We start from the raw sequence: 230,686 nt of genomic DNA on the forward strand, positions 1-230,686 counted from the left end.
CGAGCACAGGCCCCGGACCGACCGCGTCGTCTTCGGCGTCACGGCCGTCCTGACCCTGGCGTTCGTCGTCTGGGGCGCCGCCGCCACCGACTCGCTGGAGGACGTCTCCAGCAGCATGCTCGGCGGCCTGCTGCACAACGGCGGCTGGGCGTTCACGCTGGCCGCCTCCGGCTTCGTGGTCTTCGCGCTCTGGCTGGCGGCCAGCCGCTACGGCCGCATCCACCTGGGGGCCGAGGGCGAGGAACCCGAGTTCAAGACCGTGTCATGGGTCGCCATGATGTTCAGCGCGGGCATGGGCATCGGCCTGATGTTCTACGGCGTGAGCGAGCCGCTCGCGCACTACACCACGCCCCCGCCCGGTACCAGCCCGGCCGACTCCGGCGACCGCATGGCCACGGCCATGGCCACCACCCTGTTCCACTGGACCCTCCACCCGTGGGCGATCTACGCGGTGGTCGGCCTCGGCATCGCCTACAGCACCTTCCGCAGGCGCCGCAGGCAGACCATAAGCGCGGTGTTCACCCCGCTCATCGGCGAGAAGCACGCCAACGGCAACGGCGGCCGGGTCATCGACATCCTGGCCATCATCGCGACGATCTTCGGCTCCGCGGCCTCCCTCGGCCTCGGCGCCCTCCAGATCGGCTCCGGCATGGAGAAGCTCGACTGGATGGACAAGGTCAGCACCGGACTGCTCGTCGGCATCATCGCGGTGCTGACGGTGGCGTTCGTGGCCTCCGCGATCTCCGGCGTCGAGAAGGGCATCCAGTGGCTGTCCAACACCAACATGGTGCTGGCGCTGCTGCTCGCCCTCTTCGTGTTCATCGCGGGCCCGACCATCCTCATCCTCGACCTGCTGCCCACCTCGGTCTTCGCCTACCTCGGCGACCTGCCCCAGATGGCCGGCCGCACCGAGATCAGCGGCGGCAAGGGGGTCGCGGACTGGCTGGGCAGCTGGACCGTCTTCTACTGGGCCTGGTGGATCTCCTGGACGCCCTTCGTCGGTATGTTCATCGCCCGCATCAGCCGGGGCCGGACGATCCGTCAGTTCATCGGCGGCGTCATCCTGGTGCCCAGCACGGTCAGCCTGATCTGGTTCGCCATCTTCGGCGGCTCGGCGATGCGGCTGCAGGAGCAGAACCGGCTGGGCGACGACTCGACCCCCGAGGGTCAGCTCTTCGGCGTGCTCCAGGAGTACCCGATCGCCACCGCCAGCAGCCTGCTGGTGATGATCCTCGTCGGCATCTTCTTCGTCTCGGGCGCCGACGCGGCCTCCATCGTGATGGGCACGCTCTCGCAGAAGGGCGCGCTCGAACCCAGCCGCTGGGTGGTCGTCGTCTGGGGCGTGGTGACCGGCGCCGTCGCGGCCATCATGCTGCTGATCGGCAGCGGCGAGGCGGACGCGCTCACCGGCCTGCAGAACCTCACGATCCTCGCGGCGGCGCCGTTCGTCATCGTGATGATCTTCATGTGCGTCGCGCTCATGCGCGACCTGCGGCGTGACCCGCTCATGGTGCGCGGCGAGATGGCCAACGAAGCCGTCGAACTGGCCGTCATCGAGGGCCACAAGCAGTACGAGGGCGAGTTCGAGATCCGGATCGGTCCCGGCCCCGGTACGGAAGTGGAGGGCGACCCGATCGGCAAGCACCACGAGGACTGACCCCTCGCGGGCCCGCCGACCGGAACACGGGCGTCAGGAGGCGAGCCGGGCCGCCTCCTGCGCGCAGCCCCAGGCCACGGTGACGCCCGCGCCGCCGTGGCCGTAGTTGTGCACCAGCCGCCGCCCGTCCGGCAGCGTGGCGCGCTCCAGCCGGACCGCGTCCCGGGCGGGCCGCAGCCCCACCAGGTGCGCGAGCACCCGCGCCCCGGCGATCTCGGGACGCAGGGCCGCGCACCGCCGCACGATGGCCTCCGCGACCGCCGGGTCCGGCTCGGTCGACCAGGCGTCGTCCTCGGCCGTCCCGCCCAGCAGGAGCCGCCCCGGCTGCGGAAGGAAGTACGTCGTCTCCCCGGAGTCCGCGTCGGCCGAGACCAGCCAGGTGTGGATGCCGGGGTTCTCCACGACGACCAGCTGCCCGCGCACCGGCCGCACCGCCGGGTCCGGCACCAGCTCGCGGGCGCCGAGGCCGGTGCAGTTGACCACCACCGGCGCGTCCGCCTCGGCCAGGTCGGTCACCGCGCGGTCCTCCACCGTGCCGCCCGCCGCCACCAGCCGCTCCCGCAGCCACGGCAGATGAGTCGACATGTCGATGAGCGGCAGCCGTGCCCACAACCCCGTCCCGGCGTACTCGGCGGCGCTCGCCGCACGCAGCCCCGGCAGCCGGGCCGCGGCCCACCCGTCCACCTCGTCCAGGCCGGTCTCGCCGAGCACCCCTTCGAGCATGCGTACGCCGGTCTGCTCGGGCCGGGCCGCCAGTTCCTCGTAGACGTCCAGGGAACGCAGCGCCCAGGCCTGTGCCAGCGCGACCGGCTCGATCCGGTACGGCCACCACAGCCCGCCCGCGACCACCGAGGTGGTCCGCTCCGCGGGCTCCCGGGTCCACAGCCGCACCCGTCTGCCCCGCTCGGCGAGGACGACGGCCGTCGTCAGCCCGATCACCCCGCCGCCGACCACGACGACTTCGCCATCCCGCTCGTCATCCAGTTCGGTTTCCACACCAGGACGTTAACCGAACACCCGACGGCGTGCTCCAAGAGGCCCGGCCGAGGGAATACTCACCGCATGGCTGCCGAGTACGCGACCTTCGGTCTGGCCCCGGCGACGCGCGCCGGCCAAGTCCACGCCGACGGCGACGTCCAGGTCCACCGCGACTTCATGGACTTCGTCGTCGACGGACGCCCCCTGCTGTTCCGGCTCTCCGACCTGGACGCCGTCTCCCCGCTCGCCTCCGACGTACCGCCCGCCATCTTCACCGCGCAGGTCCGCGGCCTGCTCCTGGAGGCCGACGCGCCGCTGCCCGGCGGCCGGTACGTCATCTACGGCTGCCCCGAGTGCGCCGACCTGGCCTGCGGCGCGGTGACCGCCGTGATCCTGCGGGACGGCGACGACTTCGTCTGGCGGGACTTCGCCTGGCAGACCGCTGAACACGCCGACCTGGAGCTGAACGCCTACCACGGCATCGGCCCCTACCGCTTCGCCGGCGCCGAGTACCGCGCGGCCCTCGCCACCCTGCTCGACGGCTCCGCGCACCCCGGGCGCCGGGTCCTGCTCATCGGCGCCCGCGTCGCCCTGCTCGCGCGGCTCGCCGCGGCGCTGCGCACCATCGGCATCGGCGCCGACATCACCCAGGACGCCCGCGACGTGCCGGCCGACGAACTGCGGACCTACGACGCCGTCGCCTTCGGCCGCGCGGTCACCGGGGAACAGCGCGCGTCCGTAGGCCGCGCCTTCGCGGACGCCGGGGTGGACGTGGCCCACGTCGACGGCCTCGCCCCGATCGTCCCGGTGCTGGTCGCCCAGATCGAGCACGCTCTGGCCCCGGGCCCGGCCGAAGGCCGCCGCCTGACCCGACTCACGGCGAGCACCGCGGGGGCGGACGTCGAGGTCACCTCGCCCTGCCGGGTGCGCCTCACCGCGTACCGCCTCGACCGCCTCCACCGCACGCACGTCCACGAGGTCTTCGACGGCGTACTCGAACCGGGCGCCCACCGCGTCGCCCTGGACGCGGGCGCGCTGAAGGGGGAGTCCTTCGTGGTGGCGCGGACGCCGGGAAGCGTACTGGTGACCGCGGTGACCGGGGGCGCGCCGGGCCGCGGCTAAAATCTACGGTCTGATGACTGCCACCCTCGTCGCCAAGAACCTCGCCGCCGGCCACGGCGACCGCTCCCTGTTCACCGGGCTCGACCTCGTCGTCGCACCCGGCGACGTCATCGGTCTCGTCGGGGCCAACGGCGCGGGGAAGTCCACCCTCCTGCGGATGCTCGCCGGGCTGACCAACCCGGAGGACGGCGAGCTGCGCCTGTCCCCGCCCACCGCCACCGTCGGCCACCTCCCGCAGGAGCCGGAGCGCCGCCCCGGCGAGAGCGTGCGGGAGTTCCTGGCCCGCCGCACCGGCGTCACCGATGCCCAGCGTGCCATGGACGAGGCCACCCAGGCCCTGGTCGACGGCGCCCCGGGAGCCGACGACGCCTACGCCACCGCCCTGGAACGCTGGCTGGGCCTCGGCGGCGCCGACCTCGACGACCGGGCGGAGGAGACCGCCGACGCGCTGGGCCTGACCGTCGGCCTGGACCAGCCCATGACGTCCCTGTCCGGCGGACAGGCGGCCCGCGCCGGTCTCGCCTCCCTCCTCCTCTCCCGCTACGACGTCTTCCTGCTCGACGAGCCGACCAACGACCTCGACCTGGACGGCCTGGAGCGCCTCGAACGCTTCGTGACCGGCCTGCGCGCCGGCACGGTCGTCGTCAGCCACGACCGCGAGTTCCTCACCCGCACCGTCACCAAGGTCCTCGAACTCGACCTCGCCCAGCGGCAGATCAACCTCTACGGCGGCGGCTACGAGGCGTACCTGGAGGAACGCGAGGTGGCCCGCAGACACGCCCGCGACGAGTACGAGGAGTACGCCGACAAGCGGGCCTCCCTCCAGGACCGGGCCCAGACGCAGCGCGCCTGGATGGACAAGGGCGTCAAGAACGCCCGGCGCAAGGCGGGCAACGACAACGACAAGATCGGCCGCAAGTTCCGCAGCGAGGCCAGCGAGAAGCAGGCCGCCAAGGCCCGCCAGACCCAGCGCATGATCGAACGCCTGGATGTCGTCGAGGAACCGCGCAAGGAATGGGACCTGCGCATGGAGATCGCCTCGGCGCCCCGCTCCGGCGCGGTCGTCGCCACCCTGCGCGACGCCGAGGTGCGGCGCGGCGACTTCGTGCTCGGTCCGGTCACCCTCCAGATCGACTGGGCGGACCGGGTGGCGGTGACGGGAGCCAACGGCGCGGGCAAGTCCACGCTCCTCGGCGCCCTCCTGGGCCGCGTCCCCCTCGACGCGGGACACGCGGCGCTCGGCTCCGGCGTCCTGCTCGGCGAGGTCGACCAGGCCCGCAAGCTGTTCCACGGCCCCGAGAGCCTGCTGGACGCCTTCCGTCCCGCCGTCCCCGACACGGAGCCGGCGGAGATCCGCACCCTGCTGGCCAAGTTCGGCCTCAAGGCGGATCACGTCACCCGCCCGGCGTCGAGCCTCTCACCCGGCGAGCGCACCCGGGCCGCCCTCGCCCTCCTCCAGGGGCGGGGCGTCAACCTGCTGGTCCTGGACGAGCCGACCAACCACCTCGACCTGCCGGCCATCGAGCAACTCGAATCGGCCCTGGACGCCTACGAGGGCACGCTCCTCCTCGTCACCCACGACCGCCGCATGCTGAACGCGGTACACGTGACCCGCCGCCTGGAGGTAACGAACGGCAAGGTCACAGAACGCTAGCTGCGGGCAGTCGTGCCGCTGGGGCGGCACGGGTGGGCGGTGGGGGTACCTCCCAGGCCGTTCAGGCACTGGGGGAGGCACCCCGCGACGCCGGGCTGCGCACCCACCCCCGCCCGCCACAGCTGCCGGAGCCCTACGCCAACCCGGCCCGCCGCAACGCGTCCGCCATCGCCCCGTTGGACGCGGCAGGCGCCGACGAGGACCTCCCCTTACCGCCACCGCCGGAGGCACCCCGCTGCTGCCGCTGCCGAGGAGGCTTCCCCCCACGCTCCTTCTTCGGCTCCCCCTGCGCAGCAGCCTCGTCGTCCAGCCGCAACGTCAACGAGATCCGCTTCCGCGGAATGTCGACGTCCATCACCTTCACCTTCACGATGTCCCCGGGCTTCACCACGTCCCGCGGATCCTTCACGAACGTCCTCGACATCGCGGACACGTGCACGAGCCCGTCCTGATGCACACCGACGTCCACGAACGCCCCGAACGCGGCGACGTTCGTGACGACACCCTCCAGCACCATCCCGGACGCCAGGTCGGAGATCTTCTCCACGCCCTCCTTGAAGGTGGCCGTCTTGAAGGCGGGCCGAGGGTCGCGCCCCGGCTTCTCCAGCTCCCGCAGAATGTCCGTGACCGTCGGCAGACCGAACGTCTCGTCCACGAACCGGTCCGGCTTCAGCGACCGCAGCACCGACGTGTTGCCGATCAGGCCGGTCACCTCCTGCCCGGCGGTCCGCACCATCCGACGCACCACGGGGTACGCCTCCGGGTGCACGCTGGACGAGTCCAGCGGGTCGTCGCCGCCCCGGATCCGCAGGAAGCCCGCGCACTGCTCGTACGCCTTGGGGCCGAGCCGGGACACCTTCTTCAGCGCGGTCCGCGACGCGAACGGCCCGTTCGCGTCGCGGTGCGCCACGATGTTCTCCGCGAGCCCGGAGGTGATGCCGGAGACCCGGGCGAGCAGCGGCGCGGAGGCCGTGTTGACGTCCACCCCCACGCCGTTCACACAGTCCTCGACCACCGCGTCCAGCGAGCGGGACAGCTTCACCTCGGAGAGGTCGTGCTGGTACTGGCCGACGCCGATCGACTTCGGGTCGATCTTCACCAGCTCGGCCAGCGGGTCCTGGAGCCGCCGGGCGATCGACACCGCGCCGCGCAGCGAGACGTCCATGTCCGGCAGTTCCTGGGAGGCGAAGGCGGAGGCCGAGTACACGGAGGCGCCCGCCTCGGACACCATCACCTTGGTGAGCTTCAACTCGGGGTGCTTGGTGATGAGTTCACCGGCGAGCTTGTCGGTCTCACGGGAGGCCGTGCCGTTGCCGATGGCGATCAGGTCGACCGTGTGCTCCTTCGCCAGCCGCGCCAGCCTGGCGATCGCCTCGTCCCACCGGTTGGCCGGGACGTGCGGGTGGATCACGTCCGTGGCCACGACCTTGCCGGTCGCGTCGACCACGGCGACCTTCACACCGGTACGGAAACCGGGGTCGAGGCCGAGCGTCGCCCGGGTGCCCGCCGGGGCGGCCAGCAGCAGGTCGCGCAGATTGACGGCGAACACGTCGACCGCCTCGTCCTCAGCGGCGGTGCGCAGGCGCAGCCTGAGGTCGATGCCGAGGTGGACCAGGACGCGGGTGCGCCAGGCCCAGCGGACGGTGTCGACCAGCCACTTGTCGGCCGGCCGGCCGCGGTCGGCGATCCCGAACCGGCTCGCGACGATCGCCTCGTACGAGGACGGGCCCTCGGTGGGCTCCTCGGGCTCCAGGACGAGGTCGAGCACGTCCTCCTTCTCGCCGCGCAGCATCGCGAGGACGCGGTGCGAGGGCAGGTCGGTGAACGGCTCGGCGAAGTCGAAGTAGTCGGCGAACTTGGCGCCGGCCTCCTCCTTGCCGTCCTTGACCTTGGCGGCGAGCCGCCCGCGCGTCCACATCCGCTCGCGCAGCTCGCCGATCAGGTCGGCGTCCTCCGAGAACTTCTCCGTGAGGATCGAGCGCGCCCCGTCCAGGGCGGCCTGCGGATCGGCCACGCCCTTGTCGGCGTCGACGAACGCGGCCGCCGTGGCCTGCGGGTCCACCGACGCGTCGGCGAGCAGTCCCTCGGCCAGCGGCTCAAGACCCGCTTCGCGCGCGATCTGCGCCTTCGTCCGCCGCTTCGGCTTGAACGGCAGGTAGATGTCCTCCAGCCGCGCCTTGGTCTCGGCCGCGCGGATGCGCGCCTGAAGCTCCTCGGTGAGCTTGCCCTGCTCGCGGACCGAGTCGAGGATCGCCGCGCGCCGCTCCTCCAGCTCCCGCAGATAGCGCAGCCGCTCCTCGAGCGTGCGCAACTGCGCGTCGTCGAGCATCTCGGTCGCTTCCTTGCGGTAGCGGGCGATGAAGGGCACCGTCGAGCCGCCGTCGAGCAGCTCGACCGCGGCCTTCACCTGCCGCTCCCGTACGCCGAGCTCGTCGGCGATCCTGCTTTCGATGGACCCTACGTCGGGTGTCGTCACGATCCCGTACCGCCTTCTCACTGAGGTTGCGCGGCAATTGTGGCAGGTGGCACCGACAATCGGGGATCAGGGCACTGTCCCGGCCGGTCGGGAACCGGCGGGGGAGGGGCCGGGATCAGACCCGGCGGCCCCGGGTGGCGGACGAGGCCCCGCCGAAGAGCCGGGCCAGGGCCCGGAAGGGAAGCGTCACCACGGTGGCGACTGCGCCACCGATCTGGCGCAGTACGTCTGCGATGGCACGGAACACGAGTTGCCCCTTTCGTCTCCCGGCCGCCCCGGCCGGGAGACGTACGGGTACCTCCGTACCGGCTCCGCATGCCCGTTCGTGCGCCTCCGGGCGCGCCCGGGCGTGTCGGCGGCGCCTCAGCGCTTGGCGAGCAGGTCCGCGGGGAAGGCACCCGCCCCGAGCGCCGCACGCGCGAAAACCGACCCGAGTTCCGTCAGGCGCGCCACGCCCTCCGCGCCCAGGTGCGCGTAGGGGGCCGTGTCCAGCCGGTCGGTCTCCCGCTCGATCCCCTCGCGCAGGGCCGTGCCCGCCTCGGTCAGCTCGCCCGCCGCGTCGACCACCCCCCGCTCGCGCAGCCGGCCGGTGGCCGCGTCCCACTCCTCCTGGGTCCAGCCCCGCGTGGTGAAGATCCACTTCGGTGCCATGCCCTTGCCGGTGGCGGTGTGCGTCACCAGCGCCTCCAGGCCGTCCAGCCCCGCCGTCATCAGCGCGGCGAGATGGCCGTCGCCGCGGTGCTCGCGCAGCAGGGTCGCCGCGTGCCAGAACGCCAGGTGGGGCGCGTCGGGCACGGGCAGGTCCGCGTGGGCCGAGTAGAGCGGGCGGGCGCTGCGCGTGCAGCCCTCGGTGGCGCGCAGCGCCAGCTCGGCCGCCTCCGCCATCCCGGCCGACGCCACGGCCTCCTCGCCCAGCAGGCGGCGCAGCGTCGCGTCGACGGCGCGCAGCCGTGCCGCCAGGGCCTGCTCGGGGGTGACCTTCTCCCACACGGCGGGCACGTGCCGGGCGACGAGGTCGTGCTTGTAGTTGTAGAACGCCGCCGTCACGGCACCGGCGCCGACCGGACCCAGCGCGGCGGCGCGCGCCGCGAAGTTGACGGCCGGGGCGTCGGTGACTCCGAGGGCGCCCAGTTCCCGGCCCAGGTCGGGGGAGAAGTAGTGCGTCGAGTGCAGTGAGTTGAGCGCGTTGTGGCAGCGGCGGCCCGCGCGTGCGTCGATGGCGGCAGTTGTCATGCCACGCACGTTACCAACCGCTCAGTACGGTGCTTCGGGCCCGCGGGACCCATGGCAGGAAAGGAGGGGTTCTCGTCATTGCGGCCGTACGACGGCCGGGCGAACAATCGACGGCATGGCGCAACGAACCGGCCGAACCGGCCGAACCGTTCTGGTCCTCCTCTTCGACGGCGTCCAGAGCCTCGACGTCACCGGTCCCGTGGAGGTCTTCGCGGGTGCCGAGCAGCACACGCCGGGCACGTACCGCATCCGCACGGCGTCGCTGGACGGTGCTCCCGTGCGCACCTCCAGCGGTCTGACCGTCGTACCGGACCAGGTACTCGGCGACGGGCCGCGGCCGGACACCCTGGTGGTCCCCGGCGGTCAGGGCACCCGGAACCCCGACCCGCGCCTGACCGACTGGCTGCGCGAGCACGGAACGGGCGCCCGGCGCCTGGTCTCCGTCTGCACCGGGGCGATCCTGCTGGCCCGGGCGGGACTGCTGGACGGCCGCCGCGTCACCACCCACTGGGCCTACAGCGACCGCCTCGCCCGCGACCACCCGGCCGTGGAGGTGGACCCCGACCCGATCTACATCCGGGACGGGAACGTGGCCACGTCGGCCGGCGTCACCTCCGGCATCGACCTCGCCCTCGCGCTGGTGGAGGAGGACCTGGGCCGGGACGTCGCGCTGACCGTCGCCCGGCACCTGGTGGTGTTCCTGCGCCGGCCCGGGAACCAGGCCCAGTTCAGCGCCCAGCTCGCCGCCCAGACCGCCCGTCGTGAGCCGCTGCGGGAGCTCCAGCACTGGATCACCGAGCACCCCGGAGACGACCTGAGCGTCGAGTCCCTCGCCGCCCGCGCCAGTCTCTCGCCGCGCCACTTCGCCCGCGCCTTCCAGGCGGAGACCGGCACGACGCCGGGCCGCTACGTCGACCGGATCCGTCTGGAGCACGCCCGCCGGCTCCTGGAGGACACCGGCGACGGAGTCGAGGAGGTCTCCCGCGCCAGCGGCTACGGCACGCCGGAGGCCATGCGCCGTGCCTTCGTCAAGGCTCTCGGCACCTCACCGGCGGAGTACCGCCGCCGGTTCCGGCCCGCGCCGGTCTCCTGACGCACCGGGACACCCACACGCCGCACCACCGAACCGAAAGAGGCAGCACGTGCGCATAGCCATCGTTCTCTTCGACCGCTTCACCGCCCTCGACGCCGTGGGCCCGTACGAGACCATGAGCCGCATTCCGGGCGCCGAGACCGTGTTCGTCGCCGAGCGGACCGGGCCGCTCCGCAACGACACGGGGAGCCTGGCGCTCACCGCCGACCGGACCCTGGCGGACGTGCCGAACCCGGACGTGGTCGTCGTGCCGGGCGGCCCCGGGCAGGACGCGCAGATGGGCAACGCGACCCTGCTGGACTGGCTCCGCGCCGCCGACGCCGCCAGTACCTGGACCACCTCGGTCTGCTCCGGCTCGCTGCTGCTCGCCGCCGCGGGACTGCTCGGCGGCCGCCGCGCCACCTCGCACTGGCTGGCCCTGGACCTCCTGAAGCAGTACGGCGCCGAGCCGACCGGGGAGCGGGTGGTCACCGACGGCAAGTACGTCACCGCGGCCGGCGTCTCCTCCGGCATCGACATGGGCCTGACCCTGGTCGGCCGGCTTGCCGGCGACGAGCACGCCCAGGCGGTCCAGCTGCTCACCGAGTACGACCCGCAGCCGCCCTACGACGCCGGATCCCCGGACAAGGCGCCCGCGTACCTCGTCGAGGAGTTCCGCACGAGGAACCGGTTCATCCTGAAGTAGGTCCGTTCCAGCCGAAACGCGGCTGCCTGCGCTCCAGGAAGGCGGCGACCCCCTCCGCGGTGTCGCCGCTGCCCCGCGCCTGCGCGGCCCAGTGGGCGTCCTGGTCCGTGCGTCCGGCGGCGAACTCCTTCGCCGCGGCCTGCGTCAGCAGGGAACGGGACACCAGTACCCGGGTGAACTCCGCCACCCGCTTGCCGAGCTCGCCCGCCGGCAGCACCTCGTCCACCAGGCCGGTGCGCAGCGCCCGCGCGGCGTCGATCAACTCGCCGCCGAACAGCAGGTACTTCGCCGTGGCGGGCCCCGTCAGCGCCACCAGGCGCCGGGTCGCGGACGCCGGATACACGACCCCCAGCTTGGCCGGGGTCACGCCGAACAGCGCCGTCTCCTCGGCGAACCGCAGGTCGCACGCCGCCGCCAACTGCGCCCCGCCGCCCACGCAGTGTCCCCGGACCGCCGCGAGCGTCGGCTTGGGAAACGCGGCGAGGGCCTCCTCGGCCCGTACCGCCAACGCCTGCGCCTCCTCGGCCGACTCGCGCAGGGTCGAGATGTCGGCCCCGGCGCAGAAGGTCGCGCCCTCGCCGGTGAGCACCAGCGCCCGCACCCCGGGATCGGCGGCCAGGCCGTCGAGGACGCGGGGCAGCGCCCGCCACATCGCGGTCGTCATGGCGTTGCGCTTGGCCGGGTGGTGGACGACGACGGTGGCGACCGAGTCGGCGACCCGGTGCAGCAGCTGCGGCTCCATGGACCGGATGCTATCCACCGGCCTCTCCGCTTCGAGCAGCCGGGCGGGCGGGACAGGAACGGTCGCGTCTCATGCGCCAACGGTCAGAAACCGCTCGATACATGCTGACTTGTGTTCAGTCCGTGGGGGCGGCGCGACGCGTTACCAACACTCAGGGGTGTGGTGACAATCGAGCCCAGGGGTGGCGACCGGACGATGGACGAGACCGGGCCCGCCGGGCCGCTGCCGTACGAAGGTGTCTGGCGGTTCACCGCCCCCGCCGTGGACGCCTCGGTCCCGCAGGCCCGGCACGCCGTGCGCGACCTGCTGGTGCGCCAGGGCGTGCCGGTCTCCGACGACGTGACGCAGACCCTGCTGCTGATCGTCTCGGAACTGGTCACGAACGCGGTCCGGCACGCGGCGGTGCTCTCGCCGGTGCTCGCCGTGGAGGTCGCCGTCGGGCCCGAGTGGGTGCGGGTGGCCGTGGAGGACGACCACCCCTATCGCCCGACCGCCCTGGAGACCGACCACGGCCGCACCGGCGGACGCGGCCTGCTCCTGGTCCGAGAGATGACCCGCGAGGCGGGCGGGGCCTGCGACGTGGCCCACACCGCGAGCGGCGGCAAGGTGATCTGGGCGGCCCTGCCGCTCAAGCACACCCCGCGCTAGCAGGCGGAGGGCCCGGCAGTACGCGGCGGGCCCGGCGGCGGGACGCCCCTCACCAGCCCGCGGACGTGCCCGTCAGCTCGCGCACGGCCGGCCGGGCCGCGTCCAGCACCGTCATGAACCACGCCGAGAAGGTGTCCTTCGCGTGCCGCTCGGTCAGCTCCGCCGGGGAGACGAGGGCCGTCCCCGCCACCTCCTCCGGGTCAGGGCGCAGCTCGGCCTGCACCAGGCCGACGAAGAGGTGGTTGTACTCCTGCTCGACCAGCCCGGAGGCCGGGTCGGGATGGTTGTAGCGGACCGTGCCCGCCTCGGCGAGCAGGGAGGGCGACACCCCCAGCTCCTCGAACGTCCGCCGGGCCGCCGCGGCGAACGGCGCCTCACCGGGGTAGGGGTGACCGCAGCAGGTGTTGGACCACACGCCGGGGGAGTGGTACTTGCCCAGCGCCCGCTGCTGGATCAGCAGCCGCCCCCGCTCGTCGAAGAGGAACACGGAGAAGGCGCGGTGCAGCCGCCCCGGCGGCTGGTGCGCGGAGAGCTTCTCCGCGGTGCCGATCGTGACGCCGTTCTCGTCGACCAGTTCCAGCAAAATGGCTTCTGCGGTGCCGTTCGACGAGCTGGGCGTCGCGGTGGCAGGAGTGATCGGCATACCCATCCTTCACATCGGTCCTCGCGCCCCAAGTGTGCCGTACGAATCCGGCACTCACGGCACTTCCCGGCACACCCGCATGTCCCGCGTGCCCGTGCGGGCACGCGGGAGACGGCCGGTCGGACACCGAGCAGGGGTCCGATGGACGATCGTTCCCGAGGGCGTGCCCAGGGAACCTTGCGGTCCGCGCTCCCTTCAGGAGTGCCGCGGCGGACCGGAGGCGGACGGGGCGTTCACCGGCGCGTTCCGGAGCGTGCGCGCCCCCGGTCGTCGGCCTCGTCACCACGGCTCAGCGGCACAGCCGCGCCTCGTGCTCCGCGTGACCGCTGGGCTCCAGCTGGAACGTGCAGTGCTCCACGTCGAAGTGGTCGCCCAGGCAGCCCTGCAGCTCGTGGAGCATCTTCTCGTGGCCGATCGCGCTCAGCGCCGCGCCGTCCACCACCACGTGCGCGGACAGCACGGGCATGCCGGAGGTGATGGTCCAGGCGTGCAGGTCGTGCACGTCCTCGACCCCGTCGAGGGCCAGTATGTGGGCGCGCACCGCGGCGATGTCCACGCCCTTGGGAGCCGCCTCGAGCAGCACGTCCAGGGTCTCGCGCAGCAGCCGCCAGGTCCGCGGCACGATCATCAGACCGATGAGCAGCGACGCGATCGGGTCGGCCGGCTGCCAGCCGGTGGCCAGGATCACCAGCGCCGAGACGATCACCGCCAGGGAGCCCAGCGCGTCGGCCGCCACCTCGAGGAAGGCGCCCCGCACGTTCAGGCTCTCCTTCTGGCCGCGCATCAGCAGCGACAGCGACACCATGTTCGCCACCAGGCCGATCGCGCCGAAGACGACGGTAGGGCCGCCCGCGGTGTCGGCCGGTGTGACGAACCGGTCGATCGCCTCGTACAGGACGTAACCGCCGACCCCGAGCAGCAGCAGACAGTTGGCCAGGGCGGCAAGGATCTCGGCGCGGGCGTAGCCGAAGGTGCGGCGGTCGCTCGGCGGGCGGCTCGCGAAGTGGACGGCCAGCAGGGCCATGCCGAGACCCAGGGCGTCGGTCGCCATGTGCGCGGCATCGGCGATCAGCGCGAGGGAGTCGGCGACCAGACCGCCGACGATCTCGACGACCATGACGGTGAGGGTGATCGCCAGCGCCACCCGCAGCCTGCCCCGGTACGCGGCGGTCGCCGTCCCGCCGGCGTGCCCCCCGTGCGCGTGCCCGTGATCGTGCCCAGCCCCCATGAGAAAGCCGCCTCCCTGTGTGTACCGGCGTCCGGCGATCCGGCGCCCGGATGCCAGTCAACTACGGGTAGGGGGTATCGGGCAACGCGGCACTGAACACCGTTGTCATGTGCCTTGACCTGCGGAAACGTTCCGCAGGTCAAGACGCGTCCTGACCCTGTGCGAACAAGCGCGGACACTGTGCGATGTCCGCGATGCCCGGTCTGGGGGTGCGGTTTGTCGGGCGGGCCCCGAATCCACGATGATGATCGCGGCAAAGGCGGGAGCAAGTGGCGTCGACCGACCGTCAAACGGGCGGTGAACACGGCGTTCCCGGCATCCGATAACCTCTGCCGACATGCCGCCCGGGTGCCCCAGGCACGGGCGCTCCACCATGCACAGGCCCGGCGTCCAGGCGCCGGCACCAGGGAGTGAGTTCGGTTGCCGACCGCCATCCTCACCGGTCAGCCGGTCCCGGGTTCGTCGATCGAGAGCGAGCTGCGGTCCCTGGGCTTCGACGTGCGCCTCGCCTCCGGCGCCGCCGACACCGAGACCCTGCTCGCCCGGGTCCCCGGCGAGGAGCGGGTCGCCGTCGTCGACGCCCGCTTCGTGGGCCACCCGCACGCGCTGCGCCTCGGCCTCACCGACCCTCGCTTCCCGCTCGCCGCGATCCCGGGCGCCGTGACCGCCCAGCCGGCCGCCCGCCAGACGCTGACCCGCGCGATGGCCCGCGAGAACTCCGCGGGCGGCGGCACCGCCGTGGACGTCGACAGCCTCGCCGACCGGATCACCGCCGCCCTCGACGCCGACGGCGCCGACGTGTACCGACCCGAACTCGGCAGCCTGGTCGCCGCCGCCCCCGCGGATCCGCAGTCCCGCAACGAGGCACGGCAGGCCGTCGCCGACGTGGACGACGAGGCCGTACGCCTGAAGTCGGCGGTCAAGGCCCGCGACGGCTTCGTCACCACCCACTTCATCAGCCCTTACTCCCGCTACATCGCCCGCTGGTGCGCGCGCCGCGGCCTGACCCCCAACCAGGTCACCACCGCCTCGCTGATCACCGCCCTCATAGCGGCCGGCTGCGCGGCCACCGGCACCCGCGGCGGCTTCGTCGCCGCCGGCGTCCTGCTCATCGCCTCCTTCGTCCTCGACTGCACCGACGGACAGCTCGCCCGGTACTCCCTCCAGTACTCCACGCTCGGTGCCTGGCTCGACGCCACCTTCGACCGGGCTAAGGAGTACGCCTACTACGCGGGCCTCGCCCTCGGCGCCGCCCGCGGCGGCGGCAGTGACGATGTATGGGCCCTGGCCCTCGGCGCGATGGTGCTCCAGACCTGCCGGCACGTCGTCGACTTCTCCTTCAACGAGGCCAATCACGACGCCTCCGCCAACACGAGCCCCACCGCCGCCCTCTCCGACAAGCTCGACAGCGTCGGCTGGACGGTGTGGCTGCGCCGCATGATCGTGCTGCCCATCGGCGAACGCTGGGCCATGATCGCCGTGCTGACCGCGCTCACCACGCCCCGGATCACCTTCTACGCGCTGCTGATCGGCTGCGCGTTCGCCGCGACGTACACCACCGCGGGCCGCGTCCTGCGCTCGCTGACCCGCAGGGCCACCCGCACCGACCGGGCGGCGAAGGCGCTGGCCGACCTCGCCGACTCCGGTCCGCTCGCCGAGGCCGGCGCCAGGGGCCTCGGCGCCGCCGCCCGCCGGCTGCCCGGCTTCACCGCCCCCGCCGTCGCCCTCCTCGGCGGCGCCGCCGTCGTCGCCACCGCCGCGCTCACCGACTTCGGCGGCCCCTGGCCGCTCGTCGCCGCGATCGTCTACGTGCTGACCTCCGCGCTCGCCGTCGCCCGCCCCCTCAAGGGCGCCCTCGACTGGCTGGTCCCCCCGTTCTTCCGGGCCGCCGAGTACCTCACCGTCCTGTTCCTGGCCGCGAAAGCCGATGTGAACGGGGCCCTTCCGGCGGCTTTCGGGCTGGTGTCCGCGGTCGCCTACCATCACTACGACACGGTCTACCGCATCCGTGGCGACGCGGGCGCGCCGCCGCAGTGGCTGGTGCGGACGATCGGGGGGCACGAGGGCCGCACGCTGGTGATCTGCGCGCTGGCCGTGCTGCTCACCGCCACACAGTTCAAGCTCGCGCTCACGGTCCTGGCCGTGGCCGTGGCACTCGTGGTGCTCGTCGAGAGCATCCGCTTCTGGGTCGCCGCCCACAAGGTCGGCGCACCCGCCGTACACGACGAAGGAGAAACCGCATGATCGGCCTCGTGCTGGCGGCCGGCGCCGGACGCCGTCTGCGCCCCTACACCGACACCCTGCCCAAGGCACTGGTCCCGGTCGGCCCCGAGGGCGCGGAGGACAGCATCACGGTCCTCGACCTGACGCTGGCGAACTTCGCCGAGGTCGGCCTGACCGAGGTCGGGATCATCGTCGGCTACCGCAAGGAGGCCGTGTACGACCGCCAGGCGGAGCTGGAGCAGAAGTACGGCGTCAAGCTCACCCTCATCGACAACGACAAGGCCGAGGAGTGGAACAACGCCTACTCCCTGTGGTGCGGCCGTGACGCCCTCAAGGACGGTGTGATCCTCGCCAACGGCGACACCGTGCACCCGGTCTCCGTCGAGAAGACGCTGCTCGCCGCCCGCGGCGACGGCAAGAAGATCATCCTCGCCCTCGACACGGTGAAGAACCTCGCCGACGAGGAGATGAAGGTCGTCGTCGACCCCGACAAGGGCGTCCGGCGCATCACCAAGCTGATGGAGCCGGCCGAGGCGACCGGCGAGTACATCGGTGTCACCCTCATCGAGGGCGAGGCCGCCGCGGAGCTGGCCGACGCGCTGAAGACCACCTTCGAGCGCGACCCGCAGCTCTACTACGAGGACGGCTACCAGGAGCTGGTCAACCGCGGCTTCAAGGTCGACGTGGCGCCCATCGGCGACGTCAAGTGGGTCGAGATCGACAACCACGACGACCTCGCCAAGGGCAGGGAGATCGCGTGCCAGTACTGACGAGGCTCATCCCGTCGCCGGTGGTCGTCGACATCCGCGCGGGTGCCCTCGACGACCTGGGGGGTGTGCTCGCCGACGAGCGCATCTCCCACTCGGGCAAGCTCGCCGTCGCCGTCAGCGGCGGCTCCGGCGCCCGGCTGCGCGACCGCGTCGCACCGTCCCTGCCCGGCGCCGACTGGTACGAGGTCGGCGGCGGCACCCTGGACGACGCGATCAAGCTGGCCGGCGCCATGAAGGGCGGCCACTACGACGCGGTCGTCGGCCTCGGCGGCGGCAAGATCATCGACTGTGCCAAGTTCGCGGCGGCACGCATCGGCCTCCCGCTGGTCGCCGTGCCGACCAACCTCGCGCACGACGGTCTGTGCTCCCCGGTCGCCACCCTCGACAACGACGCGGGCCGCGGCTCCTACGGTGTGCCGAACCCGATCGCCGTCGTCATCGACCTGGACGTCATCCGCGCGGCTCCGGCCCGCTTCGTACGCGCCGGCATCGGCGACGCCGTCTCCAACGTCTCCGCGATCGCGGACTGGGAGCTGGCCAACCGGATCAAGGGCGAGCGGATCGACGGCCTGGCCGCCGCGATGGCCCGCCAGGCCGGCGAGGCCGTGCTCCGGCACCCCGGCGGCATCGGCGACAACGACTTCCTCCAGGTGCTCGCCGAGGCGCTGGTCCTCAGCGGCATCGCCATGTCGGTCTCCGGCGACTCGCGGCCCTCCTCGGGCGCCTGCCACGAGATCAACCACGCCTTCGACCTGCTCTTCCCCGAGCGCGCGGCCGCCCACGGCGAGCAGTGCGGCCTGGGCGCGGCCTTCGCGATGTACCTGCGCGGGGCCCACGAGGAGTCCGCCCACATGGCCGAGGTCCTGCGACGGCACGGGCTGCCGGTGCTGCCCGAGGAGATCGGGTTCACGCCCGAGGAGTTCTTCCGGGCCGTGGAGTTCGCCCCCCAGACGCGGCCCGGCCGCTACACGATCCTCGAGCACCTCGACCTCACCACCGACCAGATCAAGGACCTGTACGCCGACTATGTCAAGGCCATCGGTAGCTGAACTACGCCCGGTCGTCCATCCCGCGGGGGTCAAGGACCGGCGCAGCGGTGAGCACTGGGCGGGACGCCTCTACATGCGCGAGGTCTCGCTGCGGATCGACCGCTATCTGGTGAACACCAGGATCACGCCCAACCAGCTCACGTACCTGATGACCGTCTGCGGCGTGCTGGCGGCACCGGCGCTGCTCGTGCCGGGCATCTGGGGCGCCGTGCTCGGCGTGGTCGCGGTCCAGCTGTACCTGCTGCTCGACTGCGTCGACGGCGAGATCGCGCGCTGGCGCAAGCAGTACTCGCTGGGCGGCGTCTACCTGGACCGGGTCGGCGCCTACCTGACCGACGCCGCGGTCCTGGTCGGCCTCGGCCTGCGCGCCGCCGACCTCTGGGGCACCGGACGCATCGACTGGCTGTGGGCCTTCCTCGGCACCCTGGCCGCGCTCGGCGCCATCCTGATCAAGGCCGAGACCGACCTGGTGGGCGTCGCCCGGCACCAGAACGGGATGCCCCCGGTCAAGGAGGCCGCCTCCGAGATCCGCTCCTCCGGCATGGCGCTGGCCCGCCGGGCCGCCGGCGCGCTCAAGTTCCACCGGCTGATCCTCGGCATCGAGGCGTCGCTGCTGATCCTGGTCCTCGCGATCGTCGACCAGGCGCGCGGCGACCTGTTCTTCACCCGCCTCGGCACCGCCGTGCTCGCCGGCATCGCGCTGCTGCAGACCCTGCTGCACCTGGTGTCCATCCTCGCCTCCAGCAGGCTGAAGTGAACGCGCCCGTGAAGGTCGGCGCCGTCGTCATCACGATGGGCAACCGCCCCGAGGAGCTGCGCGCCCTGCTCGACTCGGTGGCCAAGCAGGACGGCGACCCGGTCGAGGTCGTCGTGGTCGGCAACGGCTCGCCCGTCCCGGAGGTGCCCGAAGGCGTGCGCACCGTCGAGCTGCCCGAGAACCTGGGCATCCCCGGCGGCCGCAACGTCGGCATCGAGGCCTTCGGTCCGGGCGGCAGCGACGTCGACATCCTGCTCTTCCTCGACGACGACGGCCTGCTCGCCCGCACCGACACCGCCGAGCTGTGCCGCGAGGCGTTCGCGGCCGACGACGAGCTGGGCATCATCAGCTTCCGCATCGCCGACCCGGACACCGGCGAGACCCAGCGCCGGCACGTCCCGCGGCTGCGCGCCTCCGACCCGATGCGCTCCTCCCGGGTCACCACCTTCCTCGGCGGCGCCAACGCGGTGCGCACCCGCGTCCTCACCCAGGTCGGCGGGCTGCCGGACGCCTTCTTCTACGCCCACGAGGAGACCGACCTGGCCTGGCGCGCCCTCGACGCGGGCTGGATGATCGACTACCGGTCCGACATGGTGCTGAACCACCCCACGACCGCGCCGTCCCGGCACGCGGTCTACCACCGCATGGTCGCCCGCAACCGCGTCTGGCTCGCCCGCCGCAACCTCCCCGCGCTGCTGGTCCCGGTCTACCTCGGCGTCTGGATGGCCCTCACGCTGCTGCGCCGGCCGTCGCGGCCCGCCCTGAAGGCCTGGTTCGGCGGCTTCCGCGAGGGCTGGGCCACCCCGTGCGGTCCCCGTCGGCCCATGCGGTGGCGTACGGTGTGGCGCCTGACCCGGCTGGGCCGCCCCCCGGTGATCTGACAAGCTCGTACCCGAGAGTGTTCCGGCCCCGACCGGGGCCACCAGGTCCATGCCAGGCCCGCGCGGCCGAGCATTTTCGAAGACGAAAGTTTCCACCAGTGAGTGAGACAACGCACGACGGCACGGTCGCCATGACCAAGCCCGTGTCGCCCGACGAGGGCCTCACACCGGCCCGGCTCGCCGCCAAGTACGGGCTGTCCGTGAGCGGCGCCCGACCGAGCCTCAAGGAGTACGTCCGTCAGCTCTGGGGGCGGCGGCACTTCATCCTCGCCTTCTCCCAGGCGAAGCTGACCGCCCAGTACAGCCAGGCCAAGCTCGGTCAGCTGTGGCAGGTGGTCACGCCGCTGCTGAACGCGCTCGTCTACTTCCTGATCTTCGGCCTGATCCTCGACGCGGGCCGGGGCATGGAGAAGGACGTCTACATCCCGTTCCTGGTGACCGGTGTGTTCGTCTTCACCTTCACCCAGTCCTCGGCGATGGCGGGCGTGCGCGCCATCTCCGGCAACCTCGGGCTGGTGCGGGCCCTGCACTTCCCGCGGGCCTCGCTGCCCGTCTCCTTCGCGCTCCAGCAGCTCCAGCAGCTGCTGGCCTCGATGATCGTGCTGTTGCTGGTGGTCGTCGGCTTCGGCAGCTACCCCTCGTTGTCCTGGCTGCTGGTCCTCCCGGTGCTGGTCCTGCAGTTCCTCTTCAACGTGGGCCTCGCGCTGGTCGTGGCCCGGATGGGAGCCAAGACGCCGGACCTGGCCCAGCTGATGCCGTTCATCATGCGCACCTGGATGTACGCGTCGGGCGTGATGTTCTCCATCCCGATCATGCTGAAGGACAAGCCGGGCTGGATCGCCGACGTGCTCCAGTGGAACCCGAGCGCCGTCTACATGGACCTGATGCGCTTCGCGCTGATCGACGGGTACGGCTCCGAGAACCTGCCGCCGCACGTGTGGGCGGTCGCGCTCGGCTGGGCCGTGGTCCTCGCCGTGGGTGGCTTCGTGTACTTCTGGAAGGCGGAGGAGAGGTACGGCCGTGGCTGAACAGCAGCAGGACCAGCGGGTGCCGACGGTCATCGCGGACGAGGTGCACATCGTCTACCGCGTCAACGGCGCCAAGACCGGCAAGGGCAGCGCGACGGCCGCCCTGAGCCGCATGCTCAAGAAGGGCTCCGACGACGCGAAGCGTGGTGTGCGCAAGGTGCACGCCGTGCGCGGCGTCTCCTTCACCGCCTACCGGGGCGAGGCCATCGGCCTGATCGGCTCCAACGGCTCCGGCAAGTCGACCCTGCTGCGGGCCATCGCCGGCCTGCTGCCCGCCGAGCGCGGCAAGGTCTACACCGACGGGCAGCCCTCCCTGCTCGGTGTGAACGCGGCCCTGATGAACGACCTGACCGGCGAGCGGAACGTCATCCTCGGCGGACTGGCCATGGGCATGACCCGCGAGCAGATCAAGGAGCGCTACCAGGACATCGTCGACTTCTCCGGCATCAACGAGAAGGGCGACTTCATCACCCTGCCGATGCGCACGTACTCCTCCGGTATGGCCGCCCGGCTGCGCTTCTCCATCGCCGCCGCCAAGGACCACGACGTCCTGATGATCGACGAGGCGCTGGCCACCGGCGACCGCAAGTTCCAGACCCGCTCCGAGGAACGTATCCGGGAACTGAAGAAGGAGGCCGGCACCGTCTTCCTGGTCAGCCACAACAACAAGTCCATCCGTGACACCTGCAACCGGGTCCTGTGGCTGGAGCGCGGCGAGCTGCGCATGGACGGTCCGACCGACGAGGTGCTCAAGGAGTACGAGAAGTTCACGGGCAAGTAGCCCGACACGCCGAGGCCCCGCCGGAACTGTTCCGGCGGGGCCCCGCGTCTGCAAAGGAAGCGTCAACTCCTGGCTTTCTCAGGAATCTTGAAGTCAATCGGTGTGTTGTTGTGATGCGCTGTGCACCCCGACGAACGCCCGTGAGTTGTACAACGTAAGCTGTACCGGTCCTGAAACGCGGCACATGGGGCGATAATGCCCGACACCCTGGAGCGGGCCTGCCGCGCGGGTGGCAGGGCGGCGTGTCCGAAATAGTGTGTATTGGGTCGGCAGTGTAGAACGGGAGATGTGACGGCAATGGCTACGGAAACTCCCCAGCTCCGCGAAGCGTGCGCCGTCCCCGCGCAGGGCAGCCCGCGATGACGGTCACCGACACGGCGCACGCCGTCGACCCGGAGCGCGGCACCCTCGCCAAGGCCGCGGACGAGAACTTCCCCGTCGCCCCCTTCTTCCTGCCCCGCGCCTGGCGCACCGACCTCATGGCCGTCTACGGCTTCGCCCGCCTCGTCGACGACATCGGCGACGGCGACCTCGCCCCGGGCGGAGCGGACGCCCGCCTGCTGGGCGTCCCCGACGACCGCGCCGACGACCGACTGCTGATGCTGGACGCCTTCGAGGCGGACCTGCGTCGCGTCTTCGGCGGCTCCGACGGCCCGCCCCGCCACCCGCTGCTGCGCCGACTGGCGCCCACCGTGCGGCGCCGCGCGCTGACCCCCGAGCCCTTCCTCGGCCTGATCGCCGCCAACCGCCAGGACCAGCTGGTCGCACGGTACGAGACCTACGACGACCTCCTCGCCTACTGCGAGCTGTCCGCCAACCCGGTCGGCCGTCTCGTCCTCGCCGTCACCGGCACCTCGACCCCCGAACGGATCCGCCGCTCCGACGAGATCTGCACCGCCCTGCAGATCGTCGAACACCTCCAGGACGTCGCCGAGGACCTGGGCCGGGACCGCGTCTACCTGCCCGCCGAGGACATGAAACGTTTCCACGTCGAGGAGACGGACCTCGCCGCGCCCACCGCCAACGCGTCCGTACGCGCCCTGATCGCCTACGAGGCCGCCCGCGCCCGCGACCTGCTGAATGAAGGTGCCCCCCTGGTGGGTAGCGTCCACGGCAGGCTGCGACTGCTCCTCGCGGGCTTCGTGGCGGGGGGCAGGGCGGCGCTGAACGCGATCGCCGCGGCGGATCACGACGTACTTCCCGGCCCGCCCAAGTCAGGCAAGGTCCACTTGCTGCGCGAGGCGGGCGTGGTCCTGCGAGGAGAGGGGTGATCGGGTCCGTGGAGTCGTCAGCGAACATGCCGGCACCGGTGCTCGCCGCCTACAGCTACTGCGAGGCCGTCACCGGTCAGCAGGCACGCAACTTCGCCTACGGCATCCGGCTGCTGCCCACGCCCAAGCGGCGGGCGATGTCCGCGCTGTACGCGTTCTCGCGCCGGGTCGACGACATCGGCGACGGAGTGCTGGCGGACGACGTCAAGGTCGCCCGGCTGGACGAGACCCGGGCCGTGCTCGCCCGGATCCAGGACGGCGCGGTCGACGAGGACGACACCGACCCGGTCGCCGTCGCGCTGGCCGACGCGGCCCGGCGGTTCCCGATCCCGCTCGGTGGCCTCGACGAGCTGATCGACGGCGTCCAGATGGACCTGCGCGGCGAGACCTACGAGACCTGGGACGACCTGAAGGTCTACTGCCGCTGTGTGGCGGGTGCCATCGGACGCCTCTCGCTCGGCGTCTTCGGCACCGAACCGGGGGCGCGCGGCGCCGAGCGTGCGCCCGAGTACGCCGACACGCTCGGTCTCGCGCTGCAGCTCACCAACATCCTGCGCGACGTCCGGGAGGACGCCGAGGGCGGGCGCACCTACCTGCCCGCCGACGACCTGGCCAAGTTCGGCTGCTCGGCCGGGTTCAACGGGCCGACGCCACCCGAGGGCTCCGACTTCGCGGGCCTCGTGCACTTCGAAGTGCGTCGGGCCCGCGCCCTTTTCGCCGAGGGCTACCGGCTGCTGCCCATGCTCGACCGGCGCAGCGGCGCCTGCGTGGCCGCCATGGCCGGCATCTACCGCCGTCTCCTGGACCGCATCGAGCGCGACCCCGAGGCCGTACTGCGCGGCCGGGTCTCCCTGCCGGGACGCGAGAAGGCGTACGTCGCCGTGCGCGGCCTGTCCGGCCTCGACGCCCGGCACGTCACCCGGCGGACCGTCAGGAGGCGCGCCTGATGGACACACCGGGCACACTCGACACCCGGGACCCGCACAAAACCGGCGGCGGGCAGCGCCGGGCAACCCTGCGGTGGCGGTCGGCGTCCCTGACTGAGACGGTCAGCCGTACGCCGTTCAAACACCGCGGCGGCCGGACAGGGAAGGGCGCACCATGACGCAGGGCAAGGGCACGCGCGAGAGCGGAGTGCTCGCGGACGTCTCGGCCCTCGGCCCCGGCGGGCATGCCGTCGTGGTCGGCGGCGGACTCGCGGGGGTCACCACCGCGCTGGCACTCGCGGACGCGGGTGTGCGCGTCACCCTGCTCGAAGGACGCCCCCGGCTCGGCGGGCTCGCCTTCTCCTTCCAGCGCGGCGACCTCACCGTCGACAACGGCCAGCACGTGTACCTGCGCTGCTGCACCGCCTACCGGTGGTTCCTCGACCGGATCGGCGGAGCCGCGCTCGCACCGGTGCAGGAACGTCTCGACGTGCCCGTGATCGACCTGGCCAGGACCGAGGGCAACCGGCTCGGCAGACTGCGGCGCGACGCGCTGCCCGTCCCCCTGCATCTGGGGCGCAGCCTGGCGACCTACCCGCACCTCTCCCTCGCCGAACGCGCCTCGGTGGGGCGCGCCGCGCTCGCGCTGAAGGGGCTCGACCTCGCCGATCCGAGCCTGGACACCCAGGACTTCGGCAGCTGGCTGACCGCGCACGGTCAGTCGGCGCGTGCCGTCGAGGCCCTGTGGGACCTGGTCGGGGTCGCCACCCTCAACGCGGTCGCGGGCGACGCCTCCCTGGGGCTCGCCGCGATGGTGTTCAAGACCGGTCTGCTGTCCGACCCGGGAGCGGCCGACATCGGGTGGTCCCGTGTCCCGCTGGGCGAACTGCACGACCGGCTGGCCCGCAAGGCGCTCGACTCCGCGGGCGTCCGTACCGAGGTCCGTACACGCGTCACCTCCGTCTCTGTAAACGAGAACGGAGGCTGGAGCGTTCAGGTTCCCGGCGAGACGCTCGAAGCGGACGCCGTCGTCCTCGCCGTACCCCAGCGCGAGGCCCACGACCTGCTGCCCGACGGTGCGCTGGACGCCCCGGAAAATCTTCTGCGGATCGGCACCGCGCCGATCCTCAACATCCACGTGATCTACGACCGCAAGGTGCTCGCCGCGCCGTTCCTCACGGCCCTCGGCACCCCGGTCCAGTGGGTGTTCGACCGCACCGAGGCCTCCGGGCTGAAGGAGGGTCAGTACCTGGCGCTGTCCCAGTCGACCGCGCAGAACGACATCGACGAGCCCGTGGCCGTGCTGCGCGAGCGGTACCTGCCCGAACTGGAGCGGCTGCTGCCGCGCACCCGGGGTGCCGAGGTGAAGGACTTCTTCGTGACCAGGGAGCGCACGGCGACGTTCGCCCCCGCCCCCGGCGTCGGCCGTCTGAGGCCCGGCGCCCGCACCAAGGCACCCGGCCTCTACCTGGCCGGAGCGTGGACCGCCACCGGGTGGCCCGCGACCATGGAGAGTGCGGTTCGCAGCGGTGTCGGGGCGGCGGCCGCCGCGCTCGGCGCCCTGGGCCGGTCCCGCGGCCTCCTCCCCGATTTCTTCGAGGAGGCGGCGTGAAAGCCGATCCGCGCGGGCCCGACTCCCGCACTCCCGGCACCGCAACTGGAGGAAAGACTGTGCCCACTGTGCCCCCGGCCCCTAAGGCCGATCGACGGACCACGGTGGACGTGACCGCGCTTCTGGAGCGCGGCCGGACCCTGGCCACGCCGGTCCTGCGGGCGGCGGTCGACCGCCTGGCCCCGCCCATGGACACCGTCGCCGCCTACCACTTCGGCTGGATCGACGCCCAGGGCAACCCCGCGGACGGCGACGGCGGCAAGGCCGTCCGCCCCGCGCTCGCCGTGCTCTCCGCCGAGGTCACCGGCGCCGCGCCCGAGGTCGGCGTGCCCGGCGCGGTGGCCGTGGAACTGGTGCACAACTTCTCCCTCCTGCACGACGACCTGATGGACGGCGACGAGCAGCGCCGCCACCGCGACACCGTCTGGAAGGTGCACGGCCCCGCCCAGGCCATCCTGGTCGGCGACGCCCTGTTCGCCCTGGCCAACGAGGTGCTGCTCGAACTGGGCACCGTCGAGGCCGGGCGGGCCACCCGCCGCCTGACCAAGGCCAGCCGCTCCCTGATCGACGGCCAGGCCCAGGACATCTCCTACGAGCACCGCGACCGCGTCAGCGTCGAGGAGTGCCTGGAGATGGAGGGCAACAAGACCGGCGCCCTGCTCGCCTGCGCCAGCTCCGTCGGCGCGGTGCTCGGCGGCGCCGACGAGCACACCGCCGACACCCTCGAGAAGTACGGCTACCACCTCGGTCTCGCCTTCCAGGCCGTCGACGACCTGCTCGGCATCTGGGGCGACCCGGACGCCACCGGCAAGCAGACCTGGAGCGACCTGCGCCAGCGCAAGAAGTCGCTGCCGGTCGTCGCCGCCCTCGCGGCCGGCGGGCCCGCCTCCGAGCGGCTCGGCGAGATCCTCACGGCCGATGCCAAGGCCAGCGACTTCGCGAACTTCTCCGAGGAGGAGTTCGCGGCCCGCGCCGCCCTCATCGAGGAAGCGGGCGGGCGGGAGTGGACCGCCGACGAGGCGCGTCGCCAGCACACCATCGCCATCGAAGCCCTCGACGCCGTCGACATGCCCGACCGGGTGCGGGACCGGTTCACGGCACTCGCGGACTTCGTCGTCGTACGAAAGAGATGATCATTATCGGTCGAATAGCCCTCGCGTAGTCGCCGGCCGGTGTCGTGGAGACACGAGCACCGGCCGACGGCGGACCCAGCAGACGCACCACATGCACACTGCACGAAGGGGAAGCCATGACAGCGACGACCGACGGAAGCACCGGAGCCTCCCTGCGGCCCCTGGCAGCCTCGGCCAGCGACACCGACATCACGATCCCCGCCGCGGCGGCCGGGGTACCCGAAGCCGCCGCCCGCGCCACCCGGCGTGCCACCGACTTCCTGCTCGCCAAGCAGGACGACGAGGGCTGGTGGAAGGGCGACCTCGAGACGAACGTCACGATGGACGCCGAGGACCTGCTCCTGCGTCAGTTCCTGGGCATCCAGGACGAGGAGACCACGCGCGCCGCCGCGCTGTTCATCCGCGGCGAGCAGCGTGAGGACGGCACCTGGGCCACCTTCTACGGCGGCCCCGGCGAACTGTCCACGACCATCGAGGCCTACGTCGCCCTCCGCCTGGCCGGCGACTCGCCCGACGCGCCCCACATGGCGCGGGCCGCCGAATGGATCAGGTCCCGCGGGGGCATCGCCTCCGCCCGCGTCTTCACCCGGATCTGGCTGGCCCTGTTCGGCTGGTGGAAGTGGGACGACCTGCCCGAACTCCCGCCGGAGCTCATCTACTTCCCCACCTGGGTCCCGCTCAACATCTACGACTTCGGCTGCTGGGCCCGGCAGACCATCGTGCCGCTCACCGTCGTCTCCGCGAAGCGGCCGGTACGTCCCGCGCCCTTCCCGCTGGACGAACTGCACACCGACCCGGCCCGCCCCAACCCGCTGCGCCCCCTGGCCCCGGCGGCCAGTTGGGACGGCGCCTTCCAGCGCATCGACAAGGCCCTGCACGCCTACCGCAAGGTCGCCCCGCGCCGGCTGCGCCGGGCCGCGATGAACAGCGCAGCCCGCTGGATCATCGAGCGGCAGGAGAACGACGGCTGCTGGGGCGGCATCCAGCCGCCGGCCGTCTACTCGGTCATCGCCCTCTACCTGCTCGGCTACGACCTGGAACACCCCGTGATGCGCGCGGGCCTGGAGTCGCTGGACCGTTTCGCCGTGTGGCGCGAGGACGGCGCCCGGATGATCGAGGCCTGCCAGTCCCCGGTGTGGGACACCTGCCTGGCCACCATCGCGCTGGCCGACGCGGGCGTCCCCGAGGACCACCCGCAGCTGGTGAAGGCCTCGGACTGGATGCTCGGCGAACAGATCGTGCGCCCCGGCGACTGGTCGGTGAAGCGCCCCGGACTCCCGCCCGGCGGCTGGGCGTTCGAGTTCCACAACGACAACTACCCCGACATCGACGACACCGCCGAGGTCGTCCTCGCCCTGCGCCGGGTCAGGCACCACGACCCGGAGCGGGTGGAGAAGGCGATCGGGCGCGGGGTGCGCTGGAACCTCGGCATGCAGTCGAAGAACGGCGCCTGGGGCGCCTTCGACGTCGACAACACCAGCGCCTTCCCCAACCGGCTGCCGTTCTGCGACTTCGGCGAGGTCATCGACCCGCCGTCCGCGGACGTCACCGCGCACGTCGTGGAGATGCTCGCCGTCGAGGGCCTCGCCCACGACCCGCGCACCCGCCGCGGCATCCAGTGGCTGCTCGACGCCCAGGAGGCGGACGGCTCGTGGTTCGGCCGCTGGGGCGTCAACTACGTCTACGGCACCGGTTCCGTGATCCCCGCGCTGACCGCGGCCGGACTGCCCACCTCGCACCGGGCCATCCGCCGGGCGGTGCGCTGGCTGGAGTCCGTCCAGAACGAGGACGGCGGCTGGGGCGAGGACCTGCGCTCCTACCGCTACGTCCGGGAGTGGAGCGGCCGGGGCGCCTCGACCGCCTCGCAGACCGGCTGGGCGCTGATGGCCCTGCTGGCGGCGGGGGAACGGGACTCCAAGGCCGTGGAGCGCGGCGTCGAATGGCTCGCGGCCACCCAACGGGAGGACGGCTCCTGGGACGAGCCCTACTTCACGGGTACCGGATTCCCGTGGGACTTCTCCATCAACTACAACCTCTATCGCCAGGTCTTCCCGCTCACCGCGCTCGGCCGGTACGTCCACGGGGAGCCCTTCGCCAAGAAGCCCCGTGCGGCCGAGGCCCCCGCCGAGCCCGCCCCGGCCGAGGTGAAGGGCAGCTGATGACCCCGCAGACCGGTCCGTCCCCGCTGCTGATCGCCTGCGCGCTCGGCATCGAGCACCTCGCCCTGCGCACCGGCGACCGCGCCGGCGCCGGCGGGCCGGTCACCGTGGTGCGCACCGGCATGGGCCCCAAGGCGGCCGAACGCTCGGTCACCCGGGTTCTCGCCGACCCGGCGCTCGAGGGCGCCGCCGTGCTCGCCACGGGCTTCTGCGCGGGACTCTCGCCCGGCATGCACCCCGGTGACCTGGTCGTCGCCGAGGAGACCCGGGACCCCCGCTCCACCGTCCCCTGCGTCGCGACCGACCGGCTCGTCAAGGAACTCGCGCGAGCCGTCCCCGGGCGCACCGTCCACACCGGGCCGCTGACCGGCTCGGACCACGTCGTCCGCGGCCCCGAACGCGCCGACCTGCTCGCGACCGGCGCGATCGCCGTGGACATGGAGTCCGCCGCCACGCTCCTGAGCGCCGTCCGCACGGGCCCGCGCCCGGTTGCGGCCGTCCGAGTGGTCGTGGACGCTCCAGAACACGAACTCGTCCGGATCGGCACCGTACGCGGTGGAATATCGGCTTTCCGTGTTCTTCGATCCGTTCTTCCCGCATTTTTCGAATGGCACCGTTCTTTGTTGCTCCCCCGGAGGTGAGCCCAGATGGCCATGCCGCTGCGCCAGTCCATCAAGGTCGCTACATACCTGGCCGAACAGAAGATTCGCCGACGGGACAAGTTCCCGCTCATCGTGGAGCTGGAACCGCTCTTCGCCTGCAACCTGGCGTGCGAGGGATGCGGCAAGATCCAGCACCCCGCCGGTGTGCTCAAGCAGCGCATGCCGGTCGCGCAGGCCGTGGGGGCGGTGCTCGAATCGGGCGCGCCGATGGTCTCCATCGCCGGTGGCGAGCCCCTGATGCACCCGCAGATCGACGAGATCGTCCGACAGTTGGTGGCCAAGCGGAAGTACGTGTTCCTCTGCACCAACGCCATGCTCATGCGCAAGAAGATGGACAAGTTCAAGCCCTCGCCGTACTTCGCCTTCGCGGTGCACATCGACGGGCTGCGCGAGCGGCACGACGAGTCCGTGGCGAAGGAGGGTGTCTTCGACGAGGCCGTGGAGGCCATCAAGGAGGCCAAGCGGCGCGGCTTCCGGGTGACCACCAACTCGACCTTCTTCAACACCGACACCCCGCAGACCATCGTCGAGGTGCTCAACTTCCTCAACGACGACCTCAAGGTCGACGAGATGATGATCTCGCCCGCCTACGCCTACGAGAAGGCGCCCGACCAGGAGCACTTCCTGGGCGTGGAGCAGACCCGCGAGCTGTTCAAGAAGGCCTTCTCGGGTGGCAACCGGGCCCGCTGGCGGCTCAACCACTCCCCGCTCTTCCTCGACTTCCTCGAGGGCAAGGTCGACTTCCCCTGCACCGCCTGGGCGATCCCGAACTACTCCCTCTTCGGCTGGCAGCGCCCCTGCTACCTGATGAGCGACGGGTACGTCCCGACGTACCGGGAGCTGATCGAGAAGACCGACTGGGACAAGTACGGCCGCGGCAAGGACCCGCGCTGCGACAACTGCATGGCGCACTGCGGCTACGAGCCCACCGCCGTCCTGGCCACCATGGGCTCGCTCAAGGAGTCCCTGCGCGCCATGCGGGAGACGGTCTCCGGAAACCGGGAGTGACGTCATGACCGCCATCCCCTTGGGGCTCCCCGAGGTACCGGTCCGGCCGATCGCCGAGCGGCGCGTGTCGCGGCGGATCCAGGTCGGGCCGGTGGCGGTCGGGGGCGGGGCCCCGGTGTCGGTGCAGTCGATGACCACGACCCGCACCTCCGACATCGGGGCGACGCTCCAGCAGATCGCCGAGCTGACGGCGTCGGGCTGTCAGATCGTCCGGGTGGCCTGTCCCACCCAGGACGACGCGGACGCGCTGTCCGTCATCGCGAAGAAGTCGCAGATCCCGGTGATCGCGGACATCCACTTCCAGCCCAAGTACGTCTTCGCCGCGATCGAGGCGGGCTGCGCCGCGGTCCGCGTGAACCCGGGCAACATCAAGCAGTTCGACGACAAGGTCAAGGAGATCGCGAAGGCGGCCCGCGACCACGGCACCCCGATCCGTATCGGGGTCAACGCCGGTTCCCTGGACCGGCGTCTGCTCCAGAAGTACGGCAGGGCGACCCCGGAGGCACTCGCCGAGTCCGCCCTCTGGGAAGCCTCGCTGTTCGAGGAGCACGACTTCCGCGACATCAAGATCTCGGTCAAGCACAACGACCCGGTCGTGATGGTCGAGGCCTACCGCCGGCTTGCGGCCCAGTGCGACTACCCGCTGCACCTGGGAGTGACGGAGGCGGGCCCGGCGTTCCAGGGCACCATCAAGTCGGCGGTCGCCTTCGGCGCACTGCTCTCCCAGGGCATCGGCGACACCATCCGGGTGTCGCTGAGCGCGCCGCCGGTCGAGGAGATCAAGGTCGGCATCCAGATCCTCCAGTCGCTCGGACTCAGGGAACGCCGACTGGAGATCGTCTCCTGCCCGTCCTGCGGCCGCGCCCAGGTCGACGTGTACAAGCTGGCCGAGGAGGTCACCGCCGGTCTGGAGGGCATGGAGGTGCCGCTGCGCGTGGCCGTCATGGGCTGCGTCGTCAACGGCCCCGGCGAGGCCCGGGAGGCCGACCTCGGCGTCGCCTCCGGCAACGGCAAGGGGCAGATCTTCGTCAAGGGCGAGGTCGTCAAGACCGTCCCCGAGTCGAAGATCGTGGAGACCCTCATCGAGGAGGCGATGAGGATCGCCGAGCAGATGGAGAAGGACGGCGCGTCGGGGGAGCCGGCCGTCACCGTGAGCTGACACACCACGGACCGAAGGGGGCCCGAGCGTGACGATTCTGGAGAGCATCCGGGGACCACGCGACCTGAAGGCGCTGTCCGAGGCGGAACTCGGTGAACTGTCCGACGAGATACGTGACTTCCTGGTGCACGCGGTCGCCCGCACCGGCGGTCACCTCGGACCCAATCTCGGCGTGGTGGAACTCACCGTCGCCCTGCACCGGGTCTTCGAGTCGCCGGACGACCGCATCCTGTGGGACACCGGCCACCAGAGCTACGTACACAAACTCCTGACCGGACGTCAGGACTTCTCCAAGCTGCGGAGCAAGGGCGGCCTGTCCGGCTACCCCTCGCGCGAGGAGTCCGAGCACGACGTCATCGAGAACAGCCACGCCTCCACCGTCCTCGGCTGGGCCGACGGCCTCGCCAAGGCCCGCCAGGTGCAGGGGGAGCGCAGCCACGTCGTCGCCGTCATCGGTGACGGCGCGCTCACCGGCGGCATGGCCTGGGAGGCGCTGAACAACATCGCGGCGGCCAGGGACCGGCCGCTGATCATCGTCGTCAACGACAACGAACGCTCGTACGCCCCGACCATCGGCGGCCTCGCCAACCACCTCGCGACCCTGCGCACCACCGACAGCTACGAGCGCGCCCTGGCCTGGGGCAAGGACGTGCTCCAGCGCACGCCCGTGGTCGGCAACACCGTCTACGAGGCCCTGCACGGCGCCAAGAAGGGCTTCAAGGACGCCTTCGCCCCGCAGGGGCTCTTCGAGGACCTGGGACTGAAGTACCTCGGCCCGATCGACGGCCACGACATCGGCGCCGTCGAGTCCGCGCTCCGCCGCGCGAAACGCTTCCACGGCCCGGTGCTCGTGCACTGCCTCACCGAGAAGGGCCGCGGCTACGAACCCGCCCTGCGCGACGAGGAGGACCACTTCCACACGGTCGGCGTGATGGACCCGCTCACCTGCGAGCCGCTGAGCCCCGCGGGCGGCCCGTCCTGGACGTCGGTGTTCGGTGAGGAGATCGTCCGGATCGGCGAGGAACGCGAGGACGTGGTGGCGATCACCGCGGCCATGCTGCACCCGGTCGGCCTCGCCCCCTTCGCCGAACGGTTCCCCGACCGGGTCTGGGACGTCGGCATCGCCGAGCAGCACGCCGCCGTGTCCGCCGCCGGGCTGGCCACCGGGGGACTGCACCCCGTCGTCGCCGTCTACGCCACCTTCCTCAACCGCGCCTTCGACCAGCTCCTCATGGACGTGGCCCTGCACCGCTGCGGCGTCACCTTCGTCCTGGACCGGGCCGGCGTCACCGGTGTCGACGGGGCCTCGCACAACGGCATGTGGGACATGTCCGTTCTCCAGGTCGTCCCCGGGCTGCGGATCGCCGCCCCGCGCGACGCCGACCAGCTGCGCGCCCAGCTGCGCGAGGCGGTCGCCGTGGACGACGCGCCGACGCTGCTGCGCTTCCCGAAGGAGTCCGTCGGTCCCGCCGTACCCGCCGTCGACCGGATCGGCGGCCTGGACGTGCTGCACGCCGCGGACCGGCCCGAGGTGCTGCTCGTGGCGGTGGGCGTGATGGCGCCCGTCTGCCTCGGGGCCGCCGAACTCCTCGAGGCCCGCGGCATCGGCTGCACGGTCGTCGACCCGCGCTGGGTCAAGCCGGTCGACCCGGCGCTCGCACCGCTCGCGGCCCGGCACCGGCTGGTGGCCGTGGTCGAGGACAACAGCCGTGCCGCCGGGGTCGGTTCCGCGGTGGCGCTGGCGCTCGGCGACGCCGAGGTCGACGTCCCCGTGCGCCGCTTCGGCATTCCCGAGCAGTTCCTCGCGCACGCCAAGCGCGCCGAGGTGCTCGCGGACCTCGGCCTCACCCCGGTCGACGTCGCCGGCCGGATCGCCGCGAGCCTGGCCCTCGCCGAACCGGCCGGGGACGGGGCGGCGGACCGGGCGGGGGAACCGGCAGTGGAACAGTCCGGCGACGGACGGATCGTCATGCCAGCGCAAGGAGAGAACTGAATGACCAAGGAGTTCGACCTCGCCGCGCTCTTGGCCGAGCGCGGGGCCGAGCGGTACGAGCTGCACGCCAAGCACCTCAACCACCAGCTGCCGCGCATGCTGCACACCATCGGCTTCGACAAGGTCTACGAGCGTGCCGAGGGCGCGCACTTCTGGGACGCGGACGGCAACGACTACCTGGACATGCTCGCCGGGTTCGCGGTGATGGGCCTGGGCCGCCACCACCCGGTCGTCCGCAAGGCGCTGCACGACGTGCTCGATGCCTCGCTCGCCGACCTGACCCGCTTCGACTGCCCGCCGCTGCCGGGCCTGCTGGCCGAGAAGCTGCTCTCCTACAGTCCGCACCTGGACCGCGTCTTCTTCGGCAACAGCGGCACCGAGGCCGTCGAGACCGCGCTGAAGTTCGCCCGCTACGCGACCGGCAGACAGCGGATCCTGTACTGCTCGCACGCCTTCCACGGACTGACCACCGGCTCCCTCTCCGTCAACGGCGAGGACGGCTTCCGCAAGGGCTTCGCGCCGCTGCTGCCCGACACCGCCGTCCCGCTCGGCGACCTGGACGCCCTGGCACGGGAGCTGAAGAAGGGCGACGTGGCGGCCCTGATCGTGGAGCCGGTCCAGGGCAAGGGTGTGCACGAGGCACCGCCCGGCTACCTGCTCGCCGCGCAGGAGCTGCTGCACCGGCACAAGGCGCTGCTGATCGCCGACGAGGTGCAGACGGGCCTCGGCCGGACCGGCAAGTTCTACGCCTACCAGCACTCGGACGGCGTCGAACCCGACCTGGTCTGCGTCGCCAAGGCGCTGTCCGGGGGATACGTGCCGGTGGGAGCCACCCTCGGCAAGGACTGGATCTTCCAGAAGGTGTACTCCTCGATGGACCGCGTGCAGGTCCACTCGGCGAGCTTCGGGTCCAACGCACAGGCCATGGCCGCCGGGCTCGCGGTGCTGTCGGTGATGGAGAACGAGGAGATCGTCGCGAACGCCGCCGCGGTGGGGGAGCGGCTGAAGTCCCGGCTGGCGGAACTGGTCGACCGCTACGAGCTGCTCGCCGACGTCCGGGGCCGCGGACTGATGATCGGCATCGAGTTCGGCCGGCCCAGGTCCCTGAAGCTGCGCAGCCGCTGGACGATGCTGCAGGCGGCGCGGAAGGGACTGTTCGCGCAGATGGTGGTCGTGCCGCTGCTGCAACGGCACCGGATCCTGACCCAGGTGTCCGGCGACCACCTGGAGGTGATCAAGCTGATCCCGCCGCTGATCGTCGACACCGACGACGCCGACCGGTTCGTCGACGCCTTCACGGAGGTGATGGAGGACGCGCACCATGGCGGTGGCCTGATGTGGGACTTCGGGAAGACACTGGTCAAGCAGGCGGTGGCCAACCGCTGAGCGCAGCCTGTGAGCTTTTTGCCTCTGAGGCAAGGAATTTGCCTGTCGGGCAAGAGTCGGGCTCAATGGAGGCATGAGCTCCTCCGAGAACGGCCCCGCCGAGGGGGCGGTCGCCGTCGTCGCGCCCCAGCTGCGTGAGCTGCGGCGGCGGGCCGCCCTCACCCTGGAGGCCGCGGCCCGCGCCGCAGGGCTCTCGCCCGCCCACCTTTCCCGCCTGGAGACCGGGCAGCGCCAGCCCTCGCTGCCGATGCTGCTCTCCCTCGCCCGGGTCTACGGTACGACCGTCGCCGAGCTGCTGGGTGAGACGGCCGCCGACCGGGACGCCGTCGTGCGCGCCGCCGACATGGAACCCACCGCCGCGGGCGGCTGGACGTACTGGCGGGCCGGAGGGCCGGGCCGCGGCATGCAGGCCCTGCGTGTCCAGGTTCCGTACGGCTCCCAGGGCGACGTCGTGCGGGTGCACCCCGGTGAGGAGTGGCTCCACGTCCTCCGCGGCCGGTTGCGGCTGCGCCTCGGGGACACCGAGCACCGGCTCACCGCGGGGGACAGTGCCCACTTCGACTCGATGACCCCGCACCGGATCGCCGCGCAGGACCCCGACGGGGTCGAGCTACTGTTCGTCCACACCCTGCTGCAGAGCCCGACGGCCGCCCTGTGCCTCGGCCCGACCCCCGGAGAGACGCCATGAGTGCCACGGAGGAGAAGCTCCCGCGCGCCCTGTGGGTGCGACTGATCATCTACATCGCCCTGGGGCACGTCTTCGGCGGCTTCCTCTACCTGCTGTTCGAGGTGGGCGCCAAGTAGCGCCGTCCGCGGGCGGGTGACTCAGTCCAGCATCCGCTCGCGCAGCCGCTCCCGGGTCCCGGGAGTGAGCCGCAGGCCCTGCTCCAGGTAGGCGTCCACGCCGCCCCAGGTCTCCTCGACGGTCTCGAAGGCCGCCGCCAGGTACTCGGCGCGCGCGTCGAACAGGGGACTGAGCAGCTCCATGACCTCGGGGGAGTAGGCCGAGGCCGCGGAACCGCTGCGGCGCACCTTGTAGCGGCGGTGTGCGGCGTTCGACTTCAGGTAGTCCTCGACGACGGCATCCCGCTCGACACCCAGGGCGAGCAGGGTGACGGCGATCGACAGGCCCGCGCGGTCCTTTCCGGCGGCGCAGTGCATCAGGGCCGGGACGCTGTCCTCGGCGAGCGCGTGCAGGATGCGGGAGTGCTCCGCGGTGCGCTCCGTGACGATCGAGCGGTACGAGCCGATCATCCGGCCCGCGGCCTTGCCGTCGGCCAGAATCTCGCGCAGCTGGTCGAGGTCGCCGTCACGGACCATCTTCCAGAACTCGGCGCCGTCGGCCGGGTCGCTCAGCGGCAGGTTCACATTGCGCACGCCCGGCAGCTCGACGTCCGGGCCCTCGAGCTTCTGGTCGGCCGCGTTGCGGAAGTCGAAGATCGTGTGCAGGCCCAGCGAGGCCAGGAACGCGGCGTCCTCCCCGGTGGCGTGCGCCAGGTGACCGCTGCGGAACAGCACCCCCTGCCGCACCCGCCGCCCGTCCACGGTCGGCAGTCCGCCCACGTCCCGGAAGTTGCGCACGCCGGTCAGCTCGGGTTCGGTCGACGGGACCTGCTGCGTCACGGGGGCTCCTCCCACTCCGCCCCGCCGCCGCTGCTCGCCGACGGGCTCCACCCGACGATACGGCATCACCTGTGCGCGAAACCTGTGCGCGAAATGGCGTTCCGAGGGATATTCCGGACCGATAAGAGCCTTCTGTCCGAATTGGCACCTTAATAACAACTGGCCCTGAAATGGCGGAGGGTGAAGGAGGGGTGCGTGAGCAGCGTCATATCCGTGACCGTGCGTTGCCCGTCATGTTCACGTAATTCAACTGTTTCTCAAGGGGCTTCAGGTAAAAGCGCGCGGCGGAAATCGACGCAGGGTTACCGGATATTCCCGTAAAGGATCAATCGGAACACCTGTCGAGGGAACCCCTCGCTTGTCCCTGTGCGTCTTGGTCCCTTACGTTCACCACCGATCCGGACGGACGCCTAATCCTGCCGCCGACCGGAGCCCGCACTCATCGACCACCCGTACACGGCAGGAGCGGGGGACCCACAGGTAGAACTGCCTGTTCCGGTTCCCGGAACGGCTTGGGGTAAAGCCGCGTTTCGGCGCGGCCGGGCATCTCCAGCCCGCACCCGACAGCTCACCTCGCAGGCGCCGGAGAGGAATTCGCCATGCCCGCGAAGGGTAAGCACCGCCGTACCAGGGCCATGCGCCTGACCCGCACCATCGCCGTCGCCGGTACCGGTGGCGCCGCGCTCGCGCTCCCGCTGATGGGTGCCGCCGCCGCCAACGCCGCTCCCGCGCACTCCGTCTCCGAGCAGGCCGTGCAGTCCGTTCCGACGTCGGCCAAGAAGGCCGCCGCCGAGAAGAACTCCGACTCGCGCACGTACACCGTGAAGAGCGGTGACTACCTCTCGAAGATCGCCGACGAGCAGGACGTCGACGGCGGCTGGAAGAAGCTCTACGCGGACAACCGCGAGGCCGTCGGTTCCGACCCGTCGCTGATCCACCCCGGGCTCAAGCTCTCGGTCGGCGGCCAGGCCGCCAAGTCGTCGGCGCCGTCCTCCGCGCAGTCGCAGAAGCCCGCGCAGAAGTCCGCCGAGAAGTCTGCCGAGAAGCCCGCCGCCGCGAAGCCGGCTCAGAAGTCGACGGACGCCGAGAAGGCTTCCTCCTCGGACACCGGCAGCCAGTCCACGGGCACCACCAGCGGCTACACCTCCCCCGTCGCGGGCGGCACCGTCGGTACCCCGTACCACCAGTCCGGCAGCATGTGGTCCAGCGGCTACCACACCGGCACCGACTTCGTCGTCCCGACCGGCACCTCCCTCAAGGCCGTCGGCGCGGGCACCGTCGTCTCCGCCGGCTGGGGCGGCGCGTACGGCAACCAGGTCGTCATCCAGCTCGCCGACGGCCACTACGCCCAGTACGCCCACCTCTCCTCGCTCTCCGTCTCCGCCGGTCAGTCGGTGACGGCGGGTCAGCAGGTCGGCCTCTCGGGTGCCACCGGCAACGTGACCGGCCCGCACCTGCACTTCGAGATCCGCACCACGCCGGACTACGGCTCGGACATCGACCCGCTGGCGTTCCTGCGCTCGCACGGCGTCTCCGTCTGACGACCGGTTCCGCGCGGCCTCCGCGCCCCGAAGGCCGGACCCCAGATCCCCGGGTCCGGCCTTCGGTGTGTCCGGACCCCGGTGTACTCGCCGTACGGGCCCTCGCCGTATTCCGGAATTGACGAATACTTTAGGCGTGGCCTTTCTCACCGCCCGTCAATCCCTTCCTACGGTCGCGTAGGTCACATTCCAAGGTGAATCATGGGCCGATGTGGCAGACGATTCGAAGAGTGACAGCAGAGCAGTGATCGGGTCGTACGTGGCAGTGGGGGACAGCTTCACCGAGGGCGTCGGCGACCCCGGCCCCGACGGGGCGTTCGTCGGCTGGGCCGACCGGCTCGCCGTACTGCTCGCGGACCGGCGCCCCGAGGGCGACTTCACGTACACGAACCTCGCCGTGCGCGGCAGGCTCCTCGACCAGATCGTGGCGGAACAGGTCCCGAGGGTCGTCGGACTCGCGCCGGACCTGGTCTCGTTCGCGGCGGGCGGCAACGACATCATCCGGCCCGGCACCGATCCCGACGAGGTCGCGGAGCGTTTCGAGCTGGCGGTGGCCGCGCTGACCGCCGCGGCCGGAACCGTCCTGGTGACCACCGGGTTCGACACCCGCGGGGTGCCCGTCCTCAAACACCTGCGCGGCAAGATCGCCACGTACAACGGGCACGTCCGTGCCATCGCCGACCGCTACGGCTGCCCGGTGCTCGACCTGTGGTCGCTCAGGAGCGTCCAGGACCGCAGGGCGTGGGACGCCGACCGGCTGCACCTGTCGCCGGAGGGCCACACCCGTGTGGCGCTGCGCGCGGGGCAGGCCATGGGCCTGCGCGTCCCGGCCGACCCGGACCAGCCCTGGCCGCCCCTGCCGCCGCGCGGCACGCTCGACGTCCGGCGCGACGACGTGCACTGGGCGCGCGAGTACCTGGTGCCGTGGATCGGACGCCGCCTGCGGGGCGAGTCGTCGGGCGACCACGTGACGGCCAAGGGGACGCTGTCGCCGGACGACATCAAGACGCGGATCGCCTCGGTGGCCTGACGCGAAGGTCGGTGGTGTCGCGACGGAGGTCGGTGGTGTTCCCGGCGGGCCGGTGTCCCGGCGGTGCTAGCGCCGGGTCGGTGTCAACGCCGCCCGCTCCAGGCCCAGTTCGCGGGCCAGGGCCTCGTCCACCCACTCCTGCGCCCGGGCCCGCGACACCGTGCCCGTGTACGACGTGAGCTGCACCGCCAGCCCGTCCAGCAACGCCGTCAGCCGCAGGGCCGCGGCGTCCGGCTCGGGGCAGGAGAACTCGCCGGCGGCCACGCCCTCGGCGATGACCTCGGCGATCGCCGCCTTCCACTGGCGGTCCAGCTCGCGCGTGACCTCCCGCAGTGCGGGCTCGCGCGGCGCCGCCGCCCAGCCCTCGATCCACAGCCGCCAGCCCTTGGCCGGACCGGTCGGCGCATACCACCGCACGGCCGCCCGCAGCCGGCGCAGCGCCGACGTACGACGGGCGAGCAGCCCCCGCAAGTGGGCGAGGTCGTCCTCGGCGGCATGGGTGAACGCGGCGGCGACCAGGCGCTCCTTGGTGGAGAAGTGGTAGAGCACCAGGGCGTTGCTGACGCCGAGCGCCGCGGCCACGTCGGCGATCCGCAACGCCGCCACGCCCCGCGCCGATATCTGCTCGATGGCGGCGCCCAGCAACTCCTCGCGCCGCTCCGCCACGCTCAACCGCACTCTCCCCACGCACGTCACCCTATACAGGCGCCCGGACGGGCGCCGACGCCCTTCCCGGTCGCGGCGGACCGGGGGAACACGGATGTGACATCCGTCGTTCGAGGTGACGTAGGACGAGAAGACCATACTGAGAGCCTGAACCACTCCACCTGGAGGTACCGTGGCCGCTTTCCGTTCCCCGAGTCCCGGGCTCAGCGTGCCCCGGCCCGCGGCCTTCGGCGTGGACCCGAGCGGTGAGCGCATGGCGCGCATCCGCAGATCGCCGCACTTCCGCGACGGCGTCTTCCAGAATCCCGGGGGGACCGCCCGGACCCGGCCCTCCGGCTCGGCCGCCGAATTCGCCAAGATCTACTTCAACAAGGAGGCGCGGCAGCGCCGGTCTCCGCAGGGACCGATCCCGGTGCACGCCACCACCCTGGCCGACCTCGCCCGGCCCCCCGCCACCGGGCTCCGGCTGACCTGGATGGGCCACTCCAGCGTGCTCGCCGAGATCGACGGGCAGCGCGTGCTCTTCGACCCGGTCTGGGGTGAGCGCTGCTCCCCGTTCCCCTTCGCCGGCCCCAAGCGCCTGCACCCGGTGCCGTTGCCGCTCGCCGCCCTGGGCCCGGTCGACGTCGTCGTCATCTCCCACGACCACTACGACCACCTGGACATGCCCACCATCAAGGCACTGGCCGGCACGGACACCCTGTTCGCCGTGCCGCTCGGCGTCGGTGGCCACCTCGAACACTGGGGTGTCTCCCCCGACCGGCTGCGCGAGCTGGACTGGCACGAGTCGACGCGCGTCGGCGGCCTCACCCTCACCGCCACCCCGGCCCGGCACTTCTGCGGGCGCGGGCTGCGCAACACCCAGCACACCCTCTGGGCGTCCTGGGTCGTCGCCGGTGCCGAGCACCGCGTGTACCACAGCGGGGACACCGGTTACTTCGACGGTTTCCGCGACATCGGCGCCGCGCACGGCCCGTTCGACGCCACGATGATCCAACTCGGGGCGTACGCCGAGTTCTGGCCGGACATCCACATGACCCCCGAGGAGGGCGTCCGTGCCCACCTCGACCTCCAGGGCGGCCGTCCGCACGGCGCCCTGCTGCCGATCCACTGGGGCACCTTCAACCTGGCGCCGCACGCGTGGGCGGAGCCGGGGGAGTGGACGAAGGACGCGGCCGAGGATGTCGGTCAGGCGGTGGCGTTCCCGCGTCCGGGCGAGCCGTTCCAGCCCGCGGGGACGCTGCCGGTCGAACCGTGGTGGCGGGCGGTGTCGGCCCCGATGGCGCACCCGTGGCGGGGGCAGAGGGGTGCTGAACGTCTGGCTGGGACGGGCAGGGGTGATCTCGACCTCGCAGGGGAGCGGTGAGGTCGGTCGGGGACGGGATCTGGGAGATGGTGCGGACGCTGGAGTGTCTCCCCGCCGACGAGCAGGATCGTTTGCCGCGAGCCTCGGGCGGGACGCCCCACCTTCCGCCTTCAACTGTCCAACCCCGCGTCCTGCGTGGCGGTGTTGGTCTCGCCCCGCGTGTTCCCCTCAGCGCGAACGCCCTGCTCGCTCCGATCCGGCCGAGGGTCGTACGGCGCCTCGGGCGCCTGCTCGCCGCGGATCTCCTCCAAGTGGCGGGTGATGGCAGCCATGATGACCGCAGTCGCCTCCCGTAGCAGTTCAGGGGTCATCTCTCTGTTGTAGAAGCGCGAGAGGTCCACCGGCGGACCCGCGTACACGTGGTGGGTCTTGCGCGGAAGGAGGCTGAGCTTCCTGGCGTGTGGTGGCAGCAGTTCGTTGCAGCCCCACTGAGCGACCGGGACGACCGGGCACTTGGTCGCCAGAGCGACACGTGCGACACCGGTCCTGCCGGTCATGGGCCAGCCGTTCGGGTCGCGGGTGACGGTGCCTTCAGGGTAGAAGGTGACGCACTCGCCGCGCTCCACGGCGTCGATCGCGGCCCGGAAGGCGTCGAGTGAGACCGAGGTCTCGCGGTAGACGGGGATCTGCCCGGTTCCGCGCATCACCGCACCGACGAACCCCTTCCGGAAAAGCGCGCTCTTCGCCATGAATCGCGGAACCCGGCCGGTGTTGTACTGAAAGTGCGCGTATGCGAAGGGATCGACGTGCGAGTTGTGATTCACTGCGGTGATAAATCCACCCTCGTCCGGAATGTTCTCCATTCCGCGCCAGTCCCGCTTGATCAGAAGTGTGAGCGGCGGCTTGCAGATCATCGCTGCGAAGCGGTACCAGAAGCCGATTCTGCGGCGTTTTCTTCCCTGCGCCTGAACGTCGTCCTCGACGATCTGGGCGTCGGACGCGGCCTCGGAAGCACGCTGTTGAGACGTGTCGGTGCCGGGATCTCGCAACTGGGAGGCTCGGGCCTTCAGGTCCTCCAGACGGGTTTCCAGTTCGGCAGGCGAATGGGAAATGTCGTGCACGGCCTCCTGGAGGGCACGGGCGACCTTGTCACTTTCGCTCTCGTTCACTCGTGCCTCCTCCCCGGCTGTCCTCCGTCTGGGCCTTGCCGGCCAGGGCGTGCCTGGCGTCGTACAACTGCGACTTGACCGTTCCCTCCGCTACCTCCAGCGTACGGGCGATATCGCGTACCGACTGGTCGAGGATGTAGTGCAGGACCATCACCTCGCGTTGCCGTTCCGGGAGCTGCTGCAGGAGGCGTTGCGTGTCGAGGCGCTTGTCCACCTCGCCCAGATCGTTGCTTTCCTTGGTGAGGCGTAACAGGCCGGCGCGCTCCAGCAGGCCATGGCGGCGGTCATCTGTGCGGCAATCCTGAATCCACTTGTTGATCGCGGTTCTCGCCACCCACGTGATGGGGCTGCCCTTGGAACGGACTTCGTCCCACCGTGTGTAGGCGATGAAGAACGCCTCTTGGGCATGCTCTTCCGCAACAGACCGACGAGCCCCCATCAGTACCAGTGTTCGCACCACACGGGTGAATCCGGTCTTGAAGAGGTCGTCGAAGGCCGCCGTTGCCGTCGGCTGCGTGGGACGTTCGGATGCTGGTTCGATCATGATCCCGTCACGTGATCGGGAAGAGTGCCGGAAGCACGGCTGTAGGCGACTCGGATATCGCAGTTCGCCACGTCATGGTGCACCTCCAGCTGAGCCGCCTCCTCACGTGCAAGACCAAGCACGGCTACCAGCGTGGCACGGCGCGATCGTTCATAGAGCACCTTCGTCGTGATCCACACGACGGCGTGGCACAGATTCAACGCGGCCAGTGTGCCCATCAGGGCGATGGAACTCCCCATGTGTCGTTCGTCCTTCCGGGGTGAGGCGAGAGCATGTCCACGACGTCGTCACCCAGTAACTGCCACCACCGGCGATTCGGGTTGGGTCAGGCCCGCCTCGACCTCTCGGGTGAGCGCCGACGCCGACGGGGGCGTCGGGTACTTCCGAGGCCGAGCGGTTCGGGGCGTCGCTGATCTCGGCGGGGTACCGGCTCGCGCCGGAGCATCGCATCCGGCACCGCTCGACGACGTCTACGCCGGGCTGCTGTGGACCGCTGAGCACGCGGCCGAACTCGGCTTGGACGCGGACCGGATCGTCGTCGCGGGGACGAGCGCCGGCGGTGGCCTGGCCGCCGCGCCGAGCTTGTCGGTGCTTCGGCCCATCGGATGGACGGTGTCGATGTCTGGGACCGTGGCTGGAACGGCTTCGGGTGGAAGGCCCTGCTCGGTCCCGAGTGCGGGGGTCCGGACGTGTCGCCCGGTGCCGCGCCCGCCCGCGCCACGGATCTGTCCGGACTGCCGCCCGCCTTCATCGACGTCGGCTCCGCGGAGACGCTGCGCGACGAGGCTGTCGCCTACGCCGACCGGATCCGGCGGGCCGGCGGCTCTGCCGAGCTGCATGTGTGGTCCGGCGGCTACCACACGTTCGACCTGGTGGTCCCGGACGCGGTGATCAGCCGGGCCGCGTGGCAGGCCCGCCGTTCCTGGCTGGAGCGGGTGCTGGCGGCCGACTGACGTCCCGCTCTCGCGCACCTGCTATGAGGCGGGGCGGTCGGGTGGGTCGGCGGAGAGTCTCGCGAGCATGGTCCTGGCGTCGGCCGCCGACTGTTCCCAGACCCCGTTGGCGGCCCACGTGAACGCCTCGACGGCGCCGTCGACGTCACCGGCCCCGCCCAGGCTCATGCCGAGGGTGAAAGCTGCCATGCCGCCCTGGACCGGGTGGCCGCTGATCATGATGTGCCGGTAGGTGGCGCGGGCCTCGTCCCCGCGGCCTGCCTCGTCGAGCATGACCGCCATCCAGTAGGCGGCGGTCGGGGAGAGTTCGGGGTGGCCCGAGCGGATGGCCCGTTGGTAGGCGTCATGGGCGGCGTCGACGTTCTCGACGTGCTGGTGGTGTGTGGCCTGCACCAGGGCGGCTACGGCGGCGAGTTCGGCGTCGCCCCGGGCGATGGCGGCGCCGTAGGCGTCGTCGAGGATGCGCACGGAGCCTTCCTCGTCTCCGCGGAGCTGGCGCAGGCGCGCCCTGGTGATGAGAGCCAAGGGCGAACCGGGATCGGGGGACCGGGCGAGCACACGGTGGAGGCGTTCCCTCATCCACTGTGTCGAGGGTTCGTTGCGGAGCCTGACGACCTCGAAGACGTAGTAGTGGGCGCGGGGGTCGGCGCACCCTGCGGCGAGGGCCTGCTCGAGGACGGCGAGGGCTTCCTCCGCGGGGCGGCGGTGGGCCAGCCAGTGTCCGTAGTCGAACGTGAGGCGGGGAGCCCGGGCGACGGAGGTCTCCTCCGGGGGAGGGGCCGAGAGAGCCGCGAGGTGGGCATGGGCTTCGTCGGCCGTGCCAGGGAAGTCCTGGGCACGGGCGTAGGCGGAGCGGGCTTCGTCGAGTGTGTACTCACCGGCCAGGAGATCGCCGAGACTCAGGGCGGCGTTTGCGGCCGTCTCGGGGTCGTCGCTGCTGAGGGCGTGTTCCCAGGCGCTGCGGGCTCCGGGGACGTCACCTGTCCGCCCGCGGACAAGCGCCAGGAACGGGGCCGTCGACGGCTGGTCCTCGGACGGGATGTGCGGGAAAGCACGCTCCACGAAGAGGCGGCAGTCGGCGAACCGTCTCTGCTGCAACAGGCCAACCGCGACCCCGATGAGCTGCGGGACGTCACCGAGCACGAGGGCACGGGCCAGACCGTGGTCGAGCCGGTTCTCCGCGGCTTCGATCTCGTCCAGACGGCGCAGGCCCGCGGCCGCCGCCCCGGATTGCTCCTGGTCGGCCGAGTCGCGGGCCCGTTCGTAGGCAGCGCGTGCGGCCCCGTAGTCGTCGGCCGCCACCAGCAGGTCCCCCAGCGTGTTGGCAGCGGCGGAGGCGAAGGGGCCGTCGTGTGCGGCGGCGCGGGCGAGTGCCTCGCGGGCGGCCTCCGGTTCCCCGCGGTCGATGAGAGCGAGCCCCCGGCCGAATTCCGCGTAGCCGGCGACACGGGGATCGTCGGCGGTGGTCAGCGGACCGAGGTGGTCGTAGAGGTCGCCCCGGGCACCGCTCGCAGACATCTCTTCCACCCGTAGGATGACCGCCTCCCAGTCGGGGTCGACGGGGTCCGGGGGAGCCGGTACGGAAGACTCGGCGACGACGGGGAGGTCCGCCGCCCCGGAATCCGTCGTGGAGCTCTCCAGTGCCTCGCGGACCGCGGCGAGCCGGGCGCCGAGTTCCGGATCCGCCTCCTCGATCTCGGTGAGGTCGGTGCGCAGGTCGAGGCTCTGGGACCACAGGACACCGCGTCCCAGCTCCAGGAACTCCACCGCGTCGCCGGGCCGACCCGCCTCCAGAGCGGCCAGGGCCGCCATGCGGGCCAGGGCCGACTCGTCATCGAGGACCGTCTCCCGGACGGTGCGAGGAGCTCCCACCCAGGCCACCAGTGGCATGAGTTCCATCAACTGCCGACAGGCCGCCAACGTCTCCTCGTCCGGGTGGCCGGTGACCGTGGCCCAGTCGCGGGCGGCCTGAAAGCGGGCACTGGTGGGGGCGGTGGCGGAGGTGGCCACGCTGCGGAAGGCGGCTGCGGCTCCCCGGCGCGCCTCCGCCGCGGACAGCGGCGAACCTGGTGAGCACGCCGTGGCCTCCGTCCGTGAGTGATCGAGCAGCGTCCAGCCCAGCGCCAGAGCCGACAGCGGGGAGCCTTCGAGGCCGACCTGCTGGAGCACCTGCCGGAGGAGGGAGATGGAGCGGTCCAGATCGCTGTGGTCCCGGGAGGCACGCCACCGCCGGTGCAGCGTCATGGCGGTGTTGTGCGTCAGCAGGATCCCCCTCCGGAGGGTTGCGACGTTTGCCGACTCGGCCAGCCGGACACCGAGCTCGATGGCCCGGTCGCGCGACTCGGCGTGGCCGCCGTCGTCCTCAAGGCCCCCGCCACCGTGGCCGTCCCGGTTGCCGGTGTGGATGGCGAGCAGGGCGGTGACCGCGTTGAGGTGGGTGTGTGACCCCGGACGCGCGGTGGCGACGGCCTCTTCCGCGTACGACAGGGCCCGGCTGAGGTCGTCGGGCGCGGCGTCGCGCGACCAGCGGCTGCGGAACATGTTCGCCGCGGAGGTCAACCGGTCCGGCCGGGCGGGCCGGTTCGCGGAGGTGTGGCGGAGCACGATCGCCATCGCGTCCAGCGCCTCGTCGAGGTCCGAGGGGATCTGGTGGAGTTGGTAGCGCTGGGCGAGGGTGGTCGACAGGTTGTGGATGACGGAGAGATCGGAGCCCGTGTAGGACACGGTCGGCGGGTCGTCGTCCTCACCGAGTCTCGAGCGGATGGCCGACCGGGCGGCGCGCCAGATCTCCACCGCCCGGTCCAGGTGCTCGACCAGGCCGCTCTGCTGGTACTTCTGGCTGAGGCAGGCGGCCAGCTGATGACGAGTACCTGACTTCGGCCCCGTGGGTACGGGAACGGCGACCGCCTGCTGGGCGAAGGCCAGCGCCGCGTCGAGATCGGACGGCCGGCCGAAGACGTTGAAGCGGTCGTTGAGGGTGGCGGATCGGGCGGTGAGGAAGTCCTGTCGCATGTCCTGGGGGAGGTCCGGCCACTCCAGTACCTCGGCCGCCGACGCGATGGCGTGCTCGAAGTCGGCGGGGTCGTGGGTGACCAGTGCGCGCAGTCGGTAGGCCTCGCCGACCGCGTAGACGGTGAGTAACAGCAGTTCGGCTCCGAGATCCTGCCGTGGGTCGCGCAGCACGTGTGCACCGTGGTCGACGGCTCGTCCGAGATCTCCCACATCCGCTGTGCCGTCGTAGCGACGCCAGTAGTGGACGGCCAAGAGCTTCCGGCACAGATGGGCCGGTTCGGCGAGGGAGCACGCCGTGGCCCGGGCGAGGACGCGTTCCCACGCGTCGATGGCCCTGTCGAGGGTCGTCGCCGTATCGTCGTGCACCGTCAGCGTGAGTGCGTTGACCGCGTAGGAGTGCAGGAACTCCGCCAGTTGTGGTTCGTCGTCCGGCAGCAGGACGAGAGCTTCGGCCATGGCCTGGTCGGCCTCGTGGAGCTTGCCGGCCGGCCGGTCGTCGTGCTCGGCGAGCTGGGCCAGCGCGGAGCCGTAATTGGCAAGCAGCCGGGCGCGGGTGCCGGGCGGCCGGTGCAGCTTCAGTGCTTCACGGTATGCGTCGAGGGCATCGGCCTTCAGGCCCCGGTCGTCGGTCACCATCCCCAGCCGCAGTCGCACCAGCGCGAGGTTCGGGAGGAAGGTCCGCACGAGCCCGGAGTTCCCCGTGCGCCTGCCGTGTTCGACGACCTCTGTGGTCTCGTGCAGAGCGGCGCGCAGATTCTCGTCCTGGTCCCGGTATTCGCTCAGGAGGACGCGGATGCCGGCCAGATCGCCCCGCATCGACGGATGATCGGCGGACTCCGCGGGGGTGAGCTCCAGGGCTCTGAGGAAGAAGCGGACGGCCTCCGCGAGGAGTTCCGGATCTCCGTCGAGTGCGCCGGCCTCCCTGAGGGCGAGTGCCAGGTTGGCCATCATCTTGCCCTCGGTGGGGCACAGCGCCACGGCCTGTCGGCCGGCCTCGACCGCCCGTCTCAGGAATCGGCGTTCCCCGGTCCGTTCCCAGCACGCTTTCAGCAGTCTCTCCAGCCGGTGGAACCGCAGCCCGCGGACGTCGTCGGACGCGGGTTGCCGGACGAGTGACTCCGCCTTGGCGATCAGGCGGAGGTGCAGATCCGTCGGAACCGGCTCCGTATCGAGGCATCTGATCGCCGCGTTCCAGACGCCGGTCTCCGAGACGGGATGCGTGGCGGCCTCGTCCAGGAACCGGAGGGCGAGGTCCCGGGCCTCCTCGCGCGGCTCGGGACGACCCGAGCGGTCGGCAACGGCCAGCAGTTCCGGCAGCATGTTGGAGACACAGGCGAGGCGCTCCGCGCCGGTCAGTAGTTCGAGTGCCTGCCGGTAGGCGTCGACGCCCTCGCTCAAGGTGGTGAACGATGCGGCGAGTTCCTCCTTGGTGAGCAGGTTGCCGAGATTGAAGAGGACCCTCCCGCGTTGGCCGGGCGGGATCGAGGGCGACGGGTCCGCTGCCGCCGCTCTCAGCAGTTCGGCGGCCCGGATCAGATCCTCCCGGTTGTCCGTCCGTGCGCCCCGTGCGGCACGGAGGTCGCCTGTGTGCGCCTGGTAGAGCCAGCGAAGGGGAGAGCCGGGGCGAGCGGCGAGCAGGGCCTCGTTTGCCTCGACGGCGGTGTTCAGGTCGGACAGCCGGGCCGTCTCCGGGTGCTCCACGAGGTAGAACCGTTCCTCGTGCGTGTCCTGCTCACCGGATCGTTCCGTCATGGACACTTCTCCACCGTCTCCATGACGAGGACGTCCGACAGCGCCACGCCGACGCGCCCGGACTTCGTCTGCACGGTGAGCCGGCGTCCGTCGCCGGTCGCCGCGTCGCCGCACAGAACGGCACCTGTCGCCGTGCGCACCAGCAGTTTTGGCTTCTGCTTCTCCGGCCCGTACCAGGTGGTGCCCACGGCGGCCACCAGGAACACCGTGCAGAGCAACGTCGCGGTGATCCCGTGACGCAGGTCCCGCAAGGCCGTCAGGGCCAGCAGGTGGTTCTGCGTGGACGGGGAGGAACCGAGGTCGACCGGACGTGTCCGGGGTCTGCCGTTGTGTGCGCTGAGCAGGCGGTAGGCGCCGTACCCGCCGGTGGCGAGGGACACGAGCAGCAAGCAGCCGATGACCGCGTGCCAGGGTGGCGCCACCTTGTCGACTTCGCTGGGGCCCCGGATCAGGCTGAAGCCGATCAGTGCGAGGAGCAGGCCTCCCAGACCGATCCGCCACGAGTGGGCGGACTCGCGCACCAGCGCGAGTTCGGCCCGCAGGGTTCGATGGTGCTCCTGTGCGTGGGCGGCGTCGGACGGGTCCGCGGGGCGGCCCGGACGCAGGGACGCGCTCACGACGTGGTGATCTCGAGGCACCAGTAGGCACCGCAGCCGATCTTGCCCTCCGGCCGGCCGGGGTGGTCCTCCTCGCAGGTGCAGATGACTGTCTCCTCGTGGACCTGTCCGGGCGGCGGAGTCGGGCGGACGCTGGTGCGGCGCCACAGCCGGAAGCTCTTGTAGGTGCCGTTGACGAGGGGAATCTGGATGGCCGTGCCGCAGCGCGGGCACGGGCCGCGGAGTTCTGCGGTGCCCTTCGCGATCTGGACGAGAGTGAACCGCTTGGCGGATTCCTCCTCGAACGAGCGCTGGTTGACCTCTTCGTACGGGACGAGTGCCATGGGGAGCCCCCTCTTGTGGTGTGCAGCGGGCGGGTCAGGGGCCGATGTGGGTGAACGCCGCCCACCTGCTGGGGTGTTCGGGGGTGTCGTTCCTCAGCCTGATCACGGCCTCCGTGACGGCGGCCGCGGAGGACTGCGGGCGGAACCGTCCGCCGCGCGTCAGTGAACCGAAGACGTCACCGGTGAGTGCGGTCGCCGTGTCGGCGTCGATCGACCACAGGGCCGCCACCACGTGCCGGAAGCCCGAGTAGTGCAGCGCGGCCCCGACGGTGATGGCCTCGTCGCTCAGCGAGAGGCCGCCGGCAGCCGTCATACAGGCTGAGAGGAAGGCGAAGTCGCCATTGTAGGAGCGGGCACCGAGTTCCTTGATGCTCAGGACTCCGTCGGTGAGGAGGAGTCCGCCCGTGGACGGGGCGAGCGGATCCTGTCGGCCGTGGCAACTGAAGTGAGCCCAGCGGTGCTTGGGCAGTTGGCCGAGGACGGCCTCCCGAGTGGCGTCCGGGCCCTCCAGCACGGTCAGCCGGTCGGGCCCGAACATGCCCTCGAGCAGCCGGAGTTCCTCGCCGACCTGAGGGAGGGGAGACATTCCGTCCGCCTCCTGGACGGCGACCACCAGCAGCTTGTCGGTCTCCGCCGGCTCCGGTTCTGGCGAATGGGCCGCCCTCGCCAGCGCCCGGAGGGTCGGGACGCAGGAGGAGACGGCGCGGTCGAGGACCGTGTGTCCGCTTCTGTCGTGGTACCCGGCAGCGTGGAGCGGGAGGAAGGACAGCAACCCGGTCGGACACCACCAGATTCTGTGTCGGGCCTCGGCGCCCGCCGTTGCGGGAGAGCCGATCGCGCGAAGGACCGGCTCGGCGACGGTGTCCCAGAGCCAGGCGAGCTGGGGCAGAAGGGTCCGGTCCAACTCGGCCTGGGACTCGGCCATCTCGAGCTTCGCCGCATGGTGGGCCTGGTAGGTGGCGGGAACCTTGCGCAGCCGGGCCCGCTCCTGGGTGTGGTGCACCTGCTGAGCGGCCAGGTCCGTTCGGCGGAGTGCCGTCAGGTGCTGTTCGGCGCGCTCGGCGATCTCCGTGGCGGACAGACCGGGCAGCGGCACGGCCGTCACCCCGGAGGCCGTCACCAGGAGTGCGTGGCACTCCCTTGCCACGTTGATCAGCACGGCGGTGCCGTCGCCGACCGCCGAGGCGAGATCCTGTGCGCGCGGTGGTGCCAGGAAGGAGGCGAACCGCGGTCCCAACCGTCGCACCCGGGCTACCAGTTCGTCCCACTCATGGGCCAGAGCGACCCGGCGGTCTGTTGCGCCCGCCACGTACGGATCCGTCCCCCGTGACATGCTCAGAATTTAGCAGGGAGACGCTGCGCGCGGGCCCCTGCTGCCGATCGGGCCGCGCCCGTCGAACCGCCCCCATGCGTGTGACGCGGTCCCGACGAACCCTCCGTCACGCCCATTGCTCCCGCCCTCCCGCCTCGCTATGTTAATGAGAAATCACATCACTCGGCAGGACTTGAAGTGTGGTGGTCACTCAACTGACGTGCAGAAACGACTCAGTTAGCCGTCTGACCCTCAGGGAAGCGGGTTAAGTCAATGGAGAATCTCAGTAGGCGAGGAGTCCTGTCGCTCGGTGTCGCACTCGGGCTCGTGGGCGTGGCGGACGGCGCGAAGGCGTGGGCGTGGCCGTCGGCGGACTCGGTGGCCGGCGCCGGCGCGGGCGCCGATCCGGAGTATGTGTGGGACAGCGCGACGGATCCCCTGATGGCCGCGCTGCTCGAGAACGGCAGCGTTCCGTCGGTCAACACCGCGATGGCCGGGTGGGTGAACAACGCCGACCCGCTGCCCGGCGGTTTCCCGGCCGAGCTCACGGCGCATCTGCGGCAGGTCAACCGGCTGCCGTCCTGGGCCGACCGGACCAAGCTGGCCCGCGCGGCCGACTTCAACCGGCGCCGGGACACGTACCTGTTCATGCTGTACGGCCTCGGCAGCGGCATCATGAGCACCGTCATCCCGCGCGAGGCCAGGAGCGTCTACTGGTCGGCCGGCGGCGCCGACATGCAGGACCGGGCCGCGAAGACGTTCACGTTCGGCTACGACCTGTCCCAGCTGAAGGCGTTCGAGCCGACGGGGCAGTTCGTCGTCACCGCCAACAAGACCCGGCTGGTGCACGCCGCGGTCCGGCACCTGCTGCCGCGGTCGCCGCACTGGACGTCCGGCGCGGACCAGGACATTCCGATCAGCGCCGCCGACATCCTGGTCACCTTCCACAGCCTGGGCACCTACGTACGCAGCAAGCTGATCGAGTGGAAGGTCCCGTTCCCGGCCGAGGACCAGGAGGCGTTCCTGCACTCCTGGCAGGTCGCCCTCCACCTGCTGGGGGTGCCGGACGAGTACATCCCCAAGACCTGGGCGGCCGCGGAGGCGCAGTCCGCGCAGGTGCTGACCCCGATCCTCGCCCCGACCACCGAGGGCATCAAGCTCGCCGAGGAACTGCTCGGGCTGACCGCGCAGATCGACCTCGGCGTCACCCGCGGATTCCTGAACGAGTTCGTGCGCTACGTCCTCAGCGACGAGGTCGGCGACTGGCTGGGGCTGCGGCGCGACCCCGTGGCGGCGGCCCTGGTCCGCACCGCGTGGCCGGCGTACATCAAGTTCCGGGAGGGACTGTCGCCGATCATGCCCGGCACCTTCTACCTGGTCGACCAGTTCGTGCGCGCCCTGGCCATGCTGTTCCTCAACAAGGGTTCCTCCGGGAACACCACCCCGATCACCATCCCCACCGGGAACAGGCCGGGCTGACTCCTCGGTCCGCCCGGCGCGCGCTCACAGGCCCAGGGCCGCCACGACCAGCGCGGTCACGGCGTCACGGTGGCCGGGGCCGTCCCGCCAGCGCAGCCTGCGGCCGGCCTCGACCACCACCCCGAACCCCGCGTGCACCAGCACCCGGGCCTGACGCGGGTCGAGTTCCGGGCGGGCCAGCCGCAGCTGCTGCTCCCAGACGGCGATGTGCTCCCGCTGCGCGTGGACCAGGGGCCGCCGCAGTTCCGCGGGCAACCCGGCCAACTCGGCCTCCGCGACGCTGTTGAGCGCGGTGTACTCGAAGCTGTAGGCGACATAGGTGGCCGCCAGCGCGACCACGGCCTCGTGCGGGCCGGTCACCTCGCGCAGGTTCCGCTCCACTCCCTGGGCCAGCAGACCCGCCGCCTGGAGGCACGCCGCCGCCAGGATGTCGACCTTGCCGGGGTAGTGGCGGTACAGCGCCGACGGGGCCAGCCCCACCTCCCGTGCGATCTGGCCGTTGGTGACGTTGGCGAACCCGTCCCGCGCGAACAGCGGGACGGCGGCGGCGAGGATCTCCGCGCGCCGGGTCCGCGGCACCGGCTGGGCGGGCAGCTCGACCGGGCGGACGCCGTCGCCCACCGCGGCCGGGCCGGCGGCGGCCACGCGCAGCGCCGACGCCGACAGCAGGCTCTCCGCCCGGCGCGCGGCGATCGAGGTGCGGTGCATCGTGACGGAACCGATCGCACCCAGGGCGGCCACGGCCCGCAGCCGCTCGTCGGCCGGCGGGTACTCCCGCCGCACCGCCTCGTCGACCCGCCCGACGACTTGCCCGAACGTCGCCCGCAGGCGCCTGCGGTCCTCACGGTTGAGGTAGCGGGCCTCCCACCGGTAGACGCCCCCCGACGCCCGGTACGCGACCGTGACCCCGGCGACGGCGTCGAGCACGTCCGTCAGGGGCGCCCCGGGCGGCACCTCGTCGAGCGCGGCGACCAGGCCCTGGGCCATGACGTCGGCGCACTCGGCGAAGAGCGCGTACTTGTTCGGGAAGTGGCGGTACAGGGCCGCCGCGGTGATGCCGACGCCCGCGGCGATCTCCTCCATGGACGCCCGGTGGTAGCCGCGTTCGCTGAAGGCCCGGCCCGCCGCCTCGACGATGAGCTGCCTGCGGTTGCGGGGCCGGGCGGCCGTGGTCGGATCGACGGTCACGGCCGGAGGGGCGGAGACGGGGGCGGGACCATGCGGTTCAGTCAACCACACCTCTCCCGGGGCGCCCCGCCCCCTTCAGGCGAAGGTGAGGACCGGCTTCACCGCGCTTCCGTCGCGCATGGCGGCCACGGCGGCGCCGATCTCCTCGAAGGCGAACGTGGTGACCAACCGGTCCACCGGGAAGAGCCCGCGCCGGTGCAGGGCGATCAGCTCCGGGACGAAGCGGGCGGGGTCGGAGTCGCCCTCCATCACCCCGTGGAGGCGGACCCCCTTGGTCATCAGGCGCATCAGGTCGAACGTCACCTCGCCGCCGAGGCCGAGGAGGGCGAGCGCACCGCGCGGACGCAGTGCCGCGACGGCCCGGTCGAGCATCTCGGGCCGGCCCGTGGTGTCCACGACGTGGTGCGCCCCGCCGTCGGTGAGCTCCCGCACCGCCGCGACGAGAGCGTCGTCCGGCGGCAGGGCGGCCCGGGCGCCGAGTGCGAGGGCCAGGTCCCGCCGGGAGGCGACCGGGTCGACGGCCACCACCGGATCGCAGCCCACGGCCACCGCGGCCATCAGCGCGCTCAGCCCCACCCCGCCGGCCCCGAGCACCACGAGCGAGCTGCCCGGCTCGGGGCACAGCCGGTTGAGCACCGTCCCCGCCCCGGTCTGGCCTCCGCAGCCCAGGGGTGCGGCGAGCGCGGGCGGCAGATCGGCGGGCACCTTGACCACTCCGCGCTCGTGCACCACGGCGTACGTGGCGAAGCTGGACTGTCCGAAGAACCCGCCGTGCAGCGGGGCGCCGTCCAGGCGGAGCGGGGTGCTGCCGTCCCCGCGCCCGCCGGAGAGGTTGAGGTCCCGCGCCGTGTCGCAGTACGCCGGATGCCCCGCGCCGCACTGCCCGCACACGCCGCAGCTGGCGAAGGTGAGGCAGACGGTGTCCCCCGGCACGACACCGGTCACCTCCGCGCCCACCGCCTCGACCCGGCCGGCGCCCTCGTGGCCGAAGACCATGGGGGTCAGCCGCCGGGGCCAGCCGGCCTGGATTCCCAGGTCCGTGTGGCACACCCCGGCCGCGGTCATCCTGACCAGCATCTCGCGCGGACGCGGGTCCTCCAGCTCCACCTCCCGGACGGTGAACGGGGCGCCCGGCTCCCGGACGACCGCGGCACGGGCACGCCTCACGCGCGCTCCAGGAAGAAGTAGTAGTAAGGGCCCTCGGCGGGCACGCCCTTGGCGTTCATGATGCCCATGAGGGTGGTGTCGTCCACCCGCTTGAAGTGGTCGAGGACCGGGCGGCCGTCATAGACCATCGTGGCCGTGGACTCGCCGCGGAACTCCACCGTCCACAGGCTGGCCTCGCCCTTGCCCAGCTCCAGGTTGGAGTACAGCTCGCCCGCCGTGTCCCGGCACATCAGCGGCTTGGCGTCGTGCACCGAGGTGAAGGTCTTGCCGTACCAGCCCGCCTTCGCCAGCTCGCCGTTGAGCGGGTGGCCGGTGTCGAACTCGCCGCCCTTCCACTCGCCGAGGATCTCCTCGGGCCGGACGGTCTCCAGTACGGCCCACACCTCGTCCAGCGCGGCCGCCTCCACCCGGCCCTTCGTGTCGCGGAGCGCCTGGAAGCGGGAACGGGCCTGAAGCTGGTCCATGAGGGGCGTCCTCTCGTCGATGTCATCGGGAGCTGTACGGTGCCGGGTCCTGGAGGGCGTGGGAGGGCGCCGGGTGCCCCACGGTGCCGAGGCTCAGCAGGACGTGGCGTTCGGCGACCTGTTCCGCGGTGAGGGGCCCGTCGGGGCGGAACCAGTTGGCGACGCCCTGGCACATGATCAGGACCGCGCGGACGGCGTCGGCGGGGATCGGAGTGGTGAACACGCCCTCGGCGCGGCCGGCTTCGACCGTGTCGAGCAGCATGTGCTGGAGGTAGTCGCGCAGGGCCACGTAACGCGCCCGGTTGGTCGGCTCCAGGCTGCGTATCTCGGTGTCCAGGAACGCCAGCGACCTCCGGTGGGCCATGTAGAGCACGATCGACTCGACCATGCCGCAGAACCGCGCCAGGGGAGCGGGTCCCGCCTCCGCGGCCGCCGCCCGGCAACGGTCCAGGACGTCCTTGATGGACGTCTCCAGCAGGGTGGCCAGCAGCGCCTGCTTGTTCTCGTAGTGGTAGTACAGCGCGGGCACGGTGACGCCGACCCGGCCGGCGATGTTGCGGACCGAAGTGCCGTGGTAGCCGTGTTCGTTGAAGGCCTCCATGGCGTGCACCAGGATCGGGTGCAGGTCCGGCGGTCCGTAGGAACGCCAGTGCCGCGCCGTGGCCTTGCTGTCCTGGCTCTGCTCGGTGCTCACCAACGTCTCCTCGGAATCGGTGCCTTCCTCGGGAGCTTAGCGATCGATAAGCGATCGCGGGAGAGGAGTGGCGGATCCACGGGGGCAAGTGTGCGACTTCGCCCCCTCCGACCGTCAAGTACCGCGGAAACTCTTGCCGTTCAGGGCGTTGACCGATCGACAGGACGCTTCTACGTTCTTAGCGAACGCTCAGTACGGTCCCGGTCGCGCGGCGGCGAGTCCCCCCGCGCCCCGAGAGAGGAACCCATGAGCCACCACCCCCCTGATCCCCCCACCCGGGCCTGCGCCGGTCCGCTGGACGGCGTGCGCGTTCTCGAGCTGGCCGGTATCGGTCCCGGCCCGTTCGCCGCCATGCTGCTCGGCGACCTGGGCGCCGACGTGGTGCGCGTCGACCGCCCCACCCCCGGCCCGCTCGCCGGTGACCCCGCCCACGACGTGACCAACCGCAACAAGCGCTCGGTCCTGGTCGACCTCAAGGCCCCCGGCGGACCGGAGACCGTACGGGCCCTGGCCGCACGCGCGGACATCCTGGTGGAGGGATACCGCCCGGGGGTCGCGGAGCGGCTCGGGGTCGGCCCCGAGGAGTGCATGGCCGCCAACCCCGCCCTGGTGTACGGCCGGATGACGGGCTGGGGCCAGCGGGGCCCGCTCGCGCCCCGGGCCGGACACGACATCGGCTACATCGCCACGGCAGGCGCCCTCTCCATGATCGGGACACCGGACGGACCGCCCGCCGTCCCCGCCAACCTGCTCGGCGACTACGCGGGCGGCTCGCTCTACCTGACCACCGGCGTCCTGGCCGCGCTGCTCACCGCCCGTGCCACCGGCCGCGGCCAGGTCGTGGACGCCGCGATCGTCGACGGCACGGCCCACCTCACCGCGCTCTTCTGGGGCATGCTCGCCGCGGGGACCTGGCGCGAGGCCCGCGGGAGCAACCTCCTCGACGGAGGCTGCCCGTACTACCGCGCGTACGAGACCGGCGACGGCGGCTGGATGGCGGTCGGCGCCCTGGAACCGCGCTTCTACACCACCTTCGTCACCCTGCTGGGCCTGACCGGGGACGACCTGCCGGACCGCTCGGACCCGCGCAACTGGCCCGAGCTCCAAGCCCTGTTCACCGCCCGCTTCAAGACCGCCTCCCGCGAGGAGTGGACGACCGTCTTCGAGGGCACCGACGCCTGCGTCGCCCCCGTCCTCTCCCTGCGCGAGGCGGCGGACCACCCGCACCTGACCGGCCGCGGCACCTACACCGAGGCACACGGCGTCACCCAGCCCGCACCCGCGCCCCGCTTCTCCGCCACCCCCGGCACCCTGCGCCTGCCGCCCGCCGTCCCCGGCGCGCACACCGCCGACGTGGCCCGTGACTGGGACCTGCCCCACCTGGCCCACCTGCCCGAGCCGCCTAAGGACCGCCGCTGATGGAACTGTCCTCACCCCTGACGTACACGGGCGACCCGCGGACGGCCGTGGACCGGGCCGCCGCTCTGGAGTCCGCCGGACTCGACGCCGTCTGGGTGGCCGAGGCCTACGGCTTAGACTCCCCGACGATCATGGGATACCTGGCCGCCAGGACCGAGCGCATGCGCATCGGTTCGGCCATCCTGAACGTCTACTCGCGCAGCCCCGCCCTGATCGCCCAGACCGCCGCCGGACTCGACGCCCTCACCGGCGGCCGGGCCCTCCTCGGCATCGGCGCCTCCGGGCCCCAGGTCGTCGAGGGCTGGCACGGCCGCCGCTACGACCGCCCGCTGGGCCGCACCCGCGAGGTCATCGAGCTGTCGCGGCGGATCTGGCGGCGCGAGGTGATCGAGCACCACGGCATCACCGACCTGCCCCTGCCGCCCGAGAAGGGCGGCACCCTCGGCAAACCCCTCAAGCTGCTCACCCACCCGGTGCGCGACACCATCCCCGTCCACGTCGCCGCGCTCGGCCCGGCCAACGTCCGGATGACCGCCGAACTGGCCGACGGCTGGCTGCCGTTCCTCTACGCCCCCGAGCACGCCGCCAAGGTGTGGGGCCCGGCCCTGGCAGAGGGCGCCGCGAAGCGCGACCCCGCGCTGGGACCGCTGGCGGTCGTCGCGGGCGGACTGCTCGCCATCGACGACGACGCCGACGCGGTCCGCGACCTGATGCGCCCCACCGTCGCCCTGTACGTCGGCGGCATGGGCGCCCCGGGCCGCAACTTCTACCACGACCTGATCTGCTCCTACGGCTACGAGGCCGCCGCGGCCGCGGTCCAGGAGCACTACCTCGCGGGCCGCAAGAAGGAGGCGGAGGCCGCCGTCCCCGCCGAACTGCTGGAGCAGATCTGCCTGGCCGGTCCCGAGGGCCACGTCCGCGAACGTGTCGAGGCGTTCCGCGAGTCGGGCGTGACGATGCTCAACGTCACGCCCGTCGGAGCGGAGCCCGCCCGGCTGATCGAGCGAGTGAGGGGTTGGCTGTGACCTTCCGACGAGACCTGTACGGCCCCGATCACGAGGCCTTCCGCGACACCGTGCGCGCCTTCCTCGCCAAGGAGGTGGCCCCGCACCACGAACGCTGGGAACGCAACGGCGTCGTCGACCGCGAGGTCTGGTACTCGGCGGGCCGCCAGGGCCTGCTGGGACCGGCCGTCGACGAGGAGTACGGCGGTGGTGGCAGCGACGACTTCCGCTACAGCGCCGTCCTCATCGAGGAGTTCGCCCGCGCCGGAGCCTCCGGACTGGCCCTGAGCCTGCACAACGACATCGTCGGCCCGTACCTCACCCGGCTCGCCACCGAGGAACAGAAGCGGCGCTGGCTGCCCGGCTTCGTCTCCGGCGACATCGTCACCGCCATCGCCATGACCGAACCCGGCGCCGGTTCCGACCTCCAGGGCATCCGCACCACGGCCACCGACCGCGGCGACCACTACCTGCTCAACGGCTCGAAGACCTTCATCTCCAACGGCATCCTCGCCGACCTCGTCGTCGTGGTCGCCCGGACCACGCCCGAGGGCGGCAGCGCCGGGCAGAGCCTGCTCGTCGTCGAACGCGGCGCGGCCGGCTTCGAACGCGGCCGCAACCTCGCGAAGATCGGCCAGAAGGCCCAGGACACCGCCGAGTTGTTCTTCAACGACGTACGCGTTCCCAAGGAGAACCTGCTCGGCGAGGAGAACCGCGCCTTCACCTATCTGATGGGCAACCTCGCCCAGGAGCGGCTCGCCATCGCGGTCGGCGCCGCCGCGGCGGCCGAGGAGATCCTCGACATCACCACGCGCTACGTGAAGGAGCGCGAGGCCTTCGGCCGGCCGCTGGCCAGGCTCCAGCACGTCCGCTTCGAGATCGCCGAGATGGCCACCGAGGCGGCGGTCACCCGCACCTTCGTGGACCGCTGCGTCACCGAGCACGTCGCGGGCCGGCTCGACCCGGTACACGCCTCGATGGCGAAGTGGTGGGCCACCGAACTCCAGAAGCGGGTCGTCGACCGCTGCCTGCAACTGCACGGCGGCTACGGCTACATGAGCGAGTACCGGGTGGCGCGGGCGTTCCTCGACGGGCGCATCCAGACCATCTACGGCGGCACCACCGAGATCATGAAGGAGATCATCGGCCGCTCCCTCCTTGGTTGAGCCGCCGTCCGTCCCCACCGTTGCCCGTCCCGCGGCCGCGGGCTGTCACACACCCACTGGGAGGACCCCCGAGGTGAGCACCGAAGCGTACGTGTACGACGCGATCCGCACTCCGCGTGGACGCGGCAAGGCGAACGGCGCCCTGCACGGCACGAAGCCGATCGACCTGGTCGTCGGCCTCATCCATGAGATCCGTGCCCGTTTCCCCGGCCTGGACCCGGCTGCCGTGGACGACATCGTGCTGGGTGTCGTCGGTCCGGTCGGTGACCAGGGCTCGGACATCGCCCGTGTCGCGGCGATCGCGGCCGGGTTGCCGGACACGGTGGCGGGGGTGCAGGAGAACCGCTTCTGCGCGTCGGGTCTTGAGGCGGTCAACATGGCCGCGATGAAGGTGCGCTCCGGTTGGGAGGACCTGGTCCTCGCGGGCGGCGTCGAGTCCATGTCCCGCGTTCCGATGGGCAGCGACGGCAGCGCCTGGGCGCTGGACCCGCGCACCAACCACGACACCGGCTTCGTCCCGCAGGGCATCGGCGCCGACCTGATCGCGACCATCGAGGGCTTCTCGCGCCGCGACGTGGACGAGTACGCGGCCCGGTCCCAGGAGCGGGCCGCCGTCGCCTGGAAGGACGGGCGCTTCGACCGTTCGGTCGTCCCCGTCGTGGACCGGCGGAGCGGGCTGACGGTCCTGGACCGGGACGAGCACATGCGGCCCGGCACCACCGCCGAGAGCCTGGCCGGGCTCAAGCCGTCGTTCGCGCTCCCCGGCGAGCTGGGCGGGTTCGACGCGGTGGCGCTGCAGAAGTACCACTGGGTGGAGAAGATCGACCACGTCCACCACGCGGGCAACTCCTCCGGCATCGTCGACGGCGCCTCCCTGGTCGCCATCGGTTCCAAGGAGGTCGGTGACCGTTACGGCCTCGTCCCGCGGGCCCGGATCGTCTCCGCCGCCGTCTCGGGCGCCGACCCGACCATCATGCTGACCGGCCCCGCTCCCGCCTCCCGCAAGGCCCTCGCCAAGGCCGGTCTGACGATCGAGGACATCGACCTGGTCGAGATCAACGAGGCGTTCGCGGCGGTGGTCCTGCGCTTCGTGAAGGACATGGGCCTGTCGTTGGACAGGGTCAACGTCAACGGCGGCGCGATCGCGCTCGGCCATCCGCTCGGCGCGACCGGCGCGATGATCCTCGGCACCCTCGTCGACGAACTCGAGCGCCAGGACAAGCGCTACGGCCTCGCCACCCTGTGCGTGGGCGGCGGCATGGGCATCGCCACGATCGTCGAGCGCATCTGAACCCCGTGCGGCCGCCGCCGCCCGAGACCTCACTGGAGACCTCAGCCATGGACACCACCGCACGGCCCTCGACCATCCGCTGGGAGGAGTCCGAGGACCGCGTCGTCACCCTCGTCCTGGACGATCCGGGCCAGTCCGCCAACACCATGAACGCCGCATTCATCGACTCGCTCGACGCCGTCGCGCAGCGGCTCGTGGACCGCCGTGACGACATCCGCGGCGTCGTCGTCACCTCGGCCAAGAAGAGCTTCTTCGCGGGCGGCGACCTGCGCGACCTCATCTCCGTCACCCCGGCGACCGCACCGCAGTCCTTCGAGGCGGGCATGCGCGTCAAGCGCTCGCTGCGCGCCCTGGAGACCCTGGGCAGGCCCGTCGTCGCGGCGATCAACGGTGCGGCGCTCGGCGGCGGTTACGAGATCGCGCTGGCCTGCCACCACCGCGTGGTCCTCGACGCCCCGGCCGCCCGGGTGGGGCTCCCCGAAGTCACCCTGGGCCTGTTGCCGGGCGGTGGGGGAGTGACCCGCACCGTCCGGATGTTCGGCGTCGTGGACGCCCTGCGGACCGTACTCCTGGAAGGCACCCAGTACGGGCCCGCCGACGCCCTGGAAGCCGGACTGGTCGACGAAATCGCCGCTGACCGGGACGAACTCATAGCGAAGGCACGGGCGTTCGTGTACGCCCACCCGAAGTCCGCGCAACCTTGGGACGCCCCGGGCCACCGCATTCCCGGCGGCACGCCCTCGCACCCGAAGCTCGCGGCCCAGCTCTCCGCCCTTCCCGCGCTGCTCAGGAAGCGGACCGGCGGCGCCCCGAGCCCGGCCCCGCGCAACATCCTCGCCGCGGCCGTGGAGACGGCCCAGGTCGACCTGGACACGGCCTTCGTCGTGGAGGCCCGGTACCTGACGGAACTCGTCACCGGTCAGATCACCAAGAACATGATCCAGGCGTTCTTCTTCGATCTCCAGGCGGTCAACTCGGGCGCGAACCGTCCGCACGGCGTCGAGTCCCGGAAGGTCGGCAAGGTGGCGGTGCTGGGCGCGGGGATGATGGGCGCGGGCATCGCCTACTCGTGTGCGCGTGCGGGGATCGAGGTGGTTTTGAAGGACGTCTCCCTGGAGTCGGCGGTCAAGGGGAAGGCGTATGCGGAGAAGCTGTGTGCGAGGGCCGTGGCGAAGGGCCGTACGAGCCGGGAGAAGGCGGACGCGCTGCTCGCGCGGATCACGCCGACCGCCGAGGCGGCGGATCTGGCGGGGTGTGACGCGGTGATCGAGGCGGTGTTCGAGGACACGTCGCTCAAGCACAAGGTGTTCCAGGAGATCGAGCACGTCGTCGCCCCGGACGCGCTGCTGTGCTCGAACACCTCCACACTGCCCATCACCGCGCTGGCCGAGGGCGTCGAGCGGCAGGCCGACTTCATCGGGCTGCACTTCTTCTCGCCCGTGGACAGGATGCCGCTGGTGGAGATCATCAAGGGGGAGCGGACGGGGGAGGAGACGCTGGCGCGGGCCTTCGACCTGGTCCGGCAGATCAAGAAGACGCCGATCGTCGTCAACGACTCGCGGGGCTTCTTCACCTCCCGGGTCATCGGCCACTTCATCAACGAGGGCGTCGCCATGGTGGGGGAGGGCATCGAGCCCGCGTCCGTGGAGCAGGCGGCGGCCCAGGCTGGCTACCCGGCCAAGGTGCTGTCCCTGATGGACGAGCTGACCCTCACCCTGCCCCGCAAGATCCGCGAAGAGACGAAGCGGGCGGTGGAGGAAGCGGGCGGCACCTGGGCAGCGCATCCCGCCGAGGCGCTCATCGACCGCATGGTCGACGAGTTCGGCCGCCCGGGACGCTCCGGCGGCGCCGGGTTCTACGAGTACGGCGAGGACGGCAGGCGGGCCGGGCTGTGGCCGGGCCTGCGCGAGCATTTCACGAAGCCCGGGTACGAAATCCCGTTCGCCGACATGCAGGAGCGGATGCTCTTCGCGGAGGCGCTGGACACCGTCAAGCTCCTGGAGGAGGGCGTGCTGACCTCGGTGGCCGATGCCAACATCGGTTCGATCTTCGGCATCGGCTTCCCCGGCTGGACCGGCGGCGTCCTCCAGTACATCAACGGCTACGAGGGCGGCCTGCCGGGCTTCGTCGCCCGTGCCCGCGAGCTGACCGACCGCTACGGCGAGCGCTTCACCCCACCCGCCCTGCTGCTGCGCAAGGCGGAACACGGCGAGACCTTCACGGACTTCTGACTCCGGCGTTTCCAACCCACCCGCAAGGAGGCCCCGATGACTCCAGAGCCCCGCCCCGCCGGCGAACCACCCGGCGCCCCGGCCCGGCGCACCCTGCCCCGGCTGCTGGCCCGCAACGCCCGTGACTACCCGCGGCTCCCCGGTCTGTCCTGGCTGGCGCCGGAGGGAGACGGGAACGGCGACTGGACGACGCTCACCTGGGCGGAGATCCACGAGCACACCGAGCGCCTGGCCGCCGGTTACGCGGGACTCGGCGTCGGCCGCGGCGACCACGTGCTGCTGATGATGGCCAACCGGCCCGAGCACTGGCTGTCCGACCTGGCGCTGGTCCGCCTCGGCGCGATCCCGGTCAGCGTCTACGGCACCGCGGCCCCCGAGCAGGTCACCCACATCGCCCGCAACTGCCGGGCCCGCCTCGCCGTGGTGGAGGGTGCGGCACACGTGGAGGCGTGGGAGCCGTTGCTGACCGACGCCGATACGCCGCTGGAGCGGCTCGTGGTGGCCGAGCCCGGCGCCGAGGGCGGCAGCAGCCACGTCTCGTACGCCGCCCTCCTGCGGGAGCCGGCACCGGAGCGGTTCGCCAAGGAGTTGGACGCCGCTAGCCCCGACGACCCGCTGACCGTCGTCTACACCTCCGGCACCACGGGCGAGCCCAAGGGCGTCGTCCTGACCCACCGCCAGGTGCTGGCCAACGCCCTCGCGCTGGACGCGGTGGTGGAGCTGCCGCCGCACGTGGAGCACATCTGCTATCTGCCGTTCGCCCACATCGCGGAGCGGATGCTCGGCATCTACCTGCCCTGTCACCGGGCTTCGCACGTCTATCTCTGCGCCGATCCGGCCGCCGTGGGCACGGTCGTGCGCAAGGTGCGTCCCGCGCAGTTCTTCGGCGTGCCGCGGATCTGGGAGAAGCTGTGCGCCGGCGTGCGGGCCGTCCTCTCCCTGATGCCGGCCGAGCAGCGGGAGGTCATCGACGCCGCGTCCGGGGTGGCCCGCGAGCACGTCGGGTACCGCGAGCGGGGCGAGTCGCCGCCCGCCGAGCTGGAGGAACGCTACGCCCGCGCCCGCGAGGAGGTCCTGCTGCCGCTGCTCGCGGCGGGCGGCCTCGACCGGGTGACCTGGGCGGCGAGCGCGTCGGCGCCGATGCCGGTCGACGTGGTCGACTTCTGGGCCGGGTTCGGTGTCGTGATCATGGATGCCTGGGGGCTGACCGAGACCACCGGCGTGGCCACCACCAACAGCCCGCGGACCGGGTTCCGGATCGGCTCGGTGGGACGCCCCGTGGAGTCGGTGGAGGTCCGGCTCGCCGCGGACGGCGAGATCGAGGTGCGGGGCGAGTCCGTCTTCTCCGGCTACCTCCGGCCGGACGGATCGGTGCGCTCCGCCCTGGACGCCGAGGGCTGGCTGGCCACCGGCGACATCGGGCGGACGGACGACGACGGCTACCTCTGGCTCACCGACCGGAAGAAGGAGATGATCGTCACCTCGACCGGCAAGAACGTCTCTCCGGCCCTGGTGGAGAACGCGCTCAAGGAGCACCCGCTGATCGGTCAGGCCCTGGTCCACGGCGATCGGCGCTCCTACCTCGTCGCCCTGCTGGTGCTGGACGCGGAGGCCGCCCCGGCCTGGGCCGCGGCCCACGGCGTCGAGGCGGACGGCACGGTCGTCGGGCTGGTGGCGCATCCGGCCGTGCGGGCCGAGGTGGACCGGGCGGTGGCCGCCGCCAACTCCCGGCTCAGCCGTACCGAGCAGGTGAAGCGGTACGAGCTGCTGGCCGGGGAATGGGGTCCGGCGACCGGCGAGCTGACGCCCTCGCTGAAGATGCGGCGCCGGGTCATCCGGGACAAGTACGCCGAGGCGCTGGCCGGGCTGTACGGGGACTGAGCACGGACTCGGCAGCCGAACCGACGGCGCCGCCCGCCCCCTCCGGCCGGGGGGAGCGGGCGGCGCCGTCGGTTCGGCAACCGGCTCAGAGGCCGTACGTCTTGCCGATCACGTCCCGCTGGATCTCGCTGGTCCCGCCGTAGACCGTGGAGACGACCGCGGCCCGCAGGTGGCGCTCCATGTCGAACTCGGTCGTGTAGCCGTAGCCGCCCATCATCTGCATGCCCTCAAGGGCCGCCCGCTTGGCGACCTCCGTGGCCTTCAGCTTGGCCATCGACGCCTCCCGCGGGAACAGGCGGTCGGGCTCGGCGTCGCAGTCCAGGGCCACCTCGCGCACCAGCAGCCGGGTGCACTCGATCTCGGTGGCGAGGTCGGCCACCCGGTGCCGCAGCGCCTGGAAGGACCCGACGGGACGGCCGAACTGCTCGCGCTCGCGGACGTAGCCGAGCGCGTCGTCGAAGGCGCGGCGGGCCAGGCCCAGCATGGTCGAGGCCAGGAAGAGCCGCTCGTAGTTGAGTCCGGCCATCAACTGCCGCCAGCCGCCGTCGACCTGTCCCACCACGGCGTCGGCGGGCAGCCGGACGCCGGTGAGGAAGACGTCGTTGACCTCCCGGCCACCCATGGTCTCGATGCCCCGCACCTCCACGCCCGGGGTGTCGGCCGGCAGGTGGAACATGGTCAGTCCGCCGTGCTTGTCCTCGCCGGTGCGGGCCACCAGCAGGATGCTCCGTGCGCAGTGGGCGTTGGATATCCAGGTCTTCTGCCCGTCGATCAGCCACGTCCCGTCGGGCGTCCGCCGGGCCCGGCACCGCAGCGCGCCGACGTCCGAACCGGCCTCCGGTTCGGACATGGCGATGGACAGGACGTCGCCGCGCACGGCACCGGACAGCACCTCGTGCCGCTGCTTCTCGGTGCCGAACCGCTCGTAGGCCTTGGCGGCGATGACGGTGGTGATGAATCCGCCGGCCGGGACCATCCCGTAGGAGGTCTCCTCCAGGAAGAGGCAGGCGTCGGCGAGCCCGCCGCCGGCGCCTCCGTACTCCTCGGGCAGGCACACCCCGAGCCAGCCCAGTCCGGCGAGCCTGCCGTACAGCCCGGGGTGGTGCGCCCCGCGGCCTTCGCCCGTCAGCGCGTCGCGCTGCTGCCGGGTGCCGCACTCGCGCTTGGCGAAGTCTCTGACGGCCGCGACGAACGCGGACTGCTCTTCGGTGAGACGACTTCCCATCAGGTCCTCCAGAACTCGTGTGTCAAAGTGGTGGTGGTTGTTTCTCAATCGCCCGGGACGGAGGTGCCGCTTCGTGACCACGGCCGCGAAGACCGAGACGGAGGACCCGACGGCGCGACGCATCCTGGACGCGGCGCTGGAGCAGTTCACCGTCTTCGGCCTGCGCCGTTCCTCCATGGACGACGTCGCCAAACGGGCCGGCGTCTCCCGCGTCACCGTCTACCGGCGCTTCGGGACCAAGGACACGCTGGTCGAGCAGACCCTGCTGCGCGAGAACAGCCGGTTCTTCCAGCGACTGGACCAGGCGGTGGCCGCACTGCCGACCATGGAGGAACGGGTCGTCGAGGGGTTCGTGGTCGCCCTGCGCCACACCCGCGCCCACCCCCTCTTCGGAGGCCTGCTGCGGCTGGAGCCCGAGGTGGTGCTGCCGTACCTGACCGTGCACGGCGGGTCCTCGCTCGCCGCCACCGTCGACTACCTGACGGGCCACCTGCGCCGGGCGCAGCAGGCCGAGGGCCGGCCCGGCGACGATCCGCGGCCCGTCGCCGAACTGATGGTGCGGGTGGCCGTCTCCTTCCTGCTCAACCCCGCCAGCTGCATCGAGATGGACGACGAGGACCAGGCCCGCGCCTTCGCCCGTCGCTACCTGGCCCCCCTCCTCAACGCCTGAACGGCCGTGCACCGAACGGCGGTTCAGTGCCGCAGGTGCAGCGCCCGGGCCAGCCGCACCGCCCGCTCCCGGGCGGCGGGCGGCACCTCGAAGGAGGTCAGCCCGATCGGCGGGGCGAACCGCTGCACGGTCGTCGACTGCACCGCCGTGAACGCCCGCAGCCCCTCCGCGCCGTGGATCCGCCCGAACCCGGAGTCCCGCGAACCGCCGAACGGCAGCGCCGGCACGGCCGCGAAGCCCAGCACCGAGTTCACCGACACCGCCCCCGCACGCAGCCGCGCCGCGATCGCGGCCCCGGTGCGCCGGCTGCCGCAGAACACCGCGGCCCCCAGGGCGTACCGGGAGTCGTTGGCGCGGGCCACCGCCTCGTCCACGTCGGCCACCGAGTCGACAGTGACGACCGGGCCGAAGGTCTCCTCCGTCATCGCCGCCGAGTCGGTCGGCGCACCGGTCAGGACGACGGGCGCGACGTAGGGCGCCCGGACCGACTCGGGGCCGCCCAGCAGGGCCCGCGCGCCCGACGACACCGCCTCGGTCACCTGCCGCCGCACGGTCTCGAGCTGGCCCGGCAGGGTCATCGGACCGTAGTGCGCGTCCCCGTCGGAGCCCGGCCGCAGCTCAGCGGCGCGCCGCACCACCCGTTCACACAGCGCCTCGTGGATCTCGTGCACGGCGTAGACGCGCTCCACTCCCGCGCAGGTCTGCCCGGCGTTGCCGAACGCGCCCCACACGATCGCCTCGGCGGCGGCGTCCAGGTCCGCGTCCGCGGTGACGATCACGGCGTCCTTGCCGCCGCACTCGGCGAGGAACGGGGTCAGCGTCTCGGCGCAGACCGCCATCACCTCGCGCGCGGTCCCGGGCGACCCGGTGAACGCGAGCTTGTCGACCCCGGAGCGGGCCAGCGCCGCCCCGGTGGCCGCGGCGCCGGTGACGGTGGTGAGCAGCCCGGCGTGCGCGGGCACGGCCTCGTCGAAGAGTGCGGCGAGCAGGAGACCGGTGCCCGGGGTCAGTTCGGACGGTTTGAGGACCACCGCGTTCCCGGCTGCCAGGGCGTACCCGACGGAGCCCATCGGGGTGTAGCAGGGGTAGTTCCACGGGCCGATCACGCCGACCACCCCCAGCGGCCGGTGCACCAGCGAGGCCCGTTGGTGGACCGTGAACAGCCCGGTGCGCACCCGCCGCCGGCGCAGCACGCGGTCGGCGTTGCGCGCGGCCCACCCCAGGTGCTCCAGGGTGAGGACGACCTCCAGCTCGGCGTCACCGGCCGGTTTGCCGGTCTCCTCGGCGACGGTCCGGGCGACGGTGCCCAGCTCGCGGGCGAGCACCCGCTTCCAGCGCAGCAGTTGCTCCCGGCGCCGGGCCGCGGGCAGCGCGGCCCACCCCGCCTGCACCCGCCGGGCCCGCGCCACCGCCCGGGCGACCTCCTCGGGGCCGTCGACCGGATGCTCGGCGAGAGGTTCGCCGGTCGCCGGGGAGCGGGTCGTGAACGTCGTGGCACGGGGTGCGGCGTCCGGGGCGGTGTCGGTCATCGGTCCCCCAGCGAGTCGAAGATACAAAATCCATATACTTGTTTCACGGGGGCGTGAGGGCGTCAATGGGTTCGTCGATACTCGCCGGGGCCGCATCGCGGCCGACGAGAATCTGGACATCGTGCACGTATGTGCGCCCCGCAGGTACAACTCCGTCTCCCGGGACGAAGTCGCCGTGACGGCCACCGTCTGGCTCGCCCTGCGCAGGAACTGGCGGCACGTCGAGGGGGCGTTCGGGCTCTGGCTGTGGACCACGCCCGGCCTGCTGCGGCCCCGCTCGGGCTCCGTGCCCCCCGTCGCCCGTCACCGACAGTGACCGTTTCTGATCGAGTCCGACCGGTTCTCCGTCGTGCCGGAACGGTTGCGTATCCGGCTTATCGGTCTGTCGTACGAGGCCTCATACCAGAGCGGGACGTTGTCCGAGGGACTTTGGCAACTGCCCACCGCACATGAGGGGTGGCCGACTACTGTCAGTGTCCGTCGGGCGACGTAGGGCCGACGGACCAGTACACGGACCAGTACGAGGACACCGATGTCTAACCTCCGCGCCCCGGCCGCGCGAGCAGACCGCCGCGAGGGCGGACGGCACGGCCGGCCGGCCCCACGTACCACCACCGCGCTGCCCGAGACCCACATACGGCCCCAACTCCTGAGGCTCGCCGTCCTGCCACCGGTCGCGGTCGCCCTCAGCGGCTGCGCGGTCGTCCTGTTCACCGTCCGGTCCACCGGCACCCGGCCCGGCCCCGTCCTGTGGGCCGTACTCGCCGGGGCGGTCTCGGTGACCGTCGCCGCCGTCGTCATCGCCGCAGTCGCCGCCGACCGCGCCGCGCGGTCCGTGCACGACCGCGTCGGCGCACTGCGCCGCGGCACCGCGCGCCAGGAGGGCGACCTGCGCGCCGTCGTGGAGGCGTTGCGCCGGGGCGAGTCCCCGACCCCGCGCACACCGCGCGGCGGACCGCCGGACGACGCCGACGACTTCGAACTGCTCGCCGCCGACCTCTCCCGCGCCCACGACGGCGCCGTCACCGCCGTCGTCCGGGCCGCCCAGCTCTCCAGCCAGGCGGGCAGCGAACAGAAGCTGGAGGTCTTCGTCAACCTCGCGCGGCGCCTGCAGTCCCTGGTGCACCGGGAGATCTCCATCCTGGACGAGCTGGAGAACGAGATCGAGGACCCCGACCTCCTCAAGGGCCTCTTCCACGTCGACCACCTCGCCACCCGCATCCGGCGCCACGCCGAGAACCTCGCCGTGCTCGGCGGTGCCGTCTCCCGCCGCCAGTGGAGCAACCCGGTCGACATGACCGAGGTGCTGCGCTCGGCCATCGCCGAGGTCGAGCAGTACTCCCGGGTCCGGCTGGTCCCACCGATCGACGGCACCCTGCGCGGCCACGCGGTCGCCGACGTCATCCACCTGCTGGCCGAACTCGTCGAGAACGCCACCCTGTTCTCCGCCCCGCAGACCCAGGTGCTGATGCGCGCCAACCTCGTCACCTCGGGCCTCGCCGTCGAGGTCGAGGACCGCGGACTGGGCATGCCCGTCGGCGAGCAGGACCGGATGAACGCCCTGCTCGCCGACCCCGACCAGGTCAACGTCGCCCGCCTGCTCGCGGACGGGCGCATCGGACTGTTCGTCGTCTCCCAGCTCGCCAAGCGGCACGGGATCACCGTGCGGTTGCAGACCAACATCTACGGCGGGGTCCAGGCCGTCCTGGTCGTGCCGCAGGCGCTGTTGGGCACGGAGCCGGGCACGCTCCCCGGGGGTGGCGCCCACCCGGCCCAGGTCACCGGTGCCCGACCGGTGACCGTGGCGTCGCCCCGGCAGCAGCTGCGGGCCGTGTCGCCCGCGGCGCCGCAGGGCCCGGACGTGTCCGCCACGGTGCACGTACCGTCCCCGGACGCACGGGACTTCGGCGCACCGGCCTTCGACGCACCGGCCTTCGACGCACCGGCCTTCGACACACCCGCTCCGGCCGCACCGGCGCCGGTGATCCCGGCTCCCGCCCCACCCCCGCCCGCCTCCGCTCCCGCTTCCGAGGCGCCCGGTCCGGTCGCGGCCCGCGGGACCGCCGGCGAACCCGTGCCGCTGCCCGTGCGCGGCACGCACCGGAACCGTGCCACCCCGGCCGCCGCCGTGCCCGGGGTACGGCCCGAGGACCGGGGCGTCCTCGCCGAACACGCGAACACCCCGCCCGTGCCGCGGCACAGCGCGGTGCGCGGCACCATGGGGAAGCCCCAACTGCCGCGCCGCCGTGCCCAGGAGCACATCGTGCCCCAGTTGCGCGGCGGCCCCGCGCCCCGCCAGGAACCCGAGCAGTACACCGGGCACGACCCGGGCCTGATGGCGGCCTTCCAGCGCGGCGTCGGCCTCGCGGAGGCCCAGCAGCACACCGAACCCGCGCCCCTGGCACCGACCCACGGCGATCCGGGTGCGGCACCCGAATGACCCTCGGCACGACCACCTCCACCTCCACCCGGACGACCACCCCCCCATGACCACACCCACACCCACCCCCACCCCCACGACCCGCGCTCCCGCAGACCTTCGTACCCCAAGGAGTCGATCCACCATGGCGAGCGATGCGCCGACCGGCCAAGTGTCCGACCTCGACTGGCTGATGAGCGGTCTCGTCCAGCGCGTGCCGCACACCAGCAGCGCGGTGCTCCTGTCCGCCGACGGGCTCGTGAAGTCCGTGCACGGACTCGACGCCGACAGCGCCGACCACATGGCGGCCCTGGCCTCCGGCCTGTACTCCCTCGGCCGCAGCGCCGGCGTCCGCTTCGGCGACGGCGGGGACGTGCGGCAGGTCGTCGTCGAACTCGACTCGACCCTGCTCTTCGTCACCACCGCCGGCTCCGGCACCTGCCTCGCGGTGCTGGCCGGCCGCGAGGCCGACGCGGCCGTCCTCGGATACGAGATGGCGATGCTGGTCAAGAGCGTCCGCCCCTACCTGATCACCGCGCCCCGGCAGCACGCCGTCGAACCCCCGGCGATGAGGCCTTGACGGTGGCCGCGGCCGGCGACGGGCCCTGGCTCGACGACGCCGCCGGACGGCTGGTGCGCCCTTTCACCGTCAGCAACGGCCGTACCCGGCCCACCGTCGCGCTCGACCTGATGTCCCAGGTCATGGCCACCGGGGCGACCCCCCTCGGCTACCTCGGACCCGAGCACACGCAGGCACTCGACCTGTGCCGCGCGCCCCTCCCGGTCGCCGAACTCGCCGCCCATCTGCGGCTTCCGGTGGCGGTCACCAAGGTGCTGCTCTCGGACCTCGTCGACTGCGGGGCGCTGACCACCAAACCCCCCGCCGCGTTCCACCACCACCCCACGGACCGGGCCCTTCTGGAGGCAGTGCTCGATGGACTACGACGACAGCTCTGACCACACACACGGCGAAGGCGCCGACCCGTTCCCCACCGCCCTGAAGATCCTCGTGGCGGGCGGATTCGGCGTCGGCAAGACGACCTTCGTCGGCGCGGTCAGCGAGATCGCGCCGCTGAGCACGGAGGAACTGCTCACCACGGTCAGCGCCGCGACCGACAACCTCGACGGAATCGAGAACAAGCTCGAAACGACCGTGGCCATGGACTTCGGCCGCCTCACCCTCGACCCCGAACACGTCCTGTACCTGTTCGGGACACCCGGCCAGGAACGCTTCTGGTTCATGTGGGACGAGCTGTGCGAGGGGGCGCTCGGGGCGGTGATCATCGCCGACACCCGCCGCCTGGAGGAGTCCTTCGCCGCCGTCGACTTCTTCGAGGAACGCGGACTCGGCTTCGTCGTCGCGATCAACGAGTTCGACGGTTCCTACCGCTACGACCCCGAGGAGGTGCGCGCGGCCATGGACCTGCACCCGGAGATCCCGATCGTGCGCTGCGACGCCCGGATCTCCAGCTCCGGCGTACAGACGCTGCTCACCCTCGTACGCCACCTCATCGCCCACACCCCGGCCCCGACGTCGGGGTCCGGCGCCGGAGTCCGCCCATGAGCTACGACCCGCCGCGCCCGGCCGGACGTCTGCTGCTCACCCCCGAGGACCGGGAGGCACCCAGCCGGGTACGGCGGCTGCGCCTGCTCGGCCTGGCGGAACGCGCCGACCCGGCCCTCGACGCCTTCGCCGCCCACCTCGCCGGCCTCGCAGAGGCGCCGTACGCGATGGTCAACTTCCTGGTGGAGGGCGGGCAGTTCTTCGCCGGCCTGCGGGTGCCGGAGGTCCCGCCGGTGACGCGGGGCGACGGGACCAGCCCCGAGTTCGGGCGGGTCCAGCCCCGGGACCACGGCTTCTGCCCCCACGTGGTGGTCCGGCGCAAGGCGCTGGTCCTGGAGGACGTGCGCGACTACCCGCGCTTCGCGGGCAACCCCGTCGTCGACGCGTTCGGCATCCGCTCCTACCTGGGCGCCCCGCTCATCGACAGCACCGGGACGGTGCTGGGCACCGTGTCCGCCGCGGACGTACAGCCCCGGACCTGGGGGACCGCGGGCCTGGCCACGATCAAGACGACGGCGGCCGACCTCGTACGGCGCATCGAACGCAGCGCGGAGGACGGGCTCCCGCTGTGAGCGGCGGCAGGCCCTCGCCGGGCGTACGCGGATCCTCGCCGGGCGCGTGAAGCAAAGCTGCGGCCGGGCTTAAGAAAGGCTCGATGGACCGGGGACGGTGTCGTACGGCAGATTGCTGTGCGATTCCCCTCCCCTCCCCGGACGCGGGCCGCTTCGGCATGCCCACCGCCGGGACCTCACCCCCGTCAGGAGCCGTAGCGTTGAAGGCGCTGGTCAAGGAGAAGGCGGAGCCCGGGCTGTGGCTCGCGGACGTCCCGGAGCCCACCATCGGGCCCGGTGACGTCCTCATCAAGGTGCTGCGCACCGGCATCTGCGGCACCGACCTGCACATCCGGGCCTGGGACGGCTGGGCGCAGCAGGCCATCCGCACCCCGCTCGTCGTCGGCCACGAGTTCGTCGGCGAGGTCGTCGAGACCGGCCGCGACGTCACCGACATCAAGCCCGGCGACCGCGTCAGCGGCGAGGGCCACCTGGTCTGCGGGAAGTGCCGCAACTGCCTGGCCGGCCGGCGCCACCTGTGCCGCGCCACCGTCGGCCTCGGCGTCGGCCGGGACGGGGCGTTCGCCGAGTACGTGGCCCTGCCCGCCACCAACGTCTGGGTGCACCGCGTCCCCGTCGACCTCGACGTCGCCGCGATCTTCGACCCGTTCGGCAACGCCGTGCACACCGCCCTGTCCTTCCCGCTGGTCGGCGAGGACGTCCTCATCACCGGCGCCGGACCGATCGGCCTGATGGCCGCCGCCGTGGCCCGGCACGCCGGTGCCCGCAACGTCGTCATCACCGACGTGAGCGAGGAGCGGCTGGACCTCGCCCGCAAGGTCGGCGTCAGCCTCGCCCTGAACGTCTCGGACGCCACCATCGCCGACGGACAGCGCGCGCTGGGCCTGCGCGAGGGCTTCGACATCGGCCTGGAGATGTCCGGCCGCCCCGAGGCCATGCGCGACATGATCGCCAACATGACGCACGGCGGCCGGATCGCCATGCTCGGCCTGCCCGCCGAGGAGTTCCCGGTCGACTGGGCCCGCGTCGTCACCTCCATGATCACCGTCAAGGGCATCTACGGCCGCGAGATGTTCGAGACCTGGTACGCCATGTCCGTGCTGCTCGAAGGCGGCCTCGACCTCGCCCCGGTGATCACCGGCCGGTACTCCCACCGCGACTTCGAGGCCGCGTTCGCCGACGCCGCGAGCGGCCGCGGCGGCAAGGTCATCCTCGACTGGACCGCGTAAGCCACCCCCGCAACTCCCGTATCTCCAGGAGCTTCTGAGATGTTCGACTCCGTGCGCGACGACCTGCGCGCCACCCTCGACGAGATCCGCGCCGCCGGGCTGCACAAGCCCGAGCGCGTCATCGGCACCCCGCAGTCCGCGACCGTCAACGTCACCGCGGGCGGCCGCCCCGGCGAGGTCCTCAACTTCTGCGCCAACAACTACCTCGGCCTCGCCGACCACCCCGAGGTCGTCGCCGCCGCCCACGAGGCGCTGGACCGCTGGGGCTACGGCATGGCGTCCGTGCGCTTCATCTGCGGCACCCAGGAGGTGCACAAGGAACTGGAGGCCCGGCTCTCCGCGTTCCTCGGCCAGGAGGACACGATCCTCTACTCCTCCTGCTTCGACGCCAACGGCGGCGTCTTCGAGACCCTCCTCGGCCCCGAGGACGCGGTGATCTCCGACGCCCTCAACCACGCCTCGATCATCGACGGCATCCGGCTGTCCAAGGCCAGGCGGTTCCGCTACGCCAACCGCGACATGGCCGACCTGGAGGCGCAGCTCAAGGCCGCGGGCGAGGCCCGCCGCAAGCTGATCGTCACCGACGGCGTCTTCTCCATGGACGGCTACGTCGCCCCGCTCGACGAGATCTGCGACCTCGCCGACCGCTACGACGCCATGGTCATGGTCGACGACTCGCACGCCGTCGGCTTCGTCGGTCCCGGCGGTCGCGGCACCCCCGAGCTGCACGGCGTCATGGACCGCGTCGACATCATCACCGGCACCCTGGGCAAGGCGCTGGGCGGCGCCTCCGGCGGCTACGTCGCCGCCCGCGCCGAGATCGTCGCCCTGCTGCGCCAGCGCTCCAGGCCGTACCTCTTCTCCAACACCCTCGCCCCGGTGATCGCCGCCGCCTCCCTCAAGGTGCTCGACCTGCTGGAGTCGGCCGACGACCTGCGCGTGCGGCTCGCCGAGAACACCGCCCTGTTCCGCCGCCGGATGACGGAGGAGGGCTTCGACATCCTCCCCGGCAACCACGCCATCGCGCCCGTCATGATCGGCGACGCGACGAAGGCGGGCCGCATGGCGGAGCTGCTCCTGGAGCGCGGCGTGTACGTGATCGGCTTCTCCTACCCGGTCGTCCCGCAGGACAAGGCCCGCATCCGCGTCCAGCTGTCCGCCGCCCACTCCACGGACGACGTGCACCGCGCGGTGGACGCCTTCGTGGCGGCCCGGGAGCAGCTCGACGCCTGAACCCCCGGTGACCTGAGAGAATCGATCCCATGATCGAGGCGCGGCGGCTGCACATCCTGCGAGCGGTGGCGGACCACCGCACCGTGACGGCGGCTGCCGCCGCGCTGTACCTCACCCCCTCGGCGGTCTCCCAGCAGCTCGCCGCGCTGGAGCAGGAGACCGGGCACCGCCTGGTGGAGCGCGGCGCCAAGGGCGTACGGCTCACCCCGGCCGGGGAGATCCTGCTCAGCCACACCAACGCCGTCCTCGCCCAGCTGGAGCGGGCCGAGGCCGAGCTGGCCGCGTACGACTCGGGCGAGGCGGGCACGGTCACGGTCGCCTCCTTCGCGACCGGCATCGCCCTCGTCGTCGCGCCCGCCCTGGCCCGCCTCGCCGGCTCGGCTCCCGGCATCCGGGTCCGCGTCCAGGACGCCGAGGGCGACGCCAGCCTGCCGATGGTCCTCGACCGGCAGGTCGACGTGGCCGTCGCCGTCGAGTACCGCGGGGCGCCGCCCGCCGACGACCCGCGCCTGACCCACGTCTCGCTGTACGCCGAGCCCTTCGACGCGGTCGTCCCGGTCGCCCACCGTCTCGCCGGCGCCGACGAGGTGCCGCTCGCCGAGCTGGCCAAGGACACCTGGATCGGCCCCTACCCGGGCAACCCCTGCCACGACGTGGTCGTGCTGGCCTGCGAGAGCGCCGGGTTCCAGCCCCGCCTCGAGCACTCCTCGGACGACTTCCGCGCCGTGGTGTCCCTCGCCGCGGCCGACGCCGGGGTGGCGCTCGTCCCGCGCTCGGCCCTGCTCGGCACCGACCTGACCGGGGTGGTCGTCCGCCCGGTCGACGGAGTGGCGCCCACCCGCCGGGTCTTCGCGGCCGTACGGCGGGGAGCGGAGGAACACCCGCTGATCCGCCCGGTCCTCGACGCACTGGGCGAGGCGGCCCGGGCGTGAGCCTCCCGTAACACGGACGTCTCATCAGCGGGATAACGTCCCGGATATGAGAGAAGACGACGTCGTCGCGGATCCGGTGGATGCCCGGCTCGCCGCCCGCCTGGCCGAACTGCGGGCCGAACGCGGCTGGTCGCTGGGGGAGCTGGCGGAGCGCAGCGGGGTGAGCCGGTCCTCGCTGTCCCGGGCCGAGCGGGCCGAGACCAGCCCCACCGCCGCCGTACTGAACCGCCTGTGCGCGGTCTACGGAAGGACCATGTCCCGGCTGCTCAGCGAGGTGGAGGCGGAACCCGCGCTGCTGGTGCGGGCCGCCGAGCAACCCGTGTGGGAGGACCGCCCGGCCGGCTTCGTACGCCGCTCGGTGTCCCCGCCGCACGCGGGACTGCGCGGCGAACTCGTCGAGGGACGGCTCGCGGCGGGCGCCGACATCGCCTACGACCGGCCGCCGGTGCCCGGCCTGGAGCAGCACGTCTGGCTCCTGGAAGGGGCCTTGGAGATCACGGCGCAGGACGTGCAACACCAGCTCGCCGCCGGTGACTGCCTGCGGATGCGGGTGTGGGGGCCGACGCGGTTCCGGTGCCCCGGACCCGAGGGTGCCCGTTACGCGCTGGCGGTGGTGCTGCCGTGAACGTGGACCGGGTCGACGAGCACGGGGTGACGGCGCTGCTGGACGGCTTGGCCGCGCTGCTCACCGACACCGTCGCGGGCGGCGCCTCCGTCGGCTTCCTCGCCCCGCTCACTCACGCGCGGGCCGAGCGCTGGTGGCAGGGGCGGGCCGCCGCGGTCGCCGCCGGTCAACTCGCCGTCTGGGTGGCACGGGACGGGCACCGGGTGACCGGGACCGTGAGCCTCGCCCTGCCGGACCAGCCCAACAGCCGCCACCGCGCGGAGCTGGTCAAGCTCATGGTGTCCCGCGGCGCCCGCGGCCGGGGCCTGGGCCGCCGGCTGCTGGCCACCGCCGAGGACGCGGCCGCGGCGGCCGGAATCACCCTCCTCCACCTGGACACCGAGACCGGCAGCCCCGCCGAGCACTTGTACCGGTCCGCCGGGTGGACCCCGGCGGGCACCATCCCCGACTACGCGGCGGACCCGCGCGGGGAACTGCGGCCGACGACGCTCTACTTCAAGCAGGTCGGCGTGCGGCTGGGCGCACCCGCCGTCACGGGGTGATTGTCGGTGGCGGCGGATACCGTGCCTGTCATGCCGGACGCAGAAGACGTACGCCGTATCGCCCTGTCCCTGCCGGACACGACGGAGAAGACCGCCTGGAACATGCCCACCTTCCGGGTCGCGGGCAAGATGTTCGCGACGCTGCCCGAGGACGAGACCTCCCTCGCGGTGCGCTGCCCGAAGGAGGAGCGCGACGAACTGGTGCTGGCCGAGCCGGAGAAGTTCTGGATCGCCGGACACGAGGCCCAGTTCGCCTGGGTGCGGGCCCGGCTCGCCGCCCTGGAGGGCGAGGACGAGCTGCGCGACATCCTCGCCGACTCCTGGCGCCAGGCGGCCCCGACACGGCTGCTGGAGGCCCACCCCCGGCTGGGGCTGCCCGGGAGCTGAAAACCCGTCGGGCGTTGTCAGTGCCCCGTGGCATGATCCGAAGACGTGCGTGACAGCCGGGACCGGAGGGGGGTCCCGGCTGTCGGACGTACGGTGCCGCGGGAGGGCAAGGGGAGCACAGGGGAAGCGCAAGGGGAGGGGAGAGCACGGGATGGCCGGTACGTCATTGCGGCCGACGGCGGTTCGAGCCGTCTGGTCGCGGGACTTCGCGCTGTTCTTCGCCGCCCGGGCCGTGGCCCGCCTCGGCGACACCATGCTGCCCGTCGCTCTCGCCGCCGGCCTGCTCCAGCACGGGTACGGGGCGGGTGCGGTCGGCCTCGCCATGGCCGCGACGGCCGCCGCCTTCGCCGGTCTCGTCGTCTTCGGCGGAGTCCTCGCCGACCGCTTCAGCACCCGCAAGCTGATGATCGGCGCCGACCTGGTACGGCTCGGCACCCAGGCCCTGGCCGCCGCGCTCTTCTTCTCCGGGCACGTCGTGCTCTGGCAGATCTGCGCCATCGGCTTCGCCAACGGCGTCGCGGGCGCCGTCTTCCAGCCCGGCGTGGCCAGCACGGTGCCCCGGCTCGCCTCCGACGTCCAGGGAGCCAACGGCGCGATACGCGTCGCCGAGTCCGCCGCCCAGCTCGCCGGCCCCGCCGTGGCCGGCCTCCTGGTCGGCTTCGCCTCGCCGGGCGGGGTCTTCGCCGCCCACGCCACCACCTACGCGATCAGCGCCCTGTGCCTCCTGCTGCTCCGCCTGCCCCCGCCCGCACCGGGGAGCCGTGCGGTGTCCGGCCGCGGGAGCAAGGCCTTCCGCGCCGACCTCGTCCAGGGGTGGCGGGAGTTCCGTTCGCGCCGGTGGCTGTGGAGCGTCATAGCCGTCTGGTGCGTCTACATGATCGCCGTCTGGGGCCCGACCGTGCCGCTGGTCGCCACCGAGGTGGTGCAGGAGCACGGCCCGCGCGCCTACGGGCTGGTCAACTCCGCCCTGGGCGCGGGGACCGTCGTGGGCGGCCTCCTCGCCCTGCGGCTGCGGCCGGTGCGCATGCTCCGGGCCGGCGCGATCGCCCTCGTCGGCTTCGCCGCCTTCCCCGCGAGCGTCGGCGCCGGGCTCGGCGTCCCCGCCATGGCGGCCGGAGCCGCCGTCGCCGGGGCCGGCATGTCCTTCTGGGGCGTGATGTGGGCGACCAGCGTGCAGACCCAGGTCCCGCCGGACGTCCTCAACCGCATCCACGCCTACGACGTGGCGGGCTCGCTGGCGATGATGCCGGTCGGCCAGGCACTCGCGGGTCCGGCCGCCGCCGCCCTCGGTGCCGACCACGTACTGCTCGTCGCGGGTGCGACCAGCTTCGCCGTGTGCGCTGCCCTGCTCCTCATACCGGCGGTGCGCGGACTGGTGCGGGTGGACGCGGCCGCGGCGGGCTCGAGTGGGACCGCGGCCGCCTCGGCCGAGCCGTCCCGCACCCAGAAGTGCTGACGCCGCCGGAGCGGGCCCCGGCGGAGCGGGCCCCGGAAAAGCGGTGCGCGACCACCGGCCCGAGTGCGGTATGGTTTTCCTGCGCGTTCGGCCGGGGGAAACCCCAGGTCAGGCGGGCAACGGGACGTGGCGCAGCTTGGTAGCGCACTTGACTGGGGGTCAAGGGGTCGCAGGTTCAAATCCTGTCGTCCCGACTGGAGACAGTCGTTGATCGAGGGGCGGTTTCGGAGAGATCCGAAACCTCCCCTCGATTGTTCTCCCTGCGGCGTGCCTGGGCGCTCGGGCGAGATGCCCGATATATCACTGTCGGGTGTCCGCGCTCATCCTCTGCCACTTCGCGCTCGCGCTGTTCGCCGCGCCGCTGGTCAGACGGTGCGGAACCGGTGCCTTCCTCGTGCTGGCCCTGCCGCCCGCCGCGGCGACCGCCTGGGCCGCCACCCGATGGAGCGCGACGGCCGCGGGCGGCGCCGACACCGCCGTGTGGCGCTGGCTGCCCACCTACCACGTCGACTGGGCGCTGAGGCTGGACGCCCTCGCCGAACTCATGGTGCTGCTCGCCGCGGGCGTGGGCACCCTCGTCCTGGTCTACTGCGCCTCCTACTTCGACGACCGCTCCCGACAGCTCGGCAGGTTCGCCGGAAACCTCCTCGCCTTCACCGGGGCCATGCTGGGGCTCGTCCTCGCCGACGACCTCGTCCTGCTCTACATCTTCTGGGAACTGACGACCGTCTTCTCCTACCTGCTGATCGGCCAGACCAGCGACCACAAGCGGAACCGGCGCAGCGCCCTGCAGGCCCTCACCGTCACCGCGCTCGGCGGACTGACCATGCTCGTCGGCTTCCTGCTCCTGGGGCACGAGGCGGGCACCTACCGCATCTCGGCGATCCTGGCCGACCCGCCGTCCCCGTCGGCCGCGCTGTCCACGGCGATCGTGCTGATCCTCGTCGGCGCCCTGTCCAAGTCCGCGATCTGGCCCTTCAGCCTCTGGCTGCCCAACGCCATGGCAGCCCCCACCCCCGTCAGCGCCTACCTGCACGCCGCCGCCATGGTCAAGGCCGGTGTCTACCTCGTCGCCCGGCTCGCCCCCGCCTTCGCCGAGGTCACGCCCTGGCGCCCGCTCCTGCTCGTCCTCGGCTCGGTGACGATGCTGCTGGGCGGCTGGCGGGCGCTGCGGCTGCACGATCTGAAACTCGTCCTCGCCTACGGCACCGTCAGCCAGCTCGGCTTCCTCACCGTCCTCACCGGCGCGGGCCGCCACGACACCGGCCTCGCCGCCACCGCCATGATCCTCGGACACGCCCTGTTCAAGGCGCCGCTCTTCCTGGTCACCGGCATCGTCGACCACGCCACCGGCACCCGCGACCTGCGCAAGCTCTCCGGACTCGGCCGCCGGCTGCCCGCCGTGTGCGCCGTCGCCGTGCTCGCCGGAGCGTCCATGGCCGCCGTGCCGCCCCTGCTCGGCTTCACTGCCAAGGAGGCCGCCTTCCAGGCACTCCTGGACGGGAGCACCGGCGACCGCTGGGCGCTCGCCGCGGCCGTCGTCGGCTCCGCCCTGACCACCGCGTACACCCTGCGCTACCTGTGGGGCGCCTTCGCCCGCAAGCCCGGCCTCCCCGACACCGCCGCGCACCCCGTCCCGGCCGCCTTCCTCGCACCGCCCGCCGTGCTCGCCCTCGCCTGCCTCGTCCTCGGCCCCGGAGTGTCCTGGCTCCAGGGCCTGCTGGGCACCTACGCCGGGCAGTTCCCCGCGCCCGCCCACCCGTACCACCTGGCGCTGTGGCACGGGGCGGGCCTCGCCCTCGGCCTGTCCGGCGCGGCCTGGGCGGGCGGCGTCCTGCTCTTCCTCGCCGCGAGCCCCGTCGCGCGGGCCGGTCAGCGGCTCGCCTGGCGCTCCGCGGACCTCGTCTTCGGACGGATGCTGCTGGCCCTGGAGCGCACCGCCCTGCAGTGCACCGGGTTCGTGCAGCGCGGCTCGCTGTCGGTGTACCTCGTCACGACCATGAGTGTCGTCCTCGCCGGACAGATCGCCGTGCTCGTCGCGGACGAACCCTGGACCGACGTGCCCGCCCCGCGCCTGTGGGACCACCCCGCCCAGGCCGCCGTCGCGCTGCTGACCTGTGCCGCGGCCCTGCTGTGCCTGGGCGTGCGGCGCCGGATGAAGGCCGTCGTCTTCGCCGGCCTCACCGGATACGGCACCGCGCTGCTCTTCGTCGCCCAGGGCGCGCCCGACCTCGCGCTCACCCAGTTCTGCGTGGAGACCGTTTCGATGATCGACTTCGTGCTGGTGCTGCGCCGGATGCCGGTGCGCTTCGAGGAGAACTTCAGCCGGTGGCGGCGCCTGCTGCGGATGCCGGTGGCCCTCGCGGGCGGCGCCGCCGTCGCCGTCGTCGTCTGGATCATGGCGGGGCACCGCCGGGCCGACAGCGCGGGAGCGGCGATGGTCGAGGAGACCGCGCACCACGGGCTGAAGGACGTCGTCGCGACGATCCTCGTCGACCTGCGGGCCTGGGACACCATGGGGGAGTCCGCGGTGCTCGCCGCCGCCGCGATCGGTGTCACCAGCCTCATCTACCTGCACCGCCGCGCCGACGGCGCCGAACAGCCCGTACTGCCGCTGCCCGGGGACCACCCGCACGCCGGACTGCGCACCGCCTGGCGGGCGAGTCGCTACGAGTCGGCGGGCCTGCCCAGCGGCGACGAGGGCGCACCCGAGCGGACCTGGCTCGCCGCCAGCGCCACCCTCGCCCCCGAGCGCCGCTCCCTCGTCCTGGAAGTGGTCGCCCGCCTCATCTTCCACCCCGTCCTCGTCCTCTCCGTCTACCTGCTGCTGTGCGCGGAGAACCTGCCGGGCGGCGGCTTCGTCGCGGGCCTGACCGCGGGTGTCGCCTTCATCGCCCGCTACCTCGCCGGCGGCCGGCACGAACTCGCCGACGCCGTGCCCTTCAAACCGGGCGTCTTCACCGGCCTCGGCCTGTTCCTGTCCACCGGGGTCGCGCTCGGCGGCCTCGGCGAGGGCACCGTGCTGCACGGCTGGACCTGGCACGGCCACCTGCCCGTATGGGGCGACGCCCACCTGTCCACCGCCGTCCTCTTCGACTGCGGGGTCTACCTGCTCGTGCTCGGTGTGGTCCTGGACATCGTGCGGGCCCTCGGCGCCCGGATCGACCGCCAGATCGAGCGGGCCGCCCCGCGCCCGGAGGCGGGCCGCGCATGACCGTGAGCCTGTCCCTGCTGGTGGCCGCCGCCGTCCTCAACGCCGTCGGCGCCACCCTGCTGCTGACCCGCTCCCTGACCCGGATCCTGCTCGGCGCCGTCGTCCTCGGCAACGGCGTCAACCTGCTGGTCCTGGCCGCCACCGGCAGCGCGGGCGAGGCGCCCCTGCTCTACCCGCACATCATCCGCAACCGCGTCACCGACCCGCTGCCCCAGGCCATCGCCCTGACCGCGATCGTCATCACCCTCGCCACCACCGCCTTCCTGCTCGCCATGGCCTACCGCAGCCACCAGGTCACCGGCTCCGACGAGATCAGCGACGACACCGAGGACCGGCTGGTCGCCCTGCGCGCCGAGTTCCTCGACCGGCGCGGCGAACTCCGCGACCGCTACCGCGAGGCCCGCGCCGGGGACGGCGGCGCCGACGCCGAGCAGCGCGCCCGCTACCGCGCCGCCCGCCGACGGCTGCGCCGGCGGGTCCGCGAGGAACGCGCCTACCAGGCCCGCGCCAACGACGTCTCCGGGAACCTCTGGAACGACATCCTCGGCGCCGACCCCGAGGACTACCGGGAAGGCCGCGAGCTGGGCTCCACCGACGCGGCCGGCCGCCCAGGACCGGCCCCGGCCCGGGTCGCCGGACCCTCCAACGACCCGGAGGAGACCGGCCGCGAACCCGACTCGCTCCCCGGCGAGGACTCCTGCCACCCGCCGCCCGACCAGCCCGACGACCCCGAGGGCGCCGGCACGGAAGGAACCAGGTGAACGCGCTCGTCCCGCTCCCCGTCCTGCTGCCCCTGTGCGTCACCGGCCTGAAGCTGGCCATCGGGCCCCGGCTGCACCGGTTCCAGCGCTTCATCAGCATCGCCGTACTCGGCGCGGTCCTGGTGCTCTCCGTGGTGCTCATGGTGGCCGCCGACCGCCACGGCCCGCTCAGCGTGCACCTCGGCGACTTCGCACCACCGGTCGGCATCACCCTCGTCGCCGACCGCCTCGCGGGCCTGATGCTCACCGTCTCCAGCGCCGTCACCCTGCTCGTCCTCGTGTACTCGCTGGGCCAGGGCATGGCCGACCGCGACGACCAGGCGCCGGTCGGCGTCTTCCACCCCGCCTACCTCATCCTCGTGGCGGGCGTCTCCTGCACCTTCCTCGCCGGAGACCTCGTCAACCTCTACGTCGGCTTCGAGATCATGCTCGTCGCCAGCTTCGTCCTGCTCACCATCGGCGGCACCGCGACCCGCATCCGGGCCGGATCGACGTACGTGATCATCTCGCTGTTCTCCTCCGTGCTCTTCCTGGTCGCCATCGCCATGACCTACGCGGTCGCGGGCACCGTGAACCTCGCCCAGCTCGCCGAGCGTCTCCAGGAGGTGCCGCTCGGGGTGCGCACGCTGCTGGAGGCGATGCTGCTGACGGTCTTCGCGATCAAGGCGGCGGTGTTCCCGCTCGCGGCCTGGCTGCCCGACTCCTATCCCACCGCCCCCGCGCCCGTCACCGCGGTCTTCGCCGGTCTGCTGACCAAGGTCGGCGTGTACTCCATGCTGCGCACCCAGACCCTGCTCTTCCCCGGCCACCGCCTGGGCGACCTGCTGATGCTCGCGGCACTCGCCTCCATGGTCGTCGGCATCCTCGGCGCCGTCGCCCAGACCGACCTGAAGCGGGTGCTGTCCTTCACGCTCATCAGCCACATCGGCTACATGGTCTTCGGCATCGCCCTCGCGGGCGGCGGCGGGATCAGCGGCGCGATCGTGTACGTGGCCCACCACATCACCGTGCAGACCACCCTGTTCCTCGTCGCCGGACTCATCGAGCGGCGCGACGGCACCACGGAACTCACCCGCCTCGGCGGCCTGGCGAAGACGACGCCGCTGCTCGCCGTGCTGTTCTTCGTGCCCGCCATGAACCTCGCGGGCATCCCGCCGCTGTCCGGTTTCATCGGCAAGCTCGGTCTGATGCGCGCGGGCGTCGCCGACGGCGGCGGCTGGGCCTGGGCACTCGTCGCCGGGTCCGCCGCGACCAGCCTGCTCACCCTCTACGTCATGGCGAAGGTCTGGAACCTCGCGTTCTGGCGCGACGCGCCACCCGGGGCCGAGGAGGAGGGCGTCGTGCTGGAGTCGGCCGAGGACGACGACACGGGCGACGACACCGGCGACGACGAGGAGGAGCGGCCGACCGGGTCCGGGAGCGGGCTGCCGGTGCCCGCGGGCGCCGTCGTCTCCGCGGGCTTCCTGGGGCAGTCCATCACCACCACCAAGCGCCTGCCCTGGCCCATGCTGGTGGCCACCGGCGCCGCCGTCGCCCTGGGCCTGTCCTACACCGTCCTCGGTGGCCCCCTCACCACCTTCACCCAGGCCGCCGCCACCGAACTCCTCGCCCGTACCCCCTACATCGAGGCGGTGCTCGGCCGGTGAGCAACCTCTTCCGCGACCGTTCCCCCTACAGTTGGTCCTTCCGGGTCGGCCGCGGCCGGCGCGTGCTCGACCTGCCGCTCGTGGGCTGGCTCACCGTCATCTGGATCCTGCTGTGGGGCACCCCGTCCTGGGCGAACCTCGTCAACGGCGTCCTCGTCGCGGTCTGCCTGTGCCTGGCCTTCCCGCTGCCCGCCGTGGACATCGGCCTCCGGCTGCGCCCCCTGGGCGTGCTGCGCCTCGCGGCCTACCTGCTGTTCGACATGTTCTCCTCCAGCGTCGAGGTCACCCGGCAGATCTTCGCCAAGGGCCCCTACCACGCCGCGGTCGTCGCCGTCCCGCTGCGGGTGCGCAGCGACCTCATGCTCACGGCCACCGCCGTCGCCGTCTCCAACGTCCCCGGCGGCTCCGTCATCGAGGTGCGCCGGTCGACGGCCACCCTGTTCCTGCACGTCCTCGACGCGGGCAACCCCGGCGAGATCGAGGGCGCCCAGCGGCAGGTGTGGCGCATGGAGGAACTCGTCGCCCGCGCCTTCGGCACCGCCGCAGACATCGCCGACGCCGCCCGTCCCGTACCGGAAGGTGACCCCCCGACGTGACCACCCTGCACGACGTCGAAAACGCCATGCTCGTCGCCTCGCTCGCGATGATCCTCGTCGCCGGCGCACTGCTGCTGTACCGGATCTGGTACGGCCCCTCGATGCTGGACCGAGCCGTCGCCCTGGACGTGGCCGCGGCGCTCATCATCGCCGGCATCGGCGTCAAGGCCGCCCACGACCGCGACTCCTTCTACTTCCCGGTGATGCTGGTGCTCGCCTTCCTCGGCTTCACCGGCTCGGTGGGCATCGCCCGCTTCATCGCCGTGCGCGACCGGCCCACCGTGCGCCCGGACGGCAGGCAGGACCACCGGTGAACGCCTGGACCGAGGCCGCCGACCTGGCCGGGACCGTCCTGCTGCTCCTCGGCTGCCTGCAGTGCCTGCTGGGTGTGATCGGGATGGTCCGCTTCCCCGACGTGCTCTCCCGCAGCCACGCCGCCACCAAACCGCAGACCCTCGGGATGCTCCTCGTCCTCACCGGGGTGGCGCTGAGGCTGCGCCACGGCACCGACGTGGGCACCCTCGCGCTCATCGCCTTCTTCCAGTTCCTCACCAGCCCGGTCGCCTCCCACCTGGTGGCCCGCTCCGCCTACCGCACCGGGCAGACCGGGTCCCGGGGCCTGCTCAGGGACGACCTGGACCCGCAGCTGAGCGACGGGGACCCGCGCGAGGAGTAGCCCCGGGAAGCGCTCAGCCCACGCAGCCCACGTGCGCCAGCGCCTGCTTCAGCAGCACCCCGTGCCCGCCCGGCATCTCGCTGCGCACCGCCTCGGACAGGGCCTCGCGCGGATCGAACCAGACCAGGTCCAGCGCGTCCTGGCGCGGCCGGCAGTCACCCGTCACCGGCACGACGTAGGCGAGCGAGACCGCGTGCTGCCGGGGGTCGTGGTACGGCGTGACACCGTGCGTCGGGAAGTACTCGGCCACCGTGAACGGCTGGAGCGAGGGCGGCACCCGGGGCAGCGCCACCGGGCCGAGGTCCTTCTCCAGATGGCGCAGCAGGGCGTCCCGGACCCGCTCGTGGTGCAGCACGCGCCCGGAGACCAGTGTCCGGCTGACCGTCCCGTCGGGCCCGATGCGCAGGAGCAGGCCGACGCTGGTGACTTCGCCGCTGTCGTCCACCCGCACGGGCACGGCCTCGACGTAGAGGATCGGCATGCGGGCGCGCGCCATTTCGAGTTCGTCGCTCGTGAGCCAGCCCGGCGTGGTTTCGGTCATGTCAGACATCGCTTGATCATACTTTCAGCCGTTCGTGCTTCCCGGGCGGCGCTCCGGGACTGTGACCCGTCCCACGCCGCTCAGCCGTCGTCCGCCGGACCGCCGGGCAGCCGGTAGACCCGCCGGGCATTGTCCCGTCCGACCCAGCGGGCCAGGCGCAACGCGTCCGCGAGGGACAGCTCGTCGGCGTCCAGCCGCTCCTGCAGCAGACCGGCCAGTCCCTGCCGGAAGGCCAGCGCCCCCAGGTGGTGGAACTCGGCCGGCCCGTAGGCGTCGGAGCTGTGCAGCAGCTTGCGGAACGGGGTGATCTCCAGCGCCTCCGCGAGGACCGCGCCCGCCCGCGCGGGGCCGACGTGGTGCAGGGTGAGCCCCACGTCGAGGTACACCCGCTCGAAGACCGCGCAGAGATAGGCGGCCTGGCGCTGGTACGGCCAGCAGTGCAGCAGCAGGACCGGGATGGTGCCGGCGGTCAGGTGCAGCCAGTCGGTCAGCAGGGCGGGGTCCACCCGGTGCAGGCGGATGTCGCTGTCGCCGAACCCGGTGTGGAGTTGCAGCGGCCGGCCGAGGTCCACGGCGGTCCACAGCAGGTGCCGCACGAGCACCGGGTCGTCGAGCCGGCCGCCGCCGCGCGCGAGCCAGCGCCGGGCAGCCCCGGTGACCTCGGCGGGCGAGGGGCGGGCCGGGTCCAGGTCGAACCCGGTGCGGTAGGCCGCTACTGACTTGACGGCCACCACCCCCGGCCGCCGTACCGCCTCCCACGCGGCCGTGCGGAACGCCCGCGCGTACGCGTCCGGTTCGACCCCGGCGGCCGCCACCGCCTCCGCGACGCCCTCCAGCCGGACCACTTCGTACGCCCTCGCGTCCGCGGCCTCGGCCAGCTCGGCCGGACTCGTCACACGGTGCGGGGCGTACCCCGTGTCCACACAGAACACGCCGGTGTGCGCGGCCCGCAGGAACCGCCGGTTGACCTCGGCGGCGCCCAGCTCGGACCGCCGGGCCAGGTACACGTCGGCGGGGGAGTGGCGCGGCAGACCCAGCAGGGGCGCACAGTGGCGGCGCACGGCGAGACCGACGGGGCTGTCGAAGGGGGAGACGCCGGGCCACGCCTCGCCCTCGGTGAGCAGGGACTCGAAACCCGCGCGGTCCAGGTCGTCCGTGACGGCGCCGTGGCAGTGGTGGTCCACCAGCTCCAGGGCGGCCAGCCGCTCGTCCACGGGTCCGGCGGCCATCTCAGTACTTCCAGCGGTACGCCGCCGCCACACCGTCGTCGTCCAGCCCCTCCACCGACCCGGCCTCGCCCAGCCGCACGGCGATCACCGCGTCGGCCAGCACCGGACCCAGCGCCTCGCGCAGTACGCCGTCGGCACGGAAGGCGGCCACCGACTCCGTGAGCGTGACCGGCAGCCGCCGCACGCCCCGGGCAGCGGCCGCGGCGGGACCGAGCCGGGCCGGGTCGCCGGTGATCTCCTCGGGCAGCGGGGCGGACGAGGCGAGCCCGTCCAGTCCGGCGGCGAGCACCGAGGCGAGGGCGAGGTACGGGTTGGCGGCGAGGTCGACCGGCTTCACCTCCAGGTTCGCCGCGCGGTCGCGGATCCCGGCGGTGCCGGTGACGATCCGCAGCGCGGCCTCACGGGTCTCCCGGCCCCAGGCGGTGAACACCCCGGCCCACTGCGAGGGCCGCAGCCGCAGTCGGCTGGCCGGGCTCGGCGCGGTCAGCGCCGTGAGCGCCGGGAGGTGGCCGAGCACCCCGGCCACGAAGGACTCCGCCTCGGCGCTCATCCCGTACCGGGCGGTTCCGCCCGCGTGCAGGTTCCTCCCGTCGCGCCAGGCGGAGAGGTGGAGATGCCCGCCGCTGCCGACGCCCTGTCCGAGGACGGCCGGGGCGAAGGAGACGCGCAGCCCGTGCCGCCGCGAGACCGCCCGGATCGTCTGCCGCACCAGCACGCTGTGGTCGGCCGCCGCCACCGGATCGAGCGCCCCCACCGAGACCTCGAACTGCCCCGCCGCGTACTCGGGATGGAACTGCTCCACGTCCACACCCTGCGCCGCCAGCGCCGCCAGCAGGTCGGCGGCGCAGTCGCTCAACTCGACCTGCCGGATCGCGCCGTACGCCGGTCCCGACACCGCCGGGACGAAGGCGTCGCCAACCGCGTCGCCCCGGCCCACGACCCACTCGACCTCGACGGCGGCCTTGAAGGAGAGGCCGTGCCGCTCGGCCGCCCCGGCCACGATCCGGCGGAGCACGGTGCGCCCGCACGCCGGATGCGGGGCGCCCTCCTGCGTGATCCGGTCCACCGGCGCCCAGGCCCAGCCGGGCTGCGCCGCGAGCACCGTCAGCCGGTCGAGGTCGGGGTAGAGGCGCAGGTCGCCGTCGGGGGAGCCCAGGACGTCGGTGCCGACGATCGAGTCGTCGGCCAGGAAGGTGTCGAACACCGGCGACATGCCGACGCCCCAGGCCGCGGTCGCGGCGAGCTTCGCCGTGGGCACGGTCTTCACCCGGGCGATCCCGGCGGTGTCGACGTACGCAAGGACCACGCCGTGCACGCCCTGCCCGGTCAGCTCGCCGCTCAGCGCCGTCGCCCGCTCGACCTCACCGGGGCGCCCGCCGGGCACGGGGTCGCTCTCGCTCACGTCTCGGCTCCTTCGCGCGTGCGCCGTCCGTCGCGGACCATTGTGCCGCCCGGTGATCACCCTGTCCGGGTTTCGCCGGATGTGCGCACGACGCGGTGAAGGCGGGCCGGGGTCAGTCCATGGTGGTCGGCTGCGGGGACGGAGTCCCGCCGTCCAGGACGGTCTGCAGACGCTCGGTGCCCTGCCGCACCGCCTGTTCGACCGAGTCGGTCTGCCCGCCCTCGAGGCCGCCGCCCATGACGGTGACCGCGGAGGTGTCGACGCGCACCGTGGCGACGTCCACGGTGAGCGTGACGGGGCCGCCGTCGGCGTCCCCCTGGACACTCACCCGCAGCCCCGTGCGGGCGTCACCCACGTCCGGCACCGACGCCTCGGTCACCTGGACCGTGCGCTTGGCGCCCCCGGAGCCGGTGGCGGTGAACTCGTCACAGGTGTCCGGCAGGGTCCGCAGCCACTTCATCCGGGCGTCCAGACCCGCCCGGTCGTACCCGGCGACCTGCTCCAGCAGACGGGAGTCGCCCTGCTCGAAGCCGGTGAGGGCCGACGGTCCCGACGGGTCGCCCAGCAGGCCGTCGTCGTAGAGGGCGTCCAGCAGTGCCTGGCAGTCCGTCGCGTTGGACTTCGCGGTGAGGAAGCCCGCCACGTCGACCTCGCCGACGAGCAGCCGGTCGCGCCACTTGTCCGCGTCCTGGACCTGGTTCCAGTTGCCCTCCAGGTCGGCCTCGGTGAGCAGGGCGGCCTTGGCGCCGGTCTCGGTGAGGGCGGCGGGGGAGGCGCTGGGGGAGCCGGTGGGGGTCTGCTTCGCGGCGTCGGGCCGGGCGACCCCGGCCTGTTCGGCGGCGGTGTCCGAGGCGCTCTGCGACCCGTCGCCGTCCGAGCAGGCCGCGGTGGTCAGCAGCGCGCCCGCCGCCAGGGCGGAGGCCAGGAGACGGACGGGTTGGGACGGACGACGGCTCATCGCGGGATGCCTCCTGGGACGGGAAACGGTGTCCTCAGCGCATCACCGGGGCCGGGGGCGCACCAGCGCACGGGCCTGTTCGGGTGACCGGCGCGGCTGTGGGCGGAGGGGGGAGGAGGACCGGGCGGGGGCCGCCGGGTCCGGCGCACTCAGCCCACGCGGTCGAGGGTGTCCTCGGCCACCTCCTTGTCCACCGCCGCCCGCACCAGGGCGGCCGCGAGCACGGCGGGTTCCGTCTTCCCGGCCAGGGCGAGGAGCCGGTCCTGGTCCCCGGGCAGACCGAGTCGCTCCGCGCCCCGGAGGGCCTTGCGGTCCAGCAGGGGGCCCGCCTCCGGCCAGACGAGCTGGACCTCCCGCAGGAAGATCTCCGCGCCGGTCGGCCCCATTCCGGGAAACTCCTGGAGCAGCCGCCGCACCTCGGAGACGTCGCCGTCCGCCTCGTCGCGGAGCCGGCGCAGGTCGCCGCCCCACCGCTCGGTCAGCAGTTCGGCGGCCTCGCCGAGCTGGGTGGCGGTGCGCTCGTCGTAGCGCCGGTAGCCGCCCCGCCCGAGCGCGTCCACCCGCTGCTGCCAGGTGGCCCCTGCCATGCGGCGCGGGTCGCGCAGTCCCGCCTCGCTCAGGGCGCGGGCGGCGGCGACCGCGATGGAGGCGCTGATCCGGGCGCTGAGCAGGTGCGCGAGGACCAGCAGCCGGTACAGCGGCTGCGGGGTGTCCTTGAGCCGGATGCCCGCCTCTTCGGCGTACGTCTGCCCGTGCGCGTCGACGAGTTCGCGCACGGTCCGCCGTTGGTCGCGGCCCACGGCTACGGCTTCAGCGGGTCGTGACCGACCGTCATGAGCCGGTGCCGCAGGCGGGTGTCGTCGGACGCGGGCTCGTTCTCCAGGTCGGTCTGCGAGGTCACGGTGTCCAAGACCTTGCGCATGGCACGCAGGTCGTCCTCCGTCAGGTCGGTGCGCCGCTTCTGCAGGATCGCGAGGACGTGCTGTCCCAGCGGCGGCCCGGCGTCGTCCGGCAGCGGCTCGGTCAGCTCGCCGGAGTCGCGCACCCGGAGCCAGTCCGCGAGTTCCGCGGAGGTCATGTTCACCACGCGGTGGAAGTCCTCCCACAGCGCGTCGAGTTCGAGGGCGTCGGCCATGAGGTGTCCCTCATTTCGTCGTGCGTACGTGCGTGCGGCGTGGTCAGCCGGAGCAGCGCGACGCGCTCCGCCTCGTCGGTGCCGCCCCAGACGCCCGACGTCTGCCCCGATTCCAGGGCGAAGGCCAGGCACTCGGGGGTCACCGGGCATCTGGCGCAGACGCGCTTGGCGGCCGCCGTGTCCCGCAGGGCGGGTCCGGCGGTGCCCACCGGGAAGAACAGATCGGGGTCCTCATCCACGCAGGCGGCGCGGCGCAACCACTCCATGGGGGCGCGGGTGCCCAAGGGGAGCGGGGGACAAACGCCCGCTGGACGGCGGCCCCGACACCGCCCGAGGGCCCGCCGCCTCAGCGGGCGAGCACGCCGTCCAGGAAGCGCGTGACGTCCGCGAAGACCTCCGCCCGGTTCGTCTCGTTGAAGACCTCGTGCCGGGCGCCCGGGTAGATCCGCACGGTCAGGTCGCCGCCGCTCAGCGGCTCCACGCCGACGCGGCTGCCGGGCAGCGGCACCAGCCGGTCGTCGTCCCCGTGCACCCACAGCAGCGGCAGCCGGCCGACGTCGCCGCCCTTGGCCACGGTCTCCAGCGTCCGCACGAACGCCCGGAGCGTCGGCCGCTTCATCGGCCCGTGCCAGACCAGCGGGTCGGCCGCGTACGCCGCTCCCACCGCCGGGTCGCGGGAGAGCGAGGCCGGGCTGATCGGGGTGTCGGGGATCTCCTCCAGGGCGAGCAGCCGGCGCGGCAGCTCCCAGTCGCCGATGACGGGCCCCGACAGCACCAGGGCCGTCAGCTGCCCCGGGTGGCGCTGGGCGTAGCGGGAGGCGATCAGGCCGCCCATGGAGTGGCCGAGCATGACGAGGGGCAGGCCGGGGTGGGCGGCTCGCGCCAGCTCGGCGACGGCGTGCACGTCGGTGACCACGTCCTCGAAGTCCTCGACGACCACCCGCTCGCCGTCCGAGCGCCCGTGCCCGGTGTGGTCCGGCGCGTAGACGGCCGCGCCGTGGCCGGTCAGGACGCCGGCCACCTCCTCGTAGCGCCCGGTGTGCTCGCCGTAACCGTGGACCAGCAGCGCCACGTAGCGGGTACGTGCGGCGGGCCACTCGCGGACGGCGATCCGCCCCCGCGTTCCGGTCAGCGTGTGCTCGCGGGCCTCCGCCATGGCTCCTCCGGCTGCGTCGGTGACGGTCGTCCGGAGGATCTTCCCAGGACACCGTCCGGCGGTCTATAGTCCAAAACTAGCAGTGCTAATTAAGGGTAGTGCTCATCAAGGTTCGTGGTGGTCGACGCGGCGGCGGTGCGCCGTCCGGTGACCCCGCGACGACGGTCAGGAGTCCCTCGTGCGTCCCGTCCACTTCGCGGCCGCCCGCCGCACCCCGATCGGCAAGCTGCGCGGCGCGCTGTCCACCGTCCGGCCGGACGACCTCGCCGCCGCCGTGATCCGCGGCCTGGTCGCCGACGTGCCCGCGCTCGACCCGGCCCGGATCGACGACGTGTACTGGGGCGCCGCCAACCAGGCGGGCGAGGACAACCGCAACGTCGCCCGCATGGCCGCCCTGCTCGCCGGCCTGCCCGAGACCGTGCCCGGCGCCACCGTCAACCGGCTGTGCGCCTCCGGCCTCGAAGCCGTCACCACCGCCGCGCGCACCATCGCCGCGGGCGAGGCCGACATCGTCCTCGCGGGCGGCTCCGAGTCCATGAGCCGGGCCCCCTTCGTGCTGCCCCGCCCCGACGAGGCGCTGCCGCACCGCATCGAGACCGCCGACACCCGGCTCGGCTGGCGCCTGGTCAATCCGGCGATGAAGGACCTGCACGGCCTGCTCGCCATGGGGGAGACGGCCGAGGAGGTCGCCGAGCGGTACGGCGTCCCGCGCGAGCGTCAGGACGCGTTCGCCCTGCGCAGCCACCGCCTGGCCGCCGAGGCCCGGAAGAACGGCCGCTTCGACGACGAGATCCTCCCCGTCGAGCGCCCCGACGGCGTGGTCGTCGACACCGACGAGTGCGTCCGCGAGGACACCTCCCTGGAGAAGCTGGGCCGCCTCAAGCCCGTCTTCCGCCCCGGCGGCACGGTCACCGCGGGCAACGCCTCCCCGATGAACGACGGCGCCGCGGGCCTCCTCCTGGTCAGCGAGGAGGCGCTGAACGACCTCGGCCTGGAGTCGCTGGGCCGGTACGTCGCGGGCGGCTCGGCCGGCGTCCACCCCGACGTCATGGGCATCGGCCCGGTCCCCGCCACCCGCAAGGTGCTGGCCCGGGCCGGCTGGAGCGTCGGCGACCTCGCGGAGGCCGAGTTCAACGAGGCGTTCGCCGCCCAGGCCCTCGCCTGCGTCGACCAACTCGGCATCGACCCCGACCTGGTCAACCCCACCGGCGGGGCCATCGCGCTCGGCCACCCGCTCGGCTGCTCCGGCGCCCGCATCCTCACCACGCTGCTCCACCGCATGCGCCGCACGGGCGCCGGCCGCGGGCTGGCCACGATGTGCGTGGGTGTGGGGCAGGGCAGCGCGGTCCTCGTCGAACGTCACTAGGTCCCATTGGGCGTAGAACCCCCAGCCGCACAGCCACCCCTCTGCGGAGCCGCAGCAAGGAAACGGAGCAACACCCCATGGCAACCCTCTCCGTCGCCGCCATCCTCGCCGAGAACGCCCGGCGCCGTCCCGACAAGGAGGCGCTGGTCGAGGGCGACCTGCGGCTGACCTTCGCCGAGGTGTGGCGGCGGGCCCGCGCCCAGGCCGGTGCCCTCGTCGGCCTGGACGTCCGGCCCGGGGACCGGGTGGCGCTGATGGCACCGAACACCGCCGACTTCCCCGTCGCGTACTTCGCCGTCGCCGCGGCCGGAGCCGTCGTGGTGCCGGTGCACCTGCTGCTGTCCCCGGCCGAGGTCGAGCACGTCCTGCGCGACAGCGGCGCCACCCTGCTGCTGTGCCATCCGGCGCAGGCGGAGACCGGAGCGGCCGCCGCGCGGGAGGCGGGCGTACGGATGATCACGCTCGGCGCGGAGGCCGAGTTCGGCAGGCTGGCCGCCGACGCCGAGCCGCTGCCCTCGTACGTCACCCGGGACGCCGACGACCCGGCCGTCGTCTTCTACACCAGCGGCACGACCGGAGTGCCCAAGGGCGCCGTCCTCAGCCACTTCAACCTGGTGATGAACGCGACGGTCAACGCCTTCGACGCGAACGACATCCGGCCCGACGACGTGGCGCTCGGCGCGCTGCCCCTCTTCCACGCCTTCGGCCAGACCGTCTCCCTCAACTCCACCTGGCGGGCGGGCGCGACCCTCGTCCTGCTGCCGCGCTTCGACGCGGCGCGCGCGATCGACCTGATGGTGAAGGAGGGCGTCAACACCTTCCACGGGGTGCCGACCATGTTCGTCGCCCTCGCCGCCGCGGCGGCCGGGGCCGCGGCCCTGCCGGAGCTTCGGGTGTGCATCTCCGGCGGCGCCTCGCTCCCGGTGGCCGTCCTCGAACGGTTCGAGAAGGCGTTCGGGGCGAAGATCTACGAGGGGTACGGGCTGTCGGAGACCTCTCCGGCGGCCGCCGTGAACCAGCCGGTGTTCGGCGCCAGGCCCGGCACCATCGGCCACCCGCTGTGGGGCGTCGACGTGGAGATCGCCCGCGCGGAGGTCGAGGACGCCGTGGAACTGCTGCCGCCCGGTGAACTGGGCGAGGTCGTCGTCCGCGGCCACAACGTCTTCTCCGGCTACCTCGGCCGCCCCGAGGCCACCGCTCAGGCGCTCGTCGACGGCTGGTTCCGCACCGGCGACCTGGGCACCAAGGACGAGGACGGGTTCCTGAGGATCGTCGACCGGAAGAAGGACGTCATCATCCGGGGCGGCTACAACGTCTATCCCCGGGAGGTCGAGGAGGTGCTGATGCGCCACCCCGGCATCGCCCAGGTCGCCGTCATCGGGCTCCCGGACGAACTGCACGGCGAGGAGGTCTGCGCCGTGGTCGTGCGCGCCCCCGGCACGACGCCCGACGCGGTGCCGGACGCCGCCGAGGTCACCGAGTGGTCCAAGCAGCACCTCGGGCGGCACAAGTACCCGCGCCGGGTGGAGTTCACGGACGAGTTGCCGCTCGGGCCGAGCATGAAGGTGCTGAAGCGCGAGCTGAGGGTGACGTACACCGACCGCCAGGGATCACGCTAAGGATCAATGGGCGAGACGGTGCTTACGGCGCCGGTGGGGTGCGCATAGCATCGGTCCCCGCAATGGACACCATGACGCTCTGGCACCTCACCGGCTGGGAATTCGCCGCCCTCGCCTTCGCGGCCCTGCTCGTCGGCTTCTCCAAGACCGCGGTGAGCGGGGCCAACACGGTCAGCCTCGCGATCTTCGCGGCCGTCCTGCCCGCCCGCGCCTCCACCGGCATCCTGCTGCCGGTGCTGATCGCCGGGGACATCCTGGCCGTCCTCACCTACCGGCGCCACGCGCACTGGCCCACCCTGTGGCGGCTGTTCCCGGCGGTCGGCGTGGGCGTGGTCGTCGGCACCCTGTTCCTGGTGTGGGCCGACGACGCGGTCGTGCGCACGTCGATCGGCGTGATCCTGCTGTTCATGGCCGGAGTGACGGTGTGGCGCCGGCGCCGGGCCGACGCCGCCGAGCAGCCGGACGAGGTCACCTCGCGCACCGGCCGCGTGAAAGCCCGTTCGTACGGCGTCCTGGGCGGGTTCACCACGATGGTCGCCAACGCGGGCGGCCCGGTCATGTCGATGTACCTGCTCTCCGCGGGCTTCCGCAAACTCGGCTTCCTGGGCACGTCGGCGTTCTTCTTCCTGATCGTCAACGTCTCCAAGCTGCCCTTCAGCGCGGGGCTCGGCCTGATCGACGGCCACTCGCTGCTGCTCGACGCCGCGCTGGTCGTGTTCGTCGTGCCCGGCGCGTTCCTCGGGAAGTGGGCCGTGAACCGGATCAACCAACGCCTGTTCGAGCGTCTGGTGATCGCGGCGACGATCGTGGGCGGTCTTCAGCTGCTGCTCGCCTGACGCGCTGCGGGAGACCGCTGCTGAGGTCCTCCACCAGCAGGCGCTTGGCGATGGCGTCGACGGCGGCGCGCAGCTCCGTGTCCGTGGGGCGCCCGATGTCCCGCTCCACCCGGTCCTCCAGCCAGGTCGCCCACGCCCGGCCGATCACCAGCGCCTCGCGGGCACCCGCGTCGGTGTGGGAGAGCAGGGAGCCGTGGCGGGTCAGGAACCCCTCCTCGACCATCCGGTCGAAGACCGGCAGCAGCACCTCCGGCGGCAGCCGTCGGCGGGCGGCGATCAGGCCGAGGCTGGCGTGCCCGACCAGCCGCGTGAACAGGTCCACCTGCATCACCGCCCAGGCACCGGCGACATCCAGCCGGGTGTCGCTGTCGGCGACGATCCGGCGCGCGGTGTCCAGCTCCGTACCGCCGATGATCTTTCCGACGGAGGCCTCCAGCGTCCGCCTGCTGCTGGCGTCGTGCGGCGAGGCGAAGCCCTCGCCCATGTCCGTGGAACCCGCGCGGGCGCTGTCGCGCAGCTGGACCTGCTTGAGGAAGAGCGCGACCAGGAAGCCCAGGGCCGCGACCGGCACCGTCCACAGGAACACGGTCTGGATGGTGTCCGCGTACGCGCCGACGATCGGCGCCGAGGCCGGGGGCGGCAGCCGGTGCACACCTTCCGGACTGGTCGAGGCCCTGGCGATCACCGACGGGTCGGCGGCCCCGGTGCGGGCCGCCGCCGCGACGCCGTCGCGCAGGTTGGGGCCGAGCGCGTTGGCGTAGATCGTGCCGAACACCGCGGTGCCGAAGGAACTGCCCAGCGTACGGAAGAAGGTGACGCCGGAGGTCGCGGTGCCGAGGTCGGAGTACTCGACCGTGTTCTGCACGGCGATGGTGAGCACCTGCATGGACAACCCGATGCCCGTGCCCAGCACGAACATGTACAGCGACTCGAGGCCCGCGCCCGTGTCCGGACCCATCAGCGACATCAGGTACAGGCCGACGCCCATCACCAGCGTGCCCGCGATGGGGAACAGCCGGTAGCGCCCGGTCTTGCTGACCACGTTGCCGCTGAACACCGAGGCGATCAGCAGCCCCGCCACCATCGGCAGGGTCCGCACCCCGGAGACGGTGGCCGAGTCGCCGTCCACGTACTGCAAGTACGTCGGCAGATACGTCAGCGCGCCCAGCATGGCGAAGCCCACGATGAAGCTGAGGATCGAGCAGACCGTGAACACCGGGTTGGAGAACAGCCGCATCGGCAGCATCGGTTCGGCCGCCCGGGTCTCCACCCAGCAGAACAGCCCGAGCGCGATCAGCCCGCCCGCGAACAGGCCGATGATCACGGCCGAGCCCCACCCGTACTCGTTGCCGCCCCAGCTCGTCGCCAGGATCAGCGCGCTGGCGCCGACCGCGACCAGCGCGATGCCCAGGTAGTCGATGACGGGACGGGCCGCCGACTTCACCACCGGGATGGTGCGGGCGGCGGCGATCACCACGACGACCGCGATGGGCACGTTGACGTAGAAGGCCCAGCGCCAGGACAGGTGGTCGGTGAACAGCCCGCCCAGCAGCGGACCGATGACCGTCGCGACGCCGAACACCGCGCCGATCGCGCCCTGGTACTTGCCCCGCTCCCGCAGTGGGATGACGTCCGCGATCAGCGCCATCGCCGTCACCATCAGGCCGCCCGCGCCGACGCCCTGCACCGCCCGCCACAGGATCAGCAGCGGCATGTTGGTCGCGAGCCCGCACAGGAACGAGCCGGTGATGAACACGACCGCGGACACCTGGAAGACGACCTTGCGGCCGAACAGGTCGCCGAACTTGCCGACCAGCACCGTCGCGACGGTCTCCGCGAGCAGGTACGAGGTCACCACCCACGACATGTGCTCGGCACCGCCCAGGTCCGACACGATCGTGGGCAGCGCGGTGCCCACGATCGTCTGGTCCAGGGCCGCGAGCAGCATGCCGAGCATGATCGTGACGAAGACGACGTTGCGGCGCCGCCGGTCCAGCACGGGCGGCTGGGTGGCGACGGTCCGTGGCGATTCCTCGGCGACTGTCACACGGTCACGATCACACCGGTGCACGGGCCACGCATGCGGGGACGGTCCGCCCGGGTGCGCCCGTGAACCCGGCCAGGGGCCGTCCCGGTCAGCGTCCGCCGGGATTGCGCCGCAGCAGGTACGTGTCCATGATCCAGCCCTTGCGCTCCCGGGCCTCCGCGCGCAGCCGCTCGATGCGGGGCGCGGCCTCGGCGATCGGGCCGGAGTCGAGTATCTCGTCCGGGGTGCCCAGGTAGGCGCCCCAGTAGATGTCGATGTCCTGGTCCGCGTACTGCCGGAAGGCCTGGTGGGCGTCGAGCATCACGACGACGTCGTCCGCGTCCTCGGGGAAGCCCTCGGCGAGCCGCCGCCCCGTGGTGATCTGCACCGGGCGCGCCACCCGGTTCAGCCCGGTCCGGTGCCGGGCGACCAGCGAGGAGACGCTGCTGATGCCGGGCACGACGTCGTACTCGAACGCCACCGAGCCCCGCTCCAGGATCTCCTCCAGGATGCCCAGCGTGCTGTCGTACAGCGCGGGGTCGCCCCAGACCAGGAACGCGCCGGTCTCGTCCTCGCCCAGCTCCTCGGCGATCAGCCGCTCGTAGATGCCCGCGCGGGCACTGCGCCAGTCCCCGACGGCGGGGGAGTACGCCGCGCCGCCCGCGCTCCGGTCCCGCTCGGGGTCGCGCGCCTCGACGACCCGGTACGTCCCCTCCGGTACGTGCGCCTCCAGCATGTCCCGGCGCAGCCGCACCAGGTCGGCCTTGGCCTCGCCCTTGTCCAGGACGAAGAACACGTCCGTGCCGCGCAGCGCCCCGACGGCCTGGAGCGTCAACTGCTCGGGGTCGCCCGCGCCGATACCGATCACATGAATTGTCCGCACGCCACGAGTCTGCCGTACGCCACCGACAACGCCCCGGCCGGGCCGCCCCGGCGGGATTCAGCCCCGCAGCCGGGGCGCCCGCGCCGCCGCGTCCACGGACCCGCCGCCCTCCACGTCGTCCGCCAGCTCCCGGGCCCACCCGGCGACCGCGCCGAGACCCATCCCGTACGGCCGCTCCCGCCCGGCCCCCGACGCCGCCCACGCCGTGACGGCACCTGCCCCGCGCCGCAGCAGCCGCGCCCCGCCGGTGGCGTTGCCACGCGCCGAGTGCGTGAGCCCGACGGCCAGCTGGGCCATGCCCCGCCACAGCTCCCGCTCCTCCTCGGGCCCCGACTTCCAGGCGTCCTCGAAGACCTCGTGCGCGTGGAAGGGCTTCCCGTCGTCCAGCAGCCGCTGCGCCTCGTCGACGGTCGCCTCCGGAGCCCGTACGACGCCCTCGGGCTGGCGCGGCACGCCGTCCGCGCCGTACGGCAACGGGCGTCCGAGCCCGTCCCGTGGCCGGGCGTTGCGCGCCCGGCCCTCGTCGTCGCGGTCCCGCCCCTCCACCGGGCGGTCGGAGGCGGTGCTGTCCACGGGGCTGTCGGCAGAGCTGTCCATGGGACCGATTGTCCCTCGCCCGTGCCCGCTTAGGTGTGGCCCTGTCCGTGGGGTAAAGTGCTGTTCGCGTGATCGCGCGGTACACCGCGCGTGACGGCACCGGGACGTGGCGCAGCTTGGTAGCGCACTTGACTGGGGGTCAAGGGGTCGCAGGTTCAAATCCTGTCGTCCCGACGGTGTGAAGGGCCTTCACGGACGTGAGTCCGCGAAGGCCCTTTCTTCGTGTGCCCCCAGCAGGCGGCCCCGCACAGCGGTGTGCTCCCCGCCGGGTCCGCCGTCTCGGCCGGTGCCCCGGCCCGCAGCGCCGGCCGCACCCGCGCCAGCCTGTGGCGCGTGATCGCGGCTCAGTAGTTGGCGTTGGCGAGCATCTCCCCGTCCTCGCCGTAGACGGTCACCAGTCCGTTGTCCGACTCGTAGCAGGAGACGAAGGCCGAGGCGATGAGCTTGCCCTCGCCCTGATGGGGGCCTGCCAGACCGCCGGAGAAGTCGGTGAAGACCTCGGCGTTGTCGAGCACGTCGTTGCGCCGGTCCGCTCCCGTGACCTTGGTGATGTGCTGTGCGGCAGCCTTCTCGGTTGCGGTGCCGGACTCGGCGACACAGTCCTTGAACTGTTCGGCCTGCGTCGCGGAACGCTCCTCCGTTTCCTGTCGCTCGTCCTCCTCGCCCCGGGGCTTGCCGTCGGCCGCGACGGCCTTGTCCTTGGCGCTGTGGTCCGAGGATTCGCCGGAGCCGGCAAGGGCGCCCGCGATGCCGAGGACCGCGACGACGCCGATGACGCCGGCGCAGCCGAGACCGACGGTCTTCCCGACGCTGCGCTTCTTCGCCGGCTGCGCCCCGCTCGGGCCGGACTGCTGCTCGTGTTGCTGACTCATCATGTTCCCTGTGCAGTGTTCGTGACTTGCCGGTGTACGACTTGCGAAGAAGTCATGCAGTTGCGTGGAACACGATGAAATCGATCGATCAGGTGATGTCTGAGGGAGTGGTTGACGCCTCGGCGGCGGGACGTCCGGTCAGTTCCTGACCAGCAACTGGAAGTCGAACGCGTACCGGGACGCGCGGTAGACGTGTGTGCCGTACTCGACCGGCCGGCCGGTGTCGTCGTACGCGGTGCGCTGCATGGTGAGCAGCGCGGCGCCCTCCTGCTCGCCGAGGAGCTCGGCCTCCTCGCGGGAGGCGATGCGGGCGCCGACGGTCTGGCGGGCGCTGTGCAGGGTGATGCCGCGGGCGCGCATCATCCGGTACAGGCCGGTCGACTCCAGCCGGGCGTCGTCGAGTTCCAGCAGGCCCGCCGGAAGGTGGTTGCACAGCATCGCCACCGGCTGGCCGTGGGTGAGGCGCAGCCGCTCCAGGACGGTCACCTCGGTGCCCTCCGCGACGCCCAGGGCCGCCGCGACCTCGGCGGTGGCCGGAACGCCCTCGTTGCGCACCACCCGGGTTCCGGGGCCCTGCCCGGCCGCCTCCAGGTCGTCGTAGAGACTGCTCAGTTCCAGTGGGCGTTTGACCTGGCTGTGCACCACCTGGGTGCCGACCCCGCGCCGCCGGACCAGGAGCCCCTTGTCGACCAGCGACTGGATGGCCTGCCGGACGGTCGGCCGGGACAGGCCGAGGCGGACGGAGAGGTCGACCTCGTTGCCCAGCAGGTTCCCCGGTGCGAGGACGCCGTGCTCGATCGCCGCCTCCAACTGCCGGGCCAGCTGGTAATAGAGCGGCACCGGACTGCTCCGGTCCAGGGCGAAGTCCAGGGTTCCGGTCGCGGGGGCGGTCACGGCACGTGCGGGGTCGCCGGTCTTCGCCATGGACATACCTCCCTTGCGTAGGGGGCTGGCTGGGGGCGGGGGAGCGGAGGGGTCAGAGGTGGCGGCGGCGGTCGGCGACCGCGCGTTCGTAGGCGGCACGCGCGTCCGTGGCCGCCTCGCGGGCCGACACCTCGGCCACCGGCACGTCCCACCAGGCCTGTGCCGGGAGAGCGGCCGACGGGGGCGCCGTCTCGACGTACACACAGGTCGGGCGGGTCGCCGCACGGGCCGTCGCCAGCGCCTCGCGCAGCTCCCGCACCGTCTTGGCGCGCAGGACGTCCATGCCGAGGCTGGCCGCGTTGGCGGCGAGGTCGACGGGGAGCGGGGCGCCGGTGAAGGAGCCGTCGGCGACGCGGTGGCGGTAGTCGGTGCCGAAGCGCTCCGCGCCGACCGACTCGGACAGGCCGCCGATGGACGCGTAGCCGTGGTTCTGGACCAGGACCAGCTTCACCGGCAGGTTCTCCTGGACGGCCGTGACGATCTCCGTCGGGTTCATCAGGTACGTGCCGTCGCCGACCAGGGCCCACACGGGGGCGTCGGGCGCGGCCTGCTGGACACCGAGGGCGGCCGGGATCTCGTAGCCCATGCAGGAGTAGCCGTACTCCAGGTGGTACTGGCGCGGAGAGCGGGCCCGCCAGAGCTTGTGCAGGTCGCCGGGGAGCGAGCCGGCCGCGTTGATCACCACGTCCTCGTCGCCGACGACGCCGTCCAGCGCGCCCAGCACCTGCGTCTGGGTCGGCACCGCGCCGTCGTCCTCGGCGCGGAACGCCGCCTCGACCGCCTCGTCCCAACGGGCCTTCCCGGTGCGGTACTCCGTCTCGTACGCCGCGTCCACCCGGTGCCCGGCGAGCGCGTCCGTCAGCGCGGCCAGCCCCGACCGTGCGTCGCACACCAGGGTGGCGGCGGCGAGCTTGTGGGCGTCGAAGGCGGTGATGTTGAGGTTCAGGAAGCGGACGTCCGGGTGCTGGAAGAGGGTGCCGGAGGCGGTGGTGAAGTCCGAGTAGCGGGTGCCGACGCCGATCACCAGGTCCGCGGTGCGGGCCAGGGCGTCGCTCACCGCGGTGCCGGTGTGGCCGATGCCGCCGAGGTCCGCCGGGTGGTCGTGGCGCAGCGCGCCCTTGCCCGCCTGGGTGGAGGCGACCGGGATGCCGGTGGCGTCCACGAGTGCCTTGAGGGCCTGTTCCGCCTCGCTGTGGTGCACACCGCCGCCCGCGACGAGCAGTGGGCGGGCGGCGGCCCGGACCGCCCGGACGGCCTCGATCAGCTCCGCCGGGTCGGGAGCCGGGCGGCGTACCCGCCACACGCGGTCGGCGAAGAACTCCTCGGGCCAGTCGTACGCCTGGGCCTGCACGTCCTGGGGCAGTGCGAGGGTGACCGCGCCGGTCTCCGCCGGGTCGCTGAGCACGCGCATCGCCTGCAGCGCGGAGGCGACGAGGGCCTCGGGGCGGCTGATCCGGTCGAAGTACCGGGACACCGGCCGCAGCGCGTCGTTCACGGACACGTCGGCCTCCACCGGGTGCTCCAGCTGCTGGAGCAGCGGGTCGGCGGCGTGCGAGGCGAAGTAGTCGCCGGGCAGGAGCAGGACCGGCAGCCGGTTGATCGTGGCGAGGGCCGCGCCCGTGACCAGGTTGGTCGCGCCGGGCCCGATGGAGGTCGTCACCGCCTGCGCGGACAGGCGGTTGAGATGACGGGCGTGACCGACGGCCGCGTGCACCATCGCCTGTTCGCTGCGGCCCTGGTGGTACGGCATCGCCTCGCGGTACTCCACGAGCGCCTGGCCGAGGCCCGCCACGTTGCCGTGGCCGAAGATGCCCCAGGTGCCTGCGATCAGGCGGTGCCGTACGCCGTCACGTTCGGTGTACTGCGCGGCCAGGAAACGCACCAGGGCCTGGGCGGTGGTCAGTCGGCGGGTGGCGGCGGCGCTCATGCGGACCTCTCCGGTGCGGTGTAGAGGGGGAGCCGGGGGTCGACCGGCTGCTCGGGCCAGGTGTCGCGGATCCAGGCGTGGTCGGGGTGGTCGCAGATCAGCCAGGCGCGTTCGGCCTCCGGGCCTGCCATGACGTTCAGGTAGTACATGTGGTGGCCGGGGACCGCCATCGACGGTCCGTGCCAGCCGTCGGGGATGAGTACGACGTCCCCGTCGCGTACTTCGGCGAGGACGTCGGTCCCCTGTCCCCGCCCGGAGGGTGAGACGCGCTGGTAGCCGAGGCCCGGGGTGTTGTCGTGGGCCGCGAACTCGAAGTAGTAGATCTCCTCCAGCACCGACTCCGCACCCGGGCGGTGCTCGTCGTGCTTGTGGGGCGGGAACGACGACCAGTTGCCGCCCGGCGTGACGACCTCGACCGCGATCAGCTTGTCGCACTCGAACACCCCGGCCGCGCCGAAGTTGTTGACCTGCCGCGAACAGCTCCCGGTGCCGCGCAGCTCCACCGGCACCGAGGACGCCGGGCCGTAGCGGGCGGGCAGGCGGCGGGCGCAGCGGGCTCCGGTCAGGGCGAACCGGCCGCCGCCGGTGGAGGTCAGGGTCGTGCGGGCGTCGCGGGGGACGTACGCGAAGTCGGTGACACCGCTGAACACGCCGTCACGGCCGGTCAGTTCGAAGGTGTCCCGGCCGAAGTCGTCGGCGGTCGCGACCGTGCAGCCGCCGCTCAGCGGCAGGACGATCCACTCGCTCTCGCCGCTGTCGAAGGTGTGGCTGCCGCCGGGGGCCAGGTTCACCACGCGCAGGCTGGAGTAGCCCCAGCCCGCGCTCTCGGGCGTCACGTCCACGGCGTACCGGCCGTCGGACGCCGCCCTGCCCGCGGGAAGGTGATACGTCATCGTCCGCTCCTCCGCCTCTCCTCGGTCACAGCAGTCGGTCACAGCAGTCCCGGTCACAGCAGTCCGACGGCCGTGTCCACCGCCTCTTCCACGCTGCCCCCGGCCGGGTAGAGCAGCGAGCGGCCGACCACCATGCCCTGCACGGTGGGCAGCCGCAGCGCCTTGCGCCAGCGTTCGTAGGCCGCGGTCTGGTCCGCCGGGGAGCCCCCTATGTCGCCGCCGAGCAGGACCGCGGGCAGCGTGGAGGTCTCCAGGACCTCGGCCATGTCGTCCGGGTCCCGGGTGACGGGCAGTTTCAGCCAGGTGTAGGCGGAGGTGCCGCCGAGCCCCGAGGCGATGGCGATGGAGCGGGTCACGGCCCCGGCCGACAGGTCGTTGCGGACCCGCCCGTCGATCCGGCGGGACATGAACGGCTCGACGAACAGCGGCAGCCGGCGCTCCGCCATGGCGTCGACCGCCCGGGCGCTCGCCTCCATCGTGGCCAGCGAGCCGGGGTCGTCGTAGTCGATGCGCAGCAGCAGCTTGCCCGCGTCGAAGCGCAGCCGGGCGATGTCCTCGGCGCGGTGGCCGGTGAAGCGGTCGTCCATCTCGAAGGCGGCGCCCGCGAGTCCGCCCCGGTTCATCGAGCCCATGACGACCTTGTTCTCCAGCACGCCGAGCAGCAGCAGGTCCTCCAGCACGTCCGCGGTGGCGAGCACCCCGTCGACGCCGGGCCGGGACAGCGCGGTGCACAGGCGTTCCAGCAGGTCGGCCCGGTTGGCCATGGCGAGCCCGCGGTCGCCGACGCCGAGCGCGCCGCGCGCCGGGTGGTCGGCGGCCACGATCATCAGGCGGCCGGAGTCGCCGATCAGCGGGCGGCGTACCCGGCGCGCCGCGGCCTCGGCGATCGCCTCCGGGTGCCGGGCTCTGACCGCGGTGAGGTCCGGGATGCTGGAGATGCTGGGGGACAAGGGGTAGCTCCGTTCAGGGAGTGGCTCGCGCGAGGAGGTCGTCGACCTCCGCCTCGGTGGGCATCGCGGAGGAACAGGCGAGGCGGGAGGCGACGAGGGCACCGGCCGCGTTGGCGTACCGCATGATCCGCTCGAGCTCCCAGCCGGAGAGCAGACCGTGGCACAGGGAGCCGCCGAACGCGTCGCCCGCGCCGAGGCCGTTGACCACCTCGACCGGGACCGGCGGCACCTCGGCCGACCGGCCGTCGCGGTGCACGGCGAGGACGCCCTTCGGGCCCTGCTTGACGACGGCCAGCTCCACACCGGCCGCCAGCAGCGCCTCGGCGCAGGCGCGGGGTTCGCGCACGCCCGTGGCGATCTCGCACTCGTCCAGATTGCCGACCGCGACGGTCGCGTGCGCGAGCGCCTGGGCGTAGTACCGGCGGGCCTGGTCGGGGTCGGCCCAGAACATGGGGCGCCAGTCCAGGTCGAAGACCGTGGTGCCGGACTTCGCGCGGTGGGCGAGGGCGGCCAGCGTCGCCGTACGGCTCGGTTCCTCGCTCAGTCCGGTGCCGGTCATCCAGAAGATCGAGGCCGCGCGGATCGCGTCGAGGTCCAGCTCCTCCGGGTGGATCTCCAGGTCCGGTGCCTTGGGGCGGCGGTAGAAGTACAGCGGGAAGTCGTCCGGCGGGAAGATCTCGCAGAACGTCACCGGGGTCGGGTACGCCGCGACCGGGGTGACCCAGCGGTCGTCGACGCCGAACTCCTTCAGCGCGCCGTGCAGATACCCGCCGAAGGGGTCGTCGCCCGTGCGGGTGATGACGGCCGTGGCGCGCCCGAGCCGGGCGGCCGCGACCGCGACGTTGGAGGCCGAACCGCCGAGAAACTTGCCGAAGGTCTCAACCTCCGCCAGGGGTACGCCCGTCTGCAGAGGATAGAGATCGACCCCGATGCGACCCATCGTGATCAGATCGAAACGCGGGACTGACTCGGCCATGTGCGACGCTCCTTTGGCTGGGCGGGGGCCTGCCGCCTCCCAAGGTGTATGACTCCTGGACGACGCTGTCAATACTTTGTACTTACATTCGGACCTGCGAGTGAAATGATGTCTTGACAAAGTATTGACAGTGGGCGTCCCAAGGACTTGTATCCGGTCCCAGCGCAGCAACAGCCATTCTTCTCGGGTCTGGCACTCGGGTCTGGCACACGGCTCTCCCGTCGCACAGTCGCACAGTGAGGTGCAGGAAAAGATGGACCGCTCTTCGCACGCCCGCTCCCGCAGATTCGCCCCTGCCGTGGCCCTCGCCGCCGCCGCGGCCCTGACCCTCGCCGGCTGCTCCAGCAGCTCGGGCGGGAAGAAGGCCGACGAGGACAGCGACTCGGGCGCCTCCGCGGGCAAGGCGAACACCCCCCGCATGACGGTCGCCCTGGTCACCCACCAGGCCCCCGGCGACACCTTCTGGGACATCGTCCGCAAGGGCGCCCAGGCCGCCGCCGACAAGGACAACGTCAAGCTCGTCTACTCCGCCGACCCGAACGCGGGCAACCAGGCCAACCTGGTGCAGAACGCGATCGACCAGAAGGTCGACGGCATCGCCGTCACCCTCGCCAAGCCGGACGCCCTGCGCAGCGTCCTGGACAAGGCGGAGAAGGCCGGCATACCCGTGGTCGGGCTCAACTCCGGTCTGGCGGACTGGAAGAAGCTCGGCCTGATGGAGTTCTTCGGCCAGGACGAGAGCGTGGCCGGCGAGGCGCTCGGCAAGCGGCTCAACGAGGACGGTGCCAAGAAGGCCGTCTGCGTGATCCACGAGCAGGGCAACGTCGGTCTGACCCAGCGCTGCGACGGTGTGAAGAAGACCTTCGAGGGGTCCATCGAGAGCCTCTACGTCAACGGCACCGACATGCCCTCGGTGAAGTCGACCATCACCGCCAAGCTCAAGCAGGACGGCGACATCGACCACCTGATCACGCTCGGCGCCCCCTTCGCCATGACCGCCGTGCAGTCGGTGGACGAGTCCGGCAGCAAGGCCAAGGTCGCCACCTTCGACCTCAACAAGGAACTGACCGGCGCCATCGAGAAGGGCGACATCGAGTTCGCCGTCGACCAGCAGCCCTACCTCCAGGGCTACCTCGCGGTCGACGGACTGTGGCTCTACAAGAACAACGGCAACTACAGCGGCGGCGGTGAGCAGCCGGTGCTGACCGGCCCGGCCTTCGTCGACAAGACCAACGTCAAGGCCGTCGCCGAGTTCGCCTCGAAGGGCACCCGGTGATGAGCATGGCCCAACAGGCTGAGCCGGCGGTGACCACACCGCCGGCCCCCGGCCCCAAGGAGACCGACGGCCGCACCCGTGAGCGCTCCGTGGCGCTGCGGGTGCTCGCCCGGCCCGAGGTCGGGGTCTTCCTCGGCGCCGTCGCCGTGTTCGTCTTCTTCCTGATCGCCGCGCCCACGCTCCGCGACGGCGGCTCCATGGCGACGGTGCTGTACCAGTCGTCCACCATCGGCATCATGGCGCTGCCCGTCGCCCTGCTGATGATCGGCGGCGAGTTCGACCTGTCCGCCGGTGTCGCCGTGGTCACCTCGGCGCTCACCGCCGGCATGCTCAGCTACCAGCTGACCATGAACGTCTGGATGGGCGTCGTCGTCGCCCTCGTGGCCTCGCTCGCCGTCGGCGCCTTCAACGGCTGGGTCCTGGTGAAGACCGGCCTGCCGAGCTTCCTGGTCACGCTGGCCACCTTCCTGGTCCTCCAGGGCGTCAACCTCGCCGTCACCAAGCTCGTCACCGGCAACGTCGCCACCGACGACATCAGCGACATGGACGGCTTCGACCAGGCCAAGGCCCTGTTCGCCTCGTCCTTCGACGTCGGCGGCGTCGAGGTGAAGATCACGGTCGTGTGGTGGCTGGTCTTCGCCGCCCTGGCCACCTGGGTCCTGCTGCGCACCAAGTACGGCAACTGGATCTTCGCCGTCGGCGGCAGCCAGGAGTCCGCCCGCGCGGTCGGTGTGCCGGTCACCTTCACGAAGATCACGCTGTTCATGCTGGTCGGCTTCGGCGCCTGGTTCGTCGGCATGCACCAGCTGTTCTCCTTCAACACCGTGCAGTCCGGCGAGGGCGTCGGCCAGGAGCTGATCTACATCGCCGCGGCCGTGATCGGCGGCTGCCTGCTCACCGGCGGCTACGGCTCCGCCATCGGCCCCGTCTTCGGCGCCTTCATGTTCGGCATGGTGAACCAGGGCATCGTCTTCGCGGGCTGGAACCCCGACTGGTTCAAGGCCTTCCTCGGCGTGATGCTCCTCGGCGCCGTCCTCATCAACCTGTACGTCCGCCGCGCCGCGACCCGGAGGTGATCGGAAATGACCAGCAAGACCCCCGCAGCCCCCGGCACCCACGGCGCCGTCCTGGCCGACCCCGCACCCGAGCAGGACCGCCCGCTCGTCGAACTCCGCCGCGCCGGCAAGTCCTACGGCAACATCCGCGCCCTGCACGGCGTCGACCTCGCCGTGCACCCCGGCCGGGTGACCTGCGTGCTCGGTGACAACGGTGCCGGCAAGTCCACCCTCATCAAGATCATCTCCGGGCTGCACCAGCACACCGAGGGCGAGTTCCTCGTCGACGGCGACGCCGTGCGCTTCGGCACCCCGCGCGACGCGCTGGCCCGCGGCATCGCCACCGTCTACCAGGACCTCGCCACGATTCCGCTGATGCCGGTGTGGCGGAACTTCTTCCTCGGCTCCGAGATGACCAAGGGCCCCTGGCCCGTGCGCCGTCTCGACATCGCCCGCATGAAGCGGACCGCCGACGAGGAACTGCGCAACATGGGCATCGTCCTGGACGACCTCGAACAGCCCATCGGCACCCTCTCCGGCGGCCAGCGCCAGTGCGTCGCCATCGCCCGCGCCGTCTACTTCGGCGCCCGCGTCCTCATCCTGGACGAGCCCACCGCCGCGCTCGGCGTCAAGCAGTCCGGCGTGGTCCTCAAGTACATCGCCGCCGCCCGCGAGCGCGGACTCGGCGTCATCTTCATCACCCACAACCCCCACCACGCCTACATGGTCGGCGACCACTTCAGCGTGCTGCGCCTGGGCACCCTCGAACTGAGCGCGGCCCGCGCCGACATCACCCTCGAAGCGCTCACCAACCACATGGCGGGCGGCGCCGAACTGGCCGCCCTCAAGCACGAGCTGGCGCAGGTCGGCGGGGTCGACGTGGCGGCGCTCCCGGACGACGCGGACGCTGCGGCGAAGGCCGCCGCACCCGATACTGCCGACAGGACCGACGCCGCATCCGACGCCGCCGCATCCGACGCGGTGGAGTCCGACGCCGCCGCATCCGACAGCACCGCATCCGGCACCACCGCATCCGGCACCGCCGAAGGGAAGGCCTGAGCATGCCCTCTGCCCTCGACCGCATCCGCGTCGGCTCGGCCCCCGACTCCTGGGGCGTCTGGTTCCCCGACGACCCCCGGCAGGTCCCGTGGGAACGGTTCCTGGACGAGGTCACCGAGGCCGGCTACGACTGGATCGAGCTGGGCCCCTACGGCTACCTCCCCACCGACCCGGCCCGGCTCACCGACGAGGTGACCCGGCGCGGCCTCAAGGTCTCGGCGGGCACCATCTTCTGCGGACTGCACCGCGGCCCCTCCGAGTGGGACGCCACCTGGGAACAGGTCGGCCGCGTCGCCGCCCTCACCAAGGCGATGGACGCGAAACACCTCGTCGTCATCCCGTCCTTCTGGCGCGACGACAAGACCGCCGAGATCCTCGAGCCGCCGGAGCTGACCGGCGAGCAGTGGGGCCACCTCACCCGCGGCATGGAACGCCTGGGCCGCGAGGTGCGGGAGACCTACGGCCTGGACATCGTCGTCCACCCGCACGCCGACACCCACATCGACACCGAGGAGCACGTCGAGCGCTTCCTCGACGCCACCGACTCCGACCTGGTGAACCTCTGCCTGGACACCGGACACTACGCCTACTGCGGCGGCGACAGCGTCAAGCTGATCGAGACCTACGGCGAGCGCATCGGCTACCTCCACCTCAAGCAGGTCGACCCGGACATCCTCGCCGGGGTGCGCGAGGGCGGGGTGCCGTTCGGTCCGGCCGTGCAGCGCGGCGTGATGTGCGAGCCGCCCGGCGGCGTGCCGGAGCTGGGCCCGGTACTCACGGCGGCCCAGGAACTCGGCGTGGACCTGTTCGCCATCGTCGAGCAGGACATGTACCCCTGCGAGCCGGACAAGCCGCTGCCCATCGCGGTTCGCACCCGGAAGTTCCTGCGCTCCTGCGGCGCCTGAGACCGGCCGCACCGGCGGGGGAGCGTCCCGCCGGTGCCCCGCTCGGCGGGCCGTTGTCAGTGACGCGCGCTAGCGTGCCCAGCACTGACATTTCGTCCCGTTCCGGGAGGCACCCATGTCCTCGCGTCTCAATCCCTACCTCAGCTTCGACGGCGACGCCCGACAGGCGATGGAGTTCTACGGGCAGGTGTTCGGCGGCACACCGGCGCTGAACACCTTCGGCTCGGCCGGCATGCCGGACCCCGCGTACACCGACAAGATCATGCACGGCATGCTGGAGACACCGAGCGGCTTCACCCTGATGGGCGCCGACACCCCGCCCGGGATGGAGTACACGCCGGGGAACACCTTCGCGGTGAGTCTCAGCGGCGACGACGCGACCGAGCTGCGCGGCTACTGGGACAAGCTGTCCGCCGGCGGTTCCGTCGCCGTGCCCCTGGAGAAGCAGATGTGGGGCGACGTCTTCGGCATGTGCACGGACCGCTTCGGCGTCACCTGGATGGTGAACATCAGCGAGCCGGCGAGCTGACCGGGCAGCCCGCCGGACCGTGAACCCGCCCCGCCCCGCTCAGCCGCGCCGCACCTCGGCGATCGTCACCGGTCGGTGCTCGTGCAGCGACAGCGTGCACGCCTCGGCGATCCAGCCCGCCTCCAGCGCGTCCTCGACCGTGCAGGGCGAGGTGCGGGCACCGGCGACGACCTCGGTGAACGCGGTCAGCTCCGCGCGGTAGGCGGCCGCGAAGCGGTCCATGAAGAAGTCGTGGGGCGTACCGGCCGGGAACGTCACGCCCGGCTCGACCGAGCGCAGCGGCAGCTTGTCCTCCAGCCCGACGGCGATCGAGTCGTCGAAACCGTGGATCTCCATGCGGACGTCGTGACCGCGGCCGTTGTGGCGGCTGTTGGAGACCACGGCGAGGGTGCCGTCGTCCAGGGTGAGGACCGCGCCGGTGGTGTCCGCGTCGCCCGCCTCCCTGATGTAGTCGGCACCGCGGTTGCCCCCGACGGCGTAGACCTCGCTCACCTCGCGCCCGGTCACCCAGCGGATGATGTCGAAGTCGTGCACCGAGCAGTCCCGGAAGATGCCCCCGGAGGCGGCGACGTACGCGGCGGGCGGCGGCGCCGGGTCCAGCGTGGTCGACCGTACGGTGTGCAGCGTGCCCAGCTCACCGCTGAGCACAGCGGCCCGTGCGGCGGCGAACCCGGCGTCGAAACGGCGGTTGTAGCCGATCTGGACCGGCACGTCCCGGCCCGCGAGCGCCTTGAGCACCTCGACGCCCTCCGCCATGGTGCGGGCGACGGGCTTCTCGCAGAAGACGGGCACACCGGCCTCGACGGCGGCCAGGATCAGGTCCGGGTGGGCGTCGGTCGCCGCCGCGACCACCACACCGTCCACACCGGCGGCGAGCACCGCCTCGGGCGAGCCGGCGACCTCGGCGCCGAACCGCTCGGCGGCGGCCTGCGCGGCGGCCGCGAACGGGTCGGCGACGACGAGCGAGTCGACGGCGTCGAGTCCGGCGAGGGTCTCGGCGTGGAAGGCGCCGATGCGGCCGAGGCCGAGGATTCCGATACGCATGTGCTGTGCTGCTCCTTGCTCGGGGTGTGGGGTGTCCGTGCCGGGGCCCGTGCCCCGTACGCCCCCGTTCACCGGCTCTCTCGTCGTGCCCGGCCCGCCCGCAGTCGTGCGCGGAGCGCCTGAGGCGTCCACTCCTCGCGCAGCGCCCGCCGTACGACGTCCGCCTGGGAGGGCGGGGCCAGGCCGTCGACCGGCGGGTCGCGGTCGAGGTTGGTGGGGAAGGGGTACCCCTCCGCGCTCGCGGCGACCACCTGCTCCAGCCACCGCCCGTCCACGCCCTCGGCCTTCCGCCTCAGCAGCACCGGGTAGACGGCGTCCACCACCGCCTCCCGGTCCACGCTCTCCATGGCCCGGCCGAACGCGGAGGAGATCTGCAGCAGGTTGGCCATGCGGCGGATGCCCGCGGAACGGTTGGTGCCCGCCGCGTGGAACAGCGCGGGACTGAAGAACACCGCGTCGCCCTTGGCCAGCGGCAACTGCACGTGACGCGCCTCGAAGTAGGCCCGGAACTCCGGCAGCCGCCAGGCCAGGTAGCCGGGCTCGTACTTCTGGGAGTGCGGCAGGTACATCGTGGGCCCCGACTCCACGGGCATGTCACAGTGCGCGACGGCGCCCTGGAGGGTGAGCACCGGGGACAGGCGGTGCACGTGCGCCGGGTACGCGGCGGCGGCCTCGCCCGAGAGGAAGCCCAGGTGGTAGTCGCGGTGCACGGTCTGGGCGGCGCCGCCCGGGTTGACCACGTTGATCTGGGAGGTGACCTGGTAGCCGGGGCCGAGCCAGGCGCGGGCGACCAGGGCCAGGGCGTCGTTGGCGTAGTAGTCGGCGAACGCCTCCGCATCGCGCAGGGCCGCCTTCTCCAGGGCGTTCCACACCCGGTCGTTGGCCCCCGGCGCGGCGAAGTGGTCACCGGCGGCGGCCCCCGAGGCGCGCTGCTCGGCGATCAGCGCGTCGAACACCGCGGTGGCCCGGTCGACCACCGCCGGGTCCGGGAAGGCGCCCGCGACGACGACGATGCCGGGACCGTCGGCGAGGGCGTGGACGAGCTCGGCGGCCGTCTCCGCGTCGTCGCGCAGCTGCCCGGCCTCGTACACGGGGACCTGCTGTTCCACGGCGGCGGCCCGCGGGTACGCGGCGGGGTCGGTCGGCTGCTCCACGAGCACGCGGAAGGCGTCGAGGTCGCAGTCGCCTGCGGACAGCCGGGAGCGGTGGGCGGGGACGGGCGCTGCGGGCATCGTCGTCCTTTCGCTGACAGGGGCGACGCGGTGCTGTCATTCTTGTCCTGACAAACGCGTCGAACAACCAGCAGGCGGCCATCAAAAACCCCTCAGAGCGCGCCGCGCGGACGAAGCCGAGGAGCCGGTCATGGGGCACCCCTTCCCGATCCGGGAGATAGCACGGCAGGCGGGCCTGAGCGAGGCCACCGTCGACCGGGTGCTCAACGGCCGCGGCGGCGTGCGCGAGAGCACCGCGTACGAGGTCCGACGGGCCATCGCCGACCTGGACCGCCAGCGCACCCAGGTCCGGCTGGTCGGCCGCACGTTCATGTGCGACATCGTGATGCAGGCGCCGGAGCGCTTCTCCACCGCCGTGCGCGCGGCCCTGGAGGCCGAACTGCCCGCACTGCACCCGGCCGTGGTGCGCTGCCGGTTCCACTTCCGAGAGACCGGCCCGGCCGGGGAGCTCACCGCGACCCTGGACCGGATCGCCCGGCGCGGCTCCCAAGGGGTGATCCTCAAGGCCCCGGACGTCCCCGAGGTGACCGCCGCCGTCGGCCGGCTGACCGCCGCCGGCGTTCCCGTCGTCACCCTGGCGACGGACCTGCCGGCCAGCCCCCGGGTGGCCTACGTCGGCATCGACGACCGGGCCGCGGGCGCGACCGCCGCCTACCTCATGGGCCAGTGGCTCGGCGACCGCCCCGGCAACGTCCTCACCAGCCTCAGCAGCGGCTTCTTCCGCAACGAGGAGGAACGCGAGATGGGCTTCCGCGGCGTCATGCGGGCCCGGCACCCCAAGCGGGCCCTCGTCGAGATCGCCGAGGGGCAGGGCCTGGACGCCACCCAGTACGACCTGGTGCGGGCCGCGCTCGCACGCGATCCGCGGATCCGGGCGGTCTACTCGATGGGCGGCGGCAACATCGCCACCCTGCGTGCCTTCGAGGACCTCGGCCGCACCTGCGACGTGTTCGTCGCCCACGACCTCGACCAGGACAACACCCGGCTGCTGCGCGAGCGCCGCCTGTCCGTCGTCCTCCACCACGACCTGCGCCAGGACCTGCGCGAGGCCTGCCGACACGTGATGCGCGCGCACGGCGCCCTGCCGCCCGCCGGTCCGGCGCGGCCGTCGGCGATCCAGGTCGTCACCCCGCACAACATGCCGTCCGGCACGCCCTTCGACACCGCGGCCGGGTGACGCGCGGCGCCGTCACCCGGACGTCTCGGGACCGACCCAGGTGCCGTGCTCCGCGGACCGGGCCATCGCGTCCAGTACGGCCGCGCTGTACACGGCGTCCTGCACGGTGGCGCCGTACGGGGTGCCCTCCGCGATCGAGCGCAGGAAGCGGTGCGCCTCCACCACCTTCAGGTCGTCGTAGCCCATGGCGTTCGCGGCGCCCGGCTGGAAGGCGGCGAACTCGCCGTGCCCGGGGCCGACGTACACGGTGCTCACGGGCTGGTCCTGGTACTCCGTGCCGCGGCTGACGCGCAGCTCGTTCATGCGGCGGAAGTCCCAGAACACCGCGCCCGTGGTGCCGTGCACCTCGAAACCGTAGTTGTTCTGCTCGCCGACGGAGACCCGGCAGGCCTCCAGGACTCCGCGGGCGCCGGAGGCGAAGCGCAGCAGGCAGTTGACGTAGTCCTCGTTCTCGACCGGGCCCAACTCGCCGCCCGCGGCCCGCGCGTGACCGGCGGTGGCGGCGGCCGGGCGGGCCCGCTCCGGCAGGAAGACCGCCGTGTCGGCGGTCAGCGACGCGATGTCGCCGAGCAGGAACCGGGCCAGGTCGGCGCCGTGCGAGGCCAGGTCGCCGAGCACCCCGCTGCCCCCGCGCTCCCGTTCGTAGCGCCAGGTCAGCGCGCCCTCCGGGTGGGCCGCGTAGTCGCTGAACAGCCGGATGCGGGCATGCGTGACGGTGCCGATCTCACCGGCGGCGATCAGGTCGCGGGCGGCCTCCACGGCGGGGGCGTTGCGGTAGTTGAAGCCGACCGCGCCCTGCACACCTGCCCCGGCCACCGCGTCGGCCACCGCCCGCGCGTCGTCGGTGGACAGGCCGACCGGCTTCTCCACCCAGATGTGCTTGCCCGCCCCGGCCATCGCGACGGCGATCTCGCGGTGCAGGAAGTTGGGGGCCGTGATGCTGACGGCGTGTACCCGTGGGTCCGCCGCCACCTCGCGCCAGTCGCGGGTCGTCGAGGCGAACCCGAACTGCGCGGCGGCCTCCTCGGCCCGCCCCGGCACCTCCTCGGCGACCGTCACCAGTTCGGGGCGCAGCGCGAGGTGCGGATAGTGGTGGCGGACCCGGGCGTACGCCTGGGTGTGCACCCGGCCCATCCAGCCGAAACCGACGACGGCGACACCGAGTGCCTGGACCATGAGAGCCCCTCTTCGGACCTGTCCGTGATCTGTCCTGCGTGATCTGTTGCGTGATCTGTCCGAGGCCACCCTGGGCGGACGGCGGCATCCTGTCAACCTTTTGACAGGACAAAGCCGGTCCCGCCGGACTGAATAACGCGAACAAAATTGTTGACAATGTTGTTTGGCTAGATTTACGTTCGACAGGCACTCACTCAGGGAGGGCAACCATGCCGAACCAAGCCCGTCCGGGCACCGGGGAGCAGGCCAAACAGCTTGCGCTCGGTCAGCTGCGGCAGGCGATCCTGCGCGGCGACATGGCACCCGCGCAGCGGCTGGTGGAGAACGAACTCGCCGAGCAGTTCGGCGTGACCCGGGCCAGTATCCGGGCCGCGCTGATCGACCTGGAGTCCCAGGGGCTCGTCGAGCGCATCCGCAACCGCGGTTCACGGGTGCGGGTGGTGACCGTGGAGGAGGCCGTAGCCATCACCGAGTGCCGGCTGGTCCTCGAAGGGCTCTGCGCGGCCAAGGCCGCCGCCGCCGTCGACGACGGTCAGGTCGCCCAGCTGAAGGACCTGGGCTCGGCGATGCGCAAGGCCGTGGCCGGCGGCGAACCGCTGACCTACTCGGACCTCAACCACGAACTCCACGCCCGCATCCGGGAGTTCTCCGGCCAGCTGACGGCCGTGGAACTGCTGGAACGGCTCAACGCCCAACTGGTGCGGCACCGCTTCCAGTTGGCGCTGCGCCCGGGACGCCCGCAGCAGTCCCTGAACGAGCACCTGGCCATGATCGAGGCGATCGAGGCCAGGGACCCGCAGGCCGCGGAGGCGGCCGTCCGGGCCCACCTCACCAGCGTGATCGAGGCGCTGCGCGACTGACACACGCACCTGACACGCACCGAGGCGGGCGCCACCTGTCCACCAAGGAGAAGTCACCCATGACGTACGGCAACGCGCCCGCCGCCGTCCCCCGCTCGACCCTCGTCGTCACCGCGCACGCGGGGGACTTCGTGTGGCGGGCGGGCGGCGCCATCGCGCTGGCCGCCTCGCGCGGGGAGAAGGTCACCATCGCGTGCCTGACCTTCGGCGAGCGCGGCGAGTCCGCCAAGGCCTGGCGGGAGGGGAAGAAGCTGGCCGAGATCAAGGCGCTGCGCCGGGAGGAGGCCGAGAAGGCCGCCGCCACCCTCGGCGCCGAGGTCCGCTTCTTCGACGCCGGCGACTACCCGCTGACCGTCACCCCCGAACTGACCGACCGGCTCGTCGAGGTCTACCGCGCCACCCAGCCCGGCGTCGTACTCACCCACCCGGTCGAGGACCCGTACAACGGCGACCACCCGGCCGCCAACCGCATGGCCCTGGAGGCGCGCGTCCTCGCACAGGCCATCGGCTACCCGGGCGAGGGCGAGATCATCGGCGCCCCGCCGGTGTTCTACTTCGAGCCGCACCAGCCCGAGATGAGCGGCTTCCGGCCCGAGGTGCTGCTCGACATCACCGAGGTGTGGGAGACCAAGCGCAAGGCGATGGAGTGCCTCGCCGCCCAGCAGCACCTGTGGGACTACTACACCGACCTGGCCGTCCGCCGGGGAGTCCAGCTCAAGCGCAACGCCGGTCCCAACCTGGGCCTGGCGCACCGGACCATGGCCGAGGCCTTCATGCGCCCCTACCCCCAGATCGCGAAGGAGCTGGCATGAGCGGCGTCGTCGTCACCAACCCGCCCAAGGCCGACGCCGAGGACGTCGAGGCGCTCGCCGCCTACGGCGTGGCCACCGTCAGCGAGGCCATGGGCCGCACCGGCCTGCTCGGCCCCGCGATCCGCCCCGTCCAGCAGGGCGTACGGGTCGCGGGCACCGCCGTCACCGTGCTCAGCTGGCCCGGCGACAACCTGATGATCCACGCCGCCGTCGAGCAGTGCGGCGAGGGCGACATCCTGGTCGTCACCACCACCTCCCCGTCCACCGACGGGCTGTTCGGCGAACTCTTCGCCACCGCCCTCCAGCGGCGCGGGGTGCGCGGCATCGTCATCAACACCGGCATCCGCGACACCCAGGAACTTCGGGACATGGGCTTCGCCGCCTGGTCCCGTGCCGTGTCCGCCCAGGGCACGGTCAAGGCCACCGGGGGCTCGGTCAACGTCCCGATCGCCGTCGACGGCCGGATGATCCGCCCCGGCGACGTGATCGTCGCCGACGACGACGGCGTGGTGGTCGTCCCCCGCGAGCGCGCCCGGCAGGTCGCCGAGGCCTCCGAGGCCCGCGAGCAGAAGGAGGCGGCCACCCGCGCCGCCTTCGTGGAGGGCCAACTCGGCCTGGACCGCTACGGGTTGCGCGAGAAGCTGAAAGAACTCGGGGTCACCTACCAGTCGTACGACGCGTACACCGCGGGGGAGCGGCCGTGACCGGCACCGGCACCGGCACCGGCACCGGGCCCGAGGCGGTGCGCTGCACGCTGATGCGCGGCGGCACCTCCAAGGGCGCCTACTTCCTCGCCGCCGACCTGCCCGCCGACCCCGCCGCCCGCGCCGACCTGCTGCTGCGGACCATGGGCAGCCCCGACCCTGGGCAGATCGACGGCCTGGGCGGCGGGCACCCGCTGACCAGCAAGGTCGCCGTGGTCTCCGGCTCGGCCGACCCGGACGCCGACGTCGACTACCTGTTCCTCCAGGTCGCCGTGGACACCCCCGAGGTCACCGACCGGCAGAACTGCGGCAACATCCTCGCCGGGGTGGGCCCGTTCGCCGTCGAGCGCGGACTCGTGCCGGCCGGGGAAGTCGAGACGTCCGTACGCATCCGCATGCTCAACACCGGCGAACCGGCCCTCGCGACCTTCCCGACCCCGGGCGGGCGCGTCGAGTACGACGGGGACACGGCGATATCCGGCGTGCCGGGCACCGCCGCCGCGGTCGTCATCGAGTTCCCGCAGGGCGCCGGACCCCTGCTGCCCACCGGCAACGTCCGCGACACCGTCGCCGGTACGGAGGTGACCTGCGTCGACAACGGCATGCCCGTCGTGCTGATCCCGGCCGCCGCGCTGGGGGTCACCGGGTACGAGACCCCGGCGGAGCTGGAGGCGGACGCGGCACTCGCCGGGCGCCTGCGCGAGATCCGGCTGGCCGCCGGGCACCTGATGGGCCTCGGTGACGTCGAGGGCGCCACCGTGCCCAAGCTGACCCTGCTCGCCCCGCCCCGGGACGGCGGCGCGGTCACCACCCGCACTTTCATCCCCGTGCGCTGCCACACCTCCATCGGCGTCCTGGGCGCCGCGAGCGTGGCGGCCGGGCTGCGCGTCCCCGGCGGCGTGGGGGAGGGCATCGCCCGCCTCGACCCGTCCGGCGACCGGGTCCGGGTGGAACACCCCACCGGGTTCCTGGAGGTGGACGTCCGGCTCGACGCCGGCCCGCTCGTGGTCCGGCGCACCGCCGTCGTACGCACCGCGCGCAAGATCTTCGACGGCACCGTCTTCCCCCGGTCCGCCGCGACGGCACCGATCCCCGCACAACGCCCTGGAGGCCACCATGACTCCGCCGCTCGGTGACATCGCCCACGTCGGCCACGCCCAGCTGTTCACGCCCGACCTCGACGCGAGCGTCGCCTTCTTCACGGACTTCCTGGGCCTGACCGTCAACGGGCAGGACGGCGACACCGTCTACCTGCGCACCTACGACGACTACGAACACCACAGCCTCGTCCTCACCGCCCGCGAGCAGCCCGGCCTCGGCCGTCTCGCCCTGCGCACCTCCGGCGAGGACGCGCTCCGGCGCAGGGTCGCGGCCCTGGAGGCGGCGGGACGGCCCGGCACCTGGGCCGAGGACGAGCCGGGCCTCGGCAAGCTCTACGTCACCACCGACCCCGACGGGCACGAACACGCCCTGTACTGGGAGAGCGAGCACTATCAGGCACCCGAGGAGCTCAGGCCCGCCCTCAAGAACCAGCCGCAGGCGAAACCCAACCGGGGCGTCGGCGTACGCCGCCTGGACCACGTCAACTTCCTCGCCGCCGACGTACTCGCCAGCGCCGAGTTCCAGGAACACCTCCTCGGCGCCCGCCCCACGGAGCAGATCCGGCTCGACTCCGGGAAGATCGCGGCCCGTTGGCTGACCTTCAGCAACAAGTCGTACGACGTCGTCTACACGGAGGACTGGACCGGCTCCTCCGGGCGGCTGCACCACATCGCGTTCGCCGCCGACACCCGCGAGGACATCCTGCGCGCCGCCGACCTCGCCATCGACACCGGCGTGTTCATCGAGACCGGCCCGCACAAGCACGCCATCCAGCAGACGTTCTTCCTCTACGTCTACGAGCCCGGCGGCAACCGCATCGAGCTGTGCAACCCGCTCACCCGCCTGGTGCTGGCGCCGGACTGGCCGCTGATCACCTGGACCGAGGAGGAGCGGAAGAAGGGCCAGGCCTGGGGTCTGAAGACGATCGAGTCGTTCCACACCCACGGCACTCCGCCGGTCGCCTGACACCTTTCTGACACCTTTCCGACAGCTTTCTCACAGCCTTCTCCCAGGGGGTGGGTCGCGCACGTCCGCGTGCGCGACCCACCCCCAAATCGTTGCTGAGATTGTTAACAAAAGCGTTGACACTCCCGGAGTGCGGTCCTTAGCGTCGCCCCATCACACGTCCCCTCCAGGCACCGCCTCCTGGACGAGAGGAAACAACGATGTCCTCCTCACTCGCGCTGTCCGCCCGCGGCAGCAGACTGGCACTGCTGGTCGTCGGCCTCTGCTGGCTGGCCGTCCTCTTCGACGGCCTGGACATGTTCATCTACGGCTCCGTGCTGCCCCACATGCTTCAGGAGAAGGCCCTGGGCATCACCTCGGGCCAGGCCGGCGACCTCGGCAGCTACGCCACCTTCGGCATGCTGGTCGGCGCGCTGGCCGCGGGCACGGTCGCCGACCGGATCGGCCGCAAGAAGCTGATGGTCTCCTGCGTCGCGCTCTTCTCCCTGGCCTCCGGCCTGTGCGCGATCGCCGGGAGCGTCGGCGTCTTCGGGCTCGGCCGGACCCTGGCCGGTGTGGGCCTCGGCGGACTGCTGCCGACCGCGATCAGCATGGTCTCCGACTACGCCCCCCGGGGCCGCGCCGCGATCACCATCGGCCTGCTGATGACCGCCCACCACGCCGGCGGCATCCTGTCCGCCTACGTCGCCCTGTGGATCGTCGAGCCGCTCGGCTGGCGCTCCGCCTTCTGGGTCTGCGTGGTGCCGCTGCTCTTCGTCCCGGTGCTTTTGAAGTTCCTGCCCGAGTCGCTCAGCGTCCTCGTCGCCCAGGGCCGCACCGAGGAGGCCCGCACCCTGGCCGGCCGCTACGACGCCGAACTCCCCGCCGCGCCCGCCGGCAGGCCCGCCACCGCCCGCTGGGAGAACCTCGCGAACCTCTTCCGCGGCCGCGAATGGATCCAGACCCTGCTGTACTGGCTGGCCTCCTTCGGCGGGCTGCTGCTCGTCTACGGAGTCGCCACCTGGCTGCCCACCCTCATGCGCAGCGAGGGCTACGAACTGGGCTCCGCGCTCACCTTCGTCGTGCTGTTCAACCTCGGCGGCATCGTCGGCATGCTGGTCGCGGGCCGCGCCTCCGACCGGTTCGGCGCCCCGCGCATCTCGGCGATCTGGTTCGCGCTGACCGCCTGCGGCGTCTTCCTGCTCAGCGTCCACATGCCGCTGGCGCTGACCTTCGCGGTCGTCTTCCTCACCGGCGTCTTCCTCAACAGCGCCCAGACCATGATCTACGCGACGGTCTCCATCGGTTCCGCACCGGCCAACCGCGCCACCGCCGTCGGCTGGACCTCCGGCATGGGCCGCTTCGGCGCGGTATTCGGCCCCTGGCTCGGCGGCCAACTGCTCGCCGCGGACCAGGGCGACTGGGGCTTCACCGCCTTCGCCATCGCCGGCTTCTCCTCCATGGTCTTCATCGGCATCGCGGCCCTGCGCACGGCCACCGCCGCGCCCCGAAGGGGCGCGGGGAACTGCGCGACCAGCCACCACGCACCCGCAGCCGGACAGTAACCCCCGGCGAAACGGCCCCCCGCTCAGCCGGCCGCAGGCCGCCGCCGCGACAGCCACGCGGCCACCACCGCGCCGGACACGTTGTGCCAGACGGAGAAGACCGCGGCCGGCAGCGCGGCCAGGGGACTGAAGTGCGCGGTGGCCAGCGACGCGGCGAGGCCGGAGTTCTGCATGCCGACCTCGAAGGCCATGGCACGACTGCCGGGCTCGCCCAGCCGGCCGAGGCGCCCCGCGCCGTAACCGAGGGCCAGACCGAGGCCGTTGTGCAGGACGACGGCGACGAACACCAGCCCCGCAGCCGACTTGATCGCGTCCGCGCTGCCCGCCACGACGACCGCCACGATCACGGAGATCGTCAGCGCGGACAGCCAGGGCAGCGCCGGCAGCGCCCGCTGCACGAACCGCCCCGCGAGCAGCCGTACGACGACGCCCGCGAGGACCGGCAGCAGCACCGTCTTGAGGATGTCGGTGACCATGGACCCGGCGTCCACCGGGAGGTACTCGCCGGCCAGCAGCAGCGTCAGCGGCGGGGTGACCAGCGGGGCGACCAGTGTGGACACGGTCGCGACGGAGACGGACAGGGCGACGTCGCCGCGGGCCAGGTAGGTCACCACGTTGGAGGCCGTACCGCTGGGCGCGCAGCCCACCAGGATGACGCCGGCGGCGAGCTGCGGCGGCAGGTCGAGCAGGTGGGCGATCGCCCAGCCGAGTCCCGGCATGATGACGTAGTGCGCGACGAGCCCGAGCGCCACCGCCCAGGGGCGCTTCACGACTCCGCGGAAGTCCTCCGGGGTCATCGTGATGCCCATGCAGAACATCACGACGCCGAGCAGGTACGGCACCGCCTCGCTCCACCCGGTGAAACTGCCGGGGAGCAGCAGGCCGAGGGCCCCGGCCAGGAGGACGAGGACCGGGAAGACGGTCACGGCACGCCGCGCGGAGCGGTCGCCGGTGACGTCGTCACCGAGGTGTTCGTCGCGTTCGTTGTTCGCAGCTCTTTCGGTTCGCACCGTGCGAGGTAACGCCTGGTGGGCGGCGTGACGCAAAGGCGTCTCGCGATGTGATCATCCGTCCACCCGCAGGATGCGCAGGTGTCGAACCGCTCCAGCTTCGTCACCTCGCCGTCGACCCACACCTCCGCGTCCCCTTCGAGGACTGGCACGTGCTCGTCGCAGTTGTGCGAGTGCAACGGCGCCCCGGAGCCCACCGCCGGCGACTCCGTCCCGCCCCGCGCATGGGGTAGGCTTGACCAGCGCGATCACGGCGAACCCGGGTCGCGCAACGGGACGTGGCGCAGCTTGGTAGCGCACTTGACTGGGGGTCAAGGGGTCGCAGGTTCAAATCCTGTCGTCCCGACTGGAGACAGTCGCAAGGCAGGGCCGGTTTCGGAGGCATCCGGAACCGGCCTTTCGTCATTTCATGGGGACAGGCTGGTGTTGTGCTCGTGGATCAGGCGCAGCGCCGCCTCACGGTCCCGCCGGTCCAGAGCGTCGACCAGGTCACGGTGCAGCGCGTGCCGGTCGGCGATGTACTCACCCAGGGGCTGGTCGCTGGTGGGCAGGACCGTCAACGTGTGGCTCTCGATCAGATCGAGAAGGTGGGTGTACAGCGAGCTGAGCAGCACGTTCGGACTGATCGCGGCGATGGCGGCGTGCAGACGCCAGTTGGCGTGGACGAAGGCGACGGGGTCCGCGGCGCCGACGGCGTGTCCCATGGCGGTGATGTGCCGGCGAAGCCCCGCGATGTCGGCCGGTGAGGCATGCCAGAGGGCGTCCTCGATCAACAGCGGGTCGAGGGCGTCGCGGATGCGCACGGCGTCGGCGACGTCGTTGGCCCGTGCGTCCAGGGCGAGGACGGAGTTGCCGAGGCGGACCATGGGGGACTGCTCGGCACTGAACAGTCCCCCGCCCGGCCCGGGCTTCACCGTGACCAGGCCGCGTGCCTGCAGCAGGCGCAGTGCCTCGTTGAAGGTGCCCACGGACACTCCGCACAGGGTCCGCAGCTCTTCCTTGGTGCCCAGCCTGGAGCCGGGCGCCACGCTCTTGATCAACTCGGTGACTCGCTCCGCCGCGCGCTCGGCCCGCCCCGAGGACGGCTGCCGAGGGGGGCCCTCGAGTCCGTGTCCGGCCCGGACCTGAGGCGGACCGCCCACCGTGGGCCCGCCGCGTCGCAGGCCGGCCCTGTCGCCGTTGCCCGGCGAACCGTCTTCGGACGCGTCGTACCGTGCCGCACGGTCGGGCGTGGGGCTCACATCTTCTCCTTGGGCCGCCATATTCATCATGTTCATTCTGCTCGGAACTCTTGACTCCAGGGACACCGCTGCGCAATATCGATGTAATCATCATGCTGAATTGCCGACGGGAGAAGCAAGGCCCCGTAGTCGCCGACGGGTCCTTCTCGCAGTTCCTTCGGCAGCTGAGCGGTCGCCCCGTCCCCTCCGCGGGCGGGGGGCCGCCCCTTCCTGGAGACACATCATGCGCATCGCCAACCTCTCCGGCCGCCTGGTTCTGATCGTCGGAGACCGTGCCGTGGACGTCGAACAGTCCAGTGGCGGCCGTTTCTCCGCCGAGCCGCAGGCCGTCTACGAGCGGTGGGAGGAGTTCCGTGCCTGGGCCGCCTCCGCCGACCTGATCGCGGGAGCGGCGTTCGAGGCGGTCGATCTGGGCTCCCCGGCCCCGGCCCCGCGACAGACGCTGGCCGTAGGCCTCAACTACCGGGACCACGCCGCCGAGTCCGGCTTCGAGGCCCCCACGGGGCTGCCGCCGGTGTTCACCAAGTTCGTCACCAGCATCAGCGGGCCCGTCACCGAAGTGAAGTTGCCCGCGGACGGCCACACCGACTGGGAGGTGGAGCTGGTGGCCGTCATCGGCCGCCGCGCCGAGGGCGTCTCCGAGACGGCCGCCTGGGACCATGTCGCCGGTCTGGCGGTCGGGCAGGACATCTCCGAACGTGTGGCCCAACTGGCCGGTCCGGCACCGCAGTTCAGTCTGGGGAAGTCCTTCCCCGGGTTCGCCCCCGTAGGGCCGTGGCTGGTCACGCCGGACGAGTTCGACGACCCCGACGACCTGGAACTGCGCTGCGCGGTCAACGGCGAGGAAGTGCAGAAGGGCCGCACCCGTGACCTGATCCACTCCGTGCCCGCCCTGATCGCCGGCCTGTCCGCCGTACTGCCCCTGCTGCCCGGCGACGTCATCTTCACCGGCACCCCGGCCGGTGTCGGTCTCGGCCGTGATCCGCAGCGTTTCCTCGCGCCCGGCGACGAACTCGTCAGCACCGTCGAGGGCATCGGCGAACTCCGCCAGACCTTCGTCGCCTGAGCCCACCGCACCCGACGGACAACGGAGCCCTCCATGGCACTGCACCGGCTGACCTCCATCACCATGGGGGTCCCCGACGTTGCCGAGACCGCCGCCTACTACACCGACTTCGGCCTCACCCCCGACGGTGACGGCTGGTTCACCACCCAGGACGGCGGACGCCAGCTCCGCATCGTCCGGGCGCCGACCCGCCGCCTGGTCGAGGTCCGCGTCGGCGTGGACACGCCCGACGACCTGTCGGCCGCCGCCTCGCGGATGAAGCGGCTCGGCATCGAGAGCACCGTCGACGCCGGCACACTGACCGCGTACGACAAGGCCACCACCGTGCGCGCCGTCCTCGAGGTCGTCCCCCGACTCACCCAGAACCCGGTCCCGGCCACCGCCTACAACGGCCCCGGACGCGACGAGCGCACCGGCCGCCGGGCACCCGGCGTGCTGCGCACGGACCGCGTGCGCCCCCGCAAGCTCGGTCACGCCGTCGTCGGCACCACCGACTTCGAGGCGACGACCGCGTTCTTCCGTGACGGGCTCGGCTTCAAGGCGTCCGACTGCATCAAGGGACACGGAGCCTTCCTGCGCTGTTCCACGGACCACCACAACATCCTGGTCCTGGCCGCTCCGGTGGCCTTCCTGCACCACTCCTCCTGGCAGGTCGACGACATCGACGAGGTCGGCCGAGGCGCCGCCGCCATGCTGGAAGACCACCCCGAGCGGCACATATGGGGACTGGGCCGGCACCACGCGGGTTCGAACTTCTTCTGGTACCTGAAGGACCCGGCGGGCAACTTCAGCGAGTACTACTCCGACATGGACTGCATCGTCGACGACCAGCTGTGGACGCCGGAAGTCCTCGAAGGCGCCAAGGGCCTGTTCAACTGGGGTCCGCCGCCCCCGCCTTCCTTCCTCGCCCCCGAGGACCTCGGCGCCCTGATGACCGGCACGCACAGTGAGCCGAGGTAGAGCCATGAGCGGAGCGCCTTCGAAGGTCCACGACGTCGCGATCGTCGGCTTCGGGCCCGTGGGCCAGATGCTGGCCCTGCTGCTGGGACGGTCCGGGCACGACGTCGTCGCCCTGGAGCGCTGGCCCGACCCGTACCCCCTGCCCCGCGCCGCGCACTTCGACCACGAGATCGGCCGCATCTTCCAGGCCGGAGGAATCGGGGAGGAGATGCGCGCCGTCACCGACCCGGTACCCGACCACTACGAGTGGCGCAACGCGGCGGGCCAACCGCTGGTCCGCATCGACTGGTCCGGCAACGGGCCCTCCGGCTGGCCCACCGCCAACTTCTTCAGCCAGCCCGAACTGGAAGCCGTCCTCGCCGAGGCCGCCGAAAGCCAGGACACGGTCACCGTGCACCGCGGCTGCGAGGTCACCGACCTGCGGCACGCCGACGGTTGCGTCCGGCTCACCGCCGGCAGCGCCGACCGCACCGAAGAGGTCTGCGCCCGCTACGTCGTCGGCGCCGACGGCGCCAACAGCTTCGTCCGCTCCGCCATGAACACCACGGTCACCGACCTCGGCTTCTTCTACGACTGGCTGATCGTCGACACCGTGCCGCACGAGCGGACCGAGTGGTCCCCGATGAACTGGCAGCTGTGCGACCCGGAACGACCGACCACGGTGGTCTCCGGCGGACCGGGCCGGCGCCGCTGGGAGTTCATGCGTCTGCCGCACGAGAGCGCCGAAGACCTCAGAACTCCCGAAGCGGCGTGGAAACTGCTGGAACCGTGGGGGCGTACGCCCGAGAACACCACCCTCGAACGGCACACCGTCTACACCTTCCAGGCCCGCTGGGTGGACCGCTGGCGCGAGGACCGGCTCCTCCTGGCCGGCGACGCCGCCCACCAGATGCCCCCGTTCGCCGGACAGGGCATGTGCTCCGGGCTGCGCGACGCCGTCAACCTGGCCTGGAAGCTGGACCTCGTCCTCGACGGCCGGGCCGGCCCCGGACTGCTGGACACCTACACCACCGAGCGCAGCGAGCACGTCCAGCACGCCATCGGCATGTCCATGGCCCTCGGCCAGGTCATCTGTGTCCTCGACCAGGACGCCGCCGCAGCCCGCGACGCCCGTATGATCGCGGCCGGTGCCGACCCGCGGCACGCGCTGCCGCCCACCCCTCCGCCCGTACTGGGCGACGGCGTCCTCCAGCGGGCCCCCGACGGCAGTCGTGCCCCGGACGTCGGTCACCTCACCCCGCAGTTCGAGGTCACGCACCAGGGCCGCACCGCCCTGCTCGACGACCTCACCGGCGGCGGCTTCACGGTCCTGGCCGACGGGACGGGGCCGCTCGACGCCCTGGACCCCGACGACCGAGCCTTCCTGGCCGGCATCGGCGCCACGCTCGTACCGCTGCACGCCGACAGCGCCGCGCCCGACGCCTACCTCGACGGCCCCGACGGTTACCTGTCCCGTCTGCGCGAGCACGGACACGTCGCCGCCGTCGTCCGGCCCGACTTCTATCTGTTCGGCGCCGCCACCGACGCGCCGGGACTGCGCGACCTGGTCGGTCAGCTGCGCGAGCAACTACGGCACCCCGCGGCCACGTCCGACCGGGCCCCGGCCCCGGTACCGCTCGCGGGTGCGGCCGAACGGTAGCCAGAAGCCCGTCCGTGCCACGGCGGGCCCATCGACCACGGCGAACGGGCCCCGCACGGCCCGTTCGCCGCCCTTCTGTGCAAACGACTACCGCGAAGACCTCCGAAGGACACGCATGGACAAGACATCCCCCTCCGCGGCCGTCGCCGTGGCCGACATCGGTGACGGCGCCTCCCTGGCCGTCGGCGGCTTCGGCCTGTGCGGCATACCGAGCACCCTCATATCAGCCCTGCACGACCAGGGCGCCATCGCGCTGCGCGTGGTCTCCAACAACTGCGGCACCGACGACCACGGCCTCGGCATCCTGCTGAGCGCCGGTCGCATCGCCCGCGTCACCGGCTCCTACGTCGGCGAGAACAAGGAGTTCGCCCGCCAGTACCTCAGCGGCGAACTCGAGGTGGAGCTCGTCCCCCAGGGCACCCTCGCCGAACGCCTGCGGGCCGGAGGCTGCGGCATCCCCGCCTTCTACACCCCCGCGGGTGTGGGCACCCCGCACGCCGACGGCGGCATCCCCTGGCGCCACGACGCCGACGGGAGGGTCGCCCTCGCCTCACCGGCCAAGGAGACCCGCAGCTTCGGCGACCGCGACTTCGTCCTGGAGGAGGCCATCACCTGCGACTACGCCCTGGTCCGGGCGGCACGCGGGGACCGGCACGGCAACCTCGTCTTCGACAAGTCCGCCCGGAACTTCAACCCCCTGGCCGCCATGGCCGGCCGCGTCACGATCGCCGAGGTCGAGGAACTGGTCGAACCGGGCGTCCTGAGCCCGGACGACATCCATCTGCCCGGCGTCTTCGTCCAGCGCGTCGTCGCGCTCACACCGCGGCAGGCGGCCGACAAACAGATCGAGCGGCGTACGGTCTCCGTGCCCGCGGCACGAGAGAAGGTGTCCGGCTGATGCCCTGGACCAGAGACGAGATGGCCGCCCGGGCGGCAGCCGAACTCAGCGACGGCGACCACGTCAACCTCGGCATCGGACTGCCCACCCTCGTCCCCGGCTTCGTGCCCGAGGGCGTGCACGTGGTCCTCCAGTCGGAGAACGGCATCCTGGGCACCGGCCCCTACCCGTCCGACGAGGCGGTCGACCCTGACCTGATCAACGCCGGCAAGGAGACCGTCACGGTGCTGCCGGGCGCGAGCTTCTTCGACTCCGCGCTGTCCTTCGGCATGATCCGCGGCGGACACATCGACACCGCCGTCCTGGGCGCCATGCAGGTCTCCGCGGGCGGCGACCTCGCCAACTGGATGATCCCCGGCAAGATGGTCAAGGGCATGGGCGGGGCGATGGACCTCGTGCACGGGGCCCGTCGCGTCGTCGTCCTCATGGAGCACACCGCGAGGGACGGCAGCCCGAAGATCGTCCCGGAGTGCACCCTCCCCCTGACCGGGCGCTCCTGCGTCCACCGTGTCATCACCGACCTCGCCGTCATCGACGTCACCGACGGCGGACTCGTCCTGGTGGAGACGGCCCCCGGCGTGACCGCGGAACAGGTCACCGCCGCCACCGCGGCACCGGTGCACGTCCCCCGGGACGCATCGGCGAGGTGAAGCACACTTCCGCCGGCCTCGTGACCCCGGACAGTCACCGGGCCGGCGGAACCGACCGGTGTGCGGAAATGGATACGGTTCCGGCCGTCCGACGGCCGGAACCGTATCCGCCTTGGGCCTCAGGCCGGGATCGGACGGGCCTTGTCACCGGCGAGACGCTCGTAGGCGCGGCGTACCGCGGGGACCAAGCGGGCGGCGGCCTCCGGGTCGGTGTGCTCGTCCCGGAGGCGCAGTATGTCGCCGTTGCGCCGGTCGGCGGGTACCCGCTCGTCACGCGCCGTGATCAGTGCGTGGAAGTGCGGATGGTTCTCGCCGAAGACCATCAGGTACGTCGCCGGCGCACCGGTCACCTCGGTGACCGCCGCGACCAGGTCGCGTGCGCGGCGGGCGAACGACGCCAGCTCGGCCTCGTCGAGCCCGGTGATGCGCTCGGCGTGCCGACGGACCCGCAGGACGAACCAGCCGGGCACGTCGTAGCCGGGCACCGTGTCCGCCGACCAAAGGGGGTCGCGGAAGACGACGGCGGGGTCTTCGTTCTGTTCCAGGCCGCACATGAAACAGTCGGCGTGGTCGCTGGATGCGCTCAAGGGTTCCCCCAGACGGTGGGTACGGGGGCGCCACCGAGCCGGCGACGCCCCGGAGGGATGCCGGTCCTGCCCCGGCACCCCTGGTGGTCCGTGCTGGACGCCGTGTGTTCAGACGGCCCCGGTGAGAACCAGCATCGGGTCGGGCATGGGGGTCCTGAGGGCCCAGGACCGGTGAATCAGGTCATCGACTGCCGCTCCTGAACGGCGGGCGGCGAGCATGGCCTCCGGGTCGAAGGCGGGGCCGACGGCATCGGCGCTGTACTCCGGTCCGTTCATGTACGCGGTGGCCTCGTCCGGGTCGGCGAAGTTGTCGATCTGCATCTCGACGAAGCCACCGTCCGGGTCCTGGTAGTACATGGACGTGGTGACACCGTGGGCGATGCACACCGCCGGGGCGGTGCCCTTGTCGCGCAGCAGTTCGTAGCGGGCGAGGAGGTCGTCGAGGTGGTCGAAGGTGTAGGCGACGTGGTGGGCCGCGGCCGTGGTGGGCGTCCTGCGCTCCAGCGGGACCGGGGGAGTGAGCAGGGCGACGCGGTGGTGCTCCTCGTCGTAGGTGATGAAGCACAGGCTGTCGTTCTGGAACACCACGTGCCCGTCGAGAACGGCGCAGTACCAGTCCCGCATGCCGGTGGGGTTGCTGGTCTGGAACACGACGTGTGCGAACTTCGGTGTGGCGGTCATTCGATCCTCCTCGATCGAATCTGCGGGCGGCCGTCCGGGGTGGGCCGTCACCGTTCGGCCGGGAAGCCGGAGCCGGTGATCCGTTGGTGCGCCCGTACTCTCAGTATGTGTCGGTCCGTGCGGGTGTGTGAGTGCTCTCTCGCGGGAGCCGTGGCCGTTCGAGGCGTCAGGCCTGCGCGACGAAGCGCTGACGCAGTTCGCCGATACCCTCGATGGTGCTGACCAGCTCGTCCCCCGGCGCGAGCCAGCGCTGGGGGGTACGGCCCAGGCCTACGCCGGCCGGGGTTCCCGTGAAGATGATGTCGCCGGGCAGCAGGGGGACGACCGAGGACAGACGGGCCACCAGCTCGGGTACGGAGAAGATCAGGTCGCTGGTACGGCTCTTCTGGACCTCCTCGCCGTTCACGGTGCAGCGCAGTCCCAGGTCGTCGGGGTCGTCGAGCGCGTCCGGGGTGACCAGCCACGGCCCGATGGGGGCGAATCCCGGGAAGGACTTGCCGAGGCTGAACTGCGGAGCGGGGCCCTCGAGTTGGGTGATGCGCTCGGAGATGTCCTGGCCGACGGTCAGCCCGGCGACATGGGCCCAGGCGGTCTCCGCGGGGACGCGGTGGGCGCGGGTGCCGATGACGGCGACGAGTTCGATCTCCCAGTCGGTGTGGCCGCCGGGCGGCAGGGTGACCTCGGTGACGGGGCCGGTGATGCTGGTGGCGAACTTGGTGAAGACCGGCGGCATGGTGTCGGGCAGGGCGAAGCCGGACTCGGCCGCGTGGTCGCGGTAGTTGAGGCCGGCGGCGACGATCTGCCGGGGGGTGGGCACGGGCGCACCCAGACGGGCGGGCTCGAAGGGGCTTCCTTGGGGCAGGCGGGCCTGGGCCGCCCAGTGGCGGAACTCCTCCCACCGCTCGTAGACGGCCTGCGGATCCGCGGTGAAGCGGCCACCGCTGGCCTGCTCGACGTCGACGGCGAGACCGTCCACGACGAGGACCAGGCGGCCGGAGAGGTTGGCGATGCGCACGGAACTGCTCCTGTGAATCTCGGATGGGACGGCACTCGGCGATTCGACGTCCGACGGCGGGTGACGACGGCAGGGCCGCGCCAGACCCGGCGTGAACGGGACGACGTCGGCAGGGCCGTGGGCTGTTGGCTGTTGAGAAGCCCGGTCCGCCGGGTCCCCGCGAGGCGCGGGGCCTGCCTGTCGCGCGGTGGGTGGCCGTGGTGCCTCGTGGCGACCGCGGTGCTGGTCACACAGTAGGCCGCTATATGTGATAACAGCAAGGGTTCGGTCTCACCATTTCCGGTTCGCACGGTGTCGGCCACAGGGAGCGCGGCGGGACGGAGCTCAGCGGGACGCGGTCCGGCGCAGCAGCGGCGCGAGCCGGTAGGGAACCAGCTGACGCATGACGAGCGCCGTGCTGGTGCGTTCGACCCCGGGGATGTCGAGGATGTGGCCGGCCACGCGGTACAGGTCCTCGGCGTCGGTCGCGGCCACGTGGACCAGCAGGTCGGTGTCACCGGTCAGGCCGTGCACCTGGAGGACTTCGGGGATCGCCGCGAGCGCGTGTGCGACCTCGTCCAGCCTGCGCTGGGCGACCTGGGTGGTGACGAACGCGGTCAGCGGACAGCCGAGGGCCGCGGGGTCGATGCGCCGTTCGAAGGACGCCACGGCGCCGTTGCGGTCCAGGGCGGCCAGTCGGGCCTGGACCGTGTTGCGGCTCAGCCCGCTCGCCTCGGCGAGCGCCACCGTGGTGGCTCGGGGCTGGGCGGCGAGTGCCAGAAGCAGGCGCGCGTCGGTGGGGTCGATCCGTTCGGAGCTGGGCACAGTGCGCACCTTCCGGGGCTGAGAGGTCGGGTGATTGGGCATTCTGCGTAATTTTCCCGCTGCTTCTTGTGCAGCATCCTGATCCGGTGATCTGCTCGTCCGCAACGATCCCGCCCCTGGCAGCACGCCGCCGACCGTGACCCGGTCGTGAGCCGGCCCGATGTGCGCCGGGGCACGCCCCGGTGCGCTCCGCATGCCGCCGTGGTACGTCCCAAGTCACAGCCGCCGCACGTCCGCGCGCGGGCTGTGCCGAGCGCGAGGAGACCGTTTCGCCATGACCACCGCACCAGCCGCCCCTCGGCGGACCACGGCCGTCGCCCTCGACGTGCTGCACGAGATCGAGGATCGCGTGCTGTGGCTGTCCAGTGCGATCGTGCACCACGCCAACCGGGTGCGCCCCAATCCGTCGGGGCTCAAAGTGGGCGGTCACCAGGCCTCCTGCGCCTCCATGGTGTCGATCATGACGACCCTGTGGTTCCGTCACCTGCGCCCCGAGGACCGGGTTTCCGTCAAGCCGCACGCCTCGCCGGTACTGCACGCCGTCAACCACCTGATCGGTGAGCTGGACGCGTCCTACCTGCCCACGCTGCGGGCCTTCGGCGGCCTCCAGAGCTACCCGAGCCGCTCCAAGGACCCCGACACCGTCGACTACTCCACCGGCTCGGTCGGCATCGGCGCCACGGCGACGATCTGGGGAGCCCTGGCCCGCCGCTACGCCGACAGGAGCGGCGACGGGGGCTTCAAGGGCCGCCAGTACGCGCTGGTCGGCGACGCCGAACTGGACGAGGGCGCGGTGTGGGAGGCCCTGATGGACCCCCAGGTCGCCGACCTCGGAGAGCTGGTCTGGATCGTCGACCTCAACCGGCAGTCCCTCGACCGCGTCGTACCGAACATCGCCGCCGGCCGGCTGCACGGCATGTTCGCCGCGGCCGGCTGGCAGGTGCTCACCCTCAAGTACGGCACCCTGCTGGAGAAGCTGTTCGAGCGCCCCGGCGGGGCCGCGCTGCGGGCGCGCATCGACGCCATGGCCAACCCCGAGTACCAGCGCCTGCTGCGCTGCCCGGCCGACGAGTTGCGCGAGCGGCTGCCCGGCACCGGCGCCGAGGCCCCGGCGATCGGTGGACTGCTCGCCGAGATCGACGACGCCACCCTCATGGAGGCGGTCCGCAACCTGGGCGGACACGACCTCTCCGCCCTCGACACCGCGCTGTCCGAGGTGGACGACCACCGGCCCACGGTGATCTTCGCGTACACCGTCAAGGGCTACGGACTGCCCACCCAGGGGCACCCGCAGAACCATTCCTCCCTGCTGACGGACGACCAGATGCGGCAGCTGGCCGCAGAGGTGGGCACCGACCTCGAGAACCCCTGGGCGGGCTTTCCCGCGGACTCGGCCGCGGCCCACCTCTGCGCCGAGACCGGGGCGCGGCTGCGCCGGGACGCCGTCACCGAGACGGCGCCCCCGGCGATCCCCACCGACATCGGGCGCACCCCGACCGGCGTCGCGACCACCCAGGCGGCCCTCGGCCGTACGCTGCTCGACCTGACCCGCAGCGCGCCGGAGGCGGCCCGCCGGGTGGTCACGGTCAGCCCCGACGTCAGCTCCTCGACCAACCTGGGCGGCTGGGTGAACAAGGTCGGCGTCTGGTCGCCCGCCGAGCGCGTGGACTGGTTCGCCGACGACGCGGAGACCATCCTGCACTGGCGGGAACGGCCGACCGGCCAGCACATGGAGCTGGGCATCGCCGAGACCAACCTGGTCGGCCTGCTCGGCGAACTGGGCGCGACCTGGAGCCGCTGGGGCGAGCCGCTGCTGCCCATCGGGGTGATGTACGACCCCTTCGTGAACCGCGCCCTGGAACCCTGGTCCTACGGCATCTATGCCGGCGGCCAGTCGATCCTGGTCGGCACTCCGTCCGGCGTCACCCTGGCGCCCGAGGGCGGCGCCCACCAGTCCGTCACCACGCCGTCCCTCGGTATCGAGCAGCCCGGCTGCACGACCTGGGAGCCGGCTTTCGCCCTCGACACCGAGTGGACGCTGCTGGCCGCCCTGTCCCGCCTCGGCAGGCGCGACGGCGGCTCCGCCTACCTGAGGCTCTCCACCCGCCCCGTCGACCAGACCCTCGCCCGGATTCCCACCGACCCGGCGGCCCGGGAACGGCGGCGCCGCCAGGTCGTCGCCGGTGCGTATCCGCTGCGCCGGCCGGACGGGGCGAAGGTGACCATCGCGGCGATGGGCGCCGTGGTGACCGAGGCACTGGCCGCTGCGGACCGCCTCCAGAACCTCGGCATCCCGGCCGACGTCGTGTGTGTGACCAGCCCGGGGCTGCTCTACCAGGCCCTGGACGCCCGTACGGGGCACGGTGACGCGCCTGACTGGATCCTGGACCAGGTCTTCCCGGCGGAGCGGGCCACGCCGCTGGTCACCGTCCTGGACGGTCATCCGCACACGCTGGCCTTCCTGTCGAACATCCACCGGGTGCCGATCCGCAGGCTGGGCGTCACCCGCTTCGGCCAGTCGGGCTCCCTGGAAGAGGTCTACCGCTACCACGGCATCGACACCGACAGCATCGTCGGCGCGGCCCTGGACCTGACGCAGTGATCGCGCAGTGATCCGCCGCTGAACAGCCGTGCGGGGCCGACGCGTTGTCGGCCCCGCACGGCTTCGGACCTCCGGCCTCCGATCACCCCTTCGTCGCGGGCTTCCCGGGGGCCGTGAGGAGATCTTCGGCCTTCGGCAGAGTGCCGTGCACCTGGCCCGAGTCGGAGACGGCCTTGATCCAGGGGTTCAGCGCCTCGGCCGAGATCGACGTGTCCCAGTCGGGCAGCGGGGCGGTGGCCGCCATCTGCTTCGGCAGGTCCAGCGTGTCCGACAGGAAGGCCCGTGCCTCCTTCTCGTGGGACCCGGCCCACCAGTCGGCGGAGTCGAGGGCCGCGACGAAGGAGGCGACCGTCTTCGGGTTCTCCGCCGCCCAGTCGCGCTTCGCGATCCACATGCCGGCGACGGCGGGGGAGTCGATCGTCAGGAAGGGGTCGCCGAGCGGCCGGTTCCCGGCGGCCTCGACCGGCCCCATGAACGGCTGGACCGTCGCGACGGCGTCGACCCGGCCGGCGTCGAGTTCGCCCAGCATGTCGGTGAACGGCACCTCGACGAGGTTCACCTCGCTGACGTCCACCCCCGCCCGGTTCAGGGCGGTCACCACCGCCAGGTACAGCGTGCCGGACAGGGACGGCACCGCCATCCGCTTGCCGCGCAGATCGGTCGGCGAGTGGACGGAGCCGTTCTCACCGGCGTACATCTGCGCCTGCATGTGCTCCTTGCTGTCGATGTACGCTCCGGCGACCACGACGATGTCGTGGCCCTGTGCGGCGGCACCGACGACGTCCGCGGGGGTGCCCCAGGCGATGTCGTAGTCCCAGCCGAGTGACGGGGCGAAGGACGTGATCTGTGTGCTCGGACGCTGGGAGATCGTCACGTCGATGCCCTGGTCGGCGAAGTCGCCGTTCTCCTCGGCGAGCAGGGGCAGGCTCGGCGGGGCGGCTTCGACGAGTGCCACGCGGACCGAGCCGTTCTCGGCCTCCTGCGTGTCGGCGGAGGCCGAGCAGCCGGTGGCCGCGGTCATCGTCAGTCCGAGGGCCGCGAGCAGCGCGGTGGCACCTCTCGGTCGGTGCGGGTGGTCGGTCAGGGCTGGGAGTCTCATGGCGCCGCTTCTTCGATGGACGTCTGGACAGCGCCCGCAGGCGCTCGGTGACCTTGCTGCCCCGGTGACGGACGCGGTGCCGTCCCCGGGGTTGTGCCGGCTGACCCGCAGGGGCCGCCGTGGGGCCGGGCCGGCGGTCAGGCGGCGGTCGGGGTGTACTCCACCCCGCCGATCCAGACCCGCCGGACGGCGCGGGTCGCGGTGATGTCGGTGAGGGGGTCGCCGTCGATCAGGACCAGGTCGGCGCGGTTGCCGACGCGGACGGTGCCGCGGTCCCGCAGGCCGAATGCCTGGGCGGGCAGACTGGTCGTGGCCCGCAACGCCTCGCGGTGGGTGAGCCCCGCGCGGACCAGCAGCTCCAGTTCGTGGTGCAGGCTCGTGCCGTACGGCGGCTGCACCGGAATCCCCGGCGTGAGGTTGGCGTCCGTACCCGCCAGGATCCGCGCCCCCGCCCGGCGCAGCGCGGCGACGCTGCCCTCGGCGGCCGCATAGTCCATGCCGGGTATCCCGAGCTTTCCGAAGCCCTCCATCATGGTCAGGGTGGGCACCGCGACGGTGCCCGTCGAGACGTAGCGAGCCGCCACCGAGGCCGACAACGCGCTGTCCATCGGCACGTGGTGGATCATGTCGACGCCCGCGTCCAGCGCCCGCACCACCGTGGCCGTCGAGGTCGCGTGGGCCATGACGAGCCTGCCGGCCAAGTGTGCGGCCCTCGTCACGGCCTCGATGGTCTCCGGCGACAGCCCCGGCTCATCGATGATGATCTTGATGTAGTCCGAGCCCTCGGCGACCCGGGAGCGTACGAACCGGGCGGCCTGGTCGGGACCGGTCAGCACCGCGTCCGCCGGGAAGGCCGGGATCTGGCTCTGCGGGCTCCCGGGTGCCACCGCGGGTGTGCCCGCGCTGCGGATGTCGGTCAGACCGGGCAGTCCGCGCGGCGAGTCGACGAGCGAGGGCGGGAAGGAGGCCATGTCCAGACCGGTGGTCACACCGGAACCGGCCAGCGCGTGCAGGGTGTTGACGTCCCGAAGATGGATGTGCGCGTCGGTCAGCCCCGGGAGCAGTACCGCGCCGCCGCAGTCGATCCGGCGCGCGCCGAACGGGCTGATGCCGATCCGTCCGTTGTCGATGACCACGGTGCGCGGGGAGGTCACCCGGTCGCCGTCGAAGATCCGGGCGTTCGTCAGTGCGGTCTTGTCGCCGAGGTGGATGGTGTGCTCCTGGGCGTGGGCGGAGGCGGGCGCGGCCAGCGCCGACACCCCCGCGACGGCGATGCCGGCCGCCGCGGCCGTCTTGAAGAAGTCACGCCGGTTCGTGTCGTTGATGCACATCGTTGTGCCTTTCTGCCGGGCGGGTGCGGAAAGAACAGCGTTCGTGCCCCGGTCTCCGCGGAACGCCGGCGGTGGTCGGCCGTCGGCACGGTGTGTCCGGGGAGGCGTGACTGCCGCCGTACAGACCCTGGTTGTGCGGGCACGGGCGGACAGTCCGGGTGGCGGCGCCGGTGGGCGCTGGCCGGGCGGCAGCGGCCGAACGGGGCCGGTGCCAGGAGGACGGACCGACCGTAGCCGCTATATGTGATAACAACAACCCTTCGGCATCACCTCTCGTGACCGCCCGCCGACCACCTGGCGGAGGTCGATGCGTTCAAGTCGCCGTCCCGCAGGCATTGACACGTCCCCGTGACGGGCCTCAGCATCACACCCAGTCCGTCCGTGACGCCCGGCGACGCGTCCCGGCGACGTACCGCCCCCGTGTGCCGCACTGCGTCGGCACCACCGGGCGCGCCCCCTTCCGAGCAGCTCCCCCGCGGCATGGCATCCCGTGCCCACTGCGGGGATTCCCGGCCACGAACAAGCGTTCCGGCCCCGGTGCCGCCCCGTGCGGCCGGGCACCGGCCGGCAGCCCCCGCGATCGCGCGTCCCCTGTCACATGCCCTCGCGGTATCGCCGTGGCCTTCCCACGCATGCAGTCCCTCATGAGGAGTACGGACATGAACCCCACCCCCGGCACACCCATGACCGGGTCCCGCCCCGGTCCCGCGGTGGCCCTCGGGCTCGTCATCCTGTGTATAGAGGGGTACGACCTCTTCATCCTGGGGGCGGTCGGCCCCTCCCTGCTCCACCATCCCGACTGGGACGTCACCAAGTCGACGCTGGGACTGCTGGGCAGTCTCACCGCGCTCGGCATGCCCCTGGGCTCCATCGCCGCGGGCTGGGCCGGTGACCTCTACGGCCGTCGCCTGCCCATGACCATCAGCCTGGCCTGGCTCTCCCTGGCCATGCTGGTCAGCGCCGTGGCCGGCAGCCTCGCCCTGTTCGGCGCGACCCGCTTTCTCACCGGCATGGGCATCGGCGCCCTGATCCCCCTGGTGACCGCCTACGTCAGCGAGGCCGCCAACCCGGCCCGGCACTCCCTCCAGGTGGGCACCGCCACGACGGGACTGGCCATCGGCGGCATCGTCACCGGCGTCGTCGGCCGCGCCCTGCTGCCCGCGTGGGACTTCCGCACCCTCTTCCTCTTCGGGGTCGTCCCCCTGATCCTGATCCCCGTGGTGTGGCGCCTGGTGCCCGCCGCGGTCCAGGACCGCCCGGCCGCGGTCGGCACCGCCCCGGCCGCCGAGGCGGAGGAGTCCGGCAACAGGCTTCGCCAACTGCTCGGGCCGCAGTACCGCCGCTCCACCCTGCTGTTCTGGGCGGCCACGTTCACCGGGCTCGTCATCGTCTACGGCGCCAGCACCTGGCTGCCCACGCTGATGGTCGACAACGGATACGACCTCAGCTCCTCACTGGAGTTCTCCATCGCCTTCAACGTCGGTGCCGTCATCGGCACGCTCGGCGCGGCCCTGGTCGCCGACCGCGGGCTGCTGAAGGTCTCCACGATCGTCAGCTTCCTCCTCGCCGCTGTCGCCATGATTGCTCTGAGTACGCCGCAGCCCCGCCCGCTGCTGCTGGCCGCCTCGGCGGTCGCCGGCTTCGGCGCGCTCGGCACCCAGGCGCTCGTCAACATCTACGTCGCCCACGCCCACCCGGCGCGGCTGCGCGGCACCGCGCTGGGCTTCAGCCTCGGCGTCGGCCGCGTCGGCGCCATCGTGGGTCCCAGCTACGTGGCCGCCGTCACCGTGCTGATCAGCTCGTCCCGGGCCGGCTTCTACGCCTTCGTCGTTCCCGCGCTCCTCGGTGCCCTCCTGATCGGGCTGCTGCGGTCGGGCCGCCGTACGTCCGCCGCCGCGCCGGCCGGTGCCGCCGCCGAGGCGGAGGCGCCCCTCGCGCCGTAAGCCGGGCCCGTCAGGACAGGGCGGAGAAGGCGATCTTCTCGTTGCGCGCGAGGTGCCGCTCGACGGCCTCGCCGACCACGGCGGGGTCGCGGGTGCGGAAGGCCTCCACCAGAGCCGTGTGGGCCCTGCCCCGCCGCTCGTGCTCGGCGGGGTCGGGATCGAGCCGGCCGAAGCCGATACGGATGTAGCGCTCTCCCGCTCGCCACAGAGTGGTCAGGACCCGGATGTCCCAGGCGGTCGCGGCCGGCGCCAGCAGAGCGAGATGGAAGGCGTGGTGGTCGTCGTAGATGTCGGCCATGCCGTGCTCCCGGGCGCCGAAGTCGGCCGCGTGCGACTCCAGCCGGTCGAGCTCCTCGTCCGTCAGCAGGGCGCATGAACGCTGGGCGATCTCCGGCTCCAGGGCGCGCCGCAGGCGGTAGATGCCGCGCAGGTCGTCGAGGTCGAGCGGGGCGACGACGGCGCTGCGGCCGGGCCGCATGATGACCAGGCCCTCGCTCTCCAGGCTGCGCAGCGCCTCGCGGATCGGGATGAAGCTGATGTTGAGCATCCCGGCCAGCTCGCGCAGCGAGTACTCCGCACCGGGGGCCAGGGCGCCGGCCAGGATCGCGCGCCGCAGTTCATCGGTGGCCTGGTCCACCACGGACCGCGACATGATGGGCTGGATGGCCCCTCGGGGTGTCGCCACGCTGTGTCCCTCGCTTCGGCCGTCCGGTGGTGGATATCAACTATAACTACGCCCCGGTGCGGCGGCTGCGTGCATGACAAGGATGCCGACAGCGCCCCGCACCGTGAGGGGCACGGTGCGGGGCGCGGAGTCAGCGGGGCGCCGTGGCGCTCAGAGCTTCAGGATGCGCTCGGCGTTGCCGCCGGCGATCTTCCGGCGGTGACCGGGGGACAGGCGCGCCCCGCGCAGGAAACCGACGGCCTGCTCGCTCTTCTCGAAGGGGTAGTCGATGGCGAAGAGGACGTTGTCGATGCCCACCGACTTGATGGCGGCCTGGAGCATGTTGTCGTCCATCACGCCCGAGGTGGTGATGGCGATGTTCCGCGTCAGGTATTCGGAGGGCTTCTTCTTCAGCGGCACCTTGGTGTTGATGTTCCGGATCTGCACATCGAGCCGGGGGATCATGTACGGCAGGAACTCGCCCATGTGGCCCACGATGAGCTTGGCGCCCGGGAAGTCGTCGAAGACGCCGCCGAGGACGACCCGCAGCGCGTGCCCGCCGGTCTCCGCCGCCCAGCTGTAGAGGGGACCGACCAGCTCGGGACGGTCCTTCAGCAGACCCCAGTCACCGGTCGGGGCCGGCGTCGGGTGGAGGTAGATCGCGGCGCCCAGCTCCTCCAACGCCGCCCACACGGGCCGGAACTGCGGCTCGTCCAGGTAGTGGCCGTTCGTGTGGCCGTTGACCAGGAAGCCGGCCATCTTCAGGTCGCGTATGGCGCGCCGGGCCTCGCGCACGGCCGCCTGCGGGTCCTGGAGGGGCAGCGCGGCGAGTCCGCCGAACCGGGTGGGGTGCGCGTCGATGACGGCGGCCAGGGCGTCGTTGGCGACCTGCGCGTCCCGCACGGCGATGGCCGCGTCGGGCTGCATCTGCACCCCGGGCGGGGTGAGGGAGAGCACCTGCATGGTGACGCCGTTGGCGTCCATGTCGGCGAGCCGGTACTCGGTGACGTCGGGCAGCCGCTTGAACCACTCGGCGGTGACCTCGGGCTTGAAGGGAATCGCGCCGTTCAGCGCCGTGCCCTCGGTGATGAGGCCCGGCAGGATGATGGCCTCCTCGATGGCGATGATCCGCAGCTTGCCGTGCGGGTCGGGCCTGCCGCCGTGGGCCTCGGCGACACCGGGCGTCATCAGCGTGGACGCCCCGGCGAGTGCGGCGGTGCCGGCCGCGGTGTTCAGGACCTGACGTCTCGACCACTGGTTGGTGCTCATGAGTGTTGCGTTCCTTTCGGGAGAGGTGTCCCTCACCAGGGGGTGTTCGTGGTGCCTGGAGGGTGGGCAGCAGGGAGTGCGCGGTGCCGGCCGGCGCGCTCTTTGAGGTCCGGCCCGCGGGGATGCGGTGGCCGCCGGCCAGGGCCATCGGTTTCACTTTCCCCATCGGTACCGGACCGCCCCGGCCGCGAGGCAGGTACCTCGGACAGGACGCGGCCGGGGCGGAGTCTGGTGGTCGGCGCGGGCACGCCGGTCGACGTGGCTTCTTCAGGTACTGCGGGAGGCCGATCCGCCGCTCCGGTGTGGGCCGCCGCTCAGGGTGTCGACGAGGGCGAGGGCGTCCTCGGGGGCCTCGTCGCCGAGCCAGGCCACCACCTGGTCCGGGCGGACCACGGCGAGGCGGGCGCCCAGCACTTCGGCGTACGCGGCGGCCACCGGCTCCGGCAGACGGACCACGGTGAGTGGTACGCCCCGCAGGCGCGCGGCCTCCTCGACGGCCGTCACCGACGCGTCCTGCCCGAGGGCGAGCAGCGTCAGGTCGGCACCGAGCAGGTCGTACAGGGACCGGCCGCCCGCCAGGAACAGGTGGGGCAGCCGGGCCCCGGTCCACGCGGAACCCTCCGCGCCCGCCGGCTCGGCGGGGACGATCGGCGAGGCGGCGACACGGAGGCCGAGAACCAGGTCGAGGGAGTGGAACTCCGCCCTCTTGGTCTCCTGGATCCGCGCGCCCGCGGCCCACCGGGCCTCCGCGCCCGCCTCGTCGTCCGCGTCGAGGTCGTCCGCGAGCAACTCGGTGGACAGCACCCGCATGTTGGCGGTCGCCTCACGGATGACGCGCTCCTGCACCGGGCGACGCTCGCTCTCGTAGCTGTCGAGGACGTCCGGCCCGCCCCAGCCCGCCAGCACGGCCGCGAGCTTCCAGCCCAGGTCGACCGCGTCCCCGATGCCCGTGTTGAGCCCGTGCCCGCCGAACGGCGGGTTGAGGTGGGCGGCGTCACCGGCGAGGAAGACCCGCCCGTCCCGCATGCGGTCGACGATCTGCATCCGGGCCGTCCACGGGTCGGTGGACAGCACCTTCGCCTCCACCGGGCGGCCGGCCAGGCCGTCGATGATCTCCCGCGCCTCGCGCTCCCCGGTCTCCCGGTCGACGCCGAAGCCGATCGCCCACCACGTGTCCGTCCGGTCCAGCGGCCCGACCAGCGCGGGCGCCGTCGCGTTGACCACCCAGTACTGCACGGCCGGTCCGTGCGTCACGTGCTCCCACAGGCCCGGGCTCTCGAAGACCATGCCGAAGTTCGGGCGCAGGGCCTCCCCGCCCACGTAACGGGCACCGATCTCGTCCCGCACGACGCTGCGCGGGCCGTCGCAGCCGATCACGTAGTCGGCGGTGACGACGGCGCGCTCCCCGGCGCCGTCCTCGACGGTCACGCTCACCAGGTCGTCGTCCTGACGCACGCCGACGACCTTCGAGCCGAGAACGAGCCGTCCCGGGGCGATCTCCTCGACCGCCTCACGCAGCACCTCCTCCAGGACGTACTGCGGCGCCTGCTGGCCGATCTCCGGAAAGCGGTCGCCCTCCGGGGCGAGGCCCAGGACGCCGGTGAAGCGGGACAGCTCCCTGCCGGTCAGCGAGGTGCAGAACACCACGTCCTGGGACCAGGAGGCGGGCAGCGGGGCGCGCTCGCGCAGCCGCTCGGCCAGGCCCCAGCGGCGCAGGTGCTCCATCGTGCGCACGTTGAGGGTCTTGCAGCGGGGCCGGGCGCGGGACACGGCGGCGCGAGGCTCGACGACCAGGCAGTCCACGCCCCGCCGACCCAGCTCGACGGCGGCGGCCAGGCCGACCGGCCCGCCGCCGGCGACGAGGACCTGGACGTGTCGCGGGAGGTGCTTGTTCTCGACGGAGGGCATCAGTTGTCGTTCTTCTGCCGCGTGGCCCAGTGCGCGCACTCCTCGGCGAACGCGAGCTGCCGCAGCTGCGTCGCGAGGCCGAGCGTGTGGTGGTCGATGCAGTGACCCGTCCCGCGCGCCACGCTCGCGTCGACGAAGGGCGCCGCGGTGAACAACGCGGCGAACCTGGCGACGTTCTCCGGACCACTGCTCCACAGGGCGTCGAACTCGGCGAGCGCGTTGTGCACGGGCACGCGGACCCTCGGGGCGAGGTGGGGCAGGTGCTCCCTCGGCCACTTCGGCGCCTGGATCAACTCCCTTACCGGAGTGGGCGCGTAGGACTCGTGCGCCTGGCGCACCCCCTCCGTCCGGTAGGTGTGCTCGGGGCCGAACATCACCTGGTCCCGCTGGTCGTACGGCAGGTCCACGGTCGCGTCCGCGGGCAGCGAGCCGAGTGCCTCGGCCGCTCCGCCGCTCGGGATGACGGCACCCATGCCGGTCGCCGAGACGCCGATCAGCGGGATGTCCGGCTCGGCGGCGGCGATCATCAGCGCGATCATGCCGCCGATCGAGTGGCCGACGAGGAACACGCCGTCGGCTCCGAGGCGCTCGGTGGCCTGCGCCAGGGCGCCGTTGAGCAGCTCCGCGTGCCGGGTGAAGGTGTTGGCCTCCGGTTCCAGCACGGTGCTGCCGCCGTAGCCGGGGCGGTCGAAGGCCACCACCGGATAGCCGTGCGCGACGGCGACGTCCAGGAAGGACCCCTCGGGGGAGCCCGCGACGTCGAAGTACCGCGCCGTGTACGTGCCGCCGTGGAGGGCGGCGATCAGGGGCTTGCCGGTGGGCTCGGCGGGCCCGGCGACCAGCGCCGTGATCTTGTGTCCGTCGACCTCGAAGGTCAGAAGGTCGCGCTGCTTGGCCATCTGTGGCCTCCTGCCAGGGGTGGGTTCCAGCGTGTCGCGCGGGGTGAGGGAGCGCGCGCGGCGAACGACAACGCACAGCTCGCGGGGGCAGTCGGCCGACCCGGATTCGTGGATGCGAAGACCCGTTTCCGGGCGCCGCCGGCTCCGGTGAGCCTAGGCGCTATATGTGATAACAGCAAGACTTCCGGAGTCCCTGTCGACCCGCTTGATGGACTGCGTGTCGGCCACCGTCCGCAGCATGTCGTCCCCGGTGAACCGCCGGCCGCCCGGAGCGCGCGACGCGGTCGCGGAGACGGCGACGGCCTTCGCCATCAGGAACCGGGAGCCGACGTTGATCTCCTGGGTCCGCTTCCAACGAGCAGCTCGGCGTGGACGGTGCGGCCATGAGGATGCTCCTGTGCCGTGTGACGTTGGCGGAAGCCCTGGGGCGGGACGCGTCGCGCGGACGCGGCCCCGCCCTCGCCGGGCCGCCGTCAGTGGTGCTGCGGCACGTAGTCCTGGGTGATCTGCTTGTACTCCAGGAAGTCCTCCACGGACGCCAGGCCGCCGAGCCGGCCCACGCCGCTGGACTTGAAGCCGCCTTCCTCGAACTCGATGGTCAGGTTGGCCCAGCTGTTGATGGAGATGAGCCCGGCGTCGAGCTGCCGCGCGACTCGCACCGGACGGTCCGCGTCACGGCTCCAGACACAGGCGCTCAGGCCGTACTCGGTGTCGTTGGCGAGGGCGATCGCCTCCTCCTCGGTGTCGAAGACCTGGACGGTCTGGACCGGGCCGAAGGTCTCCTCCTGGACGATCGGCAGTGAGGAGTCGGTGACCGCGAGCAGGGCCGGGTGGTAGAAGGCGCCGCCGGCCAGTTCGGGGCGGGTGCTCGGGCCGCCGCGGACGATCGGCTTGGCGCCGGCCGCGATGGCCGCCTCCACCGCGGCGTCGACGCGGGCCACCGAGGCTTTGTCGATCAGGGGACCGATCTGGCTCTCGGAGTCGGCGGCGGGACCGGGACGCACGCTCTCCAGACGCTGGGCCAGTGCCGCGGTGAACTCGTCCGCGATCTCCCGCTGCACCAGGACCCGGCTGCCCGTCATGCAGAACTGCCCGGCGAAGACGGTGCACGAGGCGACGGCCGTGGCGAGCGCGGCCTCGAGGTCGGCGTCGGCGAAGACCAAGTGAGGGGTCTTGCCGCCCAGTTCCAGCCCCACCCGCTTGAAGTGGGCCGCCGCGCCCTGCGCGATGAGCCGCCCCGTGGCCGTGCTGCCGGTGAAGCTGATGGCGGGCACCCGCGGCGACTCGACCAACAGGCGGGCGACGTCCGAGCCGGACTCGACGACGACGTTCACCACGCCCTTCGGCAGCTCGGGCACCGAGTCGAGGATCTCGCTCATGAGCGCGGCGGTACGGGCCGCCTGCCCCGGCATCTTCACCACGGCCGTGCAGCCCGCGGCGAGAGCCGGGGCCAGTGCGCGGATGCACAGGTAGGCGGGGGAGTTCCACGGTACGACGATGCCCGCGACACCGACGGGCTGCCGGATCGACATGGCCTGGCGGCCGGGTTGGGTGTCGGTGACCCGGCCGTGCGGCTGGACCGCGAGCCCCGCCGCGAAGCGCAGCGCGCGCAGGATGAAGTGCGACTCGAAGCCCGCCTCATGACGGAGTTTGCCGTTCTCCAGGCACAGCGTGTCGATCACCTCGTCCATGCGTGCCGCGTACGCGTCGGCGAGGTGGCTGAGGGCGGTCGCGCGCACCATCGGGTCGAGGCGCCAGTCTCCCCCCTTGAACGCGCGGTCGGCCGCGTCGATGGCCCGCTGCCCCACCTCGGCGTCGGCGTCCGCGTACGTGCCGATCACCTCGCCCGTGGCCGGGTTGATGCTGTCGCGGGTCCGTTCGGAACCGACCCACTCGCCGTCGATCCAGTGCCGTGCGGTGTTGTCCGGGGTCATGTCGGCGACTCCTTGCGTGAGAGGGGTAAGAGGGGAGGTCGGCCTTCAGAGGCCGAGGAGCCGCTCGGCGTTGCCGTGGGCGATCTTCTCGCGGTCGGCCTCGCTGACGGGTGCCGTCCGCAGGAACTCGGTGGCGGCCGCCATCTCCTCGAAGGGGTAGTCGGTGCCGAAGAGGATGTGGTCCGAGCCCAGGGCGAGCAGGGCGCACAGCAGCGGTGCGGCCGAACACACGCCGCTGGTCGTGATGTACAGGTTGTGACGGACGTACTCCGACGGGTTGTCCCGGGCCAGCTCGACGCCCTGATGGTTGTGGTACTCCCAGCGGGAGTCCATGCGCCACAGCGCGTAGGGCAGGCCCTCGCCCATGTGGCCCAGCAGCAGCTTGGCGTCCGGGAAGTCGTCGAAGACGCCGCCGAACACGCACCGCATGAAGTGGGTGGCGGTGTCCGTGCCCCAGCTCCACATCGGACCGATGAGTTCCGGGTGTCCCTGGATGACGTGCGGGACGTCGACGCCGTTGGCCGGGTGGAGGTAGAGCGGCACGTCCAGGCCCGCGGCGCGCTCCCAGACGACGCGCAGCTCAGGGTGGTCGAGGTAGCGGCCCTGGGTGTGCGCGTTCACCAGGGCGCCGCGCATGCCCAGCTCGGAGACGGCGCGCTCCAGCTCGTCGGCGGCCGCCTTCGGGTCCTGCAGCGGCAGCGCGGCGAAACCGGCGAAGCGGTCGGGGTGGTCGGCCACCACGCCGGCGAGCAGGTCGTTCACGGCCGTCGCCCGGGCGATTGCGGTGGCGGCGTCCTGCTCGGCCTGGATGCCGGGGGAGTTGAGGGACAGCACCTGCATGTCCAGTCCGACCGCGTCCATCTCGGCCAGCCGCTCGCCGGTGAGGTCCAGGAGTCGCCGGGACGCCTCGCGCCACTTGTCCGGCTGAAGGATGGCGGCCGCAGAGGCGCCGTACTTCTCCAGCTCGGGTGTGACGAAGTGTTCCTCAAGACCGATGGTCCGCATCGCGACTCCTCGATTTCACTTATATGCATTGACTTCATCGATGGTGAAACGTACGTTCCGTCGGTGTCAACCCTTTGGAACGTCCGAGTAAGTGGAGGTGCCCGATGACGGGTACGGATGTCGCCGCGGTGGGCCCGGTCCCGGACGGGACCGCGGTGGACGTGGTCGTGGTGGGGTACGGTCCGGTGGGCATGGTGGCGGCCGCCCTGCTGGGACGGGCGGGGCACCGGGTCCTGGTCCTGGAGCGCTACGCGGGCCTGTACAACCTGCCGCGCGCGGCCAGTTTCGACGACGAGACCATGCGCACCCTGGCGCGTCTCGGCGTCGCGGAGGAGCTGCTGCCCAAGGTGCGCGTACAGCCCACCTACGAGTGGCGCAACGGCAAGGGCGACCTGCTGATAGAGCAGTCCTTCGCCGCGAACGGGCGCAGCGGCTGGGCCGAGTGGAACATGATGTACCAGCCCGACCTCGAAGAGGCGCTGGACACCCTGTGCCGCTCCATGGACCGGGTGGAGGTGCGGCACTCCGGCTCCGCCGTCGCTCTGGAGCAGACCGAGGACCGGGTCACGGTCACCGTCGAGGGCCCCGGGGGACGCGAGACGGTGGAGGCGCGCTACGTCCTGGGCTGCGACGGCGGCAACAGCTTCGTGCGCTCCGCGCTCGGTGCGGAACTGCACGACTACGGCTTCTCCGAGCCCTGGATGGTGTGCGACTTCCGCTTCCGCCGTCCGACCGAGGTTCCGCGCGCCCTGCAGCTCGGTGACCCGCTGAGCCCCACCTCGATCATCTCGCTCGGTCCCGCACACCACCGGTTCAGCTTCATGCTCGACTCGGTCGGCGACTTCGAGAGCGAGCGCGACCCGCAGCGCGTCTGGAAGCGGGTCGCCTCCTACCTCACCCCCGACGACGCCGACCTCATCCGCGTCGCCACCTACACCTTCCGGTCGCTGATCGCCGACCGGTGGCGCCGCGGCCGCGTCCTGCTCGCGGGCGACGCGGCCCACCAGATGCCCCCGTTCCTCGGCCAGGGCATGTGCTCCGGCTTCCGCGACTCGCAGAACCTCGCGTTCAAACTGGACCTGGTGCTGCGCGGTACCGCGCCGGACGACATCCTCGACACGTATCAGACCGAGCGCGAGCCGCATGTGCGCGCGGTGACCGAGAAGGGCATCGAGTTGGGGCACCTCCAGACCCTGCGCGACCCCGAGCAGGCCGCCGCGCGCGACCGGACGCTGCTGGCCCGCCGCGCGGAGTCCGCCGCACCCGAGCCCATGCGCTTCCCGGACCTGGTGGACGGCCTGTTCACGCGGGGCGCGGAGGCCGGCCGGGGCCGGCTGTCGGTGCAGGGCGTCGTCGACGACGGCACTCGCCGCGACCGCCTGGACCAGGTCGTGGGCGGTGGCTTCCACCTGCTCGTGGAAGAAGGGCATTGGGCCGGGCTGGAGGACGGCCGGTTGCTCGACGACCTGGCCGGGGCCGGGGTCCGTGTCGTCGTCCTCGCTGAGCGGGCGGCCGAGCATCCGCGAGCGGCCGTCGTCCAGGACGTGGAGGGCACCTACCGCGCGTGGATGGCCGAGCTGGGCTGCTCGGCCGTAGTGGTCCGACCCGACTTCTACGTGTACGGCACGGCGAGCGGCTCCGACGCGGTGACCGGGCTCGCGACCGAGCTGCTGGGCGCGATCCACGGCAACGCGACAGCCCGGGAGGTGGGGCCGGAAGCCTGATGCCCCTTCCGCGGCCCCGGTGTTGTCCCCGGCGGACGGTTCAGGGCCACGGCGTCGGGCCGGTCACTATGATCGCTTCCGTGAAGACACAACCCCCCTCCGACTCCGCGCCCGGCGAGGCGTCGCCGGCCCGGCAGGGCATCCAGTCCGTCGAACTGGCGATGACGGTCCTCCAGGCCCTGGAAGAGGGACGGGGGCCGATGAGCCTCACACAGATAGCCGCCGCCTGCGGCATGCAGCCCAGCAAGGCCCACCGCTACCTGGTCAGCCTCGCCCGGGTCGGCCTCGTCGCCCAGTCGCCCAGCTCCGGGCGCTACGACATGGGTCCGGCCATGCGGCGGCTCGGCGTCGAGTCGCTGCGCAGGATGGACGAGGTCGCGCTGGTGAGCGAGCACCTGCCGGGACTGCGGGACAGCACCTCGCACGCGGTCAACCTGTCGGTGTGGGGCGATCACGGACCGGTCGTCGTGCGCTGGGAGTACGGCGCCCACGCACTGCCGATCACCGTCCGGGTCGGTGCCACCATGCCCCTGCTGACCTCGGCCATGGGAGGCGCGTTCCTCGCGCACCTGCCCGAGCAGCTCACCGAACCGGTGCTGCGCGGGCAACTGGAGGCGGAGACGCTGGACGCGGCCACCCGGGACCGCGTCGACCGGATCAGGGCCGGGGTACTGCGGGAGGGTGTGGCCACCACCGTCGGGGGTGTCATTCCCGGTATCACCTCGGTGGCGGCCCCCGTGTTCACCGCGGGTGAGTCCTTCCCGCTCGTCGTCACCCTGGTGATGCCCGCACGGGGCGTGACGGAGGAGGACGTGGCACGCCTGTCGGACGAACTGCTGCGTTCCACCCGTGCCATGTCCGAAGTGCTGGGTTACGCGGTGGACCAGCACCGGCCGTAGGACCCGGGGCCTGCGGCCGAGTGCATGTTTCCTGTGTTGGGTAAGGATTGCTTGTCTACTCAGGAAAACTTAGTATCAGGCCAGGACCCTGGAAAGGCGACGTCGAACATGAGCAAGCTGGAAATCATCGTGGCGAGCACCCGCCCCGGACGCCTCGGCCCGAGCGTTGCGCGCTGGATCGAGGCGGAAGCCGCCACGCACGGAGGCTTCACGGACATCGAGGTCGTGGACCTCGCCGAAGTGGACCTGCCCTTCATGAACGAACCCCACCACCCGCGGTTCGGCCGCTACACCCACCAGCACACGCGCGACTGGAGTGCCAAGGTCGCCGAGGCGGACGCCTTCGTGTTCGTCATGCCGGAGTACAACTACGGCTACAACGCCGAACTCAAGAACGCGATCGACTACCTCCACAGCGAGTGGCGGTACAAGCCGGTCGGCATGGTCAGCTACGGCGGCGTGTCCGCGGGCACGCGCGCGGCGCAGATGATCAAGCAGGTGGTCACCACCCTGAAGATGACGCCGGTCTTCGAGGCGGTGTCCATCCCCTTCGTGCAGCAGTTCATCGACGACGACAAGCGTCTGGTGCCCAACGACGTCATGACCAGCTCCGCCAAGGCGATGCTCGACGAACTGGTGCGGTTCACCGACGCCCTGCGCCCGCTGCGCGCCCCCGTCGCGTCGTGACACCCGGACCGGTGCCGGAGGATGGGGACATCCACCCGGTCTGCGTGCGTTTTCACACGGCGATCGAGATGATCGGCACCCGCTGGACCGGCGCGATCCTGCGGGCGCTCTTCACGGACCAGTGCAGATACGCGCAGATCAAGGCCGCCGTCCCGGGAGTGAGCGACACCATGCTGGCGCAGCGGCTTCGGGAACTGCAGCGCGACGGCCTGGTCGAGCGTCATGTCGTACCCGTGACACCCGTGCAGGTGGAGTACCGACTGACACCCAAGGGACACGACCTGGAACCGGTCCTCGACGCGATCATCGCGTGGTCGCACACCTGGATCCCCTTGCCGGGCCCCGACCCGGCCTCCTGACGCTTCCCGGGTCCGCCGGGGCGAGCGACGACGCTGTGTGCCGTCCCTGCCGGGAAGGCGAGGGTGTCGGTGCCGGGACGTGATGATTGCACCGGCCCGTCGGGAGGCGGTGACGACGAGCATGAACGCGGGGCGACGTGACCGACGGCGGTTCGCCGGCCCAGGTGGCCCCCCGCCGGTGAACGCCTTGTGGAGCGGCCGCCCACGGAGATCCTGCGTCGGTCCGTCCTCCGCCTGCCGGCCGACCCCGACGCTGTTCCCCCTGGGCGGCTGCCGGACAGTGGCACGGCCAGGCTGCGGTGCGGCTCAGGGAAGACCGTTACGGTGTGCTACCGCGTCGACGGGCTGCGGAATCCCGCCCGGTCACGGGCCCTGCTCGCACAGAATCGCGTGCCGGAGTACCCGGGCCGCCGCCCCCGCGGCGCTGACCGGCGTGCCAAACCTCATCGAGCGGCGCCTGACCGCCCACCCGGCCTTCGGCTCCGCCACCTCGCGGGCCGTCCCGCCTGACGGGACGAGACATCCGGAAGTCGCCGTGTCCGCCGCCCCCCAGCGGCGGACACGGCGTGTGCCGCGGCGCGTCGCCCTCCCCCGAAGGCGGCGCGCCGCGGCCGGCCCCCGGCGCCGGTCTGTGGCCACGGCGCACGGGTGCTTGTGAGCCGCGCGGTCACCAGTACATGACCGCCGTCTCGCCCGCACCCCACGAGGAGTACAGGCGCACCCGGACGACATAGCGGCGGCCCTTGACGAAACGGGCCCTGATCGTGGCGTTGCCGGAGGTTCCCCCGTCGTCCTGTCCGGCGAAGTAGCGGGGCACACCCTCCCGCTCCTCGAAGACGACGACGACGGCGTCGCTGTCACCGAAGGTGCCCACGGTGTACGCGCGGGTCTCCGGCGGATCCACGCGGAAGTCGGCCTGCTCGCCGGGCCCCAGACCCAGCGGCACCGAGCGGAACGGCACCAGCGGACCGGGCCGGCCGGTGGGCGGGTACCAGCGCAGGGCGAACTCCTTGTCGGCGGCGGAGAGCGTACCGGGCGGGCGCAGGCCGGAACGGTAGTGCTCGGGCTCCAGTATCAGGCCCGAGGAGAACGGGTACTCCATGATCGACTGCGGGTCCCAGACCGGGCCGTTGGCCTCGTCGCCGTCGAGCTTGCGCAGGATGTTGTGGAAGGTCCGCTCCCGGCTCCAGTGGTTGGGCGGGCCCGCCAGCTCGGCGTAGACGGCCTCGTCGTCCCAGAGGATGCCCGCGAACGGGCTCTGGTGCTCGTGCAGCATGCCGAGCGCGTGCCCGATCTGGTGCAGGGCCGTCGCCCGCTCGCCCGGTGCGGTCAGGTCCCAGCCGAAGTTCATCGTGCGGTCGTTCAGACCGACCCCGAGCGCGTCCTTGCCCACCGCCGACCACGACCCGTCGCCGGGCTGGAAGCCGATGCGCAGCTCCGCCTCCGACCGGTCGCGGACCTCTTCGAGGCCGAGGCCGATGCCGAGGTCCTGCCACTCCCGGAAGCAGTCGCGCACCACGTCCCGCTGCTCCTCGGTCCCCGCCCACGAACCCCGCCGGGGCCGCCCGGTACCCGGCATCGGGACCACCGAGGCGTCGGTGTCGCCGCCGAGGAAGCAGTAGTGCAGCACGGTGGCGTTGACCCACATCCGCTGCCCGCCGACGAGCGCGGCGACGCGCTCGACGGCCAGCCCCGGCGGAAGCACCGGGGCAGGCTGCTGCGCGAGCGAGCAGTAGCGTGCGGTCATGGCCATCAGGGTGCCGTCCGGCGCGGTCCCGGCGCCTGAGTCGGGGGGTACTCAAGTCACCCTGTATCAGGGATGAGTATGCCGACTCATGTTGCCGTGACGACTTCTCTGCGGGACGCGAAGAGGCTGGAGACCCCCTGGCCGTTCACCGGGCGGGCGGACGAACTGGAGCTGGTGCGCCGGTCCGTGGCGGCCGGACGGGGCGGCCTCGTCGTGACGGGCCCGGCGGGCGCGGGCAAGACCAGGCTGGTGACGGAGGCCGTGCGCGGCACCGACTGCGCCCGCGCCGCCGGGACGCCCGAGACCCGGGACATCCCCTTCGCCGCCTTCGCCCACCTGCTGCCCGAGACCGTCACCCTGCACCGCGCGGTACAACTCCTGTCCGGCGTACGGCTGCTGCTGGTCGACGACGCGCACCTGCTCGACGCCGCCTCCGCCGCCCTCGTGCACCAGCTCGCCGTGCACGGCCGCACCCGCCTCCTGGTCGTCGCCACCGACGGTGCTCCCGTGCCGGGCGCCGTGTCCCGGCTGTGGTCCGGGGAACTGCTGCCGCGCCTCGCCCTGGAACCGCTGCCGCGCGAGGAGACCGCCGAACTCCTCACGGCCGGCGCGGACACCGTCCTGGAGCCGCTCACCGTCGACCGGCTGCACCGCCTGTGCCGGGGAGACCTGCGGCTGCTGCGCGAACTGCTGACCGCCGTCCGCGAGGGCGGCCGGCTCGTGCCGGTGCCGGACACGGACCAGTGGGCATGGCGCGGACCCGTGCCGATCACCCCGGAGGTCAGGGAGCGCACCGCCCAGGTACTCGACCGCCCCCGCACCGAGGAGCGGGAGACGCTCGAACGCCTCGCCTTCGCCGAGCCCTTGCCCCTGGACCTGGACCTGGACGCGCTCGACGTACGGATCCTGGAGAACCTGGAGGCCGAGGGCCTGGTCACTGTCGACGACCACGGCGCCGGCCGCCTCACGCACCCCCTGCACGGCCCGGTGCTGCGCGCCGCCGCGGGCCGGCTGCGGGCCCGGCGCCTGGCCCGCACCCCGAACCGGACGGGCCCCGCCCTGGAGGCGGAGCGGGCCGCCCTCGCCCAGCGTATCGAGCAGGCCGACGTACGGCCGGTCGAGGCGCCGGTGGGGGAGTGGCTGGCCGCGGAGGGAGTGCCGCTGCCGGCCGGGTACGCGGCGCTGCGGGCCCGGTTCGCCCTGTTGGGCGGGCGGCTGCGCGACGCCGCGGCCTGGGCCCGAGAGGGCCTGCGGACCGACCGAGGCGATCCGGCCTGCCTCGGCGAACTCGCCCTGGCCGTCGCACAGTCGGGCGACGGACGACTCGACGGCGACGGGGCGGCCGGTGCCGGCGTCTGGGCCGCCGCCGCGCGCGGCGACCTCGACGAGGCGGTCCGGACGCTCCACCGGGGCGATCCGTACGACGCCGTCCGGCTCGGCGCGCCCGAGCGCGCGGGCGGCCGGCTGACCGGCGTCTTCGCCGTGCACGCCGACGCCCTCGCGCGGGAGGACGGGCCGACGCTCGACCGGGTCGCCGATGAGCTGGAGCGACGTGGATTCCTGCTGTTCGCGGCCGAGGCGAGCGCCCAGGCGGTACGCGCCCACCGCGACCCCCGGTCCGCCCGCACCGCCCGGACCCGGGCCGCCGCCCTCGCCCGGCGCTGCCAGGGCGCCCGCACCCCCGCACTGTCCGGCCTGGTGCTGGGCGAACTCACCGCCCGGCAGCGGCAGATCGTCACGCTCGCCGCCGCGGGCCTGAGCAACCGGCAGATCGCGGAGCGGCTGACCCTCTCCGTCCGCACCGTCGGCAACCACCTCTACGGCGCCTACACCCGCCTCGGAGCGCGCGACCGCGGCGCCCTGCCCTGGCTCATGGAACTGCCCGAGTCCCAACCCGCCTGAGCCTTCGGCCGGGTGCCGGGTGCCGGGTGCCGGGTGCCGCGTACCGGGTACTGGGGTGGCGGGCTCAGGCCGCCCCGAACGCCGTGAAGGCCCACCCCGTCGCCTGGTGCACCGCGTCGCCCGGCAGCGCGGCCCGCGCGTCGCGCAGCGCCTCCGCCAGGGACAGGCCGGCCTCCAGCCCCTTGTGCAGCGCGAGCATCAGGGGCACCACCGCGGCGTCGTTGACCGGCGCGGTGCACGCCACCACCCCGGCCGTGCCCAGCGGCAGCAGCGCGGTGACCAGGCCGAGCAACTCGTCGGCGCCCACCGACGCGAAGCGCGCGGTGTCGCAGCACGGCAGGATGATCCGGTACGGGCTGCGGTCGAGCCGCTCGAAGTCGTGCACGATGAGCGGCCCGTCGGCCATCCGCAGCGACGAGAACAGCGGGCTGTCCGCACGGAAGGTCCCGTGCGCCGCGATGTGCGCCAACGCGGCCCCGTCCAGTTCCCGCAACACGCTGGGCACCCGTGCGTCGTCGCCCTCCAGCACGACGGTCCCGCCCCGCACGGCGGCGACCCCGGGGGCACCAGGACGCGCCCGCCGGGCAGCGTCGCCCTCCCGCCCGACGACCTCCCCGCCGTCGCTGTCGACGAGCAGCGAAACACGCCTCCCGTCGCCGTCCGCCGCGGCCGGCTCAGCCAGCCCCCCGCGCTCCCGCCCGCCCCGCGGCGGCACCGCGAGCGCCCCGGCGGGCCGTCCGTGCTCGCCGCGGTACGGCCCGCCCTGCGACGGCACCCGGCGCGCTCCGGGCGACGGTGCGTGTTCGCCGCGGTCCGGTCCGGCCTGCGGCGGCACTGAAGACGTACCGGCCGCCGGTGCCTGCTCCGTGCGACCGGGTCCGCCCGATGCGGGTGCTTGGTACGGCCCGGCGGGTTCTCCGTGCACCCCGTGCTCTCCGCGCTTCCCGCGCTTCCCGTGGTTCCCGTGGCTCCCGTGGTCCGGCGCGGCCTGCGGCGGCGTGGCAGCCGGGCCGGTCGGCTGTGGGTGTTCGGCGCGGTCCGGTCCGCCCTGTGGCGGTACTTGGTGTGACCCGGTCGGTTCGCCGTGGTTCCCCGGTCGCCGCTCGCCCTGGGGCGGCGCCGAAGGCATGTCGGCCGGCTCTGCTCGTCCTCCGCGCCCCCGTCCCGGCGGCCGCGCCCCCGCGTACCGCTCGGAGAGTTCCGGCACCTCGGCGCCGCCGCTCGCCAGGCCCGGGCCGCGGACCAGGACCTGGCGGCCGCCGGGCGGGGGAGCGGTGTCCCTCGCGCGCAGCCAGCTGCTCGCCGACGGCGACACGCTGAGGACGCGTTCCCGCAGGACGGGCAGCAGCGCCCACGGCACCCGGTGCAGCCGGCCCGGCGGGACCACGACGACCGGGCCGGAGCCGAGGTGGGCCGCGGCCGGTCCCAGCAGCAGGTGCTGGAGGCGGGCGCCGGCCGCCTCCACCAGGGGCAGCCGCGCCTCGGCACCGGGATGGGCCAGCCGCCGCAGACCGGCCTGAACGTGCTCGGCCTCCCGTTCCGCCTCGGCCAGCAGCCCGGCCTCGAAGCGCCGTACCCGGCCCTGCCCGCACAGCAGCACGTGCACCCGCCCGTCGAGCACCGCCAGCTCCACCAGCCGCACCTCGTCGCCCAGCCGCCGCAGCAGCCGCCGCACGTCGAACCGGTCGCCGTCGCCGGGCGCCTCGCCCCGCATGTGCAGGGTGCGGGAGCGGATCTCCCGCTCCAGGCGCCGCTGTTCGCGCTCCAGCGCGGGAGCGGGCCGGCCGCCGTCGGTGCGGGCCTCCTCCGCGCGGGCGGCCAGTTCCCGGAACGCCGTCATGGCGGTCAGCAGCACCGGATCGGCCGGCGGCCGGGTCGGCGGCGCCGACAGCACCGTCGCCCGCCAGCGCTCGCTCCAGCCCAGCAGTCGCCGCGGCCCGCCCGAGACCAGCGACGCCCGCTGCGCCAGCGCCGCCAGCTCCGCACCCTGCGCGGTGGCCCGGGCCCGCAGCTCCGAGGCGCCCAGCGTCATCCGGTGGTCGTCGAGGACGTCCAGACCGCGCCGGCAGGCCTCAAGAACGCCCCGCGCCGACCCCGCCGCCCGCGCCCGCAGCGCCTGCGCCGCCCAGCCCGTCATCCGCGCCAGCGGCGGCCCGCTGTGCCGGCTGCGCGCGGCCACCGCCAGATGCCGTTCCGCGTCCGCGGTCCAGCCGAGGTCCAGCGCGATCCGGCCCGCCAGGAGCGAAGCCTCCGGCGCGGCCGGCGCACCGAAGGCCGCCAGCCGCTCCGCCACCGCCGCCGCGTCCGCGACCAGTCGCCCCGACCCGCGCCCGGTGGCGACCCGCGCCTCGATCAGCACCAGCCGGGCGTGCGTCTCGTACCAGGTGCGCCGCTGCCCGGCGAACAGCCGCACCGCGACGGCCGCGCGCGCCAGCGCGGTCTGCGGCTCGTCCGCCAGCCGGGCCGCCCGCGCGGCCACCAGCAGCAACTCCGCCTTGCGGGTGGACTGCCCGCCGATCCCGTCCAGCGCCGCCACGGCCCCGTCCGCCTCCGCCAGCGCCTCGGTGGCGAGCCCCGCCGCCATCAGCACCTCGCAGCGCCGGATGGTGAGCATGAACGTCGGCGTGCCCAGCTTCGCGTACCGCTCCTCCGCCTCGTCGAGGAGCCGCAGCGCCGCGGGTACGTCACCCGACCGGAAGGCCGCCAGACCCCGGCTCTCCACCGCGTCGGCCTTGTCGTGTTCCTGGCCCGTGGTGTCCCACAGCGCCTCCGCAGCGGTGAAGTCGGCGTCCGCCCGCTCCACCGAGCCCAGCGCCAGGTGCACGGTCGCCCGCAGTGTCAGCGCCCGCGCCGTCCAGATCACGTCCTCCGCCTGCCGCAGCACCGGAATCGCCCGCCGTACGTCCTCCAGCGCCTCGCCGTGCCGGCCGAGCACCCACCACACGTACGCCCGCCGGAACAGCACCCGCGCACGCGTGTGGCCGCTCCCGCGCGCCACGCCCCGCTCGAACGCCTCCAGTCCCGCCCGCGTACGCCCGGCGTGCACCAGCGCGACCCCGAGCGTGGCCAGGACGTCCGCCTCCCGCTCGGCCGAGTCCGCGCGGGCGGCGAGGTCGCGGGCGCGCCGCAGATGGGCCAGGGCGCGCCGGGTGTCGCCGAAGTCCCGCTGCCAGATGCCGATCACCTGATGGGCGACCGAGGCGTGCAGCGGCGAGGGATCGGCGCCGAGCAACTCCTCCGCCCGCGTCAGCGCTTCGCCCGGGGCGGCGAACACCATCGGCAGCAGGTCGAGAACCGAGTCGTTTCGCGCTGTCACCCCACGGATGGTAGTGCTCCGGAACCACGCCCCACAGGTTCGAGTCTGTATCAATCGGCCGCCCCGGGACTCTGATTGACGACCGCCGGCACCACCCTGGTCACATCCTCGGTCACACCCGCGGTCACGCCCGAGGCCCCGGCCGTCGTCACCGCCACCGCCACAGTGGAGGACAAGAATGGCACCACAGCGATTCCGCGAGCAGTTCGACCAGATCCAGCGCTCGATGCCGGACGTCCCGCTGGCGATGGGCCCGGACGACTCCGCCGAGTTCTTCTACGAGAAGGGCGTCGTCCTCGCCCGCGACGGCGAGGAGGCCCGGCTCGTCGAGGACACCGTGCGCGACCACTTCACCACGATGGCCGGACTCACCCCGGACCACGTGCGCCGGGCGAGCCCCGAGTCCAACCGCACCGGCATCACCCGCATCCAGGTCGCCGACCCCGGGGAGGGTGCCCGCGACGGCGACCCCACCGTCGCCCACGCCCTGCGCTCCCTCAGGACGGTGGAGGGCCGCGCGGGCCGCCGGCTGATCAGCCGCAACCACGTCGTCTCGATCGCCGTCAACGCCTGCCCCGGCGACGAGCCCGTCCCCGTCCCGCTGAGCGAGCCGCCCAACCCGGCCGCCGACGGGACGCCGTACGACGCCGCGACCGCCGTCGGCGTCCTCGTCATCGACACCGGCCTCATGCACGACTACCGGTCCTACCCGCTGCTGGCCCACACCGAGGGCGACGCCCAGATCAGGGAGTGCGGCGACGACGGCGTCCTCTGTCAGTACGTCGGACACGGCACCTTCATCGCCGGGCTCGTCGCCGCCGTCGCGCCCAACACCGAGGTGACGGTCCGCAACACCCTCAACGACGCGGGCGCGATCCTGGAGTCGGAGCTGGGCGAGAAGCTCTTCGAGGCCGTCGACCGCGGCGGCTGGCCCGAGGTCCTCAGCCTCTCCGCCGGCACCTCCAACGGCCGCACCGACGGCCTGCTCGGCGTCCACGCCTTCATGGAGGAACTCCGCGACCAGCGCACCCTGCTGGTCGCCGCCGCGGGCAACAACGCCAGCGCCACGCCCTTCTGGCCCGCCGCCTACGCCACCCTGCCCGGCTGGGAGGACTCGGTGCTGTCGATCGGGGCGCTGCGCTCCGACGGCGAGTTCGGCGCCTGCTTCAGCAACCACGGCGGCTGGGTGCGGGCCTACGCCCCCGGCGAGCGCCTCACCAGCGCCCTCACCGGCTTCGGGACGCCCGTGCCGTACGTCTACCAGCATTCCACCTACGACGCCTGCCGGTTCGGCTTCACCTATGCCTGCACCTGCCAGTACCCCCGGCACAACGGGGTGCTGAGCGAGCCGGGCGAGGCACCCGCCAAGCCGGACCAGGTGATGTTCGAGGGGCACGCACAGTGGAGCGGCACCTCCTTCGCCACCCCCGTGGTCGCGGGGCTGGTCGCCTCCCGCATGACGGCGCACAAGGAGACCGACCCGCGCGCGGCCGGCCGGCAACTGCTCGCGGCCAACACCGAGTACGCGGAGGTGCGCGGGGCGCACGTGCCCGCGCTGCTGCCGCCCACCTGGCGCCCGGTCCCCGTCGACCCGTCGGAAGGCGGGTCGTGAACGGCCTGCTGACGGTCGGAACCATCCACTCCACGGCGTACGATGGCAGGTCGTACACGAGGGGTGGGACCGTGGACCGTGCAGATGTCGGGGCGCTCGTCCAGTCGGCGGCCGACGGGGACGCGGCGGCCTGGAAGTCACTGGTGGACGGACTCGGCCCGCTCGTGTGGTCCGTGGCCAGGTCGCACGGGCTGTCCGACGCCGACGCGCACGAGGTGTACCAGACCGCCTGGTTCCGGTTCGCCCAGCACCTGGGGCGGATCCGGGAACCGGAGAAGACCGGCTCCTGGCTGGCGAGCACGGCACGGCACGAGTGCCTGAAGCTGCTCAGGGCCTCCAAGCGGTGGACGCCGACCGACGATCCACAGCTGCTCGACCGGCCGAGTGAGGACCGTACGCCGGAGGAGTCGGTGCTCGACTCCGAGGAGGCCGCCGCGCAGACCGAGCGCGTACGGCTGCTGTGGCAGGAGTTCGAGGAACTGGGCGAGCGGTGCCGCCAGTTGCTGCGGGTGCTGATCTCCTCGCCACCGCCCAGTTATCAGGAGGTGTCCGCCGCGCTGGGTATCGCGGTGGGCAGCATCGGGCCGATGCGCCAGCGCTGTCTGCGCCGGCTGCGGGCCCGGCTGGAGGCACGGGGGACGAAATGAGCGATCTGAACGACGAGCACGACGAGCACGACGAGCACGACGCCCAGGACGCGCACGACGCGCGTGACGGGGAGCTGCACGACGGTCTCCTGGAGGAGGAGCTGCGGCAGGCCGCCGCGATCCTGGACCCGGTCCCGGCCGAGCTGCGGCGGATCGCCGTCGACGCCTTCGTCCTGCACGACCTGGACGCCCGCGTCGCCGAGCTGACCTTCGACTCGCTGGTGGACGGCATCCCCGTCAGGGGGGAGACGGACCCGCCGCGGATGCTGACCTTCCGCACGGACGCGGTGACCGTCGACGTCGAGGTGACCGCGGACGGTCTGATCGGCCAGCTGCTGCCGCCGGGTCCCGCCGGGATCGAGGTGCTGAGCGGCCCGCGGGCCCACGCGCGGCTGACGGCGGACGACATGGGCCGCTTCACCGGCGACGCCCCGCCCGCCGGTCCGTTCGCACTGCGGCTGCGGACCGGCCGGGAGGTGGTCGTGACGGAGTGGCTGCGGGCCTGAGCGCGCCGCCCGCCGGGTGCGGGTGACCAGGTGCGGGGCTACCAGGCGCAGGGCAGCGTGCGCGGGCCCCTGATCATGGTCTTGCGGCGCCAGGCCACCTGCTCGGCCGGGACCGCGAGCCGCAGCCCCGGCAGCCGGTCGAGGAGCGTGTCGACGAGCAGCTCGGTCTGCATCCGGGCGAGCACGGCGCCGGTGCAGAAGTGGTGCCCGTTGCCGTACGCCAGGTGCGGGTTGGGGTCGCGGTCCAGGTCGATGCGGTCCGGGTCGGGGAAGACGTCCGGATCGCGGTTGGCGGCCAGGTACGAGACGTACACCGGCTCACCGGCGGCGATGCGCGTCCCGTGCACCTCGACGTCCTCCAGGGCGATGCGGGCGAGGCCCACCGACGTGCGGTGCGAGATCCAGCGCAGCAGCTCGTCCAGCGCCGCGCCGCGCGCCTCGGGCCGCTCGCGCATCCGCGCCATCAGCTCGGGGCGGGTGAGCAGCAGGTACAGCATCTGGCCGACGTTGTGCGTGACGGCCTCGCCGCCGATCTGCAGCGGCCCCGCGAGCCCGACGGCCTCCGTCTCGCCGACCTCGCCGCGGCGCACGGCGGCGCCGAGCATCGCGTACACGTCGGTGCCGTCGCTGCCGGCCCGGGCACGGACGGTCTCCGTGATCCACCCGTACAGGCCCTGCTTCGCCCGCTCGGCGGCCTCGGCGCCGCCGGAGGTCGAGATGATCTGCCGGGTCCAGGAGTGCACGCGCTCCCGGTCGGCGGCCGGCACGCCCATCACCTCGCTGACGACGGCGATCGGGAAGGGCTCCAGGACCCGCTCGACCAGGTCGGCCGGGGGGCCCTCGGCCAGGATGCCGTCCACCAGCCCGTCGAGGATCTCCTGCGCCCGGGGCCGCAGCCGCTTCGTGGCGCCGACGGTGAAGGCACCCGCGACCGCGTGCCGCAGCCGGTTGTGGTCGGGCTGGTCGGCGAAGGCGAGCGAGCCGGGGCGCGGCTTGAAGTGCGGTGCGAGGCGGGTGATCTGACGGCGGGTCACCTCGGCCCGTCCGAAGCGCACGTCGTTCGTGATCGCCTTCACGTCGTCGTACCGCGTCGCCAGCCAGGCCCAGCCCTCGCCGTGCGGGAGCCGGACGCGGGTCAGCGGCCCCTCGCGCATCAGATCGGCGAGGACCGGATCGAACTGCGGACCGTCCAGGTCGAGTGCGGGCCAGTCCCGTACCGGGGGCGGCGACTGGCCGGTGAGCGTGGTGGTCTCCTGCGTCATCCCCCCACCCTCGCCGCGCACCCGCCCGGCTGTCGCGCGGGAGTGCTCCAGCCGGTGGGGACCGGACTCCAGGCGGTGTGGACCGGCCGCTCGTCCTCAGCCCGACACGGCGTCGACGAGCGCCGCCAGCGACCCGGCGAGCCGGGACAGCCCCGGCCCGGCCGGACCGCCCGGCTCCGTCATGTAGGTGTCCCGGCGGATCTCCACCATCAGCGCACCGACCTCGCTCCGCGTGCCGTAGAAGTCCAGCGGCACGTACGTCCCGCCGAACGGGCTGTCCAGGCCGGTCTCCCCGCAGGGGGCGAACGCCTCCCGGGCCGCGGCGAGCAGCTCGGGCGGCGTGTGGAAGGCGTCGGTGCCCAGGCAGACGGGCGGGCGCGGGCCCTCGCCGTGCAGTTCGTAGGGGAGCGGCTCGGCCGGGTAGGAGTGCACGTCGACGATCACAGCCCGGCCGGTGGCCGCGATCCGGTCGGCGACGGCCTCGGTCATCGCCCGCGCGTACGGCCGGAAGTACCGCTCGATCAGCGGCGCGGGGTCCGTGTCCGCGGCGCGCAGCACCTCGCGGTGCGAGGTCCGCGTGTACACGGCGCCCATCCCGACGGCCGTCATCTCCTCCCGCTCGTCCGGGAACCGCTCCGGGTCCACCACCAGCCGCGACATCCGGTTCACGAACCGCCAGGGCGTGAGACCGGCCAGTCCGGCGGCCCGCCCGGCGATCTCCGCGGTGTGCGAGTCGGTCATGTGGTCCAGTTCCCGCTCCAGCTCCGCGTCGGACAGGACGAGCCCGGTCCGGACGTCGGCCGGAACCTCGCGGGAGGAGTGCGGCACGTGCAGCAGGACGGGGGAGCGCGGGGCGCCCGGCAGCAGCTCGAAGGCGGGCGGGGTGTCGGTCACGGGGCGGCTCCCGGGGCGTTGTCAGTGGGGTGCGGCAGGATCGCGGGGACGATGCGGGGCAGCGAGGACAGGGGGCGTCATGCCGATCACCAATCAGCGGGTGACCGCACATCGGTTTCTGGGGGATCTGTACGAGGACGACTACTTCCCCGATCACCTGGTGGACCGGGGCAGCGAGATCCTGCTCCGGCTGTGTGCCCGCGTCGAGGCGGACCGGCCGGCCGGGCTGGAGGCGCTCTACGCGCTGACCCACGCGGCCACCGAGGAGTTCAACGAGCTGGAGGCGGCCTTCGAGGAGGCGGGCAGCGAGATCGAGACCACGGCCCGGGAGGAGATCGGCGAGGCCTTCTGGTTCGTCGCCCAGGCCTACGGCTTCCCGGACGCGGACCCGGAGGAGCTGATCGCCCCACGGGAGTGGTGAAGAGGCGGCACCCCGCCTCCGAGGGGACGGAGACGGGGTGCGGGGGTCCGTGCGGGCCCGGTGAGGATCAGGCGAAGGACGCCAGCGCCTCGTTCCAGGTGGCCGACGGGCGCATGACCTCGGCGGCCTTCGCCGGGTCGGGCTGGTAGTAGCCGCCGATCTCGGCAGGCTTGCCCTGGACGGCGTTCAGCTCCTCGACGATCTTCTGCTCGCTCGCGGTGAGCGTCTCGGCGAGCGGGGCGAAGGCCTTGGCCAGGTCCGCGTCGTCGGTCTGCTTCGCCAGCTCCTGCGCCCAGTACAGGGACAGGAAGAAGTGGCTGCCGCGGTTGTCGATGCCGCCGACGCGGCGGGTCGGGGACTTGTCCTCGTTGAGGAAGGTCGCCGTGGCCCGGTCGAGGGTGTCGGCGAGGACCTTGGCCTTGGTGTTGCCGGTGGCCTCGGCGTACTGCTCCAGGGACGGCACCAGCGCGAAGAACTCGCCCAGGGAGTCCCAGCGCAGGTAGTCCTCCTTGACCAGCTGCTGCACGTGCTTCGGGGCCGAGCCGCCGGCACCGGTCTCGAACAGGCCGCCGCCCGCCATCAGCGGGACGACCGACAGCATCTTGGCGCTGGTGCCCAGCTCCAGGATCGGGAACAGGTCGGTCAGGTAGTCGCGCAGCACGTTGCCGGTCACCGAGATGGTGTTCTCGCCGCGGCGGATGCGCTCCACCGACAGCTTGGTGGCCTCGACCGGGTTGAGGATCCGGATGTCCAGGCCCTCGGTGTCGTGCTCCGACAGGTAGGTCTTCACCTTGGCGATCAGGTTGGCGTCGTGGGCGCGGCCCTCGTCCAGCCAGAACACGGCCGGGTCGCCGGTGGCGCGGGCGCGGGTCACGGCCAGCTTCACCCAGTCGCGGATCGGCGCGTCCTTGGTCTGGCAGGCGCGGAAGATGTCACCGGCGGAGACCGTCTGCTCCAGCACGGCGTTGCCCGCGGCGTCGACCAGGCGGACGGTGCCCGTGGTGGGGATCTCGAAGGTCTTGTCGTGGCTGCCGTACTCCTCGGCCTTCTGCGCCATGAGGCCCACGTTCGGGACCGAACCCATGGTGGAGGGGTCGTAGGCGCCGTTGGCGCGGCAGTCCTCGATGACGGCCTGGTACACACCGGCGTAGGAGGAGTCCGGGATCACGGCGAGGGCGTCGTGCTCGCCGCCGTCCGCGCCCCACATGTGACCGGAGGTGCGGATCATGGCCGGCATGGACGCGTCGATGATGACGTCCGAGGGCACGTGCAGGTTGGTGATGCCCTTGTCGGAGTCGACCATGGCCAGCTCCGGGCCCTCGGCGAGCTCCGCGTCGAAGGACGCCTTGATCTCGGCGCCCTCGGGCAGGGACTCCAGGCCCTTGTAGATGCCGCCCAGGCCGTCGTTCGGGGTGAGACCGGCCTTGGCGAGCACGTCGCCGTACTGGGCGAAGGTCTTCGGGAAGAAGGCGCGGACCACGTGGCCGAAGATGATCGGGTCCGAGACCTTCATCATCGTGGCCTTCAGGTGCACCGAGTAGAGGATGCCCTCGGCCTTGGCGCGGGCGACCTGCGCGGTGAGGAACTCGCGCAGCGCGGCGACGCGCAGCACGGAGGCGTCGACGACCTCGTCCTTCTTCACCGGCACCGACTCGCGCAGCACCGTGGTGGTGCCGTCGTCGCCGACCAGCTCGATCCGCAGGGTGCCGTCCTCGGCGATCACCGCGGACTTCTCGGTGGAACGGAAGTCGTTCTCGCCCATGGTCGTCACGTTGGTCCTGGACTCGCCGGTCCAGGCGCCCATGCGGTGCGGGTGGGTCTTGGCGTAGTTCTTCACCGACGCCGGGGCGCGCCGGTCGGAGTTGCCCTCGCGCAGGACCGGGTTGACCGCGGAGCCCTTGACCTTGTCGTAGCGGGCGCGGACGTCGCGCTCCTCGTCGGTCTTCGGGTCGTCCGGGTAGGCCGGCAGCGCGTAGCCCTGGCCCTGCAGCTCGGCGACGGCGGCCTTGAGCTGCGGGATGGACGCCGAGATGTTCGGCAGCTTGATGATGTTGGCGGCGGGCGTCTTGGCCAGCTCGCCCAGCTCGGCGAGGGCGTCCGGGATGCGCTGGTCCTCGGTGAGGTACTCCGGGAACAGGGCGATGATGCGGCCGGCCAGCGAGATGTCGCGGGTCTCGACCGCGACACCCGCCTGCGAGGCGTACGCCCGGACCACCGGCAGGAACGAATACGTCGCCAGGGCCGGGGCCTCGTCAGTGTGTGTATAGATGATGGTCGAGTCAGTCACCGGGTGCTCCGCTCCACGTCTGCAACATTGCTCGACATCAAGATATCTCGTGATCGACCCGGGCTCGACAGGGGTCGCACGGAGATTCCGGCCACGTAGCGCTCAGGGGAGCGGGACGATCTCCTCGCCCGCCCGCTGCTGCGGCAGGACCACGGCCCCCTGCTGGAGCGCGACCGTCCGGGCGGGCGACGGGATCCGGATGCCCTCCGCGCGGTAGCGCCGGTGCAGCCGCTTGATGAACTCGTGCTTGATCCGGTACTGGTCGCTGAACTCGCCCACGCCCAGGATCACCGTGAAACCGATCCGCGAGTCGCCGAAGGTGTGGAAGCGGATCGCCGGCTCGTGGTCCGGCACCGCGCCGCTGACCTCCGCCATCACCTCGGCGATCACCTCGGTCGTCACCCGCTCCACGTGGTCCAGGTCACTGTCGTAGGACACCCCGACCTGGACCAGGACCGTGAGCCGCTGCTCGGGTCGCATGAAGTTGGTCATGTTCGACTTCGCGAGCTGCCCGTTCGGGATCACCACCAGGTTGTTGGACAGCTCGCGCACGGTGGTCTGGCGCCAGTTGATGTCCTCGACGTAGCCCTCCTCGCCGCTGCTGAGCTGGATGTAGTCGCCCGGCTGCACGGTCTTGGAGGCGAGGATGTGGATGCCCGCGAAGAGGTTGGCCAGCGTGTCCTGGAGGGCCAGCGCGACCGCCAGACCACCCACGCCCAGGGCGGTGAGCATCGGCGCGATGGACACGCCCAGCGTCTGCAGCATCACCAGGAAGCCGATGGCCAGCACCAGGATCCGGGTGATGTTGACGAAGATCGTGGCCGACCCGGCGACCCCGGACCGCGACACCGTCACCGTCCGCACCAGACCGGCCACCACCCGTGCCGCCGTCACCGTCGCCACGAAGATCAGCAGCACCTGCAGCACCTGGTTGACGCTGTGCTGCACCGTCCGCGTCAGCGGCAGCGCCGCCGCCGCACCGGCCACCCCGGCCGCGATCGCCGCCCACGGCGCCATCGTGCGCAGCGCGGCCACGATCACGTCGTCGCCGCCCCAGCGGGTGCGCCCGGCATGGCCCGCCAGCCAGCGCAGCAGCAGCCGCAGCAGGAACGCGCCCAGCAGACCCGCCCCCAGCGCGATGCCGGCGGGCAGCAGATGGTCCATGGTCAGGTCCTCGGTCACCGGCCGCCTCCAACGGAACGCCTACGGGATGTCTACGGGATGTCGGGGATGCGCGACCCGGCCGAACCGCAAGGCAGTTCGACCGGCGCGAGGGCTCATCCTGCCGTATTCCGGGCGGTGTTCCGTACCGCGCCGAGGAGCGGAACGGGGCGTTTCAGACGATGCCCTCGGCGAGTTCCGCCTGTTCACGGTCGTCGCCGTAGGCCGCGGTCGTCGGCGTGCCGTACGAACGGCGGGCGACGAACCACCACACCGTGGCCAAAACCAGTACGACGACCAGGGCGACGGCGGCGTAGTTCATCGTGCCGACCGTCACCGGGGACGACTGGGGGAGGCAGAACAGCACGGTGACCAACGCCACCCACACCACCGCGACCCACCCGACCGGCCTGCTCCACCGGCCCAGGTTCCAGGGCCCCGGCGTGAACCGGTCGCCGGCCCGCAGCCGCAGCAGCACCGGGATGGCGTACGCCGGGGTGATGCCGATGACGTTGATGGCGGTCACCGCGCCGTACGCCGTCGCCGAGTACAGGGACGGCAGCGCCAGCAGACAGGCCACCGCCACCGACAGCCACACCGCGGCGACCGGGGTCTGGGTGCGGGCGGAGACCTTGCGCCACAGCGACGAGCCGGGCAGGGCGCCGTCCCGGCTGAACGCGAACACCATCCGGCTGGCGGCGGCCACCTCGGCGTTGCCGCAGAACAACTGCGCCACGATCACCACGAGCAGCAGCGCGCTCGCGCCGTCCGTGCCCAGCCCGTCCAGGAGGATCTGCGCGGGCGGCACCCCGGTCGCGGTGTCGCGGGTCGCGTCGTAGTCCTGGATCGCGAAGGTCAGTCCCGCCAGCAGGACGAAACCCGCCAGCCACGACACCCAGATGGCCCGCACGATGCCGCGCGCCGCCGACACCGAGGCGTTCGAGGTCTCCTCGGACAGGTGGGCGGAGGCGTCGTAGCCCGAGAAGGTGTACTGCGCGAGCAGCAGGCCGATCGCCGCCACGTACAGCGGGTTCTCCCAGCCGGTGTCGTTGACGAACTCGGTGAAGACGAAGGACGGCGACTGGTGGTGGTCGGGGACGATCACCAGGGCGCCGACGATCAGCGCGACACCGGCCAGGTGCCACCACACGCTGACCGAGTTGAGCACACTGACCAGCCGCACGCCGAAGAGGTTGAGGGTGGCGTGCAGCAGCAGGATCACGACGAAGATCAGCATCGTCTTCTCCGGCGTCGGTTCGAAACCCCACTGGAGGTTCAGGAACGCGCCGGTGAACAGCGCCGCCCCGTAGTCGATGCCGGCGATCGCGCCGAGCAGCCCCAGCAGGTTCAGCCAGCCGGTGTACCAGCCCCAGCGGCGGCCGCCGAGCCGGTCGGCCATGTAGTACAGCGCGCCCGAGGTCGGGTACGCGCTGGTGACCTCGGCCAGCGCCATCCCGACGCACAGCACGAACAGGCCGACGCCCGCCCACCCCCACAGCATCACGGCGGGGCCGCCGGTGCCCATGCCGAAGCCGTACAGGGTCATGCAGCCGGAGAGGATCGAGATCACCGAGAAGCTGATCGCGAAGTTGCCGAAGCCGCCCATACGGCGGGCCAGCACCGGCCGGTAGCCGAGTTCGCGCAGGCGCTGTTCCTCGTCGGTGGCGGACGGTTCAGAGGGGCGGGGCATGGCAAACCTCCGGGGACGGAAGAGTGGGGGGTCAGGGGCGCCGTCGGCCGTGGCCACGGCCGCGGGCGGCCGAACGGCTGCGCGTGCGGGCCTGGAGGAACACCTCCACCGCCCGCCCGGCCGAACCGTCGCCCGGGGCCCGGCAGGCCCAGGGCAGCGGCGTCCAGTAGGGTCCGAGCGCGTCGAACACCTGGTTCGCCTCCCGGAACCGGAGGGCGCCCCACAGGGCGTGGGCCAGGTGGTTCAGGTCCGGCAGCGACCGCTCGTCCAGCGGGGAGAGCGTGAACCAGGAGTCGAACGCCTGCCGGGCCTCACGGGTGGCGTCCTCCGCCACCCAGTGCAGATCCAGTGCCGCCTCCCGCGCGCCCGAACGGCGGTAGCGCTCCACCCGCACGTACAGCGGCAGCACGTGCAGCGCCGAGCCCGGCGGCGCCGACCCCGCCGCCCAGTGCGCGAACCCCGCCGCCTGGGCGAGGCGTTCGGAGCCGCCGCGCGGATAGAAGAACTGCAGCATGCGGTGGTGCGCCTCCCGGTTGTACGGGTCGCGCTTTCCGGCCTCGGCGAGCAGCCCCCACGGTCCCGGCGGCAGCATCGGCTCCGGCGGCGCCATCCGGTGCTCCTCCCAGCGCAGGCCCTCGTCCAGCCGGGCCAGCGCCAGCAGACACACCCACGGCACCGGGTCGTGGGGCGCGGCCCGCGTCGCCGCGTCGCAGGCGTGCCAGGCCTGCAGCCACAGTTCGCGCGTGCGGGGATGGGCCTCGCGGTGCGCCCGCAGCGCACGCTCCACGACCACCCGGGCGTGCATCACCGCCGCCGCCACGCTGTGCGGCTCCTCGGCGAGCCAGGCCCGCACCACATCCGTACCGGCCGCTGAGGCGGCCAGCACCTGGGTGCGCCGCGTCCACTGCGACCAGGTGCCGGTCTGCTCCAGCAGGATGCGCATCGACATCCAGCGCCCGGCCCGCACCTCCTGGAGGGCCGAGCGCAGCGCGGTGTCGTGTCCGGCGGGGTCGTAGGCGGGCTGTGCTCCGTCCCTGGCCATCACACGCCCGCTGCGAGGAGCGGAACGGACCGTACGGCAGCATGGCGTGACAAACAGCCCTCCCCGGGGGCGGCGGTGCGGTGGTCGAGCGGTCGGCGCACACTATAGAGGCGGAGGTTCCGCCTCTGTTCACTTTTGCCACAGCGGCGCAAAACCGTTGCCACCAGGGCGAACTGACTGACAGTCAGTCACCCTTGACGCGGTGTGTCCGTGCGGGCAGGCTGGCGCGCAGTGATCGCCGAGACCCTCGGCGCGGGAGCCGGGAGGTGTGGATGCCGGACGCGGTACTCGCCGTCGACCAGGGCACGTCCGGCACCAAGGCGCTGGTGATCTGCCCCGAACGGGGCGTCGTCGGCACCGGATTCGCCGAGGTCCGGCCCCGGTACCTGCCCGGCGGCCTGGTGGAGGTGGACCCGGAGGAGCTGTACGGCTCGGTGGTCGACGCCGGGCACCGGGCGCTCGCCGACGCCGGTGAGCCGGTCACCGCGCTGGGCCTGGCCAACCAGGGCGAGACGGTGCTCGCCTGGGACCCGGACACCGGCCGCCCGCTCACCGACGCACTGGTCTGGCAGGACCGCCGGGCGGCATCCCTCTGCGCCGAACTCGACGGCCACGCCGACGAACTGCGCCACCTCACCGGCCTGCCCCTGGACCCGTACTTCGCCGCGCCGAAAATGGCCTGGATACGACGGCACCTCACCCGCGCGGGACAGGTCACCACCTCCGACAGCTGGCTGGTCCACCGCCTCACCGGCGCCCACGTCACGGACGCCGCGACCGCCTCCCGCACCCAGCTCCTCGACCTCGACCGCGCCGAGTGGTCGCCGCGCGCCCTCGAGCTGTACGGCCTGACCGGCGAACGGCTCCCGGCCGTCGTGGACAACGCCGCCCACGTCGGCACGACGCGCGCCTTCGGGCCCGAACTCCCGCTCACCGGGCTCGCCGTCGACCAGCAGGCCGCGCTGCTCGCCCAGCGCGTCACCGAACCCGGCACCGCCAAGTGCACCTACGGCACCGGTGCCTTCCTCCTCGCCCACACCGGCGGCACACCGCGCCGGGGCGCCTCGGGCCTGGCCGCCTGCGTCGCCTGGCGGCTCGGCGGCCGAGCCGACCACTGCCTGGACGGCCAGGTGTACACGGCCGCCTCCGCCGTACGCTGGCTCACCGGTCTCGGCGTCATCAGCGGCGCGGCCGACCTCGACCCCGTGGGCGCCACGGTGCCCGACACCGGCGGCGTCACCTTCGTCCCGGCACTGGCCGGGCTGGCCGCCCCCTGGTGGCGCGGCGACCTGCGCGGCTCGCTCACCGGCCTCGGTCTGGACACCGCCCCCGGGCACCTGGTGCGCGCCCTGGTCGAGGGCCTCGCCGCCCAGGTCGCCGAACTCGCCGACGCCGCCGCGACCGACCTCGGCACCCCGCTGACGGTCCTGCGCGTCGACGGCGGCCTCACCCGCTCCGTGCTCCTCATGCAGACCCAGGCCGACCTGCTGCAACGCCCCGTCGAGGTGTCCGCGCTGCCCGACGCCACCGCGCTCGGCGTCGGCACCCTCGCCCGGCTCGGCGCGGACCCGTCCCTCACCCTCGCCGAGGCGCTCCCCACCGCCGGACCCACCACCGTGTACGAGCCCCGCATCACCACCGACGAGGCCACCGAACGCCGCACCCGCTTCCGCGAGGCGGTCACCGCGCTGCTCGCCGGGGGCCCCGCGTGACCGTCACCGTGTCGGGGGCGCCGCCCGTCGAGCCGTACGACGTGGCGATCGTCGGGGCCGGGGTCGTCGGGTGCGCGGTCGCCCGGCGGCTCGCACACCACCCGGGGCTGCGCGTCGCCCTCGTGGAGGCGCAGGACGACGTGGGACAGGGCACCTCCAAGGCGAACACCGCCATCCTGCACACCGGGTTCGACGCGGTGCCCGGCTCGCTGGAGGCCCGGCTCGTGCGCGAGGGCTCCCGCGAACTCGCCGCCTACGCCGCCGAGTCGGGCATCCCCGTAGAACGCGTCGGCGCCCTGCTCGTCGCCTGGGACGAGGAGCAGCTCGCGGCGCTGCCCCGCCTCGCCGAGAAGGCCCGCCGCAACGAGTGCCACGACACCCGCCTCCTCGGCGCCGCCGAGCTGTACGCCCGCGAACCCCACCTCGGCCCCGGCGCGCTCGGCGCCCTGCACATACCCGGCGAGAGCATCATCTGCCCGTGGACGACGACCCTCGCGTACGCCACCCAGGCGGTCCGTGCCGGAGTCGACCTGCACCTCGAAGCGCCGGTCACCCACGCCGGTCGCACGGACGGCGTCCACCGGCTCGACACCCCGCGCGGCCCCCTGCACGCCCGGCGGCTCGTCAACGCCGCCGGACTGCACGCCGACACCCTCGACCGGAGCCTCGGCCACGACGACTTCACCGTCACCCCGCGCCGGGGCCAGCTCGTCGTCCACGACACGTTCGCCCGCGCCCTGGTCCGCCACATCCTGCTGCCCGTCCCCACCGCCCTCGGCAAGGGCGTCCTGGTCGCCCCCACCGTCTACGGCAACGTCCTGCTCGGCCCCACCGCCGAGGACCTGGACGACAAGGGCGACACGGGCTCGACGGCCGAGGGGCTGCGGCGCCTGCGCGCACAGGGCCGCCGTATCCTCCCCGCCCTGATGGAGGAGGAGGTCACCGCCGTCTACGCGGGCCTGCGCGCCGCCACCGAGCACGACGACTACCGGATCGCCGCCCACCCCCACCAGGGCTACGTCGCCGTCGGCGGCATCCGCTCCACCGGCCTCACCGCCTCCCTCGCCATCGCCGCGCACGTCACCGGCCTCCTCGCGGACACCGGCCTCGACCTCGGCCCCCGGCGCCCGCTCGAACCGGTCCGCATGCCGAACCTCGGCGAGGCCTTCCCCCGCCCGCACCAGCGGCCCGACCTGGTCGCCGCCGACCCGGAGTACGGCACCCTGGTCTGCCACTGCGAACGCGTCTCCCGCGGCGAGATCCGCGACGCCCTCGCCGGGCCGGTCCCGCCCCGCTCCCTGGACGGACTGCGCCGCCGCACCCGGGCCCGGGCGGGCCGCTGCCAGGGCTTCTACTGCGGGGCGGCGGTACGCGCGTTGTTCGAGGAGGCACAGGGGTGACAAGTCGACAGGCCGACGCCCTGGTGGTGGGAGCCGGGCCCGCCGGGCTCACGGCCGCCGCCCGGCTCGCGCGGACCGGCGCCCACGTCGTGGTCCTGGAGCGCGAGCAGTCGCCCGGGGGAGTCCCCAGACACTGCGCGCACCGGGGCTTCGGCGACCGGCCGCACGTCCTGACCGGCCCGGCCCTCGCCCGCCGCCTCGCCGACGCGGCCGCCCGCGCCGGAGCCGACCTGCGCACCGGCGTCACCGCCCTCGACTGGGCGGGCCCGCGCGCCCTCACCACGGTCGGACCCCAGGGCGCGGACACCCTCGCCGCCCGCGCGGTGGTCCTGGCCACCGGCGCCCGCGAACGCCCCCGCGCCGCCCGCCTCGTCCCCGGCACCCGCCCCGCCGGCGTATACACCACCGGCGAACTCCAGCAGGCGGTCCACCTGTACGGGCAGCACATCGGCTCCCGCGCGGTGATCGTCGGCGCCGAGGGCGTCTCCCACGCCGCCGCGGACACCGTACGCGCCGCCGGAGCGGAGGTCCTCGCGCTGGTCACGGAGCTGCCCCGGGCCCCCGCCGCCCCCGCGTGGGCCCTCCCGGCCCGGCTGCGACAGCGCACCCCCGTGCTCACCGGCACCACCGTCACCGAACTCCTCGGCCGCGGGCGCCTGTCGGGCGTGCGTGTACGGCACCGCGACGGCCGCACCACCGTGCTGCCCTGCGACACGGTGGTGTTCACCGGCGACTTCGTCCCCGACCACGAACTCGTCCGGCGCGGCGCGCTGACCCCGGACCCCGGCACCCGCGGCCCCGCCGTGGACGGCGCCCTGCGCACCTCACGGCCCGGCGTCTTCGCGGTCGGCAGCCTGCTGCACGCGGTCGAGAGCGCGGCCACGGCGGCCCGCGAGGGCGCGCACGCCGCGACCGCCGTACGCGAGTGGCTCCAGGACGGCACGGGCACCGCGGACCCGTACTGGCCCGGCGGCGTCCCCCTCCTCGCCGGCCCGCCCCTGCTCCGCATCGCCCCCAACCGCGTCACCCCGGACGACCGCCTCCCCTACCTCCTGCGCACGGCGGTCCCGCTGCCCCGCCCCACCCTGTACGTCACCCAGGACGGCCGCCTCCTGCACCGCGAGCGGTTCCACCCCACCACCGCCGTCCCGCACCGCCCGCTGAAGCTGACGGCCCGCTGGACGCACCGGGTCGACCCCCGGGGCGGGCCGGTCCACGTCACCGTCGCCCGACCGCACCCGGGATGACCTGCCCGGCCGCCGCTCAGATCACCCGCATCCGCACCAGCGCCGCCAACGTCAGCGCCCCCGGCAGCAGCGGCAGCCACACCGTCAGCAGCCGGAACGCCAGTACCACCGCCGTGGCCACGGCCGCCGGCCCGCCCGCCGCCACCAGCGCCACGACCAGCGCCGCCTCGACCGAACCGATGCCGCCCGGCGTGGGCACCAGCGCCACCGCGACCGTCGCCGCGAGATACGCCACCGCCATGTGTCCGGCCGGCAGCGGCAGCCCCAGCGACCGCCCCACCAGCACCAGCGCCGAGGCCTGCAACAGGGGAAAGGCCAGCGCGCCGCCCCACAGCGCCAGCGCGCGAACCGGGCGGGCATGCACCGACCGGGCCTCGCCCAGTGCCGTCCGCAGGAAGGAGAGCAGCGCCCCGCGCAGCCGCGGCAGCAGCGCCAGCACCACCGCCGCCACGACCGGGACCGCGCCGGCGGCCACCAGCAGCGGCCCCACGGCCCCCTCGGGCAGCAGGGTGCCGAGCCGCAGCGCGCCGGGGAACGCGATCAGCAGGGCGCCCAGTACGGCGAGGCGGCCGACGCTCTCCGCCAGCAGGTAGAGCGCGAGCGCGGCCGAGGAACGGGCCAGCGGCAGCCCGCACACCGTCATGAACCGCAGGTTCACCGCGCTCGCGCCCAGGCCCGTCGGCAGCAGGTGGTTGGCCGCGCCGGCCGCGAACTGGGTGGCCAGCAGCCGCCGCGCGGGCAGCCGCTCCACCACCGCGCCCTGCCGGGTGCAGGCGGCGGCGACCCAGGTCAGACAGGTCGCGCCGGCCGCGGCCAGCAGCCAGGGCCACCGGGCCGTGGCGAGCTGGCCGAAGCCGTCGGCCAGCACGGACCGGTGCCGCACCGCGACCACGCCCACCAGGAGCAGCGGGAGCACACACAGGATCCGTCGGACCGGGAAACGGTGCAGAAGTGGCTTCTCGGAGGCTCGAACCGCAGTCGTCACAGCACAAGACATTCCCCCAGGCGCGCCAACTACGGGTGGCCGACGCGCGGATTCGGGCTTACGGACCGCGGACCGTGCCGTCTTGACCTCAACGTTGGTCGAGGTTCTACGGTCGTCGGCATGAGTATGGAGACCACGGCGTGGACGCAGCTGTACAGCGTCATGAACGCCAAAGACGAGCGCCGCCCCTTCGCCCGCGCCACGCTGCGCCGCATCGGCGCGTTCGCCCGCCCGCACCGCCGCCGCATCGTCCGCTTCGTGCTGCTCGGGATGGCGACCGCACTGCTCGCCGTCGCCACCCCGGTGCTGGCCGGAAAGGTCGTCGACGCGATCGTGTCGGACGGCGACGAGGGCACGGTGGTCCGCCTCGCGCTGCTCATCGCGCTCATCGCCGTCGCGGAGGCGGTGCTCGGCATCTTCTCCCGCAGGCTCTCGGCGACGCTCGGGGAGGGACTCATCCTCGATCTGCGGACGGCCGTGTTCGATCATGTGCAGCGCATGCCGGTCGCGTTCTTCACACGTACTCGTACGGGAGCGCTCGTCTCCCGTCTCAACAACGACGTCATCGGCGCCCAACGGGCCTTCAGCAACACCCTCTCCGGCGTGGTCAGCAACGTGGTCACCCTGCTGCTCACCCTCGCGGTGATGCTGACCCTGTCCTGGCAGATCACCCTGCTCGCCCTGGTGCTGCTCCCGGTGTTCGTGCTCCCGGCGCGCCGGATGGGCCGCCGCATGGCCCGCATGCAGCGCGAGGCCGCCGCCCTCAACGCCGCCATGGGCACCCGCATGACCGAGCGCTTCTCGGCGCCCGGCGCCACCCTGATCAAGCTGTTCGGCCGCCCGGAGGAGGAGTCCGCCGAGTTCGCCGACCGGGCCCGCCGCGTCGCCGACATCGGGGTGCGCACCGCCACCGCCCAGGCCGCCTTCATCACCGCGCTCACCCTGGTCTCCGCCCTCGCCCTGGCCCTCGTCTACGGCCTCGGCGGCTTCTTCGCCCTGCGCGGCACCCTGGACGCGGGCGCCGTCGTGGCGCTGGCCCTGCTGCTGACCCGCCTGTACGCGCCGCTCACCGCGCTCGCCGGGGCCCGCGTGGAGGTCATGAGCGCCCTCGTCAGCTTCGAGCGGGTCTTCGAGGTGCTGGACCTGGCCCCGCTCATCGACGAGAAGCCCGACGCCCGCCCGGTCCCCGCCGGCCCCGTCGCCGTCGAGTTCGACGACGTCCGCTTCGGCTACCCCTCCGCCGACAAGGTCTCCCTCGCCTCCCTCGAAGAGGTCGCCACCCTGGACACCCGCGGCGGCGAAGAGGTCCTGCACGGCCTCTCCTTCCGCGCGGAACCGGGGCAGACGATCGCCCTCGTCGGATCGTCCGGCGCCGGCAAGTCCACCATCGCCCAGCTGCTGCCGCGCCTGTACGACACCGACGGCGGCACCGTCCGCGTCGGCGGCGTCGACGTGCGCGAACTGAGCACCCGGTCGCTGCGCGACACCGTCGGCATGGTCACCCAGGACGGCCACCTCTTCCACGACACCGTCCGGGCCAACCTGCTCCTCGCCAGGCCGGGCGCCACCGAGGGCGAGCTGTGGGAGGCGCTGCGCCGGGCCCGCCTCGCCGACCTCGTACGGTCCCTGCCGGACGGGCTCGACACCGTGGTCGGCGAGCGCGGCTACCGGCTCTCCGGCGGCGAACGCCAGCGCATGACCATCGCCCGGCTGCTGCTGGCCCGCCAGCGCGTCGTCATCCTCGACGAGGCCACCGCCCACCTCGACAACACCTCCGAGGCGGCCGTCCAGGAAGCGCTCACCGACGCACTCCAGGGCCGGACGGCCGTGGTGATCGCGCACCGGCTGTCCACGGTCCGGGCGGCCGACCGCATCCTGGTCGTCGAGGCCGGCCGCATCGTGGAGAGCGGCACCCACGAGGAGCTCCTCGCGGCCGACGGCCGCTACGCCCAACTGCACCGCACCCAGTTCGAGCGCCCGGCCCTCGACAAGGCCGCGTAGGCCGGCCGCGGGGACGCTACTGCGGGCCGGGTGCCCCGGCCCGCACCGGCAGATCCTGCTCCGCCCAGACGACCTTCCCGTCGGGCGTGCGGCACGAGCCCCAGCGCCGGCACATCATGTTGATCAGCTGGAGGCCGCGCCCGCTCTCGTCGCTCACGTCCGCGTGCTGGATCTGCGGCAGGTCGGGGCCGGAGTCGGAGACCTCCACGGACAACCGCTCGTGCCGCAGCAGCCGCAGCTCCCCGGGGGCGTTCCCGTACCGCAGGGCGTTGCCGACCAGCTCGCTGACCACCAGCTCCGTGGTGTCGACCAGCTCCTGGAGCCCCCACCGCTCCAACTGCTCGCGCACCGCCGTACGGGCCTGCCCGGCGGCCTTGCCGTCCGGCGGCAGCGCCCGCACGTACACGTCGCACTCCGGACCGAGCGGCCGGGCGAAGGCGGCCAGCACGATCGCGTCGTCCGACCGGTCGCCGCCGACCCGCTCGGCCACCGACCGGCACTCGGTGCCGTCCTCGGGCACGCCGCCGCCCACCGCCTCGCGCAGCCGCTCCAGCTGGGTGCCCAGGTCGGCCGTGCGCGACCTGATCAGCCCGTCGGTGTACAGCGTCAGCCGGCTCCGCTCGGGCACCGGCCGCTCGACCGGGTCGTACGGGATCACCCCCGTCCCCAGCGGCGCCCCCGCGGGCACCTCCAGGAACGACACCGTGCCGTCCGGCCCGGTCAGCAGCGGCGGCGGGTGTCCGGCGCTGGCGATGCGGTAGGTGCCGCGGTACGGGTCGTAGACCGCGCACAGGCAGGTGGCGACCTGGTCCTCCTCCAGGTCGCGGGCGGCCAGGTCGAGCCGGGCCAGCAGCCGCTCGGGCGCGATGTCCAGCGCCATCAGGGTCCGGGCCACCGTGCGCAGCCGCCCCATGGTCGCCGCGGCGGCCAGCCCGCGCCCCATCACGTCGCCCACCATCAGTGCGGTGCGGCCGCTGGGCAGCGCGACCACGTCGAACCAGTCGCCGCCCACCGCGGCCGGATCGGCGGCCGGGTCGTAGCACGAGGTCACGTCCAGACCCGGGGTGCTCGGGCTGGACCGGGGGAGCAGCGCCCGCTGAAGGGTGACCACGTGGTCGCGCTCGCGTCCGTAGAGGCGGGCGTTGTCGATGCAGACGGCGGCCTTGGAGGCCAGCTCCATGGCCAGCGCGACGTCGGTCCGGTTGAACGGTGCCCGATGCCCGGCCCGGACGAAGTCGGCGAGCCCCAGCAGCACCCCGCGGGCGATCAGTGGCACCGCCAGGTAGGAGTGGACGCCGGCCCGGCGCATGATGTCCGACGACTCGCGCGAGGGGGCGATCACGGCGAAGTCGGCGCGCGTCATCCGGGACACCAGCACCGGCCGGCGGGTGGTGAGGCACCGCTGCCCCAGCCGGTCGGCGGTGTGCACCGACAGCTCGCCGACGGGATCGGGTGCCAGGTCCAGGCCCTCGACCTCCGACACCGCCATGGCCCTGAGCCGCGGTGCCTCGCCTCCCGTGACCCGGTCGCCCTCCTGGAACCGCAGCACCGAGTCCAGCAGGTCCACGGCGGCACCGTCGGCCAGCTCGGGCACGGTGAAGTCGGCCAGCTCCTCCGCCGTCCGCCGTACGTCCAGCGTGGTGCCGATGCTCAGGTCCGCCGCGTTCAGCCAGGCCAGGCGGCGGCGCGCGCCGAGCGCCTCCGACATCGACCGCAGCGCGCCCCGTGCCGCCCGGTGCCCGCTCAGGAGGGGATTCGGGGGGCGGCGGAGCCCGCCCAGCCACGCTCGTTCCCGCACGCGTCGCCTCCTCCCACGGCCTCCTGTCCTGATTCTGCCCTGCCACGGGACGACCGGCGACGGCGGACCCCCCTTCGGTGTCCGCACCGGCAGGGGGGTGCCGCCCGGCGACGGCTCAGGCGCGCAGCCACACCGCCGTGTCCGACGGCAGCCGGCCCGCCTCGTCCAGCGGTCCGCTGACGAGCAGGACGGCGCTGTGCGCGGGCAGCTCGATCGGCGTCGCGGACAGGTTGACGACGCACACCGGGCCGCCCGCGCGCCGGAACGCGAGGACGCCGTCCGGCGCGGGCAGCCAGTCCAGGCCGCCGTCGCCGAACCCCGCCGTGGACCGCCGCAGGCCGAGGGCCCGGCGGTAGAGCGAGAGCATCGACTCCGGGTCCGCGTCCTGGCGGTCCGCCGCGTACGCCGACCAGCCCTCCGGCTGCGGCAGCCAGGGCTCGGTCTCCGAGCCGAACCCGCAGTACGGCGCGTCGGCGGCCCACGGAAGCGGCACCCGGCAGCCGTCCCGGCCCGGATCGACGCCTCCGGAGCGGAAGTGCATCGGGTCCTGGATCCGCTCGCGCGGGATGTCCGCCTCGGGCAGGCCGAGTTCCTCCCCCTGGTAGAGGTAGACGGAGCCGGGCAGGGCCAGCGTCAGCAGCGCGGCGGCCCGTGCGCGCCGGGTGCCCAGGGCCAGGTCGGTCGGGGTGCCGAAGGCCTTCTTCGCGAAGTCGAAGCCGGTGTCCGCACGGCCGTACCGGGTCACCGTGCGGGTCACGTCGTGGTTGCAGAGCACCCAGGTGGCCGGGGCGCCGACCGGGGCGTGCTCGGCCAGGGTGTCGTCGACGGTGCGGCGCAGCCGGTCCGCCTCCCAGGGGCAGGACAGGAAGTTGAAGTTGAAGGCGGTGTGCAGTTCGTCGGGCCGCAGATAGCGCGCGAAGCGCTCGGCGTCCGGCAGCCACACCTCACCGACGAAGACGCCCCCGTAGGCGTCGGCGACCTCGCGCCAGGATCGGTAGATGTCGTGCAGCTCGTCCTGGTCGATGTACGGGTGCGGGTCGACACCCTCCACGAAGTCCGCGAGCGCGGGGTCCTTCGCGAGCAGCGCGGCGGAGTCGATCCGTACGCCCGCCACCCCCCGCTCGAACCAGAAGCGCAGCACGTCCTCGTGCTCCCGGCGCACCTCGGGGTGGGCCCAGTTGAGGTCGGGCTGCTCCGGGGTGAACAGGTGCAGGTACCACTCGCCGTCCGGGACCCGGGTCCAGGTACGGCCGGAGAACTGGGAGGGCCAGTCGTTGGGCGGCAGTTCGCCGCCGGCCCCGCGGCCGGGGCGGAAGTGGAACCGCTCCCGCTCCGCGCTGCCCGGACCGGCCTCCAGTGCGGCCCGGAACCAGGCGTGCTGGTCGGAGACGTGGTTGGGCACGATGTCGACGATGGTGCGGATGCCCAGCTCCCGGGCCTCGGCGATCAGCTTCTCGGCCTCGCCCAGGGTGCCGAAGGCGGGGTCGATGGTGCGGTAGTCGGCGACGTCGTAGCCGCCGTCCACCAGCGGGGAGACGTACCAGGGGGTGAACCAGACGGCGTCCACGCCGAGTTCGGCGAGGTAGGGCAGTCTCGCCCTCACGCCCGCGAGATCACCGGTGCCGTCGCCGTCGCCGTCGGCGAAACTGCGGGGGTACACCTGGTAGATGACGGCGTCGCGCCACCAGTCTTCGGTGCGGTGCGAGTTGGGGGCTGCCACGTGACGGTCCTTTCGGGCAGGGTGGATCTTCGCCGCCGGCCCGGACAGAGCGGGCGTCGGACAGGCCGGCGGCGAAGGTTGACGGGACGAGCCGGGAGGGAGGGGAGAAAGGGAAGGCAGGGCGGGCGGCAGGCGCCCCGGCCCTGGCGCCCTCAGCCCTTGAGCCCTCCGGCGGTGAGTCCGCTCATGATGTTGCGCTGGAAGATCAGGAAGATGATGAGCGTCGGCAGTGAGGCCATGGTGAGCGCCGCGATCAACACGTTCATCGGCACCCCGTTCGACAGGGAGTAGATCCCGACGTTCAGGGTCTGCTTGGCCGGGTCGGGCAGGGTCAGCATGGGCCAGAGGAAGTCCTTCCAGACGCCCACGATCGCGAAGATGGAGACCACGCCGAGGATCGGCCGCGAGATCGGCAGCACGATCGACCAGAGGGTGCGCATCGGCGAGGCACCGTCCATGGAGGCGGCGTCGAGCAGCTCCCGGGGGATCGAGTCGAAGAACCGCTTCAGCAGGAAGATGTTGAAGGCGTTGGTCACCGAGGGCAGCCAGATCGCCCACGGCGTGTTCAGCAGGTTGCGCTCGAAGATCGGCACGTCCAGCACCGTCAGGTACTGCGGCACCACCAGCACGGTCGCCGGGATCATCAGCGTCGCCAGCATCAGACCGAGGATGGCCTTGCCGAAGAGAGGCCGGAGCTTGGACAGCGAGTAGGCCGCCGCCACGTCGAAGACCAGCTGGAAGGCGAGCGCGCCGAACGCGTAGAACAGGGTGTTCCCCAGCAGACTCGCCAGGTCCATGACGTTCCAGGCCTGCGAGTAGTTGTCGGGCTCGAAGGACTCGGGGAAGAGCGTCGGCGGGGTCTGCACGGCCTCCTGGGTGTCCTTGAAGCCGCTGGAGACCATCCAGTACATCGGGCCGAGGAAGACCACGGTGAACAGGGCGACGACGAGGCCGAAGACCACCCAGTACAGCGCCTTGCCGCGCGGGCGGGCGAGCTGGGCCGGTGAGATGAGTGTGCGTGTGGACATCTGTGGATTCCCCCGGCTCTACTCGTCCTCGGCGCGGCTGAGCTTCACGTACGCCGCCGAGAAGCCGGCCAGCAGTACGAGGAGCAGCAGGCCGAGGGCCGCCGCGGCACCGTAGTTGTTGAAGTTGAAGGCGTACTGGTAGATGAGGTAGACGACCGTGGTCGTCGAACCCTCGGGGCCGGCGCCGCCGGTGAGCAGGAAGGGCTCCACGAAGACCTGCATGGTGGCGATGATCTGCATCAGCAGCATCAGCGAGAGGATGAGCCGCGTCTGCGGAATGGTGACGTGCCAGATCTTGCGCAGCAGCCCGGCACCGTCCAGCTCCGCCGCCTCGTACAGCTCGCCCGGGATGCCCTGGAGTGCGGCCAGGTAGATGAGGGCCGCGCCGCCCATGTTCATCCACGTCGACGCGATGACCACCGAGAGCATGGAGAGGTCGGGGTCCTGCAGCCACTGCTGCTCGGGCAGTCCGAAGAACCCGAACACCTCGTTGAGCATGCCGTAGCCGGGGTCGTACAGGTACTTGAACAGCAGCACCGAGGCGACCGGGGGCAGCATCACCGGCAGGTAGACGAGCAGCCGGAGGTACCCCTTGCCGTGCCTCAGTTCGTTGATGACGATCGCGACGACGAACGGCACCGCGAAGCCGAGCACCAGGGCCAGCACGGTGAACAGCGCGGTGTTGCGCCACGCCTGCCAGAAGGCCGGGTCGTTGAAGACCGTCTCCAGGTTCTCCAGGCCGACCCAGGAGACCTCGCCCTGGTCCGTCTTCTGAAAGGCGAGGAAGAACTCCCGGACCATCGGGTACCAGGAGAAGAACGCGAAGCAGAGAACCGCTCCGATCAGGAAGCCGTGCGCGGTGAGGTTGCGCTTCAGGCTCCTGCCGAACGACCCGCCGCGCTGGGGCGGGCCGTCCACCGGCGGCTGGGCGTGGCGGGCTCTGGCCGCCTTGCTCGGGGTCAGGCTGGGGGCCGACATCGTCGCTCCTTGGGACTGATCTCATGGGCCCCGGGGGGCGGTGCGGCCCGCCCCCCGAGGGAGCCGGTCACTGCGTGGCCAGAACCTGGTTGACCTGCTGCTCCGCGGTGGAGAGCAGCTTGTCGACGTCGGCGTCCTCGTTGGTGAGGAGGCCGGACATCACGTTGTCCAGGACCTTGTAGACCTCCTGGGCCTTCGGCGGCTCGGCCAGGCCCGGGACCGGGTTGTCCATGAACGACTTGAAGTTCTCGACCGGCATCGTGGCGTGCTCGATCCGGGCCGCGTCGTCCTTCTTCTTCGACTCGTTCAGCCAGAAGTTGGGCTGCGGGAGGCCCACCGGCAGCTTGTCCGTCTTCTTGCGGGCCCAGTCGAACTGCCCCTTGCCGACCGTGAGGTTCTCGAAGTTGAGCCAGGCGACGGCCGCCTTGATCTTGTCGGGGGAGATCCCCTTCTTGATCATGTAGCTGTTGCCGCCGGCCAGGGTGTTCTTCGCGCCCGGGATCGGGCCCATGCCGAAGTTCTCGTAGTCGGCGCCGAGTTGCTGCACCATGTACGTGATGTCGTCGGGCGCGGCGAGGAACATGCCGAGCTTGTCGGTGGCGATCTGCTTCTGGAGGTCGCCCCACTTGAGCAGCTGGGTCTTGCCCATGCTCTCGTCCTCCCAGCGCATGGCGTGGAGGTTCTCGGCGACCTCCTTGCCCGCCTGGTTGTTGAAGGTCGCCTTCTTGCCGCTCTCGTCCACGACGTCGGCGCCGCGGCTGTACATCTGCGCGGTGAAGTGCCAGCCGCCGGTGTTGCCCGCGCTGTACTCGCCGAAGCCGGCGATGCCGTCGCCCAGGTCGGCGATCTTCTTGGCGGCGGTGCGGACCTCGTCCCAGGTGCGCGGCGGGGTGTCCGGGTCGAGTCCGGCCTTCTCGAAGAGCTTGCGGTTGATCAGCAGGCCCATCGTGTAGTTGCTCGTGGGCAGGCCGTAGAGCTTGTTCTCGTGCTTGAGCGAGCCGAGGACGTTCGGGTCGATGTCCCCCAGTGCCGGGACGGTCTTGTCGTTGACGTAGGCCGTGATGTCCTCGGCGCCGTCGTTGTCCAGCACCTGGGGCAGGTCGGTGAAGTACGTGTAGAAGATGTCGGGCTGGGACTTGGCCTTCAGCATCGCGGTGAAGCGCGGCGGCTCCAGACACTGGCCCGGCGTGGAGCGCCCCTCGATGGTGACGTTGGGGTAGGTCTTGTTGAACTCCTTGACGTCCTCCTGCCACTCCTTCAGCTCGGCCGCCTTCGCCTTCGGCGGCATGCAGTCGATGGTGATCGTCACCTTGGTCTTCGGGTCCAGCGGAGCGGCCGGGTCGGAGGACCCGCTGCCGCCCTCGGAACCGCCGCCGTCGTCACTGCTGCTGGTGCCGCAGGCGGCAAGAGCGGTCAGGGTGAGGGCGGAGACGAGCGTGATGGCGCCGGCACGGCGAGTACGGCGGAACCGAGCACTTCTCATGGGTGGTCCCCTTCGGGCATGAACGTGGAAGGCGCCCCACCGCCGATGCGTTGTGGGGCGCCGCTCACTCAACCACCGTGAACAAGTGAGCGCAATATCTCGCGCTGATTTCGTAAATGTTTGACAGGACGTTGAAGATGCCGGGTTCCCGCTACCGGATGGAAACCTGCGCCGTGGAGCCGCGGACGACCAGTTCCGGTTCGAAGAGCAGCTCCCTGTGGGGGACTTCGGTGCCTTGGATTTGTGCGCAGAGGAGGTCGACGGCGGCGCGTCCCATGGCTTCGATGGGTTGGCGGACGGTGGTGAGGGGTGGTTCGGTGCAGGTCATGAAGGCGGAGTCGTCGTAGCCGACGACGGAGACGTCGTGGGGTACGTGGTGTCCGTGGCGGCGGGCGGCGCGGACGGCGCCGAGGGCGAGGGGGTCGCTGGCGCAGATGATGCCGGTGATGCCGCGTTCCAGGAGGCGGGTGGCGGCTGCCTGGCCGCCTTCCAGGGAGAACATGGCCCGCTCGACGAACTCCTCGGGCAGCTCCGAGCCCGCGGCCCGGGCCGCGTCGCGGGCGGCGGCCAGCTTCCGGCGGGAGGGGATGTGGTCGGAGGGGCCAAGGACCAGGCCGATGCGCTCGTGGCCCAGCGACGCCAGATGCCGCCAGGACTGTCCCACGGCGACGGCGTCGTCGCAGGCGATGCAGGGGAAGCCGAGATCGGGGATGGAGGCGTTGACGAGCACCACGGGGATGTTGCGCTCGGCGAGCAGCCGGTAGTGGTCGTGCGGGGCGTCCGCCTGCGCGAACAGGCCGCCGCCGGCGAAGACGACCCCCGAGACCTGCTGTTGGAGCAGCAGCTCGACGTAGTCGGCCTCGGAGACGCCGCCCTTGGTCTGGGTGCACAGCACCGGGGTCAGGCCCTGCTGGGCGAGGGCGCCGCCGATGACCTCGGCGAACGCGGGGAAGATGGGGTTCTGCAGCTCGGGCAGGACCAGGCCGACCAGGCGGGCGCGCTCGCCGCGCAGCTGGGTGGGCCGCTCGTAGCCCAGGACGTCCAGCGCGCTCAGCACGGACTGCCGGGTCGTCTCCGAGACCCCCGGTTTGCCGTTGAGCACCCGGCTGACCGTGGCCTCGCTGACCCCAACCTTCTTCGCCACCTGAGCAAGTCGTCGCGTCACAAACGCAAGACTAGCGCAAGTCTCGCAAGAGACTTGCGCCAGTCCGTTCCTTGTATGACTACGGATTGCGGATGATCTTGAAGGTGGACGTCGTGTTGCGGACGTCCACGGCGTTGTCGCCGAGCGTCAGCCCGTTGAAGGTGACCTCACCGACCGCGGGTCCCTGCCCCGCCTCGGGCATCTCGTTGGCCCACAGGCCGAAACCGGACTTGGCGTCGAAGGCGTCGCCGCTCTTGTGCGCGCCCGTGACGGAGACGTCGGTGAAGACCGTGTCCTTGATCGGGAACTGCGGCTGACCTCCCACGTAGTTCGTCTGGAACATGATGCCGCTGTAGGTCGGGTCGACGATGTCGACGTTGTTGACCCTGATCCCCTGGAACACCTTGGACGCCGAGAACACCCAGATGCCCGGGAAGGTCTGCCCGCCCCAGAAGTGCCCGCCGGCCCGGACGATCGAGACGTTCTCGAAGGTCGTCGGATCGGTGCCGAACCCGTTCATCGGGTAGCCGAAGTCCAGCGAGCTGATGGTGATGCCCGAGTAGACCAGGGTGTCCGCGATGTGGATGTTGCGGAAGGTGTTGTTGTAGCCGCCGTAGACGGCCAGGCCCGCCGCACGCCAGGTCAGCGTCGTCGTGAGGTTCTCGTACAGGTTGTTCTTCATGTCCGCGCCGCCCGCGTCGATCGCCGAGAAGAGCGCGAAGCTGTCGTCTCCGGTCGCCCGGGCGTCGTTGTTGGAGACGAGGTTGTCGGTCGAGCCGTTGGTCATGTTGATGCCGTCGGCGAACATGTTGCGGATCCGGGAGTTCTTGATCGTCATCCGGTCGGTGTTGGCGCCCCAGTACAGGCACACCATGTGCTCGTTCCAGATGTTGTCGATCACGATGTCCGAGGTGTTGGAGAAGTCGAACACCTTGCCCGGCCCGTCGATGCGGCTCGTGTAGTTGCCGAAGTAGGCGAAGTTCGCGAACGTCGAACCCTTCGCGCTCGCCTCGGCACGGAACCCGATGTCGGTGTTGTCCTGCGTGGTGGGCGCGTGGAACTTGGTGAACCAGGGACCGGCGCCGACCACCTTCACCGCCTTGCCGTACACCTGGAACTTGCTCGACGTCTGGTAGTCGCCGGGCGGCAGGTACACGCCGACCAGCTTGCCGGAGGTGTCCATGCGGACCTTGTCGAGCGCGTTCTGCACGTCCTGGTGCGTGAACCCGGCCGGTACGGCGTACGCCGCCGGGTCGGGGTTCGGCACCGCGGAGACCTGCTCCAGGTTGACGAAGTCGATCGCGTAGTCCGAGGTGTTCGCCGCGTCCTTCTGCAACCGGATCGTGCTGCCCGCCGGGACGGTCTCGCCCAGCACGATGTGTGCCTCGTCGTAGATGTGCCGCGGGGCGCCCGCACCGGGGGAGTTGCCCGGCGACGCCTCGGCGCCGTACAGCCAGGCGTACTTCGACGTCAGCGGCAGCGCCTTCTTCATGACGCCGTCGACGTACACGTTCAGCGTGGCGTCGATGCCGCCGCCGCCCGGCGCGTCCGGGATCGAGAAGCGGGTCACCAGGGTGTTGGTGTCCGCCTTCGTGGTGAACTCGACGTACTCGCCGGTCTTGTCCAGGTGGACGGCCTTGCGGCCGGACGCCTCGCCCGCGATGTCACCGATGGTCCGGTTGGGCCCGACCACGGTGGCACCGCCGCCGACCGTACCGTCCTCCGCCTCGTACATGTCGTACGGCATGTTCGCGCCGCGCCCGACGAACAGCGGCTGGGTGGAGGTGTTGTTCTCCCGCTTGACCGGCAGTTCGTTGGCGTCGTCGGCGACCGTGACCTTCAGGGAGTACGAGCCGTTGGCCGCCTTCCAGGTGCCGAGGCCCACGGCCGGGGCCGTCGAGCCGGCGGCGATGACACCGGAGTGCGCGCCGTTGAGGGTCTTGACCGTGCTGCCCTTGGAGTCGACCAGCGCGAGCGTCACCGCGTGGCTGCCGCCCGCCGAGTCCTGGGTGCCCTGGTTCTTCAGCGCGACCTTGAAGGTCACGTCGTCACCGGCGGCCGGACTGGACGGCGAGGTGGTGACGGCGACGGCGACCAGGTCGGAGCTCTGCACCGGCTTGACGACCAGTGGATCGGGCCGGGTGTAGGTGTTGTTGGTCTCGTTCTGCTCGATGATCTCGTTCGCCTCGTCGGCGACCGCGCTCAGCTCGTACGAACCGGCCTCGCGTGCCCCGAGGGACGCGCTGACCGTGCGCTGCGCACCCGCCTCCAGCGCGGGGACGTCGGCGGTGGCGACCTTGGTGTCGCCCAGCCGGACGGCGACCTTGCCGGCGGGAGCGTCCGCGGCACCGCTGTTGCGCACGGTGGCGGCCACCGTGATCTCGTCCGACTCGACGGGGGAGGCGGGCGACGTGGTCAGCCCGGTCACCTCGAGGTCCGGGTTGGGCGCCGGGGTGCCGACGACCTGGAACTCGGCGACCTGCCCGGCCGTCGCCCCGCTGTTGGAGGTGAACTTCAGCTGGACGTCCGCGGCCCGTTCGCCGACGGGTATCGTCACGCTGTTGCTGCCGCTCGCGGGGTCGAAGACGTAGTCCTTCGCGGCCACCAGAGAGGTGAGGCCGGACGCGTCCTGGGCGCGGCCGAGCACCTCGATGTTCTGGGTGCGCCTGGACCAGCCGGCGTCGGGGTTGAGCTTGAGGACGACGCTGTCGACGTCCGCGTTCGCGCCCAGCTTCAGGGTCAGCGTGTTCGGGTAGCTGCCCGCCGCCCCCTCCCAGTAGGTCGAGGTGCTGTTGTCGTTGGCGTTCTCGGCGACGTAGGTGTGGATGTGGGACGAGGCGGTGATCGGCTTGCCGACGGCCAGGTTCGAGCCGTCCTTGGTGCCGTTGCGGATCACGGAGTTGCTGTCGCCCGACACGTTGCCGGCCGCGTCCTTGGCCCGCACGAAATAGGTCACGTTCGCCGACGCCGGCTGCGTGTCGGTGTAGGTGGTGACGTCACCGGCGACGCTCTTGCGGAGCTTGTCGTTGGCGTAGACGTCGTACCCGGTGACGCCCTTGTCGTCGGTGGATGCGGTCCACGTCAGCTTGACCTGCCCGGCGGCCGGTTCGGTGAGGGCGAGGTTCGAGGGCGCGGTGGGTGCCTGCGTGTCGCCGGTGTCGGCGCGGCGGGTGACCGAGTTGCTGTCGCCCGACTGGTTGCCGGCCGCGTCCTTGGCGCGCACGTGGTAGGTGACCGTGGTGCCGGCCGGCCTGGTGTCCGTGTACGTGGTGACGTCACCCGCGACCGAGGTCAGCAGATCGCCGTTGGCGTAGATGTCGTACCCCGTGACGGCCGTGTCGTCCGAGGACTCGTTCCACGTCAGCCTGATCTGCCCGGTGGCGGGCTCGGTGAACGCGAGGTTCGCCGGGGTCGTGGGCGCCTGGGTGTCACCCGTCTCCGGGCCGTAGACCTCCAGCTCGGAGACCTGGGCGGCAGGCCGGCCGGTGTTGGCCGTCACCAGGACCCGGACATGGCGCGCGGTGGCCGCGTCGAAGGTGACCGTGGCCGACTGGCCGCCCGCCGCGTCGAACGTGTACGCCTTCGCGGCAGTCAGGTCGGTGAAGTCCGAGCCGTTGTCACTGGCCTGGATCTTCAGCGTCTGGCTGCGGGTCGGCCAGCCGTCCGGCAGCCGCAGGACGACGCGGTTCACCCGGCGCGCGGAGCCGAGGTCGGCCTGGAGCCACTGCGGCAGGTCGTTGTTGCCGCTCTCCCAGTAGGTGGCCTTGTTGCCGTCGTTGCCGTTGCCCGGGGTGTACGCGCCCGTGGAACTGCTCGCCGTCAGCCGCCGGCCGGCGGCGAGGTTCACGGACGACTCCCCGGCCGCGTGCACCTCCAGCTCGGAGAGCTGGGCCGCCTGCCACCCGGTGTTCGCCGTGATGTTCACCCGCACGTACCGGGCCTGGGTGGCGGGGAAGGCGACGGTGACCGTGTTGCCCGACCCCGGGTCGAAGGCGTAGGTGGCGGACGTCTTGAGCGTGCTGAAGCCCGAGCCGTCGGCACTGCCCTGGACGGAGAGCGTCTGATCGCGGCTCTCCCAGCCGGCGGGCAGTCTCAGGACGACCTCGTCGATCCGCTCGGTGGCACCGAGGTCGGTCTGGACCCACTGGGGCAGGCTGCCGCCGCCGCTCTGCCAGTACGTGCCCTGGTTGCCGTCGGTGATGTTGGCGGCGCCGTACTCACCGTGCGAGCTGCTCGCCGCGGTGGCGTCTCCCACGGCGATGTTGGGGCCACCGGCGGCCGTGGCCGACAGCAGCGGTCCTCCCAACGCCAGGAGACTGGTCGCGACCACGGTGCACAGGGCCCGCGATCTCCAGTTCCGGTTTCTCATCTGTCCCCACATCAGGTAGACACTCAATGTTCTCTGGCATTTACGCGGAGCGCTCGCAGAGTTGCAGAGAAATGTTGAGTCGTCTACAGGATGGACAGCGTGAAGTGGACATGCCGCAGGGCCGGGTGAGGTGGGTGAGGGCCGGGCAGGCGCTGGGGCATGCCTCGGATCAGCGGCTTTCACGAGCTACGTCGGGTAGCCGCAAGCCACTGCCATTTCCCGCAAGAGACTTGCGGTCACAGGACGGTGCTGAGAGGCCCCTAGTCGGCGGCCGGCTGCGCCGTAGAGCCCCGGACCACGAGTTCCGGTTCGAAGAGCAGCTCGCCGTGGGGGACTTCGGTGCCTTGGATTTGTGCGCAGAGGAGGTCGACGGCGGCGCGTCCCATGGCTTCGATGGGTTGGCGGACGGTGGTGAGGGGTGGTTCGGTGCAGGTCATGAAGGCGGAGTCGTCGTAGCCGACGACGGAGACGTCGTGGGGTACGTGGTGTCCGTGGCGGCGGGCGGCGCGGACGGCGCCGAGGGCGAGGGGGTCGCTGGCGCAGATGATGCCGGTGATGCCGCGTTCCAGGAGGCGGGTGGCGGCTGCCTGGCCGCCTTCCAGGGAGAACATGGCCCGCTCGACGAACTCCTCGGGCAGCTCCGAGCCCGCGGCCCGGGCCGCGTCGCGGGCGGCGGCCAGCTTCCGGCGGGAGGGAATGTGGTCGGAGGGGCCAAGGACCAGGCCGATGCGCTCGTGGCCCAGCGACGCCAGATGCCGCCAGGACTGCTCGACGGCGACGGCGTCGTCGCAGGCGATGCACGGGAAGTCGAGGTTCTCGATCGACGCGTTGATCAGCACCACCGGGATGTTGCGCTCGGCGAGCAGCCGGTAGTGGTCGTGCGGGGCGTCCGCCTGCGCGAACAGGCCGCCCGCGAACACCACTCCGGAGACCTGCTGTTGGAGCAGCAGCTCGACGTAGTCGGCCTCGGAGACGCCGCCCTTGGTCTGGGTGCACAGCACCGGGGTCAGCCCCTGCTGGGCGAGGGCGCCGCCGATGACCTCGGCGAACGCGGGGAAGATGGGGTTCTGCAGCTCGGGCAGGACCAGGCCGACCAGGCGGGCGCGCTCGCCCCGCAGCTGGGTCGGCCGCTCGTAGCCCAGGACGTCCAGCGCGCTCAGCACGGACTGCCGGGTCGTCTCCGAGACCCCCGGTTTGCCGTTGAGCACCCGGCTGACCGTGGCCTCGCTGACCCCAACCTTCTTCGCCACCTGAGCAAGTCGTCGCGTCACAGACGCAAGGCTAACGCAAACACCGCAAGCCGCTTGCTTCAGTCCCAGGAGATCCGGGCGACGACAGGAAGGTGATCGCTGCCGGTGGCGGGCAGGGTGCGCAGGGCGCCGACGGTCCCGGCGCGGGCCATCACCTGGTCGATCCGGGCCAGCGGCAGACCGGCGGGAAAGCTGAGCGCGAGGCCCCGCACGGCCACGTTCAGCGAGTCGGTCAGGGGACGCAGCGCCCGGTCGTCGACCGTGCCGTTGAGATCGCCCAGCAGGACCACCCGCCGCAGCTCCTCCGCGTCGAGGGCGTCGCCCAGCCGCCCTGCGCTGTCGTCCCGCCAGGCCGAGGCGAGACCGCCCGCCCCCACCCGGACCGACGGCAGGTGCGCGACATAGACGGCGACTTCGCCCCGCGGCGTGTGCGCCACCGTCCGCAGCCCGCGTTCCCACTCCTCCTCGATGCCCCGCGGCTTGATGTCCAGTGGACGTGAACCGGAGAGCGGATACTTCGACCAGAGGCCGACGGTGCCCCGGACCGTCCGGTACGGATAGTCCGGCGCGAGTGCCGTCGCGTACGCCTCCAGCGCCGGCGGCACCAGTTCCTCCAGGGCGACGAGGTCGGGCCCGGCTCCGGCGAGCGCGCGGGCGGTGCCCGCCGGGTCGGTGTTCTCGTCGCTGACGTTGTGCTGCACCACCACCAGGTCGTCGGCGCCGGGCTCCGGCGCGGGCAGGAGCAGCCCGCCGAAGAGGTACGTCCAGGCGGCCGCCGGCAGCAGCAGCGCCACCAGGGCGAGCGCCGAGCGGCGCACCAGCGCCAGGACGAGCAGCACCACGACGACCACGCCGAGCCACGGCAGGAAGGACTCCAGCAGACTCCCCAGCCCGCCCACGCGGTTGGGCACCGAACGGTGGAACGAGAGCAGGAGAGCGGTGCACACCGCCACCCCGGCAAGCACCCGCCCACGCCCGCGCGCCCAGGCAGGCCGGCCTGGCCCATTCGTCCGCTGAGTCCAAGCCCGACGTCCCACCCACCGTCGCGTCGTCTTCACCGCCGAAGCCGCACCACGGCCCGCCCGCTCCACCATCGTTTCCCGTCCACTCGTCCTTGCCCCTCAGGACGATCCACTGCACTGGTCGGGTTCCCGGGGCAAGGCGATCAGTGAGCCGCACCCGGGCGCGCTCTCCTGCATGAGCAGCACGACAAGAGCGGCACGGGGTGATCGGCCCGCTTTCCCCGGCTTTCCCCCGCACTGTCAGTGTCAGTCCGTACGCTCGGCAGCGTGAAGGGGAAAGAAGCACGAGCACCAGCGGGGGAGACCGGCGCGGAGGCGTGGCAGCGGCTGAGCGCGTACGCCTACCTCAGCGCGCCCGAGCGTCTGGAGTACGTGGCGGTGATGCGGGTGTTCTGCGGCACGCTGCTCGCCGACCTGTCCATACCCGACCTCCTCGCCAAGCTGGCCGAGCGCGGCGGCCCGGGAGCGGCGCTGGACGCGGAAACGCTCGCGCGCAGGCTCGAAGAGCTCGTGCGCTGGGGCAATCTGCTGCGCAGCACGCACACCGTCAAGGCGACGAGCATCGCCGAGTACCAGCGCTCCCGGTCGCGCTACCAGCTGTCGAAGCTGGGCGAGCGCGTGCAGCGGGACGCGGACGAAGTGCTGGGCGGGGCGGACGCCGCCCGCGAGGTGAGCAGCGAGCTACTGGCCCTCGTCGACCGCGGTCTGCGTGACATCGCCGCCATGGCCGCGGCGCCGGGCGGCGCGGATCCGCGGCAGGCGCTTGAGCGGATCAGCACCCTCTTCGTGCAGTTCGCCGAGTTCGCCGAGTCGGTCCGGGACTTCTACGCCTACCTGGGCCAGGTGCTGGCGCGCTACGACCTCGACTCGGCCGAATACCAGGGATTCAAGGAACTGCTGCTCGACTACGTGGAGGCCATCACCGAGGACGTCTCCTTCCGGGCCCCGCGCATCGCGGCCCACCTGGACGCCCTCCGGCCGCACCTGCCGGCGCTGCTCGCCCGAATCGACGCGCACGCGACGGGTATCGGAGCACTCGCCGACGGACTGCCCGAGACCCGGGTGCAGCGCAGCCGCGGCCGGGACCTCGCGGACTGGGAGGGACTGCGCGAGTGGTTCACCGTCACCGGAGCGCACTCCAGCCAGGTGGACCAGCTGCGGGACGCCACCCTGCGCGCCCTGCAGTCGCTGCTCGCCAACGCCAAGCGGATGCTGCGCTCGGCCTCCGGCGAGATGTCCCGCCGCAAGGACCTGCTGCGGCTCGCGGCCTGGTTCGACGCCGCGGAGCCGGACGAGGCCCACGACCTCGCGGTCGCCGCCTTCGGACTCTACGGCGCGCGGCACCTGGGAGTCGCGCCGGACCCCGACCAGTCCGTGCCGGCCTACGTGAGCTGGTGGACCGGACCCGTGGTGGACGTACCGGTGGCGCTGCGCGAGCGCGGCAGCAGGAGCCCGCGCGGACGTGCGGCGGCAGCCGAGGACCACTCCGAGCAGAAGCTCCGCCTCATGGAGCAGGCGCGACAGCAGGCCGAGGCCCGGCAGGCGGCGGCCGACGAACTGCGCAGCGCCTCGGGTCGGTTCGACCAGGTGAGACTCGGCGCCCCGGCCATGCGGCTGTTGCTAGAGCTGCTCACCACGGCCCTCGACAACGCCCGACTCAACAAGGCATCCGGCGACTTCCTGCTCGACGGCGCGCAGGCGGACGACGCGGATCTCGGCATCCGGCTGACCGCATGGCGCACGCCCGGCCGGTCCACCGTCCTGCGGTCCGTGGACGGCGACCTGACCGCGGACGCTCTCACCGTGGCCGTCGAAAGCACCTCCGCACCCACGGTGGGGGAGCCGGTGCCCGAGGCCGAAGAGGCGAGCGCCTGATGCCCCTGCCCTCCGCCCACGACGTCGCCCTCGCGGCCGAGCGCCGTACGGCCGCCCGGCTCCTGCTGGCCCACCCCCTGGTCACCAGCACCGGACCGCACAGCGACACGTTCCCCCTGATCCGGCGCCACGCCGACTGGCTCGCCCAGCGCTTCCAGCAGGTGTTCGGCTACCGCCTGCTCGTGGAAGCCTCCTACGCCCGGCTGTTCAAAGCGGGCCTCGGCCCGGGATCGGGCCACCGACTGGAACGACCGTCGACCGGAACGCCGTTCACCCCGCGGACGTACGCCTGCCTCGCCCTCGCTCTCTCGGTCCTCGTCACCGCCCCGGAACAACTCCTGCTCTCCCAGCTCGTCGCCGACCTGCGCGCCGCGGCCGTCGACGCCGGCATCGAGATCACCGACACCGGGCGGCAGGCCGAGCGGCGGACCCTCGCGGCCGCCTTGCGGCAACTCGTCGACTGGGGCGTCCTGGTGGAAACCGAGGGCCAGGTGACGGCCGTCGCCGAGGAACGGGCCGGGGAGGCACTGCTGACCGTGGACCGCGACATCGCACGGGCCGTCGTCGCCGGCCCGCTCGCCCAGAGCCGCGACGGGGCGGACCTCGTGCGCCGGGCCGCCGACCCCGGCTTCGGTGGGCCCCGTACCTACGTCCGCCGCCGTCTTGTCGAAACCCCCGTCGTCCACCTCGACGATCTCACCGACGCCGAGCGGGAATGGCTGCGCACCCGGCAGCGCCGCGAGGCACAGGCCTTCTCCGAACTGCTCGGCCTGGAAGCAGAGATCCGCGCCGAGGGCATCGCCCTGGTCGACCCGGACGACGAACTCACCGACCTGCACCTGCCCGGCACCGGCACGGTCGCCCAGGCCGCGCTGCTCCTCGTGGAACGGCTGACCGACCGGCTGCGCCCCGGAGATCCCGGCCATCCGGCGGTCGGCGGACGGCTCGCCATCGGCGTACCCGTCCCCGACGGACTGCTGCCCGGCCTGCTCGACGAACTGATCGAGGAGTACGGCAAGCGCGGCACCTGGCAGCGCGGACATCTGGAGGACCGGGACGGATTCCTGGCCGCCGTACTCGACCTCCTCGTCCGGATGCGGCTGATGGCTCCGGCCGGTCCCGTCCGCGCGGACGGGACCGGCGTGCCCGAGGGATACGAGCAGACCGCGGCCGACGGCCGCTCCGTCACCGACGTCTCACAGGCGCGCGGCCAGAGCCGCACCGACGGCGGTGGCTGGATCCTGCTCGCCGCGGCCGCCCGATACGCCACCAGGGTGGCGGTCAAGCCCCGTACCACCCGCTCCCCGGCCGACGACGTCCCGGACGCCCCGAAGGAGTCACCCCGATGAACCGCCCGCCGTCCCCGCACCGCTACCGACTGCACCGCGCGGGCATCCGCAACGTCTGGCAGTACGACCACCAGGAGTTCTCCTTCGGCGAGGGCCGCATGCTGCTGCGCGGCAAGAACGGCGCCGGCAAGTCCAAAGCCCTGGAGATGCTGCTGCCCTACCTCCTCGACGGTGACGCCCGCGCTCTTGACGCCACGGGAACCGGACGCACCACCCTGGCCTGGCTGATGCTCGACGGCTTCGCACAGACCAACCGGCTGGGCTACCTGTGGCTGGAGTTCGCGAGGACGGACGAGGAGGGGAACGACCAGCATCTGACCATCGGCGCGGCCGTCCGGGCGTCCCAGTCGACCAAGACGGCGAAGCCCTTCTTCTTCACCACCGGGCTGCGGGTCGGCGAGGACCTCGACCTCGCCCCCGCCGGCCACCCGCTCCCCGTCGACCGGCTGAAGTCGCTGGTCGGCCCGGAGAACGTCACCGACCGCGCCGTCGAGCACCGCGCCAGGGTCGCCCGCGACCTGTTCGGCCTCACCGACCCGGCGCGCTACCGCAACCTGCTCCACCTGCTGCACCGGCTGCGCCGCCCCACCATCGGCGACCGCATCGACTCCGGCGGACTCGTCTCGGTCCTCGCCGAGACCCTGCCCGCCCTCGACGACGAGGTCGTGGAGAAGGTGGCCCGCAGCCTGGACGACCTCGACTCCGTCAGGGCCTACCTCGGACGTCTCGAACGCACCGACCGGGCGCTGCACACCTTCCTCACCAGCTACCGCGGCTACCTGCACGGGGCGCTGCGCCGGCGCACGGACCGGACGAGCGGTGAGCTTCAGCGGCTGACGGAGCATCGCAGGTTCGCGGGTGACGCGGCGCGCGAGGCGGAAGCGCTCCGCGAGCGGGAACAGGAACTCGACGCCCGCATCGAAACCTTCGAGAGTGAGGCGAACGCGGCCGAGACGGACCTGGCCGCGCTGCACGCCAGTGCCGGGTACCGCAGCCTGCGCGAACTCGGGGAGAAACGCGCCACCGTCACCGCCCTGCACAGCGCGGCCGGCGCCGCGTTCAAGGCCGTCCGACAGGCGCACATCAACGAGGAGGAGGCGGGGCGGCGGCTCACCGCGCAGACCGGGCGGCTCGGTCAAGAGCTGGTCGAACTGACCACCGCGCACGGTGAGTTGCTGCAGGACGCCGAGCGGGCCGGGATGGACCCCGTGCACCTGGGGGAGCCCGTGGGGACACCCGTCGCGCCGATCGCACCCGCCGCCACCGCAGAACTGACGGCTCCGGAAGGAGACTTCCACCTGGTCCGGCACAGCGAGGTGCTGGCCGTCGACACCGAGATCTGCACGACCGGGCTGCACGCCTGGGATGCCCGGCTCGACGCCACACAGCCGGTGATCAGGAACCGGATCCGGTTCGTCACGGAACTGGGCGCCCTTATCGAGCGGTCGGACGCGGCCCAGCGGGAGGCGGACCAGGCCGACGCCGCCCGAGAGCGTCTGGAAGAACAGGTGGAGCATGCGCGCAGCCGGGCAGAGCGACGCCGGGAGGAAACCGTCGGCGAGGGGGCGGCGTACGCGGACGCGGCCAGAGCCTGGACCGGCGAACTGCGCAAGCTCACCGGCCTGCCCCTGGACGACGTGCTCGCCCTGATCGCATACGACCGGACCGACGGACCACTGCCCGCCCAGACCCCCGACGAACTGGCCGACACGGCCCGTTCGGCCGTCGACCTGTGGCTTGCGGACCTGGGCGAGGAGCGCGACACCCTCTCTCTGACGGTCCACGGCCTGGAGAGTGAACGGGACGGCCTTCGGCGACGGCGCGAGGAATGGGAACACCTCACCGACCCCGAGCCGCCACCCCCGCCCCACCGCACTGCTCCCCGTACGCCCGGCACGGGAGCGCCGCTGTACCGGGTCGTGGACTTCGCACCCGACCTGGAACCGGACGCGCGGGCGGGACTGGAAGCCGCGCTGGAGGCGAGCGGCCTGCTCGACGCCTGGGTGCGCACCGACGGTACGCTCCTGGACCCGACCACGCGCGACACCTTCGTGGTTCCGGGACCACCGGTCGCGGGGCCGTCGCTCACCCACGTGCTGCGGCCCGTCGCCGCGCCGGACAGCGGAGTGACGGCGGAGCAGGTCGAGCGGGTGCTGGGATCGATGGCTCTCGCCGAGAGCCGTGAGGTGCACCTGGTGGATGCGGCAGAGACCGGGCCGCACACCGCGATCGGCACCGACGGCTCCTGGCGGCTCGGCGCCGCCCGCGGCCGCCACGCCAAGCAGGCCGCCGAGTACGTGGGTGCGGAGGTGCGCGCGCAGACCCGCCGCCGGGCACTGGCGGACATCGACCGCAGACTGAGTGACGTACAGGACGAGCTGGAGCAGCACCGGCACCGGCTGCACATCCTCACCGAGCACCGCGACCAGGTCGGCGGCACCCTGCGCCGACCGCCCTCGGCACGTGGACTGACCGATGCCTGGGCCCGTACCGCCGAGGCCGAGCGCACCGCCGCGTCCCTCGCTTCGCAGGCGTCCACGGTCGCCCGCGAGGCGCAGCAGGCACGCGCCCGCGCGGTCACCGTCCGACGCGAGACGGAGGCGACGGCGAGTGCCCAGGACCTCCCGGCGAACCCGGCCGCACTCGACACGGTCCGCCTGGCCCTCGACCGTCTCGGGCAGGGCACGCAACAGCTGCGGCGGCGGATCCGCGCGGTCCTGTCCACGACCGAGGGCCACCGCGCCGGCCGTACGGACCACGAGCGCGCCGAGTCCGCCCGCCGGGAAGCCGAAGCGGACTACGCCGAGCCGTTCGGCCGCCTGGAGACAGCCCGCCGTACCGTCCGGGCCCTGGAAGACGCCCTTGGTGCCACGGAGCAGGAGATCCTCGCCCGCGAGGCCGGGGCGAAGCGTCGCATGGACGCCGTAGGACGGCAGCTCCCGCCTACGAGGAGGGAGCGGGACCAGGTACACGACCTGCGCGTACGGGCGGAAGAGGAGGAGAGGAAGCGGCGCGAGGCACTCGCCGCACAGGAGACCGAGGCACTGGCCTGCGGCAGCACTCTGCGAGCGGCCCTGTCACTGCCGGGCGTCCTCAGGGGAGCGGGCCTCCGCACCGACGCGGACGATGAACCCGTCATCTCCCCGGACCCCGTCCATCACGACGTGGGGGAGCGCATCACGGCACTGAGCCAGCTGATCGACGCCGTGCACGGCAGTCTGGACGCCGAACGCCGCGACCTCTCGGACACCACCCTCCTCAACCGCCACACCGAACTGCGCGACCAGCTCTCCGGCGGTTACGACGCGACACTCGAGGAACAGGACGGCATCAAGCTCTGCCGACTCGTCGACGACCAGGGACCGCGCGACATCGCCGAGGTCGGCGAGCGCATCGCGACCGAGGCCGCCGAGGCACGCGACCGGCTGACGGAGCGCGAACGAGAGGTCTTCCAGCGTTTCCTGACCGGAGAGCTGGGCGACCACCTGTCCGCACAGGTGCTGGCGGCCGGCGCCCTGGTCGCCGCCCTCAACACCAGCCTCGCCACGGTCCGTACCTCGCACGGCCTGGGCGTCACCCTCGACTGGAAGCTGGCCGACGGTGTGGAAGCGGACGTCAAGGCGGCCGTCGATCTCCTGCGCAGCCCCTCGGGTCTGCGCACCCGTGAGCAGTCCGAACAACTCCGCGACGTCCTCCAGCGCCGTATCGAGGACGCCCGCCGTGCCGACCCGGCCGCCGGATACGCGGCCCACCTGCGCACCGCCCTGGACTACCGCACCTGGTTCACGTTCACCCCCTGGGTGGTGAACGACGCGGCATCGGGCAGCCGCCGCAAACTCTCCGGCCGCACGGGCCTGAGCCAGGGCGAACAGCGCGTCCTCTCCTACCTTGTCCTCTTCGCCGCCGCGGCGGCGCACTTCAGCGGCCTCGCCGACACCGCCCCGCACACACCCCGCCTGATCCTCCTCGACGACGCGTTCGCCAAGGTCGACGAGCCCACGCACGCCCGCCTCGGCCGCATCCTGGTCGACCTGGACCTCGACTTCGTCCTCACCAGCGAACGCCTGATCGGCAACTGGCCCGACGTACCGTCCCTCCACATCTACGAATGCCTGCGCGACCCGCACGTACGGGGCGTGGCCACGCTCCACTACACGTGGAACGGGCGGCAGCGGAGACTGTTGCCGGTATGAAAGACCCCAAGCCCGCCGACGAACCGTCCCTGAACGCCGACGCCCTCGCCTTCCTCACCCGGCCGGGCCTCACCCGCCTCTGGGCGGCGGCACGCACCCGCCTCGAACGCAACGGGCTCCGGCCCACCGGCACCACGAGACTCCAGCACTTGGACGCACCGGAACGCGAGGCCCTCTCCCTGCTCCTGGCCAGACCCGTCACCGGCCCCACCGCCACGATCAGCCTCCCCGACCTGGACGCCCGCCTGCAGGCCAGCGCGGCCGGCCGGGGCCTGGCCGCGACCCTGGAGGCGCTGGGCCCGCCCCTGACGGACCGCAGGGCGGTCCGCGACTCGGCGGCGGCCGAACGGGCCCGCGTCTGGTCGACGGCCCAGACGAAGCTGGAATCCACCTCCCTGTCGTCACAGTCCTGGGCGGTGCGGTGGCTGGAGGACCTACGAAGCGGCGGCACCCTCACCCGCCAGGACCCGCACACCGCGACCACGGTCGTGACTCAGGCGATCCGCACCCTGGCGGCTCTCTTCCCGGGCTTCCCGGACGCCGAAGCGAACCCCACTCCCGTTTCCCGGGGCCGCGGCGAACTGGCCACCCGCACCACCGGCACCGCCCACGGCCTGGACGACGGCACCCTGCTGTCCCGGCTGGTCCTACGAGGCATAGCCCTGGCACACGACACGGAGTTCCCCACCGACGCACCCGCCCGCCGGGCCCTGTGGCGCATGGCCTCGGTCACCCCGGACGAGGTCTCCAGCACGGTCCTCACCCACGGACTGCGCCCCACCGGCGGTACCTGGCGCGAGGCCGCCCTGCGCGAGCGCGCCGACCACCACATGGAGACCCACGTCACTCTCCGCGAACTGCGCACACTGAGCCTGAAGATGGCGCCCGGCACCCGGGTCCGCGTCTGCGAGAACCCCCGCGTGGTCGAGGCGGCCGCCGACACCGGCCGCACCGCGCCCCTGGTCTGCACCTCCGGCAGCGCGACGACGGTCGTCCTCACGCTCCTGGACGCCCTGAAGACGGTCGGCTGCACGTTCGCCTACCACGGCGACTTCGACTGGCCCGGCATCGCCCTCGCCAACCGGATCACGCAGCGGTACGACGCCGAACCGTGGCGCATGCGGGCGGCCGACTACGAGTACCTGGCGACCCGCGCCCAAGTGCGGGACACCCCGACGATCCCCCTCACCGGCCCGCCGGCCGAGGCCACCTGGGACCCGGAACTGGCCCCCACGATGATCTCTGTGGGGATCGCCCTGCACGAGGAGGCAGCGCTCGATCTGCTTCTGGAGGACCTCGGTTGAAGTGTTCAGGCGCCCTGCGAACAAAGTGTCGGACTCGCTGACGACGTCAGTCACTGCCCACCCATGACGCACGTCGGCGTCGCCCTGGTGACCGTTCCATATTGTGGGTACCGTGAAAACTCAGTCAATGGACTGCCCGCAAGGATGTGTGCGAAACGGAGCGCTGTGGCGTACCGTTGCCCGGCGATATTGAGACATCCCATGAGACCGGAAGGACACCATGGCCCAGCAGGACGAGCCGGTGACCGTGACACTGGCAGGCATCGCCCGGCTCGCTGGTGTGGGGCGCGCAGCCGTCAGCAACTGGCGTCGGCGGCATGGTGACTTCCCGCCCCCGGTGGCCGGTACGGACGCCAGCCCGCAGTTCTCTCTCGACTCGGTCGAGGAGTGGCTGACCAGGCATGGAAAGGGCGACACCGTCGCCAGTGGCTGGGAGCGTTTGTGGCCTCGTGTCGAGGACTTGGGTGACCGGGACCGCATGGGACTCCTCATCGCTCATGTGGGCATGCAGTTGGGTACGGGCGGTGCGAGGCCGGCGGAGTACGCCGCACCGGATGCGACAGGACCCGAGCGGGCTCTGGCGGAGGAAGCCCTTCACCTGGCGCGAAAGGACGGGGAGAGCGGCAGCAGCGGATTTCTCTTTCTCCTGGGGCGTTGGCTCGGCGCGCATGTGCGACAGATCGCCACGACTCCGGCTCCCCTCGCCGACCTCATGACGGAAGTCGCACAGGCGGCGCGGACCGGAGAACGTGTGCGCTCTGTCATCGATCCGGCCTGTGGCACGGGAGGGCTGCTCGTCGCGGCAGCTCGGAGGTGGGCGGGTGAGGGCAGCCTCGAACTGGTTGGCCACGACCGTGACCCTGTTCTCGTGAGGCTGGCGGAAGCCTGGCTGGCCCTGGAAGCACCGGAAACAGAGCGCAAGGTTCTGGCGGCCGACACGCTGCGGGACGATCCTCTGCCCCAGGCCGATGCGGACCTGGTTCTGTGCAACCCTCCTTCCAACGAGCGGGACTGGGGACACGGCGAACTCGCCACCGACCGACGCTGGCAATTCGGGCAACCACCCCGTACCGAGCCCGAATTGGCCTGGGTTCAGCATATTCTCTCCTTGCTGGGTCCGGAGGGGCTGGCCGTCGTACTGCTGCCACCGGCCGTCGCCTCGCGTCGCGCGGGGCGGCGCATCCGGGCCGGGCTCGTCCGTGCGGGTGCGGTCCGCATGGTGGTGGCGCTACCGGCCGGTGCGGCCCAGCCCTATGGAGTGGGGCTGCATCTGTGGCTGTTGGGTTCACCAGCGGGGGAACACGCTGCCTCCTCTGCCTTGTTCGTGGACACGGCCGACTGTCGCCACACTCCGACCACAGGGCGTGGTCAAGCGGTGGACTGGGACGCCGTGCGCGATCGGATACTGGCCGGTCTCAGAGGTGACGCGGCTGAGGGGGCGGTTGTGGTTCCGGTGCTGGACCTGCTCGGCGACGAGACCGATCTCACGCCGGCCCGGCACGTGCCTGCCACGGCGGCCGCCACTGCTGTGGATCTGCGCCGGTCGTGGACGGACTTCGACGCCGCATCGCTGGCGTTGCGTGACAGTAGCCAGGCGCTCCGTGCGCTCACGGTGGTGCGTGATCCGGGTGACCGCCTCGATGTGAGCGTGGCCGAACTCGAGCAGACGGGTGCTGTCACGCTGGCAGCGGGGACTTCTTTGCCTGCCGATTTGGTTCAGCGTGGTCCCCGGTCTGATGAATCGGTGCCGACTCTCACCCCCTTGCTGCTGGGTGAGGGGCACGGCGGTCAGCAGTGGATGACTCCCGAGGATGTGGAACGCCTGCGTGGGAAAGGGGAACTCACCGTCACCGCATTCGGTGATGTCGTGGTCGTCGGCGCCACGCAGGGATACGACGCCTGGGTGGAGACCAGGGCACCAACCGTACTCGGGCCCCATCTGCACCGATTGCGTGTCGATCCCGAACGCCTCGATCCGTTCTTCCTGGCGGCATGTCTCCGGGTGCGGTCGAACGCGCGGCGCGCGGGTACGCATGCGTCGGTGTCGTCCCGCATCGACGTACGACGTCTGCGGGCGCTGCGACTGCCCCTGGAGGAGCAGCGGCGGCATGGTGAGATCCACCGGCAACTGGTCAAGTTCCAGGATGCCGCGGCGGAAATGGGTTCGGTGAGTGAATCCTTGGGGGATGTTCTCGCCGGGCTGTTGGCGAGTGGTGGACTGGCCGATGGGCGATGACCTGACACGTGACGCAGGTCATCACTCGTGACACCAGGAGAACACGTCCTCGATCAGTTGCCGGGCAGCTTTTCGAGCAGCGTCTCGACGACCGCCGTGTGTCCCCACTCGGCCAGTTCCTGACCCACCTCGCGGCAGCGACGCACGAGCCGGTCGGGCACATCCGGCAGGAGCGCGCACGCCTCCAGGACGACGCGTTCCCACGAGAGTAGGGCGCCGCGTGCGTCTTTCTCCTCCGGAACGGTGCACTCGGCCGCTCCGATCCGGGCTTCCAGAGCCAGGACGTGTTCCGTCGTTCCCGCGGTGGCTCCCGTCATCTCACGCGCCACCGCACGGTACCCGGAACCGGCGCCGGGCCAGTCTCCCGAGAGGCGGGCGGCGTCGGCGCGGAGGAGCAATGCTCGGAGCACATCCGGGTCGCGTCCGCCCCAGCGGTTCCGGGCGTCCGGCAGGTACCGTACGAGTTGCTGTGTGTACGGTCCCGGCCCATGTTCGGTCAGTTCGGCCTCTGTCCGGGCGATCATGGATCGCAGACCGGCTCGGGTCGGCCCGGCCGATGACGGACGGTGCACCATGGGGCGGCGCCGACCGGTGACAGCCGCCTTGCGGTGGCAGGTGTCCACTGTGCCGGCCGTCGTGGTGATTCCGGCTCTGAACGGTGCGGTGGGGTCCGGCACCAGGACCGGATGCGGGGCAGGGGCACCGGGCTGTGGAAGGAACGGCTGGAGGGCCGATTCGGCCTCCGCGGCGGTGGGACGCGCGACGGGATCCTTGTCGAGCATCCGTGCAGCAAGGTCGATGAGGCTGGTCGGGAGTCCGTCGACAAAGGCGTCCAGGCGGGGGGCCGGGGTCTCGCAATGATGCCACTCGATCATGTGATCGGGACTGCTCATCATGAACACATGCTCTCCGGTGACCAGCCGGAACAAGGTGCAGCCGATGCCGTAGACGTCGGCTGCCGGTCCTGGGTTGTGCTCGCCGAGGATGATCTCCGGAGCCTTGTAGCCGATGCTGCCGGGTGTCCGGCCCTCGGTGTGCCGGGTCGCTTCGGGGTCGGTCGGAAGAGCGATGCCGAAGTCGACCAGGTGCGCGGTGCCGTCGTCGGCCAGAACGATGTTGTGCGGCTTGACGTCACGATGGATGACGTCGGCGGCGTGCACGCGCGTGAGAATGCGGAGCACCTGGACGATGACGGTGACGGTGGCGGTCAGCGTAGGGCGATGGGTGACGAGGAAGTCACGGAGATTCATTCCCTCGATGAACTCCGTGACGAGATAGGGCCTTCCGCACGCGAAGTCGTAGTCCACGAGACGGGGCACACCCTGTCCACCCAGTCTTTCGTGCATCGCGCGCTCGCGTTCGAACCGCTTGAAGTCGTTCGCGCTCGGTCTCACGCCTCCATGACCGGGCAGTCCTTCCCAGAAGGTACGGGCCAGGAACTTCACGGCGACGGTTCGTCCGATCGTCGGGTCCAGCGCCCGGTACACGCTTCCCATCCCGCCGCTGCGTGGTCCGCCCGTGATCTCGAATCTCCCGGCGAACACCTTCCCGGACTCCATCGTCCTGCCCTCCTCCGTGGTCGACCACTGCCCGATCCAACGATAGTGGTGACACGTCAGTTCGCACCTAGCCATTTGACTTAGTTCACAGCCTAGGTCACTCTGGCACGTGTTCTGCTCGCCGAGGCGCAAGGAGGCGCTCTCGTGACTGTTCTGAGGAATCCGCCGGGAGTGGACGGCGACGGCGCCCTGATCCGGATCGGTCCGCCGCTGCTGCGCGAAGAAGCCGATGCTTGCCCCGAAGGGCGTGCGCTGCGGGCCCGCCCCCTGCTCGTCCAGCAACCCGGGCGTTCCCGCCGCAAGCCGGTCGAGGACTTCTGGTTCCAGCCGGTGGCCCGTCTCCTGGACGTCGTGGAGCATGAGGGCAGAGCTATGGCCGAAGCCGTCGCGAACCGCTGGCACGTTCGCAACTGCTCCAGCGCGCATGCGGAATGGGCGTGGGAAGCGGCCCGGACCTTCCTTGCCGCACGTGACCGGGAGCAGTCGGCACGCGTGACCTCGGGGTATCCGGCCACCTCTCCCGTGCAACCGGGCTGGGTGAGTGGGCGGGAGCTGAACGCCTTCGACGCGCGGGGTGTCGACCAGTACGAACGCACCGCCTGGGGGCGGCAGTACGCGTCCGGAGACGGATCCGTCCGGGAGCTCTGGATCCCGTCCCTCGGGCAGGTCAAGGCGGATCGCCGGCTGTTCGAGGTGGTCGCCGCTGCGCACGTGCTCGCCACGGGGATCCCGGCGCGAACTCCCTACCTGAGGCGCTCCGAACCGCTCCCGAAACCACCACCGCAACCGAGCAGAGTTCGCGTCCTCGGGGTCGGGCTCCGTGACGGCTCCACCGCAGTGCTCGGTGACTGGGACGTCGAGGAGGTGCAGCGACTGTTCGACGCGCACGTGCGTGACCGGATGACCAAGGTGACCGACAGCCGGGGCCGGAGACCCGGCTCGGACTGTGTCCGATGCGAGGCGCTGGCCGGCTGCCAGGACATCCCTCACGCCACTGGCCTGCTCGGTGCCCCAGGGCCGGCCCGCCCCCGCAAGCGACGCAGTATCTCCGTCTCCGACCTGCGCGCCTACCGGGACTGTCCCGCCAGGTACCACCTGACCAGGGTGCTCCATCTGCGTGAGGGCCGGACGGAGAACGAGGCGATCCGGCGTGGCCGCGCGGTCGACAGTTGGCTCAACGCCTGTCACGGCGCACGGCCGGCGGTGCCCTGCCGGGACATCCCGCTGCCCGAGACCTTGCCGGGACTCGACGAGGCCGAACTGCCCGCGGCCCGCGCCATGATCCGCGCGCACCGCGGCCTGTGTCCGCTGGACGGCCTGCCGGCCACGGAGCGGGTCGAGCCGCAGCGCAGCGTCGCCGTGTACGACGCGCGGGCGGATGTCGTCGTCATCGCCGCATGCGACGTGGTCTACACGGACGACGGCGGCGTGGTGATCCGGGAGACGAAGACCGCCGCACATCGCTTCGGGGAGCGGCGGCACCTCGTGGAACAGTTTCCCCAACTGGCTCTCGCGGTCCTGCTCCTGGCGTCCGGTGCACTGGGTGGTGATCCTCGCCGCTCCCGCGTCGAGCTGGAAGTGCTGCGCCCGGACGGAGCACGCCTTGAGGAGCTCGACCCCTGCGACGGCCCCACGCTCGACCAGTCCCGGCAGGTCATCGCCGGACTCGCCACCGGCTGGGCAGCCGACGAGACGTACGCGGCCGAGCCGGCCCCGGGCTTCGACTGTTCCGGCTGCGAGGCGGCGCGCTGGTGTTCCGTGGGACGTTCCCGACACGCGGCCGACACCACGGAGGAGACCCGGTGACCATCGACGACTACCGTGCCGTACCTGCCGCGAACTGGGCGGCGCACGACGGCGTACCGTTGCTGCGGACGCTCGCCACGGCACTTCTCGCCCTGGAGGCGCAAACCGGCCTGGACTCCTTCACACTCCCCTACCCTGCCGAGGCACAGCGGGCGCTGGACCGTACGGTGCTGGCCTGCCTGCTGCGCGGCGCCCGCCCGCCCGCCGGGCTGACGGAGCTCGTCGACCGCTGTCGTACGGTGCCGCTCGAGGACTGGCCCCTGAGCCTTCCCGCAGATCTGGTGGAACCCGGGGATCGGCTGCTCGACGAGATCTCGGGCAGACCCACAGAACTGTGCCACGAGTGGGCCGGCCGGAGCCCCGACTCGGCCGCGGTCTTCCGGGATCGCGAAGTCGTTCTCGCCGCCCTCCGCCTGTGCCGTGAGTACGGCGAGGAGGACGCGTACACCGCCTTCCGCGGACTGCTCGTGCACCGGCCGGTCCTCACGCCCGCAGAGATGTACGAGGTGACCGGTGACGTGGTGCTGGAACCCGTGCACGAGCTCATCCGGCGCGTCTACAAACCCGTGCCGGAGTCCTATCTGCGGGACGGCGCCTACACGGCCTGTGGTCGGTGTCTCACCCTGCTGACTCCGGTCGGAGCGGGTGAGTGGTGGTGCGAGCGCGACCGCTGCCGTCGCCAGGGGCCACCACCACCGGGCCGCCGCATCACCCGCGACGGGACTCTCACGGTCAGCCAGCTGGAGCGTCCGCTGAGGCAGTTCGTCACCGGACCGGGACGGGCCGAGGCCGATCTGGAATGTGAGCTGCTGGCTTTGGGACTCCAGGTGCGGATGTGGCCCGGCTACGACGCCTACGACCTCCAGGTGGTGTTCCCCGACGGTTGGCGCTGGGCCGTCGACGTCAAGGACTGGGCGCACCCGACGTTCCTCGGCCGCTCGGCCCGCCCCGTCCCCCAGGATCCGCCCTACGACGAGGCGTTCTGGGTGGTGCCGGTGCACCGAGCTGCGGCCCGTCCCCACTACGTCGCGGCCTTCGAACGGGCCCGGCCCGCGAGCGCCGGCGGCCTGCCGCTGCTGACCGATGCCGAACTCGTGACCCGTGCGAAGCGACGGCTGCGCACCTGCAAGGGAGACCACCGTGCGTGACCGTGAGAGCTGGCACCGGCCGGTGAGCCGCGAGCTGGCGCAGGTGTGGAACGGGCTGCCCGCCGGGCTCGACGGGGTGAAGCCCGTCCATGTGTGCCAGGTCGAACTGGCACTGCGGCTGCTGCAGCACCTCGCGCCGAAGGAGCCGGCCGAGGGTGCCTACACACTGCTGGGCGGCTACCCCTTCGCCCGTGCCGCCGGCCTGGCGCACACGCACGAGCACCACACGATGCTCACCGCCGCCCGCCACCTGCTGTGGACGCTCCGGCGAGGACGCGCCTGGCACCAGGCCCTGGACGCGTACCGTCTGGTCCCCGAACGGCTGCGTGCCTATGAGCTGCCGGAATCTCGAGAGCGGAGCGCACCCCGAGCGTTGCTGCCGACCGTCGCGGCCGGCCGTGTCGCCGTGTATGACCGGGCCCTGGCCGAGGTCCCCGACTTCGTCCGCAGGCCGCTTCCCCTGGCACCGGCGGGCCGCAGCAGTTTTCGGGAACTGCGCCGGACGACATCGGTCACGATCCCCGAGCTCCTCGTCCTGGAGAGCCCATCCGGACACGACCTGTCCGTGGGACGCGGCGGGGGTTCCGAGCCGCTCACCGTCACACGGGACGAACTCGTCGACACCGCCCGATGGATGGACGGCGCCGAGCTGGAGGCGGGTGCCGAACGGCCGGGGAACTGGGAGGCGCGCATGGCGGACGTGCGCATCGCGCCACGGGACGCGGACGGGCGCGGATTCACCGACGGCGACGCGCTGCGGCTGGACGGCCTGCTGCACTTGGCGGGCATGGTGGGCGCCGGCAAGAGCACGCTGATGGCACTGGTCGCGGTGTGGGCCGCCCGCCGGGAGACACCACTGCGCACCACCATCGTCGTGGGGGACGCCGCCGAACAGTTGCGCCTGTGCGAGCTGTTCACTGCTCTCGGTCTGCCCGCCGTTCCGCTGCTCGGGGCCAGCACACGCGAGTCACATGTGCAGCGACTCCACCGCCGGCTCGCTTCCCGTGGCCTGGACAACCTCCTCGACCACGATGCGCAGGGTTTCGACGAGCTGAGTACGGCCTGTGTCGTGGACGCGCTCCGAGGAACCGAGGCGGCCCGACCGTTGCGCTATGCCGATGCGCCGTGCACGAACCTGTATCCGGAGCGGAACGCCCCGGAGCGAGGCGGCGGGCAGGCATCCCAGGCTGCGGATCCTCTCCCCGCCGTCTGGGAACCGGGCATGTCCCGCGCCGTCGAGAGCGTGCCTGCCGACCAGGAACCGAAGGGCTCCCCCCACGGCTGCCCCATCTGGGCCGAGTGCCCGCGTCACCGGTCGGTCCGTGCGCAGGTCGATGGGCTGATCTGGGTGGCGAACCCGGCCAGCCTGGTGCAGAGCGCCGTGCCCTCGCACCTCAACGACGAGCGGCTGCGGCAGCTTGAGCTGGCCTGCATCCGCAGTGACATCGTCTTCGTCGACGAGGCCGATTCCGTGCAGATGAAGTTCGACGAGCTGTTTGCCCCGTCGGCCACCCTCGTCCAGCCGGGCCTCGAGTCCTGGCTCGACCGGCTGCACACGCACAAGATCGAGGAACTCTCCCGTCAAGGACGGCTTCCTCTGACGGATCGCCAGGTCGAACAGTGGAACGCGGCCCTGGCAGTCGTCACGGTCGCCGCCGACCGACTGTACCGCCTGCTGATCTCCGACGAACCGCTGAGGGACTGGGTCGACACCGAGTACTTCAGCCCTTGGGCGCTTCAGGAGAAACTCCTCGCCGACTGGTTCGACGAAGTGCCGGGCCCCGACGCCTTTCGCGCCGTGGACACACTCGAAGCGGTGGCCGACGAGCAGGAGCTGTACGAGGGGTACGAGGACGACACCGGCGGTGAGGAACCCGACACAGCGCCCACCGCACCCCGCGACCCGCGCCGGGACGAACTGGCCGCGCTGCTCGACGCCTTCCGCGACGACCCGCTCGGCGGCCGCGGGCGGCGCGGCACGCTCACCGACACCATGGTCGAAACCGCTCAGGACCTCCTGCACGGCCTGTCCGCCCCCCGCACCCGGGACCGGGTCCGAGGGCTTCTCGGTGAGATGCTGCGGGAGACCTCGGTCGCGGGCGTCGGCCGGGCGTCGGCCGGGGAGGCGTACGAGAAGTGGCTCGACCTGACCTGCCGCCGCCTGGAGTTCACCCTGCTCCTGTCCGCCCTGCACCAGCGCCTGGACCGCCTCACCCACCTGTGGCCGCATGTGGAGGCCGCGCTGCGCCTCGGTGCCCAGGGCAAGGAGCTGGCCCGCCGCGCACCCTTGGACTACGCGCCGCTGATCCCGGAAGCACCCATGGGCAACGTCCTCGGTTTCCAGTACCTCCCCGATGACCGGGAGCGTGACGAGATCGGCCGCACCAGCGGAACCCTGCGCTTCTTCCGCTGTGCCGGCGTCGGACGTGAACTCCTCCTCTCGCTGCCGGAGCTGGGCGCGGACCGCGCGGCCGGCCGTCCGGGCCCCCATGTGGTGCTGATGTCGGGAACCAGTTGGGCCGGCGAGTCCACCCGGGCCCACGTACTCGCTCCTGTGGGAGCGGTCTTGAAACCGTCGGCCCGGTCGCTCGAAGCGGTGGCACGCACCCGTTTCTCCACCCACTTCCTCTACGACGAGGAGGGCAGGCCGATGAGCCTGTCCGGGACGGCTCCGAAGGCCCGGACCACACAGGCGCGCGCGATCGCCGCGAAGCTGGGCCGACCCGGCCCCGGCGGCTGCGACAGCCCTCTCGGCCTGGAACTGGCCAAGGTCGCCGACGACCACCGCAAGCGGGCACTGCTGCTGGTGGGCAGCTACCGGGAGGCCTACGCCGTCGCCGACACCCTGGATGCCGAGGAGCGGTGGCAGGGCCGGGTCCGGGTGCTCGTACCGGATGACGCCGACCTCGACCAGGCTCTGCACGGCGCGGGTTCCGCGGAGGGCGGGGCCACCTCGTCCACCCTGCGTCGTGGCGATCTGGCCCTGTTCGCCGAGGACCCGGCCGCGGAAGTGCTGGTTGCCCCGCTGCTGGCGGTCGAGCGCGGTCACAACATCCTCAACGTCCAGCGCAACGCCGCCTTCGGCACGGCGCTCTTCCTCGCCCGTCCGCATCCCCGGCCCGACGAGCTGTCCCTGTCGGTATTCGCCGTCAACGACTGGATCAGCCGCTTCGTCCGCGACCGGCCGCGAGCCGACGACCTCCCGGGACCCGCCACCTTCACCGAGCTGGTGGCCCAGGCCACCACGCTGGACCAGGCGGGCCGTGATCTGAGGTTCGCGGGCCGTCAGGAGTGGCGTCGGCTTCTGTCGCGGCGCTACATCTACTCCCGGCTGTCCCCCTGGGAGAAACGCGCGTTCGCATGGGACCAACTGGTCACCATGTGGCAGGTCATCGGCCGCCTGGTACGCGGTGGAGTACCCGCCAGGGTCGTGTTCGTCGACGCGGCCTTCGCTCCCCGGCTGGCGCGGTCCCTCGCATCTACGGCCTCGGGCGACGCCGTCCCGGCCGTCGACGGCCTGCTGCGTGCCCTGCGGTCGGTTCTTTCACCGTACTTCGCCCCCGACGCCGATCCGGACGCCTTTCCCGACCCGGCCGACCCGGCGCTGGCCCGGCTGCTCTACCAGCCCTTCCACGACGCCCTGCTGACCCTCGGCCATCACCGGCCCGTCCGCTGAGGCGGCCGGCACCGGCCCGCACGTCACCGCCGCATCCCTCCGAAGGAGGTTCCACCATGCCCGTGAACTACCGCACCGTCCGCACCGCAGCCTGGCTCCCGGCCGACGCCGGGACGACCCTGACCGCGCGCTACCGTGCCCTGCCCTTCCCCGAACAGTGGCGGGACGCGGTCCTCGCCCTGTGCAACGCCGGCCGAGACCCTCAGGCGGAGCCGTACCGGACCGTACCCACCCGCCGCCTGGAACAGGTCCTGCAGGCTTTCGCCCCGGACGTCCTCGTGCTGCCCCGGCCGCCCTTCCACGAGCGGGGAGAGGAACCGGAGCGCTGGCTGTACGTCGCCGATGACGCCCCCGACCCGCTGCCCCCGCGTGTCCTCGCCCCGCTGCTGGGCCGCTGGCTGCGCGAGCTGCGGCCCGAACCGGAGCACCGGTCGCTGCTCAAGGACGTCCGCGCCCAGCTCGCCGAGCACCCGCCCGAGTGGGAACCCGTCGCACGCGAACTGCTGGCCTGCGGCCGCACCCGGGGCGGCACCGCCGCGCCGGCCTCCCACCAGTTCACCCTCACGACGGACTGGCTGGCCCGCCGCGTCCTCGCGCTGGGACCATACCCGTACGAGGGCGGGCGGCTGCACTTCCGTGCCATGCCGCGCGGCCCCAGGGACCAGGGCGCGGAGCTGGTCTCGCAGCCCCTGCCGTACGAACCGTCGCCCGGCAAGGGCACCTGGTGGTTCTCCGTCGTCCTCAACATCACCCTGCACACCGTGCCGTTCGACCCCCTGCCTCGTTTCCACCTCCACTGGTCCATCCGTCGCTGGGCGACGCGTACGTCGCCCGCGACGGGACGGGTCCGGCTGCCGTACGGAAGCCGGACCACGGTGCTGCTGCGCCCCCGGGTGCCTGTGCTGCCCGGAGTGCCGCTCAGCGAGCGGTACGCAGTCGCCCAGTTGGAGCGGCGCTGGGACAAGGAGCGGGGTGGGTTCGCCGACGGCTGGGCCTTCGGCGGTCCGGCCCGGCTGCTTCAGGACGTCTCCCTCGGTGAACCGTTCCCCGACGCCGACGCGATCCTGACGGAGCCGGAGGAATGGCTGCGGCGCGACGCACGGGCCGGGATCGTATACCGCACCGCGATGGGCGGCCACGAGGTGAAGGCCGGTCTGATGCCCAACCAGTGCTCGGAGCTGACGGCCTGGGTACAGACGGCCCTTCCCCCCGAACTGCGCGCGGCACCGGACCTCACGCACACCGCGCTCGCCGCGGCCAAACCGCTCAACGCCCCGCCCTCGAGTGTTCCCAAGGAGGCACGGGAAGAGGAGGAGACCCGTCGCTGTGCCGAGCGGCGGGCGGCGGTGGCCTTCGCGGTCGCAGAACTCGGTGCCCCGCGGACCGACGACGGCCGGCCGGTGCTGGAAGCACGGCTGCTGTGGCAGTCGGCCGAGATGCGGGACGCGGCCCTCGGCGCACTTGGCACGCGGCTCGGTCTCAAGGGGGACGGCGGTTCCTTCACCGAGCGGGAGTACGACACCGCCGACCCGGGCCACCCGGTGGTGCACGAGTGGATGGCGCCGGAACTCACCGTCCGTGTGCGGTGCCTGCGGCCTGTCGTGCGCCATGACGACGGCACCGGCCGCGCCCTGACCGCGGGCCTCGGCCTCCCGGAGGGCGTACGGCGCACCCGGGAGGAGGTCACCGCGGCCGTGGGGGAGCGGCGGGCCGAGACCGCGGCGTGGCTGACCGGTGACCGGACCGGGGACGCACCCGCACTGGCCCTGGTCGAGATCGACCGCCCCGCAGACTTCGCCTCCCGGGACCACGATCCCAAGTTCGCCCTGCGGCTCGGCTGCGCCGACGCCGGCTTCGTCACGCAGTTCGTCGCACTCCCGAAGAAGACCAAGGGGTACAACTCCCTGGGCAGCATGGACCACCGGGCCCTGATGGCCTGGGACGACGGACTGCGGCAACTGGGTGCCCGGGTCCATCCCGAGCACGGTATCGAGCAGGGTGTTCCGCAGGGGATGCGGTACGCCGCGGTCTGGATGGTCCGCAAGAACCACACCGCACGCAACCGCTGGGCCGCCGATGTCCCGGTCGCCGTCCTGGTCACCCCGCAGGCCCCCGGGAGCGGTCTGGCGCGGGTCCAGGGATGGGACCCGGACGCCGACGACGGCGCCGGGGCGTGGGTGCCGTACCCGGTCATGCTGCTCAGGCTCACCCGTCTCGCCGAGGTACGGCCCTCCGTGCCGGCGCCACGGGTGGAGGGCGAGACGGTGCCGGTCGGACGCCGCCGCGGGTGGCGCGCCGACCGTGATGAGCAGCGGCGGACCGCGGAGGAGTGGCTGCAGAAGGTCCGTACCTCGTTGCGCCGTCGACCCACCATGCTCCTGGTCGACGCGCAGAACGCCCGGTCGCACTGGACCTGGCTGCAGGACGGCCGCACGGAGCGGGACCGGATCCGCGACGGGCACGCCGAACCCAGGCGGCTCGCTCCGGACCTGCGACTGGTACGGGTGCGCACGGGGAAGGGCCGTGAGACCGCCCAGTGGTGGGGTGTGAACCCCAAGGAGGGACCCAACGGCATCGCGTCGCACCTGTGGATCCCGGAGGACGACGGAACAGGACGGGTCTTCTACAGCACCACCCCCAAGCCGGTTCAGTTCAGCACCTCGGCCGTCGAGGCGGACAAACTGGCGCCGCGTCCGCTCCGGATGGGTAAGCGCAAGGGGGAGCTGACCATCGACACGGGGACAGTGGGCTGGATGCCCGCCCTCGTCGAACTGGCCGTCCTCGGCTGCCACACCGACGACGGGGACGACCCGCAGGCGCTGGCCCTCGCCGCGCACCTGCTGCGTCAGCCCCCCGACTACCCCCAGGCACTCGCGCTGCCGCTGCCGCTGCACCTCGCGGGCCTGGGGCAGCAGTACGTGCTGCCGACCCGGCCCGACGGGGAAGCCGATCCGGTGGACGGCGTGGAAGCCCCGGCGGAAGGCGCGCGGGTCCCGGCGGTCCCGGCGGGGGAGGAGAGCACGGCGGACGCCGCGGCGGATCCCGATCCGGCCACGGCGGCGGCAGCGGGTCTCACCCTCGGACCGGAGCAGCCCGAAGCCGATGACGAACAGGAACAGTTGGCACTGTTCGGGTTCTGATCCCGCCGGGGAAGGGGCCGGCGGGAGAGTGTCGTCCGGGTGGCTGCCGCGTGGGGTCAGCGGCCCGGACCGCGCCCCCGCCGGCCTGCTGCCCTGGCCCAGGACCGCACCGGCCGTGCGTCCGGACCCATCGGATGGGTGAAGGGCCGTAGTGGGTCCACATCCGCCCACGGCACCAGTGCCTCCTCGGGCGCACGGCGTGCGGGTAACCACGTGGAGAGGCGCTGCCACACCTCGCCGGCGTGAGCGGGCCGTTCGTCGGGCTCCTTGGCCAGCATCTGGAGCACCAGCTCCTCCAGCTCGGTGGGGATCGCGCGGCGCAGTTCCCGGGGCGGCGCGGGCGGCTTCTCCAGGATCATGCCGGGCAGCATGAGTTCGGAGTCGTGGGCGAAGACGGGCTCACCCGTCAGCATCGTGTAGAGCAGACAGCCGAGCGCGTACAGGTCCGTGCGCGCGTCGACCGGCTTGCCCTGGATCTGTTCGGGCGCCATGCACTCCAGGCTTCCGGGGCGTTCACCGGTCGTGGTCAGCGACGTCGTGTCGGGGTCGAGGAAGGCGGCGACACCGAAGTCCAGGACCTTCACCACTCCGTCCGTACGCATGACGACATTGCTGCCCTTGAGGTCCCGGTGCACGACGTTCCGGGCGTGCACGGAACCCAGCACGGAGGCGATCTGTACGCCGATCGACGCGGTCTCCTCGACGGAGAGCGGGCCCGCCTCGGCGATCCGGTCACCGAGCGACGGCCCGATCACGTACTGCATGACGAGGAACCGTGTGCCGTTCTCCTCGCCGAGGTCGTAGACGGTCGCCAGCCCGGGGTGGTCGAGCCGGGCGACTGCCTGTGCCTCGCGGCGGAACCGCTCGGCGTCGCGGGCGCGTTGCTCCTCGGTGAGCCCGGGATCGACGCTCATGGTCTTCAGCGCCACGTCACGGCCGAGGTTCTCGTCGTGGGCGAGCCGGACGACGCCCATGCCGCCCCGGCCGATGAGGTTCTTGATCCGATATCTGCCGGCGATCAGCGATCCCGTGTTCATCCGCGCTGCGGCCCCGTCCCCTCCGTGTCCGTGGCGCCGTGCCCGGACGGTCATCAGGGGAGAGTGTGGCACGGAGACGTACGTGGCGCACCAACCGAGAACGGTTTACGTGTTGACTGTGTTCACATGCCGCTGATCTAATGAATCGAGGGAGGGGCGGTACCACCGGTGTCTCCACCCGCTACGGTGACGTGTGGATCACGTCGGGAACGAGTGAGGATTACGTGGACGTCTTCGGGGTGCACCGCCGACTCATCCAGGACTACAAGGAGTACACGTCCGGTGCGGTGGTGATCGACGACCCGCGCATCGGTGAGAAGGTCTCCAAGTCCCTTGCCGACGGCGACCAGTGGCCCGATCCATGGCTCTCGCTGAACCCGAGCTTCGAGCGCGGCGGCACCGTCGACCACCTCGCGGACGACCGGGGTCTCCTGCACCCCGAGTGCAAGCGCATCTTCCGGGTCGGCAAGGACAGGCCGGACGCGACCGTCCGACCCATCACCTTCCACCGCCACCAGTACGACGCCATCGAGGCCGCTGCCTCCCGGCAGTCCTACGTCCTGACCACCGGCACCGGTTCCGGCAAGAGCCTCGGCTACATCGTGCCCATCGTCGACCGGGTGCTCCGGGAGAAGGATCCCGAAGCACCCCCCAGCATCAAGGCGATCATCGTCTACCCGATGAACGCCCTGGCCAACAGCCAGATGGGCGAGCTGAAGAAGTTCCTCACCGCCGGGTACGGCGAAGGCGAGGAGCCGCCGGTCACGTACGCCCGTTACACCGGCCAGGAGAAGCAGTCCGAGAAGGAGGCGGTACTCGACAACCCGCCCGACATCCTGCTCACCAACTACGTGATGCTGGAGCTGATGCTCACCCGGCCCGAGGAGCGCAAGCGGCTCATCGGCCGGGCCAAGGGCCTGCGTTTCCTCGTCCTGGACGAGCTGCACACCTACCGCGGCCGGCAGGGCGCCGACGTCGCCGTGCTGGTGCGGCGCGTGCGTGAGGCGTGCGAGTCGCCCGACCTCCAGTGCGTCGGCACCTCCGCCACCATGGCCACCGACGGAACCCCGGCCGCCCGCCGCCGTGCCGTCGCCGAGGTCGCCTCCACACTGTTCGACACGGAGATCTCCCCGGAGCGGGTGGTGGGCGAGACCCTGGTCCGGGCGACCGGTGCTGCCGTTCCCACCTCCGCCGAACTCGCGGCCCGCGTACGGGAGAACGACCCGCCGCAGGAGCACCGGGCACTCGGCGCCGAGCCGCTGGCCCGCTGGATCGAGACCACGTTCGGGCTCACCGAGGTCACCGACGAGGACGGTACGGAGCTGCTGGTCCGTGCCGCTCCCGTCACCGTGGAACTCGCCGCCCGTGCCCTGCGCGAGAAGGCCTTCGGCATTCCGAAGGAGGCGCCCGACGACGAGCCGTACACCGCCTGTGTGAACGCCATCCGTGCCACCCTGCGGGCCGGTTCGCAGGCGCGTGACCGGGACACCGACCGGCCCCTGTTCGCCTTCCGGCTGCACCAGTTCCTGTCCAAGGGCGGTTCGGCTTACGTCTCCCTGGAGCCGGCCGAGAGCCGTTACATCACCCGCACCTACCAGCAGCGGGTGCCTGGACAGCGGGAGAAGCTGCTCCTCCCGCTGTCCTTCTGCCGCGAGTGCGGCCAGGAATACCTGACCGTGGCCCGGGACCAGCGCGACGACGGCACGGTGGCCTTCCGCACTCGCGAGGACGAGGACGACGACCAGGGATACCTCTACGTCTCCGCCACCAACCCCTGGCCCGAGCATCTGGGCGACGCCGTCGAGCAGCGCCGGTTCCCCGACAGCTGGCTCACCGTCGACCCGAAGAAGGCGACGACCGTCCTCACCGCGAGCCGCAGAAAGCGCGCGCCCCAGCCGGTGTGGGTGCGGCCCGACGGTGAGACCGTGGACAAGGGACACCAGGACGGCCTGTACGCGGCCTATCTGCCCGCCCCGTTCCTGTTCTGCCTGGAGTGCGGGGTTAGCTACGAAGAGGTGCGCGAGCGTGACTTCGCCAAGCTGATGACGCTCGACCAGGAGGGCCGCTCCACGGCCACGTCCGTCGTCAGCGCCTCCATCGTGCGTCACCTCAAAGGGCTCCCTGAGAAGGAACTCGGCAAGGACGCACGCAAGTTGCTCACCTTCGTCGACAACCGGCAGGACGCCAGCCTGCAGTCCGGGCACTTCAACGACTTCGTGATGGTCACCCAGCTGCGAGGTGCCCTGTACCGCGCGATGCTGGAGGCGGGGAAGAAGGGGCTGCGCTGGAAGCGGCTGGGCGAGGAGGTCGTGGAGGCCATGGGGCTGGCCCCGCACGAGTACGCCAACAATCCCACCGAGGTGTCGGCGCTCGCCGAGGAGACCCGGGACGCGCTGGCCCAGATCGCCGAGTACCGGCTCTTCCTGGACCTGGAGCGCGGCTGGCGGGTCACCATGCCCAACCTGGAGCAGACCGGTCTGCTCGGCCTGGAGTACGCCGGCCTCGACGAGATCGCCGAGGACGAGGAGCGCTGGCAGCGGGCAGCGGCCCCGCTGCGCACCGCGACCCCCGCGACCCGTCTCGACCTGGCCCGGGTCCTCATGGACGAGTTGCGCCGCCAGCGAGCCGTGGACACCCCGTACTTCACCGAGGCCAAGTTCAACGAACTGCGCAAGGAGTCGGCGAAGCTCAACGACGCCTGGGGGATCGCCGACACCGAGGCCGCCCCGCCCGCGCCGACCGTCGCCCTGCCGCGCGCGGGACGGCCCGGCCGCAGTCGCAGTGAGAAGAACCTCACCGGCCGGGGAGCCTTCGGCCGCTTCGTGCGCAAGCCGGGCACCTTCCCGGACTGGCGGCAGGACTTCTCCCTCGCCGACGCCCAGAACGTGATCAACGACCTGCTCGAGGTACTCGCCGCCGGCGGTGTCCTCACCCGCGTCGACCAGGGCCGCGACGAGGCCCCCGGCTACCGGATCAACCACACCGTCATCCGCTGGCACGCCCGGGACGACGACCACGGCACGGTGGACCGGCTGCGCCGCACCTACCGCACCGGGCGCGGGCCCCGAGTCAACGCCTTCTTCAAGGGTCTCTACAAGGACGTCGCCGGCACCTTCGCCGGCCTGCACGCGGCCGAGCACACCGCCCAGGTCCACCCCGACATCCGCGAGGAGCGGGAGCGCCTGTTCAGCAAGGGGGCCCCGCTGCCCCTGCTGTACTGCTCGCCGACGATGGAGCTGGGCGTCGACATCGCCAGCCTCAACTCGGTGAACCTGCGCAACGTGCCGCCCACCCCCGCCAACTACGCCCAGCGTTCCGGTCGTGCGGGCCGCTCCGGCCAGCCCGCGCTGGTCACCACGTACTGCGCCACCGGCAACAGCCACGACCAGTACTACTTCACCCGGTCCGACCAGATGGTCGCCGGAACCGTCGCCCCGCCCCGCCTGGACCTGGCCAACGAGGACCTGCTCGCCTCCCACGTGCACGCCATCTGGCTCGCCGAGACCGGCCTGGAACTGAGCCGCTCCATGACGAAGATCATCGATGCGGACGGGAAGACCCCCTCGCTCGCCCTGCTGCCCGGAGTACGCGAGCAGATCGGCAACAAGAGGGCGCAGACGCGGGCCCTGGCCCGGGCCCGTACCGTCCTCGCCGGCTGCGCCGACACCCTGCGGGACACCTCGTGGTGGCACGAACAGTGGCTGGAGGACACCGTCGACGGCGCTCCGGGTGCCTTCGACCTGGCCTGCGGCCGCTGGCGCAGCCTCTACCAGAAGGCGCTGGAGGAGCGGGAGCTCCAGCACGACAACATCCGCAACCGCACGGCGACCGGCCGCTCCCAGCAGCAGGCCGTACGCCGCCGCGCCCAGGCGGAGAACCAGATCGCGCTCCTGGAGAACCGCCAGGGCGGCGAGCGCACGGTGCTGTCCGACTTCTACCCGTACCGCTACTTCGCCTCCGAGGGCTTCCTGCCCGGCTACTCCTTCCCCCGGCTGCCGCTGGCCGCGTACATCCCGGGCACCGGCCGCACCAGCCGCGGCTACGACGGCGACTACCTCCAGCGGTCCCGGTTCATCGCGATCCGCGAGTTCGGTCCCGGCGCCCTGATCTACCACGAGGGCAGCCGCTTCAAGGTGAACCGGGTCCAGCTGCCGCCGGACACCTCCGGCGAACTGACCACCGACAGCGCCAAGGTGTGCCAGAGCTGCGGCTACCTCTCGCCGGAGGACCAGCGCGAGGACACCTGCCGCGGCTGTCGGGCCACACTCGGCGACGCCCGCACCGGCCTCCTCCAACTGCACACGGTCTTCACCCAGCGCCGCGACCGGATCTCCTCCGACGAGGAGGAACGCCAGCGCACCGGCTACGCCGTGGAGATCTCCTACCGTTTCAAGAAGCACGAGGACGGCCGCGACGGCTCCCTGCAGGCCGAGGCCAAGTCGGCGGCCGGCATGCTCCTCGCCCACCTTTCCTACGGCGACAGCGGCACGGTCCGGCTCACCAACCTCGGCTACCGCCGCTCGGTCGCCAAGGGCGAGATTGGCTTCTGGATCGACCCGGTCTCGGGTGAGTGGCTGGCAGGCTCCACCGGCGCCAAGGGCAGCGGCGCGGCCGGCCGGGAGACCCCGGAGGAACAGGAGGGCCTGGCCGACGCCGACAAGGTGCTGCGCAAGGTCCCCGTCATCCCCTACGTCCAGGACACCCGCAACATCCTCGTGCTCCAGCTCGCGGCCCCCGTCGACCGGGACACCGCGATCACCCTCCAGTACGCGCTGGAGCGGGGCATCGAGGCCGAGTTCCAGCTGGAGGACTCCGAGCTGGACACCTGGGAACTGCCGCCGCACGACGGCCCGCGCGAGCGGCTGCTGTTCATCGAGAGCGCCGAGGGCGGCGCGGGCGTATTGCGCAGGCTGCAGGCCGAGCCCAAGGCACTCGCCGCCGCCGCCCGGCGGGCCCTGGAAATCGCGCACTTCGACCAGCACGGCCGCGACCGGGGAGCGGAGAAGAAGAACGGCGACCCGTGCGAGAAGGGCTGCTATCACTGCCTGCTCTCCTTCGGCAACCAGCGCCACCACCGGGCGATCGACCGCCGCCTGGTGCGCGACCTGCTGATGGAGCTCAAGGACGGCGTGGTCGGCGGCGGGCACGCCGGCCGCACCCGCGACGAGCACGCCGACGCGCTCATCGAGGGCGCCGACTCCTCCCTGGAGGAGCGGTTCGTCGCCTACCTCCGGGCCCACGGCCACCATCTGCCGCAGCACCAGCAGCTGAAGGTGAGCACGGCCCTGTCCAAGCCGGACTTCGTCTACGACACCGGCTACGGCCCGGTCGCCGTGTTCGTCGACGGCCCGCACCACGACCACGCCGAGACGACGCTGCGCGACGAGGAGGCCGCCGAGCGGCTGAAGGAGATCGGCTGGGAGGTCATCCGCATCCGGTACGACGACGACTGGGCCAAGGCCGTCGCCGAGTACCCTTCGGTGTTCGGCGAGGCACGCCGCTGACCTGCGCGGGGCGGGCCACCTGTCCGACCCGGCGGGCGGCGGCGTACGGTGCCGGGTGGCCGGCTCCCGGCAGCCCGGGCCACCGCCCGCCGCCCTCGTTCCTGTCCGCCTGTTGGAGAGTGCCGCCCCGTTCCCGCCCACCCGAAAGCCCGGTTCCTTTCCTCTCTCTCGTCACTTTCGTGCCCGTTCGCCCGTTCACCCGCACACGCAGAGCCGTCGCCCCGACCGCATTCCCGCCCGCCCCGACCCCGGAAGGCACCCATGACCACCGCCGCCCAGCCGACCCAGCAGTACGCGGTCGGCTCCCTCGTCCATGCCCGGGGCCGGGAATGGGTCGTGCTGCCGGACTCCACGGCGGAGCTCCTCGTCCTGCGCCCGCTCGGCGGCGCCGACGACGACGTCGCCGGCATCCTGCCCGCACTGGAGCAGGTGGTCCCCGCCACCTTCGCCCCACCCACCCCCTCCGACCTGGGCGACCAGCAGGCCGCAGGACTGCTGCGCACCGCCCTGCGCATCGGCTTCCGCTCGGGCGCGGGCCCCTTCCGTTCACTGGCCTCGGTCTCCGTGGATCCCCGCCCGTACCAGCTGGTGCCGCTGATGATGGCGCTGCGCCAGGACACCGTCCGGCTGCTGATCGCCGACGACGTCGGCATCGGCAAGACGGTGGAGGCGGGACTGATCGCCGCCGAGCTGCTGGCCCAGGGCGACGCCCGCGGCCTGGTCGTGCTGTGCTCGCCGGCCCTGGCCGAGCAGTGGCGGGCCGAGCTGTACGGCAAGTTCGGGGTGGACGCGCGTCTCGTGCTGCCGTCCACCATCGGCCGGCTGCTGCGCGAGACCCCGTACGGCCAGTCGGTATTCCGCCCCGACGGCGCCTACGTCGTCTCTACCGATTTCATCAAGTCCCCCCGTCACCGTGAGGACTTCCTGAAGAACTGCCCCGACCTGGTGATCGTCGACGAGGCGCACTCCTGCGTCGCCGACACTGCGATCGGCGCCTCCGCGCGCACCTCCCAGCAGCGGTACTCGCTGCTGCGCGCCCTCGCCGTCAAGACTCACCGCCACCTCCTGCTGGTCACCGCCACCCCGCACAGTGGCAAGGAGGAACCCTTCCGTCGTCTGCTCGGCCTGCTCGACGACCGTCTCGCCACGGTGAGCCTCGACACGGTGGCGGGCCGCCGGCTCCTCGCGGAGTTCTTCGTGCAGCGCCGCCGCGCCGACATCCGCGACGACTTCGGCGACGGCGCCCACTTCCCCTCCTCCCGCGACACCGCCGAGTCCCCGTACACGCTGCACCGCGACTACAAGAAGCTCCTCGACGAGGTCCTGGCGTACGCCCGTGAGACCGTCCGCGCGGCCGACGGCGCCCTCCAGCAGCGGCAGCGCTGGTGGTCCACGCTCGCCCTGCTGCGCACCCTGTCCTCCTCCCCGGCGGCCGCGGTGCAGTCCCTGAAGACCCGGGCCGGTGTCGAGGAGGCCGACTCCCCGGAGGAGGCCGACCGCACCGGCGAGCGCACCGTCTCCGACCCGGCCGACAGCGAGGGCTTCGAGTCCGCCGACGCGGTCCCCGGCGCCCGACTGCCCGCCGCGGAGACGGCCGACGGCCCCGACGACACTCCCGGGCACGAGGACACTGCGGAGGACGACGAGGAGAAGGCACGCCTGATCGCCATGGCTGCGGCGGCCGGAAAGCTCGACGGCCCGACGCGCGACACCAAGCTCAAGAAGCTGATCGCCACCGTCACCGGCCTCCTCGACGACGGCTACCGCCCCATCGTCTTCTGCCGCTACATCGCCACTGCCGACTACGTGGCCAAGCACCTCACCAAGGCCCTCAACAAGAAGGGCACCGAGCACCCGGTCGCCGTCGCCTCCGTCACCGGCGAACTCTCGCCCGACCAGCGCGTCACCCGCATCGCCGGGCTGACCGGCGTCGACGAGGACGGCAACCCGCCGGCCGACCGCCGGGTCCTGGTCGCCACCGACTGCCTCTCCGAGGGGGTCAACCTCCAGGAGTCCTTCGACGCCGTCGTCCACTACGACCTGGCCTGGAACCCCACCCGGCACGAACAGCGCGAGGGCCGCGTCGACCGCTTCGGCCAGCGCACCGACGTCGTCAAGGCGCTCACCCTGTACGGCGCCGACAACCCCGTCGACGGCATCGTCCTGAACGTCCTGCTCCGCAAGCACGAGCGCATCCGCCGCGTCACCGGCATCTCCGTACCCGTGCCGCAGGAGTCGGAGAGCGCCATGCAGGCCGTCTTCGAGGGGCTGATCCTGCGCGGCGAGAAGACGGCCTACGAACAGGAAGGCCTGTTCCCGCAGGAGGAGGCGGCGACCGCCGAGCAACTGGAGATCGCCTGGCAGTCCTCCGCCGAACGGGAGAAGCGCAACCGCTCCCGCTACGCCCAGCACCGCATCAAGAAGGACGAGGTGGCCGCCGAGGTCGCCGAGGTCCGCGCCGCGCTCGGCACCGTCGAGGAGGTCCGCGACTTCACCCGCCGCGCCCTGACGGCACTGCGCGGCATGCCCGCCCCGACGAAACAGGGCGGCTTCACCGTCCACACCGACGCCCTCCCGCTCGGCCTGCGCGACGCGGTCTCCGCCGCGCTCGGCCCCCGCCACCCCCGCCCGGTCATCTTCCACGACGCCCCCAGCGCCCCGCGCGGCGAGGCCGCCCTCACCCGCACCGACCCGGTGGTCGCCGCCACCGCCCGCTTCGTGCTGGACGCGGCCCTCGACGACGCCGACAAGATCCCGCAGTGGCAGCGGCCCGCCCGCCGCTGCGGCGTCGTCCGCACCAAGGCGGTCGACCGCCCCACCACCCTCCTGCTGGTTCGCCACCGCTTCCAGCTGAACCTGCCGACCCGCAGGGGAGGAACGGTCGAGCGGCTCGCCGAGGACGCCCGGGTGGTCGCCTTCCACGGCAGCGCGACCGCTCCCGTCTGGCTGCCCGAGGACGAGGCACTGGCCCTCCTGGGCGCCCGCGCCGCCGGGAACACCGACCCGAAGTTCGCCGCCGGGCACATCGAGGACATCCTCGCCGTGCTCCCCACCCTCCTGATGCCCGCGCTACGGCTGCGCTCGGCCGAACTCGGCACACAGCTGGAGGCCTCCCACCACCGGGTCCGCACCGCCTCCCAGGCCCGCCTCCAGGGCTTGAAGGTGCTTCCGCAGGGCGATCCCGACGTCCTCGGTGTCTACCACTACCGTCCGGTCGCGACGATCACCCAGGGAGCGGACGCATGAGCCTCGCCAGAACCCTCGTCACCGACACCGTCGCCACCGTCGGCGGCCTGCTCCCGTACGACCTCCTGGTACGGATCAAGGAAGGCAAGGAGCAGACCGGCTCCAAGCCCGCCGACTACCGCCTGTACGCCAAGGGCGAGTCCGTGCGCGACGCCGCCGAGCGCTCCTGGGGCTATCTGCGCGGCGTGTGGACCGCCTACCAGGACGCGCTGGCCCGCGACGGCGCCGACGCCGACCCCGGCGTGCACGCGGTCGGCCTGACCACCGAACGCTGGCTGCTGCCCCTCTTCGAACAGCTCGGCTTCGGCGCCCTCACCCCCGTGCCCGCCCCCGGCCTGCGCTCCCGCGACGGGGAGAAGGACTTCGGCGTCAGCCATCACTGGGCGCACGTCCCCGTGCACCTCACCGGCTGGAACGTCCCCCTGGACCACCACACACCGGAACTGGCCAGGCAGATCCCGCAGTCGATGGTCCAGGAGTACCTCAACCGCTCCGCGGACTCCACCCTGTGGGGCGTGCTCTCCAACGGCCGTCAGCTGCGCCTGCTGCGGGAGTCGGCGTCCCTCACCGGCGCCGCGTTCATCGAGTTCGACCTCCAGGCGATCTTCGAGGGCGACCGCTCCGACGACTTCGTCCTGCTGTGGCGGCTGCTGCACCGCACCCGCTTCGAACCCCGCGCCGACGGCGAGCCTGCCGCGACCTGCCCGCTGGAGAAGTGGCGCACCGAGGCCATCGACAGCGGCACCCGCGCCCTGAAGGAACTCCGCAAGGGGGTGGAGAAGGCCCTCGTTGCCATCGGCAACGGACTCATCACCCACCCCGACAACGCGGCCCTGCGCGACGCCCTGCGCAGCCGCGACAAGAACGTCCGCGACGACCTCCACCCGGCGCTGCTCCGCCTCGCCTACCGCCTGCTGTTCCTCTTCGTCACCGAGGACCGGGACCTGCTGCTCCGCCCCGAGGCGACCCGGACCGCCCGCGACACGTACGAGAAGTACTTCTCCACGGCCCGACTGCGCCGCCTCGCCCGCCGCGTCGGCACCCTCCATGGCGACCAGTGGCACGCCCTGACCCTGGTCATCAAGGGACTCGGCACCCCCGGCGGCCGCCCCGAACTGGGCCTGCCCGCCCTCGGCGGTCTCTTCGAGCCCACGAAGACGGACGAGATCCTCGACGGGCTCAGTCTGTCCAACCAGGCCCTGTACGAGGCCGTACGCGCCCTCTCCGTCGTCCACGACGCGAAGCTGGGCCGCCCCCGCAAGGTCGACTACCGCCACCTCGGCGCGGACGAACTCGGCTCCGTCTACGAGTCCCTGCTGGAACTGGAGCCGCGCCTGGACGAGGGCGACGTGTACGTCCTGGCCAAGCTCGACGGCAACGACCGCAAGACCTCCGGTTCCTACTACACCCCGTCCCCGCTCATCGACTGCCTCCTCGACTCCACGCTCGACCCGGTCATCGACCGGGCGGTCCGCTCCGGGACGACGCAGAAGGAGCGCGAGCACGCCCTGCTCGCCCTGACGGTCTGCGACCCCGCCTGTGGCTCCGGCCACTTCCTGGTCGCCGCCGCCCGCCGAATCGCCCGCCGCCTCGCCGAGATCCGCAAGGACGACCCCGAGCCCAGCGCCGAGGACGTACGGCACGCCCTGCGCGACGTCGTCTCGCGCTGCGTCTACGGCGTCGACCTCAACCGCATGGCCGTCGAACTGGCCAAGGTGTCCCTGTGGATCGAGGCGATGGAGCCGGGCCGGCCCCTCACCTTCCTCGACGCCCACATCAAGCACGGCAACGGCCTGCTCGGCACGACCCCGAAGCTGCTGGCCGGCGGCCTGCCCGACGACGCGTTCAAGCCGCTGGAGGGCGACGACCGCAAGCACGTCACCGACCTGAAGAAGCGCAACGCGTCGGAGCGCGCGGCGTGGCGGGCCGCCCTGCGGCGCGGGGTGAGCCAAGGGGAACTGTTCGCCGAGGAGCCGTTCGTCCTGGGCTCCAACGCCGAGTTCGGCGAGAAGCTTTCCCTGATCACCGGTGTGGACTCGGAGGAGCTGGAGGACGTCCAGGGCCAGGCCCGCGAGTACCGCTCGCTGACCACGTCCCGCGACTACGTCCGCGCGCTGGAGCTCGCGGACGCGTGGTGCGCCGCGTTCGTCTGGAAGAAGACGGTGTCGGCGACGACACCGCCCGCGCTCACCACCAAGTCCCTGCTCACCGTGCACTCCGAGAAGGGCGAGGCGAACCTGCCGCCCGGCACGGTCGACATGGTGAAGAGGCTGAAGGAGGAGTACCACTTCTTCCACTGGCACCTGGAGTTTCCCGAGGTGTTCCGGGTCCCGGCGGACCTGGACGCGCCGGGTGTGGACGAACGCACCGGGTGGCAGGGCGGGTTCAGTTGTGTGCTGGGGAATCCGCCGTGGGAGCGGGTCAAGCTCCAGGAGCAGGAGTTCTTCGCGACCCGGAACGAGGAGATCGCGGACGCCGCGAACAAGGCGGCCCGCGAGCGCATGATCGACGCGCTGGCCGAGAGCGAGGAGGAGACGGACCGCGCGCTGCATACCGAGTTCATCGACGCCCGTCGCCGCTCCGAGGGTGTCAGCCATCTGCTGCGCGACTCCGGTCGGTTCCCGCTGGCCGGTCGGGGGGACGTCAACACGTACGCGGTGTTCGCCGAGGCGGCCTCCCTGGGCATCGCCCCGACCGGGCGCCTGGGCCTGGTCCTGCCCACCGGCATCGCCACCGACGCCACGACGGCGCCGTTCTTCTCGGACCTGGTGCGCACGGCACGGCTCGCGTCGTTCCTGGACTTCGAGAACGAGTCGTTCATCCTGAGCCGGGACGTGCACCACTCGGTGCGCTTCTCCTTGCTCACCACCACCGGCACGGGCACGCGGGTCGACGAGGCGTCCTTCGCCTTCGGCACCCGGTACATGGAAGACCTGGACAGCCGACGGTTCGCCATGCCCCCGGAGGAGATCCTGCTGGTCAACCCCAACACGGGCACGCTCCCGGTGTTCCGCACCCGCCGGGACGCCGAGATCACCCTCGGCGTCTACCGCCGCGTTCCGGTCCTGATGAAGGAGCCGGACGAGGACGGCTGGGGCGGCACCAACCCGTGGGGCCTGACGTTCATGACCATGTTCCACATGTCCAACGACTCCCACCTCTTCCGGGGCAAGGGGGAACTGGAGGGCGAGGGCTGGCGGCTCACCGGCAACGTGTTCGTCCGCCCCGAGGCGGAGGACAAGCGACGGTACCTCCCGCTGTACGAGGCGAAAATGCTCCACCACTTCGACCACCGCCTCGGCACGTACGAGGGCCAGACGCAGGCCCAGGCCAACATGGGCACGTTGCCGCGTGCGACGCCGGAGCAGCACGACGACCCGGACTTCGCGCCGCTGCCCAGGTACTGGGCGCCGGAGTTCGACGTGGACTCGGGGAAGCGGGACAGCAAGGGCAACCGGATCATGTGGGCGGGAGCTGCAACGCGACTGGCTGACAAGGAATGGTACGAGGAGTGGCTCCTGGGGTGGCGTGACATCTGCCGCGGATCGGACCGCAGGACGATGATCAACACTGCTTTGCGGCGTACTGCTGTCCCTGATGGCACCCTGCTGATGCTGCCCACCATCGGCAATCCTGCGTTGCTTCAGGCGGCGTTGTCTTCCTACGTGCTGGACTACGTCGCCCGTCAGAAGTTCAGCGGTACCCATCTGAAGTTTTTCACCGCTTACCAGCTTCCGGTCCCCAGTCCCGAGGCTGGCGAGGAAACCTGCCCCTGGAATGGTGTAGAGAGCGTCGCAGGGTGGATCGCTGTACGGGTTGCTGAACTGGCTTACACGGCTTGGGATATGAGGCCCTTCGCTAGGGCCATCGGCGTGGAGGGCAACCCGTTCCAGTGGGAGGAAACACGGCGCACGCTGTTGCGTGCGGAGCTCGATGCTGCCTTCTTCCACCTCTATGAGCTCAGCCGCGCGGACGTTGTGTACGTCATGGACACGTTCTCGCGTCTCAAGAGCGACGAAGAGGCTGCTTTCGGTACCTACCGCACCAAAGACCTCATCCTCGACGTCTACGATCGCATGGCGGAAGCCCGGGCAACCGGCGGCGAGTACCGGACCGTACTGGACCCGCCGCCGGGGGAGGGGCCGCGCCACGAGGCCTGAGTGGCGTGACCTCGGGTGGGTCGGTCAGGTCCGGTCCCGCCCGAGGTCCGCGACAAATCCGGCCCACGCGCTCCGCGCGAACGCGAGCTGAGGTCCACCGCGTTCCTTGGAGTCCCGTACGTGTATGGCGGTCGTGTCGGCGGCGACCTCGACGCATTCGCCGCCTTCACCGCTGCTGTGCGTGCTCTTGAACCAGCTGAACTGAGTGGGCTGTTCGGTACTCATTGATCTCCCAGCAACTTCTCGATCAGTGTCAGGGACTCGTGCGGCGTGAGAGCCTGGGCGCGGATGCTGCCATAGCGCGCGGCCAGCATACGTACCTCTTCTGGATCGGTCATCAGCCTGCTGACGTTCTGTACTTCCAGATACCCCACTTGAGGCTTTCCCTTCGGCGTCAGCAGAGTGAAGGGTCCTCCCAGGCTTGGATGATCTGCACGCTCGGTGGGCATGACCTGTAGCTCCACGTTTCGGAGCGGGGCTACCTGGCGCAGCCGCAGCAACTGCTCTCGCTGAACGTCCCGACCACCGATGGGCCGTTGCAGCGCGGAATCCTCGATCGTGAACGTCACAAGCGGACAGGGCCAGCGCGTGAGGATGTCCTGGCGAGTCAGCCGCGCGGTGACCCGTTGTTCGATGGTCTCCTCGTCCAGCAGCGGCCGTCGACTGGTGAAGACAGCGCGCGCGTGCCCTACGGTCTGGAGCAGGCCAGGGAGCGACAGGGGCGCCGTAATAGTGAAGCTCCACCGCCTCCTGCTCCAAGCGCGCGTAGTCCTTGAACCACTCCGGATGCCGCACCCGCCTCCGAGTCTTCGCCCGCTCCACATCCTCCGCCGCGGAAGCCAACAGGCCCCCACACTCCAGCAACCGGTCCACCGCCACCAGCAACTCCGGCTGAGGCGTCCGCCGTGCCCGTTCGACCGAGGAGATCGTCTCCTCCCCGTACCCGAGCCGGTCGCCCAGCTCCTTCTGGCTCAGTCCGGCCCGCTCCCGGGCCACCTTGATCTGCCGGCCGAGCGCCCGGAACAGGTCCGCGACCTCGTCCGTGCCGTCCGCCTCGCCACTCGTGGGAACCCCCGCACCCGGCTGTGCCGCCATGCCGTACCACCGCCCTGTTCCTTGTTCCGGTGACGAACCGGCGCGGCTGCGGCCAGGTCACGGCCGTACGCCGGTACGTCACACCGTCCGCGCCGGGACAGTCACCCTGCGTACCGCCCCATGGTCTGCACACAGTAGGGCCGCTCCGTCACCCTCGGTGAGGTGAACCAGGAAACCGTCACCGCAACCGGTGAACCGACCGTCGTCGGACATCACTTCAGCACCCTGTTCTCCACCACTCGGCACGGAGCGCACACCGCCCGCCATGCCGCCGAACGCTGGCTCGCCGCACAACAGGAACAGCCCGAGGCCGCTGCCGACGACGACAGCACGGCCACGGCCTCCCTCCTCATCGCGGAACTGACCGCGAACGCCGCCCTGCACGGCCGGGTGCGGGGCAGGAACGCGCGCCTCGCGCTGATCCTCACTCCCGCCGTGCTCCGTATCGAGGTCACCGACGCGCTGGGCGACCGCCGGCCCGCACCGATCCCGCCGGCCGACATGGACGGTGAGTCCGGCCGGGGCCTGCTCCTCGTCGCCACGCTCGCGGACGCCTGGGGGTGCGAGCCGTATCCGCCGGGCGGGAAGACGGTGTGGGCGGAGTGTGCTCGGCGTGCGCCCGCGCGTGGGGGCGTGCGAACGTAACTGTGCTCCATTGCAGAGGTGTTGAGTGTTGACGACGGCAGTGAATGACCTTCACAGTTGTGGCGAAAGCGTGAAGGTTCTTCACGGGGGGTGTGGTGAGAGACGCGTCCGAGGCGGACGACCGGTTCGTCGGACTGTTCGAAGTGGCTGAGATGGCCGGAGTCGGCCGGACGGTTGTCGCGAACTGGCGTAGGCGCGACAAACGCTTCCCGGCCCCCGTGGCGAATCTGCGCAGCGGCCCGGTCTTCCAGGCCGGTCCGATTCGGCGCTACCTCAAGTGGAGGAACACACCCATGGCCCACGTCATCTCGACCATCAACCTGAAGGGTGGCGTCGGAAAGACCACCACCACGGCAGGTCTCGCGGAGTTCCTCTCGGGAGAGTTCGGCAAGCGGGTCCTGGTGATCGACCTCGATCCGCAGACCAACCTGACCACGGTCCTGATCGGAGAGAAGAAATGGGAAGACCTCAACGACGACGGGTACACCCTGGCGACCCTCTTCAGGGACGCCCTCTTGCCTGAAGGGGAGTCCCCCTCGTTCGATCTCGAGAAGACGCTTCAGCGTAACGTCTCATCGGTGGACGCGGTCTCCAAGGTGGATCTCCTGCCGTCGTCGCTGGATCTCATCGACGTCCAGGACCGCCTGGCTTCCATGCCGAGCGGGCGCTACTACTCCAACAACCCCACCGAGCTCCTGCGTAGAGCCGTTCGCAAGATCATTGACAACTACGACTATGTGCTGGTCGACTGCCCGCCGAACCTTGGGATCGTCACGCTCAATGGTTTGCGCATTTCCCACGGGTACATCATTCCGACGATCCCCGATGTCCTGTCCACGTACGGCATCCCTCAGATTCAGCGGCGCGTACGGGACTTCGCTGACAGCCTGGGTGAAACGATCAACGAGATCGGCATCATCGTCACGAAGTACAAGGCGAACTCCACAGTCCACCGGAACACTGTCCGCGAGCTCGAGGACGACGAGAAGCTTCCTGTCGTGCTGTCGACATTTATTCCCGAGAAGAACGACATCGCAGGTTCGGCGGACTTCGTCGGTCGTGCCACCCTGCGGCAGAAGTACGGGTACCAGGGTGGGTTCGACGCCTTCCACGCCATGACGGAGGAATTCATCGAACTGGTCGGGGAGAGCGCGTGACCGAGCAGAGCGCGACCCCGCCCGACGGTCCGAGCCGCGACAGCGCGGCCGGAGCAGGCACTGAGGAGCAGCAGGACGACTCCCCCCTGGGGGTGCACCTCCGCGATGCCGAAGAAGCGCTGGCGAAGCTCGGCGCATCCGACCCGGAGCTCGCAGGGACCCTCGCGCGCCTTCTCAGCACCGTGGCGACCGAGGCCGGGCGCACGCCGCGCTTCGCCCGAGCGCTGGGCAAGGCCCTCGTTCCTCCCGAGCCGGGCACCGCT

The 230,686-nt window shown here is 72.1% G+C and carries 183 protein-coding genes, 3 tRNA genes, 2 pseudogenes and 1 riboswitch (2 of these 189 only partly in view); of the genes and pseudogenes, 110 read left to right on the forward strand and 78 right to left on the reverse strand.

The features are described 5' to 3' along the window. On the forward strand, window positions 1–1,657 hold the 3' portion of the coding sequence (locus ACZ7MF_RS09880; RefSeq protein ID WP_471475628.1) for a BCCT family transporter. The gene continues 80 nt to the left of window position 1, outside the view; 1,657 of the gene's 1,737 nt are visible here — the last part of the coding sequence; its start codon lies beyond the left edge, outside the window; it ends in the stop codon at window positions 1,655–1,657. A gap of 33 nt (window positions 1,658–1,690) precedes the next feature. Here ACZ7MF_RS09880 and ACZ7MF_RS09885 read toward each other — a convergent pair whose 3' ends face one another. Beyond that, window positions 1,691–2,653 carry an FAD-dependent oxidoreductase gene (locus ACZ7MF_RS09885; RefSeq protein ID WP_471475630.1) on the reverse strand — a complete coding sequence of 321 codons (963 nt, stop codon included), beginning with the start codon at window positions 2,651–2,653 and terminating at the stop codon, window positions 1,691–1,693. A 66-nt stretch (window positions 2,654–2,719) separates the two neighbouring features. Here ACZ7MF_RS09885 and ACZ7MF_RS09890 point away from each other — a divergent pair, with 66 nt between their 5' ends. Both ACZ7MF_RS09890 and ACZ7MF_RS09895 read left to right on the forward strand, forming a co-directional pair. After that, on the forward strand, window positions 2,720–3,757 hold the full coding sequence (locus ACZ7MF_RS09890; RefSeq protein ID WP_471475631.1) for an oxidoreductase: 1,038 nt from the start codon (window positions 2,720–2,722) through the stop codon (window positions 3,755–3,757). 13 nt (window positions 3,758–3,770) lie between these two features. Next, a complete protein-coding gene (locus ACZ7MF_RS09895) occupies window positions 3,771–5,411 on the forward strand; it encodes an ABC-F family ATP-binding cassette domain-containing protein (RefSeq protein ID WP_471475633.1) in 1,641 nt (546 codons plus the stop codon). A 133-nt stretch (window positions 5,412–5,544) separates the two neighbouring features. On the opposite strand, the gene ACZ7MF_RS09900 is transcribed toward ACZ7MF_RS09895, so the two are convergent. From ACZ7MF_RS09900 to ACZ7MF_RS09910, 3 genes are all read right to left on the reverse strand, one after another. Next, window positions 5,545–7,887 carry a Tex family protein gene (locus ACZ7MF_RS09900; protein ID WP_471475634.1) on the reverse strand — a complete coding sequence of 781 codons (2,343 nt, stop codon included), beginning with the start codon at window positions 7,885–7,887 and terminating at the stop codon, window positions 5,545–5,547. Between the two features lie 115 nt (window positions 7,888–8,002). After that, window positions 8,003–8,134, reverse strand: coding sequence for an LPFR motif small protein (locus ACZ7MF_RS09905; RefSeq protein ID WP_007389050.1), 132 nt, complete (start codon window positions 8,132–8,134; stop codon window positions 8,003–8,005). Between the two features lie 116 nt (window positions 8,135–8,250). Further along, entirely contained in the window at window positions 8,251–9,120 is an 870-nt protein-coding gene (locus ACZ7MF_RS09910) for an SCO6745 family protein (protein WP_471475636.1), read from the reverse strand. A 115-nt stretch (window positions 9,121–9,235) separates the two neighbouring features. On the opposite strand from ACZ7MF_RS09910, the gene ACZ7MF_RS09915 reads away from it, so the two are divergent. Next, window positions 9,236–10,213 carry a GlxA family transcriptional regulator gene (locus tag ACZ7MF_RS09915; protein ID WP_471475637.1) on the forward strand — a complete coding sequence of 326 codons (978 nt, stop codon included), beginning with the start codon at window positions 9,236–9,238 and terminating at the stop codon, window positions 10,211–10,213. Window positions 10,214–10,262: 49 nt separating this feature from the next. After that, window positions 10,263–10,898 carry a DJ-1/PfpI family protein gene (locus tag ACZ7MF_RS09920; RefSeq protein ID WP_471475638.1) on the forward strand — a complete coding sequence of 212 codons (636 nt, stop codon included), beginning with the start codon at window positions 10,263–10,265 and terminating at the stop codon, window positions 10,896–10,898. Here ACZ7MF_RS09920 and ACZ7MF_RS09925 read toward each other — a convergent pair. Then, entirely contained in the window at window positions 10,885–11,640 is a 756-nt protein-coding gene (locus ACZ7MF_RS09925) for an enoyl-CoA hydratase/isomerase family protein (RefSeq protein WP_471475640.1), read from the reverse strand. The genes ACZ7MF_RS09920 and ACZ7MF_RS09925 overlap by 14 nt on opposite strands. 195 nt (window positions 11,641–11,835) lie before the next feature. Between ACZ7MF_RS09925 and ACZ7MF_RS09930 the strand changes: the two genes are divergently transcribed. Beyond that, entirely contained in the window at window positions 11,836–12,288 is a 453-nt protein-coding gene (locus ACZ7MF_RS09930) for an ATP-binding protein (RefSeq protein WP_471477209.1), read from the forward strand. 49 nt (window positions 12,289–12,337) lie between these two features. Here ACZ7MF_RS09930 and idi read toward each other — a convergent pair whose 3' ends face one another. After that, window positions 12,338–12,931, reverse strand: coding sequence for an isopentenyl-diphosphate Delta-isomerase (idi, locus tag ACZ7MF_RS09935; RefSeq protein WP_471475641.1), 594 nt, complete (start codon window positions 12,929–12,931; stop codon window positions 12,338–12,340). A 289-nt stretch (window positions 12,932–13,220) separates the two neighbouring features. Then, complete coding sequence (locus tag ACZ7MF_RS09940; protein ID WP_471475642.1) at window positions 13,221–14,159, reverse strand: cation diffusion facilitator family transporter; 939 nt, start codon at window positions 14,157–14,159, stop codon at window positions 13,221–13,223. A 420-nt stretch (window positions 14,160–14,579) separates the two neighbouring features. Here ACZ7MF_RS09940 and ACZ7MF_RS09945 point away from each other — a divergent pair, with 420 nt between their 5' ends. The 20 genes from ACZ7MF_RS09945 to ACZ7MF_RS10040 all read left to right on the forward strand — a co-directional run bounded on the left by ACZ7MF_RS09945 (window position 14,580) and on the right by ACZ7MF_RS10040 (window position 35,761). Next, window positions 14,580–16,403, forward strand: a complete 1,824-nt coding sequence (locus ACZ7MF_RS09945) for a DUF5941 domain-containing protein (protein WP_471475644.1) — start codon at window positions 14,580–14,582, stop codon at window positions 16,401–16,403. Continuing rightward, the gene (locus ACZ7MF_RS09950; protein ID WP_471475645.1) at window positions 16,400–17,152 is read left to right on the forward strand and encodes a phosphocholine cytidylyltransferase family protein; all 753 of its coding nucleotides are present in this window, start codon (window positions 16,400–16,402) and stop codon (window positions 17,150–17,152) included. The genes ACZ7MF_RS09945 and ACZ7MF_RS09950 overlap by 4 nt, the downstream gene beginning before the upstream one ends. Then, window positions 17,140–18,201: an iron-containing alcohol dehydrogenase family protein gene (locus tag ACZ7MF_RS09955; RefSeq protein ID WP_385354178.1), complete on the forward strand. Its 1,062-nt coding sequence runs from the start codon at window positions 17,140–17,142 to the stop codon at window positions 18,199–18,201. Before ACZ7MF_RS09950 ends, ACZ7MF_RS09955 begins: the two co-directional genes overlap by 13 nt. After that, window positions 18,179–18,958, forward strand: coding sequence for a CDP-alcohol phosphatidyltransferase family protein (locus ACZ7MF_RS09960; RefSeq protein WP_198601752.1), 780 nt, complete (start codon window positions 18,179–18,181; stop codon window positions 18,956–18,958). The genes ACZ7MF_RS09955 and ACZ7MF_RS09960 overlap by 23 nt, the downstream gene beginning before the upstream one ends. Window positions 18,959–18,966: 8 nt before the next feature. Continuing rightward, complete coding sequence (locus ACZ7MF_RS09965) at window positions 18,967–19,839, forward strand: glycosyltransferase family 2 protein (RefSeq protein ID WP_361016013.1); 873 nt, start codon at window positions 18,967–18,969, stop codon at window positions 19,837–19,839. 98 nt (window positions 19,840–19,937) lie between these two features. Continuing rightward, window positions 19,938–20,867, forward strand: coding sequence for an ABC transporter permease (locus ACZ7MF_RS09970; RefSeq protein WP_471475647.1), 930 nt, complete (start codon window positions 19,938–19,940; stop codon window positions 20,865–20,867). Further along, on the forward strand, window positions 20,860–21,648 hold the full coding sequence (locus tag ACZ7MF_RS09975) for an ABC transporter ATP-binding protein (RefSeq protein WP_471475648.1): 789 nt from the start codon (window positions 20,860–20,862) through the stop codon (window positions 21,646–21,648). Before ACZ7MF_RS09970 ends, ACZ7MF_RS09975 begins: the two co-directional genes overlap by 8 nt. Window positions 21,649–22,007: 359 nt before the next feature. After that, entirely contained in the window at window positions 22,008–22,919 is a 912-nt protein-coding gene (hpnC, locus tag ACZ7MF_RS09980) for a squalene synthase HpnC (protein ID WP_471475649.1), read from the forward strand. Continuing rightward, the gene (hpnD, locus tag ACZ7MF_RS09985; protein WP_471475650.1) at window positions 22,916–23,866 is read left to right on the forward strand and encodes a presqualene diphosphate synthase HpnD; all 951 of its coding nucleotides are present in this window, start codon (window positions 22,916–22,918) and stop codon (window positions 23,864–23,866) included. Before hpnC ends, hpnD begins: the two co-directional genes overlap by 4 nt. After that, complete coding sequence (locus ACZ7MF_RS09990; protein WP_115745372.1) at window positions 23,866–24,024, forward strand: DUF6380 family protein; 159 nt, start codon at window positions 23,866–23,868, stop codon at window positions 24,022–24,024. The genes hpnD and ACZ7MF_RS09990 overlap by 1 nt, the downstream gene beginning before the upstream one ends. Then, window positions 24,021–25,457 (forward strand): hydroxysqualene dehydroxylase HpnE, encoded by a 1,437-nt coding sequence (gene hpnE, locus ACZ7MF_RS09995; RefSeq protein WP_471475651.1) that lies wholly within the window; start codon window positions 24,021–24,023, stop codon window positions 25,455–25,457. Before ACZ7MF_RS09990 ends, hpnE begins: the two co-directional genes overlap by 4 nt. Window positions 25,458–25,525: 68 nt before the next feature. Further along, complete coding sequence (locus ACZ7MF_RS10000; protein WP_398316653.1) at window positions 25,526–26,590, forward strand: polyprenyl synthetase family protein; 1,065 nt, start codon at window positions 25,526–25,528, stop codon at window positions 26,588–26,590. Between the two features lie 116 nt (window positions 26,591–26,706). Further along, on the forward strand, window positions 26,707–28,749 hold the full coding sequence (gene shc / locus ACZ7MF_RS10005) for a squalene--hopene cyclase (RefSeq protein ID WP_471475652.1): 2,043 nt from the start codon (window positions 26,707–26,709) through the stop codon (window positions 28,747–28,749). Beyond that, a complete protein-coding gene (locus ACZ7MF_RS10010; RefSeq protein WP_471475653.1) occupies window positions 28,749–29,390 on the forward strand; it encodes a phosphorylase family protein in 642 nt (213 codons plus the stop codon). Before shc ends, ACZ7MF_RS10010 begins: the two co-directional genes overlap by 1 nt. A gap of 6 nt (window positions 29,391–29,396) precedes the next feature. Further along, window positions 29,397–30,419, forward strand: a complete 1,023-nt coding sequence (gene hpnH / locus ACZ7MF_RS10015; protein ID WP_003972231.1) for an adenosyl-hopene transferase HpnH — start codon at window positions 29,397–29,399, stop codon at window positions 30,417–30,419. Between the two features lie 4 nt (window positions 30,420–30,423). Beyond that, the gene (gene ispG / locus ACZ7MF_RS10020; RefSeq protein ID WP_471475655.1) at window positions 30,424–31,578 is read left to right on the forward strand and encodes a flavodoxin-dependent (E)-4-hydroxy-3-methylbut-2-enyl-diphosphate synthase; all 1,155 of its coding nucleotides are present in this window, start codon (window positions 30,424–30,426) and stop codon (window positions 31,576–31,578) included. A 28-nt stretch (window positions 31,579–31,606) separates the two neighbouring features. Next, window positions 31,607–33,571 (forward strand): 1-deoxy-D-xylulose-5-phosphate synthase, encoded by a 1,965-nt coding sequence (gene dxs, locus ACZ7MF_RS10025; RefSeq protein WP_471475656.1) that lies wholly within the window; start codon window positions 31,607–31,609, stop codon window positions 33,569–33,571. Next, on the forward strand, window positions 33,572–34,957 hold the full coding sequence (locus ACZ7MF_RS10030; protein ID WP_471475657.1) for an aspartate aminotransferase family protein: 1,386 nt from the start codon (window positions 33,572–33,574) through the stop codon (window positions 34,955–34,957). A gap of 73 nt (window positions 34,958–35,030) precedes the next feature. Continuing rightward, window positions 35,031–35,645, forward strand: coding sequence for a helix-turn-helix domain-containing protein (locus ACZ7MF_RS10035; RefSeq protein WP_471475659.1), 615 nt, complete (start codon window positions 35,031–35,033; stop codon window positions 35,643–35,645). Continuing rightward, window positions 35,642–35,761 carry a DUF6126 family protein gene (locus ACZ7MF_RS10040; RefSeq protein WP_356863610.1) on the forward strand — a complete coding sequence of 40 codons (120 nt, stop codon included), beginning with the start codon at window positions 35,642–35,644 and terminating at the stop codon, window positions 35,759–35,761. Before ACZ7MF_RS10035 ends, ACZ7MF_RS10040 begins: the two co-directional genes overlap by 4 nt. Window positions 35,762–35,782: 21 nt before the next feature. Here ACZ7MF_RS10040 and ACZ7MF_RS10045 read toward each other — a convergent pair whose 3' ends face one another. Then, complete coding sequence (locus ACZ7MF_RS10045) at window positions 35,783–36,580, reverse strand: tyrosine-protein phosphatase (protein ID WP_471475660.1); 798 nt, start codon at window positions 36,578–36,580, stop codon at window positions 35,783–35,785. A gap of 437 nt (window positions 36,581–37,017) precedes the next feature. Then, a riboswitch (cyclic di-AMP (ydaO/yuaA leader) is annotated at window positions 37,018–37,177 on the forward strand. 2 nt (window positions 37,178–37,179) lie between these two features. Here ACZ7MF_RS10045 and ACZ7MF_RS10050 point away from each other — a divergent pair. Together ACZ7MF_RS10050 and ACZ7MF_RS10055 are read left to right on the forward strand one after the other, a co-directional pair. Further along, entirely contained in the window at window positions 37,180–38,121 is a 942-nt protein-coding gene (locus tag ACZ7MF_RS10050) for a M23 family metallopeptidase (RefSeq protein ID WP_471475662.1), read from the forward strand. A gap of 244 nt (window positions 38,122–38,365) precedes the next feature. Further along, window positions 38,366–39,151: an SGNH/GDSL hydrolase family protein gene (locus ACZ7MF_RS10055; protein WP_471477210.1), complete on the forward strand. Its 786-nt coding sequence runs from the start codon at window positions 38,366–38,368 to the stop codon at window positions 39,149–39,151. A gap of 66 nt (window positions 39,152–39,217) precedes the next feature. Here the strand turns inward: ACZ7MF_RS10055 and ACZ7MF_RS10060 are convergent, their stop codons facing one another. Next, a complete protein-coding gene (locus ACZ7MF_RS10060) occupies window positions 39,218–39,817 on the reverse strand; it encodes a TetR/AcrR family transcriptional regulator (protein ID WP_471477211.1) in 600 nt (199 codons plus the stop codon). A 172-nt stretch (window positions 39,818–39,989) separates the two neighbouring features. On the opposite strand from ACZ7MF_RS10060, the gene ACZ7MF_RS10065 reads away from it, so the two are divergent. Next, window positions 39,990–41,183, forward strand: a complete 1,194-nt coding sequence (locus ACZ7MF_RS10065) for an MBL fold metallo-hydrolase (protein WP_471475663.1) — start codon at window positions 39,990–39,992, stop codon at window positions 41,181–41,183. Window positions 41,184–41,293: 110 nt separating this feature from the next. Here the strand turns inward: ACZ7MF_RS10065 and ACZ7MF_RS10070 are convergent, their stop codons facing one another. The 3 genes from ACZ7MF_RS10070 to ACZ7MF_RS10080 form a co-directional block, all read right to left on the reverse strand. Beyond that, window positions 41,294–42,037 (reverse strand): lysophospholipid acyltransferase family protein, encoded by a 744-nt coding sequence (locus ACZ7MF_RS10070; RefSeq protein WP_471477212.1) that lies wholly within the window; start codon window positions 42,035–42,037, stop codon window positions 41,294–41,296. A 235-nt stretch (window positions 42,038–42,272) separates the two neighbouring features. Continuing rightward, window positions 42,273–42,836 carry an RNA polymerase sigma factor gene (locus ACZ7MF_RS10075; RefSeq protein WP_471475664.1) on the reverse strand — a complete coding sequence of 188 codons (564 nt, stop codon included), beginning with the start codon at window positions 42,834–42,836 and terminating at the stop codon, window positions 42,273–42,275. Beyond that, entirely contained in the window at window positions 42,833–43,075 is a 243-nt protein-coding gene (locus ACZ7MF_RS10080) for a hypothetical protein (protein ID WP_471475666.1), read from the reverse strand. Before ACZ7MF_RS10080 ends, ACZ7MF_RS10075 begins: the two co-directional genes overlap by 4 nt. A 149-nt stretch (window positions 43,076–43,224) precedes the next feature. Between ACZ7MF_RS10080 and ACZ7MF_RS10085 the strand changes: the two are divergent. Beyond that, window positions 43,225–43,789, forward strand: a pseudogene (locus ACZ7MF_RS10085) (alpha/beta hydrolase); the annotation flags it as partial. 21 nt (window positions 43,790–43,810) lie between these two features. Here the strand turns inward: ACZ7MF_RS10085 and ACZ7MF_RS10090 are convergent. The 4 genes from ACZ7MF_RS10090 to ACZ7MF_RS10105 are packed head-to-tail and all read right to left on the reverse strand — an operon-like array spanning window position 43,811 to window position 50,826. Further along, on the reverse strand, window positions 43,811–48,553 hold the full coding sequence (locus ACZ7MF_RS10090) for a tetratricopeptide repeat protein (protein WP_471475667.1): 4,743 nt from the start codon (window positions 48,551–48,553) through the stop codon (window positions 43,811–43,813). Further along, window positions 48,550–49,170, reverse strand: a complete 621-nt coding sequence (locus tag ACZ7MF_RS10095; protein WP_471475668.1) for a hypothetical protein — start codon at window positions 49,168–49,170, stop codon at window positions 48,550–48,552. Before ACZ7MF_RS10095 ends, ACZ7MF_RS10090 begins: the two co-directional genes overlap by 4 nt. Further along, window positions 49,167–49,493 carry a hypothetical protein gene (locus tag ACZ7MF_RS10100; RefSeq protein WP_471475670.1) on the reverse strand — a complete coding sequence of 109 codons (327 nt, stop codon included), beginning with the start codon at window positions 49,491–49,493 and terminating at the stop codon, window positions 49,167–49,169. Before ACZ7MF_RS10100 ends, ACZ7MF_RS10095 begins: the two co-directional genes overlap by 4 nt. 34 nt (window positions 49,494–49,527) lie before the next feature. Further along, on the reverse strand, window positions 49,528–50,826 hold the full coding sequence (locus tag ACZ7MF_RS10105) for a CHAT domain-containing protein (protein WP_471475671.1): 1,299 nt from the start codon (window positions 50,824–50,826) through the stop codon (window positions 49,528–49,530). 252 nt (window positions 50,827–51,078) lie between these two features. Between ACZ7MF_RS10105 and ACZ7MF_RS10110 the strand changes: the two genes are divergently transcribed. Next, complete coding sequence (locus ACZ7MF_RS10110; protein ID WP_471475672.1) at window positions 51,079–52,284, forward strand: oxygenase MpaB family protein; 1,206 nt, start codon at window positions 51,079–51,081, stop codon at window positions 52,282–52,284. Between the two features lie 24 nt (window positions 52,285–52,308). Here ACZ7MF_RS10110 and ACZ7MF_RS10115 read toward each other — a convergent pair whose 3' ends face one another. The 4 genes from ACZ7MF_RS10115 to ACZ7MF_RS10130 form a co-directional block, all read right to left on the reverse strand. Continuing rightward, window positions 52,309–53,472, reverse strand: coding sequence for a TetR/AcrR family transcriptional regulator (locus tag ACZ7MF_RS10115; RefSeq protein ID WP_471475674.1), 1,164 nt, complete (start codon window positions 53,470–53,472; stop codon window positions 52,309–52,311). A 75-nt stretch (window positions 53,473–53,547) separates the two neighbouring features. Further along, the gene (locus ACZ7MF_RS10120) at window positions 53,548–54,639 is read right to left on the reverse strand and encodes an NAD(P)-dependent alcohol dehydrogenase (RefSeq protein WP_471475676.1); all 1,092 of its coding nucleotides are present in this window, start codon (window positions 54,637–54,639) and stop codon (window positions 53,548–53,550) included. Beyond that, window positions 54,636–55,103, reverse strand: coding sequence for a DUF4334 domain-containing protein (locus ACZ7MF_RS10125; protein ID WP_471475678.1), 468 nt, complete (start codon window positions 55,101–55,103; stop codon window positions 54,636–54,638). Before ACZ7MF_RS10125 ends, ACZ7MF_RS10120 begins: the two co-directional genes overlap by 4 nt. Before the next feature lie 22 nt (window positions 55,104–55,125). Continuing rightward, the gene (locus tag ACZ7MF_RS10130) at window positions 55,126–55,797 is read right to left on the reverse strand and encodes a TetR/AcrR family transcriptional regulator (RefSeq protein ID WP_471475679.1); all 672 of its coding nucleotides are present in this window, start codon (window positions 55,795–55,797) and stop codon (window positions 55,126–55,128) included. Between the two features lie 246 nt (window positions 55,798–56,043). Here ACZ7MF_RS10130 and ACZ7MF_RS10135 point away from each other — a divergent pair, with 246 nt between their 5' ends. The 6 genes from ACZ7MF_RS10135 (at window position 56,044) to ACZ7MF_RS10160 (ending at window position 64,789) form a co-directional block, all read left to right on the forward strand. Beyond that, entirely contained in the window at window positions 56,044–57,216 is a 1,173-nt protein-coding gene (locus ACZ7MF_RS10135) for a CaiB/BaiF CoA transferase family protein (RefSeq protein ID WP_471475680.1), read from the forward strand. Further along, entirely contained in the window at window positions 57,216–58,241 is a 1,026-nt protein-coding gene (locus tag ACZ7MF_RS10140) for an LLM class F420-dependent oxidoreductase (RefSeq protein ID WP_471475681.1), read from the forward strand. The genes ACZ7MF_RS10135 and ACZ7MF_RS10140 overlap by 1 nt, the downstream gene beginning before the upstream one ends. Further along, a complete protein-coding gene (locus ACZ7MF_RS10145) occupies window positions 58,238–59,386 on the forward strand; it encodes a long-chain specific acyl-CoA dehydrogenase (RefSeq protein WP_471475682.1) in 1,149 nt (382 codons plus the stop codon). Before ACZ7MF_RS10140 ends, ACZ7MF_RS10145 begins: the two co-directional genes overlap by 4 nt. A 73-nt stretch (window positions 59,387–59,459) precedes the next feature. Then, window positions 59,460–60,677 carry an acetyl-CoA C-acetyltransferase gene (locus tag ACZ7MF_RS10150; RefSeq protein WP_471475683.1) on the forward strand — a complete coding sequence of 406 codons (1,218 nt, stop codon included), beginning with the start codon at window positions 59,460–59,462 and terminating at the stop codon, window positions 60,675–60,677. 47 nt (window positions 60,678–60,724) lie between these two features. Beyond that, on the forward strand, window positions 60,725–62,908 hold the full coding sequence (locus tag ACZ7MF_RS10155) for a 3-hydroxyacyl-CoA dehydrogenase NAD-binding domain-containing protein (protein ID WP_471475684.1): 2,184 nt from the start codon (window positions 60,725–60,727) through the stop codon (window positions 62,906–62,908). A gap of 36 nt (window positions 62,909–62,944) precedes the next feature. After that, window positions 62,945–64,789, forward strand: coding sequence for an AMP-dependent synthetase/ligase (locus ACZ7MF_RS10160; RefSeq protein ID WP_471475685.1), 1,845 nt, complete (start codon window positions 62,945–62,947; stop codon window positions 64,787–64,789). An 85-nt stretch (window positions 64,790–64,874) separates the two neighbouring features. On the opposite strand, the gene ACZ7MF_RS10165 is transcribed toward ACZ7MF_RS10160, so the two are convergent. Then, window positions 64,875–66,014 carry an acyl-CoA dehydrogenase family protein gene (locus ACZ7MF_RS10165; RefSeq protein ID WP_471475687.1) on the reverse strand — a complete coding sequence of 380 codons (1,140 nt, stop codon included), beginning with the start codon at window positions 66,012–66,014 and terminating at the stop codon, window positions 64,875–64,877. 73 nt (window positions 66,015–66,087) lie between these two features. On the opposite strand from ACZ7MF_RS10165, the gene ACZ7MF_RS10170 reads away from it, so the two are divergent. Further along, complete coding sequence (locus ACZ7MF_RS10170; RefSeq protein WP_159325902.1) at window positions 66,088–66,684, forward strand: TetR/AcrR family transcriptional regulator; 597 nt, start codon at window positions 66,088–66,090, stop codon at window positions 66,682–66,684. A 23-nt stretch (window positions 66,685–66,707) separates the two neighbouring features. Here the strand turns inward: ACZ7MF_RS10170 and ACZ7MF_RS10175 are convergent, their stop codons facing one another. Next, window positions 66,708–68,213, reverse strand: a complete 1,506-nt coding sequence (locus ACZ7MF_RS10175; protein WP_471475688.1) for an aldehyde dehydrogenase family protein — start codon at window positions 68,211–68,213, stop codon at window positions 66,708–66,710. A gap of 175 nt (window positions 68,214–68,388) precedes the next feature. On the opposite strand from ACZ7MF_RS10175, the gene ACZ7MF_RS10180 reads away from it, so the two are divergent. The 20 genes from ACZ7MF_RS10180 to mnhG all read left to right on the forward strand — a co-directional run bounded on the left by ACZ7MF_RS10180 (window position 68,389) and on the right by mnhG (window position 86,065). Next, window positions 68,389–68,529 (forward strand): hypothetical protein, encoded by a 141-nt coding sequence (locus tag ACZ7MF_RS10180; protein WP_471475689.1) that lies wholly within the window; start codon window positions 68,389–68,391, stop codon window positions 68,527–68,529. 216 nt (window positions 68,530–68,745) lie between these two features. Further along, complete coding sequence (locus tag ACZ7MF_RS10185; protein ID WP_471475691.1) at window positions 68,746–70,653, forward strand: sensor histidine kinase; 1,908 nt, start codon at window positions 68,746–68,748, stop codon at window positions 70,651–70,653. A 124-nt stretch (window positions 70,654–70,777) separates the two neighbouring features. Beyond that, complete coding sequence (locus ACZ7MF_RS10190) at window positions 70,778–71,212, forward strand: roadblock/LC7 domain-containing protein (RefSeq protein ID WP_356866585.1); 435 nt, start codon at window positions 70,778–70,780, stop codon at window positions 71,210–71,212. A 2-nt stretch (window positions 71,213–71,214) separates the two neighbouring features. Beyond that, window positions 71,215–71,589 (forward strand): DUF742 domain-containing protein, encoded by a 375-nt coding sequence (locus tag ACZ7MF_RS10195; protein ID WP_003972202.1) that lies wholly within the window; start codon window positions 71,215–71,217, stop codon window positions 71,587–71,589. After that, window positions 71,567–72,196 (forward strand): GTP-binding protein, encoded by a 630-nt coding sequence (locus tag ACZ7MF_RS10200; RefSeq protein WP_016327875.1) that lies wholly within the window; start codon window positions 71,567–71,569, stop codon window positions 72,194–72,196. Before ACZ7MF_RS10195 ends, ACZ7MF_RS10200 begins: the two co-directional genes overlap by 23 nt. Next, window positions 72,193–72,768: a GAF domain-containing protein gene (locus ACZ7MF_RS10205; protein ID WP_356866583.1), complete on the forward strand. Its 576-nt coding sequence runs from the start codon at window positions 72,193–72,195 to the stop codon at window positions 72,766–72,768. Before ACZ7MF_RS10200 ends, ACZ7MF_RS10205 begins: the two co-directional genes overlap by 4 nt. A 200-nt stretch (window positions 72,769–72,968) precedes the next feature. Continuing rightward, on the forward strand, window positions 72,969–73,997 hold the full coding sequence (tdh, locus tag ACZ7MF_RS10210; RefSeq protein ID WP_471475693.1) for an L-threonine 3-dehydrogenase: 1,029 nt from the start codon (window positions 72,969–72,971) through the stop codon (window positions 73,995–73,997). Between the two features lie 39 nt (window positions 73,998–74,036). Then, window positions 74,037–75,230 (forward strand): glycine C-acetyltransferase, encoded by a 1,194-nt coding sequence (locus ACZ7MF_RS10215; RefSeq protein WP_471475694.1) that lies wholly within the window; start codon window positions 74,037–74,039, stop codon window positions 75,228–75,230. Between the two features lie 29 nt (window positions 75,231–75,259). Then, a complete protein-coding gene (locus tag ACZ7MF_RS10220) occupies window positions 75,260–76,162 on the forward strand; it encodes a LysR family transcriptional regulator (protein WP_471475695.1) in 903 nt (300 codons plus the stop codon). Window positions 76,163–76,208: 46 nt separating this feature from the next. After that, complete coding sequence (locus tag ACZ7MF_RS10225) at window positions 76,209–76,787, forward strand: helix-turn-helix domain-containing protein (protein ID WP_471475697.1); 579 nt, start codon at window positions 76,209–76,211, stop codon at window positions 76,785–76,787. After that, window positions 76,784–77,329 carry a GNAT family N-acetyltransferase gene (locus ACZ7MF_RS10230; RefSeq protein WP_471475698.1) on the forward strand — a complete coding sequence of 182 codons (546 nt, stop codon included), beginning with the start codon at window positions 76,784–76,786 and terminating at the stop codon, window positions 77,327–77,329. Before ACZ7MF_RS10225 ends, ACZ7MF_RS10230 begins: the two co-directional genes overlap by 4 nt. Before the next feature lie 30 nt (window positions 77,330–77,359). After that, window positions 77,360–77,716 (forward strand): MmcQ/YjbR family DNA-binding protein, encoded by a 357-nt coding sequence (locus ACZ7MF_RS10235; protein WP_471475699.1) that lies wholly within the window; start codon window positions 77,360–77,362, stop codon window positions 77,714–77,716. 151 nt (window positions 77,717–77,867) lie between these two features. Continuing rightward, the gene (locus ACZ7MF_RS10240) at window positions 77,868–79,172 is read left to right on the forward strand and encodes an MFS transporter (RefSeq protein WP_471475700.1); all 1,305 of its coding nucleotides are present in this window, start codon (window positions 77,868–77,870) and stop codon (window positions 79,170–79,172) included. A 120-nt stretch (window positions 79,173–79,292) separates the two neighbouring features. Beyond that, a tRNA-Pro gene (locus ACZ7MF_RS10245) sits at window positions 79,293–79,366 on the forward strand. A 116-nt stretch (window positions 79,367–79,482) separates the two neighbouring features. After that, window positions 79,483–82,386: a Na+/H+ antiporter subunit A gene (locus ACZ7MF_RS10250; RefSeq protein ID WP_471475701.1), complete on the forward strand. Its 2,904-nt coding sequence runs from the start codon at window positions 79,483–79,485 to the stop codon at window positions 82,384–82,386. Further along, on the forward strand, window positions 82,383–83,147 hold the full coding sequence (locus ACZ7MF_RS10255; RefSeq protein WP_356866566.1) for a Na(+)/H(+) antiporter subunit C: 765 nt from the start codon (window positions 82,383–82,385) through the stop codon (window positions 83,145–83,147). Before ACZ7MF_RS10250 ends, ACZ7MF_RS10255 begins: the two co-directional genes overlap by 4 nt. Then, on the forward strand, window positions 83,144–84,793 hold the full coding sequence (locus ACZ7MF_RS10260; protein WP_471475702.1) for a Na+/H+ antiporter subunit D: 1,650 nt from the start codon (window positions 83,144–83,146) through the stop codon (window positions 84,791–84,793). Before ACZ7MF_RS10255 ends, ACZ7MF_RS10260 begins: the two co-directional genes overlap by 4 nt. Further along, window positions 84,790–85,389 (forward strand): Na+/H+ antiporter subunit E, encoded by a 600-nt coding sequence (locus tag ACZ7MF_RS10265; RefSeq protein ID WP_471475704.1) that lies wholly within the window; start codon window positions 84,790–84,792, stop codon window positions 85,387–85,389. The genes ACZ7MF_RS10260 and ACZ7MF_RS10265 overlap by 4 nt, the downstream gene beginning before the upstream one ends. Window positions 85,390–85,415: 26 nt before the next feature. After that, window positions 85,416–85,703: an MrpF/PhaF family protein gene (locus ACZ7MF_RS10270; protein WP_471477213.1), complete on the forward strand. Its 288-nt coding sequence runs from the start codon at window positions 85,416–85,418 to the stop codon at window positions 85,701–85,703. Then, a complete protein-coding gene (mnhG, locus tag ACZ7MF_RS10275; protein ID WP_471475705.1) occupies window positions 85,700–86,065 on the forward strand; it encodes a monovalent cation/H(+) antiporter subunit G in 366 nt (121 codons plus the stop codon). The genes ACZ7MF_RS10270 and mnhG overlap by 4 nt, the downstream gene beginning before the upstream one ends. A gap of 13 nt (window positions 86,066–86,078) precedes the next feature. Here mnhG and ACZ7MF_RS10280 read toward each other — a convergent pair whose 3' ends face one another. From ACZ7MF_RS10280 to ACZ7MF_RS10315, 8 genes are all read right to left on the reverse strand, one after another. After that, window positions 86,079–86,606, reverse strand: coding sequence for an NUDIX hydrolase family protein (locus ACZ7MF_RS10280; RefSeq protein WP_030870383.1), 528 nt, complete (start codon window positions 86,604–86,606; stop codon window positions 86,079–86,081). 80 nt (window positions 86,607–86,686) lie between these two features. Next, on the reverse strand, window positions 86,687–87,835 hold the full coding sequence (locus ACZ7MF_RS10285) for an amidohydrolase family protein (RefSeq protein WP_471475706.1): 1,149 nt from the start codon (window positions 87,833–87,835) through the stop codon (window positions 86,687–86,689). 1 nt (window position 87,836) lies between these two features. Next, window positions 87,837–89,237 (reverse strand): gamma-glutamylpolyamine synthetase GlnA3, encoded by a 1,401-nt coding sequence (gene glnA3, locus ACZ7MF_RS10290; RefSeq protein ID WP_471475708.1) that lies wholly within the window; start codon window positions 89,235–89,237, stop codon window positions 87,837–87,839. 112 nt (window positions 89,238–89,349) lie between these two features. Beyond that, the gene (locus ACZ7MF_RS10295; RefSeq protein ID WP_471475709.1) at window positions 89,350–90,195 is read right to left on the reverse strand and encodes a hypothetical protein; all 846 of its coding nucleotides are present in this window, start codon (window positions 90,193–90,195) and stop codon (window positions 89,350–89,352) included. Between the two features lie 149 nt (window positions 90,196–90,344). After that, window positions 90,345–90,995 (reverse strand): endonuclease, encoded by a 651-nt coding sequence (locus ACZ7MF_RS10300; RefSeq protein WP_471475710.1) that lies wholly within the window; start codon window positions 90,993–90,995, stop codon window positions 90,345–90,347. A 2-nt stretch (window positions 90,996–90,997) separates the two neighbouring features. Further along, a complete protein-coding gene (locus tag ACZ7MF_RS10305) occupies window positions 90,998–91,330 on the reverse strand; it encodes a DUF3140 domain-containing protein (RefSeq protein ID WP_471475712.1) in 333 nt (110 codons plus the stop codon). Next, window positions 91,276–91,596: a WhiB family transcriptional regulator gene (locus ACZ7MF_RS10310; RefSeq protein ID WP_471475713.1), complete on the reverse strand. Its 321-nt coding sequence runs from the start codon at window positions 91,594–91,596 to the stop codon at window positions 91,276–91,278. Before ACZ7MF_RS10310 ends, ACZ7MF_RS10305 begins: the two co-directional genes overlap by 55 nt. Window positions 91,597–91,676: 80 nt before the next feature. Next, entirely contained in the window at window positions 91,677–92,486 is an 810-nt protein-coding gene (locus tag ACZ7MF_RS10315) for an alpha/beta hydrolase (protein ID WP_471475715.1), read from the reverse strand. Window positions 92,487–92,664: 178 nt separating this feature from the next. Here ACZ7MF_RS10315 and ACZ7MF_RS10320 point away from each other — a divergent pair, with 178 nt between their 5' ends. The 3 genes from ACZ7MF_RS10320 to ACZ7MF_RS10330 all read left to right on the forward strand — a co-directional run bounded on the left by ACZ7MF_RS10320 (window position 92,665) and on the right by ACZ7MF_RS10330 (window position 96,307). Beyond that, a complete protein-coding gene (locus ACZ7MF_RS10320; protein WP_471475716.1) occupies window positions 92,665–93,852 on the forward strand; it encodes a thiolase family protein in 1,188 nt (395 codons plus the stop codon). A 77-nt stretch (window positions 93,853–93,929) separates the two neighbouring features. Beyond that, window positions 93,930–95,471 carry a long-chain-fatty-acid--CoA ligase gene (locus ACZ7MF_RS10325; RefSeq protein ID WP_471475717.1) on the forward strand — a complete coding sequence of 514 codons (1,542 nt, stop codon included), beginning with the start codon at window positions 93,930–93,932 and terminating at the stop codon, window positions 95,469–95,471. A 62-nt stretch (window positions 95,472–95,533) separates the two neighbouring features. Next, entirely contained in the window at window positions 95,534–96,307 is a 774-nt protein-coding gene (locus ACZ7MF_RS10330; RefSeq protein WP_356866538.1) for a sulfite exporter TauE/SafE family protein, read from the forward strand. Here ACZ7MF_RS10330 and ACZ7MF_RS10335 read toward each other — a convergent pair. The 3 genes from ACZ7MF_RS10335 to ACZ7MF_RS10345 all read right to left on the reverse strand — a co-directional run bounded on the left by ACZ7MF_RS10335 (window position 96,234) and on the right by ACZ7MF_RS10345 (window position 99,813). Then, window positions 96,234–98,354 (reverse strand): MDR family MFS transporter, encoded by a 2,121-nt coding sequence (locus tag ACZ7MF_RS10335; RefSeq protein WP_471475719.1) that lies wholly within the window; start codon window positions 98,352–98,354, stop codon window positions 96,234–96,236. The genes ACZ7MF_RS10330 and ACZ7MF_RS10335 overlap by 74 nt on opposite strands. A gap of 88 nt (window positions 98,355–98,442) precedes the next feature. Continuing rightward, window positions 98,443–99,216 (reverse strand): precorrin-6A synthase (deacetylating), encoded by a 774-nt coding sequence (gene cobF, locus ACZ7MF_RS10340; protein ID WP_471475720.1) that lies wholly within the window; start codon window positions 99,214–99,216, stop codon window positions 98,443–98,445. A gap of 57 nt (window positions 99,217–99,273) precedes the next feature. Continuing rightward, window positions 99,274–99,813 (reverse strand): DUF309 domain-containing protein, encoded by a 540-nt coding sequence (locus ACZ7MF_RS10345; RefSeq protein WP_471475722.1) that lies wholly within the window; start codon window positions 99,811–99,813, stop codon window positions 99,274–99,276. A gap of 100 nt (window positions 99,814–99,913) precedes the next feature. Here ACZ7MF_RS10345 and ACZ7MF_RS10350 point away from each other — a divergent pair. Further along, window positions 99,914–99,987 (forward strand) — tRNA-Pro (locus tag ACZ7MF_RS10350). Between the two features lie 170 nt (window positions 99,988–100,157). On the opposite strand, the gene ACZ7MF_RS10355 is transcribed toward ACZ7MF_RS10350, so the two are convergent. The 6 genes from ACZ7MF_RS10355 to iolC all read right to left on the reverse strand — a co-directional run bounded on the left by ACZ7MF_RS10355 (window position 100,158) and on the right by iolC (window position 106,355). Continuing rightward, on the reverse strand, window positions 100,158–100,688 hold the full coding sequence (locus ACZ7MF_RS10355) for a hypothetical protein (protein ID WP_471475723.1): 531 nt from the start codon (window positions 100,686–100,688) through the stop codon (window positions 100,158–100,160). A 135-nt stretch (window positions 100,689–100,823) separates the two neighbouring features. After that, window positions 100,824–101,609 carry a GntR family transcriptional regulator gene (locus ACZ7MF_RS10360; protein WP_471475724.1) on the reverse strand — a complete coding sequence of 262 codons (786 nt, stop codon included), beginning with the start codon at window positions 101,607–101,609 and terminating at the stop codon, window positions 100,824–100,826. Window positions 101,610–101,661: 52 nt separating this feature from the next. Further along, window positions 101,662–103,536: a 3D-(3,5/4)-trihydroxycyclohexane-1,2-dione acylhydrolase (decyclizing) gene (gene iolD, locus ACZ7MF_RS10365; RefSeq protein ID WP_471475726.1), complete on the reverse strand. Its 1,875-nt coding sequence runs from the start codon at window positions 103,534–103,536 to the stop codon at window positions 101,662–101,664. Then, a complete protein-coding gene (gene iolB / locus ACZ7MF_RS10370; protein ID WP_471475727.1) occupies window positions 103,533–104,429 on the reverse strand; it encodes a 5-deoxy-glucuronate isomerase in 897 nt (298 codons plus the stop codon). Before iolB ends, iolD begins: the two co-directional genes overlap by 4 nt. 53 nt (window positions 104,430–104,482) lie before the next feature. Further along, complete coding sequence (locus ACZ7MF_RS10375) at window positions 104,483–105,379, reverse strand: Cgl0159 family (beta/alpha)8-fold protein (RefSeq protein WP_471475729.1); 897 nt, start codon at window positions 105,377–105,379, stop codon at window positions 104,483–104,485. A 13-nt stretch (window positions 105,380–105,392) separates the two neighbouring features. Continuing rightward, a complete protein-coding gene (iolC, locus tag ACZ7MF_RS10380; protein ID WP_471475730.1) occupies window positions 105,393–106,355 on the reverse strand; it encodes a 5-dehydro-2-deoxygluconokinase in 963 nt (320 codons plus the stop codon). Between the two features lie 253 nt (window positions 106,356–106,608). On the opposite strand from iolC, the gene ACZ7MF_RS10385 reads away from it, so the two are divergent. The 5 genes from ACZ7MF_RS10385 to ACZ7MF_RS10405 all read left to right on the forward strand — a co-directional run bounded on the left by ACZ7MF_RS10385 (window position 106,609) and on the right by ACZ7MF_RS10405 (window position 111,179). Further along, entirely contained in the window at window positions 106,609–107,631 is a 1,023-nt protein-coding gene (locus ACZ7MF_RS10385; RefSeq protein ID WP_471475731.1) for a sugar ABC transporter substrate-binding protein, read from the forward strand. Beyond that, on the forward strand, window positions 107,631–108,707 hold the full coding sequence (locus tag ACZ7MF_RS10390; protein ID WP_179235354.1) for an ABC transporter permease: 1,077 nt from the start codon (window positions 107,631–107,633) through the stop codon (window positions 108,705–108,707). The genes ACZ7MF_RS10385 and ACZ7MF_RS10390 overlap by 1 nt, the downstream gene beginning before the upstream one ends. Window positions 108,708–108,713: 6 nt before the next feature. Beyond that, entirely contained in the window at window positions 108,714–109,745 is a 1,032-nt protein-coding gene (locus ACZ7MF_RS10395) for an ATP-binding cassette domain-containing protein (RefSeq protein ID WP_471475733.1), read from the forward strand. A 2-nt stretch (window positions 109,746–109,747) separates the two neighbouring features. Then, window positions 109,748–110,650: a sugar phosphate isomerase/epimerase family protein gene (locus ACZ7MF_RS10400; protein ID WP_115745459.1), complete on the forward strand. Its 903-nt coding sequence runs from the start codon at window positions 109,748–109,750 to the stop codon at window positions 110,648–110,650. Between the two features lie 115 nt (window positions 110,651–110,765). Next, the gene (locus ACZ7MF_RS10405) at window positions 110,766–111,179 is read left to right on the forward strand and encodes a VOC family protein (protein WP_471475734.1); all 414 of its coding nucleotides are present in this window, start codon (window positions 110,766–110,768) and stop codon (window positions 111,177–111,179) included. Window positions 111,180–111,218: 39 nt separating this feature from the next. Here ACZ7MF_RS10405 and ACZ7MF_RS10410 read toward each other — a convergent pair whose 3' ends face one another. Beyond that, window positions 111,219–112,223 carry a Gfo/Idh/MocA family protein gene (locus tag ACZ7MF_RS10410; protein WP_471475736.1) on the reverse strand — a complete coding sequence of 335 codons (1,005 nt, stop codon included), beginning with the start codon at window positions 112,221–112,223 and terminating at the stop codon, window positions 111,219–111,221. 68 nt (window positions 112,224–112,291) lie between these two features. Continuing rightward, window positions 112,292–113,455 carry a phytanoyl-CoA dioxygenase family protein gene (locus ACZ7MF_RS10415; RefSeq protein WP_471475737.1) on the reverse strand — a complete coding sequence of 388 codons (1,164 nt, stop codon included), beginning with the start codon at window positions 113,453–113,455 and terminating at the stop codon, window positions 112,292–112,294. Window positions 113,456–113,585: 130 nt separating this feature from the next. Here ACZ7MF_RS10415 and ACZ7MF_RS10420 point away from each other — a divergent pair, with 130 nt between their 5' ends. Continuing rightward, window positions 113,586–114,632, forward strand: coding sequence for a LacI family DNA-binding transcriptional regulator (locus tag ACZ7MF_RS10420; protein ID WP_471475738.1), 1,047 nt, complete (start codon window positions 113,586–113,588; stop codon window positions 114,630–114,632). Window positions 114,633–114,644: 12 nt separating this feature from the next. Here ACZ7MF_RS10420 and ACZ7MF_RS10425 read toward each other — a convergent pair whose 3' ends face one another. After that, entirely contained in the window at window positions 114,645–115,808 is a 1,164-nt protein-coding gene (locus ACZ7MF_RS10425; protein ID WP_471475740.1) for a Gfo/Idh/MocA family protein, read from the reverse strand. Window positions 115,809–116,017: 209 nt separating this feature from the next. Between ACZ7MF_RS10425 and ACZ7MF_RS10430 the strand changes: the two genes are divergently transcribed. The 6 genes from ACZ7MF_RS10430 to ACZ7MF_RS10455 all read left to right on the forward strand — a co-directional run bounded on the left by ACZ7MF_RS10430 (window position 116,018) and on the right by ACZ7MF_RS10455 (window position 121,795). After that, window positions 116,018–116,668: a GntR family transcriptional regulator gene (locus ACZ7MF_RS10430; RefSeq protein WP_471475741.1), complete on the forward strand. Its 651-nt coding sequence runs from the start codon at window positions 116,018–116,020 to the stop codon at window positions 116,666–116,668. 59 nt (window positions 116,669–116,727) lie between these two features. Continuing rightward, window positions 116,728–117,480, forward strand: a complete 753-nt coding sequence (locus ACZ7MF_RS10435; RefSeq protein WP_471475742.1) for a PIG-L deacetylase family protein — start codon at window positions 116,728–116,730, stop codon at window positions 117,478–117,480. Then, window positions 117,477–118,184, forward strand: a complete 708-nt coding sequence (locus ACZ7MF_RS10440) for a 4-carboxy-4-hydroxy-2-oxoadipate aldolase/oxaloacetate decarboxylase (RefSeq protein ID WP_471475744.1) — start codon at window positions 117,477–117,479, stop codon at window positions 118,182–118,184. Before ACZ7MF_RS10435 ends, ACZ7MF_RS10440 begins: the two co-directional genes overlap by 4 nt. Further along, complete coding sequence (locus ACZ7MF_RS10445) at window positions 118,181–119,320, forward strand: 4-oxalomesaconate tautomerase (RefSeq protein ID WP_471475745.1); 1,140 nt, start codon at window positions 118,181–118,183, stop codon at window positions 119,318–119,320. Before ACZ7MF_RS10440 ends, ACZ7MF_RS10445 begins: the two co-directional genes overlap by 4 nt. Then, complete coding sequence (locus ACZ7MF_RS10450; RefSeq protein WP_471475747.1) at window positions 119,301–120,251, forward strand: catechol 2,3-dioxygenase; 951 nt, start codon at window positions 119,301–119,303, stop codon at window positions 120,249–120,251. The genes ACZ7MF_RS10445 and ACZ7MF_RS10450 overlap by 20 nt, the downstream gene beginning before the upstream one ends. 200 nt (window positions 120,252–120,451) lie before the next feature. Continuing rightward, window positions 120,452–121,795, forward strand: coding sequence for an MFS transporter (locus ACZ7MF_RS10455; RefSeq protein ID WP_471475748.1), 1,344 nt, complete (start codon window positions 120,452–120,454; stop codon window positions 121,793–121,795). Window positions 121,796–121,818: 23 nt separating this feature from the next. Here ACZ7MF_RS10455 and ACZ7MF_RS10460 read toward each other — a convergent pair whose 3' ends face one another. Next, the gene (locus ACZ7MF_RS10460; RefSeq protein WP_471475750.1) at window positions 121,819–122,805 is read right to left on the reverse strand and encodes a bile acid:sodium symporter family protein; all 987 of its coding nucleotides are present in this window, start codon (window positions 122,803–122,805) and stop codon (window positions 121,819–121,821) included. A gap of 272 nt (window positions 122,806–123,077) precedes the next feature. Between ACZ7MF_RS10460 and ACZ7MF_RS10465 the strand changes: the two genes are divergently transcribed. Beyond that, a tRNA-Pro gene (locus ACZ7MF_RS10465) sits at window positions 123,078–123,151 on the forward strand. Between the two features lie 61 nt (window positions 123,152–123,212). On the opposite strand, the gene ACZ7MF_RS10470 is transcribed toward ACZ7MF_RS10465, so the two are convergent. Continuing rightward, window positions 123,213–124,046, reverse strand: a complete 834-nt coding sequence (locus tag ACZ7MF_RS10470; RefSeq protein ID WP_471475751.1) for a FadR/GntR family transcriptional regulator — start codon at window positions 124,044–124,046, stop codon at window positions 123,213–123,215. A gap of 223 nt (window positions 124,047–124,269) precedes the next feature. On the opposite strand from ACZ7MF_RS10470, the gene ACZ7MF_RS10475 reads away from it, so the two are divergent. The 5 genes from ACZ7MF_RS10475 to ACZ7MF_RS10495 all read left to right on the forward strand — a co-directional run bounded on the left by ACZ7MF_RS10475 (window position 124,270) and on the right by ACZ7MF_RS10495 (window position 129,259). After that, window positions 124,270–125,112, forward strand: coding sequence for a fumarylacetoacetate hydrolase family protein (locus ACZ7MF_RS10475; protein ID WP_471475752.1), 843 nt, complete (start codon window positions 124,270–124,272; stop codon window positions 125,110–125,112). Window positions 125,113–125,145: 33 nt separating this feature from the next. Continuing rightward, window positions 125,146–126,072: a VOC family protein gene (locus tag ACZ7MF_RS10480; RefSeq protein ID WP_471475754.1), complete on the forward strand. Its 927-nt coding sequence runs from the start codon at window positions 125,146–125,148 to the stop codon at window positions 126,070–126,072. Window positions 126,073–126,076: 4 nt separating this feature from the next. Continuing rightward, window positions 126,077–127,711: a bifunctional 3-(3-hydroxy-phenyl)propionate/3-hydroxycinnamic acid hydroxylase MhpA gene (gene mhpA / locus ACZ7MF_RS10485; protein WP_471475755.1), complete on the forward strand. Its 1,635-nt coding sequence runs from the start codon at window positions 126,077–126,079 to the stop codon at window positions 127,709–127,711. 115 nt (window positions 127,712–127,826) lie between these two features. Then, the gene (locus ACZ7MF_RS10490; RefSeq protein ID WP_471475756.1) at window positions 127,827–128,609 is read left to right on the forward strand and encodes a CoA transferase subunit A; all 783 of its coding nucleotides are present in this window, start codon (window positions 127,827–127,829) and stop codon (window positions 128,607–128,609) included. Then, the gene (locus ACZ7MF_RS10495) at window positions 128,609–129,259 is read left to right on the forward strand and encodes a CoA transferase subunit B (RefSeq protein ID WP_471475758.1); all 651 of its coding nucleotides are present in this window, start codon (window positions 128,609–128,611) and stop codon (window positions 129,257–129,259) included. The genes ACZ7MF_RS10490 and ACZ7MF_RS10495 overlap by 1 nt, the downstream gene beginning before the upstream one ends. A 119-nt stretch (window positions 129,260–129,378) precedes the next feature. Here the strand turns inward: ACZ7MF_RS10495 and ACZ7MF_RS10500 are convergent, their stop codons facing one another. From ACZ7MF_RS10500 to ACZ7MF_RS10515, 4 genes are all read right to left on the reverse strand, one after another. Beyond that, the gene (locus ACZ7MF_RS10500; protein WP_471475759.1) at window positions 129,379–129,846 is read right to left on the reverse strand and encodes a hypothetical protein; all 468 of its coding nucleotides are present in this window, start codon (window positions 129,844–129,846) and stop codon (window positions 129,379–129,381) included. A 108-nt stretch (window positions 129,847–129,954) separates the two neighbouring features. Then, the gene (locus ACZ7MF_RS10505) at window positions 129,955–130,527 is read right to left on the reverse strand and encodes a VOC family protein (protein ID WP_471475760.1); all 573 of its coding nucleotides are present in this window, start codon (window positions 130,525–130,527) and stop codon (window positions 129,955–129,957) included. A 166-nt stretch (window positions 130,528–130,693) separates the two neighbouring features. Next, window positions 130,694–131,542 carry a fumarylacetoacetate hydrolase family protein gene (locus tag ACZ7MF_RS10510; RefSeq protein ID WP_471475762.1) on the reverse strand — a complete coding sequence of 283 codons (849 nt, stop codon included), beginning with the start codon at window positions 131,540–131,542 and terminating at the stop codon, window positions 130,694–130,696. Between the two features lie 324 nt (window positions 131,543–131,866). Next, window positions 131,867–132,346, reverse strand: coding sequence for an Lrp/AsnC family transcriptional regulator (locus tag ACZ7MF_RS10515; protein WP_471475763.1), 480 nt, complete (start codon window positions 132,344–132,346; stop codon window positions 131,867–131,869). Window positions 132,347–132,620: 274 nt separating this feature from the next. Here ACZ7MF_RS10515 and ACZ7MF_RS10520 point away from each other — a divergent pair, with 274 nt between their 5' ends. Continuing rightward, window positions 132,621–134,948 (forward strand): transketolase-like TK C-terminal-containing protein, encoded by a 2,328-nt coding sequence (locus ACZ7MF_RS10520; RefSeq protein ID WP_471475764.1) that lies wholly within the window; start codon window positions 132,621–132,623, stop codon window positions 134,946–134,948. A gap of 82 nt (window positions 134,949–135,030) precedes the next feature. Here the strand turns inward: ACZ7MF_RS10520 and ACZ7MF_RS10525 are convergent, their stop codons facing one another. After that, the gene (locus ACZ7MF_RS10525) at window positions 135,031–136,047 is read right to left on the reverse strand and encodes an ABC transporter substrate-binding protein (RefSeq protein WP_471475766.1); all 1,017 of its coding nucleotides are present in this window, start codon (window positions 136,045–136,047) and stop codon (window positions 135,031–135,033) included. A 137-nt stretch (window positions 136,048–136,184) separates the two neighbouring features. Beyond that, window positions 136,185–137,378: an amidohydrolase family protein gene (locus tag ACZ7MF_RS10530; RefSeq protein ID WP_471475767.1), complete on the reverse strand. Its 1,194-nt coding sequence runs from the start codon at window positions 137,376–137,378 to the stop codon at window positions 136,185–136,187. 659 nt (window positions 137,379–138,037) lie between these two features. Here ACZ7MF_RS10530 and ACZ7MF_RS10535 point away from each other — a divergent pair. Beyond that, on the forward strand, window positions 138,038–139,321 hold the full coding sequence (locus tag ACZ7MF_RS10535; protein WP_471475768.1) for an MFS transporter: 1,284 nt from the start codon (window positions 138,038–138,040) through the stop codon (window positions 139,319–139,321). A 10-nt stretch (window positions 139,322–139,331) separates the two neighbouring features. Here ACZ7MF_RS10535 and ACZ7MF_RS10540 read toward each other — a convergent pair whose 3' ends face one another. The 6 genes from ACZ7MF_RS10540 to ACZ7MF_RS10565 form a co-directional block, all read right to left on the reverse strand. Next, window positions 139,332–140,006 (reverse strand): GntR family transcriptional regulator, encoded by a 675-nt coding sequence (locus tag ACZ7MF_RS10540; RefSeq protein ID WP_471475770.1) that lies wholly within the window; start codon window positions 140,004–140,006, stop codon window positions 139,332–139,334. A gap of 150 nt (window positions 140,007–140,156) precedes the next feature. Further along, a complete protein-coding gene (locus ACZ7MF_RS10545; RefSeq protein WP_471475771.1) occupies window positions 140,157–141,254 on the reverse strand; it encodes an amidohydrolase family protein in 1,098 nt (365 codons plus the stop codon). A 267-nt stretch (window positions 141,255–141,521) separates the two neighbouring features. Continuing rightward, window positions 141,522–143,162 carry an FAD-dependent monooxygenase gene (locus tag ACZ7MF_RS10550; RefSeq protein ID WP_471475772.1) on the reverse strand — a complete coding sequence of 547 codons (1,641 nt, stop codon included), beginning with the start codon at window positions 143,160–143,162 and terminating at the stop codon, window positions 141,522–141,524. Beyond that, a complete protein-coding gene (locus ACZ7MF_RS10555; RefSeq protein ID WP_471475774.1) occupies window positions 143,162–144,061 on the reverse strand; it encodes an alpha/beta hydrolase in 900 nt (299 codons plus the stop codon). The genes ACZ7MF_RS10550 and ACZ7MF_RS10555 overlap by 1 nt, the downstream gene beginning before the upstream one ends. Window positions 144,062–144,534: 473 nt before the next feature. Then, the gene (locus ACZ7MF_RS10560) at window positions 144,535–145,995 is read right to left on the reverse strand and encodes an aldehyde dehydrogenase family protein (protein ID WP_471475775.1); all 1,461 of its coding nucleotides are present in this window, start codon (window positions 145,993–145,995) and stop codon (window positions 144,535–144,537) included. Between the two features lie 45 nt (window positions 145,996–146,040). Continuing rightward, window positions 146,041–147,000, reverse strand: a complete 960-nt coding sequence (locus ACZ7MF_RS10565) for an amidohydrolase family protein (protein ID WP_471475776.1) — start codon at window positions 146,998–147,000, stop codon at window positions 146,041–146,043. A gap of 104 nt (window positions 147,001–147,104) precedes the next feature. On the opposite strand from ACZ7MF_RS10565, the gene ACZ7MF_RS10570 reads away from it, so the two are divergent. From ACZ7MF_RS10570 to ACZ7MF_RS10585, 4 genes are all read left to right on the forward strand, one after another. Next, the gene (locus ACZ7MF_RS10570; protein WP_471475777.1) at window positions 147,105–148,724 is read left to right on the forward strand and encodes a bifunctional 3-(3-hydroxy-phenyl)propionate/3-hydroxycinnamic acid hydroxylase; all 1,620 of its coding nucleotides are present in this window, start codon (window positions 147,105–147,107) and stop codon (window positions 148,722–148,724) included. 80 nt (window positions 148,725–148,804) lie between these two features. Then, window positions 148,805–149,623, forward strand: coding sequence for an IclR family transcriptional regulator (locus ACZ7MF_RS10575; RefSeq protein WP_471475779.1), 819 nt, complete (start codon window positions 148,805–148,807; stop codon window positions 149,621–149,623). 108 nt (window positions 149,624–149,731) lie between these two features. Then, window positions 149,732–150,310: an NADPH-dependent FMN reductase gene (locus tag ACZ7MF_RS10580; RefSeq protein WP_471475780.1), complete on the forward strand. Its 579-nt coding sequence runs from the start codon at window positions 149,732–149,734 to the stop codon at window positions 150,308–150,310. A 44-nt stretch (window positions 150,311–150,354) separates the two neighbouring features. Next, complete coding sequence (locus tag ACZ7MF_RS10585) at window positions 150,355–150,669, forward strand: winged helix-turn-helix transcriptional regulator (protein WP_471475781.1); 315 nt, start codon at window positions 150,355–150,357, stop codon at window positions 150,667–150,669. A 667-nt stretch (window positions 150,670–151,336) separates the two neighbouring features. Here the strand turns inward: ACZ7MF_RS10585 and absR1 are convergent. Continuing rightward, window positions 151,337–152,416 (reverse strand): beta-glucuronidase AbsR1, encoded by a 1,080-nt coding sequence (gene absR1, locus ACZ7MF_RS10590; RefSeq protein WP_471475783.1) that lies wholly within the window; start codon window positions 152,414–152,416, stop codon window positions 151,337–151,339. Window positions 152,417–152,488: 72 nt separating this feature from the next. Between absR1 and ACZ7MF_RS10595 the strand changes: the two genes are divergently transcribed. Then, entirely contained in the window at window positions 152,489–154,318 is a 1,830-nt protein-coding gene (locus ACZ7MF_RS10595) for a LuxR family transcriptional regulator AbsR2 (RefSeq protein WP_471475784.1), read from the forward strand. Window positions 154,319–154,382: 64 nt separating this feature from the next. Here ACZ7MF_RS10595 and ACZ7MF_RS10600 read toward each other — a convergent pair whose 3' ends face one another. Then, complete coding sequence (locus ACZ7MF_RS10600) at window positions 154,383–157,595, reverse strand: CHAT domain-containing protein (RefSeq protein ID WP_471477214.1); 3,213 nt, start codon at window positions 157,593–157,595, stop codon at window positions 154,383–154,385. Window positions 157,596–157,812: 217 nt separating this feature from the next. Between ACZ7MF_RS10600 and ACZ7MF_RS10605 the strand changes: the two genes are divergently transcribed. The 3 genes from ACZ7MF_RS10605 to ACZ7MF_RS10615 all read left to right on the forward strand — a co-directional run bounded on the left by ACZ7MF_RS10605 (window position 157,813) and on the right by ACZ7MF_RS10615 (window position 160,399). Then, window positions 157,813–159,246, forward strand: coding sequence for a S8/S53 family peptidase (locus ACZ7MF_RS10605; RefSeq protein WP_356865898.1), 1,434 nt, complete (start codon window positions 157,813–157,815; stop codon window positions 159,244–159,246). A gap of 71 nt (window positions 159,247–159,317) precedes the next feature. After that, on the forward strand, window positions 159,318–159,893 hold the full coding sequence (locus ACZ7MF_RS10610) for an RNA polymerase sigma factor (RefSeq protein WP_037923721.1): 576 nt from the start codon (window positions 159,318–159,320) through the stop codon (window positions 159,891–159,893). Continuing rightward, window positions 159,890–160,399 (forward strand): hypothetical protein, encoded by a 510-nt coding sequence (locus ACZ7MF_RS10615; RefSeq protein WP_471475786.1) that lies wholly within the window; start codon window positions 159,890–159,892, stop codon window positions 160,397–160,399. Before ACZ7MF_RS10610 ends, ACZ7MF_RS10615 begins: the two co-directional genes overlap by 4 nt. Before the next feature lie 38 nt (window positions 160,400–160,437). Here the strand turns inward: ACZ7MF_RS10615 and ACZ7MF_RS10620 are convergent, their stop codons facing one another. After that, window positions 160,438–161,661 carry a cytochrome P450 gene (locus tag ACZ7MF_RS10620; protein WP_471475787.1) on the reverse strand — a complete coding sequence of 408 codons (1,224 nt, stop codon included), beginning with the start codon at window positions 161,659–161,661 and terminating at the stop codon, window positions 160,438–160,440. A 96-nt stretch (window positions 161,662–161,757) separates the two neighbouring features. Further along, window positions 161,758–162,555, reverse strand: a complete 798-nt coding sequence (locus ACZ7MF_RS10625; protein ID WP_471475789.1) for an N-formylglutamate amidohydrolase — start codon at window positions 162,553–162,555, stop codon at window positions 161,758–161,760. A gap of 79 nt (window positions 162,556–162,634) precedes the next feature. Here ACZ7MF_RS10625 and ACZ7MF_RS10630 point away from each other — a divergent pair, with 79 nt between their 5' ends. Next, the gene (locus ACZ7MF_RS10630) at window positions 162,635–162,976 is read left to right on the forward strand and encodes a DUF5713 family protein (RefSeq protein ID WP_471475790.1); all 342 of its coding nucleotides are present in this window, start codon (window positions 162,635–162,637) and stop codon (window positions 162,974–162,976) included. 67 nt (window positions 162,977–163,043) lie between these two features. Here the strand turns inward: ACZ7MF_RS10630 and ACZ7MF_RS10635 are convergent, their stop codons facing one another. From ACZ7MF_RS10635 to ACZ7MF_RS10650, 4 genes are all read right to left on the reverse strand, one after another. Next, complete coding sequence (locus ACZ7MF_RS10635) at window positions 163,044–165,263, reverse strand: NADP-dependent isocitrate dehydrogenase (protein ID WP_471475792.1); 2,220 nt, start codon at window positions 165,261–165,263, stop codon at window positions 163,044–163,046. Window positions 165,264–165,365: 102 nt separating this feature from the next. Further along, window positions 165,366–166,427: a mechanosensitive ion channel family protein gene (locus ACZ7MF_RS10640; protein ID WP_471477215.1), complete on the reverse strand. Its 1,062-nt coding sequence runs from the start codon at window positions 166,425–166,427 to the stop codon at window positions 165,366–165,368. Between the two features lie 172 nt (window positions 166,428–166,599). Continuing rightward, complete coding sequence (locus ACZ7MF_RS10645) at window positions 166,600–168,114, reverse strand: amino acid permease (protein ID WP_356865883.1); 1,515 nt, start codon at window positions 168,112–168,114, stop codon at window positions 166,600–166,602. Between the two features lie 31 nt (window positions 168,115–168,145). Beyond that, window positions 168,146–169,156: a hypothetical protein gene (locus ACZ7MF_RS10650; RefSeq protein ID WP_356865882.1), complete on the reverse strand. Its 1,011-nt coding sequence runs from the start codon at window positions 169,154–169,156 to the stop codon at window positions 168,146–168,148. 272 nt (window positions 169,157–169,428) lie between these two features. On the opposite strand from ACZ7MF_RS10650, the gene ACZ7MF_RS10655 reads away from it, so the two are divergent. From ACZ7MF_RS10655 to ACZ7MF_RS10665, 3 genes are read left to right on the forward strand one after another with little or no spacing between them, the layout of a single operon-like run. Continuing rightward, window positions 169,429–170,868 (forward strand): FGGY family carbohydrate kinase, encoded by a 1,440-nt coding sequence (locus ACZ7MF_RS10655; protein ID WP_471475794.1) that lies wholly within the window; start codon window positions 169,429–169,431, stop codon window positions 170,866–170,868. Beyond that, window positions 170,865–172,268 carry an FAD-dependent oxidoreductase gene (locus ACZ7MF_RS10660; protein WP_471475795.1) on the forward strand — a complete coding sequence of 468 codons (1,404 nt, stop codon included), beginning with the start codon at window positions 170,865–170,867 and terminating at the stop codon, window positions 172,266–172,268. The genes ACZ7MF_RS10655 and ACZ7MF_RS10660 overlap by 4 nt, the downstream gene beginning before the upstream one ends. Next, on the forward strand, window positions 172,265–173,515 hold the full coding sequence (locus ACZ7MF_RS10665; RefSeq protein WP_471475797.1) for an NAD(P)/FAD-dependent oxidoreductase: 1,251 nt from the start codon (window positions 172,265–172,267) through the stop codon (window positions 173,513–173,515). The genes ACZ7MF_RS10660 and ACZ7MF_RS10665 overlap by 4 nt, the downstream gene beginning before the upstream one ends. 16 nt (window positions 173,516–173,531) lie before the next feature. Here the strand turns inward: ACZ7MF_RS10665 and ACZ7MF_RS10670 are convergent, their stop codons facing one another. Beyond that, on the reverse strand, window positions 173,532–174,431 hold the full coding sequence (locus tag ACZ7MF_RS10670; protein ID WP_471475798.1) for a lysylphosphatidylglycerol synthase transmembrane domain-containing protein: 900 nt from the start codon (window positions 174,429–174,431) through the stop codon (window positions 173,532–173,534). A gap of 195 nt (window positions 174,432–174,626) precedes the next feature. Between ACZ7MF_RS10670 and ACZ7MF_RS10675 the strand changes: the two genes are divergently transcribed. After that, window positions 174,627–176,501: an ABC transporter ATP-binding protein gene (locus ACZ7MF_RS10675; protein ID WP_471477216.1), complete on the forward strand. Its 1,875-nt coding sequence runs from the start codon at window positions 174,627–174,629 to the stop codon at window positions 176,499–176,501. Between the two features lie 16 nt (window positions 176,502–176,517). Here ACZ7MF_RS10675 and ACZ7MF_RS10680 read toward each other — a convergent pair whose 3' ends face one another. The 9 genes from ACZ7MF_RS10680 to ACZ7MF_RS10720 form a co-directional block, all read right to left on the reverse strand. Then, complete coding sequence (locus tag ACZ7MF_RS10680) at window positions 176,518–178,299, reverse strand: ATP-binding SpoIIE family protein phosphatase (RefSeq protein WP_471475799.1); 1,782 nt, start codon at window positions 178,297–178,299, stop codon at window positions 176,518–176,520. 115 nt (window positions 178,300–178,414) lie between these two features. Beyond that, entirely contained in the window at window positions 178,415–180,019 is a 1,605-nt protein-coding gene (locus tag ACZ7MF_RS10685) for a glycoside hydrolase family 13 protein (RefSeq protein WP_471475801.1), read from the reverse strand. Between the two features lie 152 nt (window positions 180,020–180,171). Next, a complete protein-coding gene (locus ACZ7MF_RS10690) occupies window positions 180,172–181,047 on the reverse strand; it encodes a carbohydrate ABC transporter permease (RefSeq protein ID WP_471475802.1) in 876 nt (291 codons plus the stop codon). Between the two features lie 18 nt (window positions 181,048–181,065). Beyond that, window positions 181,066–182,025, reverse strand: a complete 960-nt coding sequence (locus ACZ7MF_RS10695) for a carbohydrate ABC transporter permease (RefSeq protein WP_471475803.1) — start codon at window positions 182,023–182,025, stop codon at window positions 181,066–181,068. 67 nt (window positions 182,026–182,092) lie between these two features. Then, window positions 182,093–183,508, reverse strand: coding sequence for an extracellular solute-binding protein (locus ACZ7MF_RS10700; protein ID WP_471475804.1), 1,416 nt, complete (start codon window positions 183,506–183,508; stop codon window positions 182,093–182,095). A gap of 151 nt (window positions 183,509–183,659) precedes the next feature. Next, a complete protein-coding gene (locus ACZ7MF_RS10705; RefSeq protein WP_471475805.1) occupies window positions 183,660–184,673 on the reverse strand; it encodes a LacI family DNA-binding transcriptional regulator in 1,014 nt (337 codons plus the stop codon). Window positions 184,674–184,731: 58 nt separating this feature from the next. Continuing rightward, the gene (locus ACZ7MF_RS10710; protein ID WP_471475806.1) at window positions 184,732–189,021 is read right to left on the reverse strand and encodes a discoidin domain-containing protein; all 4,290 of its coding nucleotides are present in this window, start codon (window positions 189,019–189,021) and stop codon (window positions 184,732–184,734) included. Between the two features lie 260 nt (window positions 189,022–189,281). Further along, window positions 189,282–190,292 (reverse strand): LacI family DNA-binding transcriptional regulator, encoded by a 1,011-nt coding sequence (locus ACZ7MF_RS10715; RefSeq protein WP_356865859.1) that lies wholly within the window; start codon window positions 190,290–190,292, stop codon window positions 189,282–189,284. 38 nt (window positions 190,293–190,330) lie between these two features. Next, window positions 190,331–191,365, reverse strand: a complete 1,035-nt coding sequence (locus ACZ7MF_RS10720) for an endonuclease/exonuclease/phosphatase family protein (RefSeq protein ID WP_471475808.1) — start codon at window positions 191,363–191,365, stop codon at window positions 190,331–190,333. A 195-nt stretch (window positions 191,366–191,560) separates the two neighbouring features. On the opposite strand from ACZ7MF_RS10720, the gene ACZ7MF_RS10725 reads away from it, so the two are divergent. The 5 genes from ACZ7MF_RS10725 to ACZ7MF_RS10745 all read left to right on the forward strand — a co-directional run bounded on the left by ACZ7MF_RS10725 (window position 191,561) and on the right by ACZ7MF_RS10745 (window position 202,250). Then, window positions 191,561–193,168, forward strand: a complete 1,608-nt coding sequence (locus ACZ7MF_RS10725) for a TIGR02677 family protein (RefSeq protein WP_471475809.1) — start codon at window positions 191,561–191,563, stop codon at window positions 193,166–193,168. Further along, window positions 193,168–194,517, forward strand: a complete 1,350-nt coding sequence (locus tag ACZ7MF_RS10730; protein ID WP_471475810.1) for a TIGR02678 family protein — start codon at window positions 193,168–193,170, stop codon at window positions 194,515–194,517. Before ACZ7MF_RS10725 ends, ACZ7MF_RS10730 begins: the two co-directional genes overlap by 1 nt. Beyond that, window positions 194,514–198,710: a TIGR02680 family protein gene (locus tag ACZ7MF_RS10735; RefSeq protein WP_471475812.1), complete on the forward strand. Its 4,197-nt coding sequence runs from the start codon at window positions 194,514–194,516 to the stop codon at window positions 198,708–198,710. Before ACZ7MF_RS10730 ends, ACZ7MF_RS10735 begins: the two co-directional genes overlap by 4 nt. Continuing rightward, window positions 198,707–200,014: a TIGR02679 family protein gene (locus ACZ7MF_RS10740; protein ID WP_471475813.1), complete on the forward strand. Its 1,308-nt coding sequence runs from the start codon at window positions 198,707–198,709 to the stop codon at window positions 200,012–200,014. The genes ACZ7MF_RS10735 and ACZ7MF_RS10740 overlap by 4 nt, the downstream gene beginning before the upstream one ends. A gap of 220 nt (window positions 200,015–200,234) precedes the next feature. Next, complete coding sequence (locus ACZ7MF_RS10745; RefSeq protein WP_471475814.1) at window positions 200,235–202,250, forward strand: N-6 DNA methylase; 2,016 nt, start codon at window positions 200,235–200,237, stop codon at window positions 202,248–202,250. A 53-nt stretch (window positions 202,251–202,303) separates the two neighbouring features. Here the strand turns inward: ACZ7MF_RS10745 and ACZ7MF_RS10750 are convergent, their stop codons facing one another. Further along, the gene (locus ACZ7MF_RS10750) at window positions 202,304–203,884 is read right to left on the reverse strand and encodes a serine/threonine-protein kinase (protein ID WP_471477217.1); all 1,581 of its coding nucleotides are present in this window, start codon (window positions 203,882–203,884) and stop codon (window positions 202,304–202,306) included. Between the two features lie 69 nt (window positions 203,885–203,953). Between ACZ7MF_RS10750 and ACZ7MF_RS10755 the strand changes: the two genes are divergently transcribed. The 4 genes from ACZ7MF_RS10755 to ACZ7MF_RS10770 are packed head-to-tail and all read left to right on the forward strand — an operon-like array spanning window position 203,954 to window position 213,579. Beyond that, window positions 203,954–205,615 (forward strand): PD-(D/E)XK nuclease family protein, encoded by a 1,662-nt coding sequence (locus tag ACZ7MF_RS10755; RefSeq protein ID WP_471475816.1) that lies wholly within the window; start codon window positions 203,954–203,956, stop codon window positions 205,613–205,615. Beyond that, window positions 205,612–206,763: a pPIWI_RE_Y domain-containing protein gene (locus ACZ7MF_RS10760; RefSeq protein ID WP_471475817.1), complete on the forward strand. Its 1,152-nt coding sequence runs from the start codon at window positions 205,612–205,614 to the stop codon at window positions 206,761–206,763. The genes ACZ7MF_RS10755 and ACZ7MF_RS10760 overlap by 4 nt, the downstream gene beginning before the upstream one ends. Next, the gene (locus tag ACZ7MF_RS10765; protein WP_471475819.1) at window positions 206,756–210,439 is read left to right on the forward strand and encodes a pPIWI_RE_Z domain-containing protein; all 3,684 of its coding nucleotides are present in this window, start codon (window positions 206,756–206,758) and stop codon (window positions 210,437–210,439) included. The genes ACZ7MF_RS10760 and ACZ7MF_RS10765 overlap by 8 nt, the downstream gene beginning before the upstream one ends. A gap of 56 nt (window positions 210,440–210,495) precedes the next feature. After that, window positions 210,496–213,579 (forward strand): pPIWI_RE module domain-containing protein, encoded by a 3,084-nt coding sequence (locus ACZ7MF_RS10770; protein WP_471475820.1) that lies wholly within the window; start codon window positions 210,496–210,498, stop codon window positions 213,577–213,579. Between the two features lie 56 nt (window positions 213,580–213,635). On the opposite strand, the gene ACZ7MF_RS10775 is transcribed toward ACZ7MF_RS10770, so the two are convergent. Next, window positions 213,636–214,616, reverse strand: a complete 981-nt coding sequence (locus tag ACZ7MF_RS10775; RefSeq protein WP_471475821.1) for a serine/threonine-protein kinase — start codon at window positions 214,614–214,616, stop codon at window positions 213,636–213,638. A 224-nt stretch (window positions 214,617–214,840) separates the two neighbouring features. On the opposite strand from ACZ7MF_RS10775, the gene ACZ7MF_RS10780 reads away from it, so the two are divergent. The 3 genes from ACZ7MF_RS10780 to ACZ7MF_RS10790 all read left to right on the forward strand — a co-directional run bounded on the left by ACZ7MF_RS10780 (window position 214,841) and on the right by ACZ7MF_RS10790 (window position 227,526). After that, complete coding sequence (locus ACZ7MF_RS10780) at window positions 214,841–220,120, forward strand: DEAD/DEAH box helicase (protein ID WP_471475823.1); 5,280 nt, start codon at window positions 214,841–214,843, stop codon at window positions 220,118–220,120. Between the two features lie 261 nt (window positions 220,121–220,381). Beyond that, a complete protein-coding gene (locus ACZ7MF_RS10785; protein ID WP_471475824.1) occupies window positions 220,382–223,366 on the forward strand; it encodes a helicase-related protein in 2,985 nt (994 codons plus the stop codon). Further along, window positions 223,363–227,526: an Eco57I restriction-modification methylase domain-containing protein gene (locus tag ACZ7MF_RS10790; RefSeq protein WP_471475825.1), complete on the forward strand. Its 4,164-nt coding sequence runs from the start codon at window positions 223,363–223,365 to the stop codon at window positions 227,524–227,526. The genes ACZ7MF_RS10785 and ACZ7MF_RS10790 overlap by 4 nt, the downstream gene beginning before the upstream one ends. A gap of 24 nt (window positions 227,527–227,550) precedes the next feature. Here the strand turns inward: ACZ7MF_RS10790 and ACZ7MF_RS10795 are convergent, their stop codons facing one another. Both ACZ7MF_RS10795 and ACZ7MF_RS10800 read right to left on the reverse strand, forming a co-directional pair. After that, on the reverse strand, window positions 227,551–227,751 hold the full coding sequence (locus tag ACZ7MF_RS10795; RefSeq protein WP_471475826.1) for a DUF397 domain-containing protein: 201 nt from the start codon (window positions 227,749–227,751) through the stop codon (window positions 227,551–227,553). Continuing rightward, window positions 227,748–228,621: pseudogene (locus ACZ7MF_RS10800) on the reverse strand (helix-turn-helix domain-containing protein). The gene ACZ7MF_RS10795 and the pseudogene ACZ7MF_RS10800 overlap by 4 nt, the downstream one beginning before the upstream one ends. Window positions 228,622–228,783: 162 nt before the next feature. Between ACZ7MF_RS10800 and ACZ7MF_RS10805 the strand changes: the two are divergent. From ACZ7MF_RS10805 to ACZ7MF_RS10815, 3 genes are all read left to right on the forward strand, one after another. Next, entirely contained in the window at window positions 228,784–229,266 is a 483-nt protein-coding gene (locus tag ACZ7MF_RS10805; protein WP_471475828.1) for an ATP-binding protein, read from the forward strand. Window positions 229,267–229,361: 95 nt separating this feature from the next. Next, entirely contained in the window at window positions 229,362–230,423 is a 1,062-nt protein-coding gene (locus ACZ7MF_RS10810) for an AAA family ATPase (RefSeq protein WP_471475829.1), read from the forward strand. Beyond that, on the forward strand, window positions 230,420–230,686 hold the 5' end (the start) of the coding sequence (locus tag ACZ7MF_RS10815; RefSeq protein WP_471475830.1) for a hypothetical protein. It continues 333 nt past the right edge of the window; the window shows 267 of its 600 coding nt (coding positions 1–267); the start codon lies at window positions 230,420–230,422; its stop codon lies off the right edge, out of view. The genes ACZ7MF_RS10810 and ACZ7MF_RS10815 overlap by 4 nt, the downstream gene beginning before the upstream one ends.

Source organism: Streptomyces sp. NPDC111628 (assembly GCF_055635195.1).

Coding starts and splice junctions, on each gene's coding strand:
- ACZ7MF_RS09890 (WP_471475631.1), top strand. CDS start 2,720: ATGGCTGCCGAGTACGCGACCTTCGGTCTGGCCCCGGCGACGCGCGCC.
- ACZ7MF_RS09895 (WP_471475633.1), top strand. CDS start 3,771: ATGACTGCCACCCTCGTCGCCAAGAACCTCGCCGCCGGCCACGGCGAC.
- ACZ7MF_RS09910 (WP_471475636.1), bottom strand. CDS start 9,120: ATGACAACTGCCGCCATCGACGCACGCGCGGGCCGCCGCTGCCACAAC.
- ACZ7MF_RS09915 (WP_471475637.1), top strand. CDS start 9,236: ATGGCGCAACGAACCGGCCGAACCGGCCGAACCGTTCTGGTCCTCCTC.
- ACZ7MF_RS09925 (WP_471475640.1), bottom strand. CDS start 11,640: ATGGAGCCGCAGCTGCTGCACCGGGTCGCCGACTCGGTCGCCACCGTC.
- ACZ7MF_RS09930 (WP_471477209.1), top strand. CDS start 11,836: ATGGACGAGACCGGGCCCGCCGGGCCGCTGCCGTACGAAGGTGTCTGG.
- idi (WP_471475641.1), bottom strand. CDS start 12,931: ATGCCGATCACTCCTGCCACCGCGACGCCCAGCTCGTCGAACGGCACC.
- ACZ7MF_RS09940 (WP_471475642.1), bottom strand. CDS start 14,159: ATGGGGGCTGGGCACGATCACGGGCACGCGCACGGGGGGCACGCCGGC.
- ACZ7MF_RS09950 (WP_471475645.1), top strand. CDS start 16,400: ATGATCGGCCTCGTGCTGGCGGCCGGCGCCGGACGCCGTCTGCGCCCC.
- ACZ7MF_RS09960 (WP_198601752.1), top strand. CDS start 18,179: ATGTCAAGGCCATCGGTAGCTGAACTACGCCCGGTCGTCCATCCCGCG.
- hpnC (WP_471475649.1), top strand. CDS start 22,008: ATGACGGTCACCGACACGGCGCACGCCGTCGACCCGGAGCGCGGCACC.
- ACZ7MF_RS09990 (WP_115745372.1), top strand. CDS start 23,866: ATGGACACACCGGGCACACTCGACACCCGGGACCCGCACAAAACCGGC.
- hpnE (WP_471475651.1), top strand. CDS start 24,021: ATGACGCAGGGCAAGGGCACGCGCGAGAGCGGAGTGCTCGCGGACGTC.
- shc (WP_471475652.1), top strand. CDS start 26,707: ATGACAGCGACGACCGACGGAAGCACCGGAGCCTCCCTGCGGCCCCTG.
- ACZ7MF_RS10010 (WP_471475653.1), top strand. CDS start 28,749: ATGACCCCGCAGACCGGTCCGTCCCCGCTGCTGATCGCCTGCGCGCTC.
- hpnH (WP_003972231.1), top strand. CDS start 29,397: ATGGCCATGCCGCTGCGCCAGTCCATCAAGGTCGCTACATACCTGGCC.
- ispG (WP_471475655.1), top strand. CDS start 30,424: ATGACCGCCATCCCCTTGGGGCTCCCCGAGGTACCGGTCCGGCCGATC.
- ACZ7MF_RS10030 (WP_471475657.1), top strand. CDS start 33,572: ATGACCAAGGAGTTCGACCTCGCCGCGCTCTTGGCCGAGCGCGGGGCC.
- ACZ7MF_RS10035 (WP_471475659.1), top strand. CDS start 35,031: ATGAGCTCCTCCGAGAACGGCCCCGCCGAGGGGGCGGTCGCCGTCGTC.
- ACZ7MF_RS10040 (WP_356863610.1), top strand. CDS start 35,642: ATGAGTGCCACGGAGGAGAAGCTCCCGCGCGCCCTGTGGGTGCGACTG.
- ACZ7MF_RS10050 (WP_471475662.1), top strand. CDS start 37,180: ATGCCCGCGAAGGGTAAGCACCGCCGTACCAGGGCCATGCGCCTGACC.
- ACZ7MF_RS10070 (WP_471477212.1), bottom strand. CDS start 42,037: ATGATCTGCAAGCCGCCGCTCACACTTCTGATCAAGCGGGACTGGCGC.
- ACZ7MF_RS10075 (WP_471475664.1), bottom strand. CDS start 42,836: ATGATCGAACCAGCATCCGAACGTCCCACGCAGCCGACGGCAACGGCG.
- ACZ7MF_RS10080 (WP_471475666.1), bottom strand. CDS start 43,075: ATGGGGAGTTCCATCGCCCTGATGGGCACACTGGCCGCGTTGAATCTG.
- ACZ7MF_RS10090 (WP_471475667.1), bottom strand. CDS start 48,553: ATGACGGAACGATCCGGTGAGCAGGACACGCACGAGGAACGGTTCTAC.
- ACZ7MF_RS10100 (WP_471475670.1), bottom strand. CDS start 49,493: ATGGCACTCGTCCCGTACGAAGAGGTCAACCAGCGCTCGTTCGAGGAG.
- ACZ7MF_RS10105 (WP_471475671.1), bottom strand. CDS start 50,826: ATGTCACGGGGGACGGATCCGTACGTGGCGGGCGCAACAGACCGCCGG.
- ACZ7MF_RS10110 (WP_471475672.1), top strand. CDS start 51,079: ATGGAGAATCTCAGTAGGCGAGGAGTCCTGTCGCTCGGTGTCGCACTC.
- ACZ7MF_RS10125 (WP_471475678.1), bottom strand. CDS start 55,103: ATGGACCAGCTTCAGGCCCGTTCCCGCTTCCAGGCGCTCCGCGACACG.
- ACZ7MF_RS10135 (WP_471475680.1), top strand. CDS start 56,044: ATGAGCCACCACCCCCCTGATCCCCCCACCCGGGCCTGCGCCGGTCCG.
- ACZ7MF_RS10140 (WP_471475681.1), top strand. CDS start 57,216: ATGGAACTGTCCTCACCCCTGACGTACACGGGCGACCCGCGGACGGCC.
- ACZ7MF_RS10155 (WP_471475684.1), top strand. CDS start 60,725: ATGGACACCACCGCACGGCCCTCGACCATCCGCTGGGAGGAGTCCGAG.
- ACZ7MF_RS10160 (WP_471475685.1), top strand. CDS start 62,945: ATGACTCCAGAGCCCCGCCCCGCCGGCGAACCACCCGGCGCCCCGGCC.
- ACZ7MF_RS10165 (WP_471475687.1), bottom strand. CDS start 66,014: ATGGGAAGTCGTCTCACCGAAGAGCAGTCCGCGTTCGTCGCGGCCGTC.
- ACZ7MF_RS10175 (WP_471475688.1), bottom strand. CDS start 68,213: ATGACCGACACCGCCCCGGACGCCGCACCCCGTGCCACGACGTTCACG.
- ACZ7MF_RS10185 (WP_471475691.1), top strand. CDS start 68,746: ATGTCTAACCTCCGCGCCCCGGCCGCGCGAGCAGACCGCCGCGAGGGC.
- ACZ7MF_RS10190 (WP_356866585.1), top strand. CDS start 70,778: ATGGCGAGCGATGCGCCGACCGGCCAAGTGTCCGACCTCGACTGGCTG.
- ACZ7MF_RS10200 (WP_016327875.1), top strand. CDS start 71,567: ATGGACTACGACGACAGCTCTGACCACACACACGGCGAAGGCGCCGAC.
- ACZ7MF_RS10205 (WP_356866583.1), top strand. CDS start 72,193: ATGAGCTACGACCCGCCGCGCCCGGCCGGACGTCTGCTGCTCACCCCC.
- ACZ7MF_RS10215 (WP_471475694.1), top strand. CDS start 74,037: ATGTTCGACTCCGTGCGCGACGACCTGCGCGCCACCCTCGACGAGATC.
- ACZ7MF_RS10220 (WP_471475695.1), top strand. CDS start 75,260: ATGATCGAGGCGCGGCGGCTGCACATCCTGCGAGCGGTGGCGGACCAC.
- ACZ7MF_RS10225 (WP_471475697.1), top strand. CDS start 76,209: ATGAGAGAAGACGACGTCGTCGCGGATCCGGTGGATGCCCGGCTCGCC.
- ACZ7MF_RS10235 (WP_471475699.1), top strand. CDS start 77,360: ATGCCGGACGCAGAAGACGTACGCCGTATCGCCCTGTCCCTGCCGGAC.
- ACZ7MF_RS10240 (WP_471475700.1), top strand. CDS start 77,868: ATGGCCGGTACGTCATTGCGGCCGACGGCGGTTCGAGCCGTCTGGTCG.
- ACZ7MF_RS10255 (WP_356866566.1), top strand. CDS start 82,383: ATGACCGTGAGCCTGTCCCTGCTGGTGGCCGCCGCCGTCCTCAACGCC.
- ACZ7MF_RS10270 (WP_471477213.1), top strand. CDS start 85,416: ATGCTCGTCGCCTCGCTCGCGATGATCCTCGTCGCCGGCGCACTGCTG.
- ACZ7MF_RS10280 (WP_030870383.1), bottom strand. CDS start 86,606: ATGACCGAAACCACGCCGGGCTGGCTCACGAGCGACGAACTCGAAATG.
- ACZ7MF_RS10285 (WP_471475706.1), bottom strand. CDS start 87,835: ATGGCCGCCGGACCCGTGGACGAGCGGCTGGCCGCCCTGGAGCTGGTG.
- ACZ7MF_RS10295 (WP_471475709.1), bottom strand. CDS start 90,195: ATGAGCCGTCGTCCGTCCCAACCCGTCCGTCTCCTGGCCTCCGCCCTG.
- ACZ7MF_RS10305 (WP_471475712.1), bottom strand. CDS start 91,330: ATGGCCGACGCCCTCGAACTCGACGCGCTGTGGGAGGACTTCCACCGC.
- ACZ7MF_RS10310 (WP_471475713.1), bottom strand. CDS start 91,596: ATGGAGTGGTTGCGCCGCGCCGCCTGCGTGGATGAGGACCCCGATCTG.
- ACZ7MF_RS10315 (WP_471475715.1), bottom strand. CDS start 92,486: ATGGCGGAGGCCCGCGAGCACACGCTGACCGGAACGCGGGGGCGGATC.
- ACZ7MF_RS10325 (WP_471475717.1), top strand. CDS start 93,930: ATGGCAACCCTCTCCGTCGCCGCCATCCTCGCCGAGAACGCCCGGCGC.
- ACZ7MF_RS10330 (WP_356866538.1), top strand. CDS start 95,534: ATGGACACCATGACGCTCTGGCACCTCACCGGCTGGGAATTCGCCGCC.
- ACZ7MF_RS10345 (WP_471475722.1), bottom strand. CDS start 99,813: ATGGACAGCTCTGCCGACAGCCCCGTGGACAGCACCGCCTCCGACCGC.
- ACZ7MF_RS10355 (WP_471475723.1), bottom strand. CDS start 100,688: ATGATGAGTCAGCAACACGAGCAGCAGTCCGGCCCGAGCGGGGCGCAG.
- ACZ7MF_RS10360 (WP_471475724.1), bottom strand. CDS start 101,609: ATGGCGAAGACCGGCGACCCCGCACGTGCCGTGACCGCCCCCGCGACC.
- iolD (WP_471475726.1), bottom strand. CDS start 103,536: ATGAGCGCCGCCGCCACCCGCCGACTGACCACCGCCCAGGCCCTGGTG.
- iolB (WP_471475727.1), bottom strand. CDS start 104,429: ATGACGTATCACCTTCCCGCGGGCAGGGCGGCGTCCGACGGCCGGTAC.
- iolC (WP_471475730.1), bottom strand. CDS start 106,355: ATGGCCGAGTCAGTCCCGCGTTTCGATCTGATCACGATGGGTCGCATC.
- ACZ7MF_RS10385 (WP_471475731.1), top strand. CDS start 106,609: ATGGACCGCTCTTCGCACGCCCGCTCCCGCAGATTCGCCCCTGCCGTG.
- ACZ7MF_RS10390 (WP_179235354.1), top strand. CDS start 107,631: ATGAGCATGGCCCAACAGGCTGAGCCGGCGGTGACCACACCGCCGGCC.
- ACZ7MF_RS10395 (WP_471475733.1), top strand. CDS start 108,714: ATGACCAGCAAGACCCCCGCAGCCCCCGGCACCCACGGCGCCGTCCTG.
- ACZ7MF_RS10400 (WP_115745459.1), top strand. CDS start 109,748: ATGCCCTCTGCCCTCGACCGCATCCGCGTCGGCTCGGCCCCCGACTCC.
- ACZ7MF_RS10405 (WP_471475734.1), top strand. CDS start 110,766: ATGTCCTCGCGTCTCAATCCCTACCTCAGCTTCGACGGCGACGCCCGA.
- ACZ7MF_RS10410 (WP_471475736.1), bottom strand. CDS start 112,223: ATGCGTATCGGAATCCTCGGCCTCGGCCGCATCGGCGCCTTCCACGCC.
- ACZ7MF_RS10415 (WP_471475737.1), bottom strand. CDS start 113,455: ATGCCCGCAGCGCCCGTCCCCGCCCACCGCTCCCGGCTGTCCGCAGGC.
- ACZ7MF_RS10420 (WP_471475738.1), top strand. CDS start 113,586: ATGGGGCACCCCTTCCCGATCCGGGAGATAGCACGGCAGGCGGGCCTG.
- ACZ7MF_RS10425 (WP_471475740.1), bottom strand. CDS start 115,808: ATGGTCCAGGCACTCGGTGTCGCCGTCGTCGGTTTCGGCTGGATGGGC.
- ACZ7MF_RS10430 (WP_471475741.1), top strand. CDS start 116,018: ATGCCGAACCAAGCCCGTCCGGGCACCGGGGAGCAGGCCAAACAGCTT.
- ACZ7MF_RS10435 (WP_471475742.1), top strand. CDS start 116,728: ATGACGTACGGCAACGCGCCCGCCGCCGTCCCCCGCTCGACCCTCGTC.
- ACZ7MF_RS10440 (WP_471475744.1), top strand. CDS start 117,477: ATGAGCGGCGTCGTCGTCACCAACCCGCCCAAGGCCGACGCCGAGGAC.
- ACZ7MF_RS10450 (WP_471475747.1), top strand. CDS start 119,301: ATGACTCCGCCGCTCGGTGACATCGCCCACGTCGGCCACGCCCAGCTG.
- ACZ7MF_RS10455 (WP_471475748.1), top strand. CDS start 120,452: ATGTCCTCCTCACTCGCGCTGTCCGCCCGCGGCAGCAGACTGGCACTG.
- ACZ7MF_RS10475 (WP_471475752.1), top strand. CDS start 124,270: ATGCGCATCGCCAACCTCTCCGGCCGCCTGGTTCTGATCGTCGGAGAC.
- ACZ7MF_RS10480 (WP_471475754.1), top strand. CDS start 125,146: ATGGCACTGCACCGGCTGACCTCCATCACCATGGGGGTCCCCGACGTT.
- mhpA (WP_471475755.1), top strand. CDS start 126,077: ATGAGCGGAGCGCCTTCGAAGGTCCACGACGTCGCGATCGTCGGCTTC.
- ACZ7MF_RS10490 (WP_471475756.1), top strand. CDS start 127,827: ATGGACAAGACATCCCCCTCCGCGGCCGTCGCCGTGGCCGACATCGGT.
- ACZ7MF_RS10495 (WP_471475758.1), top strand. CDS start 128,609: ATGCCCTGGACCAGAGACGAGATGGCCGCCCGGGCGGCAGCCGAACTC.
- ACZ7MF_RS10505 (WP_471475760.1), bottom strand. CDS start 130,527: ATGACCGCCACACCGAAGTTCGCACACGTCGTGTTCCAGACCAGCAAC.
- ACZ7MF_RS10520 (WP_471475764.1), top strand. CDS start 132,621: ATGACCACCGCACCAGCCGCCCCTCGGCGGACCACGGCCGTCGCCCTC.
- ACZ7MF_RS10525 (WP_471475766.1), bottom strand. CDS start 136,047: ATGAGACTCCCAGCCCTGACCGACCACCCGCACCGACCGAGAGGTGCC.
- ACZ7MF_RS10530 (WP_471475767.1), bottom strand. CDS start 137,378: ATGTGCATCAACGACACGAACCGGCGTGACTTCTTCAAGACGGCCGCG.
- ACZ7MF_RS10535 (WP_471475768.1), top strand. CDS start 138,038: ATGAACCCCACCCCCGGCACACCCATGACCGGGTCCCGCCCCGGTCCC.
- ACZ7MF_RS10545 (WP_471475771.1), bottom strand. CDS start 141,254: ATGAGCACCAACCAGTGGTCGAGACGTCAGGTCCTGAACACCGCGGCC.
- ACZ7MF_RS10550 (WP_471475772.1), bottom strand. CDS start 143,162: ATGCCCTCCGTCGAGAACAAGCACCTCCCGCGACACGTCCAGGTCCTC.
- ACZ7MF_RS10555 (WP_471475774.1), bottom strand. CDS start 144,061: ATGGCCAAGCAGCGCGACCTTCTGACCTTCGAGGTCGACGGACACAAG.
- ACZ7MF_RS10560 (WP_471475775.1), bottom strand. CDS start 145,995: ATGACCCCGGACAACACCGCACGGCACTGGATCGACGGCGAGTGGGTC.
- ACZ7MF_RS10565 (WP_471475776.1), bottom strand. CDS start 147,000: ATGCGGACCATCGGTCTTGAGGAACACTTCGTCACACCCGAGCTGGAG.
- ACZ7MF_RS10570 (WP_471475777.1), top strand. CDS start 147,105: ATGACGGGTACGGATGTCGCCGCGGTGGGCCCGGTCCCGGACGGGACC.
- ACZ7MF_RS10580 (WP_471475780.1), top strand. CDS start 149,732: ATGAGCAAGCTGGAAATCATCGTGGCGAGCACCCGCCCCGGACGCCTC.
- absR1 (WP_471475783.1), bottom strand. CDS start 152,416: ATGACCGCACGCTACTGCTCGCTCGCGCAGCAGCCTGCCCCGGTGCTT.
- ACZ7MF_RS10595 (WP_471475784.1), top strand. CDS start 152,489: ATGAGTATGCCGACTCATGTTGCCGTGACGACTTCTCTGCGGGACGCG.
- ACZ7MF_RS10600 (WP_471477214.1), bottom strand. CDS start 157,595: ATGGTGTTCGCCGCCCCGGGCGAAGCGCTGACGCGGGCGGAGGAGTTG.
- ACZ7MF_RS10605 (WP_356865898.1), top strand. CDS start 157,813: ATGGCACCACAGCGATTCCGCGAGCAGTTCGACCAGATCCAGCGCTCG.
- ACZ7MF_RS10615 (WP_471475786.1), top strand. CDS start 159,890: ATGAGCGATCTGAACGACGAGCACGACGAGCACGACGAGCACGACGCC.
- ACZ7MF_RS10620 (WP_471475787.1), bottom strand. CDS start 161,661: ATGACGCAGGAGACCACCACGCTCACCGGCCAGTCGCCGCCCCCGGTA.
- ACZ7MF_RS10630 (WP_471475790.1), top strand. CDS start 162,635: ATGCCGATCACCAATCAGCGGGTGACCGCACATCGGTTTCTGGGGGAT.
- ACZ7MF_RS10640 (WP_471477215.1), bottom strand. CDS start 166,427: ATGGACCATCTGCTGCCCGCCGGCATCGCGCTGGGGGCGGGTCTGCTG.
- ACZ7MF_RS10645 (WP_356865883.1), bottom strand. CDS start 168,114: ATGCCCCGCCCCTCTGAACCGTCCGCCACCGACGAGGAACAGCGCCTG.
- ACZ7MF_RS10650 (WP_356865882.1), bottom strand. CDS start 169,156: ATGGCCAGGGACGGAGCACAGCCCGCCTACGACCCCGCCGGACACGAC.
- ACZ7MF_RS10655 (WP_471475794.1), top strand. CDS start 169,429: ATGCCGGACGCGGTACTCGCCGTCGACCAGGGCACGTCCGGCACCAAG.
- ACZ7MF_RS10675 (WP_471477216.1), top strand. CDS start 174,627: ATGGAGACCACGGCGTGGACGCAGCTGTACAGCGTCATGAACGCCAAA.
- ACZ7MF_RS10690 (WP_471475802.1), bottom strand. CDS start 181,047: ATGTCCACACGCACACTCATCTCACCGGCCCAGCTCGCCCGCCCGCGC.
- ACZ7MF_RS10695 (WP_471475803.1), bottom strand. CDS start 182,025: ATGTCGGCCCCCAGCCTGACCCCGAGCAAGGCGGCCAGAGCCCGCCAC.
- ACZ7MF_RS10700 (WP_471475804.1), bottom strand. CDS start 183,508: ATGAGAAGTGCTCGGTTCCGCCGTACTCGCCGTGCCGGCGCCATCACG.
- ACZ7MF_RS10710 (WP_471475806.1), bottom strand. CDS start 189,021: ATGAGAAACCGGAACTGGAGATCGCGGGCCCTGTGCACCGTGGTCGCG.
- ACZ7MF_RS10720 (WP_471475808.1), bottom strand. CDS start 191,365: ATGGTGGAGCGGGCGGGCCGTGGTGCGGCTTCGGCGGTGAAGACGACG.
- ACZ7MF_RS10730 (WP_471475810.1), top strand. CDS start 193,168: ATGCCCCTGCCCTCCGCCCACGACGTCGCCCTCGCGGCCGAGCGCCGT.
- ACZ7MF_RS10735 (WP_471475812.1), top strand. CDS start 194,514: ATGAACCGCCCGCCGTCCCCGCACCGCTACCGACTGCACCGCGCGGGC.
- ACZ7MF_RS10740 (WP_471475813.1), top strand. CDS start 198,707: ATGAAAGACCCCAAGCCCGCCGACGAACCGTCCCTGAACGCCGACGCC.
- ACZ7MF_RS10745 (WP_471475814.1), top strand. CDS start 200,235: ATGGCCCAGCAGGACGAGCCGGTGACCGTGACACTGGCAGGCATCGCC.
- ACZ7MF_RS10750 (WP_471477217.1), bottom strand. CDS start 203,884: ATGGCTAGGTGCGAACTGACGTGTCACCACTATCGTTGGATCGGGCAG.
- ACZ7MF_RS10770 (WP_471475820.1), top strand. CDS start 210,496: ATGCCCGTGAACTACCGCACCGTCCGCACCGCAGCCTGGCTCCCGGCC.
- ACZ7MF_RS10775 (WP_471475821.1), bottom strand. CDS start 214,616: ATGAACACGGGATCGCTGATCGCCGGCAGATATCGGATCAAGAACCTC.
- ACZ7MF_RS10785 (WP_471475824.1), top strand. CDS start 220,382: ATGACCACCGCCGCCCAGCCGACCCAGCAGTACGCGGTCGGCTCCCTC.
- ACZ7MF_RS10790 (WP_471475825.1), top strand. CDS start 223,363: ATGAGCCTCGCCAGAACCCTCGTCACCGACACCGTCGCCACCGTCGGC.
- ACZ7MF_RS10795 (WP_471475826.1), bottom strand. CDS start 227,751: ATGAGTACCGAACAGCCCACTCAGTTCAGCTGGTTCAAGAGCACGCAC.